The sequence below is a fragment of the Bacteroides faecalis genome (assembly GCF_003865075.1).
GTDB classification, from domain to species: domain Bacteria; phylum Bacteroidota; class Bacteroidia; order Bacteroidales; family Bacteroidaceae; genus Bacteroides; species Bacteroides faecalis.
Genome location: NZ_BHWB01000011.1, coordinates 1 through 161,816 on the forward strand (window position 1 = coordinate 1; position 161,816 = coordinate 161,816).

Sequence of the window (161,816 nt, forward strand, 5' to 3'; positions counted from 1 at the left end):
CTCTCTTCACGGGCGGCTATTTCGTTTTGCAAGCTGCGGTTGTCCGCCTCCAGCTCCCTGATTTTCCCACTGCCCAAAAGAGAACCCACCTTCGCCATGATGGCGGTCTTTGCCTCCACCTTGACCGCCTCCAGCTTTTGCGTGTTGATTTCCTTTCTGGCCGTTTCCAGCCGTTTCTCCGCCTCTTCCTGCTCGGCTTGGAGTTGGCGCACGTTCTCTTCCAGTTCGTCCGTCTGCCGCCTCAAATCGCGGTAATACTGGGCGGTGGAGACATGCCGGGCTTCCGAACCTCTTATCCCGCGTTGCAGGCCGTATTTCACCATGACTCTGGCATAGTCGTCGTGATAGGCAATCAGTTTGGTACGGTTCAACACGTCGTCGGCACACAGTCGGACGGCATTCGCCTTCTTGCGGTAAGTTCGCCCTTCCTCCTTCGGCTTCTTCTGCCCCGCCTTCCTGCGCTCTCCCGTCACTATCGGTACAAGTGTGGCATGTATGTGCGGCGTGTGCTCGTCCATGTGCAGCACCGCCGAGACCACGTTCTCCCGCCCGAAGGTCCTGTACAGCCAGTCCATGCTGTCCCGGCACCAGTCGTCCAGTCTTCCGGCTTTCTCTATTTCCATCATGTCCTCATGTGTTCCTGAGAGCATGACACGGATGGCGCGTACCTGGTCGTGGGTGATTTTCCTTCTGATGCCCGCACTGCTGATGCGGGCCGCAATCGCGTCGTCACGCTCCCTGATGCCTTCGGGCATCCGGACGAGCTCGCGGTTCAGGTGCGTGCGCGTGGGGTCGACGTTCGGTGCTATCACCCTGCGCTCGATATGGTCGGACATCCGGCTGTCGGATGCCCCCTTCGCTTTTCTGAAATCGAGTGAGAAATATCCCATTGTAAAGTCTTTTTAGGTTTGACAATTCCGCCTGCCGTGCGGATATGCCTCACGGCGAACGGGGTGTGCAGAGGGGCCGGCCCCTCGCCTCAATAGGGCGTTTTTAGCTGCGCTTGCGCTGCGTGAAGAAAACGCCCTATTGAGCTATGGCTTTTCACTGTGCAAAAAGCCTGCGGGATGCGTGGGTTACATTCCGATGCCCTTCCCCTTTTTCTTGCCCGGCTGCTGCACCCACTGTACTTGCTTTGCCTGCTGTACCGGGTTCACCTGCTGTGACAACTTTTTTCCGTTCAGGTAGTCGTTCAGGTCCTTGTACCCGCTGTACACAGGTGATGCGTCGCGGACACGCGAACCGTACTCTCTTTGGATTTCGCGCAGGGCTTCCAGCCCGGCGCGGTCGTTGTCAAGGAAGCAGTGTATCCGCTCATAATTCCCCAGCAGCCGCAGGGCTTTGGAAAGATTGGAAACCGAGTTCAGCACGATATAGTCCTGTCCGTCAAGGGCGGGGCGGTCGGGATGCCCCGCCTGCCGCAGCGTGAGAAAGGAGAGGTAGTCCATGAAACCTTCGAAGAGGCAGCAGGTTTCCCCCGGTTCCGTTTGCCGTATGTGAGTGATGTCTTTCGGGGCTATGCAGCCCTTGAAGAACTTGTTGCGTATCTCGTAGCCTCCCGAACGGTTGGGAAAACCGACGGCAAAGTAGGGTTTGCCGTCGGTCAGATAGTGCACCTCCCTGCATTCTCTTTTTGCCAGTTCCGTATTTATCCCCCTTTCCCGCAGATAGGAGAATAAGGCGGGGGAAGAAAGCGGCATTACTTCCAACTGCCGGAAACTTGGTTGTGATAATGTCTGCCCGCCAAAAGAGAAGGAGACGGGGCGCACGTGCGGTGCCTGCCTTGCTATCATTTCCAGAAGGTAGGGCACATGGTCGGATGCGTAGAGTTCCGCCGCTAGTGCGATGATGTTGCCGCCTTTCCCGGTGGCAAAGTCATACCAGAGATTACGTTCGGTGTTCACCTTGAACGAGGCCTCGGTTTCCTCCCTCAACGGTGACTTGTACCATAGGTTGCCGCCCTGCCGTCTTACGGGTGAGTACCCCAGACTGTGCAGGTATTCGGCTATGCTGATTTGTTTCGCTGTCTGAATGTCCATACGTGTGAGTGTTTGAATGAATGACTGTTTTTGTTTTTTCGCCCGCACCTTCTTATATAAGGTACGGCATATACATGGCTTCACTTAAATGCTCGTATATATAGGATACGGGTATTAAGTGAAGCGGTTGCGTGATGTCCGCGCACCGCTTCGCTTTTCCCTTATATATAGGCACCGTGAATAAAGTGAAGCGTTTCTCCGCATCCGGTTTAATAATGGAAATCGGGCATGAAGGTGTATTTCCTGCCGTTCTCCTGCACTATCATCCGCTTGTTGCGCAACGTGATGATGAGCGATACCGCCTTGTGGTGGTTCAGTCTCACGCCGACGGAGGCATAGGCATTTATCAGCGCGTCCTCCAGTTCCTTGTAGCCGTATTCGCTTTTCAGTGCGAATGCCGCCTCCAGCGCGATGCGGTGCTGTTGCTCCGTGATGTGCCTGTACGCGTCGAACGGCTCCTGCTGCGGTCTTCCGGCTTTCCTCCCCTGCGGGGTATAGTTCTCCACCAGTTCGGGAAGTGCCCTGTCATTGATGCGGAAGGCGAACGGCTCGAAGTCCATCGCCCGGATGTGCATGGCCGATACCCGACTGATGTCGGCGTCGCCCTTGTCCTTCTCCACCAGCAGCACCGTCTCGGCCTTGTTGTTCAGTTCCGTGCCGATGTGCCCGCGCGCGTTCTCGTCACCCTTGTTCTGGTGCAGTATTGTGTGGATATGTATCTGGCGGTCGTCCGTCCACTGCATCAGCTTGGAGATGATGCGTGTGGATTCGCCGGGGCTGTTGATGTCGTACACCATGTCGCGGATGCCGTCTATCACGACAAGTCCCAGTTCCGGGGTATTGTAGATGGCCTGCTCCACAGCCGCGATGCGTTCTTTCGGGGTGTACTTGCGCAGGGCGAGAAATTCGAGGTGCTCGCTGTCCCGGTCGGTCGGCAGGCCTGCCATGCGCAGGATGCGTTCCATCACTTTGAGACAATGGTACGGGCTCTGTTCGGTATCAACGTAGAGGATTTTCCGCTTGTCCTTGGGCAGTTCCGCCGAATACAGCAGTACCGTGCCGTTCTTCAACGCCGCCGCGACGATGGCAGAGACGTTGAACGTCTTCTTGCTTTTCGCCTTGCCGATGGACGCGCTGAAATTGCCCAGCGTGCCGACGACAGTGCCGTTCGCCTTCAGTATCTCGGGAGCCTTCTCACATTTCATGCCGATGCTCAGCCGTGAGGCCTGCCAGATGATGATGGCGTTCTCACGGGTCACTTCTTCCATGCGCTCGTTACTTTCCATGGCTGCGGAGTTTTCGGTTTGCGCTTCTGGCGATGGCGAGTGCCGCCTCGCCCTTGTCGTTCACACGTCTTGCGAGGCTTTCGGCCCATACGAGCAGCTCCCTGCGGGAGAACAGCAGTTTGTTTCCGTACTTGCGGAACGGCACATTCCCCTTGGCGGTCAGCTTGTAGAGGCGGGCCTTCGAAATCAGGAACCCGTGCTGTTCGAGTACCCCCACAGCCGCATCCGGCGTGAGGTTGTCGGGTTCGTCCTTCGGCAGGGTGAGCCCTGCCAGTGTCTGCGAGACGCTCTCGCTCACGATTGCCCGGAGTTCCTCGGGCGTGGTAAGAATGATCTGGTTCATTTTCTTCCTTTCTTTTTGGGTGTTTGTACTATGGCTGTCGTCACAGCCGTTCCAACCGGTTGTGGCGCAAAGGAAGAATAAAGGAAAGCGAATATCGAACCGCAAATAACTTAACACGGATATGACTTTTATGGACGTTTCATGACTTTTGGTGACACTGCGTGGGGCGGGTAAAAAGGGAAACGGTGCCATAGGCGGATATAATCTTCCAATGGCACCGTTTTGCACACATATGTCAAGTGATTCGGAATGCACTATTATTTCACATCCTTTAACTTTCCGAGTTGGGAAATGACTTCTTCTATTACGAAATATTTCTCTCCCGGTATCCCGATGTCGGAGCGCGATATGAAGCCCAGCTCCTCCCACCGGGCTATGCTCTGGCGGCTCACGCCCGCCATCTTTGCCAGTACACTCTGGCCTATCATCTCCCTGCCGAGGATGACGGGGTATTTGTACTTGCGGGTGGCATGGCTGAACCTTATGCGTTCGATGACCGCCTCCACATTGTTTATGGTGGGCCGTACCCGCTCCTGTACGCGTATCACGGCCTCCGTTATCTCATATCCGGCAAGCCCGGGATGTCCGGAAAGCTCCTCCCATATGGCACCGAAACATTTGAGGTGCCGTATCTTTATCTCTCTGGTCTTCTTTCTTGGCATGGTCAGTCGAATTTGGTAAGTAACTGCGCGTTCCTCATCCGTTCGTCCCGCTCGAAACTGGCAAGGTAGTTCTCCGTTATGGCAAGGTTGGAGTGCCCCAGACTTTCGGATATGTAGGAGATATTCGTCCCGCTGCGCTTGAGCACGGTGGCGAACGAGTGCCGGGCCGAATACGTGGTCACGGGGGGCAGACCCACCGCCTCGGCTATCCTACCCAATACCTTGTTGCATTTCTGTATGACCGTATCGACAAGGTGCTTGGTGGCGAAGCCGTCCTCCTTCCCCGTGGCGAACTTGAAGATGAGCGTGCCGGGGTTTCCGTCGTCGGGGTTACCCCAGCGGTCCATGATTTTCCGCATCTCGGGGGTGAGCACCGCACGTATGGTACGCACTTGCTTGGAAGTATTCATCGTTTTTGCCCTGACAAAACAGATTTCACCTCCCACGATGTTTCCGTAAGTAAGATAGAGCATGTCCCGGAAGTTGATGCCGTTGCAGAGGTAGGAGAAGAACCACATGTCCCGGTAAAGCTCGGTTTCCTCCCTTCCGTCGGTATAGGTGACGAGCCTCTTTATCTGCTCCAGTGTGAGTGCCAGCTTCCTGCCCTCGGCTGAGGGTATCTCGAACCTGTTCCTGCCGAACGGGAAGTGCGCCTCCTTTATTATGCCGTCCGCCTTTGCCCGGTTCATTATCGCCTTGAGCATCTTGAAATAGACGCTGAGCGTGGACTTGCTTTTCTTTTGGCCCGTCCAGAATCTTCCGCAGCGGTTCAGCCAGTCCACCGTGACGGCAGAAAACGGAATGTCTTTCCCTGCAAACTCCTCCACCGCCGTCAGCAGTGCATGATAGCTGCGGTACGTACCCGCCTGCCCGTTACGTTTCAACTCTTCCGTCTTCGCCTTTATCGCGGCGTTCACTGTCGCGGTGGAGCATCTGCCCAGCCGGACACTCAAAAGATCAAACGCGAAATCGCCACGCTCGGCGAGTGCCTCCACCTGCCCCTTGATGATTGAGAAGCTGTTCTCTATGTTCGAGCGTGCCTCCGTGAGCCTGCGGCTCTTGCTTTCCGCAAGGTTCGCCCAATCCTCCTTTGACAGCTCCTGCCCCGTGGAATAGTATTTCTGCCTGCGGTTGTGTATGACTTGTATCTTCACGGGGAACAAGCCGCTTTTCTTCGCCCTGCGTGCGTCCAGTACCGACAGCACCGAAATTCCGTCCTTTGAATACTTGTACATAATCTGCCGTTTTTGATGGTTCTTTACTTGGTCTGTATGCAAATATATGTGCATACGATTTGCATACAAAAATAGAGATTATCGGAAAACGATGCAAATTATTTGGAGAGAAAATTTGCTAAAACGCACTATAATACAGTGATTTGCGTATATAGGTCAAATGGTGGAAAATAAATAAAAATGGGCTTATTTTAACTGTATGTAAAAGTTAGTAGTATTTGCTCTATTACCCGTAGTATCGGTTGAGTAACAATTCTATTAATTGATAAAAAACAGTTAAGCAATAAACTGGAAGTGACAATAGAACTATCCTGAATTTTTATTGTCACTCTATTGTCACTTGTCTATTATCACCATTTCAGCATTGATTAGTAACTGTTTAACTTAAAAAAGTGACAAGTGACAATAAATAACCGCTTTATTTTCTCTAGGAATGACAAGCTGGACGCTGAGAACATAGTGATAATCGTTCAAATGTTATAATTGAAACCGTAAATTTAATACTCTTATCGTTATGTTCTTGTTATTCAAATAAATTATTCTTTTATCGAATACCGTTATTGAAGTCAATAAAGTTGTTTTCAAAGCAGAATGGTTACTTTAAAAAACGTTTTAGCGATGCGGGATTTGAGAAATATAATTCAGGAAAACATAACAAACGAAAATATAAGTAAACTGTGTTCTATGGAACAAGTACTAATCCAAACAGTATGTTATTTGAAGAAAAAATATTAATTGGAGTATGAATACAATATATTTTTTGTATATTTGGTTCCAATAATTAAGTTCTCAACTATTGTATCTAATAAATATGAAGAAACCAATTTTATTCTTTTGGGCAGTACTTACATTCATACTTCCCACGCTAGCACAACAGCGAGCAGACCAACAACACCTTGAAAATAATGAATCATTTTCAATGATCGTATTGGGAGATCCTCAAGGATATACAAAATACGACATCAACCAACCGATATTCGAACTCTGTACGGCATGGATCGCTGATAATATTGATAATCTAAACATAAAGGCTGTACTCTGCACAGGAGATCTGGTAGAACAAAACGAGAACATTACAATGAATCGGAAGATGCTTAATCAGACAAGTGAAGAAATGTGGGAATCCGCTTCACGTTCATTTGCGCGTCTTGATAACAAGGTTCCTTATATAATATCTTGTGGTAATCATGATTATGGATACAAAAGTTCAGAATGTGGTATCACTCATTTTCCTGAATATTTCCCTTTCAAACGAAATTCAACCTGGAGAGATTGCCTTGTCGCTGACTTTCCGAATCGTAATGGGGTAGTATCTTTAGAGAATGCAGCTTTTGAGTTTAAAGTTCCTAATTGGGATAAAATATTAGTTATAACATCCGAATTTGCTCCACGTGATGAAGTGCTTGAATGGGCTAGAAATCTAGTTGCAAAGAAAGAATATATTGATCATAAGGTTATATTTATGACTCATTCTTTTCTTCGGGAGCGCAATGCGAAACGTACGGATAATGAGCATTATAAAATAACTCCCCGGAATTGGGGACAAGGAGTTTGGGATAAACTGATTTATCCCTCTTCAAACATTGATCTGGTTATATGTGGGCATACGGGTAAGCCGGGTGAATTTGAGGATGCAGTCGCTTATCGTGTAGACCCGAATAAGGCGGGAAAAAAAGTTCACCAAATGATGTTTAATGTACAAATATCGGGCGGCGGCTGGGAAGGTAATGGAGGAGACGGTTGGCTCCGTATACTTGAATTTATGCCTGACGGTAAAACTATCAAAGTAAAAACCTATTCACCATTATTTGGATTTTCCCCTTCAACAAAGCATCTGGCTCATCGAACAGGAGCTTGTGATCAGTTTGAGATGGTCGTTGAATAAGAGTACGTGTTCAGGTATTTATTTCAGATGTTTTTTCATCAGGAAATTGGTAAGACATAATTGATTGGCCTGTCTTTTCTGTTCTTGTTCGATGCAATATCCTTTTTTCTCAAAAGAGGTTTTGGCTGTTAAACTAACTTCGGATGTGATCATTTCTATTTGATGATAGGTCGCATATTTCTCTATTTCGGTTAGCAGGAAGGTAGCTACTCCTTTCTGTTGATAGTCTGCATGTACAAACATGGAATGCAAGTAACCGTCTTTCCGTATAGATGCAAATCCAATAGCTTGGTTCGTTTCATTGAGAGCTATAATAAAATATAGATTGTTGATTAGCTCTTTCCAATGTGCAATATTCTCACCACACGAAGCCCAACCCTGAACTTCTTCAAGAGAGTAGTCTTTTATGTTTATTGTCGATACTCAGATCGGTTATCTAACATCAGCAAAAAGTGAGGCTTATCAGAATACTTCAATCCAATAAATTCATTAAACGGAAGTTTTGTTACATCTATAAGCGTTTAATTGTAATATAATTATATAGTCGTACAAATATATAAATAATTATAGGTCCGAGCACGTGAATTGTACTAATATATAAAAAGCTTAAATAAGTCGGGAGAAAATAGAGATGAAGTTGTATTGATAAATAAAAAATCATATTTTTCATACCCAAATACGAAAAACTATATGAATATTGAAACGATCGCAGCATTTCAACATGGAGATCATAAGGCTTTTGAATATATTTTCCTTACTTATTTTGATAAAGTAAAGTATTTCCTGAATGGACTTTTAAGATCAGAAAGTGATGCAGAAGAGTTGGCACAAGATATTTTTGTAAATCTGTGGGTAAATCGGCAAGTTATCAATCCACATAAATCGTTTAACACCTATATTTATACGATCGCTCGTAATACAGCTTTCAACTATTTAAAGCATAAATCGGTAGAAGAAGCTTTCAAGGACCATTGCAGTTCTTTGAATCTTGAAGAAGATGATAGTTCTGATGAAATATTATTTGCAAAAGAAATAAACTTATTGGTGGAAATGGCTGTATGTAAAATGCCCATTCAAAGAAAAAAGATTTATCAAATGAGTAGAAACGAAGGTTGTTCCAATGAGGACATTGCCAAAGATTTAGGTATTTCAAAAAAGACAGTAGAAAATCAGCTTAGCCTTGCTTTACAAGAAATCAGACGTGTTATTTCATCCTTTTATATTTTCTTTTTCTAATAAAAATGTCTTTTAGGTCGGGAGTAGTCGGTCTATTAGTTGTATTAATCATATAGAGATTAAAAAAACAGATATAATATGAAAAAGAGAATAGTGATATTACTTCTTTCGGCTTTTGTATTTACCACATACGTTTTCTCGCAGACAACAGAAAATGAAAAGAAAGTAGAGACCAAAATAGAAGGTAAGATTAAAGTGGATGAGAAACTGATGTATGATCATACTAAAGAGAAAATAGATTTGATGTATAATATTAATAGGGTGAATTTAAAAAGTATTCCTACTTTAGCTGATTTTAGCCGATTTCAGCAAACGGCTATCTCCCGGCGATTCTCATTTGTGGGAAATGGCAAAGAAGTCACTTATCTGGGAATGGGTAAATACTTTTCTATTAATGGTGCAATACGTTGGAAAGTCTCTGATAAACTATCCCTGGATGCAGGAGGACTATTTAGCCGACAGTTTTATTTCTCAGGACCTATTACGCGGCAAGATGTTATGGGTATGAATGTAAAAGGGCAATATGCATTGAATGATTATATACGTCTGGAAATCTGGGGACAATATATCTTCCCCAATGAAACTTATTCTTATTCAAGTTACAACTCTTTATTTTCACATACAGGTATTGGCACGTCAGTATCGATTGATTTAAAAGAGAATACAGGCATAAAAGTCGGGGCAGAATATCAGTATGATAGAAAGACGCAGAAGTGGGGGCTTGAATCTACCGGAAAGGTTAGTATTGGTTTTTAATGATATAAAAACATAGGTATGAAAGAAAATTATATTTATCGGATTCTAAATCAATTTTTCACTCATGCGTATCCTTCTGAAATGGAAGAGCAAATACAGGAGTGGATCGTAGAAGATAAGTGGAGTATTGAAAAAGATAAAGCTTTATATACTATCTGGAATGAGGTACAAATAGCTCCCAATGAAGGGACTTATCAATCTCTTCAAAAAGTGAAAATGGTTCTTGGATTCCATGAGAAGCCTGCGAGGATTTTCAAACGTCGTCATCAATGGTTGAAATATGCGGCTATTTTTATTCCGCTTTTTTTATTAACCGGATGGTATTTATATAATAATCAGGATGTAAATACAATGGAAGTTGTCACTGCCAATAATGAGCAAAAACAATGTACACTTCCGGATGGTACAACAGTCTTATTGAACTCGGATACTAAACTCACTTATCCTTCCAAGTTTGAGGATTCCACACGTATCGTTAATTTGGAAGGAGAAGCGTATTTTACGGTAACCAGTAACCCATCTAGACCTTTTATAGTGGCTACCCAACATTTATCCGTCAAAGTTCTCGGAACAAAATTTAATATATCCGCCTATTCAACGGACGATCGCGCTGTCACTACATTAAACAGTGGTAGTATACAGGTTGATATAAAATCAGGAGAAGTCACCAATAGGTATATTTTAAAACCTAATCAACAGATTGTATATGATAAAATAGACAAATCTGTTTTGTTGAATACCGTTACAGATGAAAGTCTTGGTTGGAAAAACGGTCTGTTGATATTTCAGGATGCTACGTTTAATGACATTATTTATACTCTTCAACGTAGGTTCGATGTGATCATCGATTATGATAAACAGAAATTTTCAAATGACTCTTATACAATAAAGTTCATTAACAAAGAAAATCTTGAAGAAATTCTGGGTGTATTAAAGGAGGTTGTAGGAGATTTTGATTATAAAATACAAAGTGGTAAAGTAACTTTAATAAAGAAGGAGGTGAGCGAATAGATAAAAAAAGAACCGGAAACTGTTTTGAAGCCATTTCCGGTTCAGAAAAGCCAAACATGTTCTAAATAAAACGAGTATTTAACTTTTCAATATTTTAAAATATATGTTTTCATTTGAAATCAAAAGTAGACAAAATAATCTGAACTATAAAATAATTTGTTTGATTATTACACTTATTATATCAGTTGCATCTAACGCACAAAACACAAAAATTACAATTTCGGGACGGGATATTACTATAAAACAAACATTTGAACAGATTGAAGCACAAAGTAAATATACCATTGCTTACAGTAAAAATCAACTGGATATTCAACGGAAAATTACCATTGATGTTAAAGATGTGAGTCTGAAAACCGCTCTTGATCAAATTTTAAAAGGAACCGGACTGACTTATAAAACAAAAGAAAACCATATCATTATTTCATTACCGGATAATAAAAACAAATCGGATGACAATTCTAAACAGAAACCAACTCAAACGGTCAGAGGAATTGTAGTAGATGCTAAAACGAATACTCCTTTGGAATATGCTTCTGTCAGTTTATTAGAAGAACCTTCTTTGAGTGCTTTCACTGATAGTATGGGACGTTTTCAAATTCGTCATGTTCCGGTTGGGCGTTATAATGTTCAAACTTCTTTTATGGGATATCATCCGAATATTATCAATGAAGTGGTGGTAACTTCTTCAAAAGAGGTTTATATGGAAATACCGGTGAATGAAGATGTTCATACGCTAAGTGAGGTTGTCATACAACCGGAAGTGAAGAAAGACAGACTATTGAATCCTATGGCTATCACCGGCGGACGCATGATAAGTATGGAAGAAGCGAGTAGATTTGCCAATGGTTTTGACGATCCGGCCAGGTTAAGTTCTGCATTTGCCGGAGTAGCCGGAGATGTTGGTACTAATGCTGTGGCTATAAGAGGAAATGCCCCACAGTTTAATCAATGGAGATTGGAGGGTATTGAAATTCCTAACCCTACTCATTTTGCAGATATATCCGGCTTAGGAGGTGGATTTCTATCAGCTTTAAGTACTCAGGTAATTGGTAATTCTGATTTTTATAATGGTGCTTTCCCCGCTGAGTATAATAATGTTTTATCAGGAGTATTTGATATGCACTTGCGTAATGGAAACAATCAAAAGTATGAACATACTTTTCAAGTGGGGCTAATGGGAATTGATCTGTCTTCAGAAGGACCTATAAGTAAAAAGAGAGGAAGTTCCTATCTAATTAATTATCGCTTTTCTACTACTTCACTGGCCTCCGGGAATGATATAAATCTAAAATATCAGGATTTGGCATTCAAACTGAATTTTCCTACCCGAAAGGCTGGAACTTTTTCTATATGGGGGCTAGGATTAATTGATAAAAATAAGAGTGAACTTTCGGATCGTTCTGAATGGGAAACTTTAGGAGATCGTCAGTCCGGAGAAAATAACCTTGATAAATCGGCAGGAGGATTGACTCATAAATACCACATTAATGAGAATACCTATATCCGTTCTTCACTATCAGCAACCTATTCTAAGGATCATACAATTGTTGATCAGCAGGTAGATGACAAATTGATAAGGGTGGGAGATATACAAAATTCAAGATGGGATATCGTATTTAATTCTTTTATAAACAGGAAGTTTGGTTCAAGACACACCAATAGAACAGGTATTACAGTGACCGAATTAAAATATAATCTTGATTATAAGGTGAGCCCTTTTTTCGGACTCGATAAACCGATGGAGCAAATTTCAAAGGGAAATGGAGAGAGTACTGTCTTTTCAGCCTATAGTAGTTCGATCATAAATTTGACTAATTATTTGACAACTAGTATTGGAGCTACTGCACAATACTTCACATTGAATAAGAACTGGTCCGTTGAACCACGAATTGCATTAAAGTGGGAAATGAATCCGAAACATGCTTTATCCGTCGCTTATGGATTGCATAGCCGAAGAGAAAAACTAGACTATTATTTTGTTGAACGGGATATCAATGGAAAAAAAGAATCAAACAGATATCTGGATTTTTCAAAAGCGCATCATTTTGGAATCACTTATGATTGGAATATTAGTCAGTCTCTACATTTAAAGGTAGAACCTTATTATCAATATTTATTTCATATCCCAGTGGAAGAAGGTTCTTCATTTTCTATTATTAATTACGAAGAGTTCTATTTGGACAGAATTTTGGAAAACACCGGATTAGGAAAAAACTATGGTATAGATATCACATTGGAACATTATATGAGAAATGGATTCTATTACATGATCACAGGATCATTTTTTAAATCGAAGTATAGAGGAGGAGATCGTATTTGGCGAAATACAAGATTAGATAAAGGTTATCTTTTGAATTTACTCGCCGGAAAAGAATGGATGGTGGGTAAATATAAACAAAATGTATTTAGTATTAATGGACGTTTGTTCTTTCAAGGAGGAGGACGTTACACTCCTGTAGATGAAGAGAGAACACTTGCTGAACATGATATTGTCTGGGATGAAACTAGAGCCTATGAAAATAGATATAATCCTTCAATAAATGGTGATATATCCTTGAGTTACCGGATTAATAAGAAAAAAGTATCGCACGAATTCTCATTAAAGATATTGAATGTTGGTATGAACACCGGAATGCACTTTTATCAGTATAATGAAAAGAAAAATATAATAGAGAAAAAAGATGGATTAGGTATAATTCCTAATATCAGCTATAAAATTCATTTCTAATGTTATTTTATTAGCCATTATATTAGAATTGGTAATTGGGGTAAAATAATCTGTAATATAGATAATTTAAAATATTCCAAATAAAGTATCTTTGCTGCATAAAATGAATCAATGAATTGTTATGCATATAGTTAAGAGAAGTAAGGTACGTATGGTTATAGGATATATATTAGTTGTAATAGTATTATTAGCAGTTGTTGTGATTGCTTTTATCAATCAACCCAGTTTTGGCAGAATACCTCGTGGAGAACGTCTAGAACGAGTGAAACAATCTCCAAACTATAGAGATGGAAAGTTTCAGAATCTGCATGAAACTGTATTGATGACTTCAGACAAAGGACGTCTGGAAGGTATCTGGGATTTTCTTTTCCAAAAAATAGAAGGTTTGCGACCAGATGTTCCTTTGCCGGCAATCAAAACAAATCTTAAGAACTTGAATCAGGATGAAGAAGCCATTATATGGTTCGGACATTCGTCTTATTTAATTCAAACAGGTGGAAAGAGGATTTTGGTAGACCCGGTATTCTGTATGGCTTCTCCTGTATCTTTTATCAATAAACCATTCAAAGGTACGGATATCTATCATCCGGAAGATATGCCGGATATTGATTATCTGGTTATCAGTCATGACCATTGGGATCATCTCGACTATCATACTGTTAAAGAGTTGAAAGGACGAATCGGTAAAGTGATTTGCCCGCTAGGTGTCGGCGAACATTTTGAATACTGGGGATTCGACAAAGACCGCATCATAGAACTTGATTGGAATGAGGATGCTAATCTTGAGTCCGGCTTTATGATTCATTGCTTGCCGGCCCGTCATTTCTCAGGTCGGGGATTTAATGCCAATCAGTCTTTATGGGCTTCCTTCTTATTAGAAGCTCCTTCTCAGAAAATATATATAGGTGGAGATGGAGGATACGATACTCATTATGCAGATATTGGTAATCGTTTCCCCGATATTGATCTTGCTATCCTTGAGAATGGCCAGTACAATGAGGAATGGAAATACATTCATCTGATGCCTCAATACATGACACAAGCTGCAAGAGATTTGAAAGCTAAACGTATCCTTACCGTACACCATTCTAAATATGCATTAGCTAAACATCGTTGGGATGAGCCGTTGAAGAATGCGGAAAATATGAAGTACAAAGACTCATTAGATGTATTAATTCCGAAAATAGGTGAAATTGTCAGATTAAAATAAGCATTGTTTTTACTGTATCGGTAAAAATGGTAATATCATCTGTAATTTATATACGAAAGTATTGGTAAGCTCTGCATACTTTTGCAAAGTGAATGATCAATAACAATTTAAAGGCTACGATTATGAGTAAAAAAGTTCTGATACTATCATCCAGTCCCCGTAGAGGAGGAAACTCAGACAGGCTGTGTGATGAGTTTTTAAAAGGTGCCGAGTCAGCAGGGAATGAAGTGGAAAAGATTTTCTTGAAAGACAAACAAATCAATTATTGTACGGGATGTAGTGTTTGTAGTATGTACGGGAAACCTTGTCCGCAAAAAGATGATGCAGCAGACATCATTGAAAAAATGATAGGAGCAGATGTGATTGTAATGGCAACTCCTGTTTATTTCTATACTATGTGCGCACAGATGAAAACACTGATTGACCGTTGCTGTGCCCGTTATCTCGAAATACGCAATAAAGAATTCTATTTTATTATAGCTGCTGCAGAAGAAAGTGTTCCGATGATGGAACGAACCATTGAGGGTTTCCGAGGCTTCCTTGATTGTCTGGAAGAAACCAGTAGAGAAAGGAGTGGTTTATGGAATTGGTGCCTGGAAGGTAGGAGAGATAGAAGGAAAACTTTCGATGGTGGAAGCCTATGAAATGGGAAGCAATGTCTGATAGATTTTATAACATGAAGAAGTATATAGAAATGAAACTGTAAAAAGACTGCTCGTTGATATATCCAAATGATGTATTGACGGGCAGTTTTTCTATTAAAAGAAAGTAAATCTGTAATATTGGTATAACTTTCGGTAATTAAGATACGTGAAAAGTAAATCTCTGTGATTAAATTTGCACCATGATAAAATCCGTTTGTGGTGTATATATTATCAGACATACGGTAAAACTCTTTAAATAAAAGAATTTAAACTACTATAATTTGAAATTTATTTGATTATGCTACGTATTATTAGAATCACAACTGCTATTGTATGCTTTGTCATTATTACCCTGCTTTTTCTTGATTTTACAGGGACATTGCATACTTGGTTTGGTTGGCTGGCTAAAATTCAATTTTTACCTGCAATATTAGCATTGAATGTAGGTGTCGTACTATTTCTTGTAGCACTGACATTCATATTCGGGCGTGTTTATTGTTCGGTGATATGTCCTTTAGGAGTGTTTCAGGATATTATTTCTTGGTTTTCCGGAAAACGGAAGAAAAATCGTTTCCGTTATTCACCGGCGAAAAAGTGGTTGCGTTACGGAGTCTTAGCTGTGTTTGTTGTAGCTATGATTGCGGGATGGAATGCTTTAGCCATTCTTGTGGCACCTTATAGTGCTTATGGACGTATGGCATCCAGTCTTTTAGCTCCTGTTTGGCAATGGGGGAATAATCTTCTTGCCTATTTGGCAGAACGAGCAGATAGCTATGCTTTCTATGAAGTGGATGTTTGGATGAAAAGTCTTTCTACTTTGATGGTTTCAGTCGTAACCTTTATCGTGTTGTTTATATTAGCATGGCGTAACGGACGTGCTTATTGTAACACAATCTGTCCTGTTGGAACTATCTTGGGATTTATATCCCGCTATTCTGTCTTCAAACCAATGATTGATACGAGCCAATGTAACAATTGTGGGTTGTGTGCGCGTAACTGTAAGGCATCCTGTATTAATCCGAAAGCACATGAAATTGATTATAGTCGTTGCGTCGCTTGTATGGATTGTATCGGAAAGTGTAAACATGGAGCTATCAAATATACCCGGCGAGTTTCTAGAACAGTAAATGACGAATCGGTTTCATTGGAAACATCACAAGTGAATTCAACATCAGCGAGTAACTCTCGCCGTAGCTTCCTGTCATCATCTGCAATCTTTGCCACAACAGCTATTCTGAAAGCGCAGGAAAAGAAAGTGGACGGTGGATTGGCTGCCATTGAAGATAAAAAGATTCCCAATCGGGAAAATAAGATTTTCCCTGCCGGTGCATTAAGTGCACGTAATTTTACACAGCATTGTACGGCTTGCCAGCTATGTGTCTCTGTTTGTCCTAGTCAAGTACTTCGTCCCTCAGGTAATTTAATGACGTTAATGCAACCGGAGATGTCATACGAACGTGGCTATTGTCGGCCTGAATGTACTAAATGCGCGGATGTATGTCCCGCAGGTGCTATTCATCCGATTACTACCGCTGATAAATCAGCGACTCAAATCGGTCACGCTGTATGGGTAAAAGAGAATTGTGTTCCATTAACAGATGGAAAGGAATGTGGTAACTGTGCTCGTCACTGCCCGACCAATGCGATACAAATGGTTCCATCAGATCCTGATATTTCGGATTCCCCTAAAATTCCGGTAGTAAATGTGGAACGTTGTATCGGTTGTGGAGCTTGTGAGAATTTATGTCCGTCACGTCCGTTCAGTGCAATCTATGTATCCGGGCATCTGATGCACCGAGTTGTATAATCTAATTCGATATAAGATTATGGAAGAAAAAAATAAAAAAGAAATGAATCGAAGAGACTTCATAAAGATTGTAGGTATTAGTGCTGCTACATCAACAGGCTTGCTGTATGGATGCTCTTCTAATAATCATTCTACTTCAAGTGCAGTTTCGGCAGAAAAAGAGATTCCTACCGACAAAATGACCTATCGCATTGCTCCTTCTACAGGAGATCGTGTTTCGTTATTAGGATATGGATGTATGAGATGGCCACTCAAACCGGCTCCTGACGGTAAAGGTGAATTGATTGACCAAGACGCTGTTAATGAATTGGTGGACTACGCTATTGCTCATGGAGTAAACTATTTCGATACATCTCCGGCATATGTTCAAGGTTTTTCTGAAAAGGCGACGGGTATTGCATTAAGTCGTCACCCACGTGATAAATATTATATTGCTACCAAATTGTCTAATTTCGATCCAAGTACATGGTCTCGTGAGGCTTCTTTAAAAATGTACCATAAATCATTCACAGATCTTCAGGTAGATTACATTGATTATATGTTGCTTCATGGTATCGGAATGGGTGGAATGGATGCTCTCAAAGGCAGGTATCTGGATAACGGAATGCTGGATTTCTTGATTAAAGAACGTGAAGCGGGACGTATTCGCAATCTTGGATTTTCTTATCATGGTGATATTGAAGTATATGATTACTTGCTTTCGTTGCATGATGAAATAAAGTGGGATTTTGTGCAAATACAACTCAATTATGTTGATTGGAAGCATGCTAAAGAAGTGAATGCTAGGAATACAGATGCGGAATATTTATATCAGGAACTGGAAAAACGTGACATTCCAGCCGTTATAATGGAGCCACTTTTAGGAGGACGTTTGTCTAAACTGAATGATCATCTGGTTGCACGTCTTAAACAACGTAGCCCTGAAACCAGCGTAGCGTCATGGGCATTCCGTTATGCGGGATCTCCGGAGAAGGTACTTACTGTTTTAAGTGGAATGACCTATATGGAGCATTTACAGGATAATCTCCGTACTTATTCTCCTTTGCAGCCACTTACCGACGAAGAGAAAGACTTTTTGGAGGAAACGGCTCTGTTAATGTTGAATTATCCTACAATACCCTGTAACGATTGCAAATATTGTATGCCATGTCCATACGGACTGGATATACCCGGAGTATTGTTGCACTATAATCGCTGTGTCAATGAGGGTAATGTACCAAGTAGCGGACAGGATAAAAATTATGCGAAGGCGCGTCGTGCATTTCTTATCGGTTATGATCGTAGCGTTCCTAAACTGCGACAAGCCAGCCATTGTATCGGATGCAACCAATGTGTGCCTCATTGCCCACAGAATATTGATATACCTGGGGAGTTACACCGCATCGATCAATTTGTAGAACAACTGAAACAAGGAACACTATAATGGAAGAACTAATTAATTTATTACATTCGGGAGGATATTCCTGTGTGATAGCCAATGGAGAAGTACATCGAACTTTCACTCAGCGTGGAGTAGCCGATTTATATGATTTGCTAACTCAGGAACCGGATTTCCTTCGGGGGGCTTCCATTGCTGATAAGGTAGTCGGTAAAGGTGCTGCTGCATTAATGATTCTGGGAGGTATAAAGGAATTATATACTGATATTATCAGTTCTAAAGCTTTGGAATTATTCCGTCAGTCAGACGTGAAAGTCGATTTTAAACAAGAGGTACCGTTTATCTGGAATCGTGATCGTACCGGATGGTGTCCTGTAGAAACGATGTGTAGTGAAGTGGAGACTGCCGAGGCAATATTACCGTTAATTCATGATTTTATTGGAAAAATGAGAAATAAAAAATGAGAATGATAAAGAACACAGCCGGGATTATTTTAATAAATAGTTTGTTTTCCTTTTCAGGGGCTGCACAAGTTAAAAAAGATACGACACATATTGGGAGGAGTTATGCAATTGATGAAGTGGTGGTTACAGGAACACGCAATGAAACAGATGTTCGTCATCTTCCGATGACCATATCTGTGGTAGGACGTCCTCAAATAGAAAGTAGATATGATGCTTCGTTGCTGCCACTTTTGACAGAACAGGTGCCGGGATTGTTTATCACTAGTCGTGGTACGATGGGATATGGCGTATCTACAGGGGCAGCGGGTGGTATGAGCCTACGTGGTGTCGGAGGAAGTCCGACGGCTGGATTGCTGGTCTTGATTGACGGACATCCTCAATACATGGGATTAATGGGTCATCCAATAGCGGACGCTTATCAATCAATGATGGCCGAAAAAGTAGAAGTGGTACGTGGACCTGCATCTGTTCTATACGGTTCTAATGCGATGGGGGGAGTTATTAATATAGTTACCCGTAAGCAGCTGGAAGATGGAGTAAATACTGATATGCAAGTGGGTTACGGTTCGTATAATACTTTGCAGACAGAATTGTCCAACCGGGTAAGAAAGGGACGTTTCAGTAGTGTTATTACAGGTTCATATAACCGTACAGATGGCCATCGCTCAGATATGGAATTTGAGCAATATGGTGGATATGCCAAATTAGGATATGATCTTAGTAATTATTGGAAAGTGTGGGGAGATGTAAATGTTACCCATTTCAACGCTTCCAATCCGGGAACCATTCAAACTCCTCTTATTGATAATGATTCTCGTATAACCCGGGGAATGAGCTCATTTGCTTTGGAGAATCGTTACGAAAAGACTTCCGGTGCTCTGAGTTTCTTCTACAATTGGGGACGGCATAAAATCAATGACGGATATTCAGCAGGAAAAGCACCTCAGAAATCACATTTCAATTCTAAAGATAAAATGATGGGTGTTTCCTGGTTTCAGAGTGCCAGCTTTTTTTCTGGTAATCGCCTGACTGTAGGTTTTGACTATCAGCATTTTGGAGGTGAATCATGGAATAGGGTAGTAGCAACAGGTGAACGAATCCCTGGAGTTGATAAACAAGTGGATGAGTTTGCCGGATATGTAGATTTCCGACAGGATTTGTATAGCTGGTTGTCTGTGGATGCGGGTGTTCGTGTTGATCATCATTCACATGTGGGAACAGAGTGGATTCCACAAGGAGGATTGGCATTCCATTTGCCCAAAAGTGCGGAATTAAAAGCAATGATAAGCAAAGGTTATCGTAATCCAACTATTCGTGATATGTATATGTTCCCTCCTGCAAATCCGGATTTGAAAGCAGAAAGGTTGATGAATTATGAATTGTCATATTCGCAACGTCTGTTGGGAGGTGCGCTTTCATATGGTTTGAGTCTTTATTATATTAATGGAGATAATATAATCATGTCCAATGGCTTAATGCCTCCACTCAATGTAAATTCAGGTGAGATTGAAAATTGGGGGATTGAAACGAATATGGGATATCGGATTAATTCTCATTGGAGTGTTAATGCTAATTATAGCTGGTTACATATGGAGAATCCGGTTCTTGCTGCTCCCGAACATAAATTGTATGCTGGAGCAAACTTTACTTCAGGACGTTGGAGTTTGGCTACAGGAATACAATATGTGAAAGGACTCTATACTAGTGTAATTAAAGGGAATGAAAAGCAAGATAGTTTTGTACTGTGGAATCTTAGGGGAAGTTATCGCTTATGTAATTATGCCAGTGTCTTTGTAAAAGGTGAGAACTTATTAGCACAACAGTATGAAATTAATCTAGGATATCCAATGCCTAAAGCAACCTTTATGGGTGGTATAAATTTAAACTTTTAAAAAATAAATAATATGGAAACAACATCTGTGAAATTCTATTCACTCAATTATAGTGATATAAAGACATATTTGGCAGCCTCTTTATTCATTGTAGGCAACATCCTTTTCCCTCAACTTTTTCATCTCATTCCCCAAGGTGGAATAACTTGGCTGCCAATTTATTTCTTTACATTAATCGGTGCTTATAAGTATGGTTGGAAAGTTGGTCTACTGACTGCTATCCTGTCACCTGTAATCAACTCTCTATTATTTGGTATGCCAATGCCTGTCGCATTGCCTGCCATTCTTTTGAAATCAATACTACTGGCTATTTCTGCCGGATGGGCTGCTCAACACTTCGGACGTATATCTATTTCTATTTTAGTAGTTGTAGTCTTAAGTTATCAGATAGTCGGTACTTTAGGAGAGTGGATTTATGTTGGTAATTTCTTTAAAGCTATTCAAGATTTTCGTATAGGTATCCTTGGTATGTGTCTACAAGTATTTGGAGGTTATTTTCTTATCAAATATTTGATTCATAGATAATAACGAGATACTTCATACAAAAAACAAGAGGTGGCACTTTATTGTAATAAAGAACTACCTCTTGTTTTTTATTCTGCTGATTGTTTAATTCAGTTTTTTCTTATATACCCATATGCTCAATAGAAAATAGATTCCTGCCTGAATCCACAAAGTGATATATTCCGGTCGGATGTCAGCCATACTCGCTCCCATTGAGTTTAACTTCACAAAAGCAAGTGTACCCGGTGCTGCCGGAAGAATGTAATGGGCTGCTTTCCAATACCATGGCATTAACTCCATTGGATAAGAAACTCCCGAGAGGAAAATCAATCCAACTGAGAAGAAGGCTATCATAAGTAAGGGTGCTTCCGAATCTGTAAAATAACGCGAAGCTGCTAATCCGAGAAATGAAGTAGCTATGAGATATGGAATCATCAATAAGACAATGTATAATCCATTGCCAATATTAGGAATACTAAAAAAGTATGGGAGCAGGCCTAACAAGAAAAAAGCAAAGACAGCATATAGACTGCAATATACAAAAGTCTTTCCTGCCACAATACGTATAGCGGTTCCCCATCCTTGTCCAAAAGGTATATAAACCTGAATTCCTCTCGTACTATATTCTTCTCCGGTCGCCATCCCGATGACCATTAATAATGTTTGAAAAATGATAATCATCATAACTGCCGGAATCAAATAAGATCCATATCCCTCTGTGTAGTTGTAAAGTGCCGTTCCTGAAACATTGACAGGTTGTGCCATAGCTACAGCCAATAAACCTTGAGGAGGTAGAAAGACTGCTCCATCCGGACGATATTTATCGTTGATTGCCAACATTACTAATGAAGAGGAGCCTTGTAGAGCTTCGAAATATAGAAAAGCGTCAGTTGTAGCATATAAAGAGAATACAGCTTCATCTCCCCGAAATACCCGTTCTTCAAAATCAGGGGGTAGATAGATAATTCCTTGTACTTTTCCTGTTTTCATCCATTCTTTCGCTTCATGATAGTCTATAGCCTGATCATAAATTTCTGTTTGTGGAGTAGCATCCAACCATCGAATAAAATTACGACTTAACTGGCTGTGAGAATTATCAACTACTGCTACCGGAACATTAGTTACGATATTAGGAGCATACATATAGTTATAGAGTAATCCATATACGAAAATTCCTCCTATCAATACCAATAGTATAGCATAACTGGTACTAATAGCCACAAATTCACGATGGATGATGAACGATATCTGTTGTAACTTACTTAATTTTTTCATACTTATGACTTTCTATAGCTCGTTTCAAATACGGAAGTAACAGGAATGCCAACAAAGGGAATATACACAATATTACAGCCGTTGTCCAAAGATGAATAAATCCACTGCCACCATAAAGCATCATTTGCATTGCTTCCATAAAATGACGGACTGGGAAAAGGTAAGATGCATCCCTTACTAACGGGAACATATTAGGGACAGGAAAAGTTACTCCTGATAAAGTGGCACCTAAAGAACCCACCATCGACACAATACTGATGATTAAGGAAATGGCAGGAAACAGTGAAAATAAGAACAAACCAAGAGCTTGTGTTGCTATAATGAAAAGAACAGTCATACTATTCATTAACAACCAACTTCCCTGAAAAGGAATATGTAGAATACCAAACATTACATAATTGGCAAACCATCCTATCAATATATAAATGATAGTATAAGGTAGCAATTTCCCTAATACAGCTGTTACCATATTGCCTTTTGCAACAGCCAGCCATTCATCAGCTGTTCGGAATTTTATTTCAATACCCGTTGCATATACAGTGGTGAGTAAAATCAACACTTGAAATAAAACAAAAAAGAAAGGCTGACTTAGATACACCGAATAATCCAGGCTCGGATTGTAAATAGGATGATTATTAGCCTGGACAGGTAATAGAAAAGTCGTAATCTGTTCTTGATCTACTCCTAATGCGACAGCTTGCATCACGATAGGAGAAAGAGATACAGGAGCCAGGGATGTTTCAAATGCTGCCATCAGTTCACCGCCCACCGACATAAGTGCATAATGATAATAATATGATAAAGTTGCATTCTTTCCGGTAATAGCATCTTGTTCAAATTGAGGGGGAATAGAAAGATAACCATATATTTCCTTTTTCTGCACAGCTTTCCGGGCAGCAGCTTCATTTACGAAATGCTGTGTCACTTTAAAAGTAGGCACAGCTGATATATTACGGACAATCGCTCTGGAACTTGCTGTATTATCCTGATCGATAATACCGATAGGAATATTTTCCATTTGTCCGTTGCCGAAAATTGTTGCCATAAAAAAGAGGATGAACAGTGGGAGTACAATACACACGCCAAAATAAAGACGTCGTGAAGTCATACGATGCCACTCTCTCAGTAACACAGCGTGAAAAGGATGATATGTTTGTGATGAACTCATGCTTTTAATCGTTTAGCGTCAATAATACGGACATTCCCGGACGCAAATCTTCTACTTTTTGTGTGGGACGAGCATGAATCTCGAAAGTACGTAAATCATAACTTCCCGTCTGTTTGGTTGATTTCCATGTAGCAAAACTACCCAGGGGACTAATATAATAGATTTTAAATTCAATATTCTCTTTACCGATAGCCGGAACATTTGCAGTAAATGTTTCTCCCATTTTGAATTGTGGCATTAGATCTTCCCGTACATTGAGTACGACATGTACATCATTCATAACTACCAGATTCATGATAGGTGTTCCCGGTGCAACCAACTCTCCACGTTTTGGAAAAATAGTTGCAATCTGTCCGTCTTCGGGTGCAGTTAATCGAGCATCAACTAATAAAGCAGAGACTTCGTCTACTGTACTTCGTGCAGCGTCTACCATACTGGCAGCAGATGCTTTGTCTTCTTTCTGTGCACCGTCTACAGCCATCTGATATTGCTCATATGCTGCCCGCTCGGCTGCTACTGCTGCTTTATACATTGCTTCTACTTCATCTTTTCGTTGAGAAGTGACTACACTATCATTATATAAGGTAAGAATTCGATTATAAGTTGTTTTTGCTAATGTCAGATCACTTTTGGTTTTATTCCATAATTGCAATGCTGTAGCCACAATCTGCTTGCGGGTTCCTGCATCAATCTTTTTATTTTGCTGCATAGCTACTTGTTCCAAAGCATTTACTTGCTGGTATTTGGCATGTATTTCGGGACTATTGATAACGACGAGTGTATCTCCCTGACGTACCCAATCGCCTTCTTTCACAAAGAATGTGTCAATACGTCCGGGAAGTTTCCCACTGATACGAATCTCTGTAGCTTCCGCCTGTCCTTGCAGAACTAGCGGTTGTTTATGCATCAATATCATTCCCAGGGCTGTGAAGATGGCAACTGCCAGCATGATGATGACAAAGGCCCAGGAAAGGGTTCTACTAGTTGGTTTCATTATTTCTTACGGTTTAGGTTGATAGTTTACAAATTGTTCCGGTGTGCCACAAAGTGAAAGTAAATTCATCAGTGCCACATCATATTCATAATAAGCAGCCAGTCGGGCTACTTTCACTTTCGAAAGCATTGTTTCCGCATCAATTACTTCAGTAGATGTTGCCATTCCCTCAGTAAAAGACTTTTTGCGGATACGTACTAATTCTTCACTCAATTCAATGGTTGCATTTAAAGCTTTTACATTGTCTTGGGCTTTTTGAAGTTGTGTATATAGTTTGTCTACTCCTACAGCCAGATCATCCCGAGCTTTCATTTGTCCCAAGACTAAGGTCTGTTGTGTCAGTTTCGATTGCCGGATACGTTTTTCACGATCCAAGCCATCGAACAGATTCCATGTAAATCCGATTCCGACCATAGTACGAGGGACTAGATTACTTTGAATGCCATGAGAATAAAGAGTTTGTTTACCGAATAACGCAATATTGGGCAAATAACCGCTTTGATCGATGCGTACTTGTTGTTTGGCAATATGTTCTTGCAAATGCAATTGGTTGAGTAGATAGTTACCACTTCCCACTGATAAATTGAAAAGCATTTTGGGAGGTAGGGAGTCATTCATAAACAAAGGAGAGGTAGGGACAATATTTTCATCCATATCTTTTTTGTTTAATAAGGTCTTAAGAGCACTTTGCATGACAGTTTCTTCTTTTTGGGCAGCTTCCAATTCCCGTCTTGCTTCGTCCATATTTACTTGGGCAAACAAACGTCCTGCTTTATCTATCATTCCTGCTGCTTCTAGTTTCAGAGCATTCTCATAGTGTTTTTGTAGTCCTTTGTATGTTTCTTCCCGAACCGTCACAATCTGTTGTGCCAGCCGAAGCCCATAATAACTTTCGGCTAACAGATTTTGTTGGTTGGCAGAAACTTCCGCACGACTTTCTCTAGCCAAATCTACCATTGTACGTCCAATATTTGTGGCACGAAATCGCTTACCTCCGGAAAAAAGTACCCATTCAGCCGATACATCAACTGTTGTTAAATTGCGTGGAGTTAGAGGAAAAATAAGTGTATTGGTTCCGATTTGGTCAAGGATAGATGAGATTATCTGATCATTGGGAATTATAGAATGCACAAAGTCCTTAGCTGGATCCGTAAATTGAGACAGAGGTTGTTTTACCTCAATCTTTTCCGACATATGCACGAACGCTCCAGTGGACTGTAGACTAGGATACCAAAAAGCATTTAACTTATCACGTTCAGTCTTAGCTATCTCTATACTTTTATCTGCTATTTTCAAACTCTGATTCCCTTGTTGGAGCAGACGTAATGATTCTTCGAAACTTAACGAAGTCTGTGCCTTCATCTGAATGCTGAGGAAACATAAAGCAAATAATACAAATATCAGTTGATTCTTTTTCATGTTTATCAAATCTTATTTTAGAGACTTTCTAACAGATAAAAGAACAACTTTGTTCACTTTTAGGTACTCTAAGAGCTAATTACTACAAAATGAACAATTTATAATTCTGTAATATGATTTATTATGAAGACAGATTATGCTACTTGAAATTTTTCTTTCACTAAAGAATGAAATTTTATTTGAGATATAAAAATTATGTTTACCTTTGCATCACCATTGCAGAAGCACTTTTTGGGTGAATAATGCGGTAATAGCTCAGTTGGTAGAGCACTAGCTTCCCAAGCTGGGGGTCGCGAGTTCGAGCCTCGTTTACCGCTCTGTTAAAAATCAGATAGATAGTGTCAGATATCTATCTGATTTTTTTTTTCGTATTGAAGTCACTTATATCACTACTTATTAAGAAATATCAGTTAAAGACGAATCCCATAACATAAGTCATTATGAATAAAATAATGTATGAAGAATAGGCACAGTTCGTTCATTTTTCGTATTTTTGCATCCTGTTTGAACACTTAAGAAACTTAAATAGAAAAATATAATGGCAAAAGAACTGAAAGACCTGACCAAACGTAGTGAGAACTACTCTCAATGGTACAACGATTTGGTGGTAAAAGCAGACTTGGCAGAACAATCTGCCGTACGCGGATGTATGGTGATTAAGCCTTACGGATACGCTATCTGGGAAAAAATGCAGCGTCAATTAGACGATATGTTTAAAGAAACAGGACATGTGAATGCTTATTTCCCATTATTAATTCCGAAATCGTTCCTTAGTCGTGAAGCAGAGCATGTAGAAGGATTTGCTAAGGAATGTGCCGTGGTAACACACTATCGTTTGAAGAATGCAGAAGATGGTTCAGGCGTTGTGGTAGATCCGGCTGCAAAGTTGGAAGAAGAACTGATTATCCGCCCAACTTCTGAAACAATTATTTGGAATACATATAAGAATTGGATCCAGTCTTATCGTGATCTGCCTATCCTTTGTAATCAGTGGGCAAACGTATTCCGTTGGGAAATGCGTACCCGTTTATTCCTGCGTACTGCTGAATTCTTGTGGCAAGAGGGACATACAGCACATGCTACACGTGAAGAAGCTGAAGAAGAAGCACAAAGAATGCTGAATGTATATGCTGAATTCGCAGAAAAATATATGGCTGTTCCGGTTGTAAAAGGAGTGAAATCGGCTAACGAACGTTTTGCCGGCGCACTTGATACATATACAATTGAAGCTATGATGCAGGATGGAAAAGCATTGCAAAGCGGTACTTCCCATTTCTTGGGACAGAACTTTGCAAAGGCTTTCGATGTTCAGTTCGTAAACAAAGAAAATAAACTGGAGTATGTTTGGGCAACCTCATGGGGAGTTTCTACTCGTTTGATGGGTGCGCTTATTATGACTCATTCCGATGATAACGGTTTGGTTTTACCTCCACATTTGGCTCCGATTCAGGTTGTTATTGTTCCTATCTATAAAAACGATGAACAATTAAAACAAATTGATGTTAAAGTAGAAAGTATTGTTGCCAAGTTGAAAGCATTGGGTATTTCTGTAAAATATGATAATGCAGATAATAAGCGTCCGGGCTTCAAATTCGCAGATTATGAATTGAAGGGAGTTCCCGTACGTCTTGTGATGGGTGCACGTGATCTTGAGAATAATACAATGGAAGTGATGCGCCGCGATACACTTGAAAAAGAAACTGTATCTTGTGATGGCATTGAGACGTATGTTCAGAATTTGCTTGAAGAAATGCAGGCAAATATTTATAAGAAGGCGTTAGATTATCGTAACTCACATATCACTACAGTTGATTCTTACGATGAATTCAAGAAAAAAATCGAAGAAGGTGGTTTTATCCTGGCTCATTGGGATGGAACAACTGAAACTGAAGAAAAGATAAAAGAAGAAACGAAAGCTACGATCCGTTGTGTTCCGTTCGAATCGTTTGTTCCGGGTGATAAAGAACCGGGTAAATGTATGGTTACGGGTAAACCTTCTGCTTGTCGTGTAATCTTTGCACGTTCTTATTAAGATAATTATTTGATGTGAGAAAAATCCAATCTAGATCACATTAATTTGGTAAGAGTCTGAAATCTCCATTGAATTTCAGACTCTTTTTTTGTTCATTTCAGTTTTATTTCAGAAATATCCTTTTTCTTTGTATTCGTACAAGAAAAGGAGGACTTTTTATGAAGATATTAATTGTAGAAGATGAACCGGCTTTGAGAGAACTCATTCAACTTTCATTGGAGAAGGAACGTTATGTTGTAGAAACGGCAGATAGCTTCAATACAGCCTTATGTAAAATAGAAGATTATGACTATGATTGTATTTTGCTGGACATCATGTTACCGGATGGAAGCGGATTAGATCTTCTGGAGAAGTTGAAAGCAATGCATAAACGAGAAAATGTGATTATTATCTCAGCCAAAGACTCTTTGGAAGATAAAGTTTTGGGCTTGGAACTGGGAGCAGATGATTATTTACCAAAACCATTTCATTTGGTTGAATTGAATGCACGGATTAAAAGCGTTATTCGCCGTCACCAGAATGAGGGAGAAATAAATATTTGTCAGGGAAATGTGCGGATAGAACCGGATAAATTCAGAGTTTTCGTTGAAAATCAAGAATTGGAATTGAATCGTAAAGAGTATGATATCTTATTATACTTTATGAATCGCCCCGGAAGATTAATAAATAAAAATACGTTAGCTGAATCCGTTTGGGGGGATCACATTGATCAGGTAGATAATTTTGATTTTATTTATGCCCAAATCAAGAATCTTCGTAAGAAGTTGAAAGACTCGGGAGCTAATATAGAATTGAAGGCTGTTTATGGTTTTGGTTATAAGATGATTGTAGAATAAAAGTAACTAGTCACGCCTATACATGAAATTAATATATTACATCATTCTACGTATTTCTATAGCTTTAATTCTCATTCTAACAGTTTGGGCTGCCTTCTTTTATGTCACGATGATTGACGAAATTAATGATGAAGTAGATGATTCGTTGGAAGATTACTCAGAAACAATCATTATTCGTGCCTTAGCAGGAGAAGAGTTGCCTTCTAAAAATAATGGTTCTAATAACCAATATTATCTGACAGAAGTAAGTAAAGAATATGCAGAAAGCCATGAAGACATCCAATACAAAGACTCTATGGTTTATATTGTAGAAAAGGAAGAAAAGGAACCGGCGCGCATTCTGACTACTATATTTAAAGATGATGAGGGACGTTATCACAAACTTACCGTATCTACTCCTAGCATTGAAAAAGATGATTTGAAAGGCGCGATATTGCTTTGGGTTATTTTCTTGTATGTTGCTTTATCCCTTTGCATTATTTTTATTTCAGTATGGGTGTTTTATCGAAATATGCGTCCTTTATATGTGTTGCTTCATTGGTTGGATGGTTATCAAACAGGGAAAAAGAATGAACCTTTGAAAAATGATACTCAAATAACCGAGTTTCGTAAATTGAATGAAGCCGCTATCCGTTACGTTGAGCGTACAGAACAAATGTTCGAACAACAAAAGCAATTTATAGGAAATGCTTCGCACGAGATACAAACTCCGCTTGCTATCTGTCGTAACCGCTTGGAAATGTTAATGGAAGATGATTCATTAACTGAGAATCAATTGGAAGAACTGATGAAGACTCATCAAACGTTGGAATATATCACGAAATTAAATAAGTCCTTATTATTATTGACTAAAATAGATAACGGGCAATTTTCTGATACTAAAGATTTAGTATTGAATAACATCCTTAAACGGTATCTTGAAGATTACGAAGAAGTCTATAAGTATCGTAATATAAAAGTAACTATTGTAGAACAAGGTGAATTCTACGCAACAATGAATGAATCATTGACTATTGCTCTATTGACGAATCTTTTGAAAAATGCCTTTGTTCATAATGTAGATGGTGGCTCTATCCATGTTGAAATCACTAGGTATAGTATAACTTTTCGGAATACTGGAACAAACTACCCATTAGATAAGGAACACATTTTTGAGCGTTTCTATCAGGTTAGTAGAAAAGAAGGTTCTACCGGATTAGGGCTGGCCATTGCCGATTCTATCTGTCGTTTACAACATTTGAAACTTCAATACTATTTCGAACAACAAGAACATTGCTTCGAGATCTCGAAACATAACTAAAATAAGAACTGTATCAAAATTGATAATTGCTATCAGTTTTGATACAGTTTCTTTTCAGTATTATGAAAAATATCTGCAAGATTTTACCGTGATCTGACTTCTCGTCTCATAAATAGAATATATGAAAGAGCAAAACAAATAACAGTTGCTGCAATTAACCCTGTTACCTGAGGCCACACTACCATGAGGCTTTGACTTAATGGAAGTGGGCTTGGAATAGCACCTTGCATTTGTTCTACTGTAAGTGGTCCGAGACTTCTGACGGAAGGCATTAACAACGTAGTTGTCGCATCATTGAACAATTCATTGGGTGCCAGACGCATCAATCCGAGAATAAACTTCTGATAACTTATCCTTTGATAAGGAGAAGCCATTTGTGACGGACTCAATGCTTTTGCTACCAGATTGACAATCATTGAATAAAATACACTGAAAAATAGCCATACTGCCACAGAAGCCAAAGCAGATGTTGCCGCCTGTCGGAAACAAAGTGAAAACAGAATAGCCAGATTCAGCCAGAACGCTACATAGAAGATACTAAGTATGATAAAGAATATAATTCGCCAGAATTCTTCTGCTGTAGGAGGTATTCCAATTGCTATGAGTCCACATCCCATTACTAGAAAACCTAGTACAAACAACATCGTACCAACTACAATCAATGCGGCTACGAACTTTGCATTAATAATGCAGTCACGATGAATAGGTTGTGACAACATACGGCTCAAAGTACCTTTATTCTGCTCTGAATTTACCGCATCAAATCCCAAAGCTATTCCCAACAATGGACCTAAGAAGTTGATGAATAGCACAAATGAAGGAAGAGTACCGTCGGAAACAGTGAACAACTTTAAAAAGAGAAAAGAACTATCCGAATCATCTGCTTTGATGGATGCACCAATGCTAGTGAGAGCTGTATAGAGTGATCCCATACAAGTAAGTACAATGATCCCAATCAAAATAATAAATCGCCAGCTTTTAATATGATCGGATATCTCCTTATTTACGATGACCCAAAAAGGATGATTGACTTTATTCATGTCCGCTTCCTCCTTCCTCAAAATATTGATTGTAAATATCAGTCAACTCCTGTTTCTTATTTTTCAATTCTGCCAGATCAATAAGAGCAAGTAATTTACCACTACTAAACAAACCTACACGATCACATACTTTTTGTACCTGATCCAGATGATGCGACGAAAAGAGTACAGTTAGTCCTTCCTTTTTACTTAAAAAACGGATTAACTCAATGAATTCCTGAACACCTGCCGGATCAATACCGGAAGTCGGTTCGTCCAGAATAATGATTTCCGGTTTTTTAATAAGTACATCTGCTAATCCCAACCGTTGTCTCATTCCCCGGGAATACTTTCCGGTTTTCTTTTTCATCTGTTCTGCCAAACCGACGCGTTTCATCAATTCCTCAGCTCTAGTTCTTGCTTCTGAATCAGGAATACCATTCAAACGAGCAGTATATAACAGATTTTCCGGTCCGGTCATATCATCATAAAAGCCTACGTCTTCCGGTAGATAACCGATTTTTCTTTTTACTTCAATGGGATGTGTTGTCGAGTTAATACCACAAATTTCAACAGTTCCCGATGTCGGTTCTGTCAACCCCAGCATCATTAAAATAGTAGTAGACTTACCGGCACCATTCGGACCCAATAATCCAAAAATCTCTCCTTTTTGAATAGTCAGGCGAATATGATCTACAGCAGTAAAGTCACCGTATTGTTTAGTCAAGTCGGTAAGTACGATCATTTGTTCGCCCATAATTTACCTCCTTCCATATTTACGGAACAGATAGTAGACAGCACCTATAGTAGCGACAATTATCAATACGCCTACCCATCCCCAAATCATCGGAGTTTTAACTGCAATTCTGAATTGTGCATCAGCATTTACTTCAGGTGTTTTAGCCATCATAGTTGTCACATAATCACCAGGCAATGCTTTTTTAGACGCTTTTAAAATGGCAACGACTGTAGCTGTTTCTCCAGCTTTCAGTAATTCGATCTTAGAAGGTTCGAAGGAAACTTCCCAATCAGCCGGTTTATTAGCTGATAATTGGATATCTTTTAGTAAAGATGAACCTGTATTTTTGATTTCCAAATCTAACTTTTTCACATCTCCAGCGGTAACATCAGTACTTAGTAAGCCACGAGGCGTAGTCAGTTCCATCTGAAAAGAACCTGTGACAACAACTTCCAATTCCAATTCGGCAGAAGTAGTACCTGTAGCAGCACGTACAGGAATCTTATAACTACCAGCTTCTATATTGGCAGGAGGAGTAATGTCTATACTTACATTCTGGCTACTGTTTGCTTCCACTTGTGCAGAGGTAGCCTGTTTGTAATTGGGTTTGAATACTACATTCCAACCTCTTGGCGCATTAGCCATTAACGCATACAGTTGCTGATCGGCAGTTTGATTTTTCAGCGTGGTACTGAATGTAAAAGTAGATTTGGAATTACCCTGCATATTGGGCTGATCGGTAGTAAACTCAGTTTGATATGTCCCTTGTTGAGATACTACCACGTTGAGAGGAAGTTTAGCATCACCGGCTGATACCACAAAGTGATAGCTACCCTTATTCACTTTCAGCGGAACATTAACCTTTAAATCAAAGGTTTTCTTTTCTTTCGGAAGAACAGATAACTGACTGAGGTTCCATCCTCCGGATTTCATCTCATACTTCCAACTGTTTGATAGACCACTAACAGAAAGATTGGCGTTTACGAGTTCATCTGTGTTGTTGATAAGATCAACGCTGTAATCAATTGACGCTCCTGGTGATACAGAAATTTTTGTGTAAGGAGTGTACAGAATCACGCTTTTAGGTGTTGTGTCATCAGCGTGTGTGTTGTTCGCGGGAATAATTCCCAATAGCAGTACTAATAATAGGAAATAATTTGTTCTCATAGTCATAAAAAAGTTCTTATGGTTATTTTAATATGAATATAGTCAAATTTATGTTTGCAAAAGTAAGGGATGTTAATATTAGTAGTTGTTAAAAGAATCAAAAGAATATAATTGAACATATTTCCATTATTTTTTTCGATTTTCCTCAAAATTCCTAAATCTTTTCAGATTCTACTCTCATCTTTGCATTACAAAATAATTGATAATAGTATAAACCAATAAAAAAAGATGATTATGAAAAAGTTATTATTTTTATTAGTATGTTTGTTCACTTTGCAAACAGTGGCAAGAGCTGATGATGACAAACCTATCCAGATAAGTCAAATGCCACAGCAGGCACAGTTATTTATAAAGAAATATTTTGCTGACAGTAAGGTAGCTTTGGCCAAAATGGAAAGTGATCTTTTTAATAAAAGTTATGATGTGATTTTCACTAATGGTAATAAAGTGGAATTTGATAAAAAAGGAAACTGGAAAGAAGTAGATTGCAAATATAGTTCTGTTCCTGATGCAGTGATTCCTGAAGCTATTCAAAAGTATGTAAAAGATAACTATCCGGATATCAAGGTCCTGAAGCTGGAACGGGATAAAAAAGAATATGAAGTAAAGCTTACTAATCGAACAGAACTGAAATTCGACATGAACTTTAATTTGATTGATATTGATATGTAATTTATTCTAAACTAAAACAAATATGAAACTAAAATTGTATGTTCTAATGATTGCTCTAAGTGCTTGGAGTTTACAAAGTTGTGATAGCGATGATGATGAATCAATCTCTGTTCCCATAGAATTACAGAATGCATTTTCGTCCAAATATCCTAATGCAGGTAATGTAAAATGGGAAACTAAGTCCGGTTATTATGTAGCAGACTTTCATGATGGATATGAGACTTCAGCTTGGTTTATGCCGGATGGTAGTTGGTGTATGACTGAAACCGATATTCCTTATACCAAACTACCGGAAGCTGTAAAAAAATCATTTGAAAAGAGTGAATATAAGGATTGGAAAAAGGATGATGTAGATATGTTAGAACGTCAGGGAATGGGAACTATGTACGTCATCGAGGTAGAGCGGCAGGATCAAGAAGTCGATTTGTACTATTCGGAGGATGGTATCTTGATAAAAAGTGTAGTAGATACAGATGATGATCGAGACAATTACTTACCGATCTCTCAGCTTCCTGCTAAAATGAAATCTTTTATTGAAGGAAAATATCCGGAAGCAAAAATTATGGAAATAGATAAGGAGGATTCCGGTTATACAGAAGTCGATATTTTACATAATGGATCATCTAAGGAGGTATTGTTTAATCGAGGAGGTGATTGGATATCCACCTCGTGGGATGTAGATATCATACCCGTAACAGTTGGAACAACTATTAGTGAGCAATTCCCTGAATATCATATTGATAATTCCGAATACTTTGAGACATCGTCTGAAGGATATTACTATCTTATTGAATTAGAGGCAGATAATATGCCAGATAAGAAAATTAAAATTACATCTGACGGTACTATTCTCTAATCTAAAAATGGTGACACCATCCTGTCTGGATAGTGTCACCATTTGATGCTTATAGTGTCATTATATGGGTAGGATAGCGTTACCCTTTTGAGTAAGGCTATTTTTCATGTTTCCTTTTCATTTCCGATTTTGCTTGTTGCCCAATACTATCGGATTCCAGCTTTTCGATCTTTTCAACTTCCTTCTTTCTCAAATTACGTATTTTCCACTTATTCCAGAAGAAAAGTTCCTTCCATTTATCGAAATCTTTTTTGTACATGACACCTACACCTTGCGTTGTCAGATTTGTCTTTGTGTAATAACGGTCATTTGTTTCATTATAAGCTTTTAACCGGATATCTCCCGAACGGTTCAATAACCACTCAGCTTCGAAGTCACCTATGAAATTTGTATTTGCCATAGGATTGTCGCGATAACCAAAGTTACCATTAATCAAAAGGCGGTTATTTAGTAATTGTCCCGATAAAATACCTTCTATTTCCATATCTGTCCAGCCCTTATCACCAGTACTCAGATTTGTTCCGATATTCCAGTTGTTCGTTTCGAAAACCTGAGATAAAGCATTATTCAACTGTCCGGAAAGAGTAGAAGAAAGTACAGATGACATTACATTAGAATTTTGGTTATTACTTCGAGTATTTTCAGTATAGAATTTACCGATTCCCAATAAATAAAGAATCTGCATATTCATCTGTTCTTCCGTACTAATATAGTTTTTTACCAATGTTTGGATCTCATCTCTCTCATTTGGTAGTTCAATTCCTAATTTTATAGTAGGGTGCACTAACATTCCACTCAAATACATAATACAATTAACACGAACATTGGGCTGTTGAATAACAGCTGCTGTAGCTTCATCCGGAATTAAATCATTCAAAGATGCTGAGTTTACCGTATAAGAAGCCTGAATATCCATATTAGCATCCAATGGAGTACCATTGAAATTGATTGTACTACCATCTTTTATTACAAAGTCCTTACGAATCACTTCTTGTAAACTAAACTTATATACTCCTTGACTAATTCGGTAACTACCAAACATTTTTACATCCCCTTTATTATAAAATTCGGTTCGGAGATTTCCTGTTCCTTTGGCACTAATATAATCCCCTGCAACCGGATCCATGATAATCCGCATTGTAGCGTCCGGAGTTGCATCTACCAGAATATTTAATCGAATATCGGTCTTTTGTTCTTCTTCAACAGCTTGGCGCTTTTGTTGCATTTGTTCATAATACGACATTACCTGAACGGAATCCTGAATGGTACGACGAGGCGTTTTATCTACAAATTTGATAAACTGATTGCTTGTAGCTGATGCAACATTTCCATTGATATAAGTAAAGTTTGTATTCCGGTCAGTTGTCATTGCTACATTAGCATCAAATCCTTGTACGGCATTTCCGGTAAGTACGGCATTTCCTGTTCCATATACTGTCCCATAAAAAGGAATATCTGTGGATTCCTTGGTATTCATCATCAACATATTATTAGCTTGTATCTCAAAGCGATAGTTAATGTTTTTGAAATGCTCAAAGTGTAAATATCCGTTCATTGTTCCTGAATGTCCTTCCGCATCAGCGATATGAATCCGGTCGAACGTCAGTCCCGTAGGAGCAAGTCGAATTGTATCTTTAACAGCAAACCTTGTATTTAAAATATCAAATTTCATTGATGCATCTGTCATGACTGCACCGTCCAAATTCAATCCTTTGAACTTACCATAGAAATGTACTTTACCTGTTGCTCGTCCTTTGATGTCATTTGCTATCGACTTCATATAAAATTCAAGAAACTTCAAATTCAGTTGATTAGCCTCGATGTTCAAGTCAAGACCGCTTTCGGGTTTTAAAGGATATATAATTCCGGTAACTCGTGACGGAGAACGGGATATATCTTTGATAGATGCATCCAGAAGGATACCTCTATTTTCATTATCCCAGGCACCATATACATCCAAATCCCCCAAACGACCCTGATTCAACGAAAAGTTCTTTACGAATAAATGAGTGTTCATCACTGGCTTTTTCAAGACTCCACTGGCATAAGCTGTTCCGGAAGCATCTCCTTCAAAATTGACATCGTCGGATATACTGGCAATGTCAAAGACATAACCCATATTAATGTCCTTCAAATCAACTTTCACCGTATCTTCAGGATTTTCAGAGAGTCGTCCGTTGATACGTATATGACGGTCACGATGACTAAAATAGAAATTCTTCACATCTACTTTGCCAGAATCTAATACCACTTGTGAAGGGTGTATCTGCCATATTGTATCATTTAATATAACATCTGTTGGTTTTACATCAACTACCGTTTTTAATAAAGACTTTTCATCCTCAGTACGTAAAAACTTGGCTACAGCTGATAACTGACCACTATATGTTGTTACCGCACTATTTCCCCAATTCAGAGTTGCGCTGATATTGTCATCTTTTGCCTGAGCATCCACCGATAAATTGACAGCTCCTTTTTTCTTCAGATTAGTCAGACGAACTCTTGCGCGAATAAAATCAGAAGAATTCTCACATAATACCATTCCCGATTCTATGTAATTGTCTTTATATTGTAAGCGAGGAAAATATCCTTCTACCCGTATACGCTGCAAAGTATCATTGACATATCCTTTCAAAGTGGAATGAGTATATACACTCAGTGGAATATCAAAGACAGTGGATAAAATGTCGGTATTATATATGTTTATGTCAAACTGAAAATTATTATGTGTCTCAATCTTTTTTTTAGGAGGCAATATCAAAGAAGGAATATATCGGCGTGTAATATTAAGAATACTGGTTGGCAATGTATGATATTGAAAATGTCCTTTTATACTTGCTGTCAGAAACTCAGATATTAGCTTAAGCTGATTTTCATCGTTTTGTCGGGTAGCACTAATATTCATGTTTTCCATGAAATAACTTTTATCTGGACCATTAACTTCCAAGCTATCGATATTGATTTGCCCAATCATATCATCCACAGAGCCCCCCGAAAAATTAGCTTTTACTTTTAAAGAGAATTCAGTTTCAGGGTATTGAGGTGTCAAGTTCAAATCATTGGGACGAAGCCTGGTAATCACAGCCAAGAAATTGAACGTTGGAATCTTTGAAGTAACATTGACATCTCCATTTAGATAAATACAACCGTTGGGGTCATCCAATGCTACTTTTCCATTGAATCCTCCTTGTTTATATTCACCGTCCAATGTGATATTCTCATATTTATATCTACTATATTCTAATGAAGCTATCAATCCTTTCAGTTCAACTGTAGGCAGTTGTTTATCAATGTGTCGCCCACGAACATCTAAATTAAATGTAATTTCTCCCAATTTATCATTGCCCAACAGTGTTCCTAATTCAAAATCTTCAGTCTTAACTGCTCCGGAATAAGCAAACAGTCCCTTCACTTTATCAGAACTTAGTTTCAAGTCCATATTTACATTTCCGATACTAGTCGATAATTGACCATAGGTGACCAAATCCGTAAAGTATCCGGAAACTTCTCCGCGGAAATTAATATTCCCTAAATGTTCTAAAACAGGAGGTACTCCATTATAATTTGAACTTAAATTACGTACCAGAAAACCAACTCCACGAGGATTTGCTGCCAATTCTGAAAGTGTACCAAACACATATGCATCCTGTGGACGAGATAAATCTTGAAGTGATACATCTCCTGAAAGCCGGAATTGTCGATTGTTAGCAGTGATCTCAAGATGGGAGCAGTTTAACTGATCAACTGTACCATCAACTTCCATATCCAAAGTTATCGGTTCTTTGAAATGTGACAAAGCGGGTACGAATGGAGAAATGTCTTTCAGAGTAATTTGTGACGGTAATGTACGGAACGAAAAACGAACCTTTTCTGAAAAATGGTCGAAGGCTTTCAGACTATCGTATTCCATACGAATTGTATCCATTTTCAAGAAAGTTTCAGGCAATTCAACAGCAAAGTTATCAATGCTCATCCGTTCTTTGTTAGCCACAAGCTTCATGCTCAGTTTCTTCAAAGAAAAACCGGATACCTTTTCATCCAAACTTAACCGTTTAATACCTACATTCAACGAATCCTTGTTCATTGCCTTTAAAGATATGTTCGCAATGATATTTTGAATCTGAATATGTTTTGCATTGAACTTTCCGGGTGTATTTCCCTCTGATAAAATATGATAAGACAGTTTCCCTCGACGAATTAAAACTGAATTAATACGCAAGTCCAAAGAATTGTCTTTCTTTACAGTATCTTTAGAGGCAAAAGCATCCAAAACAAACTTAAAGTTGGGAGGAGAGTCGGGTGTTTGTTTATTCAGATTGATGTTGAAACCAAACAATTGAACACTGCTGATAGATATTTTGCCTTTAAAGAAAGGAATAATATCGAATTTGGCAGACAAACGGGTGACTTTCAACATTTCCTTATCACTCTGGTCGTTTAGCACTACATCATCAATAATAATACGGTTTAATAATCCTATATTAATTCTGCCAATTGTCAGATGTGTATTTAATACTTTAGATAGTTCTTCAGCTATGAACACACTCATAGCATGCTGAACATTTGGAATATTCAGCAAAGTAATAGTCCCGATGTATACTACAAGTACAATTCCGACTACCCAACGTACAGTCTTTTTCAGCGTTCTGATATGCGATAATTTTATTTTGCGAACAAAAATATAAAATAGTTCGTTATGAATCGTAGTTTTATCATTACTTTTGCACCGTTTAATAGTTTAATAACTTATGAGTGCAATAATATTAGGAATTGAATCCTCCTGTGATGATACGTCGGCAGCCGTAATTAAGGATGGTTATCTGCTGTCAAATGTGGTATCAAGTCAAGCTGTACATGAAGCTTATGGCGGTGTCGTACCGGAACTAGCTTCCCGGGCACATCAACAAAATATTGTACCGGTAGTACACGAAGCACTAAAACGAGCAGGCGTTACTAAAAAAGAATTAAGTGCGGTAGCATTTACACGTGGGCCGGGATTGATGGGTTCTTTATTGGTAGGAGTTTCTTTTGCAAAAGGATTTGCACGTTCACTCAATATTCCTTTGATTGATGTTAATCACTTAACAGGCCATGTTTTAGCTCATTTTATTAAAGCTGAAGGAGAAGAGAATAAACAACCGGAATTTCCTTTCCTTTGTCTGTTGGTTTCCGGAGGAAATTCGCAGATTGTATTGGTAAAAGCTTACAATGACATGGAGATTCTCGGACAGACTATTGACGATGCTGCCGGAGAAGCTATTGATAAATGCTCTAAAGTAATGGGACTCGGTTATCCCGGTGGTCCTATTATAGATAAATTAGCACGTCAGGGAAATCCAAAAGCATTTACGTTCAGTAAGCCTCATATTCCAGGACTTGATTATAGTTTTAGTGGATTGAAAACCTCGTTCCTTTATTCACTTCGTGACTGGTTGAAGGAAGATCCTGACTTCATCGAACATCATAAAGTCGATTTAGCTGCATCTCTTGAAGCTACTGTTGTTGACATTCTCATGGATAAGTTGCGGAAAGCAGCCAAACAATATAATATAAAGGAGGTTGCTGTAGCTGGTGGAGTATCTGCAAATAACGGATTACGTAATTCTTTTCATGAACATGCTGAGAAATATGGTTGGAATATCTTTATTCCTAAGTTTAGTTATACTACTGATAATGCTGCTATGATTGCTATTACAGGGTATTTCAAGTATCTGGATAAAGATTTTTGTTCTATTGAACTTCCTGCATATTCTCGCGTCACACTATAATCTATTTTTTATTGTTACTTGTTATTTTTAAGAATAACAATCTGTTTGATAGCTATTTAAGTAGTGACAATTAAAGTGGAAAGAGGTGATAATAGAGAGTAAAAGTGATAATAAAAGTAGGAGAAACGATAATAGAAGCCTATCAAAAGACTAATATTCTCCTATTATAATAGGTAAACCTAGGAGAACTAAGAGGAGTTGAAGACTTCATTAAGTAGTTTTCTTTATTGGGTTTCTTCGTTTCATATACGAGATCTGATCACTCCACGTATGTAGTCCCATGGGATCACGTACGTAAATCGAACGGATCATGTACGTGAAACGGGAGAATGGAATAATTCTAAAGGATTAGTGCAATATACATACCTATATAATATAAGGTATAAGTACTATTAAAAGTATAAGGGAAATATGTTTGCTGAGATTATTACCATTGGTGATGAACTGCTGATAGGGCAGGTCATCGATACAAATTCTGCCTGGATGGGGCAGGAATTAAATAAAATAGGTATTGAAGTTCTTCGTATTGTCTCGATTCGCGATCGGAAGGAAGAGATTATAGAAGCGATTGATAGTGCGATGAAAAGGGCAAATATTGTCTTGGTAACCGGAGGACTTGGTCCGACTAAAGACGATATCACTAAACAGACTCTTTGTGAGTATTTTCATACTGAATTGGTGTTCAATGAAGATGTATATGAGAATATCAAGCGTGTGCTTGCCGGAAAAATACCGATGAATGCGTTGAATAAGAGTCAAGCGATGGTTCCCAAAGACTGTACGGTGATTAATAATCCTGTAGGAAGCGCATCTGTTAGTTGGTTTGAAAGAGGAGATAAAGTACTTGTGTCAATGCCTGGTGTTCCTCAGGAAATGACTGCTGTAATGAAAGAGTCTGTTTTGTCTAAATTGCAGGAAAGATTTCAAACGGATGTTATTATCCATCAGACTTTCCTTGTACAACACTATCCCGAGTCGGTACTTGCAGAAAAACTAGAACCATGGGAAACAGCTCTTCCTGAATGCATCAAATTAGCATATTTGCCAAAACTTGGGATCATTCGTCTTCGATTGACTGGAAGAGGAAAGGATAAAGCGAGATTAGTTAATATTCTTAATCGTGAAAAAGTAAAGTTGGAAGAAATTCTAGGTGACGATATTTTTAGTGAAGAAGATACGCCGTTGGAAATGATTGTAGGTGAACTTTTGAAAAAGAAGAAATTAACCGTTTCCACCGCAGAAAGTTGTACTGGAGGAAGTATTGCGGCACGACTGACTTCTATTTCTGGAAGTTCTGAATATTTTAATGGGGGAATAGTGGCTTATTCCAACGACGTAAAGATGGGATTGTTGCATGTTTCGTCCGAAACATTGGCACAACATGGCGCTGTAAGTGAGGAAACTGTTATTGAAATGGTAAAAGGTGCGATGAAAGCGCTGAAAACTGATTGTGCAGTTGCAACTTCCGGAATAGCCGGTCCAAATGGGGGTACTCCTGAAAAGCCTGTTGGTACTGTTTGGATAGCTGCTGGTTATAAAAACGAAATCCACACTTATAAGCAGGAAACAAATCGTGGAAGGGCGATGAATATTGAAAGAGCGGGGAATAATGCATTGTTAATGCTTCGTGATCTTCTCAAATAAAGAAAAATTGGTGTTTATACGTGAATTATTTAAAGAATTGCTTGTTTTATACGGATAAAAGTGCTTACTTTGCGTCCTGTTTGAAATAAGTTAGATATAAAACTATAAAAATAAGATAGAAATGTCGAAGATTTGTCAAATTACCGGAAAGAAAGCCATGATTGGCAACAATGTTTCACACTCAAAGAGAAGAACTAAGAGAACCTTTGATTTGAACTTGTTTAAAAAGAAGTTCTATTATGTAGAACAGGATTGTTGGATCAGCCTTAGCCTTTGCGCTAACGGCCTGCGTATTATCAATAAAAAAGGCCTGGATGCTGCGCTGACTGATGCAGTAGCTAAAGGTTATTGTGATTGGAAAAGCATTAAAGTAATCGGCTAAATAGTAGAGGAGAAAACTTACAATGGCAAAGAAAGCAAAAGGTAACAGAGTGCAAGTGATTCTGGAATGTACAGAACACAAAGACAGTGGAATGCCGGGAACATCTCGTTATATCACAACTAAGAACAGAAAAAATACTACTGAGAGACTTGAGTTGAAGAAATACAACCCAATCTTGAAGAGAGTAACAGTACACAAAGAAATTAAATAAAAGATAGTATAACCCATGGCAAAGAAAACAGTAGCAAGCTTGCACGAAGGTACTAAAGAAGGTCGTGCTTATACCAAGGTTATCAAAATGGTAAAATCTCCGAAGACTGGAGCTTACATTTTTGATGAACAAATGGTTCCAAACGAAAAAGTACAAGACTTTTTCAAAAAATAATCGAAATAGCATATACGCTATACATACAAAATCCCCTTATTGGTTAAGCAATAAGGGGATTTTTTTGCTTCTTTTTTTTACTTTCTCAATCCTTTGTTATATCTTTGTAGCATAATGTATTATAGAAACAACTGGAAATATGGGATTTTTTAGTTTTTTTTCAAAAGAGAAGAAGGAAACTTTAGATAAAGGATTATCTAAAACCAAAGAGAGCGTTTTTAGTAAAATCGCTCGTGCTGTGGCTGGTAAGTCAAAGGTGGACGATGAAGTGTTGGATAATCTGGAGGAAGTATTGATAACTTCCGATGTAGGTGTAGAAACTACATTGAATATAATCAAAAGGATTGAAAAACGTGCAGCTGCTGATAAATATGTAAATACTCAGGAGTTGAATCATATATTGCGTGATGAAATTGCTGCACTTTTAACCGAAAATAATTCGGATGATGTGGCAGACTTTGATTTGCCGATCAAAAAGAAACCGTATGTTATTATGGTAGTCGGAGTCAATGGGGTAGGTAAAACTACAACAATTGGTAAACTGGCATATCAATTTAAAAAAGCGGGAAAATCTGTTTATCTGGGTGCAGCCGATACTTTCCGCGCTGCTGCTGTGGAACAATTGATGATCTGGGGAGAACGGGTAGGAGTTCCTGTAGTCAAACAGAAAATGGGTGCGGATCCTGCTTCCGTAGCTTTTGATACACTGAGTTCCGCTGTATCTAACAATGCGGATGTAGTGATCATTGATACTGCCGGACGTCTGCATAATAAAGTGGGCTTGATGAATGAGCTGACTAAAATCAAGAATGTGATGAAGAAGGTCGTACCTACTGCTCCTGACGAAGTGCTGCTGGTATTGGACGGTTCTACCGGACAGAATGCCTTTGAACAAGCCAAACAGTTTACTTTGGCAACGGAAGTAACTGCCATGGCGATAACCAAACTGGATGGAACAGCCAAAGGTGGAGTTGTTATCGGTATTTCCGATCAATTCAAGATTCCTGTAAAATACATCGGACTGGGTGAAGGCATGGAGGACTTGCAAGTTTTCCGCAAAAATGAATTTGTTGATTCCTTGTTTGGAGAGAACGCATGAAAAGAAGGAAAATAGACATTATAACTTTAGGGTGCTCTAAAAACTTAGTTGATTCAGAACAATTGATGCGTCAATTGGAGGAGGTAGGATATACTGTAACTCATGATACTGAAAATCCTGACGGGGAAATTGCGGTAATTAATACATGTGGCTTTATTGGTGATGCAAAAGAGGAATCTATTAATATGATTCTTGAGTTTGCACAAAGGAAAGAGGAGGGCGACTTAAAGAAATTATTTGTGATGGGGTGTCTTTCCGAACGTTATTTGAACGAATTGGCTGTTGAAATACCGCAGGTAGACAAATTCTATGGTAAATTTAACTGGAAGGAGCTTTTGCAAGACTTAGGAAAGACATATCACGAAGATTTGTATATTGAACGCACTCTAACGACTCCAAAACATTATGCATATCTGAAAATATCAGAAGGATGCGACCGTAAATGTTCTTATTGTGCTATTCCTATTATTACGGGAAGCCATGTTTCTAAACCAATGGAAGAAATTCTGAATGAAGTACGATATCTGGTATCCCAAGGGGTGAAAGAGTTTCAGGTAATAGCACAGGAACTTACTTATTATGGTGTAGACTTGTATAAAAAGCAAATGCTTCCTGAACTCATTGAACGTATTTCCGAAATACCGGGTGTCGAATGGATTCGTTTACATTATGCTTATCCTGCTCATTTTCCTACAGACTTGTTTCGTGTAATGCGGGAACGGGATAATGTATGTAAATACATGGATATCGCTTTGCAACATATCAGCGACAATATGCTGAAGATGATGCGTCGGCAGGTAACGAAAGAAGATACTAATAAGCTGATAGAGCAATTCCGCAAAGAAGTTCCGGGTATACATTTACGTACAACTTTAATGGTAGGACATCCCGGAGAGACAGAAGAGGACTTTAAAGAATTAAAAGAATTTGTACGCAACGTGCGCTTTGACAGAATGGGAGCTTTTGCATATTCGGAAGAAGAAGGAACTTATGCTGCACAACAATATGAAGATTCTATTCCTCAAGAGGTCAAACAAGCCCGATTGGATGAGTTAATGGATATCCAACAAGGAATTTCTGCAGAATTGAGTGCAGAAAAGATTGGCAAACAAATGAAAGTCATTATTGATCGGATAGAAGGTGATTATTATATTGGACGAACGGAATTTGATTCACCGGAAGTCGATCCAGAAGTTTTAATCAGTTCTACTGAACAGAAATTAAAGATCGGACGTTTTTATCAGGTAGAGGTGATGGATGCAGATGATTTTGATTTATATGCAAAGATTATAAATAGCTATGAATAATAAGGAATTTACATCAGAACTGGCAGATAGACTGGGATATACTATTAAAGATACTTCCGAATTGGTAAGTTCTTTATTGTCTGAGATGACACAAGAATTGGAGGAAGGAAATGGTATTACGATACAGGGATTCGGCACTTTCGAGGTAAAAAAGAAAGCAGAACGAATATCAATTAATCCTGCTACCAAGCAGCGTATGCTGATTCCTCCAAAATTGGTTTTATCTTATAAACCTAGTAATAACCTGAAAGATAAGTTTAAATAAATATTTCCCATTATGAATGAAAGACTAACAATTCAAGACCTTACCGACTTATTGGCTGCAAAACATAGCATGACCAAAAAGGACGCCGAGGCGTTTGTCAAAGAGTTTTTTCTTTTGATAGAGCAAGCCTTGGAGATTGATAAGTATGTAAAAATCAAAGGATTGGGTACTTTCAAACTTATTGATGTAGATAGTCGGGAAAGTGTTAATGTGAATACAGGTGAAAGGTTTCAGATAAAGGGACATACAAAGGTGTCTTTTACTCCGGATCCTAACTTGAGAGATACGATCAATAAGCCTTTCTCACATTTTGAAACTGTTGTACTGAATGAAAATACAGTGCTGGAGGATACTGCTGAAGAAGAAACGGAAGAAGATGAAAACGGAGAGGGAACGGCAACACAAGTGAGTAATAATAAGAAGAATGGACTTTATCAGAATGAAGATAAGATTGCTGAAATACAAGAAATTTCTGAAATCAATGAACAGCCTGTACTAATTCAAGAAGCGCAGGTTGCCGAAGAAGTTATTATTGAGAACAATACAGGTAATGATTCTGAAGCAGAAGAAACTGTCATTGAAGATAAAGTTGTACGAGAGGAAATTGTAGAAGAATCTCAAGAGGAGAGTCCAGCTCTTGAAACTACCGAAGTAGAAAGGACAATTATACAGCCGGAAGAGACTATATCTAAACAACAGTCAGAATCTAAGGATGTAAAGCAAGAAGTTCTTTCAGCTGAAACAATCATAGCCCAGGAACTTGCGAAAGCGAATTTGGAACCGGTAACTTCTAAGGAACAACTGGAAACTGTTCAGCAGAAACCTGTTACAAAAGTGGTAGCTCAAAAAGAAAAATCTCCTGTCCCATATTTAATAGCTGTAATTATAATTGTTTTATTATTATGTGGAGGTGCTGTTTTATACATCTATTATCCGGATATTTTCACTTCTTCACCTAATAAGGAGGCTATTGATATGCCTGTGACTACTCAACCCGTACAGCCTGAGACACAGCTACTTGATAGTATTGGAAAGAAAGATACAACTGTCGTAGCTACTCCAAATGTATCAACAGGAACGGAGGAAGTGGCGGTACCACCTGTCGTGAAGAAAGAACCGGAAACTTCTGCAAAAACAGAAAACAAAGCAACTCAGGAACAGGCTTCGGCTCCTGTATATTCTGACTCTGCATCTTATACAATTACCGGAACAAAAACTACCCATACAATTAAAGAAGGGGAAACTTTAACAAAAGTTTCATTACGGTATTATGGAACAAAAGGAATGTGGCCTTATATTGTAAAACACAATCCTAACGTTATAAAGAATCCTAATACGGTTCCTTATGGCACAAAAATAAAGATACCGGAACTAACAAAAAAATAAAAAGATAATTACTTTCACCCGATCTATATGGATAATATATGATCGGGTGAAATGTTATGGATATGCAAAACCGTATGAAAGTACCTTAATCTAAAGATTTCGCATTGTTTTTTAATAAAAATTAGTTGCAATCGTTAATTATATGGCGTACTTTTGGAAGCAAAATAAAAAACTAATTAAGTATTGCAAGGTATATATTAATTATTGGAATTTAAATAACAAAATATTAAGTATTTATGGCTGAATCAATTGATATCCGCGAGTTAAATGAGCGGATTGAAAGACAAAGTGCTTTCGTTACCAATCTTACGACAGGTATGGACCAAGTTATTGTTGGTCAGAAACATTTGGTTGAATCATTGCTTATCGGATTATTGTCCGACGGACACGTTCTCCTCGAAGGTGTACCTGGTTTGGCAAAAACTTTGGCTATCAAAACACTCGCTTCTTTAATAGATGCGAAATATAGCCGTATTCAGTTTACGCCCGATTTATTACCTGCCGACGTTATCGGTACTATGGTTTACAGTCAGAAAGACGAATCTTTTAAAGTTCAGAGAGGTCCTATCTTTGCTAATTTCGTATTAGCAGATGAAATCAACCGTGCTCCGGCCAAAGTGCAAAGTGCTTTGTTAGAAGCCATGCAAGAGCGTCAAGTGACTATCGGTAAAGAAACTTTCTTATTACCGGAACCATTCTTGGTACTTGCGACTCAGAATCCGATTGAACAAGAAGGTACTTATCCGCTTCCTGAAGCACAAGTAGACCGTTTCATGCTGAAAGTAGTGATCGATTATCCAAAATTGGAAGAAGAAAAACTGATTATCCGCCAGAATATTAATGGAGAAAAATTCAATGTAAGACCAATCTTGAAAGCAGATGAAATCATTGAAGCACGTAAGGTCGTTCGTCAGGTTTATCTGGATGAAAAGATTGAGCGTTATATTGTAGATATTGTATTTGCAACTCGTTTCCCGGAGAAATACGATCTCAAGGAACTGAAAGATATGATCGGATTCGGTGGATCGCCTCGTGCTTCTATCAATCTGGCATTGGCTGCACGTACATACGCTTTCATCAAACGTCGCGGTTATGTAATTCCGGAAGATGTTCGCGCTGTTGCCCATGATGTTCTTCGTCATCGTATCGGATTGACATACGAAGCAGAAGCTAATAACATGACTTCAGACGAAATTATCAGCAAGATTCTGAATAAGGTTGAAGTGCCCTAATTTTCGATTATAATACAGTCAATTAGTAGTCAATAATTTTTTTTGGCTACTTACTATTAACCACTGTATAATTATTAGAATGGAAACAAGTGAAATATTAAAAAAGGTTCGTCAGATTGAGATCAAGACACGTGGATTGTCTAACAATATCTTTGCAGGTCAATATCATTCGGCTTTCAAAGGTAGAGGTATGTCTTTCTCGGAAGTTCGTGAGTATCAGTTTGGTGATGATATACGTGACATTGACTGGAATGTGACAGCGCGCTTCAACAAACCTTATGTGAAAGTGTTTGAAGAAGAACGCGAACTGACAGTTATGTTGATGGTTGATGTTTCCGGAAGTTTGGAATTTGGTACTGTCAAACAGTTGAAAAAGGATATGATAACAGAAATTGCTGCTACTCTTGCTTTTTCAGCCATCCAGAATAATGATAAAATTGGTGTAATTTTTTTTTCGGACAGGATAGAAAAGTTTATTCCTCCTAAAAAAGGGCGTAAGCATATTTTGTATATTATTCGTGAACTACTTGATTTTCATCCGGAAAGTCGACGTACGAATATTCGTCTCGCATTAGAATATCTGACTAATGTAATGAAAAGACGTTGCACTGCATTTATATTATCGGACTTTATCGACCAGGAAAGCTTTAAAAATGCAATGACTATTGCCAACCGGAAACATGATGTTGTGGCATTACAAGTTTATGATAGGAGAGTCAGTGATTTACCTCCTGTAGGGTTAATGCGGATCAAAGATGCAGAAACAGGACACGAGCAATGGATTGATACTTCTTCTAAGGCAGTACGTCGTGCACATCGTGACTGGTGGATCCAGAAACAAACTGAATTGAATGACACATTCACCAAAAGTAATGTGGATGCTGTGTCTGTGAGAACTGATGAGGATTACGTAAAGGCATTGTTGAATTTATTTGCCAAACGAAATTAACGGAACTAAAGATGAATAGAAATTTTATTCTGATAGCATTATTATGTCTGCTGTGTATAAGTAGAGCAACTGCACAATCTGTTACGGTGGACGCAAAAATCGATTCGTTGCAGATATGGATTGGTGAACAGGCGAAGTTGCAATTGCAAGTAGCTATGGACGCTAAGCAACGTGCAGTTTTTCCGGTTTATACAGATACGATAGTACCTGGGATTGAAATTGTGGAAACAGCCAAACCGGATACTCAATTTCTGAATGATCGACAACGTATGCTGATCACTCAGGAATACACTATCACGTCTTTTGATTCGGCTTTGTATTATATACCACCAGTACCTGTCACTGTAGATGGAAAAGTTTATAAATCGAAGGCTTTAGCATTGAAAGTTTATTCAATGCCAGTAGATACTCTTCATCCGGATCAATTTTTCGGTCAGAAAACTGTGATGAAAGCACCTTTTGCTTGGGAAGATTGGTATGGCTTGCTTGCTTGCTCATTTTTAGCATTTCCTCTTCTCGGTCTATTGATTTATTTTATTATCCGTATCCGTGATAATAAGCCTATCATCCGAAAAATCAAAGTTGAACCAAAATTGCCGCCACATCAGGCTGCTTTACAGGAAATAGAGCGTATCAAGAACGAGAAAGTTTGGCAGAAAGGACGGCCGAAGGAGTATTATACGGAACTAACAGATACAATTCGTACTTATATCAGAGACCGTTTTGGATTCAATGCTCTTGAAATGACATCGTCTGAGATTATAGATAAATTGCTGGAAATCAAAGATAAGGATGCGATATCAGATTTAAGATTTCTTTTCCAGACTGCCGATTTGGTGAAATTTGCTAAACATGATCCATTGATGAACGAAAATGACGTGAATTTGGTTAATGCCATTGACTTTATTAATGAGACTAAGCAACCGGAAGAAGAAAATCAGAAGCCACAGCCTACGGAAATCACTATCATTGAGAAGCGTTCTTTGCATGCGAAAGTATTCCTTATTTGTGGAATTGTATTATTGTCGGCTGCATTGGTAGGTACCTTTGTATATATAGGTCTACAGCTATATGAGTTTTTTGCATAAAAGAACACCTTGCTTGAATACTAAATAGTAAACTGTTAAAATGTAAATAAAATGGTTTTTGCCAATATTGAATATTTGTTTTTGCTATTATTGCTTATACCTTATATAGTATGGTATATTCTGAAGCGAAAGAAAAGTGAAGCAACTCTTCAGATTTCGGATGCAAGAGTATATGCTCATACTCCCAAAAGTTATAAGAATTATTTGCTGCATGCTCCATTTCTGCTACGCATCATTGCTTTGGTGCTGGTTATTTTGGTACTTGCACGTCCGCAAACTACTAATAAATGGCAAAATAGCGAGATAGAAGGAATTGATATCATGTTAGCTATTGACGTATCTACTAGTATGTTGGCTGAAGATTTGAAGCCTAATAGATTGGAGGCAGCAAAAGACGTAGCTGCGGAATTTATTAATGGTCGTCCGAATGATAATGTTGGTATAACTTTGTTTGCCGGCGAGACTTTTACTCAGTGTCCTCTAACTGTAGACCATGCTGTATTACTTGATATGATCCATAATATAAAATGTGGTCTTATCGAAGATGGAACGGCGGTTGGTATGGGAATTGCGAATGCTGTCACTCGTCTGAAAGATAGCAAAGCTAAATCCAAAGTAATCATTCTATTGACGGACGGTACTAATAATAAAGGTGATATTTCCCCTTTAACAGCAGCCGAAATAGCTAAAAGTTTTGGTATTCGTGTATATACCATTGGTGTTGGAACAAATGGTTTGGCTCCTTATCCATATCCTGTCGGAAATACAATACAATATATTAATATGCCGGTAGAAATTGATGAGAAGACATTGACACAGATTGCTGGAACTACGGATGGTAATTATTTCCGAGCTACGAGCAACTCGAAACTGCAAGAGGTATATGAAGAAATTGATAAGTTGGAGAAAACAAAATTGAATGTGAAAGAATATAGCAAGCGGGACGAAGAATATCAATGGTTCGCACTGGCTGCTTTCCTTTGCGTGCTGTTGGAAGTTTTATTGCGTAACTCAATACTCAAGAGAATTCCATAAGCTGAATTTTACCAATTGTAATCTGTAAATCGTTAAATAATAAGAAGATGTTTCGATTTGAAGAACCTGCATATTTATATTTATTGCTGTTATTACCTTTTTTAGCAGCTTTCTACTTGTATTCCAATTACAGGAGACGGAGAAATATCCGTCGATTCGGAGATCCGGTGTTGCTGGCTCAGCTGATGCCTGATGTGTCTAAATATCGTCCCGATATAAAATTCTGGATTTTGTTTGCAGCTATTGGCTTATTCTCTGTATTATTGGCTCGTCCTCAATTTGGCTCAAAATTGGAGACTGTGAAACGAAAAGGAGTAGAGGTTATCATTGCTTTAGATATTTCTAATTCAATGTTGGCGCAAGATGTACAACCAAGTCGTTTGGAAAAAGCAAAGCGATTAATCTCCAGGCTTGTAGATGAACTGGATAATGATAAAGTTGGTATGATTGTATTTGCGGGAGATGCTTTTACCCAATTGCCAATTACTAGTGATTATATTTCTGCGAAAATGTTTTTGGAATCTATTAATCCATCATTAATTTCTAAGCAGGGTACAGCAATTGGTGAAGCTATCAACTTAGCCGCACGTAGTTTTACTCCTCAGGAAGGGGTAGGACGTGCCATTATCGTTATTACAGATGGTGAGAATCATGAGGGGGGAGCTGTAGAAGCAGCTAAAGCTGCTGCAGAGAAAGGCATTCAAGTAAATGTTTTGGGAGTCGGTATGCCGGAAGGTGCGCCAATTCCAGAAGTTGGAACCAATGATTATCGTCGTGACCGGGAAGGTAATGTAATTGTTACACGCTTGAATGAAGCGATGTGTCAGGAAATAGCAAAAGATGGAAAAGGAATTTATGTACGTGTCGATAATACCAATTCAGCTCAGAAAGCCATTAACCAGGAAATAAATAAAATGGCTAAATCTGACGTAGAATCAAAGGTATATACGGAATTTAATGAGCAGTTCCAAGCAATAGCATGGATTATATTACTATTGTTATTGGCTGAAATATTAATTTTGGATCGTAAAAACCCGTTATTTAAGAACGTTCATCTATTCTCTAATAATAAGAAGTAGTTATGCGTATGTCAAAAAGTAAATATATTCTATTCGTTGTCTTTCTGTCGTTAGCTGCTGGGGCTTCGGCTCAAAAGGCAGAACGTGACTATATCCGTAAGGGCAATCGTTTGTTTAATGATAGTGTATTTGTAGATGCAGAGGTGAACTACCGGAAGGCTCTGGAAGCAAATCCTAAATCTACAGTGTCTATGTATAACTTAGGAAATACACTTTCACAGCAGCAAAAGTTTAAAGATGCAATGGAACAATATGCTGCTGCCAGTAACATTGAAAAGGATAAAACTAAGTTAGCTCAGATTTATCATAATATGGGTGTACTCCTTCAATCAGGTAAGGATTATGCTAAAGCAGTAGAGGCATATAAAATGTCTTTACGTAATAATCCTACGGATAATGAGACACGTTATAATTTGGCACTTGCACAAAAAATGCTGAAAGATCAACAACAAAATCAAGATCAAAACCAAGATCAAGATAAGGATAAAGATCAACAGCAGAAACAAGACCAAAAGCAGGATCAGAATAAAGATAAACAAAACGACCAGAAGCAAGATGATAAAAAAGATCAGCAACAACCGCCTAAGTCTGATAAGAAAGATAATCAGATGTCAAAGGAAAATGCTGAACAATTGCTGAATTCAGTAATGCAGGATGAAAAAGATGTACAGGACAAAGTAAAGAAACAACAGAAAGTTCTTCAGGGAGGTCGCTTGGAGAAAGATTGGTAATAATAAAGTTGATGATATAAATTTCATAAGCAATGAGAAAACTGATTGTTATATTGATAGCATTGATGGCATATGGCTCTCAGGTATTAGCAGATAAAGTGACGTTTACTGCTTCTGCTCCTGATGCTGTGGTAGTAGGTGAGCAATTCAAACTATCTTTTACTGTAACTACACAAAACGTAAAAGAATTCCAGATACCAGCCATTAAGGGATTTGATGTTTTGATGGGACCAAGCAGTTCAAAACAGAGTAGTACACAAATCATCAATGGTAATGTTACTTCCTCAAGTATTGTTGTGTTCACATATATTTTAATGGCAACAAATGTTGGCGAATATACAATTCCGGGAGCTTCAATTGTCGCCGAGGGAAATCAGATGGTATCAAACTCTGTAAAAATAAAGGTTTTACCTCAAGATCAAGCTGGTAGTGGTGGTCAAAATGGTGGAAGATCTTCCACCACAAGCATATCTAATCAAGATTTGTTTATTAAAGCTATTGTTAGTAAAACAACAGTGTTTGAGCAAGAAGCATTTGTCCTAACATATAAAATATATACTAGGGAGACTAATCTACATTTAGAAAATGCCAAACTGCCTGACTTTAAGGGCTTCCATTCTCAAGAGATTGAAATGACAGGAGATTCGAGATGGACTCAGGAACATGAAAATGGTCGCAATTATTTTACCACAGTCTATCGTCAATTTGTACTCTTTCCGCAACAGTCTGGCAAGCTTTTTATAGATCCTGCCCAGTTCCAAATGATAATTAGGAAGCCTGTACAATCTGATGATCCATTTGACGCCTTTTTTAATGGTGGAAGCAATGTTGTAGATATAAGAAAAACGATTGCTACTCCTAAGATTGCAGTAAATGTGAACCCTCTTCCAGAAGGTAAACCCGCTGGTTTTTCAGGTGGAGTAGGAGAATTTACTATTTCTTCTTCGATTAATAGTAAGGAAGTAAAAACCAATGATGCAATTACTGTCAAATTAGTGATTTCAGGTACTGGAAATCTTAAACTGATATCAGAACCCAAAATCAAATTCCCAGACGATTTTGAAGTATATGATCCTAAAGTTGATAATCAAGTCAGATTAACTCGTGAAGGACTTACGGGAAGTAAAATCATAGAATATCTAGCAATTCCAAGACATGCTGGGGGCTATAAAATACCAGGTGTGACCTTTAGCTATTTTGATATTCGTTCTAAGTCGTATAAGACTTTGAAAACAGAAGAGTATGTAGTAAATGTAGAGAAAGGTGCGGGTAATGCAGACCAAGTTATCGCTAACTTTACCAATAAAGAAGATCTGAAGGTATTGGGAGAAGATATACGTTATATCAAGCAAAATGAAGTAACTTTCCATCCAAAAGGAAGTTTCATGTATGGTTCTATGACATATTGGTTATTCTATATCATTCCTGCTTTTGCTTTTATTATTTTCATTATTGTTTATCGTAAACAAGCTAGTGAGAATGCAAATGTTGCAAAGATGCGTACGAAGAAGGCAAATAAGGTAGCAACTAAACGTATGAAGTTGGCTGGTAAATTATTATCAGAAAATAAGAAGGATGCTTTCTACGATGAAGTTTTGAAAACATTGTGGGGCTATATTAGCGACAAACTGAATATTCCGGTTTCTCGTTTATCAAAAGATAATATTGAAGAAAAACTGAGAAATCATGGAGTAAATGAAGAACTAATTAAGGAATTCCTGAATGCCTTGAATGAGTGTGAATTTGCTCGCTTTGCTCCGGGAGATGAGAATCAGGCGATGGATAAAGTATATTCATCTTCTGTGGAAGTAATAAGCAAAATGGAGAATTCAATAAAACATTAATCCAGAAGAATTTGTGTCATGAAAAAAATATTGTTTTTCGCATTATTGTCAATATCGATAGCTTGCTTTGGGCAAGACTCATTATCTACTGATACTCTGCAGACAATTGGAGTTGATTCTATTCATTCTACTACGTTTTCCAATACACAAATGGAGAATGCTACCAAAGCAGAAGGAGATTCCGCATACATTAAAAATGACTATGCGTTGGCTATACAGATATATGAGGACTTATTGAAAAATGGAGAATCAGCTGAAGTTTATTATAATCTAGGAAATAGTTATTATAAAATTGGTGAGATAGCTAAAGCTGTATTAAATTACGAACGCGCTTTACTTCTACAGCCAGGAAATAGTGATATTCGTGCTAATTTGGAAATTGCACGTGCGAAAACCGTAGATAAAGTTGAAGCTGTCCCAGAAATATTCTTTGTTTCATGGATTAAAGCACTTATCAATAGTATGAGTGTTGATGCGTGGGCTACTTGGGGGATTATCTCTTTTATTCTCTTAATTGTTGCTCTCTACTTCTTTATCTTTTCCAAACAGATTTTATGGAAGAAGCTTGGCTTTATTTTCGGGATAATTTTTTTAATTATTACTGTATGTTCAAATCTCTTTGCTTCAAAACAAAAAGAACGTTTAGTAAATAGAGATAATGCAATTGTCGTGAATCCTAGTGTCACTGTTCGTAGTACTCCAAGCGAAAGTGGAACTAGTCTTTTTATCCTTCATGAAGGACGAAAAGTTAATATCAAAGATAATTCTATGAAAGAATGGAAAGAAATACGATTAGAAGATGGTAAAGTAGGCTGGGTACCGGCTAACACTATTGAAATAATCTAAAACGTTAAGAGAATTTATCAATTCCATAAAAAAAGATAAGCAAATAATTTGTTTTATCTTTTTTTTTGCTTAAGTTTATAGCGTGATAAATGAGTCACATAATATTAACCATTAAATTTACGAGACATGAGAACAATAACATTTAATGAACTTCGTAAGATTAAAGATTCATTGCCTAGCGGTAGCATGCATAGAATAGCGGATGAACTAGGTTTGCACGTAGATACAGTGCGTAACTTTTTCGGAGGCCATAATTTCAAAGAAGGAAAAAGTGTCGGAATACATCTTGAGCCTGGTCCAGATGGTGGGCTTGTAATGTTAGATGATACGACCGTTCTCGATCGGGCCTTAAAAATTCTAGATGAATTGAATTTGAGAATGCAAAAAGAGCAAGCTACCGAACCTGTGCAAGTTTAAAATATATCAGTATGGATCCCAATTGTGTTGAAACAATTGGGATTTTTTTTTGTTTACCTTATAAAATGTATCATTTATGGAAGATAAATTAGTAACTCTAGCCATTCTGACATATACGAAAGCTCAGATATTGAAGAATGTCCTTGAAAATGAAGGTATAGAAACGTACATTCATAATGTGAATCAAATTCAGCCAGTTATATCTTCAGGCGTGCGTTTAAGAATTAAAGAGAGTGATTTACCACGTGCGTTAAAAATAACAGAAAGTTCTACATGGTTAGCTGAAAGTATAGTGGGAGAGAAGGATCCAAAAATTGAAAAGAAATCAAATAAAATATTGATTCCTGTCGATTTCTCAGATTATTCGATAAAAGCGTGTGAATTTGGATTTAATTTAGCAAATGCAGAGGATTCTGAAGTAATTCTTTTACATGTTTATTTCACTCCAATATATGCATCCTCATTACCATATGGTGATGTTTTCAATTATCAGATTGGAGATGAAGAATCTGTAAAAATAATCATCCAAAAGGTACATTCAGATCTTAAAGCACTATCAGATAAGATAAAGAAAAAAGTCGCATCTGGAGAATTTCCTAATATTAAGTATACTTGTATATTGCGTGAAGGCATTCCAGAAGAAGAAATTTTAAGATATGTAAAAGAGCAACATCCCAAAATTATCATAATGGGTACAAGGGGTAAAAATCAGAAAGATATTGATCTTATTGGTAGTGTTACCGCTGAAGTTATTGAACGGAGTCGTACAGCAGTATTGGCAATTCCTGAAAATACACCGTTTGAACAGTTCAACGATGTCAAACGAATAGCATTCTTAACCAATTTTGATCAAAGAGATTTAATTGCTTTTGAGACATTCTTTAATGCTTGGAAAGCATTTCATTTTTCTGTGTCGTTTATACATTTAGCTGAATCAAAAGATACTTGGAATGAAATAAAGCTTGCTGGCATAAAAGAATATTTTCATAAACAATATCCTGGACTTGAGATACACTATGATGTTGTTATGAATGATAATCTTTTAAAGGGACTTGATCAATACATCAAAGATAATCAAATAGATATAATAACAATGACATCTTATAAAAGAAATATATTTGCCCGATTATTCAATCCTGGTATTGCACGAAAAATGCTTTTCCATTCAGACACTCCGTTGCTTGTGATCAGATGATTATACAAGATAGAAAACTGAACTTATTTTTGAGGAATAATGGCTATTATGTTTAATAGAATATTAAGATGAATAAATATAACTTCACCCCTTTTTCTAATTTAAAATAAAGCCTCCCAATATTCTTTTGGGAGGCTTTATAATTCCTGAATAAATAATAAAAAGATTTATTTATTCATTAACTTATCAATTTCTTCAAACTCAGGTCCCATATTCAAGTTGTAGTAAACACGATAAAGACCTTGTACCCACAAATCTTTTTGATCAGGTTTTAAAGCTCTAGCTTTTTCATAGAAAGGTTTAGCTTCTTCATAGAATTTCTTTAAAGTGGCTTGATCTTCAGCATATTTAGGATCATTGATATCAGTTGTTGCTTTTTCAATAAATTCTTGAGCTTTCATCAAGTATGCTAATCCTATGTTAGAATATGCTTCTACATAATCAGGATCAACAGCAATAGCTTTCTTAAAGTATTCAATAGCGTTATCATAATCTTTCATGTTATGATAAAGATATGCTTTTACATACAAATACATTTTATTATTTGCATCTGTAGATAACATTTTATCAGCAAACTCCATTGCTTTTGAAAGTTGATTAGCATTGCTATAATAATCAATCAGATTAGCAAAGAAATAATCATTTCCTGGGAATTTCATGATACCTTGTTCTAAGGATTTAACCCATGCAGCTGTATCTCCTTTTGCTTTGTAAGCATCTGAAAGTAATTGCATTGCAAATTTACCATTATCAACGTCATCTACAGCAATAGGAGCATATTTAATAATCGCATCCTTATCACCTATTCTATCAGCAGCTAGAGTTGCATAATATGCGACCAGTGACAAAGAAGAATCTTTTTTCGCGATTTCTTGATCTGCTAACATAGGGTAAGAAGCTGATTCTACGTATGTTGCAAAGAACTTTAAAGCTTCTTTATTTTGTTCCTTATTAAATACAAATACACCTCCATTGATCAAATTAGGACGTTCATTTATCAAACTAGCAGCATTCGCCTTTCTATATTTATTCTTGATTTTACCCTTCTCATCAGGTATTTGTGCTAACTCATCACATTTCGCAAAATATTCAAACATGTTAAGAATACTATTATATGCTCTTAAGGTATCAAGCTTTTTCGTTATAAAAGCATTCTTAGTCTCTTCAGCATTAATACGCTTTTGAATATCTCCAGCAATGTCCCATGTCTCAGCAAGATCCTTAGTCTCAGGATTTTTGATTGCTTCACTGATCAACTGTTCTGCTTTTCTTAAGTCAGGGTTTGCATCAGTAGCTGCTCTTTTTGCTTCTTTTACGATTTTCATCTGAGCAAATGAGAAGCTGACAGTCATTAATAAAACCATTGAAAATAATACTCTTTTCATAATTGTTGTTTGATTAATTATTAATATTATGTCTATTCCTCTATTTCGTTTATATTCCCGTTACCATTGACATCTGTATCTTCATCAGAAGAATCTATATTCGAATTATTGATAATAGTTCCTTCAGTTTCTTCTACAGGTACCTCGTCCTCGAGACTTTCTGTCATTACCTTACATACTGAACCTATTTGGTCATTACGTTTTTCAAGATTAATCAAGCGAACACCTTGAGTAGCACGTCCCATAATACGGAAATCTGCTACCTTCAAACGAATTGTGATGCCAGATTTATTAATAATCATCAAGTCGTTCTCATCTGTTACAGACTTAATAGTTACTAATTTACCTGTTTTTTCGGTAATATTCATGGTTTTGACGCCTTTACCACCACGATTAGTCTTACGATAACCTTCGATTTCAGAACGTTTACCATATCCTTGTTCAGAAACAACCATTACTGTTTCTGTTTCCAAATCCTTAATACAGATCATTCCGACTACTTCATCTTGGTCGTCATTATCTAATGTAATACCACGTACACCTGTCGCTGTACGTCCCATTACACGAACTGCAGCCTCATGGAAACGAATAGCGCGTCCATTACGATTAGCTATGATAATTTCATTATTACCATTCGTCATACGAACTTCAATAACACTATCATCTTCACGAATTGTGATGGCATTCACACCATTCTGACGAGGACGAGAATACTGCTCAAGCAATGTTTTCTTGATAACACCTTTCTTTGTACAGAACAATACATAATGACTATTAATAAATTCCGGATCTTCCAAATTCTTCACACGTAAATATGCTGTTACATTATCGTCAGAATCAATATTTAATAGATTTTGGATAGCACGTCCTTTGGAGTTCTTCGTACCTTCAGGAATTTCATAAACTTTCAACCAATAGCATTTACCTTTCTGAGTAAAGAACATCATCGTATTGTGCATGGTAGCTGGATAGATATGTTCTACAAAGTCTTCATCACGGGTTTCGGTTCCTTTGGAGCCTACTCCACCACGATTTTGCGCACGAAATTCTGTTAATGGTGTACGTTTTATATATCCCATATGAGATATTGTGATAATCATTTGATCATCAGCATAGAAATCTTCCGGATTGAACTCTTCTGAAGAATAAACGATTTCAGAACGGCGTTCATCACCATATTTTGCTCTAACTTCCAGCAATTCATCTTTCATCACTTTACGACACACTTCGTCATCAGCTAAAATGCTTTCCAAGTATGCAACTTGTTTCATTATTTCTTCATATTCTGCATGAAGCTGATCTTGTAACAAACCTGTCAACTGACGTAAACGCATTTCTACAATTGCACGTGACTGCATTTCTGTCAGATTGAATCGCTCAATCAGTCCTGTAATTGCATCATTAGGAGTTTTTGCAGCACGGATTATGCGGATTACTTCGTCAATATTGTCAGAAGCAATAATTAAACCTTCAAGAATATGAGCACGTTCTTTTGCCTTACGAAGATCAAATTGTGTACGACGAATAACGACCTCATGTCTATGTTCTACAAAGTATTTAATCAAGTCCCTGAGATTTAAGATCTTAGGACGTCCATTAACCAAAGCTACGTTATTAACACCAAAAGAAGTCTGTAAAGCTGTCATTTTATACAGCTTGTTCAACACAACACTTGCATTAGCGTCACGTTTTACATCAATTACAATACGCATACCTTCACGATCGGATTCATCGTTAGCATTTGAGATACCTTCGATTCTCTTATCGTTTACAAGATCAGCGATGTACTTGATCAATTCTGCCTTATTGACATTATAAGGGATTTCTGTTACTACAATTTTATCATGTGTTTGCCCAGATTCAATTTCTGCCTTTGCACGCATAACTACACGTCCCCGACCTGTCAGATATGCTTCACGCACTCCACTTACACCATATATATATCCCCCTGTTGGAAAATCCGGAGCTTTAACGTAGTTCATCAATTCTTCAACTGCGATTTCCGGATTATCAATATATGCATCGCATGCATCAATAACTTCTGAAAGATTATGAGGAGGCATATTAGTAGCCATACCTACAGCAATACCAGATGCACCATTTACCAGAAGATTAGGAATACGTGTTGGCATAACTTTAGGTTCAACCAACGTATTATCAAAGTTAGGTTCGAAATCGACGGTTTCCTTATACAAGTCATCCATCATAGCTTCACCCAACTTATTGAGACGAGCCTCTGTATAACGCATAGCTGCAGGGCTATCACCATCTACAGAGCCAAAGTTTCCTTGTCCATCTACCAAAGGATAACGCATAGCCCATTCCTGTGCCATACGCACCATCGCAAAATAAACGGAAGAGTCTCCATGTGGGTGGTATTTACCTAATACTTCACCCACAATTCTGGCTGATTTTTTATAAGGTTTGTCTGAAGTATTACCCAGTTCCATCATTCCGTACAAAATTCTACGGTGGACTGGTTTAAATCCATCTCTAACATCAGGAAGGGCACGTGAAACAATGACCGACATGGAGTAGTCAATGTATGATGACTTCATTTCCTCCTCGATGTTAATCTTTATAATTCTGTCTTGTTCAAGCATTTAAAATGATTATTAATTATACATTCTTTGGTCCATGAAAAACCACGCTAAAGTACTACTTTTCCTTGATATACGAAAACTTTTATGTTACTTTTATTTGTTTCCAACTGACATCTTTAAATTTTTCCATTGTCCTTTCTTACTTCATATTTAAATAATCACTATAATAAACTTTAAGACATAAGAATAAAAAAGAGAAAAATAATAAATATAAGCCTGAAAAACTTATATTAATAGTAAAAATAGATGGGAATTTGTTATACCTTATATATAAGGCACATATACACGGTTTTTGTGGCATACCATTTGTAGATATAAGAAATAAAGCAAATATGCGACACAAACTTGATTAAATGCGTATATTTGCGAGTAAATAACCCCTTAGAAGAAAAAAGGAAGAAGTATGAATAATCAATTCTCACAAAGAGTTTCCGACATTATTGTCTATAGTAAAGAAGAAGCTAATCGGTTGAGAAGTAGGTATATAGGCCCTGAGCACCTGCTTCTGGGAATGCTTCGCGACGGTGAAGGAAAAGCTATCGAGATATTGTCAAAACTCAACACCAATCTAGTTGCAATAAAGCAGCAGATTGAAGCTCAGCTGAAGGCAGATGCTGATGATATGTTATTGCCGAATGCAGAGGTGCCGTTGTCCAATGATGCGGCAAAGATATTAAAAATGTGTATTTTAGAAGCCCGAGGTATGAAAAGTAACATAGCTGATACAGAACATGTTTTGCTGGCAATATTAAGAGAAAAGAATAATATGGCAGCAACCGTACTTGAAGCGAATAATGTAAATTACACAAAAGTATTGGAACAGGCGACATTGCAACCGGACATTAATGCTGGAATGGGTTTTCCGGAAGACGATGATGACGAAGAAGATATGTCTTCCCGTTCAGGTAGCAGAAGTAATGCTGACGACCGCCAGCAACAGGCGCAAACTGCTTCTAAAAAGCCGTCTAATGATACACCTGTACTTGATAATTTCGGTACGGATATGACTAAAGCGGCAGAAGAAGGTCGATTGGATCCTGTAGTTGGTAGAGAGAAAGAAATTGAACGTCTGGCACAAATATTAAGTCGCCGTAAGAAAAATAATCCGATTCTTATAGGAGAACCGGGTGTAGGAAAGTCTGCTATAGTCGAGGGACTAGCTTTAAGAATCATTCAGAAGAAAGTTTCCCGTATTCTGTTTGATAAGCGAGTTGTGGCTCTTGATATGACTGCAGTAGTAGCAGGAACAAAGTATCGTGGACAATTTGAGGAACGGATTCGTTCCATTCTCAATGAATTACAGAGAAATCCGAATGTAATTTTGTTTATCGACGAAATACACACTATTGTAGGAGCAGGTTCTGCGGCAGGTTCCATGGATGCAGCTAATATGCTGAAACCGGCATTAGCACGGGGAGAAATACAATGTATTGGTGCTACTACTCTTGATGAGTATCGTAAGAATATTGAAAAAGATGGTGCTTTAGAACGTCGTTTCCAAAAAGTTATGGTAGAGCCAACTACGGCTGAAGAGACTCTTCAGATTCTACGTAATATTAAGGATAAATATGAAGATCATCACAATGTGTATTATACAGAAGAAGCCTTAGAGGCTTGTGTCAAGCTGACTGATCGTTATATTACAGACCGTAATTTCCCTGATAAGGCCATTGATGCTCTGGATGAAGCGGGTTCACGTGTACATCTTACCAATGTAAATGTTCCGAAAGAGATTGAAGATCAGGAAAAACTAATTGAAGAAGCTAAAAACAAGAAAAATGATGCTGTAAAATCACAGAACTTTGAACTTGCTGCTAGTTTTCGGGATAAGGAAAAAGAGCTTTCTCTTCAGTTGGATGTGATGAAAAAGGAATGGGAAGCTAGCCTGAAAGAGAATAGACAAACGGTTGATGCAGAGGAAATTGCAAACGTTATTTCAATGATGTCCGGTATTCCTGTACAGCGAATGGCTCAGGCTGAAGGGATTAAGTTGGCGGGAATGAAAGAAAATTTGCAGTCGAAGGTTATTGCACAAGATACAGCTATTGAGAAATTGGCTAAAGCTATTTTAAGAAGTCGTGTAGGACTGAAAGACCCTAATAAACCCATCGGAACTTTCATGTTTCTGGGACCAACAGGTGTTGGTAAGACACATCTTGCGAAAGAATTGGCTAAATATATGTTCGGTTCTTCTGATGCACTGATTCGCATTGATATGAGTGAATATATGGAAAAATTTACTGTATCACGCTTGGTTGGAGCTCCTCCGGGATATGTCGGATATGAAGAAGGTGGACAATTGACGGAAAAAGTACGTCGTAAACCTTATTCTATCATATTGCTTGATGAGATAGAAAAAGCACATTCAGATGTGTTTAATATCCTGTTGCAGGTAATGGATGAAGGACGTTTGACTGACAGCTATGGCAGAATGGTAGACTTTAAGAATACAGTCATTATTATGACTTCTAACATTGGAACACGTCAGTTAAAAGAGTTCGGAAGAGGTGTTGGCTTTGCAACACAAAGCCGTTTGGACGATCGAGAATTCTCGCGAAGTGTAATTCAAAAAGCTTTAAACAAATCATTCGCACCCGAATTTTTGAATCGTATCGATGAAATCATTATTTTTGATCAGCTTTCTTTGGAAGCGATTACAAAGATTATTGAAATTGAACTGAAGGGTCTCTATAATCGGATTGAATCAATTGGTTATAAACTAATTATCGAAGATAAGGCAAAAGAGTTTATAGCTAGTAAAGGATATGATATACAATATGGGGCTCGTCCGTTGAAACGTGCAATTCAAACTTATCTGGAGGATGGATTATCTGAACTGATTATCTCTTCTGCACTAAAAGAGGGAGATACAATTCTAGTTTCTCTTAATAGTGAAAAGGGTGAATTAGAAATGAAGTCTATTACTTGCTAATGTAGTATTTCTAGGAAAGACTAATTTTCAATATGTCAGAATGTCAGACTTTAGGGTCTGGCATTTTTTTTGTTTTTCTCTGAATAAACATTCATAAGTTTTAATTAATAGATAAACTAAAAATATACATCATTATGCAAAAAGGTAATATTGGGGTTACAACAGAGAACATCTTCCCTATCATCAAAAAGTTTTTGTACAGCGATCATGAAATCTTTCTTCGTGAATTAGTCTCTAATGCAGTAGATGCTACCCAAAAGTTGAATACACTTGCTTCTATTGGTGAATACCAAGGCGAATTAGGTGATTTGACCATTCATGTTGAATTGGGAAAAGATACCATTACTATATCTGACCATGGTATTGGTTTGACAGCCGAAGAAATTGAAAAATATATCAACCAGATTGCTTTCTCTGGTGCTAATGACTTCCTGGAGAAATATAAGAATGATGCAAACGCTATTATTGGCCACTTTGGACTAGGTTTTTATTCAGCGTTTATGGTTGCTAAGAAAGTAGAAATCATTACTAAATCATATCGGGATGGTGCACAGGCTATAAAATGGACTTGTGATGGAAGCCCTGAGTTTACAATCGAAGAAGTAGACAAGGAGAGTCGTGGTTCGGACATCATTTTGTATATTGATGATGATTGTAAGGAATTCCTTGAAGAGGCACGAATTGATGGTCTTTTAAAGAAATATTGCAGCTTCCTTCCTGTACCTATTGCTTTTGGTAAAAAGAAAGAGTGGAAAGATGGAAAGCAGGTAGAAACTTTAGAAGATAATATCATTAATGATACAACTCCTTTGTGGACTCTTAAACCTAGTGAATTGTCTGATGAGGACTATAAATCATTCTACCGTAAGTTATATCCGATGTCTGATGAACCTCTCTTCTGGATACACTTAAATGTAGATTACCCGTTCCATCTGACTGGTATTCTCTATTTCCCAAAAGTAAAGAGCAATATTGAACTAAATAAAAATAAGATTCAGTTATATTGCAATCAGGTTTATGTAACAGATTCAGTAGAGGGTATTGTACCAGACTTTTTGACTTTATTGCATGGAGTTATAGATTCTCCGGATATTCCACTAAATGTTTCCCGTTCTTATTTGCAAAGCGATTCGAATGTGAAGAAGATTTCGACTTATATTACAAAGAAGGTTTCCGACCGTTTGCAATCTATCTTTAAAAATGATCGTAAGCAGTTTGAAGAGAAGTGGAATGATTTGAAAATATTTATCAACTACGGTATGCTAACTCAGGAAGATTTTTATGAGAAAGCACAAAAATTCGCCCTTTTCACCGATACAGATAACAAACATTATACATTTGAAGAATATCAAGTTCTTATTAAAGATAATCAGACAGATAAAGACGGAAATCTAATTTATTTGTATGCTAATAATAAGGATGAGCAATATAGCTATATAGAAGCAGCTATCAATAAAGGCTATAATGTTCTGCTTATGGACGGCCAACTGGATGTAGCAATGATAAGTATGCTTGAACAGAAGTTTGAGAAATCACGTTTTACGCGTGTAGATGGTGATGTAATTGATAACCTTATAATCAAGGAAGATAAAAAAGGTGATGTATTGGAAGCATCTAAACAAGATGCCCTTACTACTGCTTTCAAGAGTCAATTGCCGAAAATGGATAAAGTTGAATTCAATGTTATGACACAAGCATTGGGTGAGAATGCGGCTCCGGTTATGATTACTCAAAGTGAATATATGCGTCGTATGAAAGAAATGGCAAATATCCAAGCTGGAATGAGCTTTTATGGAGAAATGCCGGATATGTTCAATCTGATTCTTAATTCAGATCATAAGTTGGTAAAAGAGGTACTTAGCGAAGAAGAGGCAGCATGTCAGGCTGAGGTAACTCCTTTGCAGACAGAAATGGATAATGTCAATAAACATCGTAATGAGTTGAAAGATAAGCAGAAAGGAAAGAAGGATGAAGATATTCCTACTGCTGAAAAGGATGAGTTGAATGACTTAGATAAGCAATGGGATGATCTGAAGAGTAAAAAAGAAGCTATATTTGCAACGTATGCCAGCAATAATAAAGTGATCCGTCAGCTTATTGATCTAGCTTTATTACAGAATAATATGCTGAAAGGTGAAGCACTGAATAACTTCGTAAAACGTAGTATTGAGCTGATTTAATATTACCCTTTTATTCATAAACATAAACTCAAAGAAGAGCATTCAGCGTAAAATACGTTGTAGTGCTCTTTTTTCATTTTAAGAAACGAATAAAAAATATCGATTTATTGGAAAGTATTGTATATATTTGAAGACTTAATGAAAACAGATTTCAATTGTTTAATCCGGGTTATGAGAAAATTTCTTTTAGTGTTCATTACTTTATGGGTATTCATACCGACTATTTATGCCCAGAAAGTGGGACTTGTATTAAGTGGTGGTGGTGCTAAAGGATTGACGCACATAGGTATTATTCGTGCCCTAGAAGATAACAATATTCCAATTGATTATATCACAGGTACATCTATGGGAGCCATCATTGGTTCTCTTTATGCGATGGGATATTCTCCGGATGATATGGTCGACTTGCTCAAATCGGAAGATTTTAAACGTTGGTATTCTGGACAGATAGAAGAGAAATATGTCTATCACTTCAAGAAAAATCTTCCTACCCCTGAATTTTTTAATATTCGTTTTTCATTTAAAGATTCATTAAAAAACTTGAAATCTCAGTTTTTGCCTACTAGTGTAGTTAATCCAATACAGATGAATCTTGTTTTTGTAGATTTATTTGCACGTGCTACTGCTGCTTGTGAAGGAGACTTTGACAAGTTATTTGTTCCTTTCCGTTGTGTTGCCTCGGATGTATACAATAAGAAACAATTAGTAATGCGGGAAGGTGATCTGGGAGATGCTGTCCGGGCTTCTATGAGTTTTCCTTTTATGTTTAAGCCTATAGAGATAGACAATGTGCTGGCTTATGATGGAGGAATCTATAATAATTTCCCAACCGATGTCATGAGAGACGATTTTCATCCTGATATTGTTATTGGAAGTGTTGTATCCACTAATCCTACCAAACCTAAGGAAAATGATCTTATGAGTCAGATTGAAAATATGGTTATGCAGAAAACAGACTATTCTATACCTGATTCTATGGGAATTCTAATGAATTTTAATTATGACAATGTTAGCTTGATGGACTTTCAGCGTATAGATGAATTACATGATATAGGCTATAATCGGACAATCAGTATGATGGATTCCATCAAAAGCCGTATCCATCGAAGAGTTAATAAAGACAATATACGTTTGCGCAGAATGGTATATCGTAGCAATTTTCCGGAACTCCGATTCAAGAACATCATTATTGATGGAGCTAATGCACAACAACAAGTTTATATAAAGAAAGAGTTTCATCGTTCAGATGATAAGGAATTTACCTATGAAGATCTGAAACAAGGCTATTTTCGACTCTTATCAGACAATATGATTTCTGAAATTATTCCTCATGCCGTCTATAATCCTAGTGATGATACCTATGATTTGCATTTAAAGGTAAAGGCGGAGAATAGTTTTGCTGTTAGATTAGGTGGTAATATCTCAACTTCTAACTCTAATCAAATCTATCTTGGACTTGGTTATCAGGATTTGAATTATTATGCTAAAGAGTTTCTTTTAGATGGGCAATTGGGGAAAGTGTACAACAATGTACAGTTTATGGCAAAAATAAACTTTTCTACAGCCATTCCGACTTCATATCGTTTTATTGCGTCTATTAGTACATTTGATTATTTTAAAAAGAACAAACTATTCTCTAAGGATGACAAACCTGCATTCAACCAAAAGGATGAGCGTTTCTTAAAGCTTCAGGTAGGGCTTCCATTCCTTTCCAGCAAGAGAGCTGAATTTGGATTTGGAATTGGGAAAATAGAAGATAAATACTTTCAGAAAAATGTCATAGATTTCGGGAAAGATAAATTTGATGAAAGTCGTTATGACTTATTAGGTGGTTCTATTAGTTTTAATGGAAGTACTTTAAATTCAAGACAATATGCTACAAGTGGATATAGTGAAGCTCTTATAGCGCAGATTTTCATAGGAAAAGAGCGTTTCTGTCCGGGTGAAGGAGCTACGAATGGAAATAAGAATGGTGACAAAGAGCATCATTCATGGTTACAATTATCATACATGAAAGAGAAATACCACACAATGAGTGAACACTGGACATTAGGTTGGTATCTAAAAGCATTGTATGCTTCTAAAAACTTCTCTGAGAATTATACTGCAACAATGATGCAAGCAGGTGAATTTTCACCTACATTGCATAGTAAATTAACCTATAATGAAGCATTCCGCGCTAATCAATTTGTTGGAGTCGGTATTCGTCCCATTTATAGATTAAATCAAATATTTCATCTTAGAGGTGAATTTTATGGTTTTATGCCTATTTATCCAATTGAAAGAAACTCTTTAAATAAAGCATATTATGGAAAAGCTTTTTCTAGATTTGAATATTTGGGAGAAATTTCAGTGGTTTGTCAATTACCCTTTGGGGACATCTCTGCATATGTAAATCATTATAGTTCACCGAAAAGAGAGTGGAATGTCGGGTTAAGTATCGGCTGGCAACTGTTTAATTACCGATTCATCGAATAATTTTATCAAAAAAAGTGTGTGAAACACTTGCTAGTTCGGGAAAAGTACGTATCTTTGCACCCGTTAAAACGAAACAACGGTCGCGTAGCTCAACTGAATAGAGTAGCTGACTACGGATCAGCCGGTTACAGGTTTGAATCCTGTCGCGATCACTTTTCGGGTTAGCAGAATGGCCGCGTAGCTCAACTGAATAGAGTAGCTGACTACGGATCAGCCGGTTACAGGTTTGAATCCTGTCGCGGTCACTCTTTATGTTATAATTAATGGTCGCGTAGCTCAACTGAATAGAGTAGCTGACTACGGATCAGCCGGTTACAGGTTTGAATCCTGTCGCGATCACAGAGACTGTCTCAATAAAAAAGAGATCGTCTCTTTTGTTTTATATCCCCCTATATTGTCTGTGATGATAGATTAAAACCGGCATGGCTAGATAACCTTTCTTTATATCAGGATATTCTTTAAATAGAATCTCCACCAGTATTCTTTGAGACCGAGTCCATAGCGTTTCCTTCTTGTAAAGAAAAACACTTCTTGCCAATAACTATTCCTGGTGTTTCCATTAGCAAAAACGGGTGAATGATACATTTTTCCACAGGCCTTTTTGCATAAATGATCTGCGTGAATTCTTCATCTAAAGCCTCCCCCCAACGAGCTAAGTCTCCTATCCTTCAGATATATTCTGAATTGTCACATGACGAGCTTTTTACTAACATTTTATATTCAGTTCATTCAAAACTTTCCGTATAGCTTCAAAGGTAGTAATTCGTGTTGGAACTAGGGGAAGTCGAAGTTTATTCTCAATCATTCCCATTGCATTTAGCATTGATTTCACACCTGCCGGATTACCGTCTACAAACAAAAGATTGAATAGCTCTGTAAATCTATGATGTATAGTCAGTGCATTTGCAAAATCTCCATGAAGTGCCAAACGTGTCATGCGGCTAAATTCACGTGGAAAAGCATTGCCTATCACCGAAATTACTCCAACAGCTCCTAATGTAATCAGAGGGAAAGTTATACCATCATCTCCAGAAATTACATCAAAGTTATCCGGTTTATTTTTAATGATATCATCCATTTGAGTGATATTACCAGAAGCCTCTTTGATGGCAATTACGTTATTAAAGTCACGAGCAATACGCAAAGTCGTTTCAGCAGTCATGTTTACTCCAGTGCGTCCGGGTACATTATATAGTACAATCGGTAATTCTGTAGCTTCAGCTATTGCTTTATAATGCTGGTAAATACCTTCTTGAGAAGGTTTATTATAATATGGGACAACAGACAATATGGCATCTACCCCCGTAAAATCATCATTTTTTAATGTTTCTACTACAGCACGGGTATTATTTCCACCTACGCCTAGTAAAATAGGGATTCTTCCATTCACGCGGTCTATCACCATTTTTTTTACGGTTTTCTTCTCCTCTTCAGTAAGTGTAGGTGTTTCAGCAGTGGTACCCAGCACGCACAAGAAATCCGCATTATTTTGCAATAGATAGTCTACTAAACGCATCAAAGCATCATAATCAACGCTCTCATCCTCTTTGAAAGGAGTAATCAGTGCTACCCCCATTCCTTTCAATTTTGTCTGTATCATGGTTTTAATTATAATCTCTAATAATTTCAGGCACAAAAGTACGAATATTTTTCATATCTTATGATATAAGTTTCAGAAAATCGTCTTCGCTTACTATGGTTATTCCAAGTTTTTGAGCTTTTTCTAATTTTGCAGGTCCCATATTTTCACCTGCAAGGATAAAACTAGTTTTCGCAGAAATACTTCCGACGTTCTTTCCTCCATTTTTTTCAATGAGTTCTTTATATTCGTCACGAGAATGGTGAGTAAAGACTCCGCTAATTACAATGGATTTACCTGACAACTTATCTGTGTATCCACTTAAATCTTCTTCTGTGCGATATAATTGTAAACCTGCTTTTTTAAGTCTGCCAACTAACTCACGATTCGACTCATTAGCAAAATAAGAAAGAATGCTTTGGGCTATTTTTTCCCCGATTTCATCGATACTTATCAGCTTTTCAAGATCAGCATTTTGCAGTTCATCAATATTCTCAAAAGACTTTGCAATCTTTTTAGCAACAGTTTCTCCAACAAAGCGAATTCCCAAAGCAAATATAACACGTTCGAAAGGTATTTCTTTACTTTGTGCAATCCCTGTAATGATATTCTCTGCTGATTTTTCTCCCATTCGATCCAAACTCTTAATTTGATCTACTGTCAATTCATACAAATCCGCAGTATTATGAATCAGGCCCAAACGATAGAACATATCGACTGTTTCAGGTCCTAGTCCATCGATATTCATCGCTTTACGGCTGATAAAATGCTCAATTTTGCCTTTAATTTGGGGAGGACATGCCGTTTCATTCGGACAATAGTGTGCAGCTTCACCTTCATATCTGATCAGTTTGCTACCACATTCAGGGCAATTAGTAATAAACTTCACTTTTTCCCCAAGCATGAAACTACGTGCGTCTTTATCTACACCTGTTATTTTAGGAATAATTTCACCACCTTTTTCCACATAAACCATATCTCCTATGTGTAGATCGAGTCCTTCGATGATATCAGCATTATGTAAAGAAGCACGTTTCACAATCGTTCCGGAAAGTTGAACAGGGTCCAAATTAGCAACAGGAGTAACAGCGCCTGTTCTACCTACCTGATAAGTTACCTTATTCAGGCGAGTAAGGGCACGTTCCGCTTGAAACTTATAGGCAATCGCCCATCTAGGAGACTTTGCTGTAAAACCTAGATTTTTTTGCTGTCTCAAGCTGTTCACCTTTAAAACGATACCATCTGTAGCAACTGGCAAATTTTTGCGTTCTACATCCCAATAATTGATAAAATCGAATATTTCTTGTAATGTATGACACTTACGCATTATTCCAGAAATCTTAAATCCCCATTTAGCAGCCTCCTGGAGGTTTTCATAATGTCCTTCACAAGGTAAGTTTTCTCCCAATAGATAATATAGGTAGGCATCTAATTTACGAGATGCTACAATAGAAGAATTCTGTAATTTAAGTGCTCCGGACGCTGCATTTCTTGGATTGGCAAAAAGTGGTTCTTCACGCGCTTCTTTTTCGCGATTTAGTTCTTCAAATACGACCCAAGGCATAAGTATTTCTCCTCTGATCTCAAAAGAAGAAGGATAATTATCACCATGTAACACTAGAGGGATGGAACGGATTGTCTTGACATTGTCAGTCACATCATCACCTTTTTCTCCATCTCCACGTGTGACTGCGCGGATTAGTTTTCCATCCTCATACGATAACGAAATAGATGTTCCATCATATTTCATCTCACAACAAATTTCAAAATCTTCATTTAAAGCTTTACTAACGCGTTCATAGAACTCAGCCACTTCAGCTTCCGAGTAGGTATTAGCTAATGATAGCATCGGGTATTTGTGAGCTACTTGGGTAAAATTCTTATTTAAATCGCTGCCTACACGCATTGTTGGCGAATTTTTATCTCTAAATTCCGGATATGCCTGCTCCATATCTTGAAGTTCTCGCATCATATCGTCAAATTCCTTATCTGAAATTTCCGGAGTATTCAATACATAATAATTATAATTATGCTGATGAAGTTCAGCACGTAATTCTTCTATTTTCTTTTTAATGTCCATATTTCTTCGATTGTTTAAGGCAAAAATACAGGTTTCTCTTTGAATATTTGTACTTTTGCGAAAAATTAAAGATTATGCGCATTGATATAATAACAGTTTTGCCTGAAATGATTGAAGGTTTTTTTAATTGTTCTATCATGAAAAGGGCTCAGAATAAAGGACTTGCAGAAATTCATATCCACAATCTTCGCGATTATACAGAAGATAAGTATAGACGCGTAGATGATTATCCTTTTGGCGGTTTTGCAGGAATGGTGATGAAGATTGAGCCTATCGAACGTTGCATCAACTCCTTAAAAGCTGAGCGAGATTATGACGAAGTGATCTTTACTACTCCGGACGGAGAATTGTTTGACCAGCCAATGGCTAATAGTCTTTCTCTTGTCCAAAATCTTATTATTCTTTGTGGCCATTTTAAAGGTATAGACTACCGAATCCGGGAACATTTAATCACAAAAGAAATTAGTATAGGAGATTATGTGCTGACAGGAGGTGAATTAGCTGCAGCAGTTATGGCAGATGCAATTATACGTATCATTCCGGGTGTTATTTCGGATGAGCAATCAGCGCTTTCCGATTCATTTCAGGATAATCTGTTAGCGGCACCTGTATATACACGTCCTGCTAATTATAAAGGTTGGAAAGTTCCCGATATCTTATTGTCCGGTCATGAAGCAAAAATCAAAGAATGGGAGTTGCAGCAATCTTTGGAACGTACTAAAAAACTTCGTCCAGATTTACTAGAAGAATAAAACTCAAATGTAAGTAAAAACTCCGATGAAAAAAGAGCCATTTTTCACCGGAGTTTTTTATTTGCCTATTATTTAATGTTTATATACCTTCTTACTTTTCGTATCTCAAATATATTTCTGATTCTTATCTTATTAAAAAATATCTCATCTTAATACTTAAAGTGGAAAATGACATTTTTCTTTCAAAATTGATGCGAATGGTTATTATATGTTTTTAGTTATACCTCAAGCGCACCAATAATTTCCTTTATAGACTTATATCCATATCTGTCCAGGTAATTATTTATACCATCTTCAACCTTAATTGCAACTGTAGGATCTATGAAATTTGCTGTACCAATTTGGATAGCAGATGCTCCTGCAAGTATGAACTCAACCGCATCTTTCCAATTCATAATCCCTCCTAATCCTATGACCGGAATATTTACCGCTTTAGAAACTTGCCAAACCATACGCAAAGCAATCGGTTTTACTGCAGCCCCTGACATACCTCCTGTTATAGTTGATAAAATAGGACGTCTACGCTCAGCGTCTATAGCCATACCCAGTAATGTATTGATTAATGACACGCTATCAGCTCCACTTTCTTCTACTGCACGAGCAATTTCTGTAATATCAGTAACGTTTGGAGAGAGTTTTACGATAAGTGTCTTTTTGTAAGCAGATCGCACAGCTTTTACTACTTCAGCAGCACCTTTTGCTGACACACCAAAAGCCATTCCTCCTTGCTTCACATTAGGACATGAGATGTTTAACTCTATAGCAGGAATTTTGTCAAGTTCATCAATGATTTCCGCTGTTTTCACATAATCTTCAATAGCAGATCCGGAAACATTTACAATCATATTCGTTTTAATGTCTTTTATACGAGGGTATATATGCTCAACAAAGTAATCTACTCCCTTATTCTGCAGTCCCACAGCGTTTAACATTCCAGATGGAGTTTCAGCCATACGTGGATATGGATTTCCTTCACGTTTGTGAAGAGTAGTGCCTTTTACAATAATACCACCTATTCGCGCTATATCAATGAAGTCGGAGAATTCTTCACCATATCCAAATGTACCGGATGCAGTCATTACCGGGTTTTTCATTTGTAAATCACCAATATTTACACTTAAATCTGCCATAATAGTTTATTTATATTAAAAACAGGACCTTCTTTACATACACACAAGTGACCTTCTGTCGTATTCTCCACACAACAAAGGCAAGCTCCAATACCACAAGCCATAGTGTTTTCCAGTGATACTTCACATTCTATCTGATTACTTTTGGCATATTTTGCAACAGCTACCATCATTGGCTTCGGGCCGCAACTATATATTTGTTCAAAATGTACTTTGTTCAATATTGAATGTTGGGTAACATATCCTTTTTCCCCATGGCTACCATCTTCTGTTGTAGTATAAACATCACCGTATTTTGCAAACTCTTCTAATTGCAACAAATCCTTATCGCTACGGGCTCCCAAAAGGAAAGTAGGTTTATGACCATTTTGGGCTAATTGCTCTCCTAAATATAACATAGGAGCAGTACCGACACCTCCACCTACTAATAACAACTTATCTGATGGATTTTGCGGCATTGTATAAGCATTACCTAAGGGGAGTATTACATTGATAACATCATCCTTGTTTACTTCTGCTAAACGCTTTGTACCATCTCCAACTAATTGGATAAGGAACCAGATCTCATTACGTTGTTTATCTACAAAGTTAATAGAAATGGGACGACGTAAAAATGTAGTAGGTGAACCATCCACCCGAAGTTCAGCAAACTGTCCCGGCAGCATTTCGGGCAGTAATGATTGAGAAGTCAATTTCAGTAATACATAATTAGTATGTAGTCTGATATTCTCAGTGACCGTCAGATCTAAAATAAATTTTTTCATGTATGGATATAAAAGTATAAATTCATATTTCCGCTACAAAGATACAGGAATTTGCTCAAACCACCGTTTTTACCACTTATTTTTCAGGTCTAAACGTTTCATAGGTGTTATCATCAAAGAAGATTCTTATTTCAGTAATTTTTCTAGTAGGCTTTTCTATATATCTAATCTCCTGTTTTACAATCTCTTTGGGGATAATCTCTATATTTTCTAATGGCATTTCCTTGCGATTTTCCGTAGCAATCGTCCTTTGGGGTGAATTTAATGGATTCTCGTCAAATAATGAAGGCTGATAATCACCATTTGAATTAGTTGATCCTTGATCATTGGAAATAGCTACCATTTCACCTTTACCATAAAGTAGCCACTCCAAATTTACATAATTATAAGTTTGATGAACTTTCATCACAACTTCCAGGCTAGGTTTATTCCTATCATTCAAAATATGAGAAAGAGTAGATTGCTGCACACCAATAGTTTCAGCAAAAACTCTGGGAGGAACTTTTTCTCTTTCCATTATTAATCTAATTCTATCTTTTAACTCCATACTATTCACTCTAGTTACAATTGTACGTATTATATGCAGATTTCACAAAAATATATCTTAATATAATGATTATACAAAGGTAAAAAATAAGTTTCACAAATGCAAATTACAAGTATAAAAATAATAATATTACAGATGTATAAAGTTTGTATAATGGTGAATTATACTTTTGTATATAAGGCTATATTAGCGTTAACCTATTACTTATTTTTAGTTTAATAAAATATTATAATATATTGATTATTAATGATATAATTGATAACATTGTTGACAGAATGTCTTAATTCACAAATATACATAATAACATAAAACCTATTTTATACTTCTTCTTTATATAAATGGGATAACATATTAATAAATAACATATTAATAGTTCACGACAAAAATGTTAATCCCTCTCCTACTACATTTCTATCGTACAAATAACATCTGTAAATTTGCCTTTGTACTAATGTATATACATTAGACAATGTGTATTATTGTATATTGATCACATGTGTAAATAATACATAAGTGAACTATTGGGAATACATCAGTAAATATGGAAAGTTGCAATTGCAATAAAATCAATGAAAGAATTCTATATTTACTAATGTCTTTTGGAATTTCTACTATATTTCTATTACATTCACTCTGAAATAGGTAAATCCTTGCAATATTTCCAGCCTTTTCATCGAATCTTTATAATTTTTAAATTCTAGAGGATTTATTTTTGTAATAATACTCTGATATTCAATATTTTATATACATATTCTATCTATTTTAATTTAATCAAACTAGAAAAATAGTACCATAATCAATCATAATACTGAATAAACTATCAAAATGACAAATATCAAAAGAGATATTAGGAGAGTTTTTTCTCATATATTAATTATATCAAAAATATTTCAATCAGATCTGTACTCTATATAAAATAAGTAGATTGTTTATTTTTCTAAAAAAGTGTGGTTTCGAATAGAAGAGAAAATAGACTTTAAAATACTCAAAAATAGATTTAGACAAGGATAAAAAATTCGAGTCTACCATTGTTATATGTATATTGAAAATCATAAATTGATAATCACTATTTTGTAAAGTTTTTCATCTAAAAAAGAAGAAATTTCATCAAAAATAAGAAGTAGAATTTAAAATATAAAAAATAAGGTCTACACTCTATATAATTATAGTAAAAGTATAGACCTTATTTTATAATAATAATATTATTTTTTAGTGTAAAATCTTAAACACTAGTTCACGAAGAATATCCCCGTCTGTCATTAAACTATTTTGGACTCCTTTTGATTTTGCATCAGCATACCGTATTTCACCAACTATTTGCATGGTTTTTACTCCACTATATTTCCGCATTGCAGCCATATAATCTCGAGCTTGCCATGGAGTTTTTAAACCTAACATATTTGCAATTCCCTGCTCTGTTTTATCTGGTGCATAATAAGCTAACATTAGATTGGAATAGAAGCTAAACAGCAGAGATAAAGTCATTTGAATAGGATTAGTTTTCGGATTTTCCTCAAAATATTTTATTATCTTATTTGCTTTAAGAATATCTTTTTCTATAAGAGCACTCCGCAATTCAAAATTATTATAGTCTTTGCTGATACCTATATTCTTTTCAATTTGCTCAGGAGTTACGCGTTTTTGTCCTATGGGCAATGTTATTATCAACTTGTCTAATTCTCCTGTCAAACGGCTTAAATCTGAACCCACAAAATCAGCAAGCATGGCAGTTGCTTTAGGTTCCATGTCTATTCCTTTTCGTTTCATATACGAAGAAATAAAGACAGGTAACTGTGCATCTTTAATCTTTTTAGATTCAAACAAAATGCCTACTTTTTCAACTTCTGCAGCCAGTTTTTTTCTACGATCTAATGTGCCATGTTTATGGCATATCACTAGGATTGTAGAATGTAGTGGCTTCTGAAGATAATATGACAACTCTTCCATATTACGGACAGCTTGTGCCTCTTTCACTACTACTACTTGATGTTCAGACATCATCGGATAGCGTTTTGCAGCATTAATTATAGTAGCTACATCTACATCCGATCCATATACAACAGTTAGGTTAAACTCCTTTTCCGTTTCGTTCAATACGTTATCTGTAATATAATCGGCAATCACGTCGATATAATACGATTCTTCCCCCATTAAATAATAAATCGGACGATATTGTTGGGCCTTTAACTCCCTAAGAATGTCATCACACGTCAATTCTTGCTTTGCCATATAATATATTCACTTTAGAAAGGCTGGTTACCAGTCATATTTCAAGTGTTTTACAGTTTTCTTTTCATCAATAATCATACGAAGAGAAGCGATGCCAATCTCAACATGTTCTTCTACATAATTTTTGGTAACTATATTATCACTTTTATCTGTTTTTACTCCATCCGGAGTCATTGGTTGATCGGACACTAATAATAATGCACCAGTAGGTATATGATTAGCAAAACCACAACTGAATAATGTAGCTGTTTCCATATCGACTGCCATTGCACGAGTTTTCTTCAAATAATCTTTGAAAGTATCGTCATGTTCCCAGATACGTCGGTTGGTAGTATATACAGTCCCTGTCCAATAGTCGCGGGCATAGTCTCGGATAGCTGATGAAACGGCACGTTGTAACATAAATGCTGGTAAAGCTGGCACTTCAGGTGGAAAATAGTCATTGGAAGTTCCTTCGCCACGAATAGCAGCAATAGGAAGAATTAAATCACCAATCTGATTTTTTTTATCAATGCCCCCACATTTCCCCAAAAAGAGACAAGCTTTTGGGCGAATAGCACCTAATAAATCCATAATAATAGCAGCATTAGGGCTTCCCATTCCGAAATTGATCATTGTGATACCTTCAGCACTGGCAGAAATCATATTAGCATCTCTGCCTAAAATGGGAACATTAAACAAGTTTGCAAAAATTTCTACATACTTGTTGAAATTAGTCAGTAGAATATACTCTCCAAAATCCTCCAGGTTACGTTTTGTGTAACGGGGTAGCCAATTAGCTACGATTTCTTCTTTTGTTTTCATAATTATCTATTAAATTTGTGGCTCCAATGATGGAAACCATTATTTAACTTACAAAAATAATAAATGTTATCGTTAAACCTACCAGCATTCGACACTAAAATAAATGTACGAAACGGAAAAAATGTAATTTTTGATGTGATTCGTAAACGATATGTCGCTCTTACTCCGGAAGAATGGGTACGACAACACTTCGTTCATTTTCTTATTGCACATAAAGGATATCCGACTGCACTTTTGGCTAATGAAGTAATGGTCAAGCTAAACGGCACTACGAAACGTTGTGATACAGTGTTGTTTCGGCGAGATCTATCTGCCCGAATGATTGTTGAATACAAAGCTCCACACATTGAGATAACACAAGCTGTATTTAACCAAATTACACGATATAATATGGTACTGAAAGTAGATTATCTGATTGTTAGTAACGGGATGCAACATTATTGTTGTCAGATGGATTACGAACAACAGAGTTATACCTTTCTTAGAGATATTCCTGACTATAATTTACTATGATATTCCTTTTAAAAAAGATGATGACGCTATACTGCTTTTATAGTGTCATCATCCCAACTATATACTGACACCATCCAGACTGGATAGTGTCAGTATATTATTGATCCTTTTTCTTGCTGAATTTCTCCTGCAATTTCTGCATTAATTCGTAGAAATTAGGAATATAAATAGTGGCGAGTAAAGTATTCATAGCCATACCGAATACAACAGCAGCCCCCAATGCAATACGACTTTGAGCACCTGCTCCTGTAGCGAAAAGCAATGGCATTACTCCTAATACAAAGGCAAATGAAGTCATTAATATTGGACGCAACCGGATATGTCCAGCTTCATATGCAGCCTCACGAATAGAGTTACCTTCGGCACGAAAATCGCGGGCAAATTCAACAATTAATATACCATTTTTTGCTGAAAGTGCTACAAGCAAGATAATACCAATTTGAGTATAGACGCTAACTGGAGTGCCCATAATCGAACAACCTATCATAGCACCTAGTAAGGCAACAGGTAATCCGATGACAGCTGCTATTGGACTTGTCCAACTCTCATATTGAGCGGCTAAAACCAAGAATGCAACAATTAATGCCATTACTAAGACAATTGTTGTGGTATTCCCTGCTTGTGTTTCCTGATAAGCAACTGAAGTCCATTCATAACCGAACTCATTACCTAACTGTTCTTTAAATAGAGCCTCCATTTCTTGAATCGCTTGTCCAGAACTACTTCCAGGAGCTACATTACAAGTCAAAGTAGCAGTAGAATACATATTATACCGGTTAATCTGATCTTGTCCCAATTGTTCCTCTACTTTGGTAAAAGAAGAAAATGGTACCATCTCTCCTGTCGCGTTGGGCACACTTAATTTCAATACATCATCAATAACTCTTTGTGCTTGGTCACGAGCTTCTATTTTAACCTGGTAAATATGCCCGAATTCCACAAAGTCATTCACATAAGCTGCTCCCATATAATAACCCAACGTAGAAAAGACTTCATTCAAGGCAATCCCCATGAATTGTACTTTATCACGATCTATATTTAGAAAATATTGTGGTACATTTGCTTGATACTGACTGGAAACAGAAGCTAAGGCTGGTTTGGAATGGTAAGAAGCCAGCAAGGTATTAATACCCTGTTGCATTTCAGTTGGTCCCAGATTCTTCCGGTCTTCCAATTGAAGTTGTAAACCTCCAGATGCACCTAATCCGGGAATAGCCGGAGGGACCATAGCAAACACTTCTGCTGCCTGTATCGTCATATATGCTTCACCATTGAAACGATTGACTACCGCTGTTGCAGTGTGATCTTTTCCCTTTCTTTCACTCCAATTCTTCAATATTACGAAATATGTAGCCGAATTACTTTGTTCTCCACCTCCCATAATAGAAAAACCTGAAATACCAATGTAATTTTCTACTTCCGGATATGAATTTAATATTGCATTAATCTTATTCCCAACAGCTTGTGTACGTTCCAGACTTGCAGCTGGTGGAAGTTGAACAACAGCAATGAAATACCCGTCATCTTCATCCGGAATAAAAGTAGATGGCCAACGTATGAAGAGTAAAACAGATATAATGGTCAGAACAGCATATGATAAAAGAGCTATACCTGGTCGTTCAAGTAACCATTTAACGATTCTATCATATGCACCCTGAGTTTTATCATAAGCTTTATTGAATCCTTTATATATAAAGAAGTTGGAAGGTTTACTCTTTTCGAGAAATAAAGCACAGAGAGCCGGGGTTAATGTCAGTGAATTAAAACCACTTAATACAGTGGAAGCAGCAATTGTTAGTGCAAATTGCTTGTATAACTGACCAGAGATACCACTAATCAACATTGTTGGAATAAAAACGGCAAGCAACACTAATACTACTCCGACAATAGGTCCGGTAATCTCTCCCATTGCTCTCGCAACAGCCTCACGTGGTGAATATTGTCCTGTTTCTAACAATCTCGAAGAGTTTTCAACTACCACAATGGCGTCATCTACCACAATGGCAACCGCTAATATCAATCCAAATAATGTTAGCGTATTAATAGAGAAACCAAATGCAGCCATGACAGCTAGTGTACCAATCAATGAAACAGGAATAGTAATACATGGAATAATCACTGCTCTCCAATTCTGTAAAAACAAGAAAATAACAAGTATTACTAATAAAGTTGTTTCCAAAAATGTAACCATTACTTCATCTATAGAAGCATGGATAACATCTGTTGTGTCCAACGTTACATTATAAGATACGCTTGTTGGAAAATTTTCTGCCAATTCTTCCATTTTAGCCTTTACTCCTTTAGATACGTCCAATGAATTGGAACCCGGTTGTTGATAAATAGCAATAGCTGCTGTAGGTCTTCCTTTTAGTCGTGATACTACACTGTAAGATGCAGAACCTAAATCAATACGAGCTACATCCTTCAATCGAAGTATTGCTCCCTCCTTTTCTCGACGAATAATAATATTGCCGAATTGTTCGGGAGAGCTAAGTCTTCCTTGCACATTCAGCGTATACTGAAAAGCATTCTTATTATCCTCTCCGATCGGCTGACCAATGTAGCCGGCAGATACTTCAACATTTTGAGATTGAATGGCTTGATAAACCTGTTCTGGTGAGATGTTCCGGATTCGCATGGCTTCGGGATCAAGCCATATACGCATTGAATAGTCCCCAGCTCCCATTACATTGACAGCTCCAACACCAGGGACACGAGATAATTGATCTACCAGATTCAATTTCGCATAATTGGTAAGATATAAACTGTTATAAAGAGAATCTTGAGAAGTCATCGTTAAAAACATAACGATATTTGAGGATTGCTTCTGTACGGTTACCCCTTGGACAACAACAGGTTCGGGCAAAGATGATTGAGCCACACTTACTCGGTTCTGTACTTGTACGGTTGCCATATCGATATCTGTACCAACGGCAAACGTAATAGTCAATGAGTAAGCTCCCGAAGAAGAAGAATTGGAAGACATATAAAGCATTCCATCCACTCCATTAACTTGTTGCTCTATCGGAAGCCCCACCGTTTGAGCTACCGTTTCAGCATTTGCTCCGGGATAAACTGCAGATACCTGTACTGTAGGTGGTGTAATGTCTGGGAACTGTGCCACAGGCAATATATTTAGAGTAACCAGACCAGCTACTACAATGAGCAATGCAAGTACAGTAGCAAAAATCGGTCGGTTTATGAAAAATTTAGAGAACATATTATTATGAGTTTACGAAGCCTTTTTACAGCCCTTTCATGAAAAGGGGAAGTTTTAAGTCACTTCTGTTAATATATAATTCATTAATAACCCTTGAAGGAATAATTATGATTAACAAGGCTATCCTTATTTCCCTTTTTCTGGGAGCGAATTGGAAATTGCCTTTATCTTCATGCCATCCCTAACCTTCATCAGAGCTTCAGTAACATAACGTTCCTGAGGTGAGAAACCTCCCAAAACTTGCCGTAGCGTATCATTAATTAATTGTCCAACCTCAATATGTCGATAATGTACAATATTCGAATCATTAACAGCATATAAGAACTTGCCTAACTGATCGGTACCAATCGAAGCTTCATTTACTAAAATCGCGTTTTTAGCTTCTTTATAAGGCAGGGTTATACTGACATATAATCCACTTTTCAGTACTCCCTGAGGATTGTCAAAATTGGCACGAACTATTAATGTTCCTGTATTCAAATCCACATTCGGAGATAAATAATCCAGAGTAGCCGGATAAGATTCTGTACCTTCTTTCCCCAACTGAACTATTATTTTCTGTGGAAGATTTCGTTCCGATGACTGATTATTCATTGATATATCCAACCATTGATTGTCGGCAACATTAAAATAGGCGTACATCTGATTATCTTTATAGATAGTAGCTAAAGTGACAGGTTGTAATGCGCCTCCTACGTAGCTTCCTACGTCTACGCTCGCTTTACTAATTGTTCCGTTAAACGGAGCATGAACATAGCAATATCCTAAATTTGTACGAGCAGTGCTCAAGGCAGCTTCTGCATTATTTACTGCTGCAACTCCCTCTGCTACAGATGATTCTGCTTGAAGAACTTGTATTTGACTCACTGCGTCACTTTTGACTGCTTCTTTCATACGGCTATAATTATTACGGGCATATTCCAATTGAGCCTGAGCTGTATTAAGTTCAGCTTCTGCCTGAGCCACTTTATCTTTATACAATGTTGGTTCTATGACAAATAATAACTGTCCTTGTTTCACCCTTCCTCCCGGAGAATATGAAATAGATTGTAACGTACCATTTACTCTGGCTACAAGGTTTACTGTTTTTTCCGTTGTTAAATAACCAGGATAATTTTTTGTCAAAGTAATATCCTTCACGATTGGTTTCGCTACACTGACAGCCGGAGTTGGCATCCCTCCCATTGATCCTACACTCTTTTTCTCCTTACAACCGATCAATATCGGCAATATAAGAAAGATATACATTAGTTTTTTCATATCTGTTAGGTTATATTTTATTTATAAAGATTCTTTTATTCTCTCCAACCACCTCCTAAGGCTTTATAAAGTGCTATCAATTGTAGCAATGAACTTCCCTGAGCTTGAACCAACTGATTCTCGTATGATAATAAAGAACGTTGTGCATCAAGCACATTCTGAAAAGGAGAAAGTCCCTGTTTATAAAGATCTAATGATAATTTTAATGTTTCAATACCTTGATTTCGTACTTCTCGTAATGCTACAATCTGTTTGATAGAGCTTTTATAAGAATTCATGGCATTATCCGCTTCCTGTACTGCTGTCAATACTGTTTGGTTGAACTGGTTAATTGACTCGTCCAATTGTGCTTTCGCTAATCTGGTAGCATTTACTAATTGTCCTCCGCTAAAGATTGTCCAACTTAATGCCGGAGCAATTTCGTAAGTCATGCTTTTACTTTTCATTAAATCAGTTAAATCACGTGCAGCATAGCCAAATGAGCCTTTTAAAAAAACCTTTGGTAACCAATCAGATTTGGAGGCTCCCAATAATGCTGCTTGTGCATTTACAGTTCGTTCTGCACTTCTTACATCAGGTCTTCGCATTAATAAATCTATAGGCATACCTATTCCTATCGGTTCCATATAGTCGGGTAATTTGCCTACAGGTTCCAAGATTGGACGGACATCCTGAGGATACATACCCAGCAAGACTGCTAATGATGTAATATATTGATTAATTCCTGCTTCCAATTGTGGAATTGAAGCTTTGGTACTATACAAAACAGACTTTGCTTGTGCTACATCCAATTTTGCTACAAGTCCGGTATTAAATCGCACTTCCGTTATTTTTAGAACTTCTTCTTGGGAAGCACTGTTCTTTTTAACTACCTCAAGTTCCTGTTGCAATTCGCGTAAATTAATATAAGAAGAAGCAACTTCGGCTGCTAAAGAAATCATAACTCCTGTATACTCTTCCTTGCTAGCAGCAAAATTTTCTTTTTGCGCTTTTACACGTTTACGGATACTACCAAAAACATCGACTTCCCAACTCATACTGAGAGAAGCATCATAATAATGATCTGTCGATTGAGGTAAAGTAGAGGTGTTTCCACTAGTTTCCTGTCTTGTCCATCCGGCATTTAGAGCAATAGAAGGAAAAAAATTTCCACGTTCCATCCAAAGATTAGCACGTGCAGCAGCAATACGGTCAATTGCCATAGCTACGGAATAATTACGATCTACCGCCACTGCAATAAGGGAATCAAGTTTTGTGTCTTGAAAAGATTTCCACCAATGATCATCTACAGGGAGTATTTGTTGAAATACCTCTCCACTTTCTTCCCATTCGTTGGGAAGAGGGGCATTCAAATAGCGATTTGCAGTTTGTGCAAAAGCTGTTACAGTTGAGAGAAACAAAAGGAGTGATATGCTCCACACTCGTTTATTCATATTCAGTTCAGGTTTTTATGAAATGAAATGATAACAATTGTCGGTTTGCTTTGTTTATTTCGGAAATGTTAAGAAAAGGATACAAAAAAAGCCTCGCAGGTTGCGAGGCTTTGAAAAATTTCATCAAATACGGTACTTTACTCAGCTGATTTCCTTCTGATAGCTCTCTTGGTTGTAGTAACCGGAGCTTCTTCAGCTGCCTTATGCTCAGCTTGTACTCCTGCCAATTCCGGATCAATCATAATACGTCCACAATACTCACAAACGATTACTTTCTTGCGAGAACGGATATCCAACTGTCTCTGAGGCGGAATCTTATTAAAACACCCCCCACAAGCGTCACGCTGTACATATACAATACCTAATCCATTACGAGAGTTCTTACGGATACGTTTGAATGACTGTAATAGACGTGGTTCGATCTTAGTTTCCAAATCTTTAGCTTTATCTCTCAGTTTTTCTTCTTCTTGTTTTGTTTCAGAAATGATTTCATCAAGTTCACCTTTTTTCTCTTCAAGATCCTTTTGTCTTTCTTCAAGAATATGTTCGTTCTTCGCAACTTCTGCTTCCTTTTCTTCTCTTTCAGCAGTGAATTCCTTGATTCTCTTCTCACAGAGTTCTATTTCCAAAGTTTGGAATTCAATTTCTTTTGTTAGAAAGTCATATTCACGATTGTTGCGGACATTGTCTTGTTGTGATTTATATTTTTCTACTGAAGCTTTTGCTGTTTCAATCTCCACTCTTTTGCCTGCAATTGCACTTTTCAGTTCATCTACCTCTGCTTTGATTTTCTCAATACGAGTACTCAAACCTTCAATTTCATCTTCCAAGTCTTGCACTTCCAACGGAAGCTCACCTCTCAAAGTTTTGATTTCATCAATTTTAGATAACATTGTTTGAAGTTGGAACAGAGTTTTAAGTTTCTGCTCTACTGTCAATTCACTTGGTTCTTTTTTTGCTTCTCTAGCCATTTTACTATAAATATTTTATGGGATTCGTATTTACTTTACTCAATTGGAGTGCAAAATTAGGAAATAAATCCCGGATTATGGAATAAAAAATTTCTTTTGTATATTGTTCGCTCTCATAATGACCTATTTCTGCCATAAGAATGTTTCCCTCGTGACCAAAATAGTCATGATATTTAATTTCGCCTGTGATAAATACATCAGCACCTGAATGAATAGCTTGAGACAATAAAAATGCTCCCGCTCCTCCACACAGTGCAACCTTCCGTACTTCTCTACCTGTCAGCTTATTATGACGAAGACAACCTACTTCAAATGTTTTCTTGATACGTTTTAAAAAATCAAGTTCTGTTTCAGCCCGTTCCAACTCACCTACAACTCCGGCCCCAGCTTGCTTCCAATCATTCTGTAGTGGATACAAATCAAAAACTGGTTCCTCATATGGATGAGCCATCAATAAAGCCTTTATTGCTTCTGCCTTCTTAAATGAAGGCAAGATTGTTTCTATTCGCACTTCTCCTTCCCTATGCAACTCTCCAATAGTGCCACAGAAAGGATGCGTTCCTTCTTTTGCACGAAATGTACCTTCTCCATTCAGATTGTAACTACATGAATCATAGTTACCTACATTTCCACAACCTACGGAAAACAATGCTTGTCTGACAACATCAGCTTGTGCGAAAGGCACGAAAGTTACCAACTTCATCAGACAGTTTTCTCTAGGCTCAAGAATACGTATGTTCTTCAAGCCAATTTTCTCAGCTATTTTAAAGTTTACTCCGCCTTGGGCATTATCAAGATTAGTGTGTGCCGAATAGATAACGATATCGTTCTTTATCGCTTTCAAAATACAACGTTCAACATAATCCTTCCCAGTTATGGATTTATATCCTTTAAAAATAAGCGGATGATGCGAAATCACAAGATTATATCCTAACGCAATCGCTTCATCTAACACAGCTTCAGTAACGTCAAGACACAACAAAGCCCCTGCAGCTTCCGCATCTGTCAATCCTATTTGCAAGCCGGCATTATCGAATCCATCTTGCAATGGCAGAGGCGCGAATTGTTCAAGGGCGCATACTATTTCTTTAATTTTCATTACTTGTAGAAAATTTGGATGCAAATATAGGGAAAAAAGAAGAAAGAATGCTTTTTGTTATCGATTTTTTAGTAAATTCGTCGCATATCTTTAATAATTGAACACAATGAAAACAATTCTAGCTTTCTCTTTCATGATCTTTTTGATTGTTTCCTGCCAGTTAAAGCAAAAAGAAAGTCTTAACGAGGGTATTATTGAAAATACCAACAACGCAGAAACTGCTTTAGACGATACTATAAAAGTGACAGCTATCTTTTGGATTGATAAAGCGGAATATAAATATGCCAAAGAATATGCTTTTCGCACAGTCAAAGCAAAAGTGTCTATTCACGAAGACGGTAAAGTTGATCTCTTGGAATTTGTTAAAGAGCAAACACCAGGTGTAAATAAGTACGTACGTCATTATCTTGCTAAATTCAAGGTACCCCAAATAATGTTTGAAGGTGGTTATATAAAAACTGGAGAGCAAATAGTTCAACTTCGTTGTCTATGGGGAGATAGACAAAAAAAGATAATGCAGTAGTATACTAAATGGTAATTTCCACTAAGTTATTGTCCGGATCAAGAATACTTCCTTCAAAAAAGCCATCCCCTGTAGTACGGGGTTCGCTTGCAATGGTATATCCATCTTTACGGAAGCGTTCTATAAATTCTATAACAGCTTCTTTACTACCTACAGAAAAAGAAAAATGTGCCAACCCAATATGTAATATGCTATCCGGCTCAGTAATATTTATCTTCCGCATTATTTCTAATGCGGCACCTTCTTCTTCAAAGCGCATAAAATAGGATTCAAAACCTTTTTGAGGATTTGTATATTTTTCGTTTGTACAACCATCGAAATATTTAGTATAGAATTCACGAAGCTCTTCTAATTGATTAGTCCATAGAGCGATATGATTAATTTTCATAGCTTTATTATATTACAATTTATTTTTTGCAAAGATAAAAAAAGAGACTAAGAATGACATTGATGTATGTCAAAATCGTTACAGCAAAGCAATTATTAGAAGAATTCATGCGAATATTATTTGATTTCTTTCTCCTAAGATAAAATATCGATTTCTCTATCAACCTATCACCGACCTTCGGGAACTCCTTGTTGATCGTACTTTCGAGTGGTGATAGGTTGTTATTTTATCTATCACCTCATCTATCACCTATCACCTTTGCCGGTTCCTGCTTGTATCCTCTTCGTTTTATGGATGACGGATAACTTTTAGCTCCTTATTAATAGTAAACATCCATTTCATTAATAACAAACTTTCTATTCTATAAGACCTAACTTCTTTTCCGCTGATAGAGAAATTATTCTTTACTAGGAATAAATTATAAACAGAAGTTGCATTTGTATAAATGGAACTTTCGTTTATATAAACAGAACTTGCATTTATATAAATGCAAGTTCTGTTTATAGATTGCAATTGATAAAAACAACTTTACTATTAAAGAAAATAAAGTTGTTATAGGAGAAGAAGAACTAATCTATTAATACTTCTGTTCATCACTTATAATACAGTGAAAATATGGATACGGAAAACCGGACTCGGAAATAAGCCGAGGAATATGGGAGGAAATTGCATTTACAGCGATTACTACATAAGAGTAAATGGAAAGTTTAACGAGCTATTGTATCAGATTGAGCTCAAGAATTCTGGGAATTTCTTCTTATTTTTTTATCTGTACCTTATTCTTTAAGGCATAATGTTCATCTACGACACGATCTGTAGGGAAAAAAGTGAGAATCATCCGCCAATCCCCTTCTCTATATATAAATTTCCGTCCATTTGCTCCATGGAGGATTAACTCATATTTCTCCCATAAGAATACATCTAAATGTTCCGGCATTTCTTTACCCACTGTCGAAAATTCTACTGTAATGAAGAATTTTGGAATAGATACTTCCGCTACTTTCTGGAAAATCTGATCAATAATTGTCATTTCCTTGGTTCTTTTGTTACATCTAATAGTTTTCCGTATGCGTCAAATGATCTACGTGATGCTAATGATATGGTAATCATTAATGAAAGCATGGATGCAGTAAAAGTAATCACCATAATCATCATCTGATATTTGATAGCTACATTGGGACTACTTCCCCCCAATATCTGCCCTATCATGGTTCCAGGAAGAGCTACCAATCCCATTACTGCAATATTTGCTATTAAAGGACTAAATGATTTAATAATAGCCTGACGGATGAACGGTGCTTGGGCTTCCTGTGGTGTTGCTCCATTTCCTAATAAATAACGGTATAGTTGTTGTTCGCGCTTCAGTCCACTGTAATAGGTATTAAGTGCAATTACATTACTAGATAACATATTTCCCATCAAGATTCCAGATATCGGAATAAAATATTGAGCACTGAAAACATTGTTTAGTTGGAGTACAATACCTATAAAATATATTCCTACGAGTATAACACTACAGAGAAAACCTACAGAAAGAGGAATAAGTAAAATTTTTCTTTTTAATTGAGTACGTACCAACGCTGTTTGCCCTGCTACAAAAATCATAATAATCACCCAAAGAGAATTGATCCAGGGATTGTTCCATAAAAAAAGATATTTCAGATACATACCAATAAAGAACAATTGAATAATCATTCGTAATGTTCCTATCATTGCAGGTTTTAGTAATCCGGTCTTGAACTTCCAAAGATAAAAAAAAGGAACGACAAGCAGAAGCAAACCTATAAATAAGTTAAAATATGTGATATCTATAGTTCCCACAAATAATTCTTTTTATAATTCTATTACATAATGACAACCTGAAGCAAAATCTTTATCATGTGATACAGCTAGTACAGCGGCTCCTTTTTTCGCTTGCTGACGAAAGAAGGTTAAAACTCTGTCTGTTGAGTCAGCATCTAACGCTGAAGTAGGTTCATCAATAATAATCAGTGGCTTGTTAAGCATTGCAGCAACAGCCAGCATTATTCGCTGTCGTTGTCCCCCCGAAACTTCATTTACTCTCTTAAAATACAATTCATGTTCCAATCCTAACTCACTAAAGCAAGCAAACAATCGCTCTTCCGAAAAAGGAATAGAACGATTTACTTTTAAATCAAAGGGTAAAGCTACCATTTCTTTCACCCATTCAAAAGGAAGTGCCAGTTCTTGAGGAATCCATGCAATTTGCCGACGAATGATGTCAATCGTAGATTTACCTAACAATGTTTCCCCCACTTTGATAGTACCCTCCTTTAATGGTACAAATCCCATAACTGCATTCAATATCGATGTTTTTCCGCAGCCGGATTGTCCAACGATGCAGGCAGTCTCTCCCTTTTCCAAATGTAGATTAAATCTGGAAAAAAGAACTTCTGATCCAAAAGCAACACAAGCATTGTCAATATGTAACATGACGTTTTTAATTCTTTCTTTCCGGCAAAGGTAGTATTTTCTTGAAAAACGTTATCTTTGCCTCACTAATTAATTCAATAGAGTTATGATACTAAACGAAAGAGATGCCCGCCATGAGCATATTTTACAGGTTGCACGCCAAATGATGACTGCTGCCCGTACGGCTCCCAAAGGAAAGGGTATTGATATTATTGAAGTAGCTTTAATTACCGACGAAGAAATTAAACAACTGTCAGACACTATGATAGCTATGGTAGAAGAACATGGGATGAAATTTTTTCTTCGTGATGCTGACAACATCCTGAACGCTGAATGTGTTATATTAGTAGGTACACGTGAACAAGCACAAGGACTAAATTGCGGATATTGCGGATTTACAACTTGTACCGGCCGTACAGAGGGAGTTCCTTGTACCATAAATAGTATCGATGTAGGAATTGCAATAGGTTCTGCTTGTGCAACAGCAGCCGATATGCGAGTTGATACTCGTGTCATGTTTTCTGCAGGATTAGCTGCTCAACGTTTGAATTGGTTGAAAGACTGTAAAACGGTTATGGCAATTCCAGTAAGCGCATCGTCTAAGAATCCGTTCTTTGATCGGAAACCTAAACAAGAGAATAATAAATAATAAAATAACAACATACGAATGGGAATCATTGTTGGGCTCCCCCGTTCCGGTGGTTCGGAGAAGGATTTACAATTAAATTTTGGCAAGATTATTACCGAACAAGTGGAGGTAAGGGCACCTCATCTACCTGCTGAATGGTATCAGCAAAGTGGTATTCAACTAACATGGCCTCATGCTGGTACTGATTGGGCATACATGTTGAATGAAGTACAAGAATGTTTCTTAAACATTGCTCAAGAAATCGCGAAACGTGAGATCTTACTAATCGTTACTCCAGAACCTGAGGCTGTAAGAGAGCAGATTGAAGCAACAGTCAATATGGATAACGTCCGCTTTCTTAAATGTGAAACCAATGATACATGGGCACGGGATCATGGGGCGATCACTATGATTGATGAGGGTAATCCTTCCCTGCTAGACTTTGCTTTTAACGGATGGGGATTGAAATATGCATCTGGGTTAGATAACCAAATTACTCGACATGCTCTAGAAGCTGGGACATTAAAAGGGTGCTATGTTAATCACCTCGATTTTGTATTAGAAGGAGGATCCATTGAAAGTGATGGAATGGGAACATTATTGACTACCTCAGAATGCTTACTGTCTCCCAACAGAAATAAACGACTGAACCAAGTAGAAATTGAAGAATATTTGAAGTCAACCTTTCATTTGCAAAGAATCTTATGGTTAGATCATGGCTATCTTGCCGGTGACGATACGGACAGTCATATTGATACATTGGCACGTTTTTGTTCTCCAAATACTATTGCATACGTAAAATGTGACAATAGCGAAGATGAGCATTATAAATCTCTTCATGACATGGAGGAACAACTAAAAACTTTCCGTACATTAGCTGGTGAACCTTACAAGTTGCTGGCATTGCCGATGGTGAATAAAATAGAAGAAGATGGCGAACGTCTGCCAGCTACTTATGCAAACTTTCTGATCATGAATGAAGTTATTCTTTATCCTACATATGATCAGCCGGAAAATGATCATAAAGCGGGGGAAGTGTTACAACAGGCATTTCCCAAACACGAAATTATAGGAATAGATTGTCGTGCTCTCATCAAACAGCATGGATCTCTACATTGTGTCACTATGCAATATCCCTTAGGAGTCATCAAATAAAATTGTATATGAGAAAAATAAAAGTAGGATTAATTCAACAATCCAATACTGCGGATATAAAGGCCAATTTAATGAATTTGGCAAAAAGTATAGAAGCCTGTGCTATTCATGGTGCACAACTGATTGTACTTCAGGAATTACACAACTCTCTTTATTTTTGCCAGACAGAAAATCCAAACCTATTTGACCTTGCTGAGCCTATTCCTGGTCCTTCAACAGGTTTCTATTCAGAATTAGCTGCTGCCAACAAAGTTGTTCTTGTCACTTCTCTTTTCGAAAGACGGGCACCGGGATTATATCATAATACCGCTGTAGTATTTGACCGCGATGGTAGTATCGCCGGAAAATATCGTAAGATGCATATTCCGGATGATCCTGCCTATTACGAAAAGTTCTATTTTACTCCGGGTGATATAGGTTTCAAACCTATTCAAACTTCATTAGGAAAACTTGGAGTATTGGTGTGCTGGGATCAATGGTATCCCGAAGCAGCTCGTTTGATGGCTTTGAAAGGTGCTGAGCTTTTGATTTATCCTACTGCTATTGGTTGGGAAAGTAGTGATGCAGATGATGAAAAGGCTCGGCAACTAAATGCGTGGATTATTTCCCAACGTGCCCATGCCGTTGCAAATGGTCTTCCTGTTATCTCAGTCAATCGTGTAGGACATGAACCTGATCCTTCGGGGCAGACCAATGGAATTTTATTTTGGGGAAATAGTTTTGTAGCAGGACCGCAAGGAGAATTTTTAGCACAAGCGGGCAATGATCATGCTGAAAATATGGTTGTTGAAATTGATATGGAACGTTCTGAGAATGTCCGTCGTTGGTGGCCTTTTCTACGTGATCGTCGAATTGATGAATTCGAGGGGCTTACAAAACGTTTTCTGGACTAAAGATACTTTTTATTTGAAAGTTATCTTTTTATTGGCCATAAAGTTTACTCCTCCATAGATGAATAGACCAAGAAATTGGGCAAGATATTCATTGACATCCAATCCTTCTACTAAAAGAATGAGAAAAAGAAATTGGGCAGTGTATGCTACTCCGAAAGCAGAACAGAAGAACAGTATTTGTTTCCAAATGCTGTTCTTTCTTTTTTCTGTTGGGAATATCCAATATTTACACCAAATAAAATTATGAAGCTGAGCTATCACATACGCAGTTATATTCGCAACCAGATAATCCCCTTCGAATGATAGACTTTCCATCATTAGCCATACAACTAATGCCATTATCAAAGCATTCATTGTGCCAATTACTATAAAACGAAATATACGTATTGATTCTTTCATTTTATTACCAATTCGTCATTGTTCATGCGTGTCATGTATTGTTGGATGATCGCTTTAAGTTCATCTTCCATTTGTTGCTGATCGGCAACTTCTCCCAATAAATTATGCTTTAATAATTTATCAGTTTTAAATGCATACATGGCAATTGATTTCTGACCATCAAAATGCAATAAATACTCACCTTTGAAAAATTGATAAATACCATTGATATAGTTTACAGCATAAGTATCCTCCGGTTGAGTATTCAATAAATCACATCCAAACGAAATATATGGCTTATCATAACCTAAATATCCCAATACAGTAGGCATAATATCAATCTGTTGTGCAATCATTTCTTTCCGATATCCTTTCAAATCGGTTCCCGGTTGGTAAAAAACGATTGGGACAGAGAAAAGACCACTTTCAGTTTCATATTCAGGACGTTCTTGGGAGTTGGTATGATCGGCTGTAAATACAAACAATGTATTTTTATACCATGGCTCTTTAGATACTTTTTCAAAAAATAGTTTCAACGCATTGTCAGTATATCCAATACATTGGCGAATTGCCTTATTCCCTTTTGGAAAAACACCTTCGTATTCTGTTGGCACTGCAAACGGATGATGAGAGGATAAACTGAATAAAGCAGCAGCAAAAGGTTGTTGGAAAGTAGACAATGTATTGGCAAAGAATTGAAAAAACTTTTCGTCCCAAATTCCCCAATGGCCATCAAAATCTTTGTTCCCCGGATGTGCTTCATTATACTCAGTACGTCCATAATAATTAGTATAACCAACAGTCCGTGCAAAAGCTTCAAACCCCATCGAACCATTATCTGCACCGTGGAAAAAGGCAGTATAATAACCTTTCTTTTTTAACTCCCCTCCTATGCTGGATACTGTATTCAAGGAAGCCGGAGTCAAGAAAAACGGCTCAACAAACATTGGTATTCCTGACAATACAGAAGGCATACCGTCAATGCTCTTCATTCCATTAGAGAATGAATACTTAAAAGTCAAACCTTCCGACATGATGGAATCCAGGAAAGGCATATATCCTTTATAAGTTCCATTGTCTAAATCCTCATTTAAGAAACCACTGTTTTCTTTACCAAAACTTTCCAAAATAAAGACTACTACATTGAGTGGACGAAATTGGGCACTATCCTTTGGTAGATGTATTGGAGAATATAATGTTTCCAATTTTTCCTTATCAAAATATTGAGGTACCATAAATGGCTTCTTACCCAAAGTACGATATATAGAAAACGGTGTATTTAATACGATTCCCGTTTCTATGGGACGGTCTACATACTTATTGGCGTTGCTGATTGTAATGGGGCGTACCATACCAGTAAACCCACCACGCATACCACCGATACATAAATAAACAGCCACTCCTAAAATTATTAGGTTAACTGTATAGTAAACAGGTAGATGGTTCACTTTCACTACTCTAGGCTTGCAGTAAAGTTTAAATAACGCATAGCCGAAAGCCACAGCTAACAGTGTCAGATACCAATGATTTAATAACTCCGTTCCAAAAATACCTCCTAGATTTCCTTCATTTTTAAACTCGCTAAATACAGATGCTGTAGTTCTCCGATGTGTATATTGGAAATAAACCGTATCCATCAGATTCATGATGATTACGATTAAATTTGTTACAATAAAAATTCCTTTAGTAATTTTCTGATAGATTATATTTTCCTTATAATGAAGAGGGATCAACATTAGAAAAATATACAGGAGATTAGTATACAAAATAGCAGAAGTATCAAAAAGAAATCCACCTTCGAACATCCTCCAAATTCTTCGTGCTGTTAAATCGGAAAAAGCATTCCAATTTTCTGCTAAAAATATAATACGACAGAGAATAAAGCACCCCATCACTAATAACAGATTGCTTATAAGTGACAGGGTGGTATTATAAAGATAACGATATTTACTCATCGTTTACTTACTATTTTCTTTGGTTTCAACAATCAGATTTAATTCGTCAAGTTGGGACTGGTCAATAGCAGACGGAGCATCTAACATAACGTCGCGTCCTGAATTATTTTTCGGAAAGGCTATACAGTCGCGGATAGAATCTAAACCTGCGAAAAGAGATACCCAACGATCTAGTCCATAGGCCAAACCACCATGAGGAGGAGCACCATACTTGAAAGCATTCATCAGAAAACCAAACTGCGCTTCAGCCTTTTCAGGAGTGAAGCCTAGTATTTCAAACATTTTTGCTTGTAATTTTGCATCGTGTATACGAATTGAGCCACCACCTACTTCTACACCGTTTACTACCATATCGTAAGCATCTGCACGTACAGCAGCGGGATCTGTATCCAACAATGGAATATCTTCTTCTTTCGGATGAGTGAATGGATGATGCATAGCCATCAAACGTCCTTCTTCTTCACTCCATTCAAACATTGGAAAATCAACCACCCACAAACAAGTAAACTTGTTTTTGTCACGTAATCCTAATTGAGAACCCATTTCCAAACGAAGCTCGTTCAACTGTTTACGCGTCTTCATTATATCATCACCTGACAAAATTAGAATCAAATCACCCGGTTTAGCTCCGAATGCTTCTTTCATTTGCTGCAAAACCGCTTGAGTATAGAACTTGTCTACGCTTGATTTTACGGTACCGTCTGCTTCTATACGTGCATAGACTAAACCCTTAGCACCAATCTGGGGCTTCTTTACAAATTCAGTCAAAGTGTCCAATTGCTTACGTGTATAAGATGCAGCACCTTCTGCACAAATACCGCCAATATAAGCAGCATTATCGAATACGGAAAAGCCATGCCCCTTCATAATATCCATCAGTTCGACAAATTTCATTCCAAAACGCAAATCCGGTTTATCACTACCATAATATTTCATTGCGTCGGACCAAGACATTCTTTGGAATGGTTCTGTAAATTCAACATCACGTAGAGTCTTGAACAGATGTTTTGCCATACCTTCAAAAGTACTAATTATATCTTCCTGTTCTACAAAACTCATTTCACAGTCAATTTGTGTAAACTCAGGCTGACGGTCGGCACGTAAATCTTCATCACGAAAACATTTTGCAATCTGGAAATAACGATCAAAACCGGAAACCATCAACAATTGTTTCAAAGTTTGAGGAGATTGTGGAAGCGCATAAAACTGTCCAGAATTCATACGAGAAGGTACTACAAAGTCACGTGCCCCTTCCGGTGTAGATCCAATTAATACAGGAGTTTCTACTTCAATAAATCCTAAGCTATCCAGATACTTACGAACTGCAATAGTCATTTTATGACGTAATTCCAAATTAGAACGAACAGCATTACGACGTAAATCCAAATAACGGTATTTCATGCGAATATCATCCCCTCCATCCGTATTATCTTCAATAGTAAATGGAGGAGTCAATGCAGTATTCAGAACATTTAGTGTGGTGACAATGACTTCAATGTCTCCGGTAGGAATATTTGCATTTTTGCTAAAACGTTCATTTACTGTACCTGAGACCTGAATAACGAATTCACGTCCCAACTTGTTAGCACGTTCACAAAGTTCAGCGTTAATTTCTTCATTAAATACCAATTGGGTGATGCCGTAACGATCACGTAGATCAACAAAGGTCATTCCTCCCATTTTACGGCTACGCTGTACCCATCCGGACAGCGTGATTTGTTTATTAACATCGGAGATTCTCAGTTCTCCACATGTGTGCGTTCTGAACATATATTTTAATATTTAAACAATTATCATTCACATTCACATTCTGGATCGACCAAAACTCTGCAAAAGTACGTAATAATTTGTAATTAGTAGTTAGTAATTGATAAAATTCTCACCCTTTCTTGGTCAGTTTTTTAAATATTTTCTTGTTCTTATCTGTTATATTGTCTACGATCGCTTCATTCATCAACTTTACTCCATTTACATATTCTTGTGCTTTCTGAAGGACATTTGCCGGATCTCTTTCTTCAACATATGGAACTACAACATGAAGACCTCTCTGAATTAATTCGATATTCACCTCTGCACCGGTTTCCATCGGGTCTCCATCAAAATGTACTACTCCTGGAGTTGCACGACGGATGCAGAGCTTTTTACAGCGAAAAGTTTTGATACGACTATTCTGGTCAATCGTCTTATTAAATAATTGGAAAGCAAGTGAAGGTACATCCAATACAGTGAAAGGTTCAAGAATTGTCACATCCAACAACCCATCTGTTAATATAGCTTGCGGAGCGATATATGCATTATTCCCATATTGCGAGGCATTTCCACAGGCAATCAAAAAAGCTTTATATTTAGCTACTCCATTTTCAGTTTCTAATTCATAAGTTTCTGGCTGATATTTAAGACTTTCCTGCAGCGTCTTTTCTAAATAAGTCAATAACCCACGTTTTCCAGCATGGGCAAACTTCAGACTTACAAAAGCATCAAACCCGACTCCACAAGTACAGAAAAAGTCTGTATTATTAATTTTGCCATAATCTATTACATTCAAACAACCTTCATTTAGTATATCTAATGCTTTTTTAGGTTCTAATGGTATATGCAGATGTCGTGCCAACCCATTACCAGAACCACATGGAATAATTCCTAAAGCAGTGTCTGTATGGACTAATGAACGAGCTATTTCATTAATTGTTCCATCCCCTCCGATGGCTACTACTATATCGGCTTTTTCTTCGGCGGCTTTAGCGGCTATTTGCACTGCATGACCGGCTCTTTTTGTATACACTACTTCCCAAGTGTATCTCGTCTTGTCTATTTTCTCATCCAATAAGCTAAGAATTAATTCTTTGCTCTGGGTTCCTGAGATCGGATTAACGACGAATATTATTTTCTTCATTCTTTCGTTCATGCTAATTTTTGTCGATTGTAGACGACAAAAGTAATACAAATATATTAAATTTTAATCTATTGGAGGTTTCTAATCGCATAAGAGCAACTTTTTTCTCTTAAAAAGAACAGATAAAAACAAAATTTGTTATCTTTGCCCCCTGTTTTAAACACTTGTTAAGAAATAAGGATGTGAGACCATCGAGAATGGTCTGAGTATTAGCATAATAAATTTAATTCATGGGATTATTACAAGAGAAGTTAGCTAAGTACAACTTGCCGCAACAATTTATGGCAAAAGGCGTTTACCCATATTTCCGTGAGATCGAAGGAAAACAGGGAACAGAAGTAGAAATGGGCGGACACAAAGTTTTAATGTTCGGTTCTAATGCTTACACTGGCCTTACAGGAGATGAAAGAGTAATTGAAGCAGGCATTAATGCCATGCATAAATACGGTTCCGGTTGTGCTGGTTCACGTTTTCTGAATGGCACACTCGACCTTCATGTTCAGTTAGAGAAAGAACTCGCAGCTTTCGTTGGTAAAGATGAAGCTCTTTGTTTTTCAACAGGCTTCACTGTCAATTCCGGAGTCATCTCTTGTTTGACAGACCGTAACGATTATATTATCTGTGATGATCGTGACCATGCATCTATCGTAGATGGTCGTCGTCTCTCTTTTTCACAGCAATTAAAGTACAAACATAATGACATGGCAGATCTGGAAAAGCAACTTCAAAAGTGTAATCCGGATTCTGTTAAACTGATTGTAGTCGATGGTGTGTTCTCTATGGAAGGTGATTTGGCAAATTTACCCGAAATAGTACGCTTGAAGCATAAATACAACGCAACAATCATGGTGGACGAAGCTCATGGTTTAGGAGTGTTCGGAAAGCAAGGACGTGGTGTTTGTGATCATTTCGGTTTGACAGACGAAATAGACCTTATTATGGGTACTTTTAGCAAGTCGTTAGCTTCTATTGGCGGATTCATTGCTGCTGATGAATCTATTATTAATTGGCTACGTCATAATGCACGTACTTATATTTTCAGTGCATCCAATACTCCAGCTGCTACTGCCGCAGCTTTGGAAGCTTTGCACATCATCCAGAATGAACCAGAAAGACTTGAGGCTTTGTGGGAAGCAACTAACTATGCACTAAAGCGTTTCCGTGAAGCAGGTTTTGAGATCGGTGCTACTGAATCTCCTATTATTCCTCTGTATGTACGTGATACGGACAAGACTTTCATGGTAACTAAATTAGCTTTTGATGAAGGAGTATTTATCAATCCGGTGATTCCACCGGCATGTGCACCACAAGACACATTGGTACGTGTGGCATTAATGGCAACACATACTAAAGAACAAATTGACAGTGCAGTAGAAAAGCTAACAAAAGCTTTTAAAACATTGGATATTTTGTAACTTATAATTTCTTTAAATAAAAGAAGCTACTCTCTTATTCAAAGTTCGAGAGTAGCTTTTTTCTATCTAAGCTAAATCTAATTATTATTTTTGTTTTGCATAGTGGAACTCTATTTCCCCATTATCCAAAATTAAAGAGTCAGCATTCAGCGTTATAATTTCCAATGTATCAGTAAATTCAATCGTTTGTCCGTTTCCAATACTTTTTCCTGTTAAAATCAGCTGATCACCATTTCGTTTCCAGCTTTCATAAACTAATGTAGCCATATTGATAGAGGAAGCATTTCCTCCCTCTTCTATTTTAATACCTTGTACTTGTCCTTCCATACATGGAATCGGTTCTACCCATGCTCCTACTACCGACATTGAATTACCTCCACATGCAGTTAATATCCCCAAAAGCATAACCACTCCTAAGATTTTCTTTTTCATACTATATATAATATCTTATTAAGTTATAAAAAATGTATTATTTACCAGTTTTATTCTCTTTTCCTATTATAACCACTTTTTTAGCAGTAACAATTGTGTTTAATCCCGGTTCTTCTTCCTCTTCTATGTAATTTACCTTCACTGTATCTCCCAGTTCGAAGCCACTAACTTCGCTTGGTTCCTGATCCATTGTACTAATAAATATAGTATCTCCTTTTTCTGTGATTAACATGAAATTATTCATTGAAGCGTCTTCTATAACACCAGTAATTACTTTTTCATCCTCAGTATGAGCAGTTATACTATCAATAACTTGATCTTCATTATTTGATGTTTGCCCACTCTTTGGTTGGCAAGAACTAAAATAAACCATAACTATAACTGCCAAAGAAACTATTGCTTTATTCATAAACATACATTTAAAGAACAAAGATAATTTTTTCCGTCTGTCTTTTCCTATAAAAGAATAAAAAATTATTTCTTTTTTATGAAGATATATTTTCAAGTTTATAAATCGATAATTTTATTATATTCTTTATTATTGTACATTTCACGAAATACAGTAGGAGTATATCCTACATGTTTTTTAAATAGAGTAGAAAAATAAAGAGAATCTTCATAGTTTAAATGAAAAGCAACTTCTTTGACACTCATATCTGTATTCATAAGTAATTTTCGTGCTTTTTGCAATTTGAGTTCTATAATATATTGTGTCGGGGAAATATCAGTATATTCTTTAAATACTTTACGAAACAATGAATAACTCATATGAATTTGCTTAGCAACCTGTTGAGGAGTAATATTGGTAAGATAGTTCTCTCTTAACAAAGAACGTGCCTGTTCTATTAATTGTACATTTCTATTTCTGGTAAAGCTTTTATTTATATCCTGATATAATGACAAAGTAAAAATCATATTAGCCAATCCTGCAAGAACTTGCTGATAACCAGGCATCTCTTGTACAGCTATTTCTTGTGCCCTATGATAATACTCGATAATCTCTTCACAATAACCAATTTTAAAAACTCTTTGCGAAGAACTTACAAATCCGTTAAGAAAACGATTTTCAATGATATTCCCACGCATACCAATCCAGTATTCACACCATCCGGTTTTATGGTCAGGAAAGTAGCTATGCCATGTATAAGGAGGAATAATCAACATATCTCCTGCTTTGAATTCAATAGGAACATTGGGCCGAAAAAAACAAAGACCTTGCCCACGTGAGAGATAAATAAACTGATAATTATCTAATATACGTCCTTTATCTGGCCGAAAATAATATTCTTTCGGGTGTCCCTTTGTAGATGGATAATTTTCATACCCAGGTGAAATCTCTGCACTACCGACATTATCTACTGTAATTCCCCATAATGTATCCTTCTTACTACTAACAAGATATTTGAAATTATTGTCATCTTTCATTGTCATATATTTAAGGTGTTATGTGTTAATTATTTCATGCTGTAACATCATTGTTGGTGATGTTTCTATTTGTATTTAGAATCTCAAAACAACCAAAAATAACCAGAAATATTCAAGCGTAAGTCTTTATCTATCAGAATATTCTAAAAATTAACACTTTTCGGCTGCTTTTTGATGCTTCCCAAATTTCCACATATTTTTGAGACGTATTTCTGACGTGGAGAATTTGCGGAGCTTGTTTTTTGCCACATCGTGCGGACAGTTGACAAGGGTTTACAACCGTTTACGATGAGCGACAACAACCGCCCTGATATGCAGCAATAGTAACATTGTGCAGAAAGGCGACAACGGTTGACCTCCGTTTACATCCGTTCACCATTTCAGAGATATACGATTGAAGGAATGAACCAGTAAACGATAAAAGCAGCATGAAAACAACCAGAAAATGCAATTTTTGCAGCAAGTCATTTGTAACCCGGAGCGGGGTACAGAAATATTGCAGCGAGGCTTGTCAGGCGGAAGCCAAACGAGCTAGAACGGAACAGAAGAACAACCTCTTCAAAGCTGTCCGCCCCTTGATGGAGATACAGCATCAGGAGTATCTCACCTTTTCCAAAGCAGCAGTACTCATGGGCTGTTCCCGACAGTACATCTATAAACTCGTAGCCCTCGGCAAACTGAAAGCCTCACGTATCAGCAACCGCATGGCGTTTATCCGCAAGACAGACATCGAGCGGATGCTGGAGGGCAATCCCTACCACCGTGTCCTGCCCGGCAGTACTTCCACTCCGAGAAAGTCCGCTTCATCTTCCCCGCTTGCCAAAAAAGAAAAAAGGGAAAAGGAAACCTATGAAGTGCTGGACTTCTATTCTGGCGAGGAGGTGATGTCGCTCTTCAAGGTCAGGCAGTCGTGGCTCTATACCACAGCCAAGCGCAACCGCATTCCCATCTGCCGCATCGCAGGGAAAAACTATTACAGCAAGAAACACGTTGACGAGTTCTTCGGTATGGCTATAGATACAAGCAATATCACCGATTGGCTCCTGATTGAAGAAGCGGAAGAACTGTTCGGCATGAAACCCTCCGCACTCCGGGCATACGCCTACCGCCACAAGATACCGACCAAAAGAGAATACGGGCGCACCTATTACTCCAAATCCCATCTGGACGAACTCCGCAGGACAGACCTCGTGAACGATGAACGCTACTACACCGTGGAGCAAGTCCGGCAGATTTACGGGCTTTCCTCCGCCAACATCAGCCATATCGTCAAGGTGAAGCACATCGAAAAGATAAAAGTAGGCGTGAAAAACCTGCTTTTACGCTCCGATGTGGAGCGTGTCATGGCTGAAAGGGAGAAACAACCGTGAGCAACCGACATTGCCGGAAAATTATTTCAAAATGATTGTCGTGGAGGTATTCACGGTTGTTTCACGTTGTTCCTTTGCCACCGTAAACACGGGAACACCCCCGAAAATGTACAACTTAAAACATCATCAATATGAGCAAATGCAAGACAGTTACCTTGCGCAAGCGCAAGATTAAGAACGGAACACAGTATTCGCTGTGTCTGGACTATTATCCCGGCTACCGTGACAACACCACCATGAAGGTGATTACACGTGAAGCTCTTGGGATTTACATCTTCGCCAAACCTGCCAACCAGCAGGAGCGTGATTTCAACGCACGCATGATGAAAAAAGCGGAGATACTGCGTAATAGGCGTTATGAAGCCATCTTCAACGAGAACAACGGCTTCTTTGACAAAGCCAAGATGAAAGGCGATTTCCTCGCCTACTTCAAGGGGTTGGCAGACAGGAAGAATATCAAGTGGCAGCACGTCTATAAACATTTCGAGCGGTTCGTGAACGGCAAATGCACCTTTGAGGAGGTGGACGTGGATTTGTGCCGCAAGTTCATGGAATATCTGCTTAACGCCCCACAATCCATACACACCAGCCAAAAGCTGCATATCAATTCTGCGGCGGGCTACTGGTCGGCTTTCCGTGCGGTACTTCACACCGCCTACCGGGACAGGAAGATAAAGGAGAACCCAAACGGATTCTTAGACCGCATCGAGTGCATTCCCACCATGAGGGAACATCTGAGCCAAGAGGAACTGATACGGCTTGCCGAAACGCCTTGTGAGGAAGAGGTATTGAAAAGGGCGTTCCTTTTCGGTTGTCTGACCGGACTAAGAAAGAGCGACATCAGGCAGCTCACTTGGCAGCAGATACAGCCGTACACCAACGGCAAGATGTTCGTGACCACCCGTATGCAGAAGACCAAACAGATTGTACACAACCCCATCAGCGATGAAGCCTACGGACTGCTTGGGGAACGGCACGAGGGACTTATCTTTGACGGTTTCAAGGACAAGATGCTGCAAGGACCACTCAAACGCTGGCTCTTGGCGGCAGGCATAACCAAGAAGATAACCTTTCACTGCACCCGGCATTCATTCGGAAGCCTGCACGTGGAAATGGGTACGGACATGGCTGTCATCCAAGCCTATCTGGGACACAAGAACATTACCACCACGCAGATTTATTCCAAGATGGCGGCACAGCAGATGTGCGAGGTCGTGGACAAGATAACCCTGAAACGCAAGGAAGCGTAAGGCGGTTCAAAATCCATGATATTCAGAGGGAGCGGTTATTGTTTGGAGCTTTAACCGTTCCTTTTATTTTGGTTGGTACTTAAAGTATGATAATTGAGTATGATTCCGGACATTTGGTGAAAAACATTGAAAAAGAAACCACTGACAAAGGATAATGAGTAATAATTGAAAGAAGACTATTAAATTTGCGAAAACAGTAACAAGTAACAACCGAATAAGACAAAGAATATGGAACCGTCCGTAAAAGACAAACATATCATTTTAGGATTTGTCGGCTTTGCCATCCTCCTAATATCTTCCATAGCGACACTGATTGTCGCTGAGAAATTCAACCAAGACACCTTTGTAAGGCTGATAGTCTTTGTGTGCAGCAACCTGTTGGGGTGGCTGCTCTACTTCTCCTTCCAGACAGTCATTTTCGATACATACGAAATCTACAGAATCAAGTTCGGCAGGAAAAAGACACCTGCCGAAATCACAGAAATTCAGGAAGACCAGTCCCAAGATGCACACAAGCCTGTAATATCGGCATCAATGCCAACAGGTGGAGAAGCGACCCCGGATATAAAACCGACAGAGATTGCCATATCCCCGGAGCTTCACGAGAAGAACCGTGCCGATTACGAGGACAGGGAGCAGCGGGAAAATGAGGAGCGCATCGCTATGGTCATGGAATACATCCATTTCATCATGCCCCGTATTGCTGACAAGGAGACCGTGAACCACATCTGTGCCGAGGTCAACAACTGGATGCGGCTCCACAGTTACAAGCCCAAGCCGATAAAAGGGCGGCTGACCAAAGATATTTCAAACATTCCGCTCCGCCATTTCGTGTGGAATATCTCCGAGCGTTTCATGTACAAGAAATACTACACGGGGGATAACCGTGCCCGCTTCATCAGCACCCTTTTCCCACGGGAGTTTGCCGATACGGACATAGCTACCATCAAGAACTTCAAGGTAGAGCCGTTAAAGACACTGATTCCCATTGACGAGCCTGAAAACGGCAGACTGGATTTCCATTATCCTGCGGATTATGTGCAGGAGAAGCGGATTTAAGCCTGTTTTAGAGTAATCACGATAATAACGACAAACAGCCAAAACTCATAATCCTCTGTTATACAATAATTCCCGAATAACTTTACCCGTCATTTGCGGTTGGGCATCGTTATTCGGGAATTATTTTGCAATGACCTTTCGTGGAGATATTCACGGCTGTATCATTCCAGTCCTTTGCGCCAAGCCTTACAAAAGAGGCGAGTACGCAAATGGAAAAAACAGTGATTACATTCAACGACCTCCCGGAGATTGTGGCTCAGCTTCGGGACGAGGTGATGAGCCTTAGAAGCCTGCTTACTGAGCAGCGCAGTGTGAACAACGCAAGGGCGGTGGACACCCATGTCCCCATGTCAGTGGAAGAGGCGGCGGAATATCTGGGCATTCCCAAAGGCACGCTCTACATGAAGCTGTCGGAGGGAAGCATTCCCGCCACCAAGCCCGGCAAACGATATTGCCTTTACAGGGACGAACTGGACAAATGGCTGGAATCCTCCCGGAAGAATCCCGTACCCCTGTCCGATGAGGAACTGAGCGAATCCTTATATTCTTCCCACCGCCGCAAGCCCGCTCCGCGTAATTGGTAAACGTCATGGAAGAGGACAAGAATTATATCAGTCTGATACATGGCGACCTGACGAGGGCGACCCAAGTACAGCACGGGATGCCGGACAGCATCGGCGTGATGAGTATCAAGACCGCCAACCGGACGATACTCGAAGCATCGCTGCTGCCCACGCCCCGTGCGCTCTGGGACAGTTTCTGGTATGAGGGGGAACTGTCCTGCCTCTTTGCGGATTCCAATGTGGGCAAGTCCATCCTTGCCGTGCAGATAGCCGACCGTATCGCCCGGACTGACGATGTGCTGTATCTGGACTTTGAACTCTCCGAAAAACAGTTCCAGCTACGCTATACCAGCGAGCATGGAACGCCATACATCTTTCCTGAAAGGCTGTACCGGGTATCGCTTGACTGCAATTCGTTGCTGGAAGCCGATTTCGAGGAAGCCATCATGGGAGGCATAGAACAGATGGCTCTGCAAACCGGGTGCAAAATCTTCATCGTTGACAATCTTACCTACCTGTGCTGCGCCATGGAGAAAGGCGATGCGGCAGGACGGCTGATGATACAGCTCAACAACCTCAAAAAGAGATACGGATTGTCCGTCCTTGTTCTGGCACATACACCCAAACGCTCTTTGGACTGTCCCATCACTTCCAACGACCTTGCCGGAAGCAAACGGCTCTACAATTTCTTTGACAGCGTGTTCGCCATCGGGAAGAGTGCGCAGGACGGAGGGCTTCGCTATGTGAAGCAGCTCAAAGTCCGGTACGGGACATTCTCCCACGATGCGGACAATGTAATCATCTACGAGATTGAGAAGGTGGACGCTTTCCTGCAATTCGTGTTCAGGGGTTATTCAACGGAAAAGGAACACCTGAAGAAACTGGGTGACAACGAATCCAGCCAGAGGGATTGCCAAATCCTGCAATTGTCCCAGTCCGGCAAGTCCGTCAGGGAGATAGCCTCACAGGTGAACTGCGGCAAGTCCACCGTCAGCCGGATAATCCAGCGCAGCAAGGAGGACAGGAATGCAGCCGTCCCAAGTGTCCCGCTGTCCCAACAGACAGGAAGTGGGACAATGGGACAGGTGGGACAGCATGGGACAAGCGGGACAGTAAGAGAAACAAAGCAGGCAGAGTTGTTTACAGGATATGGGAAAGAGGAGAATAAGGCATGAAAAAGCAGTCTGCACATAGCTGTATAAAGGATAACCGCTTCATTTACGGTACAAGGGATGATACAGGCAGAAGCCTGATGTCCCAAGGTGTCCCGGGGTGTCCCACTGTCCCAAGTCTTATAGGGACGGGACAATGGGACAGCGGGACAACAATCGAAAAACTCAAAAACAAAGACAAGCCATGAGCAACTATTCGTTACAGAAATATAAAGGAACGGCAACACGGCATACTTGCCCGAATTGCGGGGACAAGCGTTCTTTCACATGTTATGTGGATGAAAGCGGTATGCTCCTGCATCCGTCTGTCGGCAGGTGCAATCATGAGAGCAGTTGCGGGTATCATTATACTCCCAAGGAGTATTTCCACGACCACCCCGAATGCCATACCGACAAGGGGTTCTCTTTTGACAGGCAAAGGTCAGAACGGAAGCCCGGACAGACATCACCAAAAGCAAGCATAGGCTACATACCGCCAAAGTATGTGGAGAGGTCGCAAAGCGTGCACAGCAACTTCTTCCGCTTCATTTCCTCGCTCCTTGATTCCTATTACGGCAGCAAGGCAAAGGAAGTGTTGAAGCGGTTGCTGGAAGAGTACCGTCTTGGAGCAACCCGTGACGGGGCTGTCATCTTCTGGCAGATAGACCGCACAAACAGGGTACGCACGGGCAAGGTGATGCAGTACAATCCAGAGGACGGACACCGTATCAAGGGAGGAGAGGTGTCGGCAGTGGACTGGATACACAGCATACTGAAAAGGCAACGGGTACTGCCGGAGGATTGGCAACTTTCCCAATGCCTGTTCGGGGAACACCTGCTGAATGTCTATCCCGACAAGGTAGCGGTCTTGGTGGAATCCGAAAAGAGTGCCGTTATCGGCTCTGCCCTCTTTCCCGGTTATGTATGGCTGGCGACAGGCGGCAAAAGCCAGTTGAGAGAGGAAAAGCTCCGTGTGCTGAGCGGACGAACCGTGCTTCTCTTTCCCGATGCGGACGGATATTCGGAGTGGAAACAGCATGCCAGGGACATGACCTATTGCAAGGTTGTCGTGTCTGACATCATAGAGAAGAACGCCACACCGGAACAGAAGGCAGCCCATATCGACATAGCCGACTGGATTGTCTTCCAGATACGAGAAAGTAAAATAATGTGTACAGCCAATCATCTTGTAGAGGCGGAAAAAGTCCTCCGGCGGATGATAGAGAAGAACCCCGTCCTGCAAAAGCTGATAGATGATTTCGACCTTGTACTGGTCAGTACATCCCCAATCGGCAGTGGCGATGAAAACCCTCCTTAATGGAGAAGAGCGGAAGCCGTAGGCTGTAGCGGACAGACAAGGGCTTGCCCTTGATATAGCCCACTATAACTACACGCTCCGCTTTCGTAGTTGTGGGCTCTCCCGAGGGGCTGGGCGTTGCCCCGTCCCACTCAGGGCGTTTCACCCCTGAGAACCCCGAGCAAAGAGTGACCCTCTCTTTGCAATCTCCCTTATGGGCACAGCCTCTAAGAACCCCATAGCGGTTATGAGCGAACAGCGGCAAACAACTTTAGTTAATAACCAAATCAACATAAAAATGGCAACAAAATCAAGCATACATATCAAGCCCTGCAGAGTCACATCAAGTGGGGCTCATAACCGGAGAACTGCCGAATATATGCGCAATATCGGCAAGTCTCAAATCTACATCGTACCCGAATTGACTGCCGGTAACGAGCAGTGGATAAACCCGGGCTTCGGCAATCCCGACCTGCAGGCGCACTATGACTACATCAAGCGGATGGTCAAGGAAAAGACAGGACGTGCGATGCAGGAGAAGGAACGTGAACGAAAAGGCAAGAACGGGAAAATCACCAAGGTGGCTGGATGCTCGCCAATCCGTGAGGGCGTGTTGCTCATCAGACCGGACACGACACTGGCAGATGTGTGCAAGTTTGGCGAGGAGTGCCAGAGACGCTGGGGCATCACTCCTCTCCAGATCTTCCTGCACAAGGACGAGGGACACTGGCTGAACGGTCAGCCGGAAGCGGAAGACAGGGAGAGTTTCAAAGTCGGCGAAAGATGGTTCAAGCCGAATTACCATGCCCATATCGTTTTTGACTGGATGAACCATGACACAGGCAAGAGCTGCAAGCTCAATGACAAGGATATGACAGAAATGCAGAATCTGGCATCCGACATACTCCTGATGGAGCGTGGGCAGTCAAAGGCTGTTACAGGCAAGGAACATCAGGAACGTAACGACTTTATCATTGGGAAGCAGAAGGAGGAAATGAAGCGGCTTGATGCCACGAGGCAATACCGGGAACATGAGCTGGAAATGGCGAACAAAAAGATGCATGAAACGGAAAGCATTACCAACGCCCTTATCGAAAAGGCAAATGAAAAGGAACGGCAGAGTGAAGACCTTGACAGGGCTATCAGCGAGAAACGCTCCAGACTGAACAAGGAAAAAGGAAGTGAACTTCTGAACGCCGCTGTCGGCTGGGCTACCGGGAAATCGAAAGCCCTGAAAAATGAAATAGAGGATTTGCGCTGTGAGATTTCCACGCACGAGGAAACCATCGAACGGTTGCAGGATAAAATCCAGACCATACAGAACGACCACAGCCGTGAGCTGATGCAACTGGAGGCCAAACACCGGTCCGAACTGAACCGCAAGGAAACGGAACATGTACAGGAAACTACGAGACTCAAGAACCGGATTGCATGGCAAAGCCATATTATCGGCTGCCTCAGTTTCCTGCTGCTAAAAACAAGCGACATCTTCCGCAAGGCGGTACACAGTATCATCCGTTTTGCCCGTGATTATTACAAGTCCCGTTTTGACACGGAACAGGTATATGACATCAAGAACGCCCTTAACCTGTTCGGGGATGACAGACAATCACATCAGGCGGCAGGGGATTTCCTGTACTTCACTGCCAGGCAAAAGGGTGAATTTGACAACCGGGAGCAAATCAAAGCCAGACGGGAAGTTGACAATGTGGTGGAAGGGAATTATGACCAGCAGCAGAAAAGAGGTTTTTCGATGAAAAGATAATACCTTTATCTTATAATCCTCGCTTCAGGAGTAACGATAGAAATCAGTGCAGGTTATTTGAATAGCAAATTAAATAATCCGCCACCGATATCAATACCCAATTTGTTGCCTTTATACTGAAAATACGGAGCTACTATCGGAAGCGTTTTCGTTTTATGCAACGGAAAATCGGTATGGCTTCTGACGCCGAAATCCATCCCCCAGTTGGGAATGATGTCATAGGAAACGAATCCCCCGTAATTCGAGGAACTGAAAGGAGAAGAAAGAATGAAGGAGTATGAGGCAAATGTGTTTAGACGAATTTTCTCGTTGACGGGATATGTCAACAGCCCGGACAATCCCAATAGCTGACTCTCGCGTCTGGGGACACTCCATTTTACGGTATATGCCTGCAAGTTAAATGACCAGCAACCGGGAGAATATACATATCCGATACCTGCATAGTTCATTGTTCCCAAGCCGATGAAGTTTTCCTGCCTGCCTATGCCGTAAAAATAGCCGGAAGGATAGCTTTTAATGATACCGGAGGTCGAATATTCCCCCTCATGCAAAGGCGATTTGTCGGTAGGGAATGTCGGATTATATGGGTTCTGCACGTCAAATGTTATCTGGGACGGGCAACTGCCGGAAGAAAGATCAACCGCTTTCCGTATATCCAAAGGCTTTGGGGTAATGCTTCTTTCGTTATGAGGCGAAGTATTTCCTTCCTGAACGGAAACCTTGACGGTGTCACGCGACACTTGAAATTCCTGACCGTAAGAAGCGGCTTTATTTAGAAAAAAGAAAATCACTATAAAACAAGTAAATACTTTCCTGCTCATAAAATGATAATTTTAATATTCGGGACGAACATTTGGCTATATCAGAGATTCGTCCCGAATGATTGGTGAATAATCCGGTTCAATAAGGATTACAATTGCACAGTCATTATTCCGCAGTTTTCTTCACCGGTACCGCGAGTCCACATATACAATTTCGCTCCATTTGGGAAAGGATTGCCCACGATCATAATGTCATGACCGCTTTTCACTTCTTTACCAAATTGTACAGGGCCGTTAGGCGTGTATTTCCAATAGTACGCAGTCGTATATTCCACCCAGCCCCATAAAACTTTTTTAGACGCATTTACACGGATAGCCTGTTGGTTTCCTCGCATACCAATCTGTGCGGTGAACTTTCTTTTCTTCGTTTTCACGTAAACCCTGTTTATACCATTTTCGATCGTTACACCCAGCGGGACAGGATAAAGTAAAGAAAGTTCTTTTTTATATCCGTCATAATTTTCAAACTCCTTCATGTTCTTTCTCTCACCGGCGATACATACGAACCCTTCGGGGGTCAATGTGATTGCCTTGCTTACATTCAACACCGGCATATATATCGACAAATCGGTGCTGTCCTTGTCGTTGAATATAAAATCAGTCTGGTAAGCAGTCTTAATGGATTCATATTCTTCCTTGCATGTGGCGTTTAATATCTGTCCCAAGGCTTCGCTGTGCATCCTGTACATGGAGGTGAAGCCTTTCTGTCCGGATTCCCATTGCAGAAGTTCCTCATCGGACAACGTGCCCAAGGAATCGAGCAAGGCATTGTATTCCTCCTCACTGGAAAAGGAAAGAATATTTTCATGCAAACTTCTGGAGGCCGGGAAAGAATGGTTCTCCTCATTCATCGGATTGTTCACTATGTCATCAGAACTACATGATGATAAGACAGCCATTGCCAAAGCAAGACTAAAAAGCGTTTTTCTCATAATTGAAAAAATTTAATAATTGGTTATTATTTAAACATGGGCACATATAATGATATGCCGAACTCTTTGTTATTCTTTGTATTGGAGGCAAAAGCATTGTCATACAATGGCTTGAAACCATGCTTGTAGGAAGCGGACAATTTCATGCCGTTCTTAAACTCATAGCCTAAGGTGAGGACTATCGGAAAGTCGAAAACCCGCCCTTCCAAGTTTTCCTTCAATTTATCGGTTTTGAAATAACCGGTGGGTTCAATGCCAATACCGGCATACAGTCCGGAACAGATGCGGTAATTGATTGAGCCGTTCAAAGCAAGTCCCCATATCCATGCCTTGTCAGACCAGGGAACAACGTTGTTTCCATTCAAATCGAAGGACTCTGCTTTTCCCTGAACGGCTTTTCCCAATATGGAAGCATCAATCCAGAAACGGTTGGAAAGATCGAAGCCAAACTGGTAGCCCAAATTAAAGCCTACTCCGGGTGTCCATCGGGTTTCGGGGTAGGAAGAGTTGTTCGCCGTTCCCGTACTCATGTAAGCATATCCCGAATATTTTCCCAAATGTCCGTCCGTCACACCGATGATAATGCCGAATTTTTGTGCAAAGCATCCTATTCCTGCCAGCAAGAAAAGCATTGATAAAATTGTCTTTTTCATTTTTTTATTATTATTTAGTTTTCCTGTAAATTGTCTATCCATTTCGTCTGGAACATCCTGCATCCTCCCACGACACCTATCCCGTTTATGACATTGGTGTAAGTAGAGCGTATGGGAGCCAGTTCAGAGTTTCCAAGCCCGTTGTTTTTCTGGTCGTTCAGTGATTTCAGATACCTGTAAAACTCTTCCGAAAGGCTGTACAGGCTGATTCTGTATTTCACTTGGCGTTTGATATGTTCGGTTCCGTCAGGGGTTATGAAGTCGTCTTCATAGTCTGCCTCGTAATTGGTATTCAGACGAACCGTGTAGCTTTTCCCTTTAATTTTCGTATCGTCCCAGTAATACAAATTCCGGTAGAACCCGTTTTCAATCATCAGGATATCGTCTAACCCGGAAGATGTATTCAGCAGAGGTTCGTCGTCCAAGTTCAACGCGAGGGTACTGCTTTCTTCCGAATACTTGCCATCGTTCCAGAACAGTTGTTTACGCTCCACCTTCAACGCATAATAGTCTTTTGTCTGCGCATTGTCTGTAAAGCCTATCCGAAACTGAAGCAGGTTCGGTTCACCGTCTTTGAGAGCCAATTTGATTGATGTCAAAGGGAATCGGGACGGGACAACCGTAGCGGATGAAACCGCTTTCATTCTTTCTGCCGCTGCGGTTATGTTGACCTTGTCGCCATCTTCATACGCCTTTACCGCGTAATAGCTTTGGGCGGGGACTCCCGGTATGGAATCGTCCGTCCATGCAAGGGGTACCGCTTCACCGTTTACGGACAGGTGGACGTCCGCTCCCTTCAGTCCCCGGACGAGCTCGCCTTTCTGACTGACGGGAAGGCTGCGTGAAAGGTGGACTACCGTTGTGTCGCCGCTTCCCGGATAGCTGTATAGCACCAGTTTGGGAGAAGCGCCCACATCGTCCAGTTCAAAATGATAGGTACAGGACGAAAGTAAGCCGATATACACGGGCAGTAATATATGATATAAATGTTTCATGCACTTAAAATTTGAGGGTATAACTAAACGAGGGTATAATCGGGAAAATGCCAAATCCCTTACCCCTGAAACCGCCGTCGGGCAGACGCTCTATCCGGGTATAAAACGCATTCATACGGCAATAGGCGTTATAAATGCTGACGTTCCAGATACGCTCGAATCCCCTTTTGGTAGTACGCCGGAAATTGACACCCAAATCGAGCCGATGATATGCCGGGAGCGTGATGTTGTTCGGTTTCTCGTAAACCAGTTCCGGTTCGCCTGAATCCGGTATGCCCGGAAAAGAGGGCCCGTTTACATACTGGTTCGGGACGGTGGCACGGTCGCCGCTACGGTAAACCCATGCGGCGTAGGCATCTATACGGTCATTGAACTTATGCCGGTAGGCGATGTTCAGTTTATGCCGGTTGTCGAACTTGCTGGAATACCAGCCGGGATAAAAATCAGTAAACTTTTGCAAGCTCCATGAAAGCGTATATCCTGCTTCGATGACATTGTAACGGTCTTTGTATGCCAATGACAATTCTACGCCGTAAGACTTTCCCTTGCCGGTCTTGACCAGATTGTCCCAGTTCTCGGCAGGAAGCATCAGGCTGTTGCCCCCGTCGTATTCCAGCAGTTGGCTTGTGGTACGGTAATATCCTTCCACGTTCAAACTGATATGCCAAGGCAACTCCGTATATATCCCGGCTGCCACTTGCCTTGAACGCATGGGACGAACTTTGCGTGTGGAAGGAACCCAACTGTCTGTCGGCAGGTTCAGATAGGTGTTTGACAGTTGGTGCGCAAATTGGCTCATTTCCGTATAGGACACTTTCATCGTGGCTTTTTCCGAGCATTGGTAACTCATGGCCAGTCTTGGCTCCAAGGAATGGTACATCTTTCCGTCTGTCTGATAAAGGGTGTAATGCAGTCCCGCGTTTAATTTCGTCCTGGAGGACAGCCGCATTTCATCTTCCACATAAAAAGCGACCTCGTTACCCTTATAGCTGCTTGCGTTTTCTGTCGATAAGGTATCCCTGTCCGTCTGGTTTCTGGAAGCCGTGCTTTGCGGATGATATATGTGATGCAGATAATTGCTGCCAAAGCGTATATGATGATTCGTGCCGGGACGGTAGTCGAACTCCATGCGGTATCCCATGTCGTCGATTGTGGAACGGTTGGACCGTTCCATTCCCGTCATGGAAGTTTGTTCCCCGTCGGAAAAGAAACGGCTGCCTTCCACATAATCATACATGGAGATATTGCGTGAATAGACACCGGTGAAACTGCCGGACAACTTCGGGACGATTTGACAGTTCCACGTCAAAGCCGTAGTCAGGTTGCCCCATTGAGCCTTGAAATCGGAGTCGTAATGTTCCCCGTCTTCGAACGTCTGCCGGGCTTTTGTCTTCAGCAGGTCATTTCCGGAATACACGCTAAGGGACAGTTTATTATTGTCCGAAAAACGGTGGGTGATTTTCCCGTTGATGTCGTGAAAGGCATAGCGCACGTTCTTTTTGTCATCGGGATTGGAACGGTTGAGCAGGAAGAATGCCGGAGCTGTGAAAAGATCTGCCCAACTTCTTCGCATGGCTATGTTGAACGAGGTCTTGTCTTTTATGATCGGGCCTTCAAACTGGACTCTGCCATCGAGCAGCCCCAAGGAGAAAGTCCCGTGAAACTCCTTCATGTTCCCCTCTTTGGTGCGTACATCCACTACGGAAGAAAGTCTGCCGCCGTAACGTGCCGGGAAACCGCTTTTATAGAAATCCACGTTTTTGATAATATCCGTATTGAAAGCGGAGAACAGCCCGCCCAAATGGTTGATCTGGTAAAGCGGTGTTCCGTCCAGCAGAAAAAGGTTCTCATCGTTCTTGCCTCCGTGTACATACATGCCGGAAAGCAGCTCCGTTCCGGAAGCCACACCGGGAATATTCTGGAGGGTCTTTACCAAGTCCGGTGAACTAAGCAGCGAAAACTCCGTATTCAACTGTTCCGAGGTCAGCGACACTTTGCCGGTCTGTGTCGTGCGGAGGGAAGCGTTCAAGTCTGCAACCACTACTACTTCTTTCAGCGAAGTATTGCTTTCTTTCAGGTAGATGACACCGTTGTAATTGGATGTCAAATCCACCTCCTTCACCACATCCTGATAACCTATATAAGAGAAACGAAGTTTGTGTTTCCCCTCCGGCAGCGTAATGCTGAAAAATCCCTGTTCGTTACTCAGTGTTCCCGTTTGGGTATTCAAATCGAAAATGGTCACGTTGATCAGCGTTTCTCCCTTATCCTCGCATATGTGGCCGGAAAAAGTATAGTTGTTCTGGCGGAACAGCAGGACATATTCTCCCTGAATCTCCCATCGGATGCCGGTTCCGCTGAAAATCCTTTTTAGGTTCTCAGGCAAGGAACTGCTCCGCTGGAAGATACCTTTGGGCTTTATATTTGCCAAGGAAGAATCGTATACGAAATGAACAGAATACATTTTTTGCATGGCATCTATGGCTTTTTTCATTTCGGTTGAATCCTGTTGGGCTTTAGCACCCAGAGAGACACACAATATAATCGCAATGATTGTTAACTTCATTGTTTTACTTTTTCTATCTTTACATTCAACACTTTCTCTATAAACCTGATTATTTCATCAAGGCTTTTGTTCTTGAAGCTGGCCGTCAGGCGTTTATTCTCATTGCTTGCGGATAGTTTGACTTTATAATATCGGGACAATTCCTCAAGTACCTTTGGAAGTGGGGCGTTGTCGAAAATAAAGCTGCCCGCTTTCCGTTCTTTGATTACCTGTACGTCCGGTTGTTCTTCCGTCACTTGCGCTGCCATGCCTCCGGTCAGTATCACAACGTCCGGTTGCCCGATTGCTGAGAACTGCACCTTTCCCGATGTGACTTGCACGATAGCTGTGTCTGCACGGCTCTCATCGACGGTAAAGACAGTACCCAATACCCTGACTTGGGACAGTTTCCCTTCTACCGTAAACGGGTGGGCATTGTCATGCTTGACAGAAAACGCGACTTTTCCTTCCATGTGAACTTTGCGGCTGGATTTCCGGTAATCTTTTGCGTGGAAACGGACGGAAGAATGCGGGAACAGGGTTATGGAGGAACTGTCCGGAAGCATATAATCCACGGGGTGCGAGTAAGCCGTTACCTCCTTCCATGCTCCGTTTTCCCGGAAGCGGGGATAAATAAGGACTGCGACCAGAATGGCTGCCGCCATACCGGGAAGTATCCACCACAAGCGGAAGGATTTCCGTTCCTGTTCCGTTATCTGGTATTTCTCTTTGAAAGCCTTCAATGCTTTTTGCGTATCCAACTTGTTCTTCTGATAGTGGCGCAAGACAAAATGAAGGCATTTTTCATCCGTGGTTCTCATACTCTTTTATTTTGGTTTTCGTATTAATGACTGGGATTACAGACAAATTCACTATGCGGAATTTGTGAATATTAGTTAAATAAGAATGCGTAAACTTTCTGTGTCCCTTCCCGTATCAGTCGGAGCGCCTTGCTGATGTGGTTATCCACCGTATTTACGGAAATCTGGAACTTGGCGGCTATCTCCCTGTATTTCATGCCGTCGCGTTTGTTCAGCAGGAATATCTCCCGGCAGCGTTCGGGCAAGGCATCAATGGCAGTCCACATCCGCGCTTCCCTGACCGAACGTTCCTCCGCTTCCTCATCGCTCAACGTATCTTCAAAATCAGAAGGGGAAAGATTCGGATCATAAATCTCCTCCTTCTTCAGATAGTCCAGGCTGCGGTTGCGGGCAGTCGTATAAAGGTAGGCTTTGACATTTTCTATCTCGGCTCCACTGATACTTAATTTCTCCCACAAGGCAGAAAAACTATCTTGTACGATGTCTTCTGCAATATCCGTATCATGGACATAGTGCAGCACGTACAAGCATAACGAACGATAATGGTATTTAAATGTTTCGTCTATGTCTATTGTAAATTTATTCATACAAATAGGCTTATTATTCTGTGTGTCTACATAAAAGGACACAAAATAAGGCAAAATTCACTATTTCATATTGTTAAAGAAATATAACGTACCCCTTTCCCATATACACATGGTGGAAAACATCACGGGGTTTCCGCACTTTCCTTTCCGTTTTTCCACATTCTTTCTTTTTTTCCGTCCTATATCTATCGGAAAATAAAAAATACGTTTATGGAAGAAAAAGAAGTTGCGCAAGGTTTATTTGATGGTGGAGTTCGGAAAACCTTTTGCGGTAAAAAGGAGATGTATGTAGCCCTCATGGCAGAACCAACTTTTTCGCAGTTCTCCAAGTTCATGCCCGTATCCAAGAAAGACGAGGTATCGGCTATGAGAACGCTTATCAAGGACTGCTTCATCGAAGGTGACCACGAACTGGTAAATAATAATTTCCGGTTCCTCTTCGGCTTGATGGGACAACTCACCGACTTATTATCACCCGCTAGAGCACGCTCATAAATTAATAGAATGTTGGGCGGTACGTGACGACCAGCAACATCCGGCAACAGATGATTTACGCGCGTCACTACTTTCCCGGCGTCAACCAACATAAGGTGACGGACGAGGAGCCCGAACAACTTTCGGAAGAAGTACTCTGACTGTACGAACAGGTGATAATAAGTCAAATAAGCTAAGAAATAATAAAAATGTTAAATCTTCATCCTTTAGAATGTACAATTAAAGACAACGACCATATTCCTGACTTATTGCTTATAAAATATTGAGGAATAATTAGTTGTAAATACTTTTAATTGAATTCTTAGAAACAAAAATAAATTAATAGGATGACTTATCCAAAAAACAATGATTATAAATTATTTTAGATTATGTTTAAAATAGAAATTTAATAGTAAATGGTATTTACTTTTTCTTCAAAAAGATATATATCATATTAGTTCGTTAGAGGTTAAGTGATAATCTCTAACGAACTAATTTTCATCTCTGTCACGTTTTAACACCTTGATGATGACTTTTCAAGAGCATTCTTACAATAGTCTGTTTCTATAGTATTTCATATTGATTTCTCATAATTGGGTATATATTTCAACTGTACCGGTCCTATCAATCCGGATTTCTGTAACCGGGAATTGGGATTATAAGGATTCATCCCGGCCCAAGTCTCATGTTCCTCTTTAGGTAAAGCCGAATCTCCAATCAGCCGATTCACCCATGTATTGACAACATCTATCCGAAGCGTATTTGCACCCTGTTTTACGGCCTTTGATATGTTTACACTGTATGGAGAGGTCCAAACGCCACCTACATACCGATCATTCACCCATACCTTGGCCATCATATTCACTTCTCCTAAATCAAGATATATGTCATGTCCTTTTACCTCCTTCCCATCAAAGTCAAAGTTAGTGGTATAAATCATATTCCCGGAAAAAAACTTCACTTTGTTATCTGCCGACAATGACAGATCCTGAAGTTGATCCAATTGAACAGGAGTCGGTTTAGTCAGTTCGCTTTCAAAATTCAAGCTCCAGGTTGAATTCAAATCGACCGTTTTCACCGGCTCCAGGAAGTTTTTCTCTCCCATTATCGGTTTACCTTTCTTTCGGAATATAATAAATGCACTTTCATCCTTTTGCAATACGACAGGAACAGTGGTAGTTGAACCATTCCATGTAAATTCGGGCAATTTGCGTATTGTACCATTCATTGGATTCCACCATTCCGGTTGCCTATCTCCTACACGAAATTGAATATCTACATTCTGAATATCTTCGCTCTGATTCGTAATAAAGTAAATATCCGTTTCTTCCATTTTTCGATGTCCATAGTTAATTGGAACTCCGTCAGGAATCTTACAATCTTCTATACAACCTATTTTTGAAAATACTTCTTCAAGCCCCACTCCATCAAAAATCATTCCTTTACCATATTCTGCAAATTTCAGATTGACTCCATCGACCTTTCCCCATAGTTCTTTAGCCATCTTTTTTACTTGGTTGTCCGCTTCAGGTTGATTCTGCAAACTTGGAGAAGCTTCGGGAGCCGAACCCAACACAGTAGCTCCATCGGCTACTAACTGTTTGATTTTCGTTAGTACTTCAGGGCGCATTGTCTTTTCTCTCGGTAACACTAGCACCCGATAGGTGGTTCCATGAGGTAAAGTTATCAGACCTTCCTTTACGGTTGCATCTCGTACAATCACTTCTGCATTGATATAGTCGAACTGATAGCCAGATGGAAGTACAGGGTTTTGAAATCCTGTCATTTTCGGAGCGTCCTCACCTATATAATAGGCCACGTCGGCAATGTTCAATCCTTGACGCAACATATAGTTACATCTTTTTATATAGTCTATAAACAAGTCCAGATGAGAGAACCATGTATTCGTGCGGTGAAACTCCGTGCCAAACCACGAATTTGTACCGGGATACTTATCTATATCGGGCTGATGAATATAAACGTGCAGCAATGTATTGTTAATTCCTTCCGAGAAATATTTATCCATACTCCTCTTCGCATCAGCCGGAACTCTGGAAAAAGCGGGACCACCGCTTGTATTCGATTCTGATGAAACCAGATTCTTACCATATATGTGTGCACAAGAAGATGCAGCACGATTTTCAATATGTCCTAACTGAGTTTCAGCAGGAATCCAGTACTCACCCGCTACTTCGTCCGACTGCCCACCATACATCAGGAATTCTCCTGGAAATCCCCAGTGACCATAGTTTTCGAGCCATGTACGCAAACCATATTTGTGGCATTGCTCGCGGAAACCGCCTACATAATCATATGCTATTTTATCGGCTACCAATCGACGCAGATCCCACAAAAACTTATCCGATTGCTCCTGACTACCCACTACATTACCGAAATAAGCCGGTAAAAACGGTAATGCATCATATCCATAACGTTCTTTAAACTGCTCTAAGAAATCATCGGTAAAGTTCTCACCCCCGGTTTCATAACTATCTTGTACCACTACTTTAAATGTCTTACGATCCTGAGGTGGGATGCGTTCCAATATCTTTCCTATATAAGCGTCAAAGTGGGTTGCAACGTGTTTCTTATTCATTTTATCAATTTCAAGTCCTGTCCCATCTGGTCCCGCGGGAGCATTCATTGCACCTGTAGGGGTCATACCTGTTCGCAAAACAATCCATTCCCCTTCTGGTACATTCCATGTTAGTTTACCGTCGGCAGACATATACTCTGAGATATCCAGAATCTTCTCCTGATTTATATTCAGCGCATTGTTGCTTGGTTCAGGTTGTTTTTGCCACGTATAGTAATCAAACGGTGGAAGCGGAGACTGATACATTTTCGCTAAAGTCTTTGTTGCATAATCTTCTATGCGGGGGGAAGCAGATAACTCGATCTCTGCGATACCTCCTTCATTACGTCTGTTAGTCATCAGAATCCTGAACTCTTTTGCTGTTGTTTCCTCAAAAGATATAACCACTGGAGCAAAAGGCTGGAATCCTACATTTAAATCAAGACGATGCCAGTCGATAACAAACTTTGTCAGTGTCTTATATTCATTCCCTGTTTTAGCCTGGAGTTCCACAGCAGCATTGATATAAGTATGTGTAGGGTATATCGTCAGACTACGTGCTGTAAAATTATTCTTCGCAACCATATCTATCTTTACCTCTGTATTTACAGGCAAGTTCATCCCATTTACCTTATCGGAATCAAACATTTGGTCGGAACCTTCTAAAACCGGGGAAACCTTAATTTGAGAATTCGCGTTATCCAATTTCAACTGATAATCTTTGGGGGCAGGATATGCAATGACTTTCACATCCTCAAACTCTTGCATAGGTTTCTCTAACTGTATTGAAACAGATGTCGGTCCCTGTACTCTTGTCTCCGAAGAGGTCAGATAACGCATCGCTTCATCAGGTTTCACCCAGGGGCCTCCTGCCTGAGACCACCCAGGTGAATTGAATATACCAATCTCAATACCCAGTTCCGATGCTTTTTTTAATGCAGCGTGAGTTACCTCCCACCATTCATCACTCATTAACTTTACATTTCGTGCGCCCTCATAGGGATCAAAGTAGATATTACCGATAAATGCACGGTTAATACCGACTTTCTTCATCGCTTCCAAATCTTTTATAACCCCTTCCTTAGATATATTTCCACACATCCAATACCAATAAACCGACGTTTGGACAGTTTCGGGAGGATTAACAAAGCCTGATTCCAAGTCTTGTACAGTCATCTTATGAGCCAAGAGTGCCACAGACCCTCCCAATAAAATAATCCCCATTATTATATAGTACTTCCACGAAATAGTTTTTCTTCTTGTTTGTTGCATTTCCATTCTATTTTTCAGTTCCTGAATTATTTGATTTATATCGGCAATTTCAACTTGACGGGTCCTGATATACCGGAATCAAACAAATTCATGTTGGGAACCCCTTCCCATCCCCACGTACGAAGTTTGCGCATATCATCTTTCATCCATATTTCATTAATGATCAGATTACCGACTCTTATTCTTATTCTATTCTTACCCGGTTTTAGCTTATCCGATATATCAAAGACAAACGGAGGCCATAAGCGTGCACCAACCGATTGGTCGTTCACGAAGACTTCTGCCATCGATGTAACTTTACCCAAATCTATTGTGATCTCCCGCGAAGGATTATCAATGGAAATAGTTGTTTCACAATCAACATAACCTGTGTACTGCTGCAAACCAAACGCATACCATGACTGCAAATTCTCAACCTCTCCCGTACCAACCAAAAACTTGAAAGGTACGATCGGATTTTTTTGTTCTTCGGAGTTCAACACAAAGCCTAACAAAGATGCTTCTGACGATAAACGTACTAACGTATCCGACAACTTCTGTTTCTTTCCATCCACCCAAATGTCTTTACCCAACATCTGCTCAGGCAATACAATGGCTTTTGTCCCTATCGGTATGTTCATTCTCCAATATGCATATTTACTACTCAGGTTTTCACGCCAAGCATAATATTTCCAATCCGACTGGTCATACTGGGGCTGCAATCTATTTTCATCAATTCTTTCTTCGTTGGAATAAAATACTTTAGCGGTTGTTTTGAAAACAGTGTCTCGTTCCGGATAAGTAAGTTTCCATTTCCCTTTCAGAATCTCCTCTTTGAATGCGATATTCTTTTTTTCCATGCTTTTGGCAGTCTTCATTTGTGGATTGAAAGCAAGCCAATAACCCTCATATGGGTTCAATGTCAATACAACTTTATTATATCCCTTCTCTTTATCGAAGGGGATTAGCTGCATTTGTCCAGTTTCACAGTTCCATATTTCCGCCGCGCCCTCTCCATCTCTCAACCATGCTGTAAAGTTTCTGATGGTGTCTGTATTATTGGATAGCCAATAAAGATGTGTATTGCCAATGGTTCGATGGGCTGTATACAGTCTGCCTGCATTTTCAAATTTCATTTGTGGTTTCACGTTGTTATTGAGAGCTACTACCAGTTCTTTCTGTTTGTCCCGTTGAGTAGCCAGATCAATTACATTCGACATTCTTTTTAGAGCATTACTCTGTGCTATGATCATTTCATCGTTCATTCCATATTCAGAGGAACCTTTGGGAAGATCTCCCAACAGAATAACAGTTCCACCTTTCTTAGCAAAATCTACAATCTTTTGAAATGCGGGACGGGAAATGACATAAACCGGTGGAAGCACCAATGCATAAAAATCATGCTTATTAATTGTTAATTTAGTCTTTCCATTAGATGCTCCAATCTCTCCTTTTTCCAAATAATAATTATCTCCTATCAAGAAATCTATATTGTTCACGTTCATTTGCCGCATTGCCTCCGAAAAGATCCGGTTTGTTTCCACCGCACGTTTATCCCATCGCTCTTCTTGTCCCCATGCATTCTCTTTAAAATAACACTCAGAGAAGGCCCAGACACTTTCCAACGGATTGATTAATAAAGCATCCGCAACCAACCGACTTTGTCGGGTTACAAAAGCTGCTCTTCTAGCAAAGTCTGTCCAAAGGTGCATATAGTCCCAATACGGATTTTCCGTATACCAGTCAGAGGGAAAAGGAATTGTCTCTAATTTCCTATTCATGTAAATGCCATGAGGAACTACATGATTGACTCCAAAAGAAGTTACGGAATTGATCGTCATTTTCATCATTTCGGGTGACTGTATCCATCCTGCGACTCCCATAATCTCACTCATGAAGGGGCGGTCTTCAAACTCGGCAACGGATTGTATTTCTTTAAAATCGTGTACTTCCTGCGATTTCATCACAAGGCAGTCATTGCCGGGCATTGTTACGGCACGGGTAGTCTTCATCAGATCGCCCACCGCTACAGTTTGTGCTAACAATGATTCTTCCCACAAATTAGAGATATAATACATTCCTCGTTCCTTCAACCAAGTAACTAAGGGTTCAAAATAACATTCGGTATACACATCGGACACAACCTCGAACCAGTCGCACCGGGCTTTTGCATAAATACCGTCTTTATCTTCTTCAGTCAGTAAAGGCAACCACAATCTGATATCGCGTTTTTTCTTATTCTCATATTGTTGGGCAAAATATTCTGACCATGCCATTTGCCAACCATAATCGCCTTCGTTATCGACAAATACTCCGGGCATTGTTCTGCCCATCTCTTTGCTAAACTGTTCATCATACTTCTCGTGTACCAGTGGAATAAAGACTTCCATTAATTTAGGATTAAGATAGTTTACCCTCCCACCATCAATACCGGAATGGTGTTTTACTTCATAGGTGTAAACTACCCAATCCCCTTCAGGTGCTGTCCAACTAATATTCTTCCCTTTTCCTATCACTTGTAGGGTTGTGGCGTCAATCCGGCCATTTACTTTTTTTCCAGCAACTGCGAAATCAATCAATTCATATTTAACTGTCTCACTTCCTGCCACTTCATATCGCTTCCATGCCAAATATTGAGCCTCCAAATCCGGTGATAGTTCGAGTACCTTACCTGCCGCTTGACCGCTTGGCCAGTTGTAGTCATCACAATAGCTAAAAGACATTCCGAGCTCTTTCGTTTTCTGTAAAGTATTGCCAAAGCTGTTGAACCATGGTTTTGCCAGATACTGCTCTACCGGAAGTGCCGCTACGGAACCATCAAATCCCGAACGAGGATGAGCATATCCCGGATTCAGTCTTTGTTTTGCCATTTTTTCTGCCATTGTTGCCGCAGATTGCTCATCCTTAATCACATCATCCCAAAACCAGAATGTATGGGGAGCGTAAAACATCGGTGGATTCATAAACATATTACGAACCTCTTTCGGATTATTATATTTCTTCTGCCATTCAGGCAGGCCCTCCTTTTTTGTAAATTGGCATACAACAGTAGTACACAAACAACAGCCTACAACAATCAGACAACTAAGTTTTATTATTTTCATAAATCTCTTGAATTAGTTTCATTTAAAATTCTTGTATCATTCTATTTATAATCATAGAGGCCCAATCGTATGAGCTTTGTATGATTACAGAAACTATTAACTTATTCCCTCTCCTCCCCTAAAATAGACAGTTCCGCTAAGTGTGCATAGGGACTATTATCATAAGACTTATTCATCACTATTTTGAAATAGGAGAAATTTTCTTTCGTATCAACCGCATAATATTGAGGCACTACGTCTGTGCGTGAATAAATATCGTATGTTTCTAAATCAACCCAATTTTCTCCATCATTACTTCCTTGAATAGTGAAATTGCTAAAAGAATATCCTGATCTACAATTCGCGTCATTTCTACATTGCAATACAACACGTCTTATATTAACCTTCTTTTTCATATTTACAGCTAACCAATGCGGATAACCGGGTACATCACTTCCTGAATGACGACTATGCCAATACGTCGGAACCAAACCTGCATTGGCTGTATTTTCAATCACACCATCCAGCACTCTTTCCGGATTTGCTCCTCCATAACCCGTCTGTCCTGTTGGTTCATAGGAACTGGCAGTAATAGTCCAATCACTTCTATCTATGATGGTTAAAGGTTTGCTTATCTCTGCTACTGCTTCAAAAACATCCACACAGGTAGTATCTGGAACAAAAAAACTCTGGAAACTGAATTCTGTCCCCATCTTATAATCATTCAAAACCAATGCTTCATTACTTTGCGCATCAACAACAATCTTTGTTTCCTCATTCTCTTTATTGATATAACGAAACTCAGTTTTTGTTATATTACTAGTAAGATCGGCTTCATTCCATTCCACAACCAGTTTATCTACATCTATATAAGCAATATTGATCGTCCGATTATACAAGGAAGATTTGTAGACATCACCATATGCCCGGCTATTAACCTCTACCGGGACCGACTTATTGCCATCGGCATCATAAGTATTGATGACAAATGAATAATCACGTTCCTCCAGATTATCAACGACGAGTTCTACATTATCTGAGTTTCCCACAATATCGAACTCCCTCTTCTGACGACCATCATCCCAAGAAACAACAGCTTTTGTTATAGATGAATCAACCCCTTTTTTCCATTTTAGCACCACTCGTTTATCTCCTGAATACCCTCTGGGATCGGTAGGTTTCTGAGGATAGATATGTCCCCCATATACGATATATTCCTCATAAATATCTTCCATACTTGAACATCCGCCAATTCCTATTATAATGCTCAATGATAAAATAACTCTTATAATTGCTTTCATTATTATTTTCATTTATTTATTAGATTTAATCTACTTCTCATTTCTTAAGAATCTTGCCATATACCTCTAATTCAGCAATAATAACCTCTCCCATTTCCGTCTGACCATCCCAGGTTTCATAAGTACGCCATCTCAAGTAACGGACAGGAGGAGTTGGTTTCGGATCACCATTTTCATCTAAGAACTCAAAATTTTCCCCCTCTACGTTACCATATTGGAAATCTTCTTTTGTGGGTGATCCTGTCAAACCGGATGGCTGGAATGAAGAGAAACGTCCTAATTTGATCCAGTCATCGGAATTTGTATCAGGATTTGGATTGTCCAGTGTAGTACCAAACAACTCAAACTCTTTTACGCTAGTATCCAAATATGCATATACAGGTCGTTGATGTTCTACTATGCGGGTAATTTCCACCTCACATTTCAAATCAATGGTAAATGATTGAGGAAATTTAGTACTTTTGGACGAAGCCCACAAAAATAAAGCATCGACATCCCAGCGTCCATCCCACATTTTATCAATGGTTAGTCCGGGCACTCCTTCCTTCCATGAATCTCCCACCATTTCTTTATGAGACCACGGCTTTGGAACTTCTTCTTCAAACACTGGAGTAATAGTTTGCTTGATTGTATCGGAGATGTTACCCCAACGATCGGAAATAAGCACTCCAATGTTGGTTGGTTTTGATTCCATTCCACGTTGCGTAAACTCTCCTGTCTTCAAACCTGAATAGAACCTCTTGACTACTTCCCAACGATTGGATTCGATATCTTCTTGAATCAAATCATAAATCAAATCTTCACCAGACAGGTTGGCATACGATAATTTCACACCTCCAATAGCCGAACGGACAAAAAGAGTGTTTGCCACGTCTTCCACTACCGGAGTACCCGGAGTTACTTCTACGATTAAAGGTTTCGACTCTTTACCGTTCTTTCCTACCGAATACACTTTCACTTGTGTAGTTTCAGAAGAAGCAAATCCTTTGAGCACTAATGAATCGACATATACAGAACTCTTTGTCTCATAAACATGCCCCGGACTAATTTCGTAAACAGCTTTAATACAAAGCAAGTTTTTATCATTAGGGATTTGATATTTTAAAACTGCTCCACCAAGAATGGATTTTACCATTACCTCATCCAGTGCTACAGGAGCCGGTTTACTTTCGTCCACCAAATCTATTCTAACAGACTCTTTACAACCTAATAAAAGGAGTAAAAAAGCAAACGATAATATATATATACTTTTCTTCATAGCGTTTATTTATTAATTTTCCAACCAAGATTCTGCTCCATATTCGGATTAATTAGGATCTCATAATCCCTAATAGGCCAAAAATAATCTTTTAGGCCAAAAGAAGGAGAAGCAATGGTTCTTTTACGATAATAATATTTCGACTCTCTTTGTGTAAGATCCCAACTCTGTATTGGTGTTTGATACAATTGAATTGCTATTTTCCAACGACGAATGTCCCAGAATCGTTGTCCTTCCAAACATAATTCAATCATACGTTCTTGTTGAATGATGTCTCTCAATCCTTTCTGAGATTTAAACTTTGTCGGGTTGCTGGAATATTTCGTCCACGATTCCTCCACACCCTTTAGTCCGGCACGATCTCTCACTTTATCTAAATAAGCCATTGCTAATATCCTATTTTCTTCTGTATCTTCAGCTTCATTTAGTGTCTCGGCATATAAGAGATAAAGGTCTGCTAAACGCATGATGGGCCAAGGATATGTATTGACCGTATAATTATCAGTGCCTTCGCCTTGTACGTTTTTAAAATGAACAAACTTTTTAGGTTGACCTCAAATCCGCAACTAAGCCCTTGAACGTCCTTATTGCGTTTACACGTCCTCTCATTACTGAATTTGCAGATAATTTGAACTTGAAGCACCCACTTCTGCCTACAATATCCCCTTACCCCACAATGTGACTTGAGGCAATACACAATATCATTCCCATAAGTTGTAGGCATTATCCAAAATCAGTCTGGAAAACATCTGCGTAAGCATTATTACAGGTATAGATGTTCAGCACATACCGCCTTGATGTCCTGATCCACTTGGCTGGTACAGAGATAAACCTGAAGACAAACGCTTTTATGCGACTTGTTGCATTGAGCCCGAACTTCTTTACGTCAAGTCTTTGAATAATGGCCTTGTAAAAGTTACGGATAAGTGCTGTAAGAAGAAGGAACACTGTGTTCTCTGCCATGAAGGATTTGGGCAATCTGTCCCACCCGAAACCATTGTTCATATCATCGAAGATACGTTCCTTTCCTCCACGAAGGTTATAGAACTCGACAATTTCTCTTACGGAAGAATCATAGTCGTTAGTCAGGATACAACGGTATGTGTATTCTCCTTCCCAAAAATCCTGCACACCATCCATCCGTTTCTGTCTTTGAATCACAAGTCGATATGCCTTACCTTTCCACTTCTCAACAAGGATAGAGTTCAATTCAAACTCAATGCCATTGATTTCCTCAGTTTTCCAGCCTTTGAGAGCAAAGGTGTCATTGTAGATCGAACTGCAGCGGTTAGCACGGATATAGAAGGACTTGCAGTGTTTTTCTATTTCCTCCACGATTTCCTCGGAACATGATCCACAATCAGCTCTGAAGCGATTGATAGTGAGCCCATTCTGTTCAAATCTCGCAAAGAACCTCTTCAGCGTGTCCTTCTGATGGAAACGAACATTTGTGTTACCATCGCTATTCTCTATACCGACTATCAAATCGCCAATAACCGCCACGCCAGGGCGATAACCAAGGAACTTCTTGTATGTAGGCTTTGCATCATACTTCTCTGTCTCTATGAACTGATGGTCGAAATCAACATCATACATCTCACCCTCTTTCAGTTGGCCAGATGCAAATATACAATTGAGCAATAAAGTATTGAGAGTGTCAGCCGTATTGAAATCGTAGGTCTTGCCCATATCTGATGTGTATGAAATGTTTTCTTGCGTCAACTCCTTTATCGCCCTGAGGATAGTATCAGAGCTACAAGTGCGAAGTGTCGGATGAAGCGAGAGGTGGTTCATCAAATGAGTAGTGACATCCTCAATACATGAACCGCTACAGAAGTAGATACTCATGAGAGAACGGATGATTTCGCTGTACTGATAACCGAACGATCTACACCTTAGACCGAGGGTTGAGTCGATTACAGATGATAATGTGGAGTCAAATTGCTCCATGATTGAAAATAATCCCCCAAAAGGAGTGAGTCTCTCAGATTTAATTTGTATCTTCGCCATGTCTATCGTCGGATTCTCTTGTTTTTTTTGCAACACTAAGATAAGTGAAAATTCTGACATGGCAAAATCCTGAGCAACTTTTTGTTGCTCAGGTACTTAAAAAGTTTAATTTATAATAGTGTTGCGGAATTAAGGGTTGATATCCAGTCACCGGACCAAAAGCCAAACTACGATAACCATGAACTTGATTTCTCAATCCTCTTATATAAAAAAGATCTTCCGGTTTGCCATCATTTTCATTTCCTTGTCCGTACCACACGCCTGTATCAAATCCAATCCACGCATAGAATCGCGGTTCACGGTTAAAATGTATATTTACCGTTTTAGCTCCTTTATGAATATAAAGTTGGTCATCTGCAGTAGCAGTACGCAATTCATAGAGTTCATTTTTATTAATCGTTTTATCTTCCATCACTGGTACACCGTGATCCGAATAGAACTGTTCCGCTACTTTCATAGATACCCCCAACCCTTGAAAAAGTCGAGAACCTTCTTGATATCGAAGATCTAGTTTGGGAGTAGAATAAGTTTGTATATCAGTTTGTACACTTTGTGTATTAGCCCAAATCAACTCAGAGTTCCACCTTTCTGTAAAAGCTCCTCTCAATGACATTTGTGTTTTAATTGTATCTGTCAGATCATATTGAAAACTTCCTCCATACTCGTACAGTTTCATACCCAATACATTTTCACAAAGCTCTACAGCCTCTTTACAAGCCTGTACTGCTACCTTCCATTTATCAATAGATACCGTTTGATTAAACAATGGAGTCCTATCCTTACTTTTTGAATTCACCAAAGCACTTTGTTCCGTATTGCCATTAAACAGAGGACTAGCAGCATAAACCAACACCTTCGCTTTCAATGAGTAAGCTATAGGCATCGTAATTCTTCCCAGTTCTTCGTACTCATTAATAACACTCTCAGGTAAATCGTCCTTGGCTTCATCTAGTAACTGTACAACATAAGCAAAACAATCATCTACAGGCTCACGAAACACACTGACGGTTTTCTCGTCCGCATCAATAGGCAAATTCTTACGATTAAGTGGAATGGGACCATATTGGCATATCAGCATGAAATGATAATACGCTTTCAAAACTTTCGCTTCCGCCAGCCATTGTTTCTTTTCCCAGTCGGGCAAATCAGGTACAGTGACTACATTTTCTATGAATATATTACAATCTGATATTGCACGATAATAATGGTACCAATGATTTACCAAGGGACTTGTAGAGTTTTGCAAGCCACGTTCTATATTAAAAGCTTCATACCCAAACTTTTGAGCCGCCGTAGCAGAATTTTCTAAGGTCCACAATTCATCTCCCCATAATGCAGCATCGGCACTTATCTCACCATGCTTAGGCATAAAAGAATAACAAGTATACAAGAACTTTTTAGCCTCTGCACGTCTGTTGAATGCAGTCTCCAATCGGGCAACGCCATCAGGAACGATATCTAGAAAATCGGAACAGCCACTTAAGCTTAATGCTAATAGTAAAAGTGGGAGTAAAAATTTGTTTTTCATATATTTTCCATGTTATTAGTTAAACGTAATATTAAAACCGATATTGAATACACGTTGTAAAGGATAGCCTATTCCTCTGCCCGCCATTTCAACATCCCACAGCTTAAACTTACTAAATAGTAACAGATTCGAACCGGATAAATAAATACGGAGAGACGATATTTTCAATTTTCTTTGCCATGCAAGCATATCCGGTAATGTATAACCTATTTCTGCTTGTTTCAAACGTAAGAAAGAACCATCGCGCTGCCACCATGTAGAACCTACTTTATTATTAGAATGTACGAAAGTGCTTAAACGTGGATATAAAGCATACATATTTTGATTGTCTTCAGACCAATGACTATCAGCATATGCTTTCAATAACTGTGTTTCTCCTTGAAAAGGGGTTGTATTCGTAGCATCAATCCAGAATGATTCGCGAGCTTGTCCCTGGAAGAAAGCAGAGATATCAAAGCCCTTGTATCCAAAAGAAACGCCAAATCCATATACTATCTCAGGAATTTCAGGATAACCGATAGGAACCACATCGCTTTCATTAACCACACCGTCGCCATTAATATCCGTATATTTGATGTCACCTCCACCGTAAAAGTCAGAGCCTCCCACATTCTGTTTTGGAGAGTTCTCAGCTTCTGCATCATCAGCAAATAAGCGCTCTGCAAGATAACCATACATCTGATGAATAGAATTACCTAAATGTGATCTCCATTTTTCTGGATAGTTCGGTTCAGCATACTTTTCATATTTAGAACGGGCAAATGTAAAATTACCTCGTGCCCCTATCCACATTCCATTCATAAAAGCTTGGTTGTATTCTAAGCTAAGATCGACTCCCCGTCCGGACGCCGCACCCAGATTGGCTTTAGGTGTAGCCGATAATCCCAAAGTTTGTGGAATAATAGGTCTATCCATTAGAATCTTGTCACGATACTCTCTATAATATTCAGCGATAAACATTAACTTATTCTCCAATAATCCTATTTCAACCGCCCAATTATGCTTTGAAGCAACTTCCCAACCAATTTCAGAGTTTGCATAACGCTTCACACTTACACCGTCAAGCCCATGATTTAACTCTTTACCAAAAGTTGCGTGCCTGTCCGTATCATTCATATTCATCTCTGAAAGATAGAAAAAACGTTCAGCAGCCGTCCCGATCTGATCGTTACCTATAAGTCCATAAGAATAACGGAATTTTAATTGAGAAATGTATGGCTTCACATTTTCCCAAAATTTCTCATTCGAAACCATCCATGCAGCACCCGCCGAAGGAAAAAAGCCAAAACGACGACTTACATGAAAACGTTCCGAACCGTTGTATCCAAAATTAAATTCAGCAAAATATCTTTTATCATAACCATATGTGAGGCGTCCCGAAAGCCCTACGTTTCGGGATGGCAGTGATAGTTGTAAACTCCCTGTATTTGCATTTAAAGAATTGCGGAGCATAAATACCATCAACCCGCTCACATCATGTTTTTCACCAAATGTGCGATTGTAATTGACCATAGCTTCTCCATAATAGGTAGAGTTAAGCACCTTATCTCCACCTTCCTCTGAATAGTGCAAATACTCCGTACCGTCTTCATTGATCAGTTCGTAACCGTACTTGCCAGTATTTGGATTTCGAAGTGTGGTTTTATAATAAAAGGGAGTAAAGCCGCGAGTCACCGAGAATGACGAAAGGCGGGATACATTAAACATGGCCCGGACAGAAAGACCTTCTGTGATAAAATCCAGCTTTTGTTTTCCTTCCACGCTTGCCTGCATCAATGTTCTGGAGTAGTCTTTGTATCCATTCACCAAATAGGCATAAGGATTGACGTAATGCCCGTCTTCAGCATTACCAAACATGATATGATTAACAAACCGATGTTCTTCATCTCTTTCATAATAAGCCGGAAAAAGCACCGGATTGGAGTGCAATATTCTATCATACATTAAAGCTCCACCTTCACGCGGGCCACTATAATCATCAAATGTACCATTTAAGCGTACTACAAGTTCTGTAGTCTTAGTGACATTTATATTCACATTCGAACGCAATGAAAACGAATTGTTATTAATATTATTATTGAAATTATTGCGCTTATCCACTTTAAACATACCCGTATCGTGACTAAAAGCTCCCGATACGAAATATTGTGCGGAATTACCTCCACCACGAATATTAATATTCACACGTTGATTTGTAGTTACCTTCTTGAGTAGTTCTTCCTGCCAGTTCGTACAAGGGTAATAAACAGGATCAGTTCTGGCAATAGTATTGTCTATCTTTTCCTGCGAATACAAACCATCAAGAGTAGCTCCAACTCCTCCACGAAAACGAGTTAATAAAGCTTCGTTATACATTTTCATATAAGTGACTGGATCTACTACATCAATATTCTTGGTAGGCATTGAAAAAGAGTTTTCTGCTCTTACTGATATTTTAGCAGTACCAACATTCCCCATCTTCGTAGTAACCAGAATTACGCCATTGGCCCCACGTGCTCCATAAAGCGCTGTAGCAGTAGCATCTTTCATCACAGAAAAACTTGCAATATCATCCGGTTGTAGTCGAGCTAAATCGGTCGTACTAAGTTCAATACCGTCAATCAAAATCAAAGGATTGTTATTATTACCAAACGAAGTAACTCCACGAATAAAAAAATCTGCATTATCCTTTCCCGGTTCTCCGCTGCGTTGATAAGCAATTACACCTGCCATGTTTCCGGCAAAAGAAGTAGTAAGGTTACTTGAAGGACCTCTGATTTTACCAATATCGACTGTAGTAACAGAACCAATGACGCTCTCTTTTTTCTGTTTACCAAACGCAACAATAGTAACTTCTTCGAGAGCAGTAGTTTCTTCTTGCATCGTTACTTGAATCACTTTCTGATCTCCTACCTTAATTTCTTGTTTTGTAAAACCAATGCATTGAATGACTAAGATACTTTCGGTACTAGGTACAGCAATCGTAAAATTACCATCAATATCAGTAGAAACTCCTATTGCGGTTCCTTTAACAGACACATTTACACCAGGCATAGGACCAACTTGATCCATCACTCGCCCCGTAATCTGAATCTTAGTTTGCTCACTTATTGGTACATTACCATTCTGGTCAGAAGCAGTAACAGCCAATGAAAAGAACATGGACATGAGAATAATCCAAACCCTCCCCTTCAATTGTTTAAATGTCAAATTTTCCATATTAATTAGATTAATGTAATAAAAAGAACTCCCAATTAAGATTACAAAGTCACAGCTAAAAGCATTATATGTACATTTAATTCCATCGTGTATTTCTTGCTACTAAATCTACATATAGCAAAAGTATGATTTACTAGACGAAAAGCTATTTAGTAATTGATTATAAACATGGATAAAATGATATTAGAACCGGCTATTAAAAAGAGAATAAATAAAGTGCTCTTTAAAACTAATTAAAAATTAAGTTATTGTATTTTCAGAGATGAATAAAAAATAGTTCATAAATTTATGCAGCCATGAACTTACGATCCTAATCATATATACCTTAATTATATATTCATACCATTAAAGATCAAAAAAGCCATCTTTAAAATCAAAAAGAATATGTGATTTACATAAAAAAAGGCGTTCTTTGTCATAATATAACATAGTATCTATAAAGACAAAATACCATGATAATAGATTTAAAGAAAATTTTATTACTTGCTATAATTGTTATTTCCTTTAGCACATTTAGTAAAGCCGAAAAAAGCCACTCTTCCATCAAAGAGCCATATCCGAGTATCACAGGAAGACCAACAGGGGTGAAAGTCCCCTATTCGCCTGATCCGTTAATAAACTATCGTTGGCAACGACCATCGTGTGATGATGATCTGGAGATTTATTCATTACAACCGAAATCAGTCAAAATGCTCCCCAAAGAGTTTGTGAAATATAAGAATCCATCGGATCCCATCGTTGTGTCAGGAGATTGTGATTTGATGTTCGACTTCGGACAGGTAAATGCCGGGTGGTTGGAGTTCGAATGTACAAATATGAATGCTGATGTTACATGTAGTATCAGTGAATTTAATGAACCTGCCATATTTAATGCCGGTTCCGAACATCCGCTCAAAACTTTAGCTCCGAAACGCTATGGCAATACATATCGTTTAGAACTCAATAAACAATTATATGAAGGAGTACGCTACGCATGGATACATCTAAGAAAAGTAGAACATAAAATCACAATCAAAAAAGTTAAATTGGTTTGTCAGACAAAACCTGTAAACTATGAAGGTAGTTTTTCATGCAATGATACAACATTGAACCGTATCTGGTATACAGCTGCATATACTGTTCGACTTAACTTATTGAAAGATTATTTTGGAGCCATTTTAATGGAAAGAAGCGATCGCCACTCGTGGACGGGTGATGCGCATACTTCACAAGCTGCTTCGCTCGTTGCATTCGGAAATTATGATTTTGTACGAAAGAACTTGCTATACACGTCCGAACAGTACAATGGCATCGAAAGTTACTCATTATATTGGGTGCAAAGTTTAGTTGATTACTTCAATTATACCAATGACAAAGAAACTGTCCAACAATTAATTGACAATGCCTGTAAGAAGCTGGAATCCGCCTATCGACAGTATGATGAATTACCTTCGCTAACCTTTTATGGATGGGACGAACGTTTAGGTGGCGGCTTTGAACATCCCAACAATCCCGAAACACAATTAGCCTATCGAATGCTTGCCATCCAATCATGGAATCAGTTTGCCAAAGTAATGGAAACATGTGGTAAATATGAATTAGCAGCCCGTTATAAAAGTTATGCCGAAGAGAAAACAGCCCAACTGCATTGTCTCCCTCGCTGGTATAAGAACCGGGATATCTTCGCTCTATCGGATGCCATCAACGCAGGCGTAGTACGTCCGAATGAGAAAGAAGACGTATGGCAAACAGCTTTTACCGATCGCCTTCAAAGAGTGTCATATTCCCCATTCAATCAATATTTCGTAATCAATGCGATGGCACGCATGGGACGACACGGTGAAGCACTTCATACAATTGATGATTGTTGGGGTGGACAACTTCGTTATGGCGCTACCACTTTCTTCGAAGTATTTCGTCCGTCATGGAATCTCTATAAACAAGCACAGAATGACGCACCTGTCAATAATCAGTGTGGATACACCAGCTTTACTCATCCTTGGAGTAGCGGAGTCTTAAAGTGGTTGAGCGAAGAGATACTAGGCATTCGTCCCTCTGCTCCGGGCTTTACGGAATTTAATGTATGTCCTCACTTAACAGAAGGATTGACTCATGTTAACGGATCTGTCCCTACCCCTCATGGAACAATTGTATTTAAGATAGATATGCTGAAAGGTAAGGGTAATCTGACCGTACCGGAACATACGACAGCAAACGTTTTTATTCCACTGATGCAGACAAAGAGAGTAAATGTATTTGTAAACGGGAAAAAGGTTTCTGTAAAAACAAACGGAACGCATACTTGTCTGCCTTCATTACCGACAGGTACATATAACTTCTCTTTTACTTATGAAGGAGAAAAGGTAGAAAGTCCTCAAATACAGGAACCAATTATTTACCGCTATACAGCGGAAAGCGTAAAGGAAGATTCGCTGACACGGGGAAATTGGATCGGAAAATATGGTTCAAAAGGGTACATGTTATTCAATTTTGACGAACAAGGAGTCCATCGTTCAAAGCTCCCGGCGCAGTGTAAGAGTATAATTTTTCAGAAAGACGTAAACTGGCATGCCGATGAGCTGACAAATTCCCTTTCAGCACTTCTTATTCCTGGTTCAAAAGAAGGAAAAAGACAATTAGGTGGCATTATTACCGGAGATCCGGCTGCTTGTTGGCAGACTTTTACAATGGATATAGACTACCGGAACAACGAATCCTATAAGGTAAGTTTATATCTGGTAGACCCCAACGGAAACAGACGTACAGCCATCGAACTGTTCGACCTGGATAGTAAACGTATCCTTATGCCTGTGCACATGGTAAGAGATTACCGGGGAGGTAAATATGTGACCTTTACGGTAGACCGCCCTCTACGTATCCGTATTTGTCAAGTACGAGGAGATAATGCAGTCTGCGCCGCTCTATTCCTCGATTGACATAATATGACATAAAGATAGTATTTAATTGATTATATTACCATTTACACAGTAAACCGAGAAATATACTATCTTGTTCTTTTAAATATTGATGTCCAATAAATAAGAATATTGCAATAAATCGTAAAATCATCGGTAATTTTGCCTTAAACTACCGTATATTTGGGAATAATCAACCGTATAATTTGGAAAAAACAATGGGATGATTATACCAAAACATACGGATGGCGTCACTAAAAGTACCGCTTCGTATCATCAAAAGCACCGCATAATGACGACAAACCTGAAATCATGTTTGAGATCTTTACTTTTTCGATAAATTCACTCCTAGATTGGAATTATACACAAACATCTTGTGTCTATCAAAAAATGGATATAAAGAGTAAGAGCCACAACAAAAAGAAAGAAAAATCTGAAAGGGATAAACATATATTCCATTCAGAAGCTCTATAGATAAAATTATGGTAAACTCAACCCTCTCTATAATTGAAAAAAAACAATTCATAGTCCCTTTATCATTAAAAAAACGACTCATGAAGATCAGGAATATCAAAATGTCAATTTATCATTTTAATATTCCACGCTTGCAGGAATTTCATTAATTGCATGTCATCACTTAAATGAAAGAAAAAATTGGTTCGTTTATTCCTTTTTTGTATTTTTGAAAAAAGGAATAATATTACTTCATTCTCCAACTTTAAATAATATAAATGTAATAGATATGAAAACTTACAGGATAGGTATTATCGGTGCTGGACATATTGCCCGAAAAATGGCACACACGTTAGCCAATATGGAAGGAGTGGAACGTTATGCGATTGCTTCACGTGACATTGCAAAATCAGAAAATTTTGCCAAAGAATGGGGGTTCTCGCATGCTTATGGATCTTATGAAGAATTGGCAAACGATCCAGTTGTGGATTTAATCTACATTGCAACACCACACGCTATGCACTACGAACAAGCAAGGATGTGCATTCTAAAAGGGAAACCTGTATTATGTGAAAAAGCTTTTACCGCTAATGCGCGTCAAGCAGAAGAATTATTGAAACTAGCACAAGAAAAGCGGGTATTTATCGCTGAAGCCATCTGGACTCGCTATATGCCTTTGTCCCAGAAAATAACGGAATTAGTTCAAAGTGAAATAATCGGAAAACCTTTTTTACTAACTGCTAATCTTGGTTATGTTATTCGCGATAAGGAACGGTTGATAAAACCAGAGCTTGCTGGAGGCGCCCTCTTAGATGTGGGCGTATATCCACTGAACTTTGCGGCAATGATTTTCGGTACTGAAGTTAAAAATACATCGACAAGTTGTATAAAAACAGAATCAGGAGTCGATGCACAAGATAGCATTACACAGTTTTACTCCGCTGATCGTATGGCAATATTATCTTGTTCTATGTACGCCCAGACCGACCGTTTAGGCATTATTTCAGGTGATAAAGGTTGTATCATCGTAGAAAATATTAATAATCCACAGTCAGTAAAGGTTATAGACAATAATTATCGTCTCATTGCCGAATATCAGGCTCCTAAACAAATTACAGGTTTTGAATATGAAATATCAGCGGCTATCGAAGCCATAGAAAATGGCTGGGTGGAATCGCCTTATATGCCACATGCCGAAACAATTCGTATAATGAAGCAAATGGATGCCTTACGTGAAGAATGGGAAGTTAAGTATCCATTCGAATAACGAAGCTATTTCAAATTATCAATAAGTAATTTTAGGGACTGCTTGAAAAGTATGTAAGTTCTATCATTCTGTCATTCAACGCATTGAAAGCTCTCTTTTCTATTACATTCAAGAGTAGATTCTTCGACAAGCTCAGGATAACAGAATAAAATGATAACAACAATCACTTTTCAAACAGGCTCTAAAAGATAGTAATTATGGACTCCTTGAAACAACTTCATTCAAATATAACGGCCTTGTTTTATTCGTTTTTAATTACTTCTGCAGGAGTTTGTCGCGCAGTTTTCCATACTCTTCAAATAATAGTCAAAAAAATAATAAGTGCCATCACTAAAAAAACTTCTATATACCACCCACCAATCAATAGATGTCTTTTTCATATATATTTCGAGCCAATACTTCATGAGATGATATATCCAACTGAGAAAGCCACACATGATGCAATGACGAGCAACATCATATATTCTTTAATGAACAGATTCAGGATCATTCCCACACTAGCGTCATGCTATTTTCATCAATCATCTTACCTTTCAGTATTTCTATTCCAAAGAATAGCCCATGTTACAATGACTTAATGCAAACTTTTCACCCTCCATTCAAAAATAAGATAATGAATGAATGGCCTCAAGAACTTTCAGAAGCTTTAAAATATTTTCGGGAAAAGTTGTTAGCAGAAGAAGTTGAACACCAATATTATAGAAATTTATCAAATAAAGTAAATACTGTTGTTTTGGTTACATATAAAACGGGTTATATAGAGTGGATGAACCTGGCTGCTATTAATCATTTAGGCCAATACAGTACAATTACCAGAAAATCTACAAAGGGCTGCAATTACACCCAGACACTTCTGTACTTCAACAGGAAAAGGACAACACCTTATCAGCTTATTAAAAATGCACATGAAACATGTAGTCGGAAAACAAATAAAAATATTGAGATTAAAATAAGTTCTCATTCTACTAGTACTATTACTTTAACTGTATCGGATAACGGGGAATGAATATTACCGAATATATCGGGTAAAATATTTGTTCCTTTTTTTACTACAAATACATCAGGATCAGGCATTGGATTAAGCCTATGCAAACAAATAAATACTCTGCATAAAGGAAGTATTTCTGTAAAATCAGAATCTGGAAAAGGTAGTAGTTTCAACCTGACCTTTCCTAAAATCTAACAATTATTATAGCAGAGGATGATTATCACCCTCTACTACCTAAACTGTTCAAATCAGGATTTAGTTCTTTCACGGCTTCTTTTACCACCTTTTTAGTTGGTTTGCGGTAAGCTTCCGTTTGTTGTACTGGTGCTATTTCATTTACGATTCGCTCATATCCTTTTTGTTCCAGCAATGGCGTTTCTTTCGTTTCTTCTAATTTTTTTGTTTTCATATGGCATTTCTGTTTTAAGTTTTCTATTCTGCTAACAGAAAATAAAGAAAAATGGTTCATTGAATCTTAAAATATTTCTTGCTATTTAGCATAATTCTCATACATTTCCATATATTTGTCTACTTAACAATAGCCAATGATTAAATTATGAAAGAGAATAAGTACGACAATAATCGCTTTTTTAATCAATATTCCCAAATGTCTCGTTCCATAGAAGGATTGAAGGGTGCCGGAGAATGGCATGTTTTAAAGAAAGTATTACCAGACTTCACTAACAAAAAAGTGTTAGATTTAGGCTGTGGTTTTGGTTGGCATTGTATTTATGCAATAGAACATGGAGCCAAATTCGTGACGGGAATAGATATTTCTGAGAAAATGCTGGAAGAAGCTCGTAAAAAAAATGCGTCTTCATCTATTGAATATAAACGCATAGCTATTGAAGATTTTGAATTTCAACCGAACTCTTATAATATTGTGATCAGTTCATTAACCTTCCATTATCTGGAATCTTTTATTGATATATGTCAAAAAATAAACACCTGTCTAACAACAGGAGGTTCTTTTGTATTCTCTGTTGAGCACCCAATTTATACAGCCCACGGTATTCAAGACTGGTTTTATGATCAAGAAGGTACTCGTATACATTGGCCTGTCGATCACTATTTCTCAGAAGGAAAACGCAAAGCAACCTTTTTAGGTGAAGAAGTGATTAAATATCATAAGACTCTGACGACTTATATTAATAGCCTTCTCCAAACAGGATTTGAAATTTGTGAATTGATAGAACCACAACCTGAAATTACAATGTTAAACTCAATTCCGGAAATGAAAGATGAACTGCGGCGTCCTATGATGTTAATTATCTCTGCCAGAAAAAAAAGTTAGTTTGCAAACTAGTGAGTTTCAGGTTTTTGAAAATTAATAAAGAAAAAACTTTCATTCTGCTATTGTTAATTAAAAAATACTCCCTATCTTTGCACCGCTTAAAAAAAGGGCAACCCTTATAAAAGTAGCGGGGTGTAGCGCAGTCCGGTTAGCGCACCTGCTTTGGGAGCAGGGGGTCGTGGGTTCGAATCCCGCTACCCCGACTACAAAAAGAGGGTTATTAAGCTCAAAGTTTTTCGGGGTGTAGCGCAGTCCGGTTAGCGCACCTGCTTTGGGAGCAGGGGGTCGTGGGTTCGAATCCCGCTACCCCGACGATAAAATAAGACCTTTATATTTAGCATTAAGCTATTATAAAGGTCTTATTTTATTTCATATTCAAATAATACTCTCTCGTCAAAGCGACATATTCTTCACTATATTGATGCCTGGACACTTCTGTCAGCAGCTCTTCAATCAGACATACTTGTTTCTTGAATGAAAAACAAATCAATGTCCGTTTAGGAGTCCCTCCAGGTTTTGTTACTACATTCAATTGTTTAAAGGCATACATTCCATAATTAATGGCTATCAATTTCACTCTATCCACAACATCTGTAGGAATAACAATCGTAAACCTTCCTTCTTTTGCAAGTAGCTCCGACACCCCTTTTAATAATGCTTCATAAGTCAATGAACTATTATGTCGTGCTGTATTTCGTTGTCGATCTGAGCATGTAAGAGAATCTACAAAATAAGGAGGATTAGAAACAATCACATCAAATTTGTCAGTAGAATGATAAAACCTAAAATCTGTTTGCAAAACCTCTATTCGATTTTTCCAAGGAGAGCGAGATACGTTTTCTCTTGCTTGTTCAGTAGCAGCTTCATCAATCTCAAGTGCAACAATATGGCAATCAGATAAACTGCGTTGAGCTAACATCAATGCAACCAACCCCGTACCTGTTCCAATATCTAAAATTCGAAAAGCTCCTTGAATAGAGGTCCAAGCACCTAGCAATACCCCATCAGTACCAACTTTCATGGCACATTTGTCATGCCATACAACAAACTGTTTAAATTGAAAATAAGGATTCGACATAATCTCTCTATTCTAAACCTGTTTCTTATTCATATTTTACTGAAAACTGCCAAAAATAAATAATTATTATGGAATATATCCTTTGTCCCTTGAAATTTTGGCATTGTTTTTGTGTTTTTATTCTACATGCGCTTTATTATTAGAGAGAATCAATTAACTTTGCAAACGATTTATGCATATCAGTTATGACATAAACTAAATTAAAACGAAAAGATGAAAGATAAATATTTATTGGAAGATGTGAGTGATAACAACTTCTCACTTATCACAGACTATGATGGAAATGACGAACATGCGTTTGATGTGAATGTAAAATCAGGTGAAATTCTTCCGGTCCTCCCCCTTCGTAATATGGTGTTGTTTCCTGGAGTGTTTTTACCAATAACTGTTGGACGGAAAACTTCATTGAAACTGGTTCGTGATGCCGAGAAGAAAAATAAAGATATTGCAGTTGTATGTCAGAGATCTGCCCAGATAGAAGATCCTAAATTAGAAGATTTACATACTATTGGTACTGTAGGGCGAATTGTACGTGTACTTGAGATGCCGGATCAAACGACCACTGTCATTCTACAAGGAATGAAACGTATGCAACTGAAAGACATCATAGAAATCCATCCTTATTTAAAAGGAGAAATAGAGCTTCTAAATGAAGAAATACCTAAAAAGGATGATAAAGAGTTTCAGGCTTTGGTAGAAACGTGTAAAGACCTGACAATGCGTTACATCAAATCATCGGATATAATGCATCAGGATTCTACATTTGCCATTAAGAATATCAGTAATTCGATGTTTTTAGTTAATTTCATCTGTTCCAACCTCCCCTTTAAAAAGGACGAGAAGATGGATTTATTAGCTATCAATTCTCTAAGAGAACGTACATACCATCTTTTAGAAATTCTGAATCGTGAAGTTCAGTTAGCAGAAATTAAAGCATCTATCCAGATGCGTGCTCGTGAAGATATCGATCAACAGCAAAGAGAATATTTCTTACAGCAACAGATCAAAACGATTCAGGATGAATTAGGCGGTGGCGGTCAAGAACAGGAAATTGAAGAAATGCGTCAGAAAGCAGAAAGGATGCGTTGGAATGATGAGGTCAGGGAAACTTTCACGAAAGAGTTGGCTAAATTGGAACGCACTCATCCACAATCACCGGATTTTAGTGTACAACTGAACTATCTGCAAACAATGCTGAATCTTCCATGGGGAACTTATACAACTGATAATCTGAATCTGAAGAATGCAGAAAAGACGTTGAACAAGGATCACTATGGACTAGAGAAAGTAAAAGAACGCATTTTGGAGCATTTGGCAGTACTGAAACTCAAAGGTGACATGAAATCACCGATTATTTGTTTGTATGGCCCTCCAGGAGTTGGTAAAACATCACTGGGTAAATCTATTGCTTCTGCATTAAAACGAAAATATGTACGTATGTCCTTAGGGGGTGTACACGATGAAGCAGAAATTCGTGGTCACCGAAAAACATATATTGGTGCAATGCCCGGACGCATTATAAAAAGCCTGATTAAAGCAGGTGCATCTAATCCTGTATTTATTCTTGATGAAATTGACAAGGTTAGCGCTGATCGTCAAGGAGACCCGTCCTCTGCATTATTGGAAGTACTAGACCCCGAACAGAATACGGCTTTCCATGATAATTTTCTGGATGTGGACTATGATTTATCTAAAGTATTGTTTATTGCTACAGCTAACAATTTGAATACAATCCCTGGTCCATTGCTCGACCGTATGGAATTAATAGAAGTCAGCGGATATATCACAGAAGAAAAAATAGAGATTGCTCGTAAGCATTTGCTTCCGAAGGAATTGGAAGCAAATGGTCTGAATAAGACAGATATCAAATTCCCTAAAGAAACGTTAGAAGCTATCATTGAATCTTATACTCGTGAAAGTGGTGTACGTGAATTAGAGAAAAAGATAGGTAAGATCCTTCGTAAATCAGCACGCCAATATGCAACGGATGGTTACTTTGCTAAGAAAGAAATTAAGCCGTCAGATCTTTATGATTTTTTGGGTGCACCGGAATATACACGTGATAAATATCAAGGAAACGATTACGCAGGTGTTGTCACTGGATTGGCATGGACAGCAGTTGGTGGTGAAATTCTTTTTGTTGAAACCAGCTTAAGCCGAGGTAAAGGTGGACGTCTTACATTAACCGGTAACCTTGGAGATGTAATGAAAGAATCTGCCATGTTGGCACTTGAATACATCAAAGCTCATGCTTCTATACTTAATTTGGAGGAAGATATTTTTGAGAATTGGAATATTCATATTCATGTGCCTGAAGGAGCAATCCCCAAAGATGGTCCTTCAGCTGGTATAACGATGGCTACATCATTAGCTTCTGCTTTAACACAACGTAAAGTGAAAGCCAACATTGCTATGACCGGAGAGATTACCCTCCGTGGTAAAGTGCTTCCTGTAGGAGGTATCAAAGAAAAAATATTAGCAGCTAAACGTGCCGGAATTAAAGAGATTATCATGAGTTCCGAAAATAAAAAGAACATTGACGAGATTCAGGATATTTATTTGAAAGGACTCACTTTCCATTATGTAAACGATATAAAAGAAGTTTTCGCCATCGCATTAACTGATGAGAAAGTTTCTGATGCTATTGATCTATCTGTAAAGAAACCCAGCCAGGAATGACATTTGAGTTACAATATACAGACACTAAAAGTAATGCCCGTACTGGTCTGATAACAACAGACCACGGGCAAATACAAACGCCTATCTTCATGCCTGTAGGTACTTTAGGCACAGTAAAAGGAGTACATCTGACAGAATTAAAGGAAGATATCCAGGCACAAATTATTTTAGGAAATACCTATCACTTATATTTGCGTCCGGGATTAGACGTTATTGAAAAAGCTGGTGGATTGCACCGTTTTAATGGTTTTGATCGTCCAATGCTAACCGATAGTGGTGGATTTCAAGTATTTTCTTTAGCTGGTATTCGCAAACTTAGAGAAGAAGGTGCAGAGTTTCGTTCACATATCGATGGGAGTAAACACATCTTCACCCCTGAAAAAGTAATGGATATTGAACGTACGATTGGCGCCGATATCATGATGGCTTTTGATGAATGCCCTCCGGGGGATTCCAATTATGATTATGCTAAGAAATCATTGGGATTAACTCATAGATGGCTTGACCGTTGCATCCAGCGCTTTAACGAGACAGAACCTAAATACGGATATAAACAATCACTTTTCCCTATTGTACAAGGATGTGTATACCCAGACCTGCGTAAACAATCTGCAGAATTCATAGCCTCTAAGAATGCCGATGGCAATGCTATTGGAGGTCTGGCGGTTGGTGAACCTGTAGATAAGATGTATGAAATGATCGAGATTGTTAATGAGATTCTTCCTAAAGACAAACCTCGTTATCTGATGGGTGTTGGTACCCCTGTTAATATACTTGAAGGAATCGAACGTGGCGTGGATATGTTTGATTGTGTTATGCCTACCCGAAACGGAAGAAACGGTATGTTATTTACCAAAGACGGCATCATTAATATGCGAAACAAGAAGTGGGAAACAGACTTCTCTCCCATTGAGATTGACGGGGCCTCCGTTGTAGACACACTATATAGCAAAGCCTATTTGCGTCATCTTTTCCATGCACAAGAATTATTGGCAATGCAAATTGCTTCTATACACAATTTAGCATTCTATCTATGGTTGGTGGGAGAAGCACGAAAGCATATCATTGCCGGAGATTTTTCTACATGGAAACCAATGATGGTAAAAAAGGTGTCATCAAGATTATAAGAAATGAAAAGCAATCGATTCTTAAAACGGCTGGACTGGTATATCATCAAGAAATTCTTGGGGACATACGTATTTGCCATTGCATTAATTATTTCTATTGCAGTGGTATTTGACTTTAATGAGAAAATGGATAAGTTAATGGAACATGAGGCTCCATGGAATAAAATCATTGTCGAATATTACATGAACTTTATCCCCTATTTTTCAAACTTATTCAGTCCACTATTTGTATTCATTGCTGTTATTTTCTTTACTTCTAAATTGGCTGAGAATTCCGAAATTATTGCCATGTTCTCCACTGGTATGAGTTTCAAGCGAATGATGCGTCCATATATGATTTCTGCGGCTATTATTGCAGTGATAACTTTTACATTAAGTTCATACATTATCCCCAGAGGAAGTGTAACACGTTTGAATTTCGAGGATAGATATATTAAGCCTAAAAAAAAGAATACTGCACAGAATGTGCAGTTGGAAGTGGCTGATGGAGTGATTGCCTATATCAATAGCTATAATGATGCTTTAAAAACTGGTAATCGTTTTTCACTGGATAAATTTGTTGATAAAAAATTAGTTTCACATCTAACAGCACGACGTATCACATACGATACAACGACCGTCAATAAATGGACTATTCACGATTATATGATTCGAGAGCTTGATGGATTAAAAGAAACAATCACTAAGGGAGATCGGATAGACTCTATCATTAATATGGATCCTTCTGATTTCTTAATCATGAAAAATCAACAAGAAATGCTTACCAGCCCTCAATTGAGTGAATACATTGATAAACAAAAACGAAGAGGATTTGCCAATATAAAAGAGTTTGAGATTGAGTATCATAAACGAATTGCGATGTCATTTGCATCTTTCATTCTAACAATCATTGGTGTTTCTCTTTCTTCTCGAAAAACCAAAGGCGGTATGGGGCTTCATTTAGGTATTGGGCTAGGACTAAGTTTTTCTTATATCTTATTCCAAACAGTAACTTCAACTTTTGCTGTTAATGGAAATGTACCTCCTTTTATTGCTGTATGGATTCCAAATATTCTTTATGCAGGTATAGCATTCTTCTTGTACAGGAAAGCTCCAAAATAAAACAATAAAAGTATAAATCTAAAATAGAAGTTCCGCCTATTCATTGCTGTCAGCAAGAATAGGCGGAACTTTTTTGTTGTATTCATTTCCTCTTTTGTCCATTCTCCATCACCTCGCCAAAAGGCGATCTGGAAAATTCTACTTTCTCCTCACATCAAAAGGTTGTTAGCCAATCTTTTTTATATAAGCAGAAAGATCTGCAGCAGAGATGTTTTTGGCAATAATCACACCATTTCCATCCAATAAATAGTTAGTGAATCCCCGATTCAAACGGTACTTCTTAAATAATCCGGAATCCTCGCCTTCTGTTTCTACAAAACAAGTGGGCGTAACTATTTGATCCTTACGAATAGTTTCTTCAAAGATTGACTTATACTCATCAAACGAAACAGAAACCATTTCCACATTATGGGAAGAACGAAGCACATTGCTCAAACTTACGTTTTGCATCCGGGATTGCGCATCATAACTTGCCCAGAAACTAAGCAACACATATCTACCTTTCATATCAGCTAGCTTAAATAAAGGTTGCTTTTCTGACGTAGATTCGATTTTAAAATCAGGGGCTACGTCACCCGCACTCAAACCTCCGGTAGGTTTGTCTTTCTCAACGAAAGCGGTCAAGGAACAAATCAGTAATACAACAAAAATCCATTTTACATGTCTCATGTAAGTCGGTTTTGGTTAATACTATCCGGGACTGTCCTCAAACAGTAGTTTCTTCCCGAAACATCGTCTTTCCAGGCATCAGGCGAAGAGGAATCCGCTGATTATCAGTGCCTTTATTTTTGAAACTGGGTGCAAAGGTAAGTAATTATTAAATTAACTTCCAAGAAAATAAGTAGATTTCTTACTTAATAGGCATAAGTTTTTATGTTATTTAGCATAAAAACAAACTTTTTTCTCTACTTTTGCACGATAAAGTCTATTTCTTATGCAACCATCAAATACTGAATTAATTTTGATTAGGGTTACCGGTGAAGACCGTCCCGGGCTGACAGCTTCTGTAACCGAAATTCTGGCTAAATATGATGCTACTGTCCTTGATATCGGTCAAGCAGATATTCATAATACTTTATCATTGGGAATCCTTTTTAAAAGTGAAGAACGACATTCTGGATTCATTATGAAGGAATTATTGTTCAAAGCTTCATCATTAGGAGTAAGCATCCGATTTGAGCCTATCACTACAGAACAGTATGAGAATTGGGTGGGAATGCAAGGTAAAAACCGATATATACTGACAGTATTAGGACGTAAGCTATCTGCGCGACAAATATCTGCTGCAACTAGTGTCTTGGCAGAACAAGGTTTAAATATAGATGCAATCAAACGTTTGACAGGACGTATTCCTTTGGACGAAGGTAAGACTGATACCCCTACCCGCGCCTGCATAGAATTCTCAGTACGAGGAACTCCCAAAGATCGGATTGCTATGCAAGAGCGATTGATGCAGCTTGCCAGTGAGTTAGAAATGGACTTTTCTTTCCAACAAGACAATATGTATCGTCGTATGCGCCGTTTGATTTGCTTTGATATGGATTCTACATTGATCGAAACAGAAGTTATTGATGAGTTGGCTATACGTGCAGGCGTAGGTGAAGAAGTAAAAGCGATCACTGAAAGTGCCATGCGTGGAGAAATAGATTTCACAGAAAGCTTTACACGTCGTGTAGCTCTTTTAAAAGGGTTGGATGAGTCTGTAATGGAAGAAATCGCTGAAAGTCTACCGATCACCGAAGGAGTGAATCGATTGATGTATGTTTTGAAGAAATATGGGTATAAAATAGCTATTCTTTCAGGAGGATTCACTTATTTCGGGCAGTATCTACAAAAGAAATACGGCATTGACTATGTATATGCGAATGAATTGGAGATAATAGACGGTAAGCTGACTGGACGTTATCTAGGAGACGTCGTTGATGGCAAAAGAAAAGCAGAACTTCTTCGCCTAATAGCTCAAGTGGAGAAAGTAGATATAGCTCAAACAATAGCTGTTGGCGATGGAGCTAATGATCTTCCTATGTTAGGAGTTGCCGGATTGGGGATTGCTTTCCATGCAAAGCCGAAAGTTGTAGCGAATGCGAAACAATCGATCAATACTATCGGATTGGATGGAGTACTCTATTTTCTGGGATTCAAAGATTCTTATTTAAATATGTAATTGAGAGCAAAATTTATTCTATCTTTGCTGGCAAATAATTTTAGATAATGAAGTTTTCCGAACTACAACTGAACGCAAATGTGCTTGAAGCGCTTGACGCAATGCGATTTGACGAATGCACGCCTATACAAGAGCAAGCAATTCCAATAATACTTGAAGGTAAAGATTTGATAGCAGTAGCACAAACCGGCACTGGTAAAACTGCAGCATTTTTACTACCCGTTCTTAATAGATTATCTGAAGGAGGTCATCCAGAGGATGCTATTAATTGTGTTATAATGTCTCCTACCCGTGAGTTGGCTCAACAAATAGACCAACAAATGGAAGGCTTCTCTTATTTCATGCCTGTATCAAGTGTTCCTGTATATGGTGGAAATGATGGAGTATTATTTGAGCAGCAGAAAAAGGGGTTAACTTTAGGTGCTGATGTAGTTATCGCTACTCCCGGACGGTTAATTGCACATTTAAGCCTTGGATATGTAGATCTTTCCAAGGTTTCTTATTTTATATTAGATGAAGCAGATCGTATGCTTGATATGGGTTTCTATGATGATATCATGCAAATCGTGAAATATCTGCCGAAGGAACGTCAAACAATTATGTTTTCGGCTACCATGCCTGCTAAGATACAACAATTAGCAAAGACTATATTGCATGATCCGGTAGAAGTTAAACTTGCTGTTTCACGCCCGGCCGATAAAATTATTCAGGCAGCATATATCTGTTATGAGAATCAAAAACTAGGAATCATACGGAGTCTATTTTCTGATGAAGTTCCGGAACGTGTTATCATTTTTGCTTCTTCTAAAATTAAAGTAAAAGAAGTAACTAAAGCACTTAAAATGATGAAATTGAATGTAGGAGAAATGCATTCGGATTTGGAACAAGCTCAACGGGAAGTGGTTATGTACGAATTTAAGGCGGGAAGAATCAATATTTTGGTCGCAACTGATATTGTTGCGCGTGGTATTGATATTGATGACATACGATTAGTCATCAATTTTGATGTGCCACATGATAGTGAAGATTATGTGCACCGTATTGGACGTACAGCACGTGCTAATAATGATGGAGTGGCAATTACTTTTGTTAGCGAGAAGGAACAGACAAATTTCAGAAATATTGAAAACTTCCTCGAGAAAGATATTTATAAGATTCCCATTCCAACAGAGCTGGGCGAAGCTCCGGAGTATAGACCACGTTCATTCGAAAGAAGAGCATCCGACTGTAAGAGAAAAAATTTCCGCGGGAAAAGACCGAGCAGTAAAAAAGGAGATTTCCGTTCTTCTCCTCAAAAGAACTAGGACATTTAAACTTACTTAACAGAAGATATAGTTAACTTACCATCAAAACTAACAGTTAAGTTCACCATATTATAAATCAAACTTTCCGGAATGGATAAAGCAGCCTGATAATGGAAACCATTCCGGTCTACTTTTATAAAATGCATATCAGACAAAATTGATTGTTTCAAATAATCAGCAGAAACCACATTGTCAAACATTTGCTTGGTAATATCACTTGCAAATAGGCTCTTCTTTCCTTCATAGACACAAATGTGCATTACATTATCATAATACACATTATCCATGCTCAATCCATCCACTGAATAAGCCGTTTTCATCACTTTCATCTGGGAAGGATTAATATACACATAAGCACGATAACGAATACCATCGTAGCTCACGACACTATCCCGTTTAGTAACTTCTGTATAAATAGGAATCACTGTTGCCCGATTGACGAAAGACAAAGAATCATTCTCATCTTCTGATTTATGTAGTCTAATCGTATTATCCACCATAGAATGAAACCAGAAAATATGTTCTGCCTGCTTATCTATTTTATAACAAGTAGTATCATTGCCATACGTATAAAGAGTATCTTGGATAATTTTAAATGTAATTGGAGCACTTTGCGCATCAGCGTAATAAATTGTATCTCCTTTTACATACATCAGCGGTTCTTCTGATTCATCATCTACCCAGATACCTTGCAGTAATTCTTTGGCATTTAAATCTTCTTTTTGTTGAGAAGATTCTGACTTTTTGCTACTGCTGCTACACGCCGAAAGCAAAATCGCTATAAACGATATCGCTACATACTTTATCATTTGTCTAATTTTTGTACGAAAGATACTTTATTTATTTCATTTTCCAATGCATGAATAAATAAATCCAAGTTCTTCCATTTCTTTTTTGTCATAAATGTTACGACCATCTAATACAATCTGCTGAGCCATTGTTTTCTTGATAACGGCCCACGAAGGTAAACGGAATTCTTTCCATTCTGTCACCAACATCAAAGCATCGGCATCAAGTACGGCATCATACATATCACAAGCATAATAAACAATATCTCCAATTCGCCGTTTACATTCCTCCATTGAAGCTGGATCATATACACGGACATGACAACCTGCCTTCAATAACTTATCAATCAGCACTAACGACGGAGCTTCCCGCATATCATCAGTCTCCGGTTTAAATGCTAATCCCCATAAAGCAATGTTTTTGCCTTCTATATTACCATTAAATTGCTTCATCAATTTATCAAATAAGACACCTTTCTGTAGTTCATTTACTTCCTCTACAGCACTAAGCACACGCATTGTATATCCATTTTGCTCAGCTGTCTTAATTAAAGCTTTTACATCTTTAGGAAAACAAGATCCCCCATATCCAATACCCGGATACAAGAATTTACGTCCTATACGGGTATCAGAACCAATACCGCTCCGAACCATATTAACATCAGCTCCAACCAATTCACAAAGATTAGCAATATCGTTCATAAAACTAATACGGGTTGCCAGCATTGAATTCGCAGCATACTTAGTCATCTCAGCGGAAGGAATATCCATAAAAATAACCCTAAAATTATTAAGCAAAAACGGCTTATATAACTTAGACATCAGTTTCTCGGCACGTTCTGATTCCACTCCAACTACTACACGATCCGGACTCATAAAGTCGCTGATGGCATTTCCCTCTTTCAGGAATTCGGGATTGGAAGCGACATCAAATGCAATATTCAAGCCTCTCTTATCTAGCTCTTCCTGAATAACAGCACGAACTTTACGGGCAGTTCCTACCGGAACCGTACTTTTAGTTACCACCAATTTATATTGGTTCATATTTCGTCCAATTGTACGTGCCACTTCCAACACATAACTGAGGTCAGCACTACCATCTTCATCCGGAGGAGTTCCTACAGCACTAAATATAACTTCTACGTCATTCAAACAACTTTCCAATGAGGTTGTAAACTTCAGACGTTTCGCTTTCATATTTCGAAGTACCATTTCTTCCAATCCATTTTCATAGATAGGAATAATTCCCTTCTTTAAAGATTCTATTTTATTGTTGTCAGTATCCACACAAGTTACATTCACACCGATTTCAGCGAAACACGTTCCTGTTACTAACCCAACGTATCCAGTTCCTACAATTGCTATTTTCATATCTATTATTTGCTAGAACTTTATTCAAAATAAACAGCATCTTTAAATGCTATTCCCTGCTTATCTTTGGGAGACAGTAACATTTGAGACTCCGTCAACGGCCAATCTATTCCTAATGTTTCATCATTATATATAATAGACGCTTCTGCCTGAGGGGCATATTTATTATCTACCTTATACGTGAAAATAGCTTCCTCACTCAACACAGCAAAGCCATGTGCAAATCCACGAGGTATGAAAAACTGCCTTCTGTTTTCCTCGCTAAGCAATACGCTGATATACTTTCCAAATGTAGGAGATGACTGACGTAAATCAACCGCAACATCTACTACTTTTCCCTTGATAACACGTACTAATTTTGATTGGCTATATTCTCCTTTTTGATAATGTAGTCCTCTTAATACTCCGAATGAAGATTTTGATTCATTATCCTGTATAAAATTCACCGAACCAATGTTTGCTTCAAACTCATCTTGCTTGAATGCTTCCATAAAATATCCCCTTTCATCGGAGAAAACCTTTGGTTCTATCAACCAGACTCCATCTATTTCTGTTTGTATATAGTTCATTGCTAATAGTGATAAATAAAACGATGCAAAAGTAGTGAATTTTTCGCAGTTTTCTGGGATATATGCAATTTATCTCTTAATTTTGCACACATGATTGAATTAGCACAACATATAGAATCACTCTTATTAGAAAACGATTGTGTAATCGTTCCCAATTTTGGCGGTTTCGTAGCTCACTATGCACCCGCTTCATATATAAAAGAAGAAAATCTTTTCTTACCTCCTACCCGTATCGTCGGTTTTAATCCGCAATTGAGATTAAATGACGGGGTATTGGTTCAATCCTATATGTCAGTGCATGATACCAGTTTTTCCGATGCTACCCGATTAGTAGAAAAGGAAGTGGCTGAATTGATCGGACTTCTTCATGAAGAAGGAAAGATACATCTGGAGAATATTGGCGAAATTCATTATAATATTTATGGTAATTTTGAGTTCGTACCTTATGATTATAAGATTACGACTCCTTCTCTTTACGGACTCGACACTTTTGAAATGCAAGAGCTTTCTGTGCTGCAACAAAAAGAGAGAGTATTAGTGCCAGCTAATTTATCCCCAAAGAAGAAGACTTATGAAATTATCATTAACCGTACCTTTATACGTAATGCTGCTGCTATGATTGCTGCTATCGTATTGTTCTTTGCTTTCTCTACTCCCGTAGAGAATACATATATTCAAAAGAATAATTATGCTCAGCTTCTTCCTACCGAATTATTTGAGCAATTTGAGAACCAATCAGTAGCAATGACTCCTGTTCAAGTACAACCAAAAGCTGCTCAACAGAAGTATAAAAAAACGATTACTCCCCAATCAAAAAAGGTTGTAGCTAATAAAAGCCAAGTAACAAAACCAGTTGTGGTAAAAGAAGTAAAGGTTGCCAAACCGAAAGCTCCCGTAGTAAAAGTATCTCATCCTCAGGCCAATAATCCTTTCCATATAATTGTTGCAGGAGGAATCAATCAGAAAGATGCAGAGACAATTGCTAACCAGTTACAGACTAAAGGATTTACCGAAGCTATGGTTTTAAATAATGACGGAAAAGTACGTGTAAGTATCCGCTCATTCAATAATCGCGAAGAAGCAACTAAGCAATTATTGGAATTAAGAAAGAATGAAACTTATAAAAGTGCCTGGTTGCTAGCAAAATAAAAATCCCCTTTTTAAATATGAAAAGAGTTCTTTGTCCCAAATGCGAAAATTATCTATATTTTGATGAAACTAAATACAGTGAAGGTCAATCACTCGTATTCGAATGTGAACATTGCGGTAAACAATTTAGTATCCGGCTTGGAAAAAGCAAAGTAAAAGCCCTTCGTAAAGAAGAAAATCTGGAAGCAGTAGAAGAAGCTCTCAAAGAGGAATTTGGATATATCACAGTTATCGAAAATGTATTTGGATATAAACAGGTCCTTCCCTTACAAGAGGGTGACAATGTTATTGGTCGTCGTTGTGTAGGAACAGTTATTAATACTCCGATAGAAAGCGGTGATATGAGTATGGATCGTCGTCATTGTATTATTAATATAAAACGTAATAAACAAAAAAAGTTGATTTACACATTAAGGGACGCTCCCAGTCTCACCGGCACTTTTCTTATGAATGAAATATTAGGAGATAAGGACCAGATTCGTATTGAGGATGGGGCTATTGTTACTATTGGAGCTACTACCTTTATACTACATACTGCAGAATAAAGTGTAAATTATGCAAGAAATCTTATGTATTTCTTACTATTATTTAGTTTAATAAAAAATCAGATTAATCTATTTTGAGAGTTTCATAACTTCGCCTCACGTACGAGACCCCAATAACTCATGTACAAGGAACCAATTAGACTTTAAACTATAGTTATTTGATATCACCAGAGGAATAGACTATCCGACAAAAAAATACATTAATACATTATAGTTCTCTGTTCAACCAAGTGAACTAGATAAATATCAAATATTACGATAGAACTGTACTTTCTTCTTTTAAAAGACCTTCATGGATCGCTTAAAAAAATATGGTATTGTCTTTTCATTTTTAACAAATACATCAGATAGATAATAATTTTCATCTAATACTCTCCTTCTCTGCGAAAACATAAAAACCATATCCTAATGGTATAGCTTTAGTCCTCCATAGTCTAAAACTTAAATATTATAAATAATCATCGCAAATATATGAATTATTTTGTTGCTATAAGTAAATATTTTACTTTTGTGTTCGATAACGGTTGGTAAAGTTGAATCATTTTTATACTCATATCATCTTTATTATCAATACTATATAAGTATAAACTCGAAAAGTAATAATTATATATACTAAAAACACAGTAAAATGAAAAACTTCATGGACGAAAACTTTTTGTTGCAGACAGAAACTGCACAGAAGCTATATCACGAACACGCGGCTAAAATGCCAATTATTGACTATCACTGTCACTTAAGTCCTCAAATGGTAGCTGACGATTATCAATTTAAGTCACTTACTGAAATATGGTTAGGTGGCGACCACTATAAATGGCGTGCTATGCGTACCAATGGTATAGACGAACGCTATTGTACAGGTAAAGATACCACAGATTGGGAGAAATTTGAGAAGTGGGCTGAAACAGTTCCTTATACATTCCGCAATCCTTTATATCACTGGACTCATCTGGAATTAAAAACAGCTTTTGGAATCAACAAAATATTAAACTCCCAGACCGCGCGTGAAATCTACGATGAATGTAATGAGAAATTAACCCAAGCGGAATACTCAGCCCGAGGAATGATGCGCCGGTATCATGTTGAAGTAGTATGTACTACTGATGATCCGATAGATTCATTGGAATATCATATTAAAACACGCGAGAGTGGATTTGAAATCAAAATGTTACCTACATGGCGTCCCGATAAAGCAATGGCTGTTGAAGTTCCTGCCGACTTTCGTTTGTATGTAGAGAAGCTTTCAGCTGTAAGTAATATTAGCATCTCCAATTTTGATGACATGATTGTTGCTCTTCGTAAACGCCATGACTTCTTTGCAGAACAAGGTTGCCGTTTATCTGATCATGGAATTGAAGAGTTCTATGCTGAAGATTACACTGATACAGAAATCAAAGCTATCTTTAATAAAGTATATGGTGGTGCAGAGCTCTCAAAAGAAGAAATTCGGAAGTTTAAATCAGCAATGCTGATCATCTTTGGAGAAATGGATTGGGAAAAAGGATGGACACAACAATATCATTATGGTGCTATACGGAATAATAATACCAAAATGTTCAAATTGATAGGTCCTGATACTGGATTCGATTCCATCGGTGAGTTTACAACAGCCAAATCAATGTCAAAATTCCTCGATCGTTTGAATTCTAACGGTAAATTAACGAAAACTATTTTATATAACTTGAATCCTTGTGCCAATGAAATGATCGCAACAATGCTTGGTAATTTTCAGGATGGCTCTATTCCTGGCAAAATTCAATTCGGTTCTGGATGGTGGTTCCTTGATCAGAAAGATGGTATGGAAAAACAAATGAATGCTCTTTCTGTATTAGGTCTTTTAAGTCGTTTTGTAGGTATGCTCACAGATTCTCGCTCTTTCCTTTCTTATCCGCGTCATGAATATTTCCGTCGTACGTTATGTAATCTTGTGGGACGAGACATAGAAAATGGAGAAATCCCTGCATCTGAAATGGAACGAGTGAACCAGATGATTGAAGATATCAGTTATAATAATGCAAAGAACTTTTTTAAGTTTTAACCGTTAAAGATTCATTCACAATAAAACGCTGTCTTGAAGTTATTATTAGCTTAGACAGCGTTTTTAGTTATAATTCTCTTTGTTAATCAGAATAAAAATCCCCTTAATAGAGTGAGAGACTTACACTCCCATAATTTTATCGAATCGTTTATCGATACATACACTTAGGTCGGTAGTTATAAATTTGCCATTATAGAAGAGAGTAAATATAGTGGCCGGAGTTGGTGCATTCTGCGCTTGCTCCATAGTCTCCAGTTTAATTACTTTCAGTGGTATATGTTTATTTTTAGCTATATTGACCAATGAATTGCAAACATGATACTCCGTAAATGGACAACGATTAGTATAGTAGACAACTAAGCCTGTTTTCTCAGGACATTCACCACTTAACACACATCTTCTGAATGAAGGATCAGATGCATTATTATTTATTTTCAACACTAAAAGGCTAAATCCATTAGGCAGTATCTCAACCGTTTTAAATCCCTGCTTAAGCATCCATTTAGTATCACTCATAAAATGAAATTTTGATATACCTACTACTGTAGCTAATCCGTCCTTTCCCTGTACTCTTGCATCATCAATAGCAGACTCCAACAAAGCTTTTCCATGTCCACAACCTTTGTATTTACCTGATACCCAAAAACAGTTTATCATTAAATAGTTTGGTGCTTCCACCGGGATCCATGCTTTTTCCGCAGGAACATATTCAATAAAAACTTTGGCACGCTCATTTAGTTTCCTGAAAACATATCCATTATCCAATTCATTTTTCAACCATTTCTTTTTCATTGCATAACCTTTTTTACATTTTTTATCTGAAAAAGCACAGCAAATATGTTCAGCCTCCATATTATCTCTCGTCAAAGTAATGTATTCTGTCTTCATAATTTTCTTATAATAAAGTTTGGTATTTATTTTATTGGTATATAAATTTTCGTTACCTGTTTTTTAGTATTCTCCTCAGAATAATAAATATATTCTTCAAAAGACATACCATAACGTATAGTATATTCAGCATAGATAGATATATTGTTATATAGAACTCAGAATAATCGCCTTTCAAGGTATAAACTGCATACTTACCTGCTTGCAATTGAATGGTTCCCAAATCCCTGGTTGGAGTAATCCTTTTTTTAACAGATGCACAAGCATAGAATCGACACTGCCCGATATTAGTTACATTAGGATCATCAAAACTCAATCCTATAAATCGTGTATTATCTGATAAAATCTGATTTTCTTTTAAATATATCATCAACTTACTCCATGAATTCTCTTCTCCATATCTCCCTATAATACGAATATAAATCAAATTTAATCCTTCAAAACTATATATTTCCGATTGAAGATGCTTTTTTACTTTACTGTTTCGTTCTATATTTTGTTCCAATTGTAATCGCAATCTTTTTATATATACGTTAGGAGATATTCCCATCTGTTTCTTAAAGGCTTTAGAAAATGCTTGTGAACTATCATAGCCTACCATTTCAGATAATTCTGTCAAACTCAATTCTTCAGTCTGCATATACAAGATTGCGTTCTCAATACGTTGCCTTGATGTATAAGCATATAAGGATTCATTTAGAGCTGAACGCATAATACGAAGTAACTGTCTTTGTGATATATTTACTTCATTTGCTATTATAGCCAACTGTAAAGGACGATGCAAGTTTGCATTGATATAATCAATAATTTGATTGACCTTTTGTTTATGTATTATTTTTGTACTATCCAGCATGTTGTGCATTCTTTGGGAACAAAAGTATGCAATTTGAATCAATGAGACATTGTCCATTCCCGCCAAATTAAGAACTTTTCCTAAAACAAAAGAATTTCTTCTTATTAATTCAACATAATACTTTAACAATGATTTCCCTGTTCCCAGATCTTTATAGCTTTTTTTAATAGGGCTTTTACAATGAACTTATGAAATATGCGTATAATAAAAAGTAGACTTTTCCTAAGTTATTATTATACTTTACATAAGTCGTAAGCTAACCTTTTGTTTTTCCTCTTGAGAAGGTAAGCACAATAATGACACCTTGTTCCTAAAGTAATTTCATGTTCATTCCGGCTGATTATCATATCTGTGAAGCTACCACCTGTTTGAAACCCCAAAGGCTTTACAAGCATATCACGTAATTTTAGTAGATATAATACCATTTTTGGAAAGCGTATAAAAACCAATTCCATAAAATCAGTAGGTTTCATTTCTTTTGAATGATAAAGATAATCAGTATAGCAATCTTTATAATCAAAAACTCGTTTCATTGGTACGCTGGATATTCCATTTAGGGTCTGTCTCTTTCCAGTAACAACAAGTCCTAAATTATGATAGAAAGGAACAGCATAGGTAGAAGAATTAACTGTCATTTCTGCTAAAGAATGATCGTTTATCACAGATTGAAAGAGCGATCTACCAATTCCTTTTTGGTAATATTCTGGTTTGATGAAAAATAATGAGATATGTTTGTCTTCGTCTCTAAGTGCCATCATACCAACAAATTCATTACTTTCAAACGTTAGTTATGATAAGGAAGGAGGCGAACTATTGTTTAACTACCTATCACTCTGAGCAAGGAAAAAAGCGACAATCATTACCACAGATCTATCGTTTGACAGATGGGGAAAAATTGTAAAAGATAAAGTATTAGTTACAGCAATGGTAGACAGACTCACTCATAAAGCACATCTGGTGAACATGACTGGACAATCTAAAGAAACACAAAACATGAGGAAAAATGTACAGGAGAAATAAAAGAATTATATCCTTTGCAAATCTAAACTAGTGGACTATTTTTCAATTATTAGTTGGTAGACTTTTCGATTATTATATACAAACTGGTACTGCGAAAGGACAAATTGCAGCCTTTGATTGATAATTTTAGCATCTTTGCGACAAACGACCATCCCATGATCAAACTCATAAAGATTATCAATAGTATAATCTGTTTTAATGTAACGTACTTCTCTCTTTTCTGTTACTGCAATAAAAATCGGGAATTTTCCTTCTTGATTTTGTCTTGAATTCAAGACTGTTAAATGAAGCTTTGCCATAATTGATAGTTTTTTCGACAAACATTTTGACAAACATTTTAGCTTGTATACGGGTAAGTTTATCGTTTTTTTTTAACTATTTACAATCATTGCTTTAATAAAACAGGCTGTAAATTGTTTATTTACAGCCTGTTACCTTGTGTGATTTCGAAGCGATTCGATTTTTGAAATCTCATAAATAATTTTATAACTAAAAATATTTGATAATCAGTGATTTTATTAAAATATGTGTTGCATGACATTTTATTTTGTTGTGCAATTTTGCAAATATGTTGTGCAATATTAGTATATTTGCACAACCAATAATTGATGAGATATGACTACTGTAAAAGCATTTATTCGAACTGGGCGGAAAGATAAAGAGGTTAATGTTAGATTTCGTTTATCTGACGGAAGAGATGTCCAGTTATTCCATAAATCCGAATTTATGGTGCTTCCTACACTTTGGGATGCTAAGAACGAGCAGTATAAGGCCAAAAGCTTGGTGAAACTGGAGGAAAGAACATTATTCAATGCGTCTAAACGAAAGGAAGAAGCTGATTTTATCTCTGTATGGTGGAGATAAGTCTTTGACAAGTGATAAGCTTGAGAAGTTAATAGATGAACATCTCCATCCTGAAAAATATGATGTAGCAGATCAAAAAGAATCATTATGCGAGATGTTCCAACGTTATGTAAATGGTTGGTTAGATACTGGCGTTATAGGTCTAGGCAGAAAGAAACATTATGATGTAGTAATACGGGAACTAAACCGTTTTTTAATTATTAATGGTATTGATGGAGAACCGGTAGAGGTATTTAATAAAGATATGATTCTCAAATTTCGTGAGTTCCTGCGTATTGAACATACTTTGTTGATAAATATCCCGGTCTGTATGTTGATATGAACAATAGAAACAGACCTTCAAAGGAAAGAAGCCAAAATACAATAGCCGAGAAGCTTTTATTAATTCAGGCTTTTATGGTGAGTTAGAACGAAATGATGTTATCCCTGTTTCACCTTCCGAAAAATAGGAAAGGAAAAAGAGGCTATTATGAAGCAGCAATATGATGAGCCGGCATTTCTTACAAAAGCGGAATTTAATGCCATTTTAGTAAAGGACTGTCCGGATTCATTGCAGCGGAGTAAGGATATATTTATTGTACAATGTTGTTTTGGTGGTTGTCGGAGATTTAGACTTTTTAGGTGTTTCACTTTGATAACATCGGAATTGAAGAAGGATACCCTATATTCATTATTACCTCAAAAAACACATAGGGATGGGCTTATACGAACCGAAAATAAGAACACCTATAATTCGGATAGCTTATGACATCATAATGAAGTACAAAGGGAAACTTTCAAAAAATGCATTATTGCCGTTTTATCCGGATGGAAATGGGGGAGACAGGGTATAATTATCAAATAAGAATTGTTGGAATATTATGGGATAGAGCGTAAAATTGCAATATTAATACATCATTGAGTACAAACGAATATAAGCCAATTTATGAAATAGCAAGCAGCAAATTAGCTCGAAAAACTTCATGTGGATTTGATGTAATAAAACAAATTGATAAATTCTGCGCCGGCCTTCATGCGACGAAAAATAGTAGTGCGGTAAACCGATACACCAATATGGGGTTAAAAGAGCGTTTTATTCTAATGTGTGCAGCTTTTGGATGTGAGGGTTATAACGTTTTTGAGATTTAAAAATAGACATGAAAACTTATAAATGAATGTAAAAATGGAAGTACTAACAGTGTTTTTCGAGGCTATTGATAATATATTGAT

Annotated in this window: 128 protein-coding genes, 6 tRNA genes and 8 pseudogenes; 77 read left to right on the forward strand and 65 right to left on the reverse strand. The window is 38.4% G+C overall.

What is annotated here, in order from left to right:
* From mobV to EJF25_RS16750, 6 genes are all read right to left on the reverse strand, one after another.
* The coding region (gene mobV, locus EJF25_RS16725; RefSeq protein WP_125042026.1) for a MobV family relaxase at nt 1–890 on the reverse strand (890 nt) is incomplete at its 3' end.
* Nucleotides 891–1,076: 186 nt separating this feature from the next.
* Entirely contained in the window at nt 1,077–2,039 is a 963-nt protein-coding gene (locus tag EJF25_RS16730; RefSeq protein WP_117589463.1) for a DUF8464 domain-containing protein, read from the reverse strand.
* A gap of 209 nt (nt 2,040–2,248) precedes the next feature.
* The gene (locus EJF25_RS16735) at nt 2,249–3,325 is read right to left on the reverse strand and encodes an AAA family ATPase (protein WP_117616358.1); all 1,077 of its coding nucleotides are present in this window, start codon (nt 3,323–3,325) and stop codon (nt 2,249–2,251) included.
* Nucleotides 3,315–3,860 (reverse strand): DEAD/DEAH box helicase family protein, encoded by a 546-nt coding sequence (locus EJF25_RS25815; protein ID WP_235016740.1) that lies wholly within the window; start codon nt 3,858–3,860, stop codon nt 3,315–3,317. The genes EJF25_RS16735 and EJF25_RS25815 overlap by 11 nt, the downstream gene beginning before the upstream one ends.
* A 65-nt stretch (nt 3,861–3,925) precedes the next feature.
* Nucleotides 3,926–4,330, reverse strand: a complete 405-nt coding sequence (locus EJF25_RS16745; protein ID WP_117589464.1) for a hypothetical protein — start codon at nt 4,328–4,330, stop codon at nt 3,926–3,928.
* A 2-nt stretch (nt 4,331–4,332) separates the two neighbouring features.
* Complete coding sequence (locus tag EJF25_RS16750) at nt 4,333–5,565, reverse strand: site-specific integrase (protein ID WP_016277256.1); 1,233 nt, start codon at nt 5,563–5,565, stop codon at nt 4,333–4,335.
* Nucleotides 5,566–6,376: 811 nt separating this feature from the next.
* Here EJF25_RS16750 and EJF25_RS16755 point away from each other — a divergent pair.
* Nucleotides 6,377–7,450: a metallophosphoesterase gene (locus EJF25_RS16755; RefSeq protein ID WP_125042027.1), complete on the forward strand. Its 1,074-nt coding sequence runs from the start codon at nt 6,377–6,379 to the stop codon at nt 7,448–7,450.
* Between the two features lie 18 nt (nt 7,451–7,468).
* Here the strand turns inward: EJF25_RS16755 and EJF25_RS16760 are convergent, their stop codons facing one another.
* The gene (locus tag EJF25_RS16760) at nt 7,469–7,864 is read right to left on the reverse strand and encodes a GNAT family N-acetyltransferase (RefSeq protein WP_125042028.1); all 396 of its coding nucleotides are present in this window, start codon (nt 7,862–7,864) and stop codon (nt 7,469–7,471) included.
* Nucleotides 7,865–8,140: 276 nt separating this feature from the next.
* Here EJF25_RS16760 and EJF25_RS16765 point away from each other — a divergent pair, with 276 nt between their 5' ends.
* The 12 genes and pseudogenes from EJF25_RS16765 to EJF25_RS16815 all read left to right on the forward strand — a co-directional run bounded on the left by EJF25_RS16765 (nt 8,141) and on the right by EJF25_RS16815 (nt 21,104).
* The gene (locus EJF25_RS16765) at nt 8,141–8,686 is read left to right on the forward strand and encodes an RNA polymerase sigma-70 factor (RefSeq protein ID WP_125042029.1); all 546 of its coding nucleotides are present in this window, start codon (nt 8,141–8,143) and stop codon (nt 8,684–8,686) included.
* A gap of 78 nt (nt 8,687–8,764) precedes the next feature.
* A complete protein-coding gene (locus tag EJF25_RS16770; RefSeq protein WP_125042030.1) occupies nt 8,765–9,442 on the forward strand; it encodes a hypothetical protein in 678 nt (225 codons plus the stop codon).
* Between the two features lie 18 nt (nt 9,443–9,460).
* Nucleotides 9,461–10,453 carry a FecR family protein gene (locus EJF25_RS16775; protein WP_125042031.1) on the forward strand — a complete coding sequence of 331 codons (993 nt, stop codon included), beginning with the start codon at nt 9,461–9,463 and terminating at the stop codon, nt 10,451–10,453.
* A 103-nt stretch (nt 10,454–10,556) separates the two neighbouring features.
* On the forward strand, nt 10,557–13,184 hold the full coding sequence (locus tag EJF25_RS16780) for a secretin and TonB N-terminal domain-containing protein (RefSeq protein WP_125042032.1): 2,628 nt from the start codon (nt 10,557–10,559) through the stop codon (nt 13,182–13,184).
* Nucleotides 13,185–13,305: 121 nt separating this feature from the next.
* Complete coding sequence (locus EJF25_RS16785) at nt 13,306–14,394, forward strand: MBL fold metallo-hydrolase (protein WP_235016843.1); 1,089 nt, start codon at nt 13,306–13,308, stop codon at nt 14,392–14,394.
* Between the two features lie 122 nt (nt 14,395–14,516).
* A pseudogene (locus tag EJF25_RS16790) lies at nt 14,517–15,057 on the forward strand (flavodoxin family protein).
* 279 nt (nt 15,058–15,336) lie between these two features.
* Nucleotides 15,337–16,150: pseudogene (locus EJF25_RS26630) on the forward strand (4Fe-4S binding protein); the annotation flags it as partial.
* 68 nt (nt 16,151–16,218) lie between these two features.
* Nucleotides 16,219–16,845: pseudogene (locus EJF25_RS26635) on the forward strand (4Fe-4S dicluster domain-containing protein); the annotation flags it as partial.
* A gap of 19 nt (nt 16,846–16,864) precedes the next feature.
* Complete coding sequence (locus EJF25_RS16800) at nt 16,865–18,268, forward strand: aldo/keto reductase (RefSeq protein ID WP_125042034.1); 1,404 nt, start codon at nt 16,865–16,867, stop codon at nt 18,266–18,268.
* Entirely contained in the window at nt 18,268–18,687 is a 420-nt protein-coding gene (locus tag EJF25_RS16805; protein ID WP_125042035.1) for a DUF1893 domain-containing protein, read from the forward strand. Before EJF25_RS16800 ends, EJF25_RS16805 begins: the two co-directional genes overlap by 1 nt.
* A 2-nt stretch (nt 18,688–18,689) precedes the next feature.
* Nucleotides 18,690–20,579, forward strand: coding sequence for a TonB-dependent receptor (locus tag EJF25_RS16810; RefSeq protein WP_125042036.1), 1,890 nt, complete (start codon nt 18,690–18,692; stop codon nt 20,577–20,579).
* Between the two features lie 12 nt (nt 20,580–20,591).
* Nucleotides 20,592–21,104 (forward strand): ECF transporter S component, encoded by a 513-nt coding sequence (locus EJF25_RS16815; protein WP_125042037.1) that lies wholly within the window; start codon nt 20,592–20,594, stop codon nt 21,102–21,104.
* Nucleotides 21,105–21,188: 84 nt separating this feature from the next.
* On the opposite strand, the gene EJF25_RS16820 is transcribed toward EJF25_RS16815, so the two are convergent.
* Genes EJF25_RS16820 through EJF25_RS16835 form a run of 4 tightly spaced genes read right to left on the reverse strand, consistent with a single transcriptional unit; the run spans nt 21,189 to nt 25,882 of the window.
* Nucleotides 21,189–22,358, reverse strand: coding sequence for an ABC transporter permease (locus EJF25_RS16820; RefSeq protein WP_125042038.1), 1,170 nt, complete (start codon nt 22,356–22,358; stop codon nt 21,189–21,191).
* Nucleotides 22,342–23,526, reverse strand: coding sequence for an ABC transporter permease (locus EJF25_RS16825; RefSeq protein WP_125042039.1), 1,185 nt, complete (start codon nt 23,524–23,526; stop codon nt 22,342–22,344). Before EJF25_RS16825 ends, EJF25_RS16820 begins: the two co-directional genes overlap by 17 nt.
* Before the next feature lie 4 nt (nt 23,527–23,530).
* On the reverse strand, nt 23,531–24,520 hold the full coding sequence (locus EJF25_RS16830) for an HlyD family secretion protein (RefSeq protein ID WP_125042040.1): 990 nt from the start codon (nt 24,518–24,520) through the stop codon (nt 23,531–23,533).
* Between the two features lie 6 nt (nt 24,521–24,526).
* Entirely contained in the window at nt 24,527–25,882 is a 1,356-nt protein-coding gene (locus EJF25_RS16835) for a TolC family protein (protein WP_370685726.1), read from the reverse strand.
* 301 nt (nt 25,883–26,183) lie between these two features.
* Between EJF25_RS16835 and EJF25_RS16840 the strand changes: the two genes are divergently transcribed.
* From EJF25_RS16840 to EJF25_RS16855, 4 genes are all read left to right on the forward strand, one after another.
* Nucleotides 26,184–26,256, forward strand: a tRNA-Gly gene (locus tag EJF25_RS16840).
* Nucleotides 26,257–26,477: 221 nt separating this feature from the next.
* Entirely contained in the window at nt 26,478–27,971 is a 1,494-nt protein-coding gene (gene proS, locus EJF25_RS16845) for a proline--tRNA ligase (protein WP_125042042.1), read from the forward strand.
* Between the two features lie 158 nt (nt 27,972–28,129).
* A complete protein-coding gene (locus EJF25_RS16850; protein WP_125042043.1) occupies nt 28,130–28,807 on the forward strand; it encodes a response regulator transcription factor in 678 nt (225 codons plus the stop codon).
* A 22-nt stretch (nt 28,808–28,829) separates the two neighbouring features.
* The gene (locus tag EJF25_RS16855) at nt 28,830–30,107 is read left to right on the forward strand and encodes a sensor histidine kinase (RefSeq protein WP_125042044.1); all 1,278 of its coding nucleotides are present in this window, start codon (nt 28,830–28,832) and stop codon (nt 30,105–30,107) included.
* An 83-nt stretch (nt 30,108–30,190) separates the two neighbouring features.
* Here the strand turns inward: EJF25_RS16855 and EJF25_RS16860 are convergent, their stop codons facing one another.
* From EJF25_RS16860 to EJF25_RS16870, 3 genes are read right to left on the reverse strand one after another with little or no spacing between them, the layout of a single operon-like run.
* Nucleotides 30,191–31,147 (reverse strand): ABC transporter permease, encoded by a 957-nt coding sequence (locus tag EJF25_RS16860; protein WP_125042045.1) that lies wholly within the window; start codon nt 31,145–31,147, stop codon nt 30,191–30,193.
* On the reverse strand, nt 31,140–31,883 hold the full coding sequence (locus EJF25_RS16865) for an ABC transporter ATP-binding protein (protein WP_125042046.1): 744 nt from the start codon (nt 31,881–31,883) through the stop codon (nt 31,140–31,142). The genes EJF25_RS16860 and EJF25_RS16865 overlap by 8 nt, the downstream gene beginning before the upstream one ends.
* Before the next feature lie 3 nt (nt 31,884–31,886).
* Nucleotides 31,887–33,038, reverse strand: a complete 1,152-nt coding sequence (locus EJF25_RS16870; protein ID WP_125042047.1) for a COG1470 family protein — start codon at nt 33,036–33,038, stop codon at nt 31,887–31,889.
* 228 nt (nt 33,039–33,266) lie between these two features.
* Between EJF25_RS16870 and EJF25_RS16875 the strand changes: the two genes are divergently transcribed.
* Together EJF25_RS16875 and EJF25_RS16880 are read left to right on the forward strand one after the other, a co-directional pair.
* Complete coding sequence (locus EJF25_RS16875) at nt 33,267–33,704, forward strand: PepSY-like domain-containing protein (RefSeq protein WP_125042048.1); 438 nt, start codon at nt 33,267–33,269, stop codon at nt 33,702–33,704.
* A gap of 22 nt (nt 33,705–33,726) precedes the next feature.
* Nucleotides 33,727–34,560, forward strand: coding sequence for a PepSY-like domain-containing protein (locus EJF25_RS16880; protein ID WP_125042049.1), 834 nt, complete (start codon nt 33,727–33,729; stop codon nt 34,558–34,560).
* A gap of 97 nt (nt 34,561–34,657) precedes the next feature.
* On the opposite strand, the gene EJF25_RS16885 is transcribed toward EJF25_RS16880, so the two are convergent.
* On the reverse strand, nt 34,658–39,109 hold the full coding sequence (locus EJF25_RS16885) for a translocation/assembly module TamB domain-containing protein (protein WP_125042050.1): 4,452 nt from the start codon (nt 39,107–39,109) through the stop codon (nt 34,658–34,660).
* A 199-nt stretch (nt 39,110–39,308) separates the two neighbouring features.
* On the opposite strand from EJF25_RS16885, the gene tsaD reads away from it, so the two are divergent.
* The 19 genes from tsaD to EJF25_RS16980 all read left to right on the forward strand — a co-directional run bounded on the left by tsaD (nt 39,309) and on the right by EJF25_RS16980 (nt 57,212).
* Entirely contained in the window at nt 39,309–40,328 is a 1,020-nt protein-coding gene (tsaD, locus tag EJF25_RS16890) for a tRNA (adenosine(37)-N6)-threonylcarbamoyltransferase complex transferase subunit TsaD (RefSeq protein WP_125042051.1), read from the forward strand.
* A gap of 411 nt (nt 40,329–40,739) precedes the next feature.
* Nucleotides 40,740–41,972, forward strand: coding sequence for a competence/damage-inducible protein A (locus EJF25_RS16895; RefSeq protein WP_125042052.1), 1,233 nt, complete (start codon nt 40,740–40,742; stop codon nt 41,970–41,972).
* 121 nt (nt 41,973–42,093) lie between these two features.
* Nucleotides 42,094–42,354, forward strand: a complete 261-nt coding sequence (gene rpmB / locus EJF25_RS16900) for a 50S ribosomal protein L28 (RefSeq protein ID WP_125042053.1) — start codon at nt 42,094–42,096, stop codon at nt 42,352–42,354.
* Nucleotides 42,355–42,376: 22 nt separating this feature from the next.
* On the forward strand, nt 42,377–42,565 hold the full coding sequence (gene rpmG / locus EJF25_RS16905; protein WP_002560155.1) for a 50S ribosomal protein L33: 189 nt from the start codon (nt 42,377–42,379) through the stop codon (nt 42,563–42,565).
* Nucleotides 42,566–42,580: 15 nt separating this feature from the next.
* On the forward strand, nt 42,581–42,739 hold the full coding sequence (locus EJF25_RS16910; RefSeq protein ID WP_125042054.1) for a DUF4295 domain-containing protein: 159 nt from the start codon (nt 42,581–42,583) through the stop codon (nt 42,737–42,739).
* A gap of 139 nt (nt 42,740–42,878) precedes the next feature.
* Nucleotides 42,879–43,838, forward strand: coding sequence for a signal recognition particle-docking protein FtsY (ftsY, locus tag EJF25_RS16915; protein ID WP_125042055.1), 960 nt, complete (start codon nt 42,879–42,881; stop codon nt 43,836–43,838).
* Nucleotides 43,835–45,145 (forward strand): 30S ribosomal protein S12 methylthiotransferase RimO, encoded by a 1,311-nt coding sequence (rimO, locus tag EJF25_RS16920; RefSeq protein ID WP_125042056.1) that lies wholly within the window; start codon nt 43,835–43,837, stop codon nt 45,143–45,145. The genes ftsY and rimO overlap by 4 nt, the downstream gene beginning before the upstream one ends.
* On the forward strand, nt 45,138–45,410 hold the full coding sequence (locus tag EJF25_RS16925; protein ID WP_125042057.1) for an HU family DNA-binding protein: 273 nt from the start codon (nt 45,138–45,140) through the stop codon (nt 45,408–45,410). Before rimO ends, EJF25_RS16925 begins: the two co-directional genes overlap by 8 nt.
* Nucleotides 45,411–45,422: 12 nt before the next feature.
* Complete coding sequence (locus tag EJF25_RS16930; protein ID WP_125042058.1) at nt 45,423–46,796, forward strand: HU family DNA-binding protein; 1,374 nt, start codon at nt 45,423–45,425, stop codon at nt 46,794–46,796.
* A gap of 236 nt (nt 46,797–47,032) precedes the next feature.
* Nucleotides 47,033–48,028, forward strand: a complete 996-nt coding sequence (locus EJF25_RS16935; protein WP_125042059.1) for an AAA family ATPase — start codon at nt 47,033–47,035, stop codon at nt 48,026–48,028.
* A 79-nt stretch (nt 48,029–48,107) separates the two neighbouring features.
* Complete coding sequence (locus tag EJF25_RS16940; RefSeq protein WP_125042060.1) at nt 48,108–48,977, forward strand: DUF58 domain-containing protein; 870 nt, start codon at nt 48,108–48,110, stop codon at nt 48,975–48,977.
* Nucleotides 48,978–48,988: 11 nt separating this feature from the next.
* A complete protein-coding gene (locus EJF25_RS16945) occupies nt 48,989–50,065 on the forward strand; it encodes a BatD family protein (RefSeq protein WP_125042061.1) in 1,077 nt (358 codons plus the stop codon).
* A gap of 51 nt (nt 50,066–50,116) precedes the next feature.
* Nucleotides 50,117–51,100, forward strand: coding sequence for a vWA domain-containing protein (locus EJF25_RS16950; protein WP_125042062.1), 984 nt, complete (start codon nt 50,117–50,119; stop codon nt 51,098–51,100).
* A 47-nt stretch (nt 51,101–51,147) separates the two neighbouring features.
* The gene (locus EJF25_RS16955; RefSeq protein WP_125042063.1) at nt 51,148–52,179 is read left to right on the forward strand and encodes a VWA domain-containing protein; all 1,032 of its coding nucleotides are present in this window, start codon (nt 51,148–51,150) and stop codon (nt 52,177–52,179) included.
* An 8-nt stretch (nt 52,180–52,187) separates the two neighbouring features.
* Complete coding sequence (locus EJF25_RS16960; protein WP_200832930.1) at nt 52,188–52,910, forward strand: tetratricopeptide repeat protein; 723 nt, start codon at nt 52,188–52,190, stop codon at nt 52,908–52,910.
* Between the two features lie 32 nt (nt 52,911–52,942).
* Nucleotides 52,943–54,754: a BatD family protein gene (locus EJF25_RS16965; protein ID WP_125042065.1), complete on the forward strand. Its 1,812-nt coding sequence runs from the start codon at nt 52,943–52,945 to the stop codon at nt 54,752–54,754.
* Nucleotides 54,755–54,772: 18 nt separating this feature from the next.
* The gene (locus EJF25_RS16970; RefSeq protein ID WP_125042066.1) at nt 54,773–55,600 is read left to right on the forward strand and encodes a tetratricopeptide repeat protein; all 828 of its coding nucleotides are present in this window, start codon (nt 54,773–54,775) and stop codon (nt 55,598–55,600) included.
* Between the two features lie 126 nt (nt 55,601–55,726).
* The gene (locus tag EJF25_RS16975; RefSeq protein ID WP_025074172.1) at nt 55,727–56,017 is read left to right on the forward strand and encodes a hypothetical protein; all 291 of its coding nucleotides are present in this window, start codon (nt 55,727–55,729) and stop codon (nt 56,015–56,017) included.
* A gap of 76 nt (nt 56,018–56,093) precedes the next feature.
* The gene (locus EJF25_RS16980) at nt 56,094–57,212 is read left to right on the forward strand and encodes a universal stress protein (protein ID WP_125042067.1); all 1,119 of its coding nucleotides are present in this window, start codon (nt 56,094–56,096) and stop codon (nt 57,210–57,212) included.
* Between the two features lie 167 nt (nt 57,213–57,379).
* Here EJF25_RS16980 and EJF25_RS16985 read toward each other — a convergent pair whose 3' ends face one another.
* Together EJF25_RS16985 and gyrA are read right to left on the reverse strand one after the other, a co-directional pair.
* Nucleotides 57,380–58,597 (reverse strand): tetratricopeptide repeat protein, encoded by a 1,218-nt coding sequence (locus EJF25_RS16985; protein WP_200832931.1) that lies wholly within the window; start codon nt 58,595–58,597, stop codon nt 57,380–57,382.
* 32 nt (nt 58,598–58,629) lie between these two features.
* Nucleotides 58,630–61,200, reverse strand: a complete 2,571-nt coding sequence (gyrA, locus tag EJF25_RS16990) for a DNA gyrase subunit A (protein WP_125042068.1) — start codon at nt 61,198–61,200, stop codon at nt 58,630–58,632.
* Nucleotides 61,201–61,603: 403 nt separating this feature from the next.
* Between gyrA and EJF25_RS16995 the strand changes: the two genes are divergently transcribed.
* The 6 genes from EJF25_RS16995 to EJF25_RS17020 all read left to right on the forward strand — a co-directional run bounded on the left by EJF25_RS16995 (nt 61,604) and on the right by EJF25_RS17020 (nt 69,129).
* Complete coding sequence (locus EJF25_RS16995) at nt 61,604–64,132, forward strand: ATP-dependent Clp protease ATP-binding subunit (protein ID WP_125042069.1); 2,529 nt, start codon at nt 61,604–61,606, stop codon at nt 64,130–64,132.
* A 134-nt stretch (nt 64,133–64,266) separates the two neighbouring features.
* A complete protein-coding gene (htpG, locus tag EJF25_RS17000; RefSeq protein ID WP_125042070.1) occupies nt 64,267–66,312 on the forward strand; it encodes a molecular chaperone HtpG in 2,046 nt (681 codons plus the stop codon).
* A 171-nt stretch (nt 66,313–66,483) separates the two neighbouring features.
* The gene (locus EJF25_RS17005; RefSeq protein ID WP_125042071.1) at nt 66,484–68,790 is read left to right on the forward strand and encodes a patatin-like phospholipase family protein; all 2,307 of its coding nucleotides are present in this window, start codon (nt 66,484–66,486) and stop codon (nt 68,788–68,790) included.
* Nucleotides 68,791–68,868: 78 nt separating this feature from the next.
* A tRNA-Arg gene (locus tag EJF25_RS17010) sits at nt 68,869–68,942 on the forward strand.
* A 19-nt stretch (nt 68,943–68,961) separates the two neighbouring features.
* Nucleotides 68,962–69,035, forward strand: a tRNA-Arg gene (locus EJF25_RS17015).
* Between the two features lie 20 nt (nt 69,036–69,055).
* A tRNA-Arg gene (locus EJF25_RS17020) sits at nt 69,056–69,129 on the forward strand.
* Between the two features lie 367 nt (nt 69,130–69,496).
* On the opposite strand, the gene dapA is transcribed toward EJF25_RS17020, so the two are convergent.
* On the reverse strand, nt 69,497–70,390 hold the full coding sequence (gene dapA / locus EJF25_RS17030; RefSeq protein ID WP_125042072.1) for a 4-hydroxy-tetrahydrodipicolinate synthase: 894 nt from the start codon (nt 70,388–70,390) through the stop codon (nt 69,497–69,499).
* 58 nt (nt 70,391–70,448) lie between these two features.
* Entirely contained in the window at nt 70,449–72,449 is a 2,001-nt protein-coding gene (gene ligA, locus EJF25_RS17035; protein WP_125042073.1) for an NAD-dependent DNA ligase LigA, read from the reverse strand.
* 74 nt (nt 72,450–72,523) lie between these two features.
* Here ligA and trmD point away from each other — a divergent pair, with 74 nt between their 5' ends.
* Entirely contained in the window at nt 72,524–73,201 is a 678-nt protein-coding gene (gene trmD / locus EJF25_RS17040; protein WP_125042074.1) for a tRNA (guanosine(37)-N1)-methyltransferase TrmD, read from the forward strand.
* Between the two features lie 218 nt (nt 73,202–73,419).
* Here the strand turns inward: trmD and EJF25_RS17045 are convergent, their stop codons facing one another.
* The 5 genes from EJF25_RS17045 to EJF25_RS17065 all read right to left on the reverse strand — a co-directional run bounded on the left by EJF25_RS17045 (nt 73,420) and on the right by EJF25_RS17065 (nt 78,675).
* The gene (locus EJF25_RS17045; RefSeq protein WP_125042075.1) at nt 73,420–74,331 is read right to left on the reverse strand and encodes a dihydroorotate dehydrogenase; all 912 of its coding nucleotides are present in this window, start codon (nt 74,329–74,331) and stop codon (nt 73,420–73,422) included.
* Nucleotides 74,319–75,095 carry a dihydroorotate dehydrogenase electron transfer subunit gene (locus tag EJF25_RS17050; RefSeq protein ID WP_125042076.1) on the reverse strand — a complete coding sequence of 259 codons (777 nt, stop codon included), beginning with the start codon at nt 75,093–75,095 and terminating at the stop codon, nt 74,319–74,321. The genes EJF25_RS17045 and EJF25_RS17050 overlap by 13 nt, the downstream gene beginning before the upstream one ends.
* 76 nt (nt 75,096–75,171) lie before the next feature.
* On the reverse strand, nt 75,172–75,642 hold the full coding sequence (locus EJF25_RS17055; RefSeq protein WP_125042077.1) for a helix-turn-helix domain-containing protein: 471 nt from the start codon (nt 75,640–75,642) through the stop codon (nt 75,172–75,174).
* Between the two features lie 1,209 nt (nt 75,643–76,851).
* On the reverse strand, nt 76,852–77,871 hold the full coding sequence (gene holA, locus EJF25_RS17060; RefSeq protein WP_125042078.1) for a DNA polymerase III subunit delta: 1,020 nt from the start codon (nt 77,869–77,871) through the stop codon (nt 76,852–76,854).
* Nucleotides 77,872–77,898: 27 nt separating this feature from the next.
* Entirely contained in the window at nt 77,899–78,675 is a 777-nt protein-coding gene (locus tag EJF25_RS17065) for an AMP nucleosidase (RefSeq protein WP_125042079.1), read from the reverse strand.
* A 63-nt stretch (nt 78,676–78,738) separates the two neighbouring features.
* On the opposite strand from EJF25_RS17065, the gene EJF25_RS17070 reads away from it, so the two are divergent.
* Nucleotides 78,739–79,188, forward strand: coding sequence for a type I restriction enzyme HsdR N-terminal domain-containing protein (locus EJF25_RS17070; RefSeq protein ID WP_125042080.1), 450 nt, complete (start codon nt 78,739–78,741; stop codon nt 79,186–79,188).
* A 97-nt stretch (nt 79,189–79,285) separates the two neighbouring features.
* Here EJF25_RS17070 and EJF25_RS17075 read toward each other — a convergent pair whose 3' ends face one another.
* The 5 genes from EJF25_RS17075 to EJF25_RS17095 form a co-directional block, all read right to left on the reverse strand.
* Nucleotides 79,286–82,408, reverse strand: a complete 3,123-nt coding sequence (locus tag EJF25_RS17075) for an efflux RND transporter permease subunit (RefSeq protein WP_125042081.1) — start codon at nt 82,406–82,408, stop codon at nt 79,286–79,288.
* Between the two features lie 126 nt (nt 82,409–82,534).
* Complete coding sequence (locus EJF25_RS17080) at nt 82,535–83,668, reverse strand: efflux RND transporter periplasmic adaptor subunit (RefSeq protein ID WP_200832932.1); 1,134 nt, start codon at nt 83,666–83,668, stop codon at nt 82,535–82,537.
* 35 nt (nt 83,669–83,703) lie between these two features.
* Complete coding sequence (locus EJF25_RS17085) at nt 83,704–85,101, reverse strand: efflux transporter outer membrane subunit (RefSeq protein ID WP_125042082.1); 1,398 nt, start codon at nt 85,099–85,101, stop codon at nt 83,704–83,706.
* Between the two features lie 137 nt (nt 85,102–85,238).
* Nucleotides 85,239–86,072 carry a zinc ribbon domain-containing protein gene (locus tag EJF25_RS17090; RefSeq protein WP_125042083.1) on the reverse strand — a complete coding sequence of 278 codons (834 nt, stop codon included), beginning with the start codon at nt 86,070–86,072 and terminating at the stop codon, nt 85,239–85,241.
* Between the two features lie 4 nt (nt 86,073–86,076).
* Complete coding sequence (locus EJF25_RS17095) at nt 86,077–87,171, reverse strand: Nif3-like dinuclear metal center hexameric protein (RefSeq protein WP_125042084.1); 1,095 nt, start codon at nt 87,169–87,171, stop codon at nt 86,077–86,079.
* 106 nt (nt 87,172–87,277) lie between these two features.
* On the opposite strand from EJF25_RS17095, the gene EJF25_RS17100 reads away from it, so the two are divergent.
* Nucleotides 87,278–87,694 (forward strand): DUF4891 domain-containing protein, encoded by a 417-nt coding sequence (locus tag EJF25_RS17100; RefSeq protein ID WP_125042085.1) that lies wholly within the window; start codon nt 87,278–87,280, stop codon nt 87,692–87,694.
* A 4-nt stretch (nt 87,695–87,698) separates the two neighbouring features.
* Here the strand turns inward: EJF25_RS17100 and EJF25_RS17105 are convergent, their stop codons facing one another.
* The 4 genes from EJF25_RS17105 to EJF25_RS17125 all read right to left on the reverse strand — a co-directional run bounded on the left by EJF25_RS17105 (nt 87,699) and on the right by EJF25_RS17125 (nt 90,536).
* Nucleotides 87,699–88,082, reverse strand: a complete 384-nt coding sequence (locus EJF25_RS17105; protein WP_125042086.1) for a VOC family protein — start codon at nt 88,080–88,082, stop codon at nt 87,699–87,701.
* A gap of 757 nt (nt 88,083–88,839) precedes the next feature.
* Nucleotides 88,840–89,112, reverse strand: coding sequence for a hypothetical protein (locus tag EJF25_RS17115; RefSeq protein ID WP_125042088.1), 273 nt, complete (start codon nt 89,110–89,112; stop codon nt 88,840–88,842).
* Complete coding sequence (locus EJF25_RS17120) at nt 89,109–89,903, reverse strand: ABC transporter permease (protein ID WP_125042089.1); 795 nt, start codon at nt 89,901–89,903, stop codon at nt 89,109–89,111. The genes EJF25_RS17115 and EJF25_RS17120 overlap by 4 nt, the downstream gene beginning before the upstream one ends.
* Nucleotides 89,904–89,915: 12 nt before the next feature.
* A complete protein-coding gene (locus tag EJF25_RS17125; protein WP_125042090.1) occupies nt 89,916–90,536 on the reverse strand; it encodes an ABC transporter ATP-binding protein in 621 nt (206 codons plus the stop codon).
* A gap of 85 nt (nt 90,537–90,621) precedes the next feature.
* On the opposite strand from EJF25_RS17125, the gene EJF25_RS17130 reads away from it, so the two are divergent.
* Genes EJF25_RS17130 through EJF25_RS17140 form a run of 3 tightly spaced genes read left to right on the forward strand, consistent with a single transcriptional unit; the run spans nt 90,622 to nt 93,191 of the window.
* Complete coding sequence (locus EJF25_RS17130; protein WP_125042091.1) at nt 90,622–91,164, forward strand: ferredoxin domain-containing protein; 543 nt, start codon at nt 90,622–90,624, stop codon at nt 91,162–91,164.
* Nucleotides 91,165–91,182: 18 nt separating this feature from the next.
* On the forward strand, nt 91,183–92,298 hold the full coding sequence (locus tag EJF25_RS17135) for an agmatine deiminase family protein (RefSeq protein ID WP_125042092.1): 1,116 nt from the start codon (nt 91,183–91,185) through the stop codon (nt 92,296–92,298).
* Between the two features lie 8 nt (nt 92,299–92,306).
* Entirely contained in the window at nt 92,307–93,191 is an 885-nt protein-coding gene (locus EJF25_RS17140; protein ID WP_125042093.1) for a carbon-nitrogen hydrolase, read from the forward strand.
* A 9-nt stretch (nt 93,192–93,200) separates the two neighbouring features.
* Here EJF25_RS17140 and EJF25_RS17145 read toward each other — a convergent pair whose 3' ends face one another.
* The 4 genes from EJF25_RS17145 to EJF25_RS17160 all read right to left on the reverse strand — a co-directional run bounded on the left by EJF25_RS17145 (nt 93,201) and on the right by EJF25_RS17160 (nt 98,429).
* Nucleotides 93,201–93,590 (reverse strand): GtrA family protein, encoded by a 390-nt coding sequence (locus EJF25_RS17145; RefSeq protein ID WP_125042094.1) that lies wholly within the window; start codon nt 93,588–93,590, stop codon nt 93,201–93,203.
* Complete coding sequence (locus tag EJF25_RS17150) at nt 93,587–95,524, reverse strand: LTA synthase family protein (protein WP_200832933.1); 1,938 nt, start codon at nt 95,522–95,524, stop codon at nt 93,587–93,589. Before EJF25_RS17150 ends, EJF25_RS17145 begins: the two co-directional genes overlap by 4 nt.
* A gap of 3 nt (nt 95,525–95,527) precedes the next feature.
* Nucleotides 95,528–97,294 (reverse strand): aspartate--tRNA ligase, encoded by a 1,767-nt coding sequence (gene aspS, locus EJF25_RS17155; protein WP_125042095.1) that lies wholly within the window; start codon nt 97,292–97,294, stop codon nt 95,528–95,530.
* 109 nt (nt 97,295–97,403) lie between these two features.
* Nucleotides 97,404–98,429, reverse strand: coding sequence for a diacylglycerol/lipid kinase family protein (locus EJF25_RS17160; protein WP_200832934.1), 1,026 nt, complete (start codon nt 98,427–98,429; stop codon nt 97,404–97,406).
* A 218-nt stretch (nt 98,430–98,647) separates the two neighbouring features.
* On the opposite strand from EJF25_RS17160, the gene spt reads away from it, so the two are divergent.
* Complete coding sequence (gene spt, locus EJF25_RS17165; protein ID WP_125042097.1) at nt 98,648–99,832, forward strand: serine palmitoyltransferase; 1,185 nt, start codon at nt 98,648–98,650, stop codon at nt 99,830–99,832.
* Nucleotides 99,833–99,916: 84 nt separating this feature from the next.
* Here spt and EJF25_RS17170 read toward each other — a convergent pair whose 3' ends face one another.
* From EJF25_RS17170 to EJF25_RS17180, 3 genes are all read right to left on the reverse strand, one after another.
* On the reverse strand, nt 99,917–100,264 hold the full coding sequence (locus EJF25_RS17170) for a lipocalin-like domain-containing protein (protein ID WP_125042098.1): 348 nt from the start codon (nt 100,262–100,264) through the stop codon (nt 99,917–99,919).
* 37 nt (nt 100,265–100,301) lie between these two features.
* Complete coding sequence (locus EJF25_RS17175) at nt 100,302–100,673, reverse strand: hypothetical protein (protein ID WP_125042099.1); 372 nt, start codon at nt 100,671–100,673, stop codon at nt 100,302–100,304.
* A gap of 98 nt (nt 100,674–100,771) precedes the next feature.
* The gene (locus tag EJF25_RS17180) at nt 100,772–101,689 is read right to left on the reverse strand and encodes a helix-turn-helix transcriptional regulator (protein ID WP_125042100.1); all 918 of its coding nucleotides are present in this window, start codon (nt 101,687–101,689) and stop codon (nt 100,772–100,774) included.
* A gap of 428 nt (nt 101,690–102,117) precedes the next feature.
* Here EJF25_RS17180 and EJF25_RS17185 point away from each other — a divergent pair, with 428 nt between their 5' ends.
* The 7 genes from EJF25_RS17185 to EJF25_RS17230 all read left to right on the forward strand — a co-directional run bounded on the left by EJF25_RS17185 (nt 102,118) and on the right by EJF25_RS17230 (nt 110,144).
* Nucleotides 102,118–103,059, forward strand: a complete 942-nt coding sequence (locus EJF25_RS17185; protein WP_007557696.1) for a helix-turn-helix domain-containing protein — start codon at nt 102,118–102,120, stop codon at nt 103,057–103,059.
* Nucleotides 103,060–103,190: 131 nt separating this feature from the next.
* Entirely contained in the window at nt 103,191–104,309 is a 1,119-nt protein-coding gene (locus tag EJF25_RS17195; RefSeq protein ID WP_007557695.1) for a tyrosine-type recombinase/integrase, read from the forward strand.
* A 228-nt stretch (nt 104,310–104,537) separates the two neighbouring features.
* Entirely contained in the window at nt 104,538–105,368 is an 831-nt protein-coding gene (locus EJF25_RS17205; RefSeq protein ID WP_007557693.1) for a hypothetical protein, read from the forward strand.
* 209 nt (nt 105,369–105,577) lie between these two features.
* Entirely contained in the window at nt 105,578–105,952 is a 375-nt protein-coding gene (locus EJF25_RS17210) for a helix-turn-helix domain-containing protein (protein ID WP_040312055.1), read from the forward strand.
* Between the two features lie 5 nt (nt 105,953–105,957).
* Nucleotides 105,958–107,106 carry an AAA family ATPase gene (locus EJF25_RS17215; RefSeq protein ID WP_007558561.1) on the forward strand — a complete coding sequence of 383 codons (1,149 nt, stop codon included), beginning with the start codon at nt 105,958–105,960 and terminating at the stop codon, nt 107,104–107,106.
* A 181-nt stretch (nt 107,107–107,287) separates the two neighbouring features.
* Nucleotides 107,288–108,400: a DUF6371 domain-containing protein gene (locus EJF25_RS17225; protein WP_040312054.1), complete on the forward strand. Its 1,113-nt coding sequence runs from the start codon at nt 107,288–107,290 to the stop codon at nt 108,398–108,400.
* Nucleotides 108,401–108,677: 277 nt separating this feature from the next.
* The gene (locus tag EJF25_RS17230; protein WP_171028056.1) at nt 108,678–110,144 is read left to right on the forward strand and encodes a coiled-coil domain-containing protein; all 1,467 of its coding nucleotides are present in this window, start codon (nt 108,678–108,680) and stop codon (nt 110,142–110,144) included.
* A gap of 53 nt (nt 110,145–110,197) precedes the next feature.
* Here the strand turns inward: EJF25_RS17230 and EJF25_RS17235 are convergent, their stop codons facing one another.
* The 7 genes from EJF25_RS17235 to EJF25_RS17265 all read right to left on the reverse strand — a co-directional run bounded on the left by EJF25_RS17235 (nt 110,198) and on the right by EJF25_RS17265 (nt 117,498).
* Entirely contained in the window at nt 110,198–110,965 is a 768-nt protein-coding gene (locus tag EJF25_RS17235) for a hypothetical protein (RefSeq protein WP_007558554.1), read from the reverse strand.
* 89 nt (nt 110,966–111,054) lie between these two features.
* On the reverse strand, nt 111,055–111,897 hold the full coding sequence (locus EJF25_RS17240; RefSeq protein ID WP_007558552.1) for a DUF4848 domain-containing protein: 843 nt from the start codon (nt 111,895–111,897) through the stop codon (nt 111,055–111,057).
* A gap of 26 nt (nt 111,898–111,923) precedes the next feature.
* Nucleotides 111,924–112,550, reverse strand: coding sequence for a hypothetical protein (locus EJF25_RS17245; RefSeq protein ID WP_125042101.1), 627 nt, complete (start codon nt 112,548–112,550; stop codon nt 111,924–111,926).
* A 14-nt stretch (nt 112,551–112,564) separates the two neighbouring features.
* Entirely contained in the window at nt 112,565–113,545 is a 981-nt protein-coding gene (locus tag EJF25_RS17250) for a DUF4249 domain-containing protein (RefSeq protein ID WP_007569488.1), read from the reverse strand.
* Between the two features lie 4 nt (nt 113,546–113,549).
* A complete protein-coding gene (locus EJF25_RS17255) occupies nt 113,550–116,111 on the reverse strand; it encodes a TonB-dependent receptor domain-containing protein (RefSeq protein ID WP_007558544.1) in 2,562 nt (853 codons plus the stop codon).
* On the reverse strand, nt 116,108–116,911 hold the full coding sequence (locus tag EJF25_RS17260) for a FecR family protein (RefSeq protein WP_007558542.1): 804 nt from the start codon (nt 116,909–116,911) through the stop codon (nt 116,108–116,110). Before EJF25_RS17260 ends, EJF25_RS17255 begins: the two co-directional genes overlap by 4 nt.
* A 71-nt stretch (nt 116,912–116,982) precedes the next feature.
* Nucleotides 116,983–117,498 carry an RNA polymerase sigma-70 factor gene (locus EJF25_RS17265; protein ID WP_007558540.1) on the reverse strand — a complete coding sequence of 172 codons (516 nt, stop codon included), beginning with the start codon at nt 117,496–117,498 and terminating at the stop codon, nt 116,983–116,985.
* A gap of 210 nt (nt 117,499–117,708) precedes the next feature.
* Between EJF25_RS17265 and EJF25_RS17270 the strand changes: the two genes are divergently transcribed.
* The gene (locus EJF25_RS17270) at nt 117,709–117,993 is read left to right on the forward strand and encodes a hypothetical protein (RefSeq protein ID WP_007558537.1); all 285 of its coding nucleotides are present in this window, start codon (nt 117,709–117,711) and stop codon (nt 117,991–117,993) included.
* Between the two features lie 553 nt (nt 117,994–118,546).
* On the opposite strand, the gene EJF25_RS17275 is transcribed toward EJF25_RS17270, so the two are convergent.
* The 8 genes and pseudogenes from EJF25_RS17275 to EJF25_RS17310 all read right to left on the reverse strand — a co-directional run bounded on the left by EJF25_RS17275 (nt 118,547) and on the right by EJF25_RS17310 (nt 134,176).
* Complete coding sequence (locus EJF25_RS17275) at nt 118,547–121,825, reverse strand: glycosyl hydrolase (RefSeq protein WP_235016844.1); 3,279 nt, start codon at nt 121,823–121,825, stop codon at nt 118,547–118,549.
* Nucleotides 121,826–121,854: 29 nt separating this feature from the next.
* Complete coding sequence (locus EJF25_RS17280; protein WP_125042102.1) at nt 121,855–124,902, reverse strand: glycosyl hydrolase; 3,048 nt, start codon at nt 124,900–124,902, stop codon at nt 121,855–121,857.
* Between the two features lie 101 nt (nt 124,903–125,003).
* Nucleotides 125,004–126,182, reverse strand: coding sequence for a DUF4998 domain-containing protein (locus tag EJF25_RS17285; protein WP_160119426.1), 1,179 nt, complete (start codon nt 126,180–126,182; stop codon nt 125,004–125,006).
* A 37-nt stretch (nt 126,183–126,219) separates the two neighbouring features.
* Nucleotides 126,220–127,440 (reverse strand): DUF4959 domain-containing protein, encoded by a 1,221-nt coding sequence (locus EJF25_RS17290; protein ID WP_125042104.1) that lies wholly within the window; start codon nt 127,438–127,440, stop codon nt 126,220–126,222.
* Nucleotides 127,441–127,445: 5 nt separating this feature from the next.
* A pseudogene (locus EJF25_RS17295) lies at nt 127,446–127,928 on the reverse strand (RagB/SusD family nutrient uptake outer membrane protein); the annotation flags it as partial.
* A gap of 235 nt (nt 127,929–128,163) precedes the next feature.
* Nucleotides 128,164–129,450, reverse strand: a complete 1,287-nt coding sequence (locus EJF25_RS17300; protein WP_009040242.1) for an IS1380-like element ISBf12 family transposase — start codon at nt 129,448–129,450, stop codon at nt 128,164–128,166.
* A gap of 88 nt (nt 129,451–129,538) precedes the next feature.
* Nucleotides 129,539–130,978 carry a RagB/SusD family nutrient uptake outer membrane protein gene (locus EJF25_RS17305; RefSeq protein ID WP_125042106.1) on the reverse strand — a complete coding sequence of 480 codons (1,440 nt, stop codon included), beginning with the start codon at nt 130,976–130,978 and terminating at the stop codon, nt 129,539–129,541.
* Nucleotides 130,979–130,993: 15 nt separating this feature from the next.
* Nucleotides 130,994–134,176: a SusC/RagA family TonB-linked outer membrane protein gene (locus tag EJF25_RS17310; protein WP_125042107.1), complete on the reverse strand. Its 3,183-nt coding sequence runs from the start codon at nt 134,174–134,176 to the stop codon at nt 130,994–130,996.
* 452 nt (nt 134,177–134,628) lie between these two features.
* On the opposite strand from EJF25_RS17310, the gene EJF25_RS17315 reads away from it, so the two are divergent.
* The 3 genes and pseudogenes from EJF25_RS17315 to EJF25_RS26770 form a co-directional block, all read left to right on the forward strand.
* Nucleotides 134,629–137,091 carry an alpha-L-rhamnosidase C-terminal domain-containing protein gene (locus tag EJF25_RS17315; RefSeq protein ID WP_125042108.1) on the forward strand — a complete coding sequence of 821 codons (2,463 nt, stop codon included), beginning with the start codon at nt 134,629–134,631 and terminating at the stop codon, nt 137,089–137,091.
* 721 nt (nt 137,092–137,812) lie between these two features.
* Entirely contained in the window at nt 137,813–138,790 is a 978-nt protein-coding gene (locus tag EJF25_RS17320; RefSeq protein WP_125042109.1) for a Gfo/Idh/MocA family protein, read from the forward strand.
* Nucleotides 138,791–139,355: 565 nt separating this feature from the next.
* Nucleotides 139,356–139,973 (forward strand): annotated as a pseudogene (locus tag EJF25_RS26770) (ATP-binding protein); the annotation flags it as partial.
* Between the two features lie 25 nt (nt 139,974–139,998).
* On the opposite strand, the gene EJF25_RS17330 reads toward EJF25_RS26770, so the two are convergent.
* Entirely contained in the window at nt 139,999–140,187 is a 189-nt protein-coding gene (locus EJF25_RS17330; RefSeq protein WP_125042110.1) for a hypothetical protein, read from the reverse strand.
* 147 nt (nt 140,188–140,334) lie between these two features.
* Between EJF25_RS17330 and EJF25_RS17335 the strand changes: the two genes are divergently transcribed.
* From EJF25_RS17335 to EJF25_RS17345, 3 genes are all read left to right on the forward strand, one after another.
* Nucleotides 140,335–141,072 (forward strand): class I SAM-dependent methyltransferase, encoded by a 738-nt coding sequence (locus tag EJF25_RS17335; protein ID WP_125042111.1) that lies wholly within the window; start codon nt 140,335–140,337, stop codon nt 141,070–141,072.
* Between the two features lie 128 nt (nt 141,073–141,200).
* Nucleotides 141,201–141,275: transfer RNA gene (locus EJF25_RS17340), tRNA-Pro, on the forward strand.
* A 34-nt stretch (nt 141,276–141,309) separates the two neighbouring features.
* Nucleotides 141,310–141,384 (forward strand) — tRNA-Pro (locus EJF25_RS17345).
* A gap of 52 nt (nt 141,385–141,436) precedes the next feature.
* Here the strand turns inward: EJF25_RS17345 and EJF25_RS17350 are convergent.
* Nucleotides 141,437–142,150, reverse strand: a complete 714-nt coding sequence (locus EJF25_RS17350; protein ID WP_125042112.1) for a tRNA1(Val) (adenine(37)-N6)-methyltransferase — start codon at nt 142,148–142,150, stop codon at nt 141,437–141,439.
* A 213-nt stretch (nt 142,151–142,363) separates the two neighbouring features.
* Between EJF25_RS17350 and lon the strand changes: the two genes are divergently transcribed.
* The 3 genes from lon to EJF25_RS17365 are packed head-to-tail and all read left to right on the forward strand — an operon-like array spanning nt 142,364 to nt 147,057.
* A complete protein-coding gene (gene lon, locus EJF25_RS17355) occupies nt 142,364–144,829 on the forward strand; it encodes an endopeptidase La (protein ID WP_125042113.1) in 2,466 nt (821 codons plus the stop codon).
* Nucleotides 144,826–145,956 (forward strand): tRNA guanosine(34) transglycosylase Tgt, encoded by a 1,131-nt coding sequence (gene tgt, locus EJF25_RS17360; protein ID WP_125042114.1) that lies wholly within the window; start codon nt 144,826–144,828, stop codon nt 145,954–145,956. Before lon ends, tgt begins: the two co-directional genes overlap by 4 nt.
* 3 nt (nt 145,957–145,959) lie before the next feature.
* Nucleotides 145,960–147,057: an LptF/LptG family permease gene (locus EJF25_RS17365; RefSeq protein ID WP_073350081.1), complete on the forward strand. Its 1,098-nt coding sequence runs from the start codon at nt 145,960–145,962 to the stop codon at nt 147,055–147,057.
* Between the two features lie 165 nt (nt 147,058–147,222).
* On the opposite strand, the gene EJF25_RS17370 is transcribed toward EJF25_RS17365, so the two are convergent.
* A complete protein-coding gene (locus EJF25_RS17370; RefSeq protein ID WP_125042115.1) occupies nt 147,223–147,726 on the reverse strand; it encodes a redoxin domain-containing protein in 504 nt (167 codons plus the stop codon).
* 265 nt (nt 147,727–147,991) lie between these two features.
* On the opposite strand from EJF25_RS17370, the gene serB reads away from it, so the two are divergent.
* Nucleotides 147,992–149,221: a phosphoserine phosphatase SerB gene (gene serB, locus EJF25_RS17380; RefSeq protein ID WP_125042116.1), complete on the forward strand. Its 1,230-nt coding sequence runs from the start codon at nt 147,992–147,994 to the stop codon at nt 149,219–149,221.
* A gap of 47 nt (nt 149,222–149,268) precedes the next feature.
* Nucleotides 149,269–150,525: a DEAD/DEAH box helicase gene (locus EJF25_RS17385; protein ID WP_125042117.1), complete on the forward strand. Its 1,257-nt coding sequence runs from the start codon at nt 149,269–149,271 to the stop codon at nt 150,523–150,525.
* Nucleotides 150,526–150,536: 11 nt separating this feature from the next.
* Here the strand turns inward: EJF25_RS17385 and EJF25_RS17390 are convergent, their stop codons facing one another.
* Genes EJF25_RS17390 through rfbC form a run of 3 tightly spaced genes read right to left on the reverse strand, consistent with a single transcriptional unit; the run spans nt 150,537 to nt 153,253 of the window.
* Nucleotides 150,537–151,334, reverse strand: coding sequence for a DUF4738 domain-containing protein (locus EJF25_RS17390; protein ID WP_125042118.1), 798 nt, complete (start codon nt 151,332–151,334; stop codon nt 150,537–150,539).
* Nucleotides 151,335–151,370: 36 nt separating this feature from the next.
* The gene (locus tag EJF25_RS17395; protein WP_125042119.1) at nt 151,371–152,684 is read right to left on the reverse strand and encodes a UDP-glucose dehydrogenase family protein; all 1,314 of its coding nucleotides are present in this window, start codon (nt 152,682–152,684) and stop codon (nt 151,371–151,373) included.
* Between the two features lie 20 nt (nt 152,685–152,704).
* Entirely contained in the window at nt 152,705–153,253 is a 549-nt protein-coding gene (gene rfbC, locus EJF25_RS17400) for a dTDP-4-dehydrorhamnose 3,5-epimerase (RefSeq protein ID WP_125042120.1), read from the reverse strand.
* Between the two features lie 90 nt (nt 153,254–153,343).
* Between rfbC and EJF25_RS17405 the strand changes: the two genes are divergently transcribed.
* From EJF25_RS17405 to uxaC, 3 genes are all read left to right on the forward strand, one after another.
* Complete coding sequence (locus EJF25_RS17405; protein WP_125042121.1) at nt 153,344–154,402, forward strand: HU domain-containing protein; 1,059 nt, start codon at nt 153,344–153,346, stop codon at nt 154,400–154,402.
* A 17-nt stretch (nt 154,403–154,419) separates the two neighbouring features.
* The gene (locus EJF25_RS17410) at nt 154,420–154,947 is read left to right on the forward strand and encodes an FHA domain-containing protein (RefSeq protein ID WP_125042122.1); all 528 of its coding nucleotides are present in this window, start codon (nt 154,420–154,422) and stop codon (nt 154,945–154,947) included.
* A gap of 628 nt (nt 154,948–155,575) precedes the next feature.
* Entirely contained in the window at nt 155,576–156,982 is a 1,407-nt protein-coding gene (gene uxaC, locus EJF25_RS17415; protein ID WP_125042123.1) for a glucuronate isomerase, read from the forward strand.
* Between the two features lie 120 nt (nt 156,983–157,102).
* Here the strand turns inward: uxaC and EJF25_RS17420 are convergent, their stop codons facing one another.
* The 3 genes and pseudogenes from EJF25_RS17420 to EJF25_RS26825 all read right to left on the reverse strand — a co-directional run.
* Nucleotides 157,103–157,870 (reverse strand): GNAT family N-acetyltransferase, encoded by a 768-nt coding sequence (locus tag EJF25_RS17420; protein WP_125042124.1) that lies wholly within the window; start codon nt 157,868–157,870, stop codon nt 157,103–157,105.
* A 26-nt stretch (nt 157,871–157,896) separates the two neighbouring features.
* Nucleotides 157,897–158,723 (reverse strand): annotated as a pseudogene (locus tag EJF25_RS17425) (AraC family transcriptional regulator).
* A 233-nt stretch (nt 158,724–158,956) separates the two neighbouring features.
* Nucleotides 158,957–159,493, reverse strand: a pseudogene (locus tag EJF25_RS26825) (GNAT family N-acetyltransferase); the annotation flags it as partial.
* Nucleotides 159,494–159,506: 13 nt separating this feature from the next.
* Between EJF25_RS26825 and EJF25_RS17435 the strand changes: the two are divergent.
* Nucleotides 159,507–159,743, forward strand: a pseudogene (locus EJF25_RS17435) (ATP-binding protein); the annotation flags it as partial.
* 35 nt (nt 159,744–159,778) lie between these two features.
* Here the strand turns inward: EJF25_RS17435 and EJF25_RS17440 are convergent.
* A complete protein-coding gene (locus tag EJF25_RS17440; RefSeq protein ID WP_125042126.1) occupies nt 159,779–160,042 on the reverse strand; it encodes a hypothetical protein in 264 nt (87 codons plus the stop codon).
* A gap of 316 nt (nt 160,043–160,358) precedes the next feature.
* On the opposite strand from EJF25_RS17440, the gene EJF25_RS25830 reads away from it, so the two are divergent.
* The 3 genes from EJF25_RS25830 to EJF25_RS25840 all read left to right on the forward strand — a co-directional run bounded on the left by EJF25_RS25830 (nt 160,359) and on the right by EJF25_RS25840 (nt 161,735).
* Nucleotides 160,359–160,607: a hypothetical protein gene (locus tag EJF25_RS25830; RefSeq protein WP_235016847.1), complete on the forward strand. Its 249-nt coding sequence runs from the start codon at nt 160,359–160,361 to the stop codon at nt 160,605–160,607.
* Nucleotides 160,555–160,929, forward strand: a complete 375-nt coding sequence (locus EJF25_RS25835; RefSeq protein WP_235016848.1) for a hypothetical protein — start codon at nt 160,555–160,557, stop codon at nt 160,927–160,929. Before EJF25_RS25830 ends, EJF25_RS25835 begins: the two co-directional genes overlap by 53 nt.
* Before the next feature lie 575 nt (nt 160,930–161,504).
* The gene (locus EJF25_RS25840; protein ID WP_235016849.1) at nt 161,505–161,735 is read left to right on the forward strand and encodes a hypothetical protein; all 231 of its coding nucleotides are present in this window, start codon (nt 161,505–161,507) and stop codon (nt 161,733–161,735) included.
* Nucleotides 161,736–161,816: the final 81 nt, after the last annotated feature.

Coding starts and splice junctions, on each gene's coding strand:
- EJF25_RS16730 (WP_117589463.1), bottom strand. CDS start 2,039: ATGGACATTCAGACAGCGAAACAAATCAGCATAGCCGAATACCTGCAC.
- EJF25_RS16735 (WP_117616358.1), bottom strand. CDS start 3,325: ATGGAAAGTAACGAGCGCATGGAAGAAGTGACCCGTGAGAACGCCATC.
- EJF25_RS25815 (WP_235016740.1), bottom strand. CDS start 3,860: ATGGCACCGTTTCCCTTTTTACCCGCCCCACGCAGTGTCACCAAAAGT.
- EJF25_RS16745 (WP_117589464.1), bottom strand. CDS start 4,330: ATGCCAAGAAAGAAGACCAGAGAGATAAAGATACGGCACCTCAAATGT.
- EJF25_RS16750 (WP_016277256.1), bottom strand. CDS start 5,565: ATGTACAAGTATTCAAAGGACGGAATTTCGGTGCTGTCGGTACTGGAC.
- EJF25_RS16755 (WP_125042027.1), top strand. CDS start 6,377: ATGAAGAAACCAATTTTATTCTTTTGGGCAGTACTTACATTCATACTT.
- EJF25_RS16765 (WP_125042029.1), top strand. CDS start 8,141: ATGAATATTGAAACGATCGCAGCATTTCAACATGGAGATCATAAGGCT.
- EJF25_RS16770 (WP_125042030.1), top strand. CDS start 8,765: ATGAAAAAGAGAATAGTGATATTACTTCTTTCGGCTTTTGTATTTACC.
- EJF25_RS16775 (WP_125042031.1), top strand. CDS start 9,461: ATGAAAGAAAATTATATTTATCGGATTCTAAATCAATTTTTCACTCAT.
- EJF25_RS16780 (WP_125042032.1), top strand. CDS start 10,557: ATGTTTTCATTTGAAATCAAAAGTAGACAAAATAATCTGAACTATAAA.
- EJF25_RS16785 (WP_235016843.1), top strand. CDS start 13,306: ATGCATATAGTTAAGAGAAGTAAGGTACGTATGGTTATAGGATATATA.
- EJF25_RS16800 (WP_125042034.1), top strand. CDS start 16,865: ATGGAAGAAAAAAATAAAAAAGAAATGAATCGAAGAGACTTCATAAAG.
- EJF25_RS16805 (WP_125042035.1), top strand. CDS start 18,268: ATGGAAGAACTAATTAATTTATTACATTCGGGAGGATATTCCTGTGTG.
- EJF25_RS16810 (WP_125042036.1), top strand. CDS start 18,690: ATGATAAAGAACACAGCCGGGATTATTTTAATAAATAGTTTGTTTTCC.
- EJF25_RS16815 (WP_125042037.1), top strand. CDS start 20,592: ATGGAAACAACATCTGTGAAATTCTATTCACTCAATTATAGTGATATA.
- EJF25_RS16820 (WP_125042038.1), bottom strand. CDS start 22,358: ATGAAAAAATTAAGTAAGTTACAACAGATATCGTTCATCATCCATCGT.
- EJF25_RS16825 (WP_125042039.1), bottom strand. CDS start 23,526: ATGAGTTCATCACAAACATATCATCCTTTTCACGCTGTGTTACTGAGA.
- EJF25_RS16830 (WP_125042040.1), bottom strand. CDS start 24,520: ATGAAACCAACTAGTAGAACCCTTTCCTGGGCCTTTGTCATCATCATG.
- EJF25_RS16835 (WP_370685726.1), bottom strand. CDS start 25,882: ATGAAGGCACAGACTTCGTTAAGTTTCGAAGAATCATTACGTCTGCTC.
- proS (WP_125042042.1), top strand. CDS start 26,478: ATGGCAAAAGAACTGAAAGACCTGACCAAACGTAGTGAGAACTACTCT.
- EJF25_RS16850 (WP_125042043.1), top strand. CDS start 28,130: ATGAAGATATTAATTGTAGAAGATGAACCGGCTTTGAGAGAACTCATT.
- EJF25_RS16855 (WP_125042044.1), top strand. CDS start 28,830: ATGAAATTAATATATTACATCATTCTACGTATTTCTATAGCTTTAATT.
- EJF25_RS16860 (WP_125042045.1), bottom strand. CDS start 31,147: ATGAATAAAGTCAATCATCCTTTTTGGGTCATCGTAAATAAGGAGATA.
- EJF25_RS16865 (WP_125042046.1), bottom strand. CDS start 31,883: ATGGGCGAACAAATGATCGTACTTACCGACTTGACTAAACAATACGGT.
- EJF25_RS16870 (WP_125042047.1), bottom strand. CDS start 33,038: ATGACTATGAGAACAAATTATTTCCTATTATTAGTACTGCTATTGGGA.
- EJF25_RS16875 (WP_125042048.1), top strand. CDS start 33,267: ATGAAAAAGTTATTATTTTTATTAGTATGTTTGTTCACTTTGCAAACA.
- EJF25_RS16880 (WP_125042049.1), top strand. CDS start 33,727: ATGAAACTAAAATTGTATGTTCTAATGATTGCTCTAAGTGCTTGGAGT.
- EJF25_RS16885 (WP_125042050.1), bottom strand. CDS start 39,109: ATGAGTGTGTTCATAGCTGAAGAACTATCTAAAGTATTAAATACACAT.
- tsaD (WP_125042051.1), top strand. CDS start 39,309: ATGAGTGCAATAATATTAGGAATTGAATCCTCCTGTGATGATACGTCG.
- EJF25_RS16895 (WP_125042052.1), top strand. CDS start 40,740: ATGTTTGCTGAGATTATTACCATTGGTGATGAACTGCTGATAGGGCAG.
- rpmB (WP_125042053.1), top strand. CDS start 42,094: ATGTCGAAGATTTGTCAAATTACCGGAAAGAAAGCCATGATTGGCAAC.
- rpmG (WP_002560155.1), top strand. CDS start 42,377: ATGGCAAAGAAAGCAAAAGGTAACAGAGTGCAAGTGATTCTGGAATGT.
- EJF25_RS16910 (WP_125042054.1), top strand. CDS start 42,581: ATGGCAAAGAAAACAGTAGCAAGCTTGCACGAAGGTACTAAAGAAGGT.
- ftsY (WP_125042055.1), top strand. CDS start 42,879: ATGGGATTTTTTAGTTTTTTTTCAAAAGAGAAGAAGGAAACTTTAGAT.
- rimO (WP_125042056.1), top strand. CDS start 43,835: ATGAAAAGAAGGAAAATAGACATTATAACTTTAGGGTGCTCTAAAAAC.
- EJF25_RS16925 (WP_125042057.1), top strand. CDS start 45,138: ATGAATAATAAGGAATTTACATCAGAACTGGCAGATAGACTGGGATAT.
- EJF25_RS16930 (WP_125042058.1), top strand. CDS start 45,423: ATGAATGAAAGACTAACAATTCAAGACCTTACCGACTTATTGGCTGCA.
- EJF25_RS16935 (WP_125042059.1), top strand. CDS start 47,033: ATGGCTGAATCAATTGATATCCGCGAGTTAAATGAGCGGATTGAAAGA.
- EJF25_RS16940 (WP_125042060.1), top strand. CDS start 48,108: ATGGAAACAAGTGAAATATTAAAAAAGGTTCGTCAGATTGAGATCAAG.
- EJF25_RS16945 (WP_125042061.1), top strand. CDS start 48,989: ATGAATAGAAATTTTATTCTGATAGCATTATTATGTCTGCTGTGTATA.
- EJF25_RS16950 (WP_125042062.1), top strand. CDS start 50,117: ATGGTTTTTGCCAATATTGAATATTTGTTTTTGCTATTATTGCTTATA.
- EJF25_RS16955 (WP_125042063.1), top strand. CDS start 51,148: ATGTTTCGATTTGAAGAACCTGCATATTTATATTTATTGCTGTTATTA.
- EJF25_RS16960 (WP_200832930.1), top strand. CDS start 52,188: ATGTCAAAAAGTAAATATATTCTATTCGTTGTCTTTCTGTCGTTAGCT.
- EJF25_RS16965 (WP_125042065.1), top strand. CDS start 52,943: ATGAGAAAACTGATTGTTATATTGATAGCATTGATGGCATATGGCTCT.
- EJF25_RS16970 (WP_125042066.1), top strand. CDS start 54,773: ATGAAAAAAATATTGTTTTTCGCATTATTGTCAATATCGATAGCTTGC.
- EJF25_RS16975 (WP_025074172.1), top strand. CDS start 55,727: ATGAGAACAATAACATTTAATGAACTTCGTAAGATTAAAGATTCATTG.
- EJF25_RS16980 (WP_125042067.1), top strand. CDS start 56,094: ATGGAAGATAAATTAGTAACTCTAGCCATTCTGACATATACGAAAGCT.
- EJF25_RS16985 (WP_200832931.1), bottom strand. CDS start 58,597: ATGAAAAGAGTATTATTTTCAATGGTTTTATTAATGACTGTCAGCTTC.
- gyrA (WP_125042068.1), bottom strand. CDS start 61,200: ATGCTTGAACAAGACAGAATTATAAAGATTAACATCGAGGAGGAAATG.
- EJF25_RS16995 (WP_125042069.1), top strand. CDS start 61,604: ATGAATAATCAATTCTCACAAAGAGTTTCCGACATTATTGTCTATAGT.
- htpG (WP_125042070.1), top strand. CDS start 64,267: ATGCAAAAAGGTAATATTGGGGTTACAACAGAGAACATCTTCCCTATC.
- EJF25_RS17005 (WP_125042071.1), top strand. CDS start 66,484: ATGAGAAAATTTCTTTTAGTGTTCATTACTTTATGGGTATTCATACCG.
- dapA (WP_125042072.1), bottom strand. CDS start 70,390: ATGATACAGACAAAATTGAAAGGAATGGGGGTAGCACTGATTACTCCT.
- ligA (WP_125042073.1), bottom strand. CDS start 72,449: ATGGACATTAAAAAGAAAATAGAAGAATTACGTGCTGAACTTCATCAG.
- trmD (WP_125042074.1), top strand. CDS start 72,524: ATGCGCATTGATATAATAACAGTTTTGCCTGAAATGATTGAAGGTTTT.
- EJF25_RS17045 (WP_125042075.1), bottom strand. CDS start 74,331: ATGGCAGATTTAAGTGTAAATATTGGTGATTTACAAATGAAAAACCCG.
- EJF25_RS17050 (WP_125042076.1), bottom strand. CDS start 75,095: ATGAAAAAATTTATTTTAGATCTGACGGTCACTGAGAATATCAGACTA.
- EJF25_RS17055 (WP_125042077.1), bottom strand. CDS start 75,642: ATGGAGTTAAAAGATAGAATTAGATTAATAATGGAAAGAGAAAAAGTT.
- holA (WP_125042078.1), bottom strand. CDS start 77,871: ATGGCAAAGCAAGAATTGACGTGTGATGACATTCTTAGGGAGTTAAAG.
- EJF25_RS17065 (WP_125042079.1), bottom strand. CDS start 78,675: ATGAAAACAAAAGAAGAAATCGTAGCTAATTGGCTACCCCGTTACACA.
- EJF25_RS17070 (WP_125042080.1), top strand. CDS start 78,739: ATGTTATCGTTAAACCTACCAGCATTCGACACTAAAATAAATGTACGA.
- EJF25_RS17075 (WP_125042081.1), bottom strand. CDS start 82,408: ATGTTCTCTAAATTTTTCATAAACCGACCGATTTTTGCTACTGTACTT.
- EJF25_RS17080 (WP_200832932.1), bottom strand. CDS start 83,668: ATGAAAAAACTAATGTATATCTTTCTTATATTGCCGATATTGATCGGT.
- EJF25_RS17085 (WP_125042082.1), bottom strand. CDS start 85,101: ATGAATAAACGAGTGTGGAGCATATCACTCCTTTTGTTTCTCTCAACT.
- EJF25_RS17090 (WP_125042083.1), bottom strand. CDS start 86,072: ATGGCTAGAGAAGCAAAAAAAGAACCAAGTGAATTGACAGTAGAGCAG.
- EJF25_RS17095 (WP_125042084.1), bottom strand. CDS start 87,171: ATGAAAATTAAAGAAATAGTATGCGCCCTTGAACAATTCGCGCCTCTG.
- EJF25_RS17100 (WP_125042085.1), top strand. CDS start 87,278: ATGAAAACAATTCTAGCTTTCTCTTTCATGATCTTTTTGATTGTTTCC.
- EJF25_RS17105 (WP_125042086.1), bottom strand. CDS start 88,082: ATGAAAATTAATCATATCGCTCTATGGACTAATCAATTAGAAGAGCTT.
- EJF25_RS17115 (WP_125042088.1), bottom strand. CDS start 89,112: ATGACAATTATTGATCAGATTTTCCAGAAAGTAGCGGAAGTATCTATT.
- EJF25_RS17125 (WP_125042090.1), bottom strand. CDS start 90,536: ATGTTACATATTGACAATGCTTGTGTTGCTTTTGGATCAGAAGTTCTT.
- EJF25_RS17130 (WP_125042091.1), top strand. CDS start 90,622: ATGATACTAAACGAAAGAGATGCCCGCCATGAGCATATTTTACAGGTT.
- EJF25_RS17135 (WP_125042092.1), top strand. CDS start 91,183: ATGGGAATCATTGTTGGGCTCCCCCGTTCCGGTGGTTCGGAGAAGGAT.
- EJF25_RS17140 (WP_125042093.1), top strand. CDS start 92,307: ATGAGAAAAATAAAAGTAGGATTAATTCAACAATCCAATACTGCGGAT.
- EJF25_RS17145 (WP_125042094.1), bottom strand. CDS start 93,590: ATGAAAGAATCAATACGTATATTTCGTTTTATAGTAATTGGCACAATG.
- EJF25_RS17150 (WP_200832933.1), bottom strand. CDS start 95,524: ATGAGTAAATATCGTTATCTTTATAATACCACCCTGTCACTTATAAGC.
- aspS (WP_125042095.1), bottom strand. CDS start 97,294: ATGTTCAGAACGCACACATGTGGAGAACTGAGAATCTCCGATGTTAAT.
- EJF25_RS17160 (WP_200832934.1), bottom strand. CDS start 98,429: ATGAACGAAAGAATGAAGAAAATAATATTCGTCGTTAATCCGATCTCA.
- spt (WP_125042097.1), top strand. CDS start 98,648: ATGGGATTATTACAAGAGAAGTTAGCTAAGTACAACTTGCCGCAACAA.
- EJF25_RS17170 (WP_125042098.1), bottom strand. CDS start 100,264: ATGAAAAAGAAAATCTTAGGAGTGGTTATGCTTTTGGGGATATTAACT.
- EJF25_RS17175 (WP_125042099.1), bottom strand. CDS start 100,673: ATGAATAAAGCAATAGTTTCTTTGGCAGTTATAGTTATGGTTTATTTT.
- EJF25_RS17180 (WP_125042100.1), bottom strand. CDS start 101,689: ATGAAAGATGACAATAATTTCAAATATCTTGTTAGTAGTAAGAAGGAT.
- EJF25_RS17185 (WP_007557696.1), top strand. CDS start 102,118: ATGAAAACAACCAGAAAATGCAATTTTTGCAGCAAGTCATTTGTAACC.
- EJF25_RS17195 (WP_007557695.1), top strand. CDS start 103,191: ATGAGCAAATGCAAGACAGTTACCTTGCGCAAGCGCAAGATTAAGAAC.
- EJF25_RS17205 (WP_007557693.1), top strand. CDS start 104,538: ATGGAACCGTCCGTAAAAGACAAACATATCATTTTAGGATTTGTCGGC.
- EJF25_RS17210 (WP_040312055.1), top strand. CDS start 105,578: ATGGAAAAAACAGTGATTACATTCAACGACCTCCCGGAGATTGTGGCT.
- EJF25_RS17215 (WP_007558561.1), top strand. CDS start 105,958: ATGGAAGAGGACAAGAATTATATCAGTCTGATACATGGCGACCTGACG.
- EJF25_RS17225 (WP_040312054.1), top strand. CDS start 107,288: ATGAGCAACTATTCGTTACAGAAATATAAAGGAACGGCAACACGGCAT.
- EJF25_RS17230 (WP_171028056.1), top strand. CDS start 108,678: ATGGCAACAAAATCAAGCATACATATCAAGCCCTGCAGAGTCACATCA.
- EJF25_RS17235 (WP_007558554.1), bottom strand. CDS start 110,965: ATGAGCAGGAAAGTATTTACTTGTTTTATAGTGATTTTCTTTTTTCTA.
- EJF25_RS17240 (WP_007558552.1), bottom strand. CDS start 111,897: ATGAGAAAAACGCTTTTTAGTCTTGCTTTGGCAATGGCTGTCTTATCA.
- EJF25_RS17245 (WP_125042101.1), bottom strand. CDS start 112,550: ATGAAAAAGACAATTTTATCAATGCTTTTCTTGCTGGCAGGAATAGGA.
- EJF25_RS17250 (WP_007569488.1), bottom strand. CDS start 113,545: ATGAAACATTTATATCATATATTACTGCCCGTGTATATCGGCTTACTT.
- EJF25_RS17255 (WP_007558544.1), bottom strand. CDS start 116,111: ATGAAGTTAACAATCATTGCGATTATATTGTGTGTCTCTCTGGGTGCT.
- EJF25_RS17260 (WP_007558542.1), bottom strand. CDS start 116,911: ATGAGAACCACGGATGAAAAATGCCTTCATTTTGTCTTGCGCCACTAT.
- EJF25_RS17265 (WP_007558540.1), bottom strand. CDS start 117,498: ATGAATAAATTTACAATAGACATAGACGAAACATTTAAATACCATTAT.
- EJF25_RS17270 (WP_007558537.1), top strand. CDS start 117,709: ATGGAAGAAAAAGAAGTTGCGCAAGGTTTATTTGATGGTGGAGTTCGG.
- EJF25_RS17275 (WP_235016844.1), bottom strand. CDS start 121,825: ATGGAAATGCAACAAACAAGAAGAAAAACTATTTCGTGGAAGTACTAT.
- EJF25_RS17280 (WP_125042102.1), bottom strand. CDS start 124,902: ATGAAAATAATAAAACTTAGTTGTCTGATTGTTGTAGGCTGTTGTTTG.
- EJF25_RS17285 (WP_160119426.1), bottom strand. CDS start 126,182: ATGAAAGCAATTATAAGAGTTATTTTATCATTGAGCATTATAATAGGA.
- EJF25_RS17290 (WP_125042104.1), bottom strand. CDS start 127,440: ATGAAGAAAAGTATATATATATTATCGTTTGCTTTTTTACTCCTTTTA.
- EJF25_RS17300 (WP_009040242.1), bottom strand. CDS start 129,450: ATGGCGAAGATACAAATTAAATCTGAGAGACTCACTCCTTTTGGGGGA.
- EJF25_RS17305 (WP_125042106.1), bottom strand. CDS start 130,978: ATGAAAAACAAATTTTTACTCCCACTTTTACTATTAGCATTAAGCTTA.
- EJF25_RS17310 (WP_125042107.1), bottom strand. CDS start 134,176: ATGGAAAATTTGACATTTAAACAATTGAAGGGGAGGGTTTGGATTATT.
- EJF25_RS17315 (WP_125042108.1), top strand. CDS start 134,629: ATGATAATAGATTTAAAGAAAATTTTATTACTTGCTATAATTGTTATT.
- EJF25_RS17320 (WP_125042109.1), top strand. CDS start 137,813: ATGAAAACTTACAGGATAGGTATTATCGGTGCTGGACATATTGCCCGA.
- EJF25_RS17330 (WP_125042110.1), bottom strand. CDS start 140,187: ATGAAAACAAAAAAATTAGAAGAAACGAAAGAAACGCCATTGCTGGAA.
- EJF25_RS17335 (WP_125042111.1), top strand. CDS start 140,335: ATGAAAGAGAATAAGTACGACAATAATCGCTTTTTTAATCAATATTCC.
- EJF25_RS17350 (WP_125042112.1), bottom strand. CDS start 142,150: ATGTCGAATCCTTATTTTCAATTTAAACAGTTTGTTGTATGGCATGAC.
- lon (WP_125042113.1), top strand. CDS start 142,364: ATGAAAGATAAATATTTATTGGAAGATGTGAGTGATAACAACTTCTCA.
- tgt (WP_125042114.1), top strand. CDS start 144,826: ATGACATTTGAGTTACAATATACAGACACTAAAAGTAATGCCCGTACT.
- EJF25_RS17365 (WP_073350081.1), top strand. CDS start 145,960: ATGAAAAGCAATCGATTCTTAAAACGGCTGGACTGGTATATCATCAAG.
- EJF25_RS17370 (WP_125042115.1), bottom strand. CDS start 147,726: ATGAGACATGTAAAATGGATTTTTGTTGTATTACTGATTTGTTCCTTG.
- serB (WP_125042116.1), top strand. CDS start 147,992: ATGCAACCATCAAATACTGAATTAATTTTGATTAGGGTTACCGGTGAA.
- EJF25_RS17385 (WP_125042117.1), top strand. CDS start 149,269: ATGAAGTTTTCCGAACTACAACTGAACGCAAATGTGCTTGAAGCGCTT.
- EJF25_RS17390 (WP_125042118.1), bottom strand. CDS start 151,334: ATGATAAAGTATGTAGCGATATCGTTTATAGCGATTTTGCTTTCGGCG.
- EJF25_RS17395 (WP_125042119.1), bottom strand. CDS start 152,684: ATGAAAATAGCAATTGTAGGAACTGGATACGTTGGGTTAGTAACAGGA.
- rfbC (WP_125042120.1), bottom strand. CDS start 153,253: ATGAACTATATACAAACAGAAATAGATGGAGTCTGGTTGATAGAACCA.
- EJF25_RS17405 (WP_125042121.1), top strand. CDS start 153,344: ATGATTGAATTAGCACAACATATAGAATCACTCTTATTAGAAAACGAT.
- EJF25_RS17410 (WP_125042122.1), top strand. CDS start 154,420: ATGAAAAGAGTTCTTTGTCCCAAATGCGAAAATTATCTATATTTTGAT.
- uxaC (WP_125042123.1), top strand. CDS start 155,576: ATGAAAAACTTCATGGACGAAAACTTTTTGTTGCAGACAGAAACTGCA.
- EJF25_RS17420 (WP_125042124.1), bottom strand. CDS start 157,870: ATGAAGACAGAATACATTACTTTGACGAGAGATAATATGGAGGCTGAA.
- EJF25_RS17440 (WP_125042126.1), bottom strand. CDS start 160,042: ATGGCAAAGCTTCATTTAACAGTCTTGAATTCAAGACAAAATCAAGAA.
- EJF25_RS25830 (WP_235016847.1), top strand. CDS start 160,359: ATGACTACTGTAAAAGCATTTATTCGAACTGGGCGGAAAGATAAAGAG.
- EJF25_RS25835 (WP_235016848.1), top strand. CDS start 160,555: ATGCGTCTAAACGAAAGGAAGAAGCTGATTTTATCTCTGTATGGTGGA.